This is a genomic window from Paenibacillus sp. FSL F4-0243 (assembly GCF_037963295.1).
In the GTDB taxonomy this organism is placed as follows: domain Bacteria; phylum Bacillota; class Bacilli; order Paenibacillales; family Paenibacillaceae; genus Paenibacillus_AQ.
This window is the reverse complement of record NZ_CP150151.1, coordinates 692060-922745: the sequence shown is the minus strand read 5'-3', so window position 1 is coordinate 922745 and position 230686 is coordinate 692060. Positions and strand designations below refer to the sequence as shown.

The 230686-nt window shown below is 44.1% G+C and carries 177 protein-coding genes, 3 rRNA genes, 1 pseudogene and 5 riboswitches (2 of these 186 cut by a window edge); of the genes and pseudogenes, 32 read left to right on the top strand and 149 right to left on the bottom strand.

From position 1 onward, the window contains the following. Positions 1 to 278, bottom strand: partial view of an MATE family efflux transporter gene (locus tag NSS87_RS04005; protein ID WP_339244964.1) — the 5' portion only. Its footprint begins 1075 nt before the window's first position; 278 of the gene's 1353 nt are visible here — the first part of the coding sequence; the start codon lies at positions 276 to 278; its stop codon lies off the left edge, out of view. A 219-nt stretch (positions 279 to 497) separates the two neighbouring features. Between NSS87_RS04005 and NSS87_RS04000 the strand changes: the two genes are divergently transcribed. The 5 genes from NSS87_RS04000 to NSS87_RS03980 all read left to right on the top strand — a co-directional run bounded on the left by NSS87_RS04000 (position 498) and on the right by NSS87_RS03980 (position 7212). Next, positions 498 to 1403, top strand: coding sequence for a winged helix-turn-helix domain-containing protein (locus NSS87_RS04000; protein WP_339244963.1), 906 nt, complete (start codon positions 498 to 500; stop codon positions 1401 to 1403). Between the two features lie 113 nt (positions 1404 to 1516). After that, on the top strand, positions 1517 to 2791 hold the full coding sequence (locus NSS87_RS03995) for an MFS transporter (protein ID WP_339244960.1): 1275 nt from the start codon (positions 1517 to 1519) through the stop codon (positions 2789 to 2791). A 286-nt stretch (positions 2792 to 3077) separates the two neighbouring features. After that, positions 3078 to 5051: a serine hydrolase domain-containing protein gene (locus NSS87_RS03990; protein WP_339244958.1), complete on the top strand. Its 1974-nt coding sequence runs from the start codon at positions 3078 to 3080 to the stop codon at positions 5049 to 5051. A gap of 59 nt (positions 5052 to 5110) precedes the next feature. Further along, positions 5111 to 5788 carry a response regulator transcription factor gene (locus NSS87_RS03985; protein WP_042184959.1) on the top strand — a complete coding sequence of 226 codons (678 nt, stop codon included), beginning with the start codon at positions 5111 to 5113 and terminating at the stop codon, positions 5786 to 5788. Then, positions 5785 to 7212, top strand: a complete 1428-nt coding sequence (locus NSS87_RS03980; protein ID WP_339244956.1) for a HAMP domain-containing sensor histidine kinase — start codon at positions 5785 to 5787, stop codon at positions 7210 to 7212. Before NSS87_RS03985 ends, NSS87_RS03980 begins: the two co-directional genes overlap by 4 nt. 392 nt (positions 7213 to 7604) lie before the next feature. Here NSS87_RS03980 and NSS87_RS03975 read toward each other — a convergent pair whose 3' ends face one another. The 6 genes from NSS87_RS03975 to NSS87_RS03950 form a co-directional block, all read right to left on the bottom strand. Next, positions 7605 to 8333, bottom strand: coding sequence for an ECF transporter S component (locus NSS87_RS03975; RefSeq protein WP_339244954.1), 729 nt, complete (start codon positions 8331 to 8333; stop codon positions 7605 to 7607). Beyond that, positions 8315 to 9985 carry an energy-coupling factor transporter ATPase gene (locus tag NSS87_RS03970; RefSeq protein ID WP_339244952.1) on the bottom strand — a complete coding sequence of 557 codons (1671 nt, stop codon included), beginning with the start codon at positions 9983 to 9985 and terminating at the stop codon, positions 8315 to 8317. The genes NSS87_RS03975 and NSS87_RS03970 overlap by 19 nt, the downstream gene beginning before the upstream one ends. Continuing rightward, complete coding sequence (locus tag NSS87_RS03965) at positions 9958 to 10848, bottom strand: energy-coupling factor transporter transmembrane component T (protein WP_339244950.1); 891 nt, start codon at positions 10846 to 10848, stop codon at positions 9958 to 9960. Before NSS87_RS03965 ends, NSS87_RS03970 begins: the two co-directional genes overlap by 28 nt. Continuing rightward, positions 10848 to 11822: a DUF4430 domain-containing protein gene (locus tag NSS87_RS03960; protein ID WP_339244949.1), complete on the bottom strand. Its 975-nt coding sequence runs from the start codon at positions 11820 to 11822 to the stop codon at positions 10848 to 10850. Before NSS87_RS03960 ends, NSS87_RS03965 begins: the two co-directional genes overlap by 1 nt. Before the next feature lie 73 nt (positions 11823 to 11895). Next, positions 11896 to 15897: an S-layer homology domain-containing protein gene (locus NSS87_RS03955; protein WP_339244946.1), complete on the bottom strand. Its 4002-nt coding sequence runs from the start codon at positions 15895 to 15897 to the stop codon at positions 11896 to 11898. A gap of 164 nt (positions 15898 to 16061) precedes the next feature. Continuing rightward, positions 16062 to 16263, bottom strand: a riboswitch (cobalamin riboswitch). A gap of 91 nt (positions 16264 to 16354) precedes the next feature. Next, positions 16355 to 16933, bottom strand: coding sequence for a hypothetical protein (locus NSS87_RS03950; protein ID WP_339244944.1), 579 nt, complete (start codon positions 16931 to 16933; stop codon positions 16355 to 16357). A gap of 219 nt (positions 16934 to 17152) precedes the next feature. Between NSS87_RS03950 and NSS87_RS03945 the strand changes: the two genes are divergently transcribed. Beyond that, positions 17153 to 18874: a cellulase family glycosylhydrolase gene (locus NSS87_RS03945; RefSeq protein ID WP_339244941.1), complete on the top strand. Its 1722-nt coding sequence runs from the start codon at positions 17153 to 17155 to the stop codon at positions 18872 to 18874. 62 nt (positions 18875 to 18936) lie between these two features. On the opposite strand, the gene NSS87_RS03940 is transcribed toward NSS87_RS03945, so the two are convergent. The 6 genes from NSS87_RS03940 to NSS87_RS03915 form a co-directional block, all read right to left on the bottom strand. Beyond that, a complete protein-coding gene (locus NSS87_RS03940; RefSeq protein ID WP_042184951.1) occupies positions 18937 to 19230 on the bottom strand; it encodes a hypothetical protein in 294 nt (97 codons plus the stop codon). A 25-nt stretch (positions 19231 to 19255) separates the two neighbouring features. After that, positions 19256 to 19813, bottom strand: coding sequence for a hypothetical protein (locus tag NSS87_RS03935; RefSeq protein WP_339244938.1), 558 nt, complete (start codon positions 19811 to 19813; stop codon positions 19256 to 19258). A gap of 171 nt (positions 19814 to 19984) precedes the next feature. Next, complete coding sequence (locus NSS87_RS03930; protein WP_094870023.1) at positions 19985 to 20815, bottom strand: carbohydrate ABC transporter permease; 831 nt, start codon at positions 20813 to 20815, stop codon at positions 19985 to 19987. A 12-nt stretch (positions 20816 to 20827) separates the two neighbouring features. Further along, positions 20828 to 21727 (bottom strand): sugar ABC transporter permease, encoded by a 900-nt coding sequence (locus tag NSS87_RS03925; protein ID WP_042184949.1) that lies wholly within the window; start codon positions 21725 to 21727, stop codon positions 20828 to 20830. Between the two features lie 72 nt (positions 21728 to 21799). Then, a complete protein-coding gene (locus tag NSS87_RS03920; RefSeq protein ID WP_042184948.1) occupies positions 21800 to 23116 on the bottom strand; it encodes an ABC transporter substrate-binding protein in 1317 nt (438 codons plus the stop codon). Between the two features lie 58 nt (positions 23117 to 23174). After that, positions 23175 to 25268: an amylo-alpha-1,6-glucosidase gene (locus tag NSS87_RS03915; RefSeq protein ID WP_339244933.1), complete on the bottom strand. Its 2094-nt coding sequence runs from the start codon at positions 25266 to 25268 to the stop codon at positions 23175 to 23177. 234 nt (positions 25269 to 25502) lie between these two features. Here NSS87_RS03915 and NSS87_RS03910 point away from each other — a divergent pair, with 234 nt between their 5' ends. Continuing rightward, on the top strand, positions 25503 to 26513 hold the full coding sequence (locus tag NSS87_RS03910; protein WP_042184946.1) for a LacI family DNA-binding transcriptional regulator: 1011 nt from the start codon (positions 25503 to 25505) through the stop codon (positions 26511 to 26513). 91 nt (positions 26514 to 26604) lie between these two features. Here the strand turns inward: NSS87_RS03910 and NSS87_RS03905 are convergent, their stop codons facing one another. The 11 genes from NSS87_RS03905 to NSS87_RS03855 form a co-directional block, all read right to left on the bottom strand. Then, positions 26605 to 27258 carry a SprT family zinc-dependent metalloprotease gene (locus NSS87_RS03905; protein WP_042184945.1) on the bottom strand — a complete coding sequence of 218 codons (654 nt, stop codon included), beginning with the start codon at positions 27256 to 27258 and terminating at the stop codon, positions 26605 to 26607. A gap of 99 nt (positions 27259 to 27357) precedes the next feature. Beyond that, positions 27358 to 28803: a sucrose phosphorylase gene (gene gtfA / locus NSS87_RS03900; protein ID WP_339244930.1), complete on the bottom strand. Its 1446-nt coding sequence runs from the start codon at positions 28801 to 28803 to the stop codon at positions 27358 to 27360. Positions 28804 to 28818: 15 nt separating this feature from the next. Further along, the gene (locus NSS87_RS03895) at positions 28819 to 30501 is read right to left on the bottom strand and encodes an alpha-glucosidase (protein WP_339244928.1); all 1683 of its coding nucleotides are present in this window, start codon (positions 30499 to 30501) and stop codon (positions 28819 to 28821) included. A gap of 45 nt (positions 30502 to 30546) precedes the next feature. Then, a complete protein-coding gene (locus NSS87_RS03890) occupies positions 30547 to 31383 on the bottom strand; it encodes a carbohydrate ABC transporter permease (protein WP_339248422.1) in 837 nt (278 codons plus the stop codon). Continuing rightward, positions 31383 to 32267 (bottom strand): sugar ABC transporter permease, encoded by an 885-nt coding sequence (locus NSS87_RS03885; protein ID WP_339244926.1) that lies wholly within the window; start codon positions 32265 to 32267, stop codon positions 31383 to 31385. Before NSS87_RS03885 ends, NSS87_RS03890 begins: the two co-directional genes overlap by 1 nt. Before the next feature lie 85 nt (positions 32268 to 32352). Beyond that, positions 32353 to 33648: an ABC transporter substrate-binding protein gene (locus NSS87_RS03880; RefSeq protein WP_339244923.1), complete on the bottom strand. Its 1296-nt coding sequence runs from the start codon at positions 33646 to 33648 to the stop codon at positions 32353 to 32355. Between the two features lie 318 nt (positions 33649 to 33966). Next, complete coding sequence (locus NSS87_RS03875) at positions 33967 to 34959, bottom strand: LacI family DNA-binding transcriptional regulator (protein WP_339244921.1); 993 nt, start codon at positions 34957 to 34959, stop codon at positions 33967 to 33969. Positions 34960 to 35042: 83 nt separating this feature from the next. After that, a complete protein-coding gene (locus NSS87_RS03870; protein ID WP_339244920.1) occupies positions 35043 to 36416 on the bottom strand; it encodes a hypothetical protein in 1374 nt (457 codons plus the stop codon). A gap of 118 nt (positions 36417 to 36534) precedes the next feature. Continuing rightward, the gene (locus NSS87_RS03865; RefSeq protein ID WP_339244917.1) at positions 36535 to 37131 is read right to left on the bottom strand and encodes a hypothetical protein; all 597 of its coding nucleotides are present in this window, start codon (positions 37129 to 37131) and stop codon (positions 36535 to 36537) included. A gap of 168 nt (positions 37132 to 37299) precedes the next feature. Further along, positions 37300 to 37953 carry a bacillithiol biosynthesis deacetylase BshB2 gene (gene bshB2 / locus NSS87_RS03860; RefSeq protein ID WP_339244914.1) on the bottom strand — a complete coding sequence of 218 codons (654 nt, stop codon included), beginning with the start codon at positions 37951 to 37953 and terminating at the stop codon, positions 37300 to 37302. A 23-nt stretch (positions 37954 to 37976) separates the two neighbouring features. After that, positions 37977 to 38321, bottom strand: a complete 345-nt coding sequence (locus NSS87_RS03855; protein ID WP_042184926.1) for a YojF family protein — start codon at positions 38319 to 38321, stop codon at positions 37977 to 37979. 267 nt (positions 38322 to 38588) lie between these two features. Here NSS87_RS03855 and NSS87_RS03850 point away from each other — a divergent pair, with 267 nt between their 5' ends. Next, positions 38589 to 39047, top strand: coding sequence for a hypothetical protein (locus NSS87_RS03850; protein ID WP_339244911.1), 459 nt, complete (start codon positions 38589 to 38591; stop codon positions 39045 to 39047). A gap of 150 nt (positions 39048 to 39197) precedes the next feature. On the opposite strand, the gene NSS87_RS03845 is transcribed toward NSS87_RS03850, so the two are convergent. The 18 genes from NSS87_RS03845 to NSS87_RS03760 all read right to left on the bottom strand — a co-directional run bounded on the left by NSS87_RS03845 (position 39198) and on the right by NSS87_RS03760 (position 63897). Further along, a complete protein-coding gene (locus NSS87_RS03845) occupies positions 39198 to 40433 on the bottom strand; it encodes an MFS transporter (RefSeq protein ID WP_339244908.1) in 1236 nt (411 codons plus the stop codon). A gap of 99 nt (positions 40434 to 40532) precedes the next feature. Next, entirely contained in the window at positions 40533 to 42092 is a 1560-nt protein-coding gene (gene gcvPB, locus NSS87_RS03840) for an aminomethyl-transferring glycine dehydrogenase subunit GcvPB (RefSeq protein WP_339244906.1), read from the bottom strand. A 26-nt stretch (positions 42093 to 42118) separates the two neighbouring features. Next, entirely contained in the window at positions 42119 to 43519 is a 1401-nt protein-coding gene (gene gcvPA / locus NSS87_RS03835) for an aminomethyl-transferring glycine dehydrogenase subunit GcvPA (protein WP_339244904.1), read from the bottom strand. A 54-nt stretch (positions 43520 to 43573) separates the two neighbouring features. Further along, positions 43574 to 44356: an SDR family NAD(P)-dependent oxidoreductase gene (locus tag NSS87_RS03830; RefSeq protein WP_076286146.1), complete on the bottom strand. Its 783-nt coding sequence runs from the start codon at positions 44354 to 44356 to the stop codon at positions 43574 to 43576. Between the two features lie 14 nt (positions 44357 to 44370). Further along, a complete protein-coding gene (locus NSS87_RS03825; RefSeq protein WP_339244900.1) occupies positions 44371 to 47526 on the bottom strand; it encodes a glycoside hydrolase family 2 TIM barrel-domain containing protein in 3156 nt (1051 codons plus the stop codon). 78 nt (positions 47527 to 47604) lie between these two features. Beyond that, entirely contained in the window at positions 47605 to 48417 is an 813-nt protein-coding gene (locus NSS87_RS03820; RefSeq protein ID WP_076286144.1) for a carbohydrate ABC transporter permease, read from the bottom strand. Then, entirely contained in the window at positions 48414 to 49367 is a 954-nt protein-coding gene (locus tag NSS87_RS03815; RefSeq protein WP_076286178.1) for a sugar ABC transporter permease, read from the bottom strand. Before NSS87_RS03815 ends, NSS87_RS03820 begins: the two co-directional genes overlap by 4 nt. A gap of 62 nt (positions 49368 to 49429) precedes the next feature. Beyond that, complete coding sequence (locus NSS87_RS03810) at positions 49430 to 50695, bottom strand: sugar ABC transporter substrate-binding protein (protein WP_076286143.1); 1266 nt, start codon at positions 50693 to 50695, stop codon at positions 49430 to 49432. Between the two features lie 115 nt (positions 50696 to 50810). Beyond that, positions 50811 to 52031, bottom strand: coding sequence for a response regulator (locus NSS87_RS03805; protein WP_339244897.1), 1221 nt, complete (start codon positions 52029 to 52031; stop codon positions 50811 to 50813). Next, positions 52009 to 53757 (bottom strand): sensor histidine kinase, encoded by a 1749-nt coding sequence (locus NSS87_RS03800; RefSeq protein WP_339244894.1) that lies wholly within the window; start codon positions 53755 to 53757, stop codon positions 52009 to 52011. Before NSS87_RS03800 ends, NSS87_RS03805 begins: the two co-directional genes overlap by 23 nt. Positions 53758 to 53896: 139 nt before the next feature. Continuing rightward, complete coding sequence (locus NSS87_RS03795) at positions 53897 to 55603, bottom strand: trehalase family glycosidase (protein WP_339244891.1); 1707 nt, start codon at positions 55601 to 55603, stop codon at positions 53897 to 53899. A gap of 279 nt (positions 55604 to 55882) precedes the next feature. After that, the gene (locus NSS87_RS03790; protein WP_339244889.1) at positions 55883 to 57580 is read right to left on the bottom strand and encodes a hypothetical protein; all 1698 of its coding nucleotides are present in this window, start codon (positions 57578 to 57580) and stop codon (positions 55883 to 55885) included. A 61-nt stretch (positions 57581 to 57641) separates the two neighbouring features. Further along, on the bottom strand, positions 57642 to 58487 hold the full coding sequence (locus tag NSS87_RS03785) for a transporter (protein ID WP_339244887.1): 846 nt from the start codon (positions 58485 to 58487) through the stop codon (positions 57642 to 57644). Positions 58488 to 58630: 143 nt separating this feature from the next. Beyond that, entirely contained in the window at positions 58631 to 60211 is a 1581-nt protein-coding gene (locus NSS87_RS03780) for a hydantoinase/oxoprolinase family protein (RefSeq protein ID WP_339244885.1), read from the bottom strand. Next, a complete protein-coding gene (locus NSS87_RS03775) occupies positions 60211 to 61326 on the bottom strand; it encodes a DUF917 domain-containing protein (RefSeq protein WP_339248420.1) in 1116 nt (371 codons plus the stop codon). Before NSS87_RS03775 ends, NSS87_RS03780 begins: the two co-directional genes overlap by 1 nt. 1 nt (position 61327) lies before the next feature. Further along, on the bottom strand, positions 61328 to 62638 hold the full coding sequence (locus tag NSS87_RS03770) for a cytosine permease (protein WP_339244883.1): 1311 nt from the start codon (positions 62636 to 62638) through the stop codon (positions 61328 to 61330). Positions 62639 to 62675: 37 nt separating this feature from the next. Further along, on the bottom strand, positions 62676 to 63257 hold the full coding sequence (locus NSS87_RS03765) for a TetR/AcrR family transcriptional regulator (protein ID WP_042184917.1): 582 nt from the start codon (positions 63255 to 63257) through the stop codon (positions 62676 to 62678). Between the two features lie 190 nt (positions 63258 to 63447). Beyond that, on the bottom strand, positions 63448 to 63897 hold the full coding sequence (locus tag NSS87_RS03760; RefSeq protein WP_339244879.1) for a VOC family protein: 450 nt from the start codon (positions 63895 to 63897) through the stop codon (positions 63448 to 63450). Between the two features lie 96 nt (positions 63898 to 63993). On the opposite strand from NSS87_RS03760, the gene NSS87_RS03755 reads away from it, so the two are divergent. Further along, a complete protein-coding gene (locus tag NSS87_RS03755) occupies positions 63994 to 64932 on the top strand; it encodes a YafY family protein (protein ID WP_339244878.1) in 939 nt (312 codons plus the stop codon). 2 nt (positions 64933 to 64934) lie between these two features. Here NSS87_RS03755 and NSS87_RS03750 read toward each other — a convergent pair whose 3' ends face one another. Next, positions 64935 to 65609: a MarR family transcriptional regulator gene (locus NSS87_RS03750; RefSeq protein ID WP_339244876.1), complete on the bottom strand. Its 675-nt coding sequence runs from the start codon at positions 65607 to 65609 to the stop codon at positions 64935 to 64937. Between the two features lie 168 nt (positions 65610 to 65777). Here NSS87_RS03750 and NSS87_RS03745 point away from each other — a divergent pair, with 168 nt between their 5' ends. Next, on the top strand, positions 65778 to 66401 hold the full coding sequence (locus NSS87_RS03745) for an NAD(P)H-dependent oxidoreductase (protein WP_339244873.1): 624 nt from the start codon (positions 65778 to 65780) through the stop codon (positions 66399 to 66401). Position 66402: 1 nt separating this feature from the next. On the opposite strand, the gene NSS87_RS03740 is transcribed toward NSS87_RS03745, so the two are convergent. The 3 genes from NSS87_RS03740 to lpdA are packed head-to-tail and all read right to left on the bottom strand — an operon-like array spanning position 66403 to position 69570. Further along, positions 66403 to 67563, bottom strand: coding sequence for an ABC transporter permease (locus NSS87_RS03740; RefSeq protein ID WP_339244870.1), 1161 nt, complete (start codon positions 67561 to 67563; stop codon positions 66403 to 66405). Then, on the bottom strand, positions 67547 to 68179 hold the full coding sequence (locus tag NSS87_RS03735) for an HlyD family efflux transporter periplasmic adaptor subunit (protein WP_339244867.1): 633 nt from the start codon (positions 68177 to 68179) through the stop codon (positions 67547 to 67549). Before NSS87_RS03735 ends, NSS87_RS03740 begins: the two co-directional genes overlap by 17 nt. Further along, positions 68176 to 69570 (bottom strand): dihydrolipoyl dehydrogenase, encoded by a 1395-nt coding sequence (gene lpdA / locus NSS87_RS03730; RefSeq protein WP_339244865.1) that lies wholly within the window; start codon positions 69568 to 69570, stop codon positions 68176 to 68178. The genes NSS87_RS03735 and lpdA overlap by 4 nt, the downstream gene beginning before the upstream one ends. A gap of 196 nt (positions 69571 to 69766) precedes the next feature. Here lpdA and NSS87_RS03725 point away from each other — a divergent pair, with 196 nt between their 5' ends. The 3 genes from NSS87_RS03725 (at position 69767) to NSS87_RS03715 (ending at position 71890) form a co-directional block, all read left to right on the top strand. Continuing rightward, on the top strand, positions 69767 to 70333 hold the full coding sequence (locus NSS87_RS03725; RefSeq protein ID WP_339248418.1) for a TetR/AcrR family transcriptional regulator: 567 nt from the start codon (positions 69767 to 69769) through the stop codon (positions 70331 to 70333). Positions 70334 to 70418: 85 nt separating this feature from the next. Then, a complete protein-coding gene (locus NSS87_RS03720; protein ID WP_339244862.1) occupies positions 70419 to 71411 on the top strand; it encodes a DUF4003 family protein in 993 nt (330 codons plus the stop codon). 20 nt (positions 71412 to 71431) lie between these two features. After that, a complete protein-coding gene (locus tag NSS87_RS03715; RefSeq protein ID WP_339244861.1) occupies positions 71432 to 71890 on the top strand; it encodes a GNAT family N-acetyltransferase in 459 nt (152 codons plus the stop codon). Between the two features lie 120 nt (positions 71891 to 72010). Here NSS87_RS03715 and NSS87_RS03710 read toward each other — a convergent pair whose 3' ends face one another. Together NSS87_RS03710 and NSS87_RS03705 are read right to left on the bottom strand one after the other, a co-directional pair. Then, entirely contained in the window at positions 72011 to 74656 is a 2646-nt protein-coding gene (locus NSS87_RS03710) for an FtsX-like permease family protein (protein WP_339244859.1), read from the bottom strand. 13 nt (positions 74657 to 74669) lie between these two features. Beyond that, on the bottom strand, positions 74670 to 75371 hold the full coding sequence (locus NSS87_RS03705) for an ABC transporter ATP-binding protein (RefSeq protein ID WP_042184895.1): 702 nt from the start codon (positions 75369 to 75371) through the stop codon (positions 74670 to 74672). Between the two features lie 274 nt (positions 75372 to 75645). Here NSS87_RS03705 and NSS87_RS03700 point away from each other — a divergent pair, with 274 nt between their 5' ends. Together NSS87_RS03700 and NSS87_RS03695 are read left to right on the top strand one after the other, a co-directional pair. Continuing rightward, positions 75646 to 77421, top strand: a complete 1776-nt coding sequence (locus tag NSS87_RS03700; RefSeq protein WP_339244856.1) for an ABC transporter ATP-binding protein — start codon at positions 75646 to 75648, stop codon at positions 77419 to 77421. Next, complete coding sequence (locus NSS87_RS03695) at positions 77408 to 79183, top strand: ABC transporter ATP-binding protein (RefSeq protein WP_042184891.1); 1776 nt, start codon at positions 77408 to 77410, stop codon at positions 79181 to 79183. The genes NSS87_RS03700 and NSS87_RS03695 overlap by 14 nt, the downstream gene beginning before the upstream one ends. Positions 79184 to 79263: 80 nt before the next feature. Here the strand turns inward: NSS87_RS03695 and NSS87_RS03690 are convergent, their stop codons facing one another. The 9 genes and pseudogenes from NSS87_RS03690 to NSS87_RS03650 all read right to left on the bottom strand — a co-directional run. Further along, positions 79264 to 82629 (bottom strand): HEAT repeat domain-containing protein, encoded by a 3366-nt coding sequence (locus NSS87_RS03690; RefSeq protein WP_339244853.1) that lies wholly within the window; start codon positions 82627 to 82629, stop codon positions 79264 to 79266. Positions 82630 to 82800: 171 nt separating this feature from the next. Then, positions 82801 to 83553, bottom strand: coding sequence for a peroxide stress protein YaaA (gene yaaA, locus NSS87_RS03685; RefSeq protein ID WP_339244851.1), 753 nt, complete (start codon positions 83551 to 83553; stop codon positions 82801 to 82803). Positions 83554 to 83656: 103 nt separating this feature from the next. After that, positions 83657 to 83908 (bottom strand): hypothetical protein, encoded by a 252-nt coding sequence (locus NSS87_RS03680; protein WP_339244850.1) that lies wholly within the window; start codon positions 83906 to 83908, stop codon positions 83657 to 83659. Positions 83909 to 83939: 31 nt separating this feature from the next. Next, positions 83940 to 85496, bottom strand: coding sequence for a glycosyltransferase family 39 protein (locus NSS87_RS03675; RefSeq protein ID WP_339244849.1), 1557 nt, complete (start codon positions 85494 to 85496; stop codon positions 83940 to 83942). Between the two features lie 170 nt (positions 85497 to 85666). Next, positions 85667 to 86539, bottom strand: coding sequence for an aminoglycoside phosphotransferase family protein (locus NSS87_RS03670; RefSeq protein WP_339244847.1), 873 nt, complete (start codon positions 86537 to 86539; stop codon positions 85667 to 85669). Between the two features lie 37 nt (positions 86540 to 86576). Further along, complete coding sequence (locus NSS87_RS03665) at positions 86577 to 86963, bottom strand: VOC family protein (protein ID WP_339248416.1); 387 nt, start codon at positions 86961 to 86963, stop codon at positions 86577 to 86579. Positions 86964 to 87717: 754 nt separating this feature from the next. Next, positions 87718 to 88995: a GHKL domain-containing protein gene (locus NSS87_RS03660; protein WP_339244844.1), complete on the bottom strand. Its 1278-nt coding sequence runs from the start codon at positions 88993 to 88995 to the stop codon at positions 87718 to 87720. After that, entirely contained in the window at positions 88992 to 89720 is a 729-nt protein-coding gene (locus NSS87_RS03655; protein WP_339244842.1) for a LytTR family DNA-binding domain-containing protein, read from the bottom strand. The genes NSS87_RS03660 and NSS87_RS03655 overlap by 4 nt, the downstream gene beginning before the upstream one ends. Positions 89721 to 90028: 308 nt before the next feature. Then, positions 90029 to 90292, bottom strand: a pseudogene (locus NSS87_RS03650) (Na/Pi symporter); the annotation flags it as partial. 269 nt (positions 90293 to 90561) lie between these two features. Here NSS87_RS03650 and NSS87_RS03645 point away from each other — a divergent pair. Further along, complete coding sequence (locus NSS87_RS03645; RefSeq protein WP_339244840.1) at positions 90562 to 92367, top strand: flagellin; 1806 nt, start codon at positions 90562 to 90564, stop codon at positions 92365 to 92367. 137 nt (positions 92368 to 92504) lie between these two features. On the opposite strand, the gene gnpA is transcribed toward NSS87_RS03645, so the two are convergent. Both gnpA and NSS87_RS03635 read right to left on the bottom strand, forming a co-directional pair. Continuing rightward, complete coding sequence (gene gnpA / locus NSS87_RS03640) at positions 92505 to 94667, bottom strand: 1,3-beta-galactosyl-N-acetylhexosamine phosphorylase (RefSeq protein WP_339244839.1); 2163 nt, start codon at positions 94665 to 94667, stop codon at positions 92505 to 92507. Between the two features lie 12 nt (positions 94668 to 94679). Continuing rightward, on the bottom strand, positions 94680 to 95699 hold the full coding sequence (locus NSS87_RS03635; protein WP_339244836.1) for a glycoside hydrolase family 88 protein: 1020 nt from the start codon (positions 95697 to 95699) through the stop codon (positions 94680 to 94682). A gap of 421 nt (positions 95700 to 96120) precedes the next feature. On the opposite strand from NSS87_RS03635, the gene NSS87_RS03630 reads away from it, so the two are divergent. Further along, positions 96121 to 97062 carry an AraC family transcriptional regulator gene (locus NSS87_RS03630; protein ID WP_339244834.1) on the top strand — a complete coding sequence of 314 codons (942 nt, stop codon included), beginning with the start codon at positions 96121 to 96123 and terminating at the stop codon, positions 97060 to 97062. Positions 97063 to 97079: 17 nt separating this feature from the next. Here NSS87_RS03630 and NSS87_RS03625 read toward each other — a convergent pair whose 3' ends face one another. From NSS87_RS03625 to NSS87_RS03615, 3 genes are all read right to left on the bottom strand, one after another. Continuing rightward, on the bottom strand, positions 97080 to 97802 hold the full coding sequence (locus tag NSS87_RS03625) for an MBL fold metallo-hydrolase (RefSeq protein ID WP_339244832.1): 723 nt from the start codon (positions 97800 to 97802) through the stop codon (positions 97080 to 97082). Positions 97803 to 98009: 207 nt separating this feature from the next. Further along, on the bottom strand, positions 98010 to 99926 hold the full coding sequence (locus NSS87_RS03620) for a hypothetical protein (protein ID WP_339244830.1): 1917 nt from the start codon (positions 99924 to 99926) through the stop codon (positions 98010 to 98012). Positions 99927 to 100241: 315 nt separating this feature from the next. After that, positions 100242 to 100601, bottom strand: a complete 360-nt coding sequence (locus NSS87_RS03615) for a helix-turn-helix domain-containing protein (protein ID WP_339244827.1) — start codon at positions 100599 to 100601, stop codon at positions 100242 to 100244. A gap of 220 nt (positions 100602 to 100821) precedes the next feature. Here NSS87_RS03615 and NSS87_RS03610 point away from each other — a divergent pair, with 220 nt between their 5' ends. Beyond that, complete coding sequence (locus NSS87_RS03610; protein ID WP_339244824.1) at positions 100822 to 101355, top strand: NAD(P)H-dependent oxidoreductase; 534 nt, start codon at positions 100822 to 100824, stop codon at positions 101353 to 101355. A gap of 62 nt (positions 101356 to 101417) precedes the next feature. Here NSS87_RS03610 and NSS87_RS03605 read toward each other — a convergent pair whose 3' ends face one another. Then, positions 101418 to 102584 carry a DUF4317 domain-containing protein gene (locus NSS87_RS03605; RefSeq protein ID WP_339244821.1) on the bottom strand — a complete coding sequence of 389 codons (1167 nt, stop codon included), beginning with the start codon at positions 102582 to 102584 and terminating at the stop codon, positions 101418 to 101420. A 158-nt stretch (positions 102585 to 102742) separates the two neighbouring features. Beyond that, positions 102743 to 103864, bottom strand: coding sequence for an FAD-binding oxidoreductase (locus tag NSS87_RS03600; RefSeq protein WP_339244819.1), 1122 nt, complete (start codon positions 103862 to 103864; stop codon positions 102743 to 102745). A 169-nt stretch (positions 103865 to 104033) separates the two neighbouring features. Between NSS87_RS03600 and NSS87_RS03595 the strand changes: the two genes are divergently transcribed. After that, positions 104034 to 105221, top strand: a complete 1188-nt coding sequence (locus tag NSS87_RS03595; protein ID WP_339244817.1) for an ABC transporter permease — start codon at positions 104034 to 104036, stop codon at positions 105219 to 105221. A gap of 46 nt (positions 105222 to 105267) precedes the next feature. Beyond that, entirely contained in the window at positions 105268 to 105807 is a 540-nt protein-coding gene (locus tag NSS87_RS03590) for a helix-turn-helix transcriptional regulator (RefSeq protein ID WP_283910204.1), read from the top strand. Between the two features lie 77 nt (positions 105808 to 105884). Here the strand turns inward: NSS87_RS03590 and NSS87_RS03585 are convergent, their stop codons facing one another. From NSS87_RS03585 to NSS87_RS03515, 15 genes are all read right to left on the bottom strand, one after another. After that, positions 105885 to 106871 (bottom strand): iron ABC transporter permease, encoded by a 987-nt coding sequence (locus tag NSS87_RS03585; RefSeq protein ID WP_339244813.1) that lies wholly within the window; start codon positions 106869 to 106871, stop codon positions 105885 to 105887. Beyond that, complete coding sequence (locus NSS87_RS03580; protein ID WP_339244810.1) at positions 106871 to 107911, bottom strand: iron ABC transporter permease; 1041 nt, start codon at positions 107909 to 107911, stop codon at positions 106871 to 106873. The genes NSS87_RS03585 and NSS87_RS03580 overlap by 1 nt, the downstream gene beginning before the upstream one ends. 65 nt (positions 107912 to 107976) lie before the next feature. Next, the gene (locus NSS87_RS03575; RefSeq protein ID WP_339244807.1) at positions 107977 to 108798 is read right to left on the bottom strand and encodes an alpha/beta hydrolase-fold protein; all 822 of its coding nucleotides are present in this window, start codon (positions 108796 to 108798) and stop codon (positions 107977 to 107979) included. Beyond that, the gene (locus NSS87_RS03570) at positions 108795 to 109805 is read right to left on the bottom strand and encodes an ABC transporter substrate-binding protein (protein ID WP_339244804.1); all 1011 of its coding nucleotides are present in this window, start codon (positions 109803 to 109805) and stop codon (positions 108795 to 108797) included. The genes NSS87_RS03575 and NSS87_RS03570 overlap by 4 nt, the downstream gene beginning before the upstream one ends. A gap of 112 nt (positions 109806 to 109917) precedes the next feature. Beyond that, entirely contained in the window at positions 109918 to 111030 is a 1113-nt protein-coding gene (locus NSS87_RS03565) for a helix-turn-helix domain-containing protein (protein ID WP_339244802.1), read from the bottom strand. A gap of 199 nt (positions 111031 to 111229) precedes the next feature. Beyond that, the gene (locus NSS87_RS03560) at positions 111230 to 112090 is read right to left on the bottom strand and encodes a hypothetical protein (RefSeq protein WP_339244799.1); all 861 of its coding nucleotides are present in this window, start codon (positions 112088 to 112090) and stop codon (positions 111230 to 111232) included. Beyond that, on the bottom strand, positions 112083 to 112661 hold the full coding sequence (locus NSS87_RS03555) for a sigma-70 family RNA polymerase sigma factor (RefSeq protein WP_052404147.1): 579 nt from the start codon (positions 112659 to 112661) through the stop codon (positions 112083 to 112085). The genes NSS87_RS03560 and NSS87_RS03555 overlap by 8 nt, the downstream gene beginning before the upstream one ends. A 279-nt stretch (positions 112662 to 112940) precedes the next feature. After that, positions 112941 to 113474 (bottom strand): NADPH-dependent FMN reductase, encoded by a 534-nt coding sequence (ssuE, locus tag NSS87_RS03550; RefSeq protein ID WP_339244795.1) that lies wholly within the window; start codon positions 113472 to 113474, stop codon positions 112941 to 112943. Then, on the bottom strand, positions 113474 to 114832 hold the full coding sequence (locus NSS87_RS03545; protein WP_339244793.1) for an LLM class flavin-dependent oxidoreductase: 1359 nt from the start codon (positions 114830 to 114832) through the stop codon (positions 113474 to 113476). The genes ssuE and NSS87_RS03545 overlap by 1 nt, the downstream gene beginning before the upstream one ends. A 42-nt stretch (positions 114833 to 114874) precedes the next feature. Next, positions 114875 to 115882, bottom strand: coding sequence for an ABC transporter substrate-binding protein (locus NSS87_RS03540; RefSeq protein WP_339244791.1), 1008 nt, complete (start codon positions 115880 to 115882; stop codon positions 114875 to 114877). 165 nt (positions 115883 to 116047) lie between these two features. Continuing rightward, positions 116048 to 116803 carry an ABC transporter permease gene (locus NSS87_RS03535; protein WP_339248414.1) on the bottom strand — a complete coding sequence of 252 codons (756 nt, stop codon included), beginning with the start codon at positions 116801 to 116803 and terminating at the stop codon, positions 116048 to 116050. 90 nt (positions 116804 to 116893) lie between these two features. Continuing rightward, positions 116894 to 117703 (bottom strand): ABC transporter ATP-binding protein, encoded by an 810-nt coding sequence (locus NSS87_RS03530; protein ID WP_042184834.1) that lies wholly within the window; start codon positions 117701 to 117703, stop codon positions 116894 to 116896. 253 nt (positions 117704 to 117956) lie between these two features. After that, the gene (locus tag NSS87_RS03525) at positions 117957 to 118727 is read right to left on the bottom strand and encodes a type II CAAX endopeptidase family protein (RefSeq protein WP_339244789.1); all 771 of its coding nucleotides are present in this window, start codon (positions 118725 to 118727) and stop codon (positions 117957 to 117959) included. 170 nt (positions 118728 to 118897) lie between these two features. After that, positions 118898 to 120013 (bottom strand): slipin family protein, encoded by a 1116-nt coding sequence (locus tag NSS87_RS03520; protein WP_339244787.1) that lies wholly within the window; start codon positions 120011 to 120013, stop codon positions 118898 to 118900. Between the two features lie 386 nt (positions 120014 to 120399). After that, the gene (locus NSS87_RS03515) at positions 120400 to 120549 is read right to left on the bottom strand and encodes a hypothetical protein (protein ID WP_339244785.1); all 150 of its coding nucleotides are present in this window, start codon (positions 120547 to 120549) and stop codon (positions 120400 to 120402) included. A 62-nt stretch (positions 120550 to 120611) separates the two neighbouring features. Between NSS87_RS03515 and NSS87_RS03510 the strand changes: the two genes are divergently transcribed. Together NSS87_RS03510 and NSS87_RS03505 are read left to right on the top strand one after the other, a co-directional pair. Further along, entirely contained in the window at positions 120612 to 121922 is a 1311-nt protein-coding gene (locus NSS87_RS03510; RefSeq protein WP_149647753.1) for a WYL domain-containing protein, read from the top strand. Further along, positions 121909 to 122733 (top strand): WYL domain-containing protein, encoded by an 825-nt coding sequence (locus tag NSS87_RS03505; protein WP_339244781.1) that lies wholly within the window; start codon positions 121909 to 121911, stop codon positions 122731 to 122733. Before NSS87_RS03510 ends, NSS87_RS03505 begins: the two co-directional genes overlap by 14 nt. 17 nt (positions 122734 to 122750) lie before the next feature. Here NSS87_RS03505 and NSS87_RS03500 read toward each other — a convergent pair whose 3' ends face one another. Beyond that, complete coding sequence (locus tag NSS87_RS03500) at positions 122751 to 123116, bottom strand: pyridoxal-phosphate dependent enzyme (RefSeq protein ID WP_339248412.1); 366 nt, start codon at positions 123114 to 123116, stop codon at positions 122751 to 122753. A gap of 524 nt (positions 123117 to 123640) precedes the next feature. Further along, the gene (locus NSS87_RS03495) at positions 123641 to 124138 is read right to left on the bottom strand and encodes a hypothetical protein (protein ID WP_339244778.1); all 498 of its coding nucleotides are present in this window, start codon (positions 124136 to 124138) and stop codon (positions 123641 to 123643) included. Positions 124139 to 124289: 151 nt separating this feature from the next. Here NSS87_RS03495 and NSS87_RS03490 point away from each other — a divergent pair, with 151 nt between their 5' ends. Both NSS87_RS03490 and NSS87_RS03485 read left to right on the top strand, forming a co-directional pair. Then, positions 124290 to 124538, top strand: coding sequence for a helix-turn-helix transcriptional regulator (locus tag NSS87_RS03490; RefSeq protein ID WP_339244777.1), 249 nt, complete (start codon positions 124290 to 124292; stop codon positions 124536 to 124538). Between the two features lie 110 nt (positions 124539 to 124648). Beyond that, positions 124649 to 125047: a (deoxy)nucleoside triphosphate pyrophosphohydrolase gene (locus NSS87_RS03485; RefSeq protein WP_339244774.1), complete on the top strand. Its 399-nt coding sequence runs from the start codon at positions 124649 to 124651 to the stop codon at positions 125045 to 125047. A gap of 19 nt (positions 125048 to 125066) precedes the next feature. On the opposite strand, the gene NSS87_RS03480 is transcribed toward NSS87_RS03485, so the two are convergent. From NSS87_RS03480 to NSS87_RS03420, 13 genes are all read right to left on the bottom strand, one after another. Continuing rightward, positions 125067 to 127877: a DEAD/DEAH box helicase gene (locus NSS87_RS03480; RefSeq protein WP_339244772.1), complete on the bottom strand. Its 2811-nt coding sequence runs from the start codon at positions 127875 to 127877 to the stop codon at positions 125067 to 125069. A 411-nt stretch (positions 127878 to 128288) separates the two neighbouring features. After that, complete coding sequence (locus NSS87_RS03475; protein ID WP_339244770.1) at positions 128289 to 128819, bottom strand: GNAT family N-acetyltransferase; 531 nt, start codon at positions 128817 to 128819, stop codon at positions 128289 to 128291. A gap of 284 nt (positions 128820 to 129103) precedes the next feature. Then, a complete protein-coding gene (locus NSS87_RS03470) occupies positions 129104 to 132190 on the bottom strand; it encodes an HsdR family type I site-specific deoxyribonuclease (RefSeq protein WP_339244768.1) in 3087 nt (1028 codons plus the stop codon). Positions 132191 to 132206: 16 nt separating this feature from the next. Next, positions 132207 to 133436 (bottom strand): restriction endonuclease subunit S, encoded by a 1230-nt coding sequence (locus NSS87_RS03465; RefSeq protein WP_339244765.1) that lies wholly within the window; start codon positions 133434 to 133436, stop codon positions 132207 to 132209. Then, positions 133436 to 135997, bottom strand: a complete 2562-nt coding sequence (locus NSS87_RS03460) for a type I restriction-modification system subunit M (RefSeq protein WP_339244762.1) — start codon at positions 135995 to 135997, stop codon at positions 133436 to 133438. Before NSS87_RS03460 ends, NSS87_RS03465 begins: the two co-directional genes overlap by 1 nt. Before the next feature lie 936 nt (positions 135998 to 136933). Then, entirely contained in the window at positions 136934 to 137251 is a 318-nt protein-coding gene (locus NSS87_RS03455; protein ID WP_339244761.1) for a hypothetical protein, read from the bottom strand. Positions 137252 to 137509: 258 nt separating this feature from the next. Further along, complete coding sequence (locus tag NSS87_RS03450) at positions 137510 to 143512, bottom strand: S-layer homology domain-containing protein (RefSeq protein WP_339244758.1); 6003 nt, start codon at positions 143510 to 143512, stop codon at positions 137510 to 137512. Between the two features lie 391 nt (positions 143513 to 143903). Beyond that, positions 143904 to 145298, bottom strand: coding sequence for a thioether cross-link-forming SCIFF peptide maturase (gene scfB / locus NSS87_RS03445; protein WP_339244755.1), 1395 nt, complete (start codon positions 145296 to 145298; stop codon positions 143904 to 143906). A gap of 122 nt (positions 145299 to 145420) precedes the next feature. Further along, positions 145421 to 145570: a six-cysteine ranthipeptide SCIFF gene (gene scfA, locus NSS87_RS03440; protein WP_076098734.1), complete on the bottom strand. Its 150-nt coding sequence runs from the start codon at positions 145568 to 145570 to the stop codon at positions 145421 to 145423. A 484-nt stretch (positions 145571 to 146054) separates the two neighbouring features. Beyond that, positions 146055 to 146624 carry a hypothetical protein gene (locus NSS87_RS03435; protein WP_339244752.1) on the bottom strand — a complete coding sequence of 190 codons (570 nt, stop codon included), beginning with the start codon at positions 146622 to 146624 and terminating at the stop codon, positions 146055 to 146057. 304 nt (positions 146625 to 146928) lie between these two features. Beyond that, on the bottom strand, positions 146929 to 149949 hold the full coding sequence (locus tag NSS87_RS03430) for a DUF4855 domain-containing protein (RefSeq protein ID WP_339244751.1): 3021 nt from the start codon (positions 149947 to 149949) through the stop codon (positions 146929 to 146931). Between the two features lie 401 nt (positions 149950 to 150350). Continuing rightward, complete coding sequence (locus NSS87_RS03425; RefSeq protein ID WP_339244750.1) at positions 150351 to 151133, bottom strand: response regulator; 783 nt, start codon at positions 151131 to 151133, stop codon at positions 150351 to 150353. Further along, entirely contained in the window at positions 151108 to 152697 is a 1590-nt protein-coding gene (locus NSS87_RS03420) for a sensor histidine kinase (RefSeq protein WP_339244747.1), read from the bottom strand. The genes NSS87_RS03425 and NSS87_RS03420 overlap by 26 nt, the downstream gene beginning before the upstream one ends. A gap of 272 nt (positions 152698 to 152969) precedes the next feature. Between NSS87_RS03420 and NSS87_RS03415 the strand changes: the two genes are divergently transcribed. Then, positions 152970 to 154760, top strand: coding sequence for a flavocytochrome c (locus tag NSS87_RS03415; RefSeq protein ID WP_339244744.1), 1791 nt, complete (start codon positions 152970 to 152972; stop codon positions 154758 to 154760). Positions 154761 to 154990: 230 nt separating this feature from the next. On the opposite strand, the gene rlmD is transcribed toward NSS87_RS03415, so the two are convergent. From rlmD to NSS87_RS03395, 4 genes are all read right to left on the bottom strand, one after another. Further along, a complete protein-coding gene (gene rlmD / locus NSS87_RS03410) occupies positions 154991 to 156475 on the bottom strand; it encodes a 23S rRNA (uracil(1939)-C(5))-methyltransferase RlmD (RefSeq protein ID WP_339244742.1) in 1485 nt (494 codons plus the stop codon). A gap of 107 nt (positions 156476 to 156582) precedes the next feature. Next, positions 156583 to 157473: a diacylglycerol kinase gene (locus tag NSS87_RS03405; RefSeq protein ID WP_042184783.1), complete on the bottom strand. Its 891-nt coding sequence runs from the start codon at positions 157471 to 157473 to the stop codon at positions 156583 to 156585. A 229-nt stretch (positions 157474 to 157702) separates the two neighbouring features. Continuing rightward, the gene (locus tag NSS87_RS03400; protein ID WP_339244740.1) at positions 157703 to 158473 is read right to left on the bottom strand and encodes a CbiX/SirB N-terminal domain-containing protein; all 771 of its coding nucleotides are present in this window, start codon (positions 158471 to 158473) and stop codon (positions 157703 to 157705) included. Positions 158474 to 158476: 3 nt separating this feature from the next. Beyond that, complete coding sequence (locus NSS87_RS03395) at positions 158477 to 158767, bottom strand: YerC/YecD family TrpR-related protein (RefSeq protein WP_019913624.1); 291 nt, start codon at positions 158765 to 158767, stop codon at positions 158477 to 158479. A 430-nt stretch (positions 158768 to 159197) separates the two neighbouring features. On the opposite strand from NSS87_RS03395, the gene NSS87_RS03390 reads away from it, so the two are divergent. Then, positions 159198 to 159767 carry a tyrosine protein kinase gene (locus tag NSS87_RS03390; RefSeq protein WP_339244736.1) on the top strand — a complete coding sequence of 190 codons (570 nt, stop codon included), beginning with the start codon at positions 159198 to 159200 and terminating at the stop codon, positions 159765 to 159767. A gap of 16 nt (positions 159768 to 159783) precedes the next feature. On the opposite strand, the gene corA is transcribed toward NSS87_RS03390, so the two are convergent. The 8 genes from corA to NSS87_RS03350 all read right to left on the bottom strand — a co-directional run bounded on the left by corA (position 159784) and on the right by NSS87_RS03350 (position 167541). Next, positions 159784 to 160743: a magnesium/cobalt transporter CorA gene (gene corA, locus NSS87_RS03385; protein WP_042184779.1), complete on the bottom strand. Its 960-nt coding sequence runs from the start codon at positions 160741 to 160743 to the stop codon at positions 159784 to 159786. Between the two features lie 1138 nt (positions 160744 to 161881). Continuing rightward, positions 161882 to 162211: a hypothetical protein gene (locus NSS87_RS03380; protein WP_339244733.1), complete on the bottom strand. Its 330-nt coding sequence runs from the start codon at positions 162209 to 162211 to the stop codon at positions 161882 to 161884. 31 nt (positions 162212 to 162242) lie between these two features. Beyond that, positions 162243 to 163235, bottom strand: a complete 993-nt coding sequence (locus NSS87_RS03375; protein ID WP_042184776.1) for an inorganic phosphate transporter — start codon at positions 163233 to 163235, stop codon at positions 162243 to 162245. A gap of 13 nt (positions 163236 to 163248) precedes the next feature. Next, a complete protein-coding gene (locus tag NSS87_RS03370; RefSeq protein ID WP_042184774.1) occupies positions 163249 to 163866 on the bottom strand; it encodes a DUF47 family protein in 618 nt (205 codons plus the stop codon). A 202-nt stretch (positions 163867 to 164068) separates the two neighbouring features. Next, on the bottom strand, positions 164069 to 165166 hold the full coding sequence (locus tag NSS87_RS03365; RefSeq protein ID WP_339244729.1) for a DUF3048 domain-containing protein: 1098 nt from the start codon (positions 165164 to 165166) through the stop codon (positions 164069 to 164071). A gap of 243 nt (positions 165167 to 165409) precedes the next feature. Next, positions 165410 to 166186 carry a class III extradiol ring-cleavage dioxygenase gene (locus NSS87_RS03360; RefSeq protein WP_042184770.1) on the bottom strand — a complete coding sequence of 259 codons (777 nt, stop codon included), beginning with the start codon at positions 166184 to 166186 and terminating at the stop codon, positions 165410 to 165412. An 85-nt stretch (positions 166187 to 166271) separates the two neighbouring features. Beyond that, positions 166272 to 167102: an alpha/beta fold hydrolase gene (locus tag NSS87_RS03355; protein ID WP_042124053.1), complete on the bottom strand. Its 831-nt coding sequence runs from the start codon at positions 167100 to 167102 to the stop codon at positions 166272 to 166274. A gap of 235 nt (positions 167103 to 167337) precedes the next feature. Further along, positions 167338 to 167541 (bottom strand): hypothetical protein, encoded by a 204-nt coding sequence (locus NSS87_RS03350; RefSeq protein ID WP_042184766.1) that lies wholly within the window; start codon positions 167539 to 167541, stop codon positions 167338 to 167340. Between the two features lie 183 nt (positions 167542 to 167724). Here NSS87_RS03350 and NSS87_RS03345 point away from each other — a divergent pair, with 183 nt between their 5' ends. After that, entirely contained in the window at positions 167725 to 168387 is a 663-nt protein-coding gene (locus tag NSS87_RS03345) for a DUF1129 family protein (protein ID WP_076286938.1), read from the top strand. Positions 168388 to 168434: 47 nt separating this feature from the next. After that, positions 168435 to 169376 (top strand): hypothetical protein, encoded by a 942-nt coding sequence (locus tag NSS87_RS03340; protein WP_339244726.1) that lies wholly within the window; start codon positions 168435 to 168437, stop codon positions 169374 to 169376. Between the two features lie 86 nt (positions 169377 to 169462). Here the strand turns inward: NSS87_RS03340 and ilvA are convergent, their stop codons facing one another. The 18 genes from ilvA to NSS87_RS03250 form a co-directional block, all read right to left on the bottom strand. Next, complete coding sequence (ilvA, locus tag NSS87_RS03335; RefSeq protein ID WP_042184762.1) at positions 169463 to 170725, bottom strand: threonine ammonia-lyase IlvA; 1263 nt, start codon at positions 170723 to 170725, stop codon at positions 169463 to 169465. 294 nt (positions 170726 to 171019) lie between these two features. Further along, on the bottom strand, positions 171020 to 172315 hold the full coding sequence (locus NSS87_RS03330) for an SEC-C metal-binding domain-containing protein (protein ID WP_076286939.1): 1296 nt from the start codon (positions 172313 to 172315) through the stop codon (positions 171020 to 171022). Positions 172316 to 172601: 286 nt separating this feature from the next. Then, positions 172602 to 173867, bottom strand: a complete 1266-nt coding sequence (purD, locus tag NSS87_RS03325; protein WP_339244723.1) for a phosphoribosylamine--glycine ligase — start codon at positions 173865 to 173867, stop codon at positions 172602 to 172604. Positions 173868 to 173890: 23 nt separating this feature from the next. Next, complete coding sequence (purH, locus tag NSS87_RS03320; RefSeq protein ID WP_339244722.1) at positions 173891 to 175438, bottom strand: bifunctional phosphoribosylaminoimidazolecarboxamide formyltransferase/IMP cyclohydrolase; 1548 nt, start codon at positions 175436 to 175438, stop codon at positions 173891 to 173893. A gap of 161 nt (positions 175439 to 175599) precedes the next feature. Continuing rightward, the gene (gene purN, locus NSS87_RS03315; protein ID WP_076286942.1) at positions 175600 to 176217 is read right to left on the bottom strand and encodes a phosphoribosylglycinamide formyltransferase; all 618 of its coding nucleotides are present in this window, start codon (positions 176215 to 176217) and stop codon (positions 175600 to 175602) included. After that, positions 176217 to 177257, bottom strand: coding sequence for a phosphoribosylformylglycinamidine cyclo-ligase (gene purM, locus NSS87_RS03310; RefSeq protein WP_339244720.1), 1041 nt, complete (start codon positions 177255 to 177257; stop codon positions 176217 to 176219). The genes purN and purM overlap by 1 nt, the downstream gene beginning before the upstream one ends. Positions 177258 to 177619: 362 nt before the next feature. Further along, positions 177620 to 179116: an amidophosphoribosyltransferase gene (gene purF / locus NSS87_RS03305; protein WP_076286945.1), complete on the bottom strand. Its 1497-nt coding sequence runs from the start codon at positions 179114 to 179116 to the stop codon at positions 177620 to 177622. Beyond that, a complete protein-coding gene (gene purL, locus NSS87_RS03300) occupies positions 179101 to 181347 on the bottom strand; it encodes a phosphoribosylformylglycinamidine synthase subunit PurL (protein ID WP_339244717.1) in 2247 nt (748 codons plus the stop codon). The genes purF and purL overlap by 16 nt, the downstream gene beginning before the upstream one ends. Further along, positions 181325 to 182014, bottom strand: coding sequence for a phosphoribosylformylglycinamidine synthase subunit PurQ (gene purQ / locus NSS87_RS03295; RefSeq protein WP_042124034.1), 690 nt, complete (start codon positions 182012 to 182014; stop codon positions 181325 to 181327). Before purQ ends, purL begins: the two co-directional genes overlap by 23 nt. Positions 182015 to 182019: 5 nt before the next feature. Further along, positions 182020 to 182265 (bottom strand): phosphoribosylformylglycinamidine synthase subunit PurS, encoded by a 246-nt coding sequence (gene purS / locus NSS87_RS03290; protein WP_339244715.1) that lies wholly within the window; start codon positions 182263 to 182265, stop codon positions 182020 to 182022. A 127-nt stretch (positions 182266 to 182392) separates the two neighbouring features. Beyond that, positions 182393 to 183283 (bottom strand): phosphoribosylaminoimidazolesuccinocarboxamide synthase, encoded by an 891-nt coding sequence (locus NSS87_RS03285; protein WP_339244713.1) that lies wholly within the window; start codon positions 183281 to 183283, stop codon positions 182393 to 182395. 318 nt (positions 183284 to 183601) lie between these two features. Continuing rightward, a complete protein-coding gene (gene purB, locus NSS87_RS03280) occupies positions 183602 to 184897 on the bottom strand; it encodes an adenylosuccinate lyase (RefSeq protein ID WP_339244712.1) in 1296 nt (431 codons plus the stop codon). A gap of 5 nt (positions 184898 to 184902) precedes the next feature. Continuing rightward, positions 184903 to 186081, bottom strand: a complete 1179-nt coding sequence (gene purK / locus NSS87_RS03275) for a 5-(carboxyamino)imidazole ribonucleotide synthase (RefSeq protein ID WP_339248410.1) — start codon at positions 186079 to 186081, stop codon at positions 184903 to 184905. A 53-nt stretch (positions 186082 to 186134) separates the two neighbouring features. After that, on the bottom strand, positions 186135 to 186620 hold the full coding sequence (purE, locus tag NSS87_RS03270; protein ID WP_042184739.1) for a 5-(carboxyamino)imidazole ribonucleotide mutase: 486 nt from the start codon (positions 186618 to 186620) through the stop codon (positions 186135 to 186137). Positions 186621 to 186830: 210 nt separating this feature from the next. Further along, positions 186831 to 186932: riboswitch (purine riboswitch) on the bottom strand. Positions 186933 to 187209: 277 nt separating this feature from the next. Next, positions 187210 to 187644, bottom strand: coding sequence for a universal stress protein (locus tag NSS87_RS03265; protein ID WP_042184737.1), 435 nt, complete (start codon positions 187642 to 187644; stop codon positions 187210 to 187212). Between the two features lie 40 nt (positions 187645 to 187684). After that, complete coding sequence (locus NSS87_RS03260) at positions 187685 to 187948, bottom strand: DUF1294 domain-containing protein (protein WP_042193264.1); 264 nt, start codon at positions 187946 to 187948, stop codon at positions 187685 to 187687. Positions 187949 to 188059: 111 nt separating this feature from the next. Beyond that, complete coding sequence (locus NSS87_RS03255; RefSeq protein ID WP_339244708.1) at positions 188060 to 189265, bottom strand: MFS transporter; 1206 nt, start codon at positions 189263 to 189265, stop codon at positions 188060 to 188062. Positions 189266 to 189402: 137 nt separating this feature from the next. Continuing rightward, positions 189403 to 191538 carry a DNA topoisomerase 3 gene (locus NSS87_RS03250; protein ID WP_339244706.1) on the bottom strand — a complete coding sequence of 712 codons (2136 nt, stop codon included), beginning with the start codon at positions 191536 to 191538 and terminating at the stop codon, positions 189403 to 189405. Between the two features lie 127 nt (positions 191539 to 191665). On the opposite strand from NSS87_RS03250, the gene tsaA reads away from it, so the two are divergent. After that, on the top strand, positions 191666 to 192112 hold the full coding sequence (gene tsaA, locus NSS87_RS03245; protein WP_042184734.1) for a tRNA (N6-threonylcarbamoyladenosine(37)-N6)-methyltransferase TrmO: 447 nt from the start codon (positions 191666 to 191668) through the stop codon (positions 192110 to 192112). 47 nt (positions 192113 to 192159) lie between these two features. After that, positions 192160 to 193077: an AraC family transcriptional regulator gene (locus tag NSS87_RS03240; RefSeq protein ID WP_339244703.1), complete on the top strand. Its 918-nt coding sequence runs from the start codon at positions 192160 to 192162 to the stop codon at positions 193075 to 193077. Between the two features lie 106 nt (positions 193078 to 193183). Here the strand turns inward: NSS87_RS03240 and NSS87_RS03235 are convergent, their stop codons facing one another. From NSS87_RS03235 to NSS87_RS03160, 16 genes are all read right to left on the bottom strand, one after another. Next, entirely contained in the window at positions 193184 to 194374 is a 1191-nt protein-coding gene (locus NSS87_RS03235) for a DUF4179 domain-containing protein (protein ID WP_339244700.1), read from the bottom strand. After that, the gene (locus NSS87_RS03230; protein ID WP_042184728.1) at positions 194349 to 194936 is read right to left on the bottom strand and encodes an RNA polymerase sigma factor; all 588 of its coding nucleotides are present in this window, start codon (positions 194934 to 194936) and stop codon (positions 194349 to 194351) included. Before NSS87_RS03230 ends, NSS87_RS03235 begins: the two co-directional genes overlap by 26 nt. A 183-nt stretch (positions 194937 to 195119) precedes the next feature. Further along, positions 195120 to 195875 (bottom strand): acyl-ACP thioesterase domain-containing protein, encoded by a 756-nt coding sequence (locus NSS87_RS03225; RefSeq protein WP_339244697.1) that lies wholly within the window; start codon positions 195873 to 195875, stop codon positions 195120 to 195122. Positions 195876 to 196113: 238 nt separating this feature from the next. Further along, positions 196114 to 196230, bottom strand: a 5S ribosomal RNA gene (rrf, locus tag NSS87_RS03220). Between the two features lie 128 nt (positions 196231 to 196358). Then, a 23S ribosomal RNA gene (locus NSS87_RS03215) occupies positions 196359 to 199287 on the bottom strand. A gap of 242 nt (positions 199288 to 199529) precedes the next feature. Continuing rightward, positions 199530 to 201087: ribosomal RNA gene (locus NSS87_RS03210) — 16S ribosomal RNA — on the bottom strand. Together the 16S, 23S and 5S rRNA genes form the textbook arrangement of a ribosomal RNA operon. 371 nt (positions 201088 to 201458) lie before the next feature. Further along, complete coding sequence (locus tag NSS87_RS03205; RefSeq protein ID WP_339244695.1) at positions 201459 to 202268, bottom strand: transglutaminase-like domain-containing protein; 810 nt, start codon at positions 202266 to 202268, stop codon at positions 201459 to 201461. A 13-nt stretch (positions 202269 to 202281) separates the two neighbouring features. Beyond that, a riboswitch (cyclic di-GMP riboswitch) is annotated at positions 202282 to 202362 on the bottom strand. Positions 202363 to 202470: 108 nt separating this feature from the next. Then, positions 202471 to 202551, bottom strand: a riboswitch (cyclic di-GMP riboswitch). 124 nt (positions 202552 to 202675) lie between these two features. Then, on the bottom strand, positions 202676 to 203326 hold the full coding sequence (locus NSS87_RS03200; RefSeq protein ID WP_339244691.1) for a class D sortase: 651 nt from the start codon (positions 203324 to 203326) through the stop codon (positions 202676 to 202678). A 34-nt stretch (positions 203327 to 203360) separates the two neighbouring features. Then, positions 203361 to 203765: a GtrA family protein gene (locus NSS87_RS03195; protein ID WP_042184722.1), complete on the bottom strand. Its 405-nt coding sequence runs from the start codon at positions 203763 to 203765 to the stop codon at positions 203361 to 203363. Further along, the gene (locus NSS87_RS03190; RefSeq protein ID WP_076285851.1) at positions 203755 to 204735 is read right to left on the bottom strand and encodes a glycosyltransferase family 2 protein; all 981 of its coding nucleotides are present in this window, start codon (positions 204733 to 204735) and stop codon (positions 203755 to 203757) included. The genes NSS87_RS03195 and NSS87_RS03190 overlap by 11 nt, the downstream gene beginning before the upstream one ends. Positions 204736 to 204834: 99 nt before the next feature. Beyond that, on the bottom strand, positions 204835 to 206613 hold the full coding sequence (locus NSS87_RS03185; RefSeq protein ID WP_339244685.1) for a phospholipid carrier-dependent glycosyltransferase: 1779 nt from the start codon (positions 206611 to 206613) through the stop codon (positions 204835 to 204837). Next, on the bottom strand, positions 206610 to 208658 hold the full coding sequence (locus NSS87_RS03180) for a glycosyltransferase 87 family protein (protein WP_339244684.1): 2049 nt from the start codon (positions 208656 to 208658) through the stop codon (positions 206610 to 206612). Before NSS87_RS03180 ends, NSS87_RS03185 begins: the two co-directional genes overlap by 4 nt. Further along, positions 208655 to 210634, bottom strand: coding sequence for a glycosyltransferase family 39 protein (locus NSS87_RS03175; RefSeq protein WP_339244681.1), 1980 nt, complete (start codon positions 210632 to 210634; stop codon positions 208655 to 208657). Before NSS87_RS03175 ends, NSS87_RS03180 begins: the two co-directional genes overlap by 4 nt. Positions 210635 to 210789: 155 nt before the next feature. Continuing rightward, positions 210790 to 212190 (bottom strand): NCS2 family permease, encoded by a 1401-nt coding sequence (locus NSS87_RS03170; RefSeq protein WP_042184716.1) that lies wholly within the window; start codon positions 212188 to 212190, stop codon positions 210790 to 210792. Positions 212191 to 212312: 122 nt separating this feature from the next. Beyond that, positions 212313 to 212412, bottom strand: a riboswitch (purine riboswitch). Positions 212413 to 212599: 187 nt separating this feature from the next. Then, positions 212600 to 213064 (bottom strand): hypothetical protein, encoded by a 465-nt coding sequence (locus NSS87_RS03165; RefSeq protein ID WP_042184714.1) that lies wholly within the window; start codon positions 213062 to 213064, stop codon positions 212600 to 212602. Positions 213065 to 213224: 160 nt separating this feature from the next. After that, positions 213225 to 213959: a CPBP family intramembrane glutamic endopeptidase gene (locus tag NSS87_RS03160; RefSeq protein WP_042184712.1), complete on the bottom strand. Its 735-nt coding sequence runs from the start codon at positions 213957 to 213959 to the stop codon at positions 213225 to 213227. Positions 213960 to 214231: 272 nt separating this feature from the next. On the opposite strand from NSS87_RS03160, the gene NSS87_RS03155 reads away from it, so the two are divergent. Then, positions 214232 to 215116, top strand: a complete 885-nt coding sequence (locus NSS87_RS03155; protein WP_339244676.1) for an Rgg family transcriptional regulator — start codon at positions 214232 to 214234, stop codon at positions 215114 to 215116. Between the two features lie 156 nt (positions 215117 to 215272). On the opposite strand, the gene pgmB is transcribed toward NSS87_RS03155, so the two are convergent. The 4 genes from pgmB to NSS87_RS03135 form a co-directional block, all read right to left on the bottom strand. Further along, on the bottom strand, positions 215273 to 215908 hold the full coding sequence (pgmB, locus tag NSS87_RS03150) for a beta-phosphoglucomutase (RefSeq protein ID WP_339244673.1): 636 nt from the start codon (positions 215906 to 215908) through the stop codon (positions 215273 to 215275). After that, the gene (locus tag NSS87_RS03145) at positions 215905 to 217605 is read right to left on the bottom strand and encodes a glycoside hydrolase family 3 N-terminal domain-containing protein (protein ID WP_339244670.1); all 1701 of its coding nucleotides are present in this window, start codon (positions 217603 to 217605) and stop codon (positions 215905 to 215907) included. Before NSS87_RS03145 ends, pgmB begins: the two co-directional genes overlap by 4 nt. 29 nt (positions 217606 to 217634) lie before the next feature. Continuing rightward, a complete protein-coding gene (locus NSS87_RS03140; RefSeq protein WP_042184704.1) occupies positions 217635 to 218984 on the bottom strand; it encodes a glycoside-pentoside-hexuronide (GPH):cation symporter in 1350 nt (449 codons plus the stop codon). 206 nt (positions 218985 to 219190) lie between these two features. Further along, positions 219191 to 221725 (bottom strand): helix-turn-helix domain-containing protein, encoded by a 2535-nt coding sequence (locus NSS87_RS03135; protein WP_339244668.1) that lies wholly within the window; start codon positions 221723 to 221725, stop codon positions 219191 to 219193. A 234-nt stretch (positions 221726 to 221959) separates the two neighbouring features. Between NSS87_RS03135 and NSS87_RS03130 the strand changes: the two genes are divergently transcribed. Continuing rightward, positions 221960 to 223537 carry a carboxylesterase family protein gene (locus tag NSS87_RS03130; RefSeq protein ID WP_339244665.1) on the top strand — a complete coding sequence of 526 codons (1578 nt, stop codon included), beginning with the start codon at positions 221960 to 221962 and terminating at the stop codon, positions 223535 to 223537. 102 nt (positions 223538 to 223639) lie between these two features. Here NSS87_RS03130 and NSS87_RS03125 read toward each other — a convergent pair whose 3' ends face one another. The 5 genes from NSS87_RS03125 to NSS87_RS03105 form a co-directional block, all read right to left on the bottom strand. Continuing rightward, complete coding sequence (locus NSS87_RS03125; RefSeq protein WP_339244662.1) at positions 223640 to 224383, bottom strand: GntR family transcriptional regulator; 744 nt, start codon at positions 224381 to 224383, stop codon at positions 223640 to 223642. A 128-nt stretch (positions 224384 to 224511) separates the two neighbouring features. Continuing rightward, positions 224512 to 225690, bottom strand: coding sequence for a phosphopentomutase (gene deoB, locus NSS87_RS03120; RefSeq protein WP_339244659.1), 1179 nt, complete (start codon positions 225688 to 225690; stop codon positions 224512 to 224514). Positions 225691 to 225819: 129 nt separating this feature from the next. Further along, the gene (gene deoD / locus NSS87_RS03115; protein ID WP_042184697.1) at positions 225820 to 226536 is read right to left on the bottom strand and encodes a purine-nucleoside phosphorylase; all 717 of its coding nucleotides are present in this window, start codon (positions 226534 to 226536) and stop codon (positions 225820 to 225822) included. Positions 226537 to 226775: 239 nt separating this feature from the next. Beyond that, a complete protein-coding gene (gene guaA, locus NSS87_RS03110) occupies positions 226776 to 228314 on the bottom strand; it encodes a glutamine-hydrolyzing GMP synthase (RefSeq protein ID WP_042184695.1) in 1539 nt (512 codons plus the stop codon). A gap of 160 nt (positions 228315 to 228474) precedes the next feature. Beyond that, positions 228475 to 230686: the 3' portion of a transglutaminase-like domain-containing protein gene (locus NSS87_RS03105; protein WP_339244656.1), read on the bottom strand. It continues 173 nt past the right edge of the window; only the last 2212 of its 2385 coding nucleotides appear in the window; the start codon falls outside the window, past its right edge — the gene reads right to left on this strand; the stop codon is at positions 228475 to 228477.

Sequence of the window (230686 nt, the reverse complement as noted above, 5' to 3'; positions counted from 1 at the left end):
TTAGCCTTCTCTAACTGACCAGATCCCATACAATGCGCCACCTTAATCCCTGTGCCGATCGTAACCATAGTCGATAAAGCAATCGCTAGATTAATGAAAAAACTCGCTGTACCAATCGCGGCAACCGGACCACTTCCTAATCTTCCAACCCAAATCATATCGACTAGACCATAAGTAGTAGAGATGAAATTCGTCGCAATAATCGGAAGCGTTAATTTCATTAAGGTAGGCATAATAGGACCCTGAGTCAAATCGTTTGTGTCCTTCAAGTCCTTCAAGTCTAATTACACCTTCTTCATCTAATTTCAAATCCATTATATAACCACACACTTATATAAACAATTGATTATGTGTGAACAATATGTTGAGTTCGGATTTTTCGGTGAAATGGCTATTGAAAAGAACGATTAGTTCGTTTAGAATAAAACCAACGATAAGTTCTATATTTATAGAACTAATAACAAGTTCAGTATTTCACTGAAAGAATGGAGCAGCTCTTGGATTATAAAGTAGAGGTCGATTTTGCACCCATGTATGAATGTGTTAGTAGTATGACTGCTTTTTTAAGTAAGCAGAACCATACTGCCATGGATTCCGGTAAGCTCTGGGTACGCGATGTTCAAGCCAGATTCGCGCCAATGCTGCTACGTAAAATGCAGGAAGTCGTTAAGAAACTTGATGATTTCAGTTTGGCTCCCTATATTTGGTGCTGTCCGGGAGAGCGTTCGGTAGAGGGGTTTTTGGAGTGGTTCGATGGTTTATCTTCGGGCGAACTGTATGAAATATCCGGACGTTTCGGCCAATCGGTCCCTTCCAATCTTGCGGAGCTTAGGGACACTGCCGCTGACATCCTCCGCGAATGGAACTCAGGTTACTTCAGTGGAATCGATCCTAATATCATCAAAGGGCTTGAGCAAGAAGCCGAATCAAGACGCGCGATGCTAAGCGGGAACAATGATATGGAAGTCTTTGAAGCAGCTACTGCTGGAATGCGCCTTTATCCAACCGAACATCTGAAGCAGGTCATTATCATTCCGCAATATCATGCTCGTCCACTGGTTACGACCGCTATGTATGATGAATTCGTATTCACCAGCTACTCTTGTGATGTTCTCCCTCCGGAAGCTGGACGGCCTGCGCCTGCATTACTCCGCCTTACCCGTGCGTTGTCAGATGAGACCCGGCTGTATATCCTTCGTTTGCTCACAGGCAAGCAGCTCAATTTCACAGAAATCGTGCGTGAGGTAGGACTTTCTAAAAGCACAATCCACTACCATCTTATCGCACTGCGTGCAGCTGGGCTGGTCATTGTCCATACCAATGTTAGAAACGCATCGTACAGCCTGCGATTAGAAGCGTTAAACGGGCTGCCTCAGCAGATTGGGGCGTATCTGGAGAGTTAAGCATAAACGGCTTAGGCGTCCTTATAAGGACGGTAAGCGTATTTGCGAGAAATATAAGATAGTATAGGTGCAAAACTTATACTTTCTTATTTTAAGAAAGGAGCTACCAAGCAATGATAAAACGCAGCTATTATGGTCTACTCTCGACCATTACATTAAGCGCTTTTGGGGATGCTTTTGGCTTACTGGCTATGGAATGGCTCGTCTATGAGCTAACCGGTTCTAAGCTAGCGATGGGAGCACTCGCGCTCAGTTCCGGCATACCTGAGCTGCTGTTGCGCTTGCTCGGTTCACCGTTGTCCGATCGGCTGCACCGGATCCGTTTTATGGCCTGCTTGGCAGCCATTCGCTTGCTGGCTATAGCACTGCCACTCGGCATGGGCCTGGCTGGCCAATTGCAGCTGTGGCATCTGTTTGTCGCCGCGGGTCTCAGCGGATCTTGCGCCGCATTGTTCATGCCAACAGCGATGGCTGTTATTCCTGGCGTTGCCGACAGCCGGAAGCTGGTGCGAGCTTTTGCTATCATTGATGGCAGCAAAAGCGCAGCAGTCCTGCTGGGGCCTGCCTTAGCAGGTGCGTTGACCGCTGCTAGTGGAGCGCTGCCCGCCCTTGGCATCAACATGATATGTTATGCAGCCGCCATCACTACCTTGCTGTGCTTACAAAAGCTACCGAAACCTTCTCCAGCCCCAGGTAGTTTCTCCATCACCGTTTACGTTCGCGAGATAGCCGAGGGTTTTACCTTCTATAAACAATTTCCTGCAATGCTTACGATTATGATCATGGCCTCCATCAGTAATTTAAGCTCAATTGCCGTCTGGACGATGATGGTCCCTTTTGTACGCGAAGTGCTCCACCGCGATGCGGCCACGATGGGCACGCTAAGTACAGTTTTCGCACTGGGAACCTTAGTCGGGCTAAGTGTGATTTCCATGATAGGGGAAATTAAAAAAAGACGGCTTGTCATGCTTAGCAGTCTGGGGACCATAGGTTTAGTGACTACCTTATGGGGGTTATTCCCTAGTTTTTCTTTTGCTCTCGCCGCTGTATTTGCTACTGGGACGTTAGGTCCCTTCTTCGGTTCCTTAAGCTCTTCACTCCATGGACGTCTAGTTCCGAGCCATCTGCAAGGAAGAGTCAATTCTATTCGCTTTCTGATCGGTGGCGGCTTGCAGCCTTTTGGTGCTTTTGCCGGTGGCGCGATTGCCCAGCATTATGGGGTGCCCTCACTTTTTGTAATCGCCGGACTGCTTCCAATGCTCTGTGCTAGCGCAGCCTTGCTGCTCCCCGGACTAAAAGCGCTGGATGGTGACCTTTCCACCCTTGAGGCTACCCATAGGCGACTCGTTGTGGAAGTTCCGTCACAAGGTGTTGTAACTGAACGATAAGTGGGGATATGTAGAAGAGTTCACTGATTCTAATAGAAACAGCGGTAGTTTAGGACAAGGAAATCCCGTCCTAAACTACCGCTGTTTATTTTAATTTATCAGGCAAAAAAGGAAACTGGAATTTCAATTTTTTCATAATAGACTACCCTCTGTCGTTGAAGGCGGCGGATAGCAGTCTGTTTTTTTATTGTCTTGTTAACGTTCCATTCACACTACTCTGATAATGTCTATAAGCGTTAGGTGGATGATCATCCAAACCCAATAAATGATGATGCGGAGGATAATAATGTTAACTTCTTTTAAAAAAAGACTAATCGTTGGTCTAACCCTATTGGCTGTGATTAGTGCCGGATTAGGCGCAAGCCTGGTGTTGCCCGGGAACCAGGCATCGGCCGAGACCAAAACGGATCAAACCGTGCTACCCATAACTCAGACTGAAGTACCCGCCAATCTCGATGATACCGCGAGTCTGACTGCCTTCGTTAATGGCATTATGGAACAAGATATGAATCGGCTGCAAATTCCGGGAGCGGTCATCTCGATCGTAAAGGACAACAAGATTATTTTGGCCAAAGGTTATGGCAGTTCCAATCTGGAAAAGGAAGCACCCGTTGACCCGACAACCAGCATGTTTCGAATCGCTTCAACGACAAAGCTCTTCACCTGGACAGCGGTGATGCAACTGGTCGAGCAAGGCAAAATTGATCTAGACACGGATATTAACACCTACCTGAAATCAGTGAAGATCCCTGCTACTTATCCTGAACCTATCACTATGCGCCATTTGATGACACATACAGCAGGGTTCGAAGAAGGTGGAGTTGGTTATCAAATCACTACAGACCCTGCCAAATTGCCGGGGTCAATCTCGGAAACACTCAATAAGCATATGTTGGCACGAGTAAGACCACCCGGACAGATAAGTTCTTATTCGAACTACGGTGCTACACTCGCAGGTCTAATTGTAGAGGAAGTTAGCGGTGTTCCTTACAATGATTATATAAAGAAATATATTTTTGATCCGCTCGACATGAAATATTCGACTGTAGTAGAACCTTTACCGGAGTCATTCATGCCCAACAAAGTTGTGGGGTACAACAGCGAGAACGGCAGTTTTATTCCAGGCACACCTACCTTCGAGGGCGGTTTTCGTCCTGCCGGCTCGGGTACCGTATCTGCAGTAGATATGGCGCATTTCATGATCGCCCATCTGCAGAACGGCAAATATGGTGACCAGCAGATTCTGAGACCCGAGACGGCAGAACTAATGCATTCAACGGCGTTTCAATTTGATAAACGTCTGCCGGGAGTGGATCTTGGGTTCGCAGAGAAACAAATCAATGGGCTCACGCTGATCACTCATGGTGGTTCTGACCCCATGTTTAATACGGGATTGTATCTTGTGCCTGCCAAGCATGTAGGCATCTTTGTATCCTACAGCGGAGGTGAGGGCGGTGATTCCGCAGAAGACCTCATCCAAGCCTTTTTCAACCGTTACTACCCTGCTCCTGATGCGAGTCAGCCTGAATTCATCGCTTCTGATGAATCTATTCAGAAATATGCAGGAGCCTATCAATTTACACGCCGAAACATCAGTGATATTGATAAGTTTTTCAACTTTTTCGCTCAGCTGAATGTCTCGGTTGAGGATAATAAGCTATCCTTGGGAAGTGGTAGTGAACAACAATTGTATAGAGAAGTCGGTCCGAATATGTTCCAACTCGAGGGAGGTACCGAACAAATTGCCTTCCGTACGAATGAGTCCGGTAAGGTTACACATATGATCTTAGGGATGGTACCGGATATGCCGCTGGAGCGTACGCCTCTCTTGGATCAAAATAAATTTTGGCTTATCGTCCTAGGGTTCTTGGGGTTGATTTTCATCACTTCATTGCTCGGACTAATCTTCTCCAGACGCAAGATCAAGGCGATGACGCCACCTGAAAAGTGGGCCATCCGCCTATCTGCGGGAACTGCTGGCTGGGCGCTGCTATCTTTCGTCACGATATTTATGGTGGTTATGTCCATGGACATGATGCAGAAGTTCAGCGGGATCAGTCTTTCGCTTTCTCTCAGTTTAGTTATGCCAATCATTTTGGTTGGTCTGACTTTAGCTTTACTAATCTCGGCTATACTGGTTTGGAAGAATAAATACTGGACAGCTTTCAAGCGTGTGCATTATACGTTAGTGACGCTTTCGGCTGTGGCGATGACTCTGTTCTTCTACTATTGGAACCTGTTGGGTTGGCAGTTCGGATAACACCATTACTTGCCAAGTACAAATCAGATATAATGAAAGCTTAATAGAGGAGGAAAATCGTGGCTACTATACTTATCGCTGATGATGATGATAACATCCGAAAGCTAATGTCTTTATTTTTGCGAAAAGAAGGTTTTGACCTCAAAGAAGCCAGGGATGGTACCAAAGCTCTGTCCATTATACAGAACTCGCGTGTCGATCTCGTCATTCTAGATATTATGATGCCAGGATTGGATGGTTGGGATCTATGCAGAGAAATCAGGCGCTGGGATGCCAACATCCCCCTCCTCATGGTGACGGCTAAAGCGGAATCCGCACACAAAGTGAAAGGCTTTCAACTTGGTACGGATGACTATCTAACGAAACCATTTGATCCGCTTGAATTGGTAATGCGAGTAAAAGCTTTGCTTAAACGCTCGTTGGTCGTCTCTTCCCAGTCTGTGCAGTTGGGCAATGTGACGCTCAACCGGCGCACTTTTCAGGTCACGCGTGGTGAAGAACCGGTCACAATTCCTTTGAAGGAATTTGAGCTGCTGTTTCTGCTGGCCAGTCATCCTGGGCAAATCTTCACAAGAGAACAATTGATCCTTCAAATCTGGGGATTAAATTATGAAGGAGACGGCCGGACTGTAGATGTGCATATAAGTCGGTTGAGGGAGAAATTCAGCGGCAAAGGCGAGCAATTCCAAATCGAAACGGCCCGCGGTCTGGGATATCGGCTGATCCCTACGCCATGATCAAGACGTTATATGTACGCGTCATTCTCACGTTTCTAGGCATCATTATCTTTAGTCTAATCTGTTCCTTTTTCATTGGCTTGTATGTCTTTCAGAAACAGATAAGTTATGAGGGACAGAATGAAATGATCGTAGTGGGAAAAGAGATCATTCACCGCTATGATGACGCCAAACCTAAAGATACGGACGAGTTCCTGAATAGTATGGTTAAGGTATCTGCACACCCTATCCACCTGTACAATCATGCCGGAGAACATACCTTTTATGGGCTCAAGAAGGGTAGTCCGGCTGTCACTGTCCCCCCCGAAGCTGTCAAACAAGTACTACAAGGAAAGCTCTACCGTTCCTCCGCGGAAGATAAGGATATTTTTATCGGGATGCCCTTTATGTTGAACGGGGAGTGGCGTGCGATGTTCTTGCAGTATTCTGCTGAGAACGAAAATATCGTCAATCGGATGGTGCTCTTTGTGCTTTTGCTCGTGCTTTTGCTGGGTAGCGTATGCATTCTTATTGCCGCCAGATATTTGGTGGAGCCGATCAAAGCACTGACGAATGCGACAAAAAGACTGGCCAAGGGTGATTTCGAGGTGGAGCTTAAAGTGAACCGAATAGATGAAATCGGGGAATTGACACAAAGCTATGTGGAGATGGCAGGGGAGCTGAAGCAGTTGGAACAAATGAGGCAGGATTTCGTATCCAACGTTTCTCATGAAATCCAGACACCGCTTACGTCCATTTCCGGCTTTGCCAAGGCGTTGCAGAACCATGATTTGATCGTGGAAGAGGAACGCAGCGAATATCTTGATATCATCATTGCGGAGAGTGAACGTCTGTCGAGGCTAAGTGATAATTTACTGAAGCTCGCTTCCCTGGATTCTGAACATCATCCCTTCAACGCAAGTCCCTTCAATCTTGACGAGCAGATTAGAACCATCGTTGTGACCTGTGAGCCCCAATGGTCAGCCAAAGGCATCGTTATCGATCTAGAGCTGCCGGAAGCGGTCAAAATTAAGGGTGATGAAGATCAGCTGAAGCAAGTATGGATGAATTTGCTCAGCAACAGCATCAAATTCACACCGGTAGGCGGGAATATCCGCATCAGTATAGATAGTAGTGCAGCAGAAGTATCCGTCACCGTCAGCGATAATGGAATCGGGATGTCCCCGGAAGAGTTCAACGCCGTATTCCAAAGATTTTATAAAATAGACAAATCGCGGAACGGAAACAACAATGGCAACGGTCTCGGACTTGCGATCGTTAAAAAAATTGTCTCTCTGCATCAAGGAAGGATAGAGGTAGACAGTGCTATCGGAGAGGGAACGACTATTATCGTTAGGTTGCCCGTCTCCCCGCCTGCTCCCAGCCGAAAGAGCCTTAAGCCCTTTGAAGATGCCTCAGCGCCTATGGATATCGTAAGGGAATAATCAAAAAACAGGCGATACCGGTAGACCGGAGCATCGCCTGTTTTTTAAGGTTAGATCTAGGAGCATCGCTACTAGAATTCCATACCGATTGTAATATCTTTAGTGGCCAAACCTCCAGCCACTAGGTACTACCGCCCCCCTTCGGCTAAAAACCGAAGGGGGGTTCTTTGAGCCTTTCTTCGATGTAGAGTTTAGGTTTCGCGCTGATAGCAGCGGAGAGAACGGACTGATTGTGGAAAAGCGGAGCGTTCGCCTTTGTGTCCGGATTTTACCCTAGGGGGAAAAATTCAAAAAAATCTGGACACAACAGCGATTGTAACAACAGTCCGTTCTCGGAGCGTCCGCCAGCGCAATGCGCAGCACTTAAAACGCCAAACACCCAATTCCAAAACCTAAGGCTCAATCAACCCATACTTCGTTTTTATCCGATCCAACTTTTCAATCATAGGGTTAGCAATGAAAAAGAGGAACACCACCGTCGAGACCGCATGCACCATATCAAACCAAAAGGCGGAAACATAAGTCGTCATCAAAGCCGATAATGAGAACTCAGAAGTGAACATCATCAGCGAGCCTATATTGATAATGCCTCCATATACCAAGAACGTTGCTAGCCCTCCAAATATACAGAGAGACAGCTTAGTCTTTTTAAGCAGACCTTTCTTGAAGAAAATGCCCGCCAGGAAGCCAATGATGCCAAAACAAAACATTTGCCAAGGCGTCCAAGGTCCCTGCCCAAAGAAGAAATTGGAGACGAAGCCCGCAACAGCACCGACCAGAAATCCTGCTTCAGCTCCCAAACTCACCCCTGCGATGATGACAATGGCAACAACCGGCTTAAACTGCGGCAACATGAAAAAGGCTGCGCGTCCAGCAACGGCAATAGCTGCTAGCACCGCTATGACGATTAGTTCCCTTGCCTGCGGCTTCCGATTCTCGAACACCAACGCAAACGGAATCATGGTGTAGAGGACGATCAATAGGCTGATAAAGTAATATTTGCGATCATCTAGGACAAAGATACCTAACAAAATTGTAGCTGGAATAACTATAAAGATTAGCAGTCCCGCTAATAAAGTTCGACGACTCAAACGACGACCCGTCACCTGCTTCGTTGACATAAATCAATCACACCCTCTATCGTTACTCCCTCGCTCCATACATGACGCGCCATACGGTTGGCGGCAGTCGTATAGAAGCTGTTTCCAGCAAAAAACCTCTGGGCTTCATTCGTAGTGATGATACTTCCATCAAAGAACATGGCGCAGACCTCCGCGTATTTGGCACAGAATTCAACATCATGCGAAACCATTACGATGGTAACACCTTCAGCATTAAGCTTCTGTAAGAATAAAGCTAATTTCTCTTTAAAAGGTCCATCCAGTCCCTTCGTCGGTTCATCCAGCAGCAGAATCTTTGGTTCTAACAAAAGCACTTTTGCCAGCGCAGTACGCTGCTGTTCTCCCCCGCTAAGATCATACGGATGCATCGAGAGAAGATGTTCCAGTTCTGCGAACTTAACCACAGCCTCAACTTTAGCCACCTTTTCTTCCTTCGTCAAAGGAAGCTGAGATAACATTTCGTATAAATCTAGCTCGACTGTTTTTTTCACAAATAAGGTTTGCGGATTTTGCGGGAGGATGCCCAGATTGTTAGTAAACAGTTCTTTGGCATTCATTTTTGCTGGGTTCTTTCCACCGATTAGAACCTTCCCTCGATAGGGCTGAAGGATGCCGCTCATCAAGGAGAGTGTTGATGTCTTCCCTGTTCCATTCCCACCAACTATGCAATAGAACTGCCCTTGCTTTACTTCAAAAGACAAATCTTTAATGATGTCCGATCCGTGTTTATCATACTTAAACCATACATCCTTAAACTTTATGACTACAGACCCGTCCACTTTCGAGCTTGGCTGAGATTCTGCGATCGCTGCAGGTGTCTTCTCCTCTAGAAAAGCATCCAACCATTGGCGTCCTTCCTTCACTGTAACAGGCCATGCTAAGTCATTCTCTACGCCTGCGTAAATTTGCATGGGTGAGGGCATGGACAGAAACATCGGATGATTCAGCTTGTTTAGAGCTTCTCCCACCCTTTGCGGGGTATCATCAGCAATCACGATGCCCTCATTCAGCACAATCAGCCGATCTGTAAGCGGAAGAACATCCTCTAGACGATGCTCTGACATGATAACGGTTGTTCCAAGCTCGCGATTAATCTTTTTGACCGTCTCCAAAAAATCAGAAGCGGCGATGGGATCTAGCTGAGAGGTAGGCTCATCAAGGATTAGAACCGAGGGATGCATAGCCATAATCGCAGCTAAATTGAGTAGCTGCTTCTGGCCACCCGATAGCTCAGTCACACTTTTATGGAACCAGGTCTGAATTCCGAAAAAGCTCGCCATCTCAGCCACGCGCAAACGAATCGTAGAATTGTCATAACCTAAGCTTTCAAGGCCAAAGGCCAGTTCATGCCACACCTTGTCTGTCACAATTTGATTATCCGGACTTTGGAGTACATAACCGATTTCCGCTGCCTGTGTCCGTTGATCGATCTCCTCTACAGGTTGACCCTTATAATAAATCGCCCCTTGGCGTTTGCCATGTGGGGTTAGGATTGTTTTCAGTTGTCTTAGTAAGGTACTTTTGCCGCAGCCTGACTTTCCACACACAGTAATAAAATCTCCGCTTGCAATCGTAAGATTAATGTTCGAAAGAGCCATCTGCTCTTGTTCAGGAAAAGCAAAGCTCAGTTCTTCGATTCGATAGATTTCCATTTCATTGCCTCCACCATATTGATGAGCACAGGGATCATACATAGCGCAAGATAAGCGATATATACAAGGATACTAAAAGGTGTAATTGCGCTCGCTTTAATCGACGGATAATATCTCATCGTGTTCTCACCCATTGCTGCGCCGATAGTTACCATCGCAATTAAGCCTGTCATGATCAAGAGGGCTACTTTGTCCCGGGCATCTAGACGGAAGATCGAAAAGCTTGTACGTCCAGGCAATCCATATCCTCTTGACTTCATGGAATCCGCCGTCTCAATCGCATTTTCCAGGGCCCAGGTGGTCATTATCGATAGGATCGTAATCCCATTCCGCGCTCGCGCGAGGAGATTTCCCTGCGTAACATCCCGGCCAATACATTTTTGGGCATTCGAAATCACCTTGATTTGCGCTAAATATCTAGGAACAAAACGAAGCACCATCGAAAAAATCAACGACAGTGCCGGCATTATCTTTCCGAATATATAAATAAACTTATCCGAGGTCATCACGACGTTATAACAGGAGAACCATATGATTACCGTCACAAACATGCACGCCGCTGCTACGCCATAAAGAATGGATTCCTTCGTAATGGGATTTCCATTGTTCAAATAGAACAAGATCGTTACCCCTTGATGATTAAAAACAGGGTTCATAATCGCCATAAATAGTAGAAAAGGAACCATGTACAGCAGATTAAACCGAACGGCTTTCTTTCCTTTTAACATAAAGGAGTAGACCACTGCACTGATAAGGGCAATCACCTGAAATATGGGATGCATGAACACCATGCTAAACAGCAATACAACGACAAAATATAGAAAATTCACAAACGGATGAAAGGTAGAAAAGCTATCCTTCATTATTTCTGAGCTCCTCCTGTGGCTACATAACCACCTACATCTCGACCTAAATCACAAGTGTATACCCATTCAACGACATCGCCATCCGTGAGAACATAACGACTACTGCCGTAGTTAGGGAACCAGCCATTTACTTTGTACATCCATCCACTAAGCTCTCCAGCATCAAATTCATAAAGATTATTTATGCCTTCAATATAATTACTGTTATAGATCGGAGTCATACTGAATTCCATATGGATTTTATTCTTCTTCATCTCTCTTAGCAAAACATCAAACACAGACTCACCTTCATAAAAGGTTACCTTCTGCGCTTTATAAATGATACCATCTGCCGGCAATACTTCAACCTTATCCTTATTGAAAATATTCATATTATCTAAAATCGTTGCTGCCGACACGGACAAAGTAGCCGTTAATTGCTTCTTCTTATCTACCGTTGCATCTTGCCATTCCACGGGCTTAGGTTTCCCGCTCGGCACTGGATCGGTAAGGAATTTATCCTTTTTCGGTTCCTGCTTTGTTTCTGTTGTCGCTACTTTTGAATCCGGTTTGATTACTGGTTTTACCGTCGCTTTCGTTTCCGGCACGGACGTTTTAGCCGCTTTCGGTGTTGCGGTCGGTTGTGCCTGTGTATCCGATTTAGGTGTTGCAGTCGGCTTTTCAACCTCTGTTACCGCAGTTTCGGTTGGCGTTACCTCTTCAGTTGGTTTTACCGTTTCAACGGGCTTAGGCTTAGCTGTTTCACCAGGTGTAGCTGTAGGAGCTATCTCCGTTGTCTCGGCATCACTTGAGGTTGTAGGCTCTACATCAACATTCTGATTGGAGGCCGTATTGGCTGATTCTACAACTTGAGACTCAACACTGTTACTCGCAACCTTGTTCGGGCTCTTCTGATAATTCCCGCCCCAAAAGAAGGCAATCGCCAACACACCAATAATTAGTATCGCTGTTAGCCATTTTTTCTTATTCATTTCTTAAGTTCCCCACCTTAAATAATAAGCAAGGGTATACATGCTACCCTTGCTTATCTCTTTAAATAAAGTTCTATTTAACGTCTGTCATGTCATAAAGACTCGTCTGACCCTTAACGAACCGATCATAAGCAACCAGTGCATACATCGCTTGATCCGTAGCCATAAGATCTACTTCTCCGGGTTTCGCGCCTCCGTTGCCTACGCCACCCTGCTTCACGTGATAAAAACCACCTTCAGGTGCAGCAAAGCCAAGCAACGCATCTACCGCTGAACGACCATTTTTAATAAATCGGGAATCCTTATGTGGGTCTATTCCAAGTCCAGTTAAAGCTACGATAACCTGAGCAATGCTCTCGGAGTTCGTAGATTCCCAGCTTGCAAAACCACCATCTGCTGTTTGCGTTTTGGATAACCAAGCAATTCCACGATCCACAGCAGCCGTTACTTTGGCATTCGTTTTGTAATACGGGGTCAAGCCTTGAATAACCATTCCCGTAATATCCGGATCGGCCTCAGTAGCATTACTGCCTAGTGCCCATCCCCCGCCGTTGATCTCTCTGCCTAAAATGTAATCAATGAGCATCTCTCTAGTTGTCTGCGTCTTTACATCCTTAACCACTGGAATGTCGTAATGATTACTATCCAGAGCGATCAGGGCAAACACAGGTCCATTAATGCCTTGCTTGATTACAGTATCAAAATCAGCGAGTGGTTCCAGTAGGTTATAACCCGCCACTTTATCAATATTTTTGCCGATTGAAGTTAATGCCAAAATAACTCTATCATATTCGGTATATTTTACGCTATGCAGCTTCCCAGCTTTTTCTTTAAGGGTGGCTTCTACATTCGCATAGTACTTAGCGTAATAACTATCTGGAACCTTTACACCAGAACGTGCCAGCCCGAACACTGTCCAATCCCCGCCAACCGAGGAGATGACCGGGTTTGTTACTGTTTTTTGCAAAAAGGCTGCCGTGTTCTGAATATATGGACTAACTGCTTTGTCGCCACTCTTATAATCATGGGTTCTAGTAGCTACAACAGCTGCCATTTCTCTAGTTACAAGCTCTTTAGGCTTAAACTGATTATTGTCACCTAACATAAGTCCGGTGGCAACAATGGTTTCCACATCTGCTTTTGCCCACGCAGACACAGTATTGATATCTTTAATAGCTGTACCTGGCTTCGTAGCCGGGATTGATAATGCTCTGACAATAATGGCTGCCATTTGTTCGCGAGTAATCTTGTCATTTGGCTTAAATTCATTATTAAAGCCTGTAATTAGACCTGCTTTATGAGCAGCGTTCACATATGGATAGAACCAATCACCCAAAGCGACATCCTTGTAGGTAATTCCTTTGTCACTCTTGGTATCCAGTTCCAATGCTGATACTAGGATCTTTGTAAATTCTGCTCTTGTAATGTGATCTTTCGGATTTACCTGACCATTGTTACCTTGGATGTACCCTTTTACTGTAGCTGTTTCAATCGCTGAGAACGCCCAGGATGAGATCTTATCGGCGTCTTTATACACTTGCTTGATATCGTTAGGAGTCGCTGTTGGCGATGGACTCGGATTTGGATCAACGTTGGCTTCTGGATTAGTTCCTCCACCCGCTCCTGGAACTCCACTTGGTTTAGGAGTGGCAGATGGGGTTGGAGTAGGGCTTGTAGTTGGTATCGGTGCATTTAGATCCGCACCCCACTGTGTTGTATAACGCCACTGAATACTATCTCCAGCACTCAGGGTATATTGAGATGCCCCAAAATCCGGATACTGTCCATTCACATTGTACATCCATCCACTACCGCTACCATGGTCAAATTCTCCATCACCCGCTATGGATTCGACATACACACTATTGTATATTTCTGTCCATTTATATTTATAGACGATACCTCGGCTGTCGAGCACTCTCTTTAATACAGACCATACTGTGTCACCCGGTTGGAGCTCTATCTGTGCCGATGGAACAACGTATCCCTTATTGATCGTAAGCTTATCCACGGATAGGGTTACATATTGCTTCGATGGAGTGGTTCCACCACCGCCAACGTTGCCATTGCCACTACCGTTACCTTCGCCAGTACCACTTCCACCATCACCAGGTGTTTGTACTGCGCTGGAGGTGTACGCAATGTAATCAGTGAAGTGATTGGTTTTTACGATTAAATCATTTCCATTATCGTATGCATACTCTGACTTGCCGCTTGCCAAACCTAAGGCGTCACTTGCAAATTTTTGAATCGCATGAGGTGTGCCGTCTTGAATATAGGCTACATCTTTTCCTTTAAGGTCCTTAAAGGTTAACGTAATAAAGTGACTGAATTCTACCTTTGCATTGCCACCCATGGAAAAAGCTTGGATAATGTTCTCCAGCTTCTTGTCCTGAGAAATAACCTGGTTCAGACTATCTTTTATTTCAGATTCTGTGCCTGTTAAAGGAGAGATCAATTCAATCGCAGAGGCATCCCCACTTGTAACTTTTGCACCCTTTGGAATGACTACAGATACGTCACCTTTGGTAGCCTCTATCTGAGGAAGATCGCTGTTACTAAGTAAACTGACACTAACCTTCGATTGTTGATCTTTAGGAATAACTACCGTTATTTCCTTGTTGCTGTCTCCAGAGCTGATCGGAATGATATAATCATGAGCATCATCTTTGATTACAACTTCCGGCTTATCACCCGAAGGTAACTCTATTTCTTTTTCTTTCGGATCTTCTGGTTGAACAGGTCCCGGCTTTTCGTCAGACATATCATATAGACGATTCTTATGATTGATCAGACGATCATAAGCAACCAGTGCATATGTACCTTGATCTGTTGCCATACCATTTACTGCTCCTGTTGGTCTACTCTTAAAGCCACCATCAGGTCCAGAGTTGGCTAATAACGCATCAATTAGGGATTTACCCTCTTTAACAAACCTTGGGTCACTGTGTGGATCTATGCCAATTGCTGTTAAAGCAACAATAGCTTGTGCGATGCTTTCGCTACTTGAATATCCACCTTGACTGTTTTGGTTATCTTTCAACCATGCGACTGCCCGATCCACAGCAGCTTTTACATTCGGATTATCATAATAAGGCGCAAGAGCTTGTACGGCCATTCCAGTCATATCGACTTCGGCCCGAGAACCAAAAAAAGCCCATCCACCATTGGTTATTTCTTTACTTAAAATGAGCTGAATCAGTTTTTCTCTTGTGGTTTGCTCTTTATCCCCTTCAACTACAGGAATATCGTAATTTCGAGTATCTAAGGCAATCAGAGCAAATATAGGAGCATTAATCCCTTGATTCTTAACCAATTGATAATCAGCGAGCGCAGTTCTCAGATCATATCCTGCAACATTCGTGATATCTTTTCCGATAGATGCAAGACCTAAAATCCCTCTGGAATTCTCTGTACTGAAATATGGGTGGAGTTTACCATTATTTGTTGCCAATAAACTTTCAACCATCTTAGTTACATTATTGTAGTAGAGATCATAATAACCACTTGGTACTTTGTAGTTCGCACGTGCTAGAGAAAGAATCGACCATTCTCCGCTACCTGTTCCAAATGAAGGATTCTTTACGGTGTTAACGATGTAGGCCAAGCTTTTATCTAACTGTTCTTTAGCAGTGATTTTATAAGTAACCTGATAGGTTACATTATCTGCTTTGTTTCCTGCGCCATCTATAGCTGTTACTGCGATTACGTTACTACCTGGGTTTAGAGATGCTTTGTACTCATCATTAGTAGCTGACAGAACGACTTGGTTCAGCTTTACTACTGGAATAATGTCTTTATAGACATTGTCTGTAACCACTACTTTGAAGCTTACATCTTTACTGGATACTTCCTGTTTATCTTGTATACCTTCTATTGAAATCGTAGGCTTCTCTGTATCTGGCTCTTGTACTAGCGCATTAATCTGCTCTACTAGAGCTTGATCAACCTCTGTTGTTACAACTGCACTATCGGCAATTGCTTCATTCGCATGAGCCGGGATTACACTTGTAGAGAACGTCGTGATAAATACTGCTACAATAAGTAACCAAGCTAAAAACTTATTTTTCTTCATGTTTCCATAACCCTTCCCTTCTCTTCCTATGTTAAAAAACAGAATAAACTTTCATAGCACTACAAAAAAACCACTCAACATAACGTCAAGAGGTTTAAGATAGTGAACCGCAACAATAGCAGGCATATACTATATCAAACACCTCTCTATCGCTCGTAGAGTTTAACGGTGTATCAGAAACAGGCAGATATTCTGGCTCAAGTATCATCACCCTTGCTACCTTCCCAGTTTCCCAGTGGTACCTTGCAAGGACTCCTCTTTCACAGCGGCGGGACCGCGCGGGATTCACACCCGCTTTCCATTTAACCAATCTATGATTGTATTTCCGAAACATTCATAATTGGCACCTATTGCTAATATTAATTTTTCCATGCTTCATCATATCTAATATAGTTGCTTTTGTCATGCAATATTTGTTTTTTGTATAACGAGTAGTTAGCGATAATCCTATTGAATATCAAATCATTCTAACCACAATATACTCTTTTTCTCTCAGCTCAAAACCCTCCTCCAGTGACAAAGAGGCCAAATCAAAGATTCGATCATACTTTTTATTACGTGGGAGCCCTTCTTCCTCAGCCCAGCATGTATAGAGCTCGAACTCGGCACCAGATACCCCATAATCTGTCATAAGCCTAAATAACTCCCGACAACACTTGAGTGAGGCGTTATACGATCCCGGTAGAGTATCTTTTAGCTTAGGGGATACAGAGAAGCCGCCCCAATTCGGTGAAATCCGGTACACATACGGACTCCGAAAATGCTTGCGAATCTCATCGTTCCAATACCCAAGTTCCTCTATAAAAATACCCGCTGCATCTTCTTCCGAGTCGTATACAAGACAGTCCTCATCTCTTAAATGAGACAGATCTGCGATGTCATCCAAAGGAATTATACCTTGCAGGCGCAGAGCCTCTCTTTGTTTCTTATACTCCGGGGAATTTTTCATTTCATTATATGTCATTACTGACGGTACACTGCCTCTTTCTCCTAACGGAAGCTCTGTAGCCGAGCCTATGTAATGAAATCTGCTCACTGGATTGCCCTCCATAACTTTGGAATCACTGCAAATCACTAATTCATATATGAATTTACCACAAATTAGTAAGGTACTCGTTGAAATTATTCTATGTTAGGGTATTTGGTAAGCGTTTACAACGAATTCATGGAGGTGTACGTGTTCATCTAAGCACCAAAGTACTAAGGAAGGTCAGGTTTAAGCATCCTCAAAAATGATCTTACAAAGGAGAATTCAATGACTACTCGAATCCAGAAATCATTCTTATCATTGACCCTTGTCACCACTCTTCTGCTCTCTTTGTTCTCATCCATTGCCGCCGCTGCCACTAAGGACGAGCAACAAGCTAAGGCAGCACCAAAGAGTAAGATCCAATCCTATGTAGACGATATGCAGCCCGGATGGAACCTTGGCAATACTCTAGATGCTACAGGTGAGGATGAAACCTCCTGGGGCAATCCGCGTGTGACCCAAGAACTGATTAAGAAAATCGCCGCACAAGGCTACAAAAGTATCCGTATTCCTATCACTTGGGATTCACACATAGGCGAAGCACCGAACTACACTATTGAAAAAGCTTACCTCGACCGTGTCGAAGAAGTTGTAGGCTGGGCGCTGGACGCCAAGTTATATGTAATGATTAACGTCCATCACGACTCCTGGTTATGGGTAAGTCATATGGAAGAGAAGCATGAGGAAACGCTGGCGCGTTATAATGCAGCATGGACTCAAATTGCTGACCGCTTCAAGGATAAATCCGATAAGCTGATGTTCGAAAGCATTAATGAACCTCGTTTCACAGATGGCGGAAGTACGGATGAAGCGAAGATGGAACAGATGCTTGCAGAGCTCAACAATTCCTTCCATCAGATCGTTCGAAACTCAGGTGGAAAAAATGATGTCCGTCCACTAGTGCTACCTTCATTAGAGACTTCTCCTACCCAACCTAGAATGGATCAGCTCTACAAGACGATTACAGCTCTTAACGATCCGAACATAATTGCGACCGTTCACTACTATGGCTTCTGGCCGTTCAGTGTGAATATCGCTGGTTACACCACGTTTGAAAAAGATACAAAAAACGATATCATCCAAACTTTTGATAACGTTTACAACACATTCGTAGCCAAAGGAATCCCTGTTATCGTTGGTGAGTTTGGACTGCTAGGATTCGATAAAGATACAGGTGTGATTGAACAAGGCGAGAAGCTGAAATTCTTCGAGTACCTTACCTATTATTTAAAAGAAAAGAAAATGACCTCCATGCTCTGGGATAATGGGCAGCATTTCAACCGCAAAACGTATAAGTGGTCCGATTCTGAGCTGCAGGGTGTATTAATGTCTGGTCTGAAGGAACGTTCCTCCAGCACTGAAAGCGATCTGGTCTATCTAAAAAAAGGTGCAGCGATCAAAGACACCAAGGTGAAGCTGAACCTAAACGGCAATAAGCTAACCACGATTAGTGCAAATGGGAAGTATCTAACAAAGGGAAAAGATTACACCTTGAATGGCGAGGAGCTCACACTCAAAGCCAGCCAACTCAAAAAACTCACAGCTTCCCAAAAATACGGTGAAAATGCCGTGTTAACGCTGAAATTCAACAAAGGTGTTGCGTGGAGACTAAAGATCATCGTGAATGACACTGCCAAATTAAGTGATGCCAAAGGTACGACTGAATCGTTTGCGATTCCAACTACCTTTAATGGTAACCAGCTTGCCACGATGGAGGCTGTCTATACCGCTGGTGGCAATGCAGGCCCGCAAGACTGGACACCATTCAAGGAGTTCGGCAATACGTTCTCACCCTCTTATAACACGAAAGAAATCAAGCTGCTTCCAGCCTTCTTTAAAGATGTTAAAGATGGAGAGGTCATCTTGAAATTCCACTTCTGGAATGGTGATATCCTTACGTACAAGATCACGAAGAGTGGAACAAACGTTGTAGGAAAATCTTCTTAACTTTCGCTGTATAACATAAAAAGAAGTGTCCCTTCACGGGGACACTCCTTTTTTTAACTACATCATACATATACTTCTTCATACGTCATCAACATCAAGCGATAGACCAGATATACTCCAAGATAAGCTCCCGTTAAAAGGAACATTGGATTCAAAAAAATCGCATGGATCGAGGTCATAAATACCGTGTTATCTCTTAATATTTCATATATAGCTAGGGCAGAAATATTACCTAAAATAAGCGTAGACAACACAGAAGCTACATTAAAAACAATACGCCACTTTATCCATTTCCGTTGTATCATTAGCATGGCGACGGGAACCACTATACTGCCAAATACGATTAGAAATTTCATTTAGCCAGCCACCTCAGTATCTCTTTTAATCCTCCAGTTCAACACTTTCGATTTGCCCCTCGGCATTCACTGTCCACTCGATATCAACACCTGGCATCAATCCAAGCATGTCCTCATCTTCGATCACTACATGATCGGGAATGGTTATGCTTTGCTCTCCCCCACCTTCGACTTTAACGGTAACCTGTTTACCGTTAGACGTAGTAATCTTCCCATCATATTCAATCTGCTGCAAAACAATCTTTTGAGTCGCATCCGTTATGGTAACCCGCTTGCCGCCGTCTGTCAGCAGCTCAATCTTTTTATGATAGCCATCCTTTAAAGCAACTTCCTTAATCACCCTCTTAACACTAACACCCGCCGGAAGTCCCTCTGTATTTGTACCGGACGAGGTATTGGGTTGTTCAGTGGCACTGTTCGTAGCTGCAGGTGCAGTGGCTTCTGTTGTAGGCGTTGGAGTTACTTGTGTGGTTTCATTGGCAGCTTTAGAGCAGCCACTTAATAGGACGGTGCAGGCACAGATCAAACAAAGAATTGAAGTTCGAATCTGACGTTGTGAATTTCCTTTATTCTGTGTCATCATTTACCTCCGCATTTAAATTTCTTCCAGTTCTATTTAGTGAACATAGTTTTACCTCTTCCCTTCCTTTTATACCCCAACTTCCCCATATAAGATCGATAGAATGGTAACAATTCATGAACATATCAAAAAACCGCCCTGATTTAAGATCAGTGGCGGTCCTTGTAAATTAAATTATTTGCTGCCGGTAAACGTAATTCCCTTTATAAAGAAGCGGTTGAAGAATGCATAAATAAGTAGTGCGGGTAGGGTAAACACCATTGATGCAGCCATAATATAATTCCAGTGGCTAATATACTGGCCCTTAAAAGTATTGAGACCAAGTGTAAGTGTGAACATCGACTTGTCTGACATGAACATCAGTGGCTTCAGAAATTCATTCCATGCACCCATGAATACAAAGATCGTCTGAGCCGCCAATGCGGGGATAGCTAGTGGCAGAGCAATGCGGAAAAATGTGCCGAATTTATTTAGACCATCCATCTCGGCAGCCTCCTCCAGCTCTTTCGGAAAGCTCAGGAAGAATTGCCGCATCATAAAGATGAACGTCGCATTTACCATCATCGGCAGCGTCAGTGCGGCATAAGTATTCAACAAATCAAGCTGTTTCATGATCAGATATGCAGGCACGATAGTCAATTGGCCGGGAATCATCTGTACGGCCAAGATAAGAAAAAACACAACCTTGCTGCCTGTAAAATCAATACGTGCAAGCGCATAACCCGCCATAGAGTTGAACAAGGTATTGCATAGCGTTGAAACTACAGCGATGAGTGCACTGTTGAACATCCATCTGAGGAACAGCGGCTCCTTCACGAAGATGTCGTAATAGTTCTGGAAAGTGAACTGTTTTGGAATAAAGTTGATACTCCCTGACACAATCTCGCTTAACGGTTTAAACGATGAGGATAGTGCCCATAGGAAAGGTATGACCGTCACGCACCCATATGCGAATAACAGGAAATACAGAACCACCTTAACCCCTTTGGAATAGTTAATTACCACCTGATCGTCCTCCTAGTTCAGCTTCTCTTCGGAGAATAGCTTCCGCTGGATCAGCGTTACGATCATAATGACCGCAGCCAGCATGACAGCGAGCGCAGAAGCGTAACCGAAGTCGAGATTTTTAAACGCATACTGATAGATAAGCAGAGCCACCGTTAAGGTAGAGTTATTCGGGCCGCCGGAGCCTGCCGAAAAAATATACGATTGATCGAATAGCTGAAAGGTACCAATGACTCCCATGACTACCGTGAAGAAGGTCGCTGGCTTAATCATCGGAAGCGTAATAGAAATAAAACGTCTAAATCCTCCTGCCCCATCCAGCATGGCCGACTCGTACAATGCATCAGGGATATCTTGCAGTGCAGCTAAGAAGACTACCATAAAAAACGGAGCAGTAGACCATATATTCATAAGCATGATCGCCTTAAGAGCGACCGCCGGATCTCCAAGCCAGTTGTAACCATGCAAACCTACGAACTCAAGCACACGGTTCAGCAGACCGTTTGAATTGTAAATCCACATAAAAATAAGTGACAATACCGCCGAGGAAGTAACCGTCGGCATAAAAAAGACGATTCGGAAGAAATTTTTAAATCTAAGCTTAGCATTCAAAATAACGGCTAATAAAATAGCAAATGCAGTCTGCAAAGGTACAACGAACAGCGCAAAGGATGCCGTGTTTTTCAGTGCAATCCAAGCTCTCTCGTCACCGGCCATACGTGTAAAGTTATTGAATCCAACCCACTTGTAACTGACATCACCAAGTAAATTTACCTTATGTCCTGATAAATAGAGCGAATAAAAAACTGGCAGGAACAAAAAAGTGCCCAGTACAAGAATAGTAGGAAGCAGGAACAGATAGGCCGTCACATTATTTCTTAGCTTCTTTCTAAATGTTGAGACTTGAGTCATGCTTCACTTTTCCTTTCGTATCAGAATGAAAGAAGGAAGGGGTGGTCCGAAGACCCTCCCCCTTCAATCCGTTTATTTTGCTGCTTCAATTTCCTTATTCGCTACATCTTCAGCTTTCTTCATTGCATCCTCAAGCTTAGAGTTGCCCATAAATGTATCTACAAATTGGTTATTGAAGTTATTAGTGATGGTAGGCAACGTAGATGCGGCTTGCCAAGGCGTTGCATAGGAGGCACCCGCTACAATTGCTCCACGCAGTTCATCCTTGTCGTAGCCCAGCTCCTGTGCGACCGATTTCCGTGTAGGAAGTGCGAACCCTTTGCTGGTCCAGGTCTTCATTCCGTCCTTGCCTGTCAAGAAAGAGATTAACTGCCAAGCCGCTTCTTTCTTCTTCGATTGCTTGTTCATTACATAAGCTACCGTAAAGGCCATTGTGCCTTTAGTGCCGTTCACCGTTGGAAGCTCAGCGGTAGCATAATCCAGATCCTTGTAGTTGGATTCCAGGAATGGAATCGCCCAGTTGCCTTCGAATACGATAGAAGCCTTGCCTTGCCCGAACATTTCTCCACCCCAGCCAGCACCTACTTCCTTAGGCTCACCGGAGGATTTGTCAACGTTATGCATATCTACAACAAGCTGAAGACCTGGTAGTGCTTCCGCAGATGCGAAGGTTGCTTTGCCTTCTTCGTCAGAAACTTTTCCACCGAACGCTTGGATCATGAACATCTGACGTGCAAGCTCAGGAGCAACGCCGAAACCATAACGAGTGATTTTATCTCCTTCTTTTTTAGTCAGCTTGATCGCGTCTGCTTTCAGTTCATCCCAAGTTGTTGGAGGAGTCGTAATTCCCGCTTCAGCAAAATCCTTTTTATTGTAGAACATAGCGAGCGTAGAGAAATCCTTAGGGAATCCGTAAGATACATCATCCTTCTTAAAAGCATCAACCATTGGCTGTTCAAAGTCTGCAACATCAAACTCAGGTGTCACATAGCTGTCCAACGGCTCCAGCACATTAGCTTCAATGAGACCAGGCGCCTCAAATGCATCCAGATAGAAGACGTCCGGACCTTCTCCACCTATGAGTCTAGTCTTGATAACATCCATGTATTGATCGGCAATAACTTCGTAATTTACTTTCACATTCGGATATTTAGCTTCGAACTCCTTCAGCGTCTGATTTAACAGATCCTGCTCTTCAGGACTCGCTCCCCAGCCTGCAAGAGTAATCGTAACCGGCTCATCCGTTGTCGGTGCTGCTGTTTCTTTATCTGTGCTATTGTTTGTTGCTGCCGTTCCTGCGTTACTGTTTGTTTTGTTGCCACCACATGCGGTCAACATTAGTCCAGCAACCAGCATCAAAGATAGAATTATTAACCCCGATTTTCTCATTTTCAATACAACCTCCTTAGTATTGTCAGGCTTTTTATATAAAAAAATTACGTATTGCCTATAGAATCACCAGTTCATAACCTGTCTGGTTAGATAAAATCTCCAGCTTTGGCTCGTTATCCACACGACTAACTCGCAGGCTGAGCGTGCCATTGCCAATCTGTAATTGCTCCACCTTTAAGTCATTCATACCGTTTAGAAGTGCAGGCTTGATCGTAATCTGCCGGGTTAGAGCATTCGGTTGAAGACCAAGGAGCGCTTGCACGAAGGTCAATGGTGTTCCAGCCGCCCATGCTTGTGGAGAACAGGCTACCGGATAAGGAACAGGAGCACCGAGCTGGTCACTGTAACCACAATACAATTCAGGCAATCTGTAATATTCAAATTGGTCAGCTGCGTTCAGTAATCCTTGCATAACAGTGATTGCTTCCTCTGTGAACCCGGACTGACTTAGGCCAAGCAAACAGAGTGAGTTATCATGCGGCCATACACTTCCGTCATGGTAGCTCATAGGATTGTAACCTGTAGCCGCAGTACTCATAGTCCGAATACCGTATCCTCCGAAGAGATCAGGGGCTACTAGTCTTTCCGCAACTGCTTTTGCCCGCTCTGGCGAGGCGATTCCTGACATTAGAATATGTCCTGCATTCGAAGTAACGGAGTCTACCCGTTTCTTATCCTTATCCAAGGCGATTGCATAAAATTGCTCATCATCCATCCAGAAGTCTTCCTCGAAACGGGTTCGCAGCTGAGCTGCATCTTTTTCCATAACTTCTGCCTGTTCTTCGTGACCTAGAATCTTGAAGATAGGAGCAAGTCGAGTCAGCGCCTGATACACATAACCTTGAACCTCTACTAGCGCGATCGGGGCCTCCGCATAATCACCATTACTATGAATGACGGAATCCGCAGAATCCTTCCAACCTTGATTGGCAATTCCCTTGGATGACTTCTGATAATACTCCACAAAGGAATCCTTATCATAATCGCCATATTCTTTAATCCAATTCAATGCAGCGTTGAGATGCGGCATTAAAGAGCTAACAAAATCAAGATCTCCTGTCCAGTGGTAATACTCTGCCGTAAGCAGCAGGAACAGAGGTGTTGCATCGATTGTGCCGTAATATGGTGTGAACGGAACCTGGTTAGTAGCCGCTAACTCTCCATACCGGATTTCGTGCATCACTTTGCCTGGCTGCTCGTCGCGCCACTCATCTTCCTTCTGTCCTTGGTAGGCAGCCATTGTAAGTAAGGTTCCCTTAGCAATTTGAGGATTCAAAGATAACATCTGCAGCGCTGCAATCAGGCTGTCTCGTCCAAAGGGAACGGAGTACCACGGCAAGCCTGCAACCGGAAACTGCCCATAACCAAGGTCTGTTAGCAGCACCCGTAAATCTTGAACACCTCGATGGTACAGCTTGTTAAATAACGGCATATCACTGCTGATGGAAGTCGATGAAGCATTCCAACTAGCGTAAGATGCTCTGAGTTTATTCATTGCTTCCTTAGGTTCATGCTGCAGCGGCTCGTTGCCATCTATCATCGGAGCAATAAAGAAAGCGATTTCAACACTCTCCTGATGCTTCAGCTCGACATCGAAATGTACCTCACCAGCCTCGCTTATTCGGCTTTCCTGAGTATCCCATTTCACCTTGGTTTCTCTCAGTAACTCATCTGCCCCGAGATAACTGATCACTCTTTCACCTGAAGCACTTCGTTCACCCGTCTTACTTCCTAGCTTTCCATGCTGAAACCCACGAATCACGAACATATCTGTAAAATCTGCATCTAACAGCACAGAGAAATCGAATTGGATTGCTTTTGGATAATAACTTGTTAACTTGAAGGTCTCATATAGTGCACCCTCATAAATAAAGCGTGTACGTTCAATCTCTACAGACTCACGCCACAAAATCAATTTACCGTCTTCCTCCATATGAGGATTGGTAAGACGAATGGTAGAGATATAATTCTCATCGGCAGCGGAGGATAACAATATCGGTCGCTGATTATTAATTCGGATTTCCATTCGGCTTAAGAAACGGGTATCTCTGGTATAGAGACCTAGACCCGATTGATCATTGTCCGGTATGTCCCCACTTTTGTCCGTCATTAGAAACAGATCATTTTCTTTGATAACTCGATAATTCAAAACTTCCCCTCATTTCTTCGCTGTGTATCCGAAACGTTTCGGAAAAAGCACAAAAAAATATATATCTTCAGATAATCGAATGCTCGACAGACTTACCAAAACGTTTCGGATAAGGTATAATCGAATTATAAATCATGATGAAAGCATTTACAAGATGCATTTTATATTTTATTTTTTTAATATTTAAATACTACATATGGCCTTATTGTCCCTAAATATGAAGGAGGTATCCTTATGGTTACTATAAAAGATATTGCCAAAGCCGCCAGCGTATCCGTAACAACCGTCTCCCGAGCCTTAAATGGTTATGACGATGTTAACGAAGGTACCCGGCTCAAGATTAGAACTATTGCAGACCAATTAGGCTATAGCCCTAACATGGCTGCCAGATCGCTTATATCTAAAAAAACAAAAACGCTGGGTCTCCTACTCTCCAACGTAACAAGAGATAGCTCCAAAGACAATATAGCCTTTGAAGTATTATGCGGGATCAATGATCGTTCAGGAGAGCTGGATTATGACCTTGTACTCTTCAGCACAACCCCGCAAAAGCAAAGAGTGAAATCCTATAAGACATTATGCCAAGAAAGAGGTGTAGATGGTGTCATTATTATGGGGATTCGACTGGATGATCCCTATCTCAAGGAAATCGTATCATCTGATATTCCTTGCGTGCTCATTGATATTACACTTGAAGGGCCAAATGTCGGTTATGTCACCTCTGATAATACAAAAGGGGCGCTTCACGCAGTAACTCATCTGCTAGAGTCAGGACATCGCCATATTGCTATGATTAACGGACATACCCAAGCAGATGTAGCACTTCTTCGATTAGAAGGTTACCGTCTCGCCCTTGAGAATTACGGTATTCCCTTTGACGAATCCCTCGTTTTTAACGGATTATTTTCCGAACAAGGAGGAAAAGAAGCTGCTCAGCAGATGATGTCCAGCCATCCTGAGGTCACTGCTATTTTTTGTGCAAGTGATTTGATGGCGCTTGGAGCTATGCAGGGTGTGAAGGAAGCCGGAAAAGCGGTGCCCGGGGATATTTCAATTATAGGTTACGATAATATTGATTTGACAGCGTATTGCACACCAGCTTTGACTACAGTGAATCAACATAAATACGAGTTAGGAACCAACGCTGCTCAGATCCTCATAGATCTACTAGAGAAACAACAAGCTATTCATCATGTCATGCTTCCTAGCGAGCTAATAAAAAGAGATAGCGTTCGTACCCTTTAACATCATGAGGAACTCATTAACAATAAACAAGGATATCCCTTCATTAGGGACATCCTTGTGTTGTTTCAAATCGTGAATCAATACTAATTTATCACAGCGTCATAGCACGCCCATATCTAGCTAAATACTCTTCCTTCTCCTTATAATCCGGCATGAGGCTTCCAACCTTTCGCCAAAAAGAGCGGTCATGATTCATATGAAGTAAATGACACAGTTCATGGATGATTACATAATCGATAACTTCCACTGGAGCCATCGCTAGGCGATAGTTAAAGGTTAGCTTTTTATCCGAGCTACAGCTTCCCCACTTGGTTCTAGACTCAACAATGTCAATCGTCTTAGGCTTTACTCTAAGCTGTGTCTGATATTTATTGATCCGTTCACCTACAACCTTCTTACAGCTAGCGAAATAGAATTTCTTCAGCTTAAGTTTAAGCTCTTCCTCATTTAAATCCCCTGTCTCTATTAACTCCTGAAGCGAATAATATTTGCCTAGATACAGGAACTTACCCTCATCTTCATACTCTTTGAGCTTTGGTGTTTCTCGGTTCGCTTCAATACTTTTCAGCTTCTCCACTATTAATTTCCCATTACGCTCTACCACGCTTTTGATCGTCTCTTCACTTGTTTTCTTGGGAACTTTGAGCGTTATACGCCCTGAAGAATCTATATGAATGGAGATTTTCTTGCCATTTCCATATTGAACATTAAACTCGATCACCTGATTGTCGTACTCAATCTTCATACCCACCATCGTTTCTATAAGGTTATTCGCAAAAAAAAGAAGAACGCATTTTAGCGTCCCTCTATTTTAACATGATTCATCAACTCACTGGATACTCCCTTACAATGCAACCATTTCCCAATCCGCTAACTTTTCTTTTTGCGAAATCGTAAATGCCTTGGTTAACAGATTCGCTTCCAGTTTCGCTTCGTTCAGCAGATTTTTCCAGGTTATCACCACATTATTCTCATCCAACTGTTCAATCTGAATGTCTCCATCAAAGGCTGGATTACTATTTCTGAATTTCAAAATGTTAAAGAGCTTTTGCACAACCGGGCGCTTCACCTCAGCATCAACCTCATCTTGGGTATAATAATGCCGATTAATATTCCGTCCTTCTTTGGTCTTTTCCAGAAGCTCTATATCATTCACTCCAGCTAATAGCCCCACATAATAAATCTGCGGTATGCCTGGTGCAAAACATTGGATGGCTCTCGCCAGCAAATAAGCCTGATCATCATTCCCAAGTGCTGAATAATAGGTACAGTTGATTTGGTAAATATCAAGGTTGTTATATGCTTCAGTGCTATATATTTTTTTAACATTAGCTCCTTGGCTATAGAGACTTTCTCTTGTCATTTCTGCTTCTTCATCGCTCAAAAGATCCTTTACATCCACCACACCAATACCATCATGCGTGTCTAGTGTTGTAAACTGCTTTCTCGGGCAAATCTCCAGCCAATGAACCAACCGGTTTACTTTCCCACTAAATAAAGCATGCAGCACCAACATTGGTAACGCAAAATCATATACATAGTAATCCTGTTCTGCGATTTTTAACTGGATGCTATAATGCTCATGAATTTCCGGCAACACGGTCACACCATAAGGGGCAACGGCCTGCTCAGATTGATTCAGCATCTCCCAAATATCCGGCTCAACAAAGAAACAATTCGTACCGATTTTTTTGTTGGCATATGCGAAAGCATCTAGTCGAATAATTGAAGCACCTTGTTCCGCCAAAAAGGTAAGGTTGTCTGTTATAAATTTCTGCGTCGCTGCTGTGGTCACATCCAGATCAATCTGTTGTTCATCAAAGGTACACCATACTTTCTCCAAGCTACCATCCTTAAAGGCAACCTCTACGTATGGAGCGCGTGGTTTACGCTTATATATTAAATCCACATCTTCCTGAGTGGGCTCCCCGTTCGGCCAAAAATCCTTGTAACGGATAAACAAGTCGGCATATTCTGATGCATCTTTTTTCTCAAGAAAGTCCTGAAAATAAGGAGATTGTCTGGAGATATGATTAATCATAAAATCAAACATCATATAATAATCTTTACTCATCGCTTCGACGTCCGACCAATCTCCGAATGCAGGATCCACTTTGGTATAATCCATTGGTGCAAATCCTCTGTCACCCGAAGAAGGATAAAACGGTAGTAAATGAACACCTCCAACGATGCCTCGCAGATGCTTATCTAATACTTCGTTTAATTCTTTTAAATTACGCCCGAGGCTATCTGCATAGGTAATCAACATAGCTTCATTCTTAATTTGCATTATAAATCCCCCTCGTTAGATTTCGGCTACATCTGCACTCTTTTCCCCTTTGCATATCAAAGCCTCATAAGGCCTCAACAGACCATTATCATGATTATCAATGTTAGACAGTACAACATGGCCTGCAAGAGGATTAGTTAACGGAATGGCTTGATCCGTAAAATTACAAATTACCGTCCAACACTCATTCCCGTAAGTTCGAACATGTCCACCTAGCTCATTCGAGTCCACATAAATCTCATGATAATCACCATAAATTAACGCCTTATTGTCCCGTCTCAGCTTGATTAATTCCCTATAAAAATGAAGGATAGAATTATCATCTTGTAGCTCTTCCTCCACATTAATCGATGAGTAATTCGGATTCACATTAATCCATGGCTCCGCATTCGTAAATCCGGCCATTGGTTCTGAACTCCATTGCATCGGTGTGCGGCCCTGATCCCTGCTTCTGATCGCTAAATAGTTCAGGATATCTGCTTCCGATCTACCCATTGCAGTTTCGTTACGGTGATAATTTAAGCTCTCAATATCTCTGTACTCTTCAATTGAAGCCATGAAATAATTGGTCATTCCAATCTCTTGTCCTTGATAAATAAACGGTGTTCCTCGCATTAAGAAATAATAGGCAGCCAGCATTTTAGCTGAGTCTTTATGGTATATCCCGTCGTTACCGAATTTTGAAACCGAACGCACATGATCATGATTCTCCATAAAAAGTGCCATCCAGCCCTTATTGGCTGTCTCAATCTGCCATTTAGATAATGCGTGCTTAAATTCAGCCAGCTTCCAAGGATGATAGATTCCTTTAGCCATTGGCTTGGCATCCAGATCTACATGATCAAATTGAAATATCATATTAAAGACGCCGTTCTGCTCATCTACATATTCATGAATTTGCTCTATCGGAACTCCAGGGGCTTCCGCAACCGTCATCACATTGCGAGGTTCCAGAACCTCCTGTTTCATCTCGTGAAGAAAATCCAAAATTCCGGGTTGATTCAAACAAGCTTCTGCCAGAGGCACATAGCGGCGGTCGTCTTCAGACTTAAGGTGCGGAAATTGCTGATTTTTTTTAATAAATGTGATCGCATCAATGCGAAATCCGGCTATTCCCCTGTCAATCCACCAATCCATCATGGAAAAGATGCTTTGGCGAACTTCGGGATTCTCCCAATTAAGATCCGGTTGTTTCTTAGAGAAACAATGTAAATAATATTCCTGTGAGGTCTCGTCATATTCCCAAGCTGAACCTCCAAAATTCGATTCCCAGTTGGTAGGTTCCTGGCCATCGTTCCCAGGCTTCCATATATACCAGTCACGCTTTGGATTGTCCTTAGAACTTCTGGACTCCATAAACCAAGCATGTTCATCAGAGGTGTGATTCGCTACCAGATCCATGATCATACGAATTCCGTACGCTTCCGCTTGTGTGATCAATTCGAGCATATCTTCCATACTTCCAAACTCATCCTGAATTTTATAGAAATTCCGAATGTCATACCCATTGTCATCATTAGGTGAATCGTAGACCGGACACAACCAAATAACATTGATGCCCAAATCCCTTAAATACCCGAGTCGGTTGATGATTCCACGCAAATCCCCTACTCCATCTCCATTTGAATCCTGAAAACTCCGGGGATAAATCTGATAAACCACACTTTCTTTCCACCAGTTGCTGTTTCTAGTCTCCATAACTCCACACTTCCTCCAGCACCCGAGTTTAGGGCTTTCTTTATCTTATTTAATAGCGCCTTGGCTGACGCCTCTGATGATGTAACGTTGACCAAACAAATAAGCAATAAGAATCGGCAGGATCGTTAACAGAAGTGCTGGTATCAACAGCTCCCAGTTATTCATATACGTTCCGTTAAACACCTTCATCTTAATAGGCATAGTAAAATGGTTATCCTGAGTCAGCACCAATGAAGGTAGGAGATAATCATTCCAAATCCATAACACATTCAGAATCGCAATGGTCACTGATGTTGGAGCCAACATAGGCAGTACAATCTTAAAGAAAGTCTGTCTACGATTACATCCATCGAGCAGTGACGCCTCTTCCAATTCATAAGGAATCGACTTCACAAAACCATGGTACATAAATACCGATAACGCACTTCCGAAACCGATGTAGAGAATAATCAATAATGGAATAGGTGCCGCATCGATCCAATGAAGCTTTGCCCCGTAGATATAAATCAGGGGAATCATAATGGACTGAAACGGAATAATCATGGAAGCCACCATTAGAGCAAAGAAACCATTATTAAATTTAGTCGAATGTCTCACCATGTAATAGGCGGTCATTGCTGCAAAAACACCAATGAATAGGACACTGAAAAAGGTGACTACGACTGTGTTTCTAAACGAGACAAAGAAATTCATTTTATCAATGACTTCAGCAAAATGCCCGAAGTTTAAGCTGGTCGGCAGTGAAAAAGGGCTTTCGAGAATTTGACCATTGCTCTTGAAGGAATTGACGATCATAAGAAAGAATGGAAAAACAAAAATAATGAAAAATACAATTAAAAATAAATACGTCAGAATCACGGAAGTTTTTCGTCTAGCACTCATCATGCAGCAACCTCCAATTTCTTACTGAAATAAACCTGCAGGCCGGTAACAACTGCAACGATAGCAAACAATACAAAGGCTTCCGCTTGGCCAACGCCATAATTATTTTCGACAAAGGCCTTTTTTACCACATGCATCGATACCATGGTTGTACTATCATATGGTCCGCCTGCCGTTAGAGAATAGTTAACGTCGTAAACCATAAAGGCATTCTTCAGAGTTAAAAAGATGGTCACTACAAAGGAAGGAACCATCAGCGGCAAAGTAACCTTTCTCAACCGTTGCCATCCATTGGCACCATCAATCGTGGCTGCTTCCATTACATCTTTTGGCACATTGACTAAGCCAGCGACAAAAATGATCATCATATAGCCCGCTGATTGCCAGATCGACACAATAACAATGGCCCAGAAAGCCAAATGTTCATCCCCTAGCCACCCTAAACGCAGCCATTCTATCCCAAACTTCTCACCGATAGAAGGCATGGTTTGTACGAATATAAACTGCCAGATGTAACCTAGAATCAAGCCACCAATCAAATTCGGTGTGAACAGGGAGGTTCGAAAGAAATTTTGCATCTTCACTCCGGAAGTCACTAAATAAGCCAATATAAAACCGAGAATATTGATGATAATAACAGTTGTCACGACAAACTTAACGGTCAATAAAAGAGAATCCCAAAACTTGGAGTCCGTAAATGCTGTCTTATAGTTAGCTAAACCTGAGAACTCTATTGGATTTAATGGAGAGGTCATATTGGTAAAGGTCAGATATAATCCATATGCAAAAGGAATCAGCACGGCAATCGTAAAGAAAATGATCGTGGGACCGGTGAAAAATAACTGGTTGCCCATTCGTTTGATCAGACGTTTTTCTGATATCATACGTTTAGCACACCCCTAATTGCTTTAAGGAGGAAACAGGTGAGAGTCACCCCAACCCGCTTCCCGCAATTCAGCAAATGATTAATTACTTTTGGCTTTTGTAATAGGTTTCAATAGCTTTGGCAAGATCAGCACGGGATTCTTTTTGGGCGATATATTTCTGAATATCCGGTGCAAGAATGTTGCCCCAATCTTCGACCTTCACATAGTTTGAGCTGAACGGCATCGTATTGCCGGCTACCACAGCATCCGCAATCGCTGATCCGAGTGGATTGTTCACTTTCAAAGAGTTGTTCTTAAAGGCTGAGACGACTTGCGACTGGTTCACCAGAAAATCTTGACCTTTTTCATCATAAACGAGCCAGTTCAGGAACTTCTTAGCTGCTTCTTGCTCAGCCGGGGTTGCCGCTTTATTAATCACCAGAATATTAGTTGGACCTGCAGCAATCTTATTGTTCAGCGGATTGTCTGGATTGTTATCCTCTGGGACAGGTATAAATCCGAAGGATTCTCCACTAACCGCCTGCAATGAATCATAAGCCCAGTTCCCGTTAAACAGGATAGCTGATTCCCCTTTACCCACACTTACATGCGCATCGTCATAGTACTTGCCCAGTGGACGTTCACCGTATTTGTTGTATTCTTTGGATACCAGCAGATCCATCGTATCGTAGTAACCATTCCAAACATCATTACTTGCTAAATCAAATGTTCCGGCTTTTAGTTGCTCTACAATCGTGTTCGGATCTTCTGCCTGATTCACAAACTGTGTACTGTAATGGTTCGCTACGGACCAGTTTTCAGTTTGATAGGCAACCGGATATTTCACCCCGGATGCTTTAATTTGATCTAATAATTCTTTTAGTTTGTCACGAGTATTGATAGTGTGCGGATCGAAGGTACCGCCAACAGCCTTATCAAGTACACTCTTGTTGTATACGAGACCGAAGCCTTCTATTGAAAATGGAAAACCGGCAATTTTCCCCTCTGCGTCTTTAACACCGTAAACCGTTTCTTCATTCCACTTCTCACCTGAAAGATCTATACCGAAATCTTTATATTTGTTCACAATGGAGTCGGGGGACATCATCGCCATAGTTACCGTTTTACCGGATGCCGTAAGTTTATCCAGCAAATTAACGGTATCACCAACAGCTCCTGAGACAGCCTCAACCTTGATATTTGGATTCGCTGCCATGAAATCTTTAGCCGCCTGTTCCCATTGGGAAGCGATTTCACCTTTACCGTTCGTAATAATTATGCTGACTTGCTCATCCTTCGAGTTCGCTGCCGGACTGGACCCCGCTCCGTTGGATCCACCACAAGCTGTCAATGAAACAGCAAGCAAAAGAACAAATAATAAAACAGATATCTTTTTCAAACAAAACCCCTCCATTTTGTGCTTTTTTATATGCTAGACCCCTATAAAAGTCTGAACATCAGATTGATACCGTTTTCATTAGTTAAAAAAATTCTTCATAAATTCAACTGGCTTATATACTAGAAAGCTTTCTTGCCTGTATTGTAACATCACTTGGTATCGGTTTCAATACAATTTAAAGCTAAGTTTATAAATTATTCGGAAAAACTACTGATAAACAAGGTATTTCCAGTTAATTATTTACCCCTTAGACGTGGTATCGATACCAATAAAGATAAATAAAAAAGCGAGTCTGCATTGCAAATTCGCTTATCAGTGTTAAGTAGATTCTCGAACTACCAGTTCTACCGGAAGCTCATAAGTAACTGGCTCTACATTGGAATCATCCAGCATCTCCATAAGAACTTCCCCTGCTTTACGCCCCATCTGCTCTATAGGCTGCCGTATAGTCGTTAATGCGGGATCCAACATTTCAGCGAGGGGCTGGTCATCGAAACCAATGATCGCCAGATCTCTTGGGATACTTAATCCTTCCTTTTTCGCAGCCATCATCAAACCACCAGCAATTTCATCACTGCCTGTAAACACAGCGGTTGGACGATCCTTCATTTCAAGCAAGAGTTTCATTACTCTTTTCCCATCTTCAATGGTATGCTGGTTGACCAAAATCCAGTTAGGATTCACTTGAATCCCGGCCTCTTCCAATGCTTTTTGATAACCTAGGTTACGGTCTTTATCTTTCCCGGCCTCGGTAAACAGACCTCCCGTACAGTAAGCAATTTTACGGTGACCTCTTTCAATGAGGTGCTTGATTCCTAAGTATGTACCTTTAAATTGATCCAGCCGAATCATCGGAATTTTTGCATTACTCACATATTCATTACATAACACAATAGGCCCAAATTCAGTATACGGTTCAATGACTTTCCAATCATTCTCAATGGATGCCATGATGATGCCGTCCGCTTGTTTGGTCTTCAACAAATTTAAATAGGTTAATTCTCTCTCCTTATCCTCATTAGTCTGACAGATCAAGGTTTGGTAGCCGTTTTTGTAACCAACCTTCTCTATGGAATCAACTAAATAGGAGAAAAAAGGATTCACAATTCTAGGAACTACGACAGCTATCGTTGTTGTCACTTGTCCTCTTAATCTTCTTGCCGAGAGATTCGGGGTATATTCAAGCTCTTCCATTGCTTTTAATACCAATTCTCTTTTATCTGCTGAAATATGAGGATAGTTATTTATTACTCGGGATACGGTCGTCTTAGACACTCCTGCTAAACGCGCCACATCTAAAATATTTGCCATTTCTACACTCACTCCAGATAGGGACAGTTTTTGAAACCAGTTTCAATCATTTTAGCTTAAAATATAAAAAAATGAAAGGGTCCTCAATACACTGGATATCCTGCCACAAACATCGCTAAATACAAAAGACTCCCCGCAACAGAAACTACAGTAAGGATAGCATCCTTTGATTTCTCTTCAGTGAGCGCGACAGCAGCAAAAGCTAGTGGAAATGCAACAAGCAAATACCGCGGGGCTGACAGCAGCCAGGTAGCTCCCACTACGAACGCAAAATACACGATGAAATAGGCGGTGTATGAAGGTCGTATCTTTTTTGCACCCATGAACATGATAATTAGTGCTGAGAATATAGCGATTAAATTAGGCAGCCATAAGCCGAGAAAAGAACGGCTATCTCCACTCTTAAAGGTGCCCACAGCGTATTCCATCTGATATCTTACCGTATCAAAAAAGAGATAAAACCGCTGAGACCAATGCTCTCTCTGGTAAATACTGAACTGAAACGCATTTCCCGTCACGTGATAATTAATAAACAGATAGGCCAGCAAGCCCGTTGATATGATAGCGAGAAAACATACAGCGCTGATGATTCTATGTATAAAGACTTTTTTACTTAATAGCTTATAGTTGCCCATCAGATCCCGTCCAAATTCAATCGCAACCGGTACAATCAGAAGCACTCCGGGAGAACGTGTATAAGCTGCAAGTGCACCGCACAAACATCCGATCAGCCATTCCTTTTTTCTCACAAAATATAAACACATCAAAGATAATGCCAGAAATAGAGCCTCGGTCATCGGAATGAAGAAAAAGAACGCGGCAGGGAATATGAAAATGTATTTCACGACCCGCATGGCATTCTTTCGATGCATGTCTAGTGCAGCAAGCTCATAAGCGACCAGGGCTGCGACAATTGAAGTGATATTTGAAACGATGAATCCAGAAACGAGATAATTCCCTACGAATGCCTGAACTACTCTTATTAAATTTGGAAAAAAGGGAAAGAACACGATATGGAATCTCGCATCACCCTCGGTCACGTATCCATTCTCAGCAATGCCCAAATAACTAGAAGCATCGATTCCAGAGATATGCCAAGTCTCTGCCATTTTGCTAAGCAGACCACCTGAATAGCCATTCTGTATGATCAAAAATGAATACCCGATGAGCATAAGCAGGATACGACTCGCCAATATCCATCCAATAATATAAAGCCAAGCCTGTCTTCTATCCTGCTCCTTACTCTTCCAAGTCACTTCAGGTGCTGGATTCGTCAAAACAAAATCCGTCAATACAGGTATAGTGCGGAGCCCCAATAGCGCAAAAAGCCCGAAACAGACCACAGAAGCGAGGGTGCCCAACATGGTCCAGCTCTGAGTCGAAATGGCCCAGTAAATAGCCGTCACCATCATAACAAGTATGAAGATGAAGGAAATGATTTTGTCGTGCTTTTTCATTTGATCCTCCAGTTATTTAGTCCGAACAATTGTTTAGGAAAAAAAGGATATAATTACCTATAGAAATATAATAGTCTTTGTGTATTTTTTTGTAAATCACATCTTATCTCTTCGTTCCTTACTCCCCCTCATAGCTGAAATAAAAGTTCAAAGGCAATTCATCATCACTTTGAAAACTGTTCGACATTCTGTAGGTTATATACAATTTATCCTCGCCCTTGCCGTATGACCATGATTCTTCGATAGAGCCTGTTAATGGCTTTAGCGGAAGAGCCATCCTGTCAATCGTTTGGATGGATTTTTCGACTTTGTCAGCCGCCTCCTCATCCGCAGGTTTGTATTGGTTCATAAAAGCAAGTACCAGTTCTCTCGCATCTTGATAACCACTTTCCGATCTGGGAAAGACCGTTCCTACCCGGTAACCAACGATTTTATTGGTCTTAACATCTACCACAATCTGCTGTATAAACTCCTTTTGATTCACGGATAAGATATCATCCTGCATAATGGTACCCAAGGTTGTATCGTATTCACCCACTGCATCGGCAATTTGCAAAGCAGCAAGCCCTTCTTCACGCGGCTGCATGAACACAGCCCGATGCTCTTCCACATGTGTGAAAAGCTCAGCATACTTGGGTCCTTCCTTACTGCATGCAGTGAATACCAGCAAAAGAATGACTATTCCACAAATGAGATTGAAATATGATTTTTTCAAACGAATACACCTCCTGGCCTGACGAAACCGGTTTGGTTGCCCCCCCCTAAACCTTACCATATATTTGAAAAAAGGCACAGATATTCAAATCTTATATTAGGAAATGAAGCCTGCCCACGGTAGTGGGCCCCAAAGAAAAAGCCCGAGCGTTTATGCTCGGACTTATTATCATTCAAATGGATAGATCCAGAAATGCTCTGTTCCAAAACGATCTTGGATTTCTTTATCCTCTAGCGTTTTGCTACCTAACAGTTCAGCGGCTTGGAATTGGGATTTATGCGCCTGAATGGATGCCATCTTTTGCTTCAGGAAATCTTTCACTTCAATGATAACCTGAGGCTTTCCAATCTCTTCAATATTATTGGCGAAAGCTATACAGTGAACAGGAGGTCTCTCTGCCTTGGGCATTCTTCCAACCGTTCGAACCACTGCAGCTCCGGTAGCATCATGATCGGGATGAACGCTGTACCCCGGATAGAACGTAATGATCAGTGAGGGGGTAAGCTCCTTCAGAAGCGCATCAATATGGCCCTCAAGCAGAGCTTGATCTTCAAATTCAATCGTTTTATCGTGGAAACCAAGCATTCTCAAATCCTGTATTCCAATCGCTCGGCAGGATTCTTCCAGCTCCTTTTTACGGATCTCTGGGAGGGTTACACGATTCGCAAATGGCGGCACGCCCATATTCCGGCCCATCTCTCCAAGTGTCAGACAAGCGTAGGTGACTTGGGTGCCGTTTTGCACATGTTTAGCTAGTGTTCCAGATATACCGAAGGCCTCGTCATCCGGATGCGGTAATATAACTAGAATATGTCTTTCCACTGAACTCCTCATCTCCTCTACCATTAGAACGGCTCCCGGCTTAATTGCAAGGATACGACCAGTTTGCCTTGGCTGTCATGACCGGCCAGAATTAATCTTTCGGTCTCACTCTCTTCATAGTGAGTTAGTCCTTCCGAGTACACCCAGCCTTGTGACATTTTTAGGCCTACGCGATAAGGTCCATGACCGGAAATCGAACCATGAGAATATCGGATCACAGCATTTGTAATGAAAGTAGCCGCTGGGTGCTTAGAACTATCGAAATGGGCAGCGTATGCTCCCGTCGTCATCTCAAGATGGATATATAGATCCTGATCTTTAAGCAGGTCGATCCTCTCTTGTATTTCGGATTGATTAATTAGCTGCAAGGTTACGCCTCCATATCTGAATGAAATTATACCTACGAAAAATAAGATCCCTACCCTATTAAGGACGGATCTGTTAAAGGATAAGCGGGTCCGTATTTCTCATCAAAGTATAACTTCCAAAGGTTTGTAATTCAATGGTCACTCCTGAGAAGAGGCCTTACACATAAAAAAAGAGCATTAGCCCGCGTAGCTTGATCAAGCACTGAGATCACAATATATGGTAAAATCATTGTGGAGCCTTTGAATTAGGAGAAAGGATGGAGTGACTTGGGATTTCATGAAACGTCTCTTTCAATCAAATATCCAAACGTAATGATGACACTAATTGCAATGTGTTTTTTAGAAGTTTCCTTAATAATTACTATGTATAATAGTACTAATCGCATACCTGACTTCCTGTTCTTCTTTCCAAGAATATGGTTCATCTTTATATTCATTATTATCATATTTTTACTCTATCGATTGCTCAGTTCCAAGAGTATTACACTTGGCGACAATTTTATTATTTCTTTAAATAAGAAAAGATACGATGCGGATGAAATAAGTTCAGTGTTTATCGATGGTAAACGAATTGGAATTAAGACTGTTGACAAAAAGTTGGTTCCACTACATCTGTACTTTACTTTTAAAAAGGAGAATACGGCTAATGGCATAGAGGAAATTAGGGAGTGGGCAAAAAGAAACAACAAACCCATAAGATATAAGTTCTTCTTTGGATGGATTTAATGCAGGTTATGTTAGAAGGAAAAACGAAAGCCTACTTCAATGCAAAGGGGCGTCCTATATCCATTTCACATGGATTTTTGGACAGCCCCTTATATATTTATTCACACTGCTGTCCAGATTGAATTAATTATGAAAATTGTATTCAGCCATTCATTCTTTCAGCCTTTTATCCAGAATTGGGCGGATGAACCAGATATAATAAACCAGACAGAGAAGCAGTACTACAGATGTCAGAAAAAAGGGGATTTCATAATCCTGTCCAATCAAAATCCATCCCGTAAGCAGAGCGGCGCCAGATGATCCGAGGCTCCGAAATACAGATCTCATCCCTGCGTAGAGATTCCTCTCCCGCTCCTTAAAGGCAGACATCAACTGACTATCCAGCAGATTAGACAGCATCGTAAGCCCTCCCCCGCGAACCAGAAACACGATTGTGAACATCCAGACCGGCATAGCCCAGGATAATAAGGCGAACACGAGTATGTTAACCAAAAAGACAGATACGATCGCCACATTGTGGCCGAAACGCTCTAATACATAAGGCGTCATTAAAGAAGCTGCAAACAAAACAACTCCGCTTACCGCCAGCAGAATGGACACTTTATCATCCATCCAGTTCAGTCTATACTTCACAATTACATTAAGAAATGACCCAGTGATGGCTATCGCTCCTCCGAGCAGGGCCATGAATACCGAGAACAGCCAGAGTGTGCCGGAAGGCAGCTTTTTCCTCAAACTAGAGACTTCACGGTTCACTTCCAGAACTTCAGAGGTTCTAACCCTTTCGCTTTCCTTCCCCTCAGAGGGAAGCCAGAGTCCTCTAATCATACTGTGAACAACGAAAACCAGTGCGGCAAGCAGCAGCGTAAGCCCATATCCCTCCCCGCTATCAGCCGAATTCGGCAAGTATCCGGCAGCCAGGGTTCCTGCCCCTGTAAATGCAGTAAACACGGCAAACATCAGGGAGAAAGCACTTGCTTCTTCCTTGCGCGAGGCACAATAGTGAAATAACAACTGAACCTCCGTCGTCTCCACAAGAGTAAGGCCAATCGAGACCAAAGTTTGAGCCAAATAGAATATGCCGGAATGATTACCAATCGCATAAAGTGCACTTCCTGCCGCTATAAACATGATGCCGGATACTAGCAGCTTTTTACGACCTATACGGTTTGCCGATATGGATACAGGAATAGCCAATGCACCCATGATCAGTATACCTATGGACATGAGCAGCCCGATTTCATCCTCCTTCATTCCTTTGGACAGCAAATGCAAATTAAGAACTAGCGAATACATACCGATGCCGATGCCATACATGGCTTCGGTCATAAGAAACCGGCGGACGCCGACAGACAGGCGCAGCAAGTTCCTCATATACCCAGACATACCCATAACCCCTTTCTTTGGTGATACAGTCAAATAGGAAGGGCTCCAAACGGAGCCCCTCTACTTTCAAATGTATATTTTAATTGTAGGGACCAAGCCCTATTCCGGCTGTGTCTTCTTTAGATAAGCCCGCCACGTAATACACCACTTTGCAGGATCATCAAGAGAAGATTCCACATTCCGGTGAACGGTACTGTTGTGCGGAGCTAGTTTGACGATATGCGGCTGCGTGTAAGCTTCATTCGAAATATGGGTCAGCGCCTCGATATATTCATCAAGATCTTCCTTCGAATAAGATTCAGTCGGCTCCAAGGTGAACGGCTGCGGAACGATGTACGGATGATGGGATGTCCAATAATGCAGGCCGAAATCACACATCCGGCGGGTGATGTCTTCTGTCGTTACGCCAGTCTCATCCGTAAGCTGCTTCCAGCTGTACCTTACCTGTTCAAGACGTCGACCTTTGATGTAAGGAGCGCTGGCTCCGCGGATTTGCAGAATTTTGTGATACAGGTAGTTATTATTCAGTACAGCGATTTGGGCCACATTCTTAAGACCGTCTGGCCCCAGGCTCATAATCCAAGCGTAGGAACGAAGTACAGTCTGGGCCACGCCGTGGAAGCTGCGGACTTTGCCGATGCTATCACCGCTTTGCTCTACAAGGACATAACGACTACCGTCCCAGTCAACAAGCGGACCGGGCAGGAAACGCTTAAGGGAATCGGTTACCCCAAGAGCGCCTGTAGCCGGCCCTCCGCACATGTGAGGTGCGGCAAAGGTCTTATGCAGGTTGAAGAAACACATGTCAAACCCGGCTTCCTTGGCCCGGGTGATACCCAGCAGCCCATTCGCGTTCGCCTGATCGTAGAAGCAGATTCCTCCTGCTTCATGAACCACGTCCGTGAACTCACGGATACGATGATTGTATATACCTGTGTCTTCCGGATTGGCCACGACGAAACCCGCCGTGCGTTCAGAAATGGCATTCTTCAGCTTCTCAAGATCCGGGAATCCGTCTTCGTCAGGATGCAGTGTGATAATCTTATATCCTTTAACAGCTGCGGTCGCCGCTTGGGACGGATGTGAAAAGATCGTCGTAATGATCTCATCCCGCTGGTCTCCCTCGCCACGTGAATCATGATATGCGCGTACAATGGAAGCCATGGCCAGCAAGGCCTGGGTGCCACTGCTTGGCTGGAACGAGAAAGCATTCATCCCTGATATTTCACGCATCGCCTGGTCCAGCCTATAGTAGATTTCCAGAATTCCTTGAACGGATCCAGCATCCTGCAGAGGATGCAGTTCCATCAGATTTGGGGTACGTATAAGCATTTCATTGATACGGGGAATATATTTCATAGTACATGTCCCCTGTCCGATCTCTACATTAAGGTCGGAACCCAAAGTCTCTTGAGAGAGTCTTAAATAATGCCTAAGAACTTTGGCCTGACCGATCTCGGGCAGTGCCGGTGCTTCTTTTCGCCGCATCGCTGATGGAATTCGGGCGGAGCCTTGACCGACAACCTCGGCAATCCCAGCCTCGATGCCCGGCGGGATCACTCCGCGCTCACCCGATCGGTGAAGCTCGAAGATCACCGGTTCATCCCATTTGGCCTGGTGAAAGCGGCGTACCTTATGATCTCTACGAATCCGTTTCATGGCTTTCCTCCTACTCTTCTGTACTATTAATTCTTGCAGACAATGTTCTCGATAGCTGAGGCAAGCCGGTCCAGATCTGCCTGCATATGAATTTCAGTTACGCAGTACAGAGCACATTGTCCCCACTGGGGATATGCGGAGGATATATCTTTTCCTCCGAAAATCCCTACTTCCAAAAGACGCTTGTTAATCTCAGCAACAGATATTCCAGTCTCGTTGAAATCTAAGACAAATTCTTTGAAAAAGGCTGTATCTTTAAAGCGCAAAGAGACCCCGGGAATGGCACACAGCTTATTCGCCGCATATTGAGATTTCTGTATAATGGTCTCCCCTACTTCCTGCATCCCCACTGGTCCAAGCAGGGATAGATAAACTCCGGCGGTAATTCCCCACAGGGCTGTCTGTGTTCCCACCGACTCTTTCCCCTTCTCCCGTTGAGCAAAGGATGTACGCTCATAGGCTACATCACCGAAGCCATATTCACCTTCCACTTCAGTAGGAACAATACCGAACAGGCGGGACGGATATTCCATCACATAAGTCTCTTCATCCCGGGTAGCGATGAATCCGGCTTGACCCCCACCATAGTTCATATGCATGCCCAGCGGCTGCAAATCCCCACAGACAATATCAGCGCCATAACGGCTTGGAGGTTCCAGTACGCCAAGGGAGATCGGATCAACGCCCACAATAGAGATAGCATTTACCACGTGCACAAGCTCAGATATTTCAGCACCCTGATCCTCAATAATTCCGAGATAACCTGGATTCTCGAAGTAGAACGCCGCCGCTCCTTCCTCAAGCTTGCCCTGCAGATCATCCAAATCTATTTTTCCTGTCACCGAATCAATCTCCACGTACCTTATCTCCATTACAGGTGTACAGTAATTGGTAATGATCTTGGCTTTATCCGGATCGACGGATCTGGAGAGCAGCGCAATCCTGCGGCCTGTAATCCTACCTGCCATTCGGATGGCCGTGGAGGCTGCCTGTGCCCAGTCGAAGGTAGGGACATTAACTACGTCCATATCGACGAGTTCGGCCATCAGGCTCTGATACTCGAACAAGGACTGAAATCGGCCGTGGTCTTCGTAAGGCTCTCCTGCATAAGCCGTCACGAACTCCGAGCGCTGATTAATTTCGTCGCATACAGCCGGAACGAAATGCTGCCAGCAGCCAGCCCCGAGAAAGTTGATATAATCGGCGCCATGCTTGTTCTTCGCAAGCAGAGCCTCGATATGTCGACGAAGCTCATATTCATTCATAGCTGGAGGAAGATTCATCTCCCGCTTAAGCTTCAGACTGTCTGGAATTGCATCATGCAGCTGGTCGACGGAGCTCAGGCCGATTTCCTTCAGCATTGCCTCACGGACTTCCGGTGCTGTATTCGGGATATAGGGATGGGCATAAGTTCTGTGTTCAGACAAGGTTAACGCCTCCGTCCTTAAAAGGTTGATTTAAAGTATTTATTTCTTTAACCGTTAGGCAATGCCGCCGCCATCCACAACAAGTACGCTTCCGGTGACCCAGGAAGACAGATCGCTAGCTAGGAACAATACCGCATTTGCGATATCACGTGGTGTACCCAATCGCTCCAATGGACGTCCCCCAGCAGAGGCTACGAGGAAAGTAGCTTCGTCCTGTTGAAGCTGCTTGGCTTCATCGCGTAAAAGCGGCGTATCCGTGTCACCTGGGGACACGCAGTTCACGCGAATGTTCGCGGGACCGTGGTCAATAGCCATGGCTCGGGTGAGATTGACCACTCCAGCCTTGGCTGCACAGTAGGAAGCGGCACGGTCCCCGCCTTTAAGGCCCCAGCCGGAGCCGGTATTAATGATACTGCCACCGCCTCCGCGCTCCATCACCGGGATTATATATTTGGAGAGTAGATAAACTCCCTTAAGTGATACATCCATTACCAGATCCCAGTCGGCTTCCTCAAGCTCGACAACGGTCTTACGGCGGATAATCCCCGCATTATTGAACAGAATATCGACCTTGCCGTACGCGTTCTCAATCTCTGAGGCAGCACGCTTACAGTCCTCCGAAGAGGAGACATCGCAGCGGTGGAAGCTTGCTTTCCTTCCCCGCTCTTTCATCTCATGAACAGCCTGCTCCCCTTGCCTTACATTGATGTCCAGCACAACCACATGTGCTCCGAAATCCGCAAGCAGTCCGGCCGTAGCAAGGCCAATACCTGAAGCACCTCCGGTAACAACAGCTATCTTTCCGCTTAAATTGAGTACATCCTGTGTGTGGAGCATACTGTCCCCTCCTCTCATTGATGCGATTGTGGTAACCCGTACAGCATTTGTCTACCAAGCCACTCTGGCGTGGTATCTTCTGATAAAAACGGAGTGAGCAGAATACGGAATGTAAAAGCTTCCGATGTTACCTTATGATCCGGCATCTGGGCAGGTCCACAACTGTTGCTGCCCAGCCCATTCTGCCGGTAATCCAGATTCAGCGTGACGAAGTCACGCGGAACAAGCTCGCTTGCATGTTGTGCCTCTTCAAGATCCTTGTCCGTATAACGGCGCGCGCTGAATTCAAGCGTCGGACTACCTGCAGCAAGTAGACCAAGTCCGGATGCGTCTGTGACGGATAACCATCTGACATCCATCCGGTTCCCATTCTCCTGCGGATATATATATGGAGTGAATAGTCCATCAATTGAAGCTGTGTACACTCCAACACGGCATGCCTCTTTGCTGTCCGAATAATTCTCACCAGGTCCCCGGCCATACCATTTCACTCGATCCATGTCGCCTGGAATCTCCATCTGAAGTCCAATCTTAGGCAGCATTTCTGGTGGCTTGCCCTCCGGTGTGCCCTGCACATCCATAGTGATTTGCCCTATACTGGTTACGGTATAGGTGATTACACACCGGAAACCCCAATCAAAAACTGGCGGAGCAATCCTTGAACTCACAGTGATGCGGATGTTCCCTTCATCAAGCCAGGCCCAGCTAACCTCATCAACACGTTCTGTTAGCCGGTCCAGGTGTGCTTTGCGCCAGTCCGGTAGCACATACATGTCATTGTCGATCGGTGCACGCCAGAAATTCAGCCGCGGTCCGGCTTTCATTAGTTCCTTGCCATTCAGACGAAGCGAATCGATTCGCCCGCTCCGCGTGTCAAAGATCATCCGGAAGTCCTCATTTGCGAGAATGATCTGTCCAGCAGCTTCTGTGCAGTAAAGATTCCGCCTGATCTGCTGACTTCTCATCCCAATAGCAGCATTGGAATGGTCATCTGAATGCCCTGTATGACTATCGCCAACACGATTTCCCAACTCATCCTGCATTAGAAACTGAGCCCAAGCCACTTCATGCCCCTGCTCCGCCCAAAGACAGTCAGCGGCGATCGAGAAGCAGATGTTCAGCCACTGTTCCGCACCCTCACTGCGAAGGAGAGCATCAAGACTGTGGTCATAAGGAATCTCCACTTCTGCCTGTCCGCCCGCTTCAATCTCTGGCAGTGCAAGAACCCCGCTTTGAACGGTACGTCCATCCATGGTGATGCTCCAATCAGCATATAGGTGATCCAGTGTCAGGAAATCATAGCGGTTAATCACATTAACCTTGTTCCTGCTTATATACTCGACGCGAACCGGCTCGATAATTTTCTTATATTCAAGCAGGCCCGGTGATGGCGTTCGGTCCGGCCGGACTAGACCATCTATGACGAAGTTGCTGTTATTGGGCACATCCCCGAAGTCCCCGCCATAAGCATAATCAGCCTTCCCATCCGCCGTCTTCCAGCTCAGCCCGTGGTCAATCCATTCCCACACAAAGCCGCCCTGCAGTCTATCGTACTTGTCAAAAGTATCAAAATAAGGTCTTAATCCACCGGGGCCGTTGCCCATGGCATGCGCGAATTCACACAGAATATGCGGCTTCGGATGGTCAGTCAACTGACCGAAGCCTTCCATCTTCTCAACGGAGGAGTACATCGTGCTTACCACATCACAGACCTCAGCTTCGCGATCTTCTTCGTAATGAATAAGCCGTGTTGGGTCAGCTTCTCTGCACCACTGCGCCATCGCCCGGAAATTGCAGCCGAAGCCGGACTCATTCCCAAGCGACCAGAAGATCACGGAAGGATGATTCTTGTCGCGCTCGACCATTCGCTGAACGCGCTCCACGTAGGCTTCCTGCCAGGCAGGATCATCGCTGAGTCTGGAAATGTTGCCTAGCAGTTCGAATCCGTGTGTCTCCAGATCGGTCTCTTCCATAACATATAAGCCGTACTCATCACACAGATCATAGAACCGGGGATCATTCGGGTAGTGCGCGGTTCTTACAGCGTTAATATTGTGCTGCTTCATCATCTTGATGTCCTGTAGCATGGTGGAGACGGTGACTGTGCGACCTGTATCCGGGTGATGATCGTGACGGTTGACTCCTTTGAGTTGAATCGCCTTTCCATTCACCAGGAATTGTCCGCCGCGCACCTCAACTGTGCGGAATCCAACCCGCTGAGCCGTCATCTCTACCGTATCTCCACTTTCATCCAACAAAGTGATCTTCAGATGGTACAAATTGGGGGATTCCGCACTCCACAGTTCCGGCTGTCCTACCGGCATTATAAGCTGCACATTCTTTCCTGCAGTAACCCGATCCTCAGCCCATGCAACAGATTCACCACTTCGTTTAAGCAGTTCAAGCCGCAGACTGCCCTGTTCAGCAGCTTCCCCTTGTATGTTCACATGAACAGACAAGATCCCATCACGGCTTGATTCATCCAGTTCCGTTATAATCCGATAATCGGCAATGCGGAGCGAAGACGGCTCGGAGAGCAGATACACATCTCTAAAAATTCCGCTCATCCACCACATATCCTGATCTTCCAGATAACTGCCGTCCGACCATTGGTACACTCTAACGGCTAAGGTATTGTGGCCCGGTTTCACATAAGGAGTGAGATCGAATTCTGAGGTTAGGCGGCTGCCCTGACTGTATCCGACCGGTTTGCCGTTTACCCAGATATGAAACGCGCTATCCACCCCGTCGAACTTAATGGCGACATTCCGTCCGTTCCAGGATTCAGGCAGCATGAACTCTCTAACATAACTGCCTGTCGGATTCTCGTCAGGCACATGCGGGGGGTCTGCTGGAAACGGATAATATAGGTCCGTATAATGTGGAGTTCCATATCCCTGTAGCTGCCAGTGCCCCGGAACCTGAATCTCATCCCAGCCGGAAGTATCATACGCCTCCTCGTAGAAATAATCCGGAGCCCACTTTGGCCCTTTTGCATAATTGAACTTCCATATGCCATTCAAGGATTTGAACCAGGGGGAGCTTCCCCTATTGTAAGTTAGTGCCCCTGACCAGTCAGAATAGGGGATGAAGTAGGCCCGGCTTTTGGCCCGCCCTCGCTGAAGGATGCCAAGATCATCCCAATCCCTCCTGATAGTTTGCTGTGACATGGTTCATTTCTCCTCTCTTTTCTCTACTCTACTCTGCGCTGTGTGCTGTTATTAGATTTCCGAACCCGCTGCGGCGAATCAACCTTTGATGCCCGTAGTCGCAATGCCGCCAACGATGTAGCGTTGAGCGAAAAAGAAGATTGCCAGCGGCGGAATCGAGATCAGAACTGTAATCGCCATAATGGACTGCATATCCACACCGTACATCCCTTTGAACTGTGAGAGCCCTAGGGTCAATGTGTATTTCGTCTGGTCGTTAAGGAAAATGAGCGGACCCAGATAATCATTCCAACATCCCATAACCTGGAACACAGCGACCAGGATCAGCGAAGGCCCCATCAGCGGGACAATAATCCGTGTTAATACGGTCAGCTTATTGGCTCCGTCGATTGTAGCTGCTTCGTCTAGCTCCCGCGGGATGGTGAGAATGAACTGCCGCAGCAGGAAAATGAAATAGGCGGACCCGAAGAAAGACGGTACAATAAGAGCTTTGAGCGTATTAATCCATCCCAGAACGTTGAACAGCATATACTGTGGGATCATAGTGACTTCCCAGGGAATCATCATTGTTGCCAACACAACCAGGAACAGAAAGTCCCTGCCCTTGAACTGAAATCTGGCGAATCCATAGGCTACGAGCGTGCAAGAAATCAGTTGACCAAACGTCGACAGGATGGTAATAATCAGTGTATTTTTCAGAAACATATTGAAAGGTTGGATGTTCCACGCCTCTGCAAAATTGCTGAACTTCCATACAGAAGGAATCCATTTAGGTGGAAAAAGATACAGCTCGGACTGTGACTTGAGCGCAGTCGTAACCGCCCAGAACAGCGGAGCTATGAACAACAGTGAAAAAAAGAGCAGCAGAACGTATACGAGTATTTTCTTCACAAAGAACGTCTCCTTCCTTGAGCCTTCAGCTTCTCCTGAGGATTCTTCTTCATTTCACCTTCGTAGAACACCCAGGCTTCCGAGGATTTGAACACAAGAAAGGTCAAGCCGAGCACGATCAGGAACATGAACCAGGCGTTAGCTGCCGAATATCCCATTTTGAAATACTTAAACGCATTCTCATACATGTACATGGCATAAAAATAGGTTGCTTTCATTGGACCGCCTCCGGTCAGCAATAAAGCCAGAGTCAGCTGCTGGAAGGCTGCAATGATGGATGTAATTAAGTTGAATAAAATCGTCGGAGTAATCATCGGAATCGTCACACTGAAGAATTGTCTGAGCTTACCTGCCCCATCAATGGAAGCGGATTCATAAAGATCTCTCGGAATCCCTTTGAGGCCAGCCAGAAAGATCAGCATCATCGAGCCTTGTCCCCAGAGACTTGCGACCACCATCGCTACTAATGACCATTGCTTATCGTTGAGCCAATCAGGGCCCTGAATACCGATCAGGGACAGGAAGTAATTCAGAATCCCGTAATCACCGCTGTACACCCAAGACCAGATCATAGCCAGAGCGACACCGGATATAACGGAGGGAATATAAAAGGCGGTTCGGAATATAGCACTGCCCCGTGTCTTCTGATTCAAGAGAATCGCAAGCCCAAGCGCCACAATGATGTTCAATGGAACGAACAGAGCTGCAAATTTGAGGGTGACCCCGAGTGAGGTCCAGAATAACGGGTCATCCGTAAACATTTCCGCATAATTGCCAAACCCGATAAAGTGTACTTCGCCGACAATCGGCCAATCAAAAAAAGAGATGATAAGGGAAAATAACAATGGCCCCAAGGTGAACACGAGGAATCCGAAGATCCAAGGAAAAATGAAGAGGTAGGGAACAGCCCTACCCCAACTACGTTTTCGTGTAGGCTTGAGCTGGGCCATAGGCTCCCCTGCTTGATGCAGAAAGGTCTGAGCCATCTCTTAACCTTCTTTCTGTAAATGTGTTATTTCAAATAACGTTGACTATCTTTAACAGCCTGATTCAGCACTTCCTGGGCATTGCTGCCGTGCATAACCGCTTCCACCGCAGCAGAGAGCTGGCGGTTCACTTCATTCCATTTCGGATTGAGCAGGAACGCAGGTGTATTGCTGGAACGCTCCAGCATCGTGTAGTACGGTTTATAAAGCGGGTCCTGATCTTTCTTCAGCTCATTTACGACACTGACCCTTACAGGCAGATCCGCCACACGCATCTTGATCGAATCATTAGACACATAGAATTTCACGAATTCCCAGGCCAGATCTTTCTGCTTCGAATCCTTGGCGATGGACAAAGCGGACTCCGCAAGCACCCCTTTGACCGGTTTGCCTGGGAACGCCGGGATTTCGACCGTACCTACATTTATACCAGCCGTCTTGAACGATTCCAGCGGCCAAATACCGCTCTCCCACATAGCGATTTTACCTGCTTTAAAAATGTCATCTCCGCTCTGCTGGCCTTTGCCTCCGGTCAGCACAGCCGAGCCGTTCTTAACCATGTCGCCGAGCATCTGGATAGACTCAGCTGTCTCTTTGCTGTTCATAAATCCTTCAATCGTTTTCCCGTCATCAGAGATGAACGAGCTTCCGTTGCTCCATACGAAGCTCTGAAGGTCATACGTATCGTTCTCTGCCCGAACCCCGAACCCGTACTGCTTCTTCGACTTATCGCTGAGCTTGGCCGCGATGTCCTGGAACTCCGTCCATGTCCATCCATCCTTCGGATAAGGGATCTTGGCATCATCGAACAACTTCTTGTTGTAATAGACCACACGTGTGGTGAACCCTGCCGGAATGCCATATAGCTTGCCGTCAATTTTGCCATAGTTGAACAATCCCGGATAGAAATCTTCGATGTTCAATTCTTTATCTTTGCTCGAATAGCTGTCCAGTGGTTCCAGGGATTGATGATAGGTCGGGAAATCCCACATATACATCACATCTGGCGGATTGGTTGCCCCGAATCCGGCGGCAAGCTTCTGGTCAAAACCGTCTGCATAAGCCTCTACCTGAACCTTCGTACCCGGATGGGCTGCTTCGAATTTCTTGGCGATGTCTTGCTCAATCTTTAGCGCGTCTCCGGTATCCCATGTCGCAAAACGAAGCGTCTTCGTCTCCCCTGAGCCTGCAGCACCTGTGGATGATGAAGGCTCACTGTTCCCCCCGCAAGCTGTGACCATAGTTGCCATTAACGTAGTGGCAAGTACAATAAGAGAAATTTTCTTTTTCACTGTGTCAGCCTCCCCTTTGAATGAGGTAATAATAATTGAACCGCTTTCATCTTAACTTTTATGAAAGCGGTTCAAAACCGATATCTATTCGAATGTTTGCGTACTTTTGTTCGATTTACAGATCGAGGTGTCCATCTGTTCGAATCACGGCGTCTTTTTGTTGTATGCGGTAATAACTAGGCGTCTGACCCGTGCAGCGCTTGAACCATTTGCTGAAATATTTACTGTCGCCCAGCCCTGTCCGCTCCGCAATATCCTGCATCGTCAACTGCGTATCCCGCAGCAATGCCTTGGCAAGCTTAAGCTTCCTTTTATATTGAAAAGCCACAAAGCTGTCGCCAACCGTCTTCTTAAATAGGATCGAGAAATGGCTTCGGCTAAGTCCCACCTGGCTCGCCAAATCGCTAACCGACCAATCCGCTCCAGGGTTCTCATGCAGAAGCTTCACGGCCTTCCAGATCGGTTCAGGCCAGTCCTGAGACGAAATACCATGCAGCTTCTCCACTTCCGCTTCCTTGTGAAGCGCCATGAAGGCCTTGCTTAAATCTTCAGCGTTGCCCAGCGGTCCTCTCTTAGCCCATTTCAGCTTCTCGATTTGGCTTTTCATCTGAACGAGCAGACTGTCCGCAATCTCCAGCTCGTCACCAGGTACAATCCAGTAGCAAAGGTCCTCACCGTAAGGGATGATAACAGGTGCGCTATGGGGCATCCGGCTATTCTCATCCTCATTAAGCTTGACGAGATCCAGGTAAGTACAATCGCATCCACAGGTCTTGATCAGATAAATGTACAAGGGTTCCCTATTCAGCGGCAGCTTCTCCCTAATGAGCTTATCTATTTCGTCAACAAATTTGCTGCTGTGTCCACTCTGCCAGGCAAACAAGAGAGAGCCCAGCCGTTCTCCATAGATTTCGCTTGTTTCAGCATCCGCTACGGGAGCAGACGATGTCAGCTCCCTCTGGAACTTCTCCAGCATTCCTTCCAGCTCTTCATCTTCAAAGGCCGTCTTAAGCAGATATCCTGAAGCCCCAAGCTTAATTCCCTGCTGAGCAAACTCAAAGTCACGGTGACAGCTCAGCAGAATAATCCGGGTGTCCTTATCGACCTCTTTAACTTTGCGTAACAGTTCAATCCCATTCATCTCCGGCATGACGATATCGGTGATCACTATTTGAGGCAGGTGAATCTGATAGGCCTCCCAGGCTTTAAGGCCGTTTGGCGCATCCGCCACCACTTCCATCCCATACTTATGCCAAGGAATTGTAGAGCGAAGTCCTTTGCGCACGATACTCTCATCATCTGCAATTAACACTTTAATGGTCTTGGTTGTCTCCATGCGGACTCTCCTCCTTCTTGGGCCACCGAATTACGATAGTAGTGCCTTCACCTTTCGTAGAATGCACCGTCAAGCCATACTGCTGTCCGAAATGAAGCTTGAACTTCTGATTCGCGTTCTGAACGCCGAGTCCTCCGCGTCCCTGCGGTTTACTTTCCGGCTTTGCAAGCATAAGCGCCCTCAGCTTCTCTTCAGTGATCCCTGCACCGTCATCAGACAATGTTAACAACAGATGCTCACCTTCCTCCCGTACACTTAACGAAATGTTTCCCTTCCCATCTTCAAATCCATGAAAAAAGATATTCTCGAAGAGCGGCTGAAGGGTCATACGGGGAATCAGATACGGCTTAAGCTCTTCTTCACAGGTCTGTTCATAACTGAATGCGGACCCGTAACGGATCTCTTGTATTTTCAGAAAATGCTCAATCATACGAAGTTCACGTCCTAGTGTGATCAACTCCTGAGAGATATCCAGATTACCTTCGAGCACCATCGTCAGATGATAGAGCATCTGGCGGATATCCTCTGCCCCTTGGAGCCTTGCTTTCCACTGGATAGAATTCAGCGTATTGAAGAGCAAATGTGGATTAATTTGGTAGTGGAATGCCTTAAGCTCGGCCTCCTTCTTCAGCCGCTCACTCTGCTCCACTTCCTGGACAAGGGATTGAATTCCCCCTACCATACGATTGAAACTGGTGTCCAGACTTCCGAGTTCATCCTTGCCTTCCACCAAGGTCCTCGTGTGTAGCTTGCCAAAGCTGACCTTCTGCATCGAGTCTTTCAGCCTGCGAATTCGAGCTGTGAATTTCGATGAGAATATATAAGCTAGCCCAAAGGCAAGCAGACAAGAAACAATGGCTACAAGTACTGTGTTGGAGCGGATCAGGTTCGAGGAAAAATAAAATGCTTTGGCCGGCAATCTTGCTTCAATCTTCCATCCGTTGGCTGCCAGTGTCCTATTCCACACCACGTCGCTACCGTCTGGAGTGAATGGAGAATCTGAATGGTAAACGGGTTGCCCTTCAGAATCAGTTATCGTCAAATGCGCTTTGGTATCTTCTTCAAACATATGGAACATATTTAGAAGAACCTGCGCATTCTCTTCAATTAAGATCGTGCTTCCATGCTGGTTTCCAGCCGGATTATTAATCCGTACAGCGAGCCCCAGTATAGGTTCTCCGGTATCCGAAGCTTCCATGCCATGATTCATAGGATAGAAGCCCAGCCAATAGGGCCCTTTGGATGAATAAGTAATGGCCCGCCAGGCGGGGATATCATTAAGCTTACTGACATTCAGATTATTCTCTCCATAGTAATAACCAGAACGGGTAATCAGATAAATACCTCTTGTCAGATCCGTCTTAAGTGATTTAAGCAGCGCCTCGAAGTCATCTTTATTCATAATCTCCTGATACGTAGTTGGAACATGATCACCTAGTCCCACCCGTGCAGGATCAAGGAGATACGAATAGATTGTTCCTGTCGTCTGATTCATCCGGTTCAAAGCGGAGCTGATCTGCTGATCAAGTTGAGCCACGGTGTTCTCCCCGTATTTCCCGAATTGAGAGTTGATGACTATAGCGGATTGATAATAGTTCAAGGCTCCCAGTGACAGTAGCGGAATAATCGCGACAATAAGAAAGCAAAAGAGCAGCTTAGTCCGGATGCTGAAATAAGAGCGAATAGAGAAGCGATGATATAACTTCTTAAAGAAATGACTCCACATGACTTCTCATCCCCGCCTTATATATTTCATTTTTATAGTTGAAGTGTAGCACGGACTGGCACACTCGGGAATATCTCGGAAAATGGGAAAGCACTTCCCCTCACGCCGGTCTTGACCAGGAGGAAGTGCCCGTATGTTTTTAAGTTGTATACTCGTGCCCTAGGATTAAGAAGACACTTGAGGTCCAAGTAAACGCCCTGTCGCGAAGCCCTTGACCCGTCAGGGCATCAAAGTTCTCGGCCATGCCACTCTTGTTTAGCATATTGCAGAATCGGCGGGCTACCTCGCTTGCCAGTTCAACATCCCCCGCCGCGGCCACACCTTCCACGAGCAACATGGTTGATGGCGCCCAAATCGGGCCCCGCCAATAGCCATCCGGCGTGTAGTAAGGGCTCTTCACACTCTCTGTAGCCCAGCCGTTCGGCGTCAAGAAGCGGCTCTCATCCCGCAGGCCATCCAGCAGTGCGCGCAGGATTGGCTCCGGCAGCCGCTTGCCAAGCAGAATGGGCACGAAGAGCAGTAGGCTGTCGCCGTCGGATGCTTCGTGAGTTCCAGAACGACAAGCGGTGAACCTTCCATCCTTCCAGAAATGACGCAGCATTTTCTCCAGGGTCTCCTCGCCTAATCGTCTCCATGCGGTGCTTTCGTCGGTAAGCCCCAGAAGCCCGGCAATTTCGGCAAGCAGTTCAATCTGCAAGATTAAAAATGCTGCCAGATCTGGGCTCTCCACCGGAATCCCGTTATTAAAGGCGGTACTGTTGTCCCAACCCGAATCGTTTCCATGATTGTACTGTGGTATACCGTCCTTGTCGTTATCCCGGTAATAGAACCACCAGTTCGTCCACTTGCTCAAGGGCCCATACACTTCACGAAGATGGGATTCCTTAATATAATCCGTCCGCTGCATCATCCAGGCCAGCGTCCAGCCATGAATAGGCGGTTTGTTGCAGTTCCAAAGCTCGTACTTGTCGTTGATAAAGTCCGGAATCAGGCCACTCTCATCCTGGCGGTCGAAGAAAATCATAAACTGGTCCCAGGCCAGCTCCGGGTGATGTCTGACCAGAGCCATCGCATTGAAGCAGTGATCCCAGCTCCAAATATTCGTCATCCAGTTCTTCGACATATACATTGCTGGCCGGGTCAAACATCCTTCCGCGGGAACCAGACAGGACCAGGTAATATAAGCCGCCAGTTCACGGCCGTCTTGCCAGCGTTCGGGAACGGTCAAGCTGGCACCCAGCCACTGGTCATATTCCTGTTGCACCGCTAGTACCGCTTCCTCCCATGGTGTCCAGGCATCACGCCGTTCCCATACCGTGCGGAATTCTTCCACCGCGAACTCGGCAATTTCCGTACCCGCTTCAGGGATGAACTCCGCCACAATGCGGGAACTTTTGATTTTGTCCCAAGGTACCTCCATCCGGAGAGCCCCGGTTAACCGGGTGAGCATGAACCGGCATTCATGGGTGAAGCTGTTTACTTCCCAACTGCCTGCGCTATGTTCATAAGCATAATCGTAGGCTGAGGTACGGAAGGTTAGGCGGATGCCACATCCTCTGCTCTTGAAACGGACCGTACGGCCATCTGTGATACAGATCTCCGCATAGATATTGTCGGTATCCGTATTCAAACGAAGCAGTGCAGGCTCTGCCTTAGCCACGTACGGAATATACTGATTACTCTCGTCCAGCAGTTCAATTTGAAAAGCTTCACCAAATTTATCATCCCCACCACGCACGGTCCGTAAGTAAAGTCCCTCCGCCCTGACATCCGATTCAGGTAGTTCAGAAATAGCCAGAAAGGTGCCTCTTCGGCTGAAGGGTACCGTGTTAAGATTAAAGTTCATATCGTTGGACTCCTTTCCAAAGGAAGTATGCGCTTTCAGTTTATCCAAGGCGTCAGAATTACGAAACAGACAGGTGTTAGCGATGGGGCGTCATATTGTTGGAGTGAGAAGTCTGAGGCGTACACGGGTGTCTTTTTGTTAGATGATCAGGGGTACAAATGTTAGCACCTCTTTGTAAACGAGCATATCGATAGGGAAACGGCATATGAGTTTGGTAGAAAAAAAGGTTATCCGTAATACCTCATGTAGGCATTAACGGGATAACCTTTTGCTGGTAATTTAATTTAATGGAATAGAATAAAACAGTCGGGATCCTTTGTTGTTGGTATACCATACAATTTTGTCGCCGCTAACAATAGGGCTGCTTTCTGATAGTACAAAGTTCTTAATCGTTTGGATACCGCCAGTGGTTGCACCCGCTCCATCTATAAGAACATATTTCAGGTCACCCGGATGATTCTCTTTATCAAACTCCTGCCACAGCACCATCATTTTGTCGTCTGTGATTTTTACTAGTTTAGGAATGGAAGCGATCTGGTTCGTACCAACATATTTAGCCAAGGTGATGTGGTTCACTGCTGTGCTAGACAGGTTGGCTTTTGGTAGAACACTAAGAACGATATCTCTCTGATCCTTCTCCAGTCCCACCATCTCATAAGACGTATATTCTTTGACAAGCGAATGGTCAATCGTATTCATAGCGACAATATAGTTCGCCGAAGACATCTCAAATCCGCCTATAGAAACGCCTGTGGTGTTCGCACCGATTTTGCCGGGAATATTAAACAGGTCTACCTCGTTATAGCTGGTTCCATTTCCTTTATTCAGCACAATCGAACGAGGATAGGCATCACCATGATCCACTAGAACATGCGTAGCACCATCAAACAATACATATTGATCAAAAGAGTGGCTGACATGATTCTTCTGGAATCTTCCCAGATCATTCGTCACGGTCATTGTTTGGGTATTCACGATAATGGTCAGCTGCGATTGATGATTTAGTTTATCTTCTGTCGTGTATCTTGTACGTGAAGTGTGGAATACAAGCGTATCACCAGCCTCGGCCATACTACCAGAGCCAGAATCAAAAGGGCTAACCGTATAACTCTCGCCACCCTTAATGGAGACACTATCTACTCTATTAAAGCTTTTATCATAACGGACAATACGAATCACTTCTTTGCTATCATTCTCTTCGCGATTCTCTTGTCCAAAAGCAATATAGTTATACTTCTCCCCACTATAGAAACCACCAAATATCGGAAGCTCAAAAGGGATACTCTTATTTCCAGTTAGTTCAAACTTCTCATTATATGATTCAATCGTAACTTCCTTATTCGCCTCAAGGACACTTACAGTCCCGTCATTATTATTCACGAGATAGGAAGTGGCCGTACTTTTCCATCTGGGAAAATAAGAAGATACAGCGTTACTTTCGGTTTTCACCGCCGTCTTTACCCGGTAAGCATGATCTGGAACTTTTGAGAACAAGGATATGCGATCAGACTGAACGTCATATTCGATATCGAATGGAATTTTCACCGCCAAATCTCGCAACTGAACATAGTTATTCTCGTCAATATTGTACGCCGTAATCGACTGTAGCTGTCCGTTCACTAGCACTTTAGAGGTCGACAGCGTAGCTGAATAATTTCTATTGCGACTATAATAGTTGCTGCTAGCTTTCTTTTCGGGAGTATAGGCTTGCCCGGTTATGATCTCTATCGCATTGTTTGCTTTATTCCAAGTGATATCAAATTGACTGGCTGTTCCCGAGAAATACTCCGCTACATCGCGCAGCCGGAAATAATTGTTGTTCGAGATATTGAATCCGTTCAGATCCCTTTGTTCTCCGTCAAAATATGTACTGCTCTCGGTTACCTTAGCCTTCACCGTACTGCTCGCAAAGGTTGTAGTGCCGAGCGCTGGTATAACCAGTAATACAATTAGCAAAACACTAAAAATCCTCTTCATCCAACTTTTCCCCCATTTATATATAAATAAAAATACTATAATTTCTATCGGTATTTTATTCCTATTCCTCCACCACATAACTTACAAACGCCAAGCGCTTACTATCCGGAGACCACGAATTCACGTTAATCGTACCTTGTCCTCCAAACAATTGTACTAGTGTGCGATGATCTCCTCCCGTGCTTGCCATCAATCGAATCTCAACATCCTTATTCGCAGGGTGATCGCCAGGATCTACATCTCCTTTACGGTAACTCAGGTAGGCAATCGTCTGACCATCTGGCGATACATGCGGGAACCAGTTATTGCTCTCATCAAAAGTCATCTGTGTTTGCTCAGCGCCATCGGCATTCATTCGCCATATCTGCATCAGCCCTGTACGCACCGAGTTGAACCATATATGTCCCCCATCTGGTGAATATTCAGGCCCATCATCCAGCCCAGGCGAATCCGTCAGTTGTATCTCTACTCCCCCGTCTACTGGAATGGTATAAATATCATACTGACCATTGCGCTCTGCACAGTAAGCTAACTCAGCACCGTTTGGAGACCAACCATGTAAATAACTTGGAGCATTCGGTGTAACTAGAACCGGTTCGCCACCCTCCATGGGAAGAATATATATACGAGATTTACCATCTTCTTTCGTATGGTGACTAATTGCAATCTTAGTGTTGTCAAAAGACAGAACATGATCGTTATTACATTCCGCAGCAAACCCCGAGTCAATTTGAACAAGCTCACAGGTTGCGATGTCGAACGAATAGAGACAACCTCGACTATTATAAATAAGACGCTTACCATCGCTAGTCCAATTGGGTGCCTCGATTAAATAATCAAATGAGCGGAGCACAGTACGTTCCCCAGTCTGTACATCTACGATTTCTAATGTGCTAATCACTTTCATTGTCCTCTCTCCCATCGTTAAAATATGTACATAACCCACTTCGACAGCTATTCTAAATCCCCTTTCTTTCTTGGTAATACAATTATAAAGACAAAAAGATCCGCCTCGAAGAGTTCACTCCTCAAGGCAGATCCATAATCATCTTATAAACGTCCAGCCGCTTTTACTTTTACCAGCAAGGCATTGCCCGGCAAGTATGCAATCGGAATATCCTCAGACAATACGATCTGAACGGTATTGCGATCTGCACCGGCTAGAACAGCTTGCTCTATTGCATGGCTGCGGGCATCTTCCTTAGCTTCATCATAAGACATTTCGTCCAGGGAATAAATGCGCTCTGTCTCCCCGCTCACCTCACCTAACGCAGCGCCAATCGCATTCGCAGCATCATAGTGATCCGGTCTCACAATCCGTGATACACCTTCAAGCTTGTCTGCCACAAGAATACTTCCGCCACCGACCAAAATGACGTCAACAGGATCTGAGCTTGTCTTCATCCGATCAATCGCTTCCTCGATATCCCGCGTAATGATCTCATCTGCTCTCTTGCAGATCGATTCATCAAGTACCTCTGTCTGCGCATCTTTCCACTCGTATCGATTAAGCTTCACCGCCACATCGGTTGCTGTGAGCGTATCACCACCAAAGATGAGGCCGCGCTTCAATAGCTCGTACCCCACGCTATCCGGACCCACTGTTACCTGATCCTGCGTTTCATCTAAGCGAACGATTGTACCGCCGCCGATCCCGATCGATAAGATATCCGGCATGCGGAAGTTCGTGCGAATGCCGCCAATCTCAACCGCAGCGGATGATTGACGCGGGAAGCCTTGCATCAAGACGCCGATATCTGTCGTGGTGCCACCAATATCAACAACAAGTGCATCATTCAGACCTGACAAGTGTGCCGCACCCCGAATGGAATTCGTCGGACCGCAAGCAATCGTCAGAATCGGGTAACGAAGCGCATATTCACTGTACATCAGTGTTCCATCGTTCTGACAGATGTATAGGCTCGCGTCAATTCCATAAGTGTGAAGCGCCTCTTCGAAGCCCTTTACGACTCCAGCAATAACGTTAAGTAATGCGCCGTTCAGCAACGACGCGTTCTCACGCTCGAGCAATCCAATACTTCCAATCTCATGAGACAACGTCACAGGCATATCTGCGCCAAGTACTTGCTTCGCAAGTTCTTCGACACGTTTCTCCTGCGAGGTATTCACTGGGGAGAACACACCACAGATCGCAACCGCTTCGACTTCACCCTTCATTTTCAAAAAGCAGTCTAGCATCTCTTCTTCATCCATTTCAACAATCGTGCGGCCATCATACTCATATCCACCATGAACAACATAAGCATGTGGGCAAACCGTTGCCTTAAGTGTATCGTCCCAATCCGCAAGTGGAGGAACCGCAGTTGTTGCCGGTGCCCCGATTCGAATCAAGCCGACTTTCCCCAAGTGCTTGCGCTCCACAATAGCATTCGTACAGTGCGTAGTTCCGAGCATTGCATAACGAATCTGCGCCGGATTCACACTACTCTCTGCTAACAAACGACGGATGGATTCAGTAATGCCTTCATTCACATCACGTGTGGTATGCACTTTTATCGTATGAATGGTGTTTAGCTTGGAGTCGAGCAAGGCTGCATCTGTATTTGTCCCGCCGACATCAATCCCAATGCGGTATATTTCTTCCATGTTGTCTACATTCGTATGAGACATTACTCTGCTCCCCCTTTCTCTGCTGCCAATTGTTCAATTGGAACATAAGGTGCATCATAGCCAAAATATTGTGGACCTACCGTCTCGAGGCCCTTTGGTGAACGCCATTTCGGATCACAAGGGAAACCAACCACACTCACCCGGGCACCGTATTTCAAATTCTCAGTCGTGATTGGCATACCGGTATCCTGGTCAAGCACAGAGATCAGGTCAGGAGTAATAGCAATTGAATGTCCATCTTCTGTGGCAAGAAGGAACTCATTCTGGAAGAACAAAGTCATCGTACGTCCCTTTTTAGCATCTGTACCTTCGAAGATCGCTTCACCGCGTGTAAATCCGCCTTCTGTACGACGGCGAATGTCTACTGCCTTACCCTGGAACAACGCATATCCATTCAGCTGCTTCAGCAGCATTTCAATTGGATTCTGCTTCAATTCCTTGGACTCGAACAATGTTTTTCCGATTTCATACGCAAGCGTCAAGGTATGTGGGATTGCACTTTGCTTTACCTGCGCTCCAGTTACCGGATAATCACAAATCGAAGCTGATCCACCCATTTGAATCGTAACCGCACGCGCCATCCGCTCTTCCCAAACACCGTCGATCGCATGCATAAGCACACCGTTGCCGCGTTCATCTGCCATCGTAATCGGACTGCAGTCAACACCGTCCAAGTAGAACGTCACCATTTGCGATTCTGGAAAAGCCCGTCCCATGGCATCCGCATCTACGATAGGAATATTGCGTTCCGCAGCCGTAATTACGGGAACCAGAGAGTTACCGCCACCGACCTCAATCGGCATAATGGCGCTCACCTTGCGTCCAAGCTCTTTCTCAATCATATCCAAAGGCTTGATCATTTGCTGAATCGAAGGAATCTTCTCATTCATAACCGTAGGTGCGCCAATCATGGATATAGGAACAACCAATGCATCGTCCTCCAGATCCTCAGGACTTAATAAACGAACAGGACCATATTTGCGAATGGCTTCCATCGCCATCAATTTACCAATATGCGGGTCACCGCCCCCGCCTGTTCCAAGAACGGCTGCACCAACAGCAATGTATTGCACCGCTTGTTCATTTAATTCTGTTAGTTTGTGATTTCTCATGATGTTATCCCTTCTTAGTCATGATTTTGCCGACAATCCACTGCACGATAAAGGCGAACATAAACGCATCTAATGCCGGTACGCTCGTGATTTGGAACCATCCAAATCCATCTGGCGCTGCGGTTGTCATAAAAGCGAACAACGTAGCTGCAACCCACACCGCTAAGGAGCGAATCACCCAGTTCTTATTGCGATCCAGACCTTCAAAAGTGAATTTCTTTCGATCTACAAGCAAAAATTCGGACGTGTAGATCCCCCCGATTGGAGAGACAAACACCGTAATAATATTTAGGAAAGATAAAAACTTAGCATAGATGCCAAGTACGGCAAGCAACGTAGCAAAGATACCTGCCACAATAGTAATTAGCTTTTTCGGAACCTTTTGGAACACGACAGAGAACCCTAGCGAAGCAGAATATAAATTGTTCGTGTTTGTCGTCCATTGGGCAAGGGTTAAGACGATAATGGCTGGAAGCCCAAGTCCTAGCGCAATGAAAATATTCGTCAGATCATCTGTGTCCATAATTCGAGATAGGAAAATAGCTACAATTGTCATGAAGCTGTTACCCACAAAAAAGCCAATAAAGGCCGCGGTTATAGCATGCTTCGGTGTGCGCGCCCAACGAGCGATATCCGGTGAAAGCACCGTGCCGACAATAAAGATACCAATAACAAGCGAGATCGCTGTCCCCATCGGGATCGCTGCTCCGCTAATCGGTTCCCACACGGCTGAAGCTCCTTTGGTGTGGAACGCGGAATAAATAGCCACTCCGATAAACAAAATAAGCAATGGTACGGACCAGGTGCTTAGTCGTTCAATAGATTGATATCCCCAAATAGCTGTCGACATCATCAAAAGCCCACCTATGAATGAAAGCACCCCTAAGGACAGATGAATATCCCATAATTGACTAAAAGCAGTCTGCATATTCGAAGCGAAGAACCCGACCTGCACCCCAAACCAACCGAGTGAGAAAATACCGAGGATAACCGCTACGACACGTGCACCCACATTTCCGAATAGAAACCGAGAGATCATCGATGTCGATAACCCTGTTTTCGCCCCTACATACGCACATAACGCTCCGATCACCCCTAGGATTAACGAACCGATTATGGTTGCTGTGAGTGAATCCGTCAGATTCATTCCATTGCCAAGCTGAGCACCCAAGAACATCGCTGATAGGTCAATCCCGATGGCGATCCAGACGAGCGACATAGATAGCCATTTTTTACGCAAATGCGCTGGAACCGGCTCTCTCTCAAAATCCCCCGAGCTAAGCTCGTTCCCCTTTACTTCACTTACTTCTGCCATTCTCCCCATCCCCTTGTTGTTATCTTCTTCTGTAGCGCTATGAGGACGCACCCTTCCAATACATTTCAAACGCATGGTTCAGCTTACGCTCATAAATTCCCTTAGAAGTGTAATAGAAATACTGCATGCTTAATCCATCCATCAAGTTGAGAAAAGCATCTGTGAGAAGCTGCACGGATTGATCGCGAATTACGCCCTCTTCCATCCCTTTTGAGATGAATTGTTCAATGATCTTCGTCAGCATCGCGTCGGACTCTAGGAATGCTTCCTCAATCGTTTCCTTTAAGAATGCCGGTGGGAAGACCACATACCTCAGCACAATTTTGCTTGCTTCAGGACTCTTCTGATAGAACTCATACTGTCTAGACAATATGCCTCGTAGACTTTCCTGGGCACTCAGTACTTTCTGTTCTTCCGATAGCTCTTGAATATAAGTGTTATAGGACTGCATAGCCTCACGAAAGACCGTCATAAACAAATCCTCTTTATTCTCAAAAAAGGCATAGATCGCCGGAGTCTTCACGCCAACTTCCTTCGTAATTTCAGAGAGAGCCGTACCCTCGTAACCCTTCTCTCCGAATAGTCGCATCGCTACTTCTTTCAACTTGTTTTTGGTCAAGACATTCCACATCCCTTACTTACTTAATTAACGTTAATTAAAAAACACTATACATCTTTATGCATAATAATTCAATGTTTTTCATAAAAAATAGCCATCAATACATACAAAAAAGCCGACCAACATCAGGATAATCCCTGAATTATGATCAGCTAAACAGTGAACTGGGTTTACTTTAGAAGCAAAGTTGTTAATGTAATCTTTCATCAAACATGATTTGAATTTGAATACCAAAGGGATCTTCAATGATACCGTAGGCTTTACTAAACACATTACTAGATAAAGGAGCAATAATTTTCACGCGCTCATCCGTGATTAAGCTACTATAGAAGCGTTCAATTTCCTCTAGGTCAGCACTTTGAATACATAATGAAGTGTTATTACCCACTGTATATTTCTCATTCGTATTCATTGTATCTTCTGCTATCATTATTTTTGTTTTTCCGATTAACAGGACAGAGTGAGTAATATAATCCTTATTTTCATCCGTAAGCTGTATGGAGCTGTCACGTTCTGCTAGTTGTTGATAGGTAACACGTAACAATTCCTCTGCATCAAAATGCTTTTTGTAAAATTCTATAGCTTCCTTGGCTCTTCCCTTCATCGATAAGAAAATAGCTACTTCTAGTGTTGTACTCATAGTGTAAATCTCCTTCGTATATTTGATATGTGATCTTAAACTTATTATCATATATAAAGGTATCAAAACATGACACCTTAATAAGGAGCTTTTTATATGAAGAAATCAGAACGATTAAATGACATGATGAGATACTTAAACGGGCGAGAGTTTTTCAATCTAAGTGACCTTATGGAGAAATACAATATTTCAAAAAGCACAGCGCTACGTGATGTTACTTCATTAGAACAATTGGGTATGCCTATTTTCGCGGAACATGGAAGACACGGACGTTATGGTATTTTGAAAAATAGATTGTTATCCCCTATTATTTTCACGATAGATGAAGTCTATGCACTGTACTTTGCTATGCTGACGCTAGAATCTTATCAATCTACACCTTTTCATTTAAGTGTTAATAAGCTAAACGAAAAGTTCGAGCACTGTCTATCGAGTACACAAATCAACCAGATTCATAAAATGAAAAAAGTTCTACAATTCGAAATGTATCAGCATAAGCATGTCAGTCGTTTTTTAGATAAAATCCTGGCAAGTATTCTAAATGAATGTGCCTGTAACATTGAATACACAAAAAATAACCAGACAAAAAGCTACCCTGTACAATTCTTCAGAATTTCCGCGAAGTTTGGTCAATGGTATGCTACTGGAATAGAGTTAAATACGAATACATATAGGGTGTTTAGATGTGATCGAATAACCTTCATTGAAGAAGAGGAAAGCAAAGCTCGTTATTCTATTGAAGAACTTCTTAGTCGTTCCTTAGAATTTTATCAATCCGAGAACAGTATTCACTTTGAAATTGAGATTGCGGAGCAAGCCAAAGATATTTTTTATAAAGAGCATTACCCCTCTATGAAAATAGAAGCTGGCCCGAAAACAGTCATAAAAGGATTCTATAATCCAGGCGAAGAAGAATTTCTAGCTAATTATTTCATGCGTTATGGTCAATATGTTAGAGCGGTGAAGCCTGAAGGCTTGAAACAAATGATTCAGGATAAGCTAGAGCAACTCTTAAGCCACTATCAGAAATTATAAAGCTACTCAAAAGTGGTAAAAAACACATCTTGAAGAATGGCCTTAGCTTTCTTAAGATTGCGTGTATCAAGTTGGTTAAGCATATCTACGATTTGACTCATTTCATCGATTTCCATTGCCTCATGAGATTCTCCAGCATTTAATGGTACTTCTTCAGCAACCGATTCCGGATGAACCCATGATGCTTCTAAAGTATCCTCGAACGCTTGGTTCAGAAATAACAATTCATCTGTGTTATATCTCTGTAGAAACCGATTTATCCCTTTATTCATCTCCTTATGTAGTGCTTGATGCAAATCGAATATTTCTTTTCCAAGAGGTGTTGTAAGAAACAGCACTTCTTTTTTATTATCGGGGAGAAACTCCGTGCGAATAATTTGCTGCAGAACTAATTTTCTAGTGATTTTGGACACGCTACCTTTCGGAATTCCGAAATGCTTCGAAATGGTAGTGCCATTCACCGGCTCAAGCTGTCCAATTGCATCGATTACATGCAGCATCATGACTGTGGAGTCTTGGAGGAAATCAATGATAAGAGGATTACTACAGTTCTGAATCAACCACGCCTTCTCTTCATCATCCTCCGATTGAAATCGCTTTTGTAATTGGGGAATCATATCTATCAATTTTTTTATCATAATATCCTTATTAGGTAAGTTCTCGAAAGAATGCGTCACTGTTAAGTCTCCTCGTAAATTCATCTTATGCTCATTTTAACAAGACACAGCTCATAAATAAAGTTTCCTAGAAATAATATTGACAACAAGGAAACTTAAAACGTATTATTGTTTCCATAGTTAATATTTTATTTCTAGGAAACAATAAAAAGAAGAGAAGGTATTTATATGAATGTCTTAATTATTTTTGATCATCCATATGGAGCATCAGCGTCCGAGAATATCCCACATCAGCGAAGCTATTCCGCAGCCTTATTAGCCTCCGTAATGCGAGGTCTTAACACTAAAGGCCATACGATTGATCTTATCGATCTGCATGCCGATGGATTTGATCCAGTCATGTCGCGCGAAGAACTTGCTGCTTGGCGACAAAAGAAAACCACCGACCCCCTAGTCGCCAATTATCAGCAGCGGCTTATGGCAGCAGATCATATCGTCTTCCTATTCCCCATTTGGTGGGAGGCCATGCCCGCTCTCACCAAAGGCTTTCTTGATAAGGTATTCGCAAAAGGTATTGTCTACGAGGAAATTAAACCTGGAAGGCCCTTCAAATGCTTGCTCACGAATCTTAAAGGAGTGTCACTGCTGACCGTAATGAACACGCCCGACTTCTTTTATCGCTGGATTTTTGGCAACCCCATCACCAAAATTCTGTTCAGAGGAACCTTCCGCAAAATGGGAATACGGAAGAACCTCCGTTGGTATAATTATGCCGGGATGTCAGATCGCAGCTTAGAAGAACGGGTGAAGCATCTTAATAAAACAGAACAACGTTTTGCACGACTAGAGTAGATTAGATTACTGAAGCTGGGACTGATTTCGAGAGCTGAACCTCGGATTTGTTCGCCTCCCTGAGCACCAGCAATCCGATGAATAAGGATACAACACCAATAATGATCAGCAGTGCTCCCAGCTCCTGACTGTAGGCTGTTAACGCCACATCCCGAAAAGCCATCCCGCGTATAAGACGATTAAGCCAGTTCATCGGCAATGCCCAAGCGGAAATTTGAAAAAACTCCGGAAACGCTAATGGGCTCAATTGGATTCCAGTGGCAAGAAACGACGGATACAATACGAAATTAGTTCGTAAATTAACTTTGGATACGTCTTTGGCAGTATAACCAATCAACAGGCCCATAAGTGACAGAGCAAAGGCATACACAAACAGCGGAATAATAAAAAGATAAGGCTCTGCTTCAAAGCGCATTCCCCCCACCTGCTTTAACAAGCCATAACACAGGAGCAGCGAGATCGTTGATAAAACAGCGTAAGGTACACTACGAACCCAAATCTGCCAAGGAGACTTCCCGTTTGCAAAAAGTTTCCCCTCCTGCCGTAAGCGAGGGGCAATTGAACCTGCTGCGCTTGTTGTAATCATCAGCACCACAATATTCACAAATCCAATGACCATAAAGCTCACATAACTTGTGGTCGGATTAAACAACATCCGCTGCTGCAGGGACAACGGAGAAGCAAGTCCTTTAGAGGTTTCGGCATCCATCCCCTTTTGGAGGAGACGGGTCATAGAAAGAGTCATATTTTCCGTCTGGATGACTTCCTGAATCGCAGTTCGGATGCCGGTTAGACCTGATGGCATGGTGTTATCCATTAAGATGCCGAGATTCGTTGATATCCCCTGCTGCTGATGCAGCCCTAACGCTTTGGGAAGGGTGATGACCGCGACAGCCTGCTCATTTGCCAATAATGTTTCTGGATCTAAGGGGCTGGCATACACATTAGTTACTTTCATATATGGAGAAGCATTTATTTTAGAGATCAGCTGTCGTGAATACGAGCTGTGATCCTCATCAATGACTACAACATGCGATTCGCTGATTTGATTCTTCGAGAACATCAAGCCAAAAAATATAGCCGCGATAAGCGGACCAATAAAAATCAGGCGTAAATACTTACTGCCCGCCACGTACTTCCACTCATCAATCAGTGACTTCATCGAGCTTCACCTCCGCTGTCATCCCCGGAAGCAAATCAGCATTCGCATCCATAGCTATACGGACAAGAAACATGTTTAAATCGGCTTGCCCTTTTTCACGTGACATGCGTAAGCTCGCAAATTGAGGGGCGGCTGCGATGGAAGTAACGACACCCGTCACCTCGCTTGGATGGTTCAAATACGGAAAATGAACGTCGATACTTTGATTCACCTTTAGCTTTTGGATTTCGCTCTCCTGTATGTAAAGGTCTGTATAAAAGTTGTTTTTTTGCAAAACCGCCATTGGCATTCCTAGCTGTATTTGATCTCCCGGCTTTACAACAATCCTGTTGACCGATCCGTCCTCCGGCGCGAGTACATCTGTTTCTCCTTCTTCAGCGGATTTAACCTTGAACAATACCTCTCCCTGTTTTATAGAATCACCTACAGCCACACTGACCTCTACAATTGACCCTGGACTGTTCTGATAAAATATAGTCTTTTGCTCTGCATCAAGAATCCCTTGTTTCCTGCTCTCAGCTTGACTGACAGCATCCTTTCCTTTTATAGCAAGTAGTGAACCTCCAACGATTAACGCAATCGCAATTCCAATATATAAACCTGCTTTTATCTTCATTTCCCGCTCTCTCCCCTTACCATTTTTTTAGCCGCATTTTCGGCAGCCTCCATAATCACTTCTCCCAATGTGGGATGAGGGTGAATGGTCATCGCCAAGTCCTCTACAGTTGCTCCCATCTCAATGGCAAGGGCAAGCTCCGACACCAGTGTAGATGCTTCTACTCCAACAATTTGGGCACCAATAACGATTCCCGAGGTTGGGTCCGCTACAATTTTGACGAACCCTTCCGTTTCCCTCAAGGCCAATGCTCTCCCGTTAATCCCAAAAGAAGATTTGCCAATAACCAGCGGGATGCCTTTTGCCTTTGCTTCTGTTTCACTTAAGCCAACACTGGCCAGCTCTGGATCAGAAAAAACAACAAGCGGAATGGCTCTATAATCAACCTCGGAGGAAAGACCTGCAATGGCTTCTGCCGCAATTTTGGCTTCATAGGACGCCTTGTGAGCAAGGGTAGGACCCGACGTAATATCTCCAATTGCAAAAATATTCGGGATAGCCGTTCTGCACTGTTCATCTGTCTCAAGGAACCCCCTGCTCGTCACTGGCAAACCTATACGGTCCAGCCCTAAATTGCCGTCTGTATTTGGTTTTCTGCCGACAGTGACTAACACATATTCCGCTGTCACATGCAGCTGCTCCTGATTTTTCAAATAATGCAGTGTGATGGCGTCTGCACTCTGCACTACGTTCACAGCTGTCGCTCCGGTAATCATCTTAATCCCATCAGCATTCAGCTGCCTTCCAACAGGGCTCACAAGCTCCGCCTCAAATCCAGGCAGCACTTGATCTCCTCCCTCCAGAATCGTTACCTTTGTTCCAAATTTGGCATACATTTGCCCCAGCTCAACGCCTATATATCCACCGCCAATAACTACTAGGCTAGTTGGAACTTCACGGAGCGACAGAGCTTCTGTCGAAGACAAAACACGTCCGCCAACTGGAAAGGCTTGCAGCTCAATCGGACGTGATCCTGTGGCTAAGATGGCATTTTTAAAAGAAATGCTTTGCTCTTGTCCAGACTGACTGATAATAGCGGTATGCTCATCGACCAATCTGGCCTCCCCTTCCAAAATGCTCACACCTGCAGTCTTTAATAAATAGCCAACTCCACTTGCCTGCTTATTCACAATTCCTTGCTTGAAATCCTGAGCATTCTTAAATGACACTGCCGCATCCGCAGAGCTGAACGGTCTAAGCAACTCGTAACGATGGGATTCAGCAATTAATGCTTTGGAGGGAATACACCCAACATTAGTGCAGACTCCACCTAGCTGATTGCGTTCAACAATCGCTGTTCTCATTCCAAGTTGTGAAGATCGCAGCGCCGCCACATACCCACCCGGACCTGATCCAATGACCAACGTTTCTACGAACTCAAGTTTCCCCATCTCCTGATACCTCCTGTACCTGCTATTTTAAAATATGATGATCGTAATATATTATTACCATCATATTTTAAAACCGTCAACAACCGTGTTTATCCTTTCATAAGCAGACAGTGCTCAGAATCGTTAAATTGACAGGCTTTATTATGATGCATATAATATTTTAAAAGTAGAATTATGAAGCTATGGAGTGATTATGATGCCCTATCCCAAAGGCCATAAAATAAAAGTACGGAATACGATTGTTGAAAGTGCTGCCCAGGCTTTTCGCACCCATGGCATTCATGATGTAAGTGTTCCCTTCATTATGAAGGGAGCCGGATTGACTCACGGCGGGTTTTATTCACATTTCGACAACAAAGAACAACTCGTCGCCGAAGCCTGCCGGTATGCCATCAGCGATACCATCGCACTTTTGCAAAAGGTCGCGGACCAGGAAGAGCAGCACATCAAAATCAATGCGGTCATTGACTATTATTTAAGTCCGTATCACCGCGACAAAACGGAGATGGGCTGTATTATCCCTGCCCTTTCTGCCGAGATATCTCATTCTTCCGAAGAAGTTCGGCAAGTATTCACCCAGGAACTGGAGCGGATGATTGCTTTTATCTCCGATCTGGCGGGAATTGAGCCCTCCAAAGGTAGCGCACTGTTCAGCACCATGGTTGGCTCTCTAGTTCTTGCAAGGACTGTAAATGACCCTGAACTGAGCGACAGCCTTCTTTCGTCAGGCAAACGGTATGCTAAAGAGCTGGTTACGATCTAAAAACAATAAACACCCCAAACAAATGAATCCAACTCAGAAAATTTTCGTAATATTATGAATTATAGATAACTGAGGGGTGTATCCAATGAACGAGCAGTATGCTGCAAGGGTTGAATTGTTCGCAGAGAACGCGCAGAGGATCAAAAAGGCTTTTCCTTGGCATAATGCAATGGTTAGCCGTTTGGCGGGGTTACTGTACACAGCAGAGAATAAAAGGGCAGATGAGGATGCGATTCGTGCGGGCCACGAGCTTATTAAAGAAAATACCGGAATGTTTTCTTCGTTTAGGGGGAACTCGGCAATCAGTATTGCTACTATGCTCTCTCTTTCTGCTGACAAGGAACAACAGCTTGCTAACACGCTGACCGTGTATGACTTATTGAAGGATGTCAAATTTAGAGCCTCTGATTATCTCGTCGTTGCCGCTTATCAAATCGCCGCTAATACGACAACAGATCAGTATCAGCGTACGGTAGAACGCGCAAAGATGTTTTACGATAGCATGAAAGCGAAGCACCGTTTCCTTACCGGACATGATGATTATATCTTCTCTGCCATGCTCGGCCTTTCCGATATCGACGTGGACAGCGGCATCGACCGGATGGAGCAGCTTTACACTACACTAAAGCCTGAATTTATGTCGGGGAACAGTGTGCAAGCTCTGACACAGGTACTGGTTCTTGGAAAAGAAGCTTCAGAAGCAGCGGATCGTGTACTGGCATTACGAGATGCGTTCCGTGCACATGGCATCCGGTTAGATAAGGAATATACCCTTTCTTCGCTGGGCGTGCTAACTTTGCTCTCCTCCAACAATAAGGACATGGTTACGGAAGTCTCAGAGACCTTCGAATTACTGCGTAACAAAAAAGGCTTTGGCAGCTGGTCCATTGTAAAGCAGGAATTGCTACTGCTGTCAGCTGCGCTGGTAGCCTTCAAATATGTAGAGGATGTGCAAAGCGGCATTGTAACCTCGATGCTTTCCACCAGCATCACTAATATTGTGATCGCACAGCAGGCTGCTCTTGCTGGGGCTGCGGCTGCGTCGGCTGCAGCTGCAGCTTCATCTTCTTCGAATTAAGTGGAAATGCGAGGGAAGACATGGACTCGATACAACCAATCACCACTAGAAATGAAGAATGTTTATACCGTCTACTGAATATTTGGGAATTATCTGTGCGGCATACACATCTATTCCTGTCTGAACAGGACATTGATGTGTTGCGGCCACTGGTTATACAAGGGATGGAGCATATAAATCATCTGCTTGCTTTTATAGATGACCATGACCAATCGCTTGGATTCATAGGGATTCAGGATAACAAGATTGAAATGCTATTCGTAGAACCTGCTGCAATGGGAAAAGGAATTGGTAAATCGCTCGTTGCTTATGCTATACAGATACTGAACGTAGTCTACGTTGATGTAAATGAACAAAATCCGCAGGCCTTAGGTTTCTATGAACGTATGGGTTTTCAAGTTTTTGAGCGTTCTGCACTGGATGAACAGGGGAATCCTTTTCCTATCCTGCATATGAAGTTATCGATCGGCTCACGTTAAAAGATTCCATCGCCTCTCAAAGCAAAAGAGACCGCTTCGAGTAGCCATAACAATGGCTGTTCGAAGCGGTCCTTTGTGTTTAAGTAGGATCAACTTTTGTTTTTGGTGTGGAAGCTCCGCTTATTCTACCGACTTCAACGCCTCAATCATATGAATCCGTTTGAGCTTAATGTGCATGAAAGCCATGACTATGCCTGAGAACAGCAGTGTTAAGAGTGCGGCATACACATAGCTTGGCCACTTAATAATCGGCGCGAACATCGTCGCATCCAGCTCAGCTGTATTTAAAACGAAGCTGTGCAATATAATGCCAAGACCCGATCCGGCTACAATGCCAAGTAGGCTTAGCAGCATATTCTCGCGGTAAATATACAACGTTACTTCCTTATCATAAAATCCCAATACCTTGATGGTTGATAGTTCCCTGATCCGCTCAGAGACATTAATATTGGTCAAATTGTAGAGGACGACAAAAGCTAAAGCAGCAGCCGATACAATGAGTACCAAGGTTACAACATCCATACTCTTCATGGTGTCATCAAAGGCAGTACCTACGTTGCTGGAAAAGCTGACCGCGGCCACTCCCTCATTATCCGTTAGCTTCTCGCCGAACTTGTCCTCCCATGCTTTATCGTGCGTGGTATACTTCAGCAGCTCTGTGTTGAACACCGGTTCTTGTCCAAATACGGAAGAATAATACGCAGGTGTCATATAAACATAGTGCATTACATAGTTCTCTGTAATCCCTATGACCTTAATCTTGAATGTCTCGTTATCCTTGTCCACCACATTCAACTGGTCGCCGGGTTCAAGCCCGTATAATTTAGCCAGCTTCTCCGAGATTATAGCGCCCTCGTCCGAAAGCGTGCGTTTTTCTCCACTCACTCGATCCCGCAGCTCCACATAATCGGATATCGCATCAACAGATGCAGGGATGAACATATGCACATCCTGATCATTTACACCACTGCTGTGCGCTTTCATCGTTTCCTGTGCCACACTTAGTGATCCAGTTATAGTGGACTCGCCAGTAATCAATTGCTCGTAGGCATCCCGCGCATCAGCAGACGCATCTTCATGCAGCGCTACAAGTGCATCATATTTCATAATCGTGCCGAACTGCTGAGGGGCAATGCTGCCGATCGAGTCTTTAAGACCAAACCCGGTCAGAATCAGCGCCGTACAGCCGGCCACGCCGAACACAGTCATGAACATCCGCTGCTTGTAGCGAAATAAATTCCGTGCGGTAACTTTCTGAACAAAGCTCAACCGTTTCCATACAAACGTAACTCTCTCCAGTAGAATCCGCTGCCCGCTCTTTGGCGCCTTCGGACGCATTAACACAGAAGCATTGCTACGCAGCTCTACACGTGCGGCAATCCAAGCCGTCAATGTAGTGCAGATAAGCGCCACTATAATGGAAATGATGGAATACGACGGATAGAAGCTTTTGATAAGATCCGGCAGATTATAAAGCGAACTGTACGCATTATAGATAATGGTTGGAAACATGGTAAAACCGAGCGCAAGTCCCGCAACCGAAGCCGTCAAGCTGGCAAGTGTACCATAAACCAAGAATTTGGCCATAATGTCACGGTTGCCATACCCAAGCGCTTTAAGTGTCCCGATCTGCAAACGATGCTCCTCGACCATTCGAGTCATAGTCGTCAAGCTGACCAGCGCAGCAATCAGGAAAAAGAATACCGGGAAAGCACTCGCAATTGCCGATAATCGATCAGCGTTGTCTTTATATTCGGCATATCCCGGATTGGCACTGCGGTCAGTGACATAGACCTTCGGGAGCCCTAGTTCTGCAAGCTTTTGCTCCCCTGCAGCCAATTCCGCCTTGGCAGAGACCAGCCCATCAGCAATGGCTTTCATGTTTGCAGCTTGTCCCTGCTGCACCACTTCTGGCTGGCGCTTTAAATCGGCGAGCTGCTTCTCGGCGGCGGCCACCTTGCCTCGTCCACTGGACAGCTCTTTCTCACCTTCCGCGCGCATCTCCGCAAGCCGAGCTTCCGGCACACTGGACATCGCCTGCTCTACTGACTTGGTATGCTGCTCGATCAATCCCTCATACTCTGGTGAATAAGCCTTCACTCCGGTTGTATCCTTGAAGGATAGATAGGCTTCCGTATAGACCGGGAGCTTAAAATCTGACTCTGGGATCGCTGCGAATGCATCCGCCGTCCCTTTACCAATTCCGCTGGTGCCCCGGGTACTCTTCTCTATAAATTGAGGACTTCGCACAAAGCCCACAACAGTATAATTCAAAGTTTCAAAGTTGTTCGACAACTCCGCATCCGTTCCAGCTCCGCTGAACGTTATTTTGTCGCCCAGCGCATACTTTCCAGCCAGCTTGTCATCCAATACGATTTCTCCGGAATCCTCTGGAAGACGTCCTTCAATCATACTGTACTGGTTAAGAGGTTTATCTGAATTGTAAGAATGGACTTTGAGTATCAAAGCATTATCGCCGCTAAACACATCTGCGCTGTAACCCGGCTGAACTTCATCGATCCCCGGTACATCGCTCAGCAGTTCGATATTATCTTCGGTCAGACCATAGTTGGTCTGCACCTTCAGATCCATTAGTCTCGTCTCTTGATAAAAGGTTCCGGCTGTATCCAGCATATCTGGACCGGCTGACTTGATGCCAGAAAAGAAACTAACGCCCAGCATGATAATTGCAAAAATCGAAATAAATCGGGCTTTGGTATGCCTAATTTCACGAAAAATATCTTTCCATAACGCACGCTTTTTCATAGATGCCTTCTCCTTACCATTCGATATCTTCAACGGATACTGGCGAAGGATTGGTTACCATCTTCCGTACCTTAGCATTATTAATCTCAATAACCCGGTCTGCCATTGGCGCAATCGCCAAATTATGCGTGATTACGATGACCGTAGTGCCTGTGTTACGGCAGGTATCCTGAAGCAGCTTAAGCACTTGCTTACCAGTATTGTAATCTAGCGCACCTGTTGGCTCATCGCAAAGGAGCAGCTTCGGCTGTTTAGCTAGCGCTCTGGCGATAGCGACACGTTGCTGCTCACCACCAGACAGCTGAGCCGGAAAATTATCCAGCCGTGCACCTAATCCCACATCCTCCAACACCTTACGCGCATCTAGTGCACGCGGGGAAATCTGAGAAGCAAGCTCAACATTCTCCAGTGTGGTAAGATTCGGCACTAAGTTATAGAACTGGAACACAAAACCCACGTCATTGCGGCGGTAGCCCGTCAACTCCTTGGCACTGAACTTGGCAATGTCCGTACCGTCCACAATGACCTGGCCTTCGTCAGCAGAATCCATCCCGCCAAGAATATTAAGCACCGTCGATTTGCCCGCACCGCTGGGGCCGACAATCACTGCAAACTCACCTTTATTTATCTCAAAATCAATTCCGTCGTTGGCAACGATCACACTTTCACCCATTTTGTAACGCTTGTACTCATTTTTGACAGCAACAAAGCTCATTCTCCATCCTCCTGTCTCTATCCAAACCAAGCCTAATCACTTTACATTGTTTCAGTTTATCATAATTAGAACGCCCAAGCCCGAATGGCAAACCCTCATTACTCAAGGATAAATTCACATCATTAATAAGTTCATTTTTTTGTAACAATAATGTAACAAGGAAATTTTACCGTAAACGATACTTAGTCAATTGATAATGTTATAATCACTTTGTTTTATTCACTCTTTTCAGGCAAGAGTGAAAGAACAAGAACAATCAGAAACAGGTGATCAGATGTTCGAACTGAAATGGCTATGGCAGAACTTAGAGGGCAACCGGACACGATACATTCTAGCGCTCTGCCTCTCAGTAGTGGGTTCAAGTCTTACGATTGTAAACCCTTACATCAGTCAGCGCATTGTCGATACGTTTATAGCAGGTGACAATGCGCTGCAGAATCTTACACAAGAACGGCAATTATTGATTATGCTCTGTCTGGGCATGATTGGATTTTCTCTACTGCGCACAGGACTTGCTTATATTACAACTATGCAGTACGAAAGATCCTCGCAAAACATGATGTACAATATCCGTATTTTTTTGTACAACAAGATCCAAGGACAGGACAGAGAATATTACGACCGTAACCGTACCGGTGATCTCATGACCAAGATGACCGGGGATCTGGACATGGTTCGGCACTCGATGGCATGGATTTTCAAAACGATCATTGAATCGCTAACGATCTTCATTGCTGCTGTTATCTATTTTTTCACTATAGATGCTCAGCTAACGCTGTGGATGCTAATCCTGTCACCGCCCATTTTTATCGTGGCTTACATATTCGCTAAACGCGTCCGTCCTATGTATATTGACCTGCGTGAGCGGCTGTCCCAGCTTAACACGACTACTCAGGAGAATATTTCAGGCAACCGTGTGGTTAAGGCTTTTGCCCGCGAAGAGTTCGAAGTTCAAAAATTTACGGAGAAGAATGTCAATTACTCTACAGCGAACAAAAAGGCCGCCCTTGTATGGCTTGATTACTTTCCTTTTCTGGAATCCTTCGCTCAGGGCTTCAACGTCATTCTAATGCTGGCAGGTGGTTTGTTCCTGATGAACGGCCGGATCACCTTCGGTGAATTTACAGCTTTCTCTTCACTGATCTGGGCTATATCCAACCCTATGCGCAACATTGGTATTATTATCAACGACATTCAGCGCTTTTTTGCGAGCTTGTCCAAAATCATTGATATCTATTACGCAAAGCCTAATATCGTAAACGAGCATACGTCTACTGACAAACGCCGTTACGAAGGCCGTATTGAGTTCGATCATGTCCGCTTCAAATATGACAGCGCTATCGTACTTGACGATGTTAGCTTTACCGTAGAACCTGGTGAAACCATAGCAATCATGGGCTCGACCGGATCAGGCAAAACAACAATCATCAACCTGATTCCTCGCTTCTATGACGTAGCCGAAGGACGTGTACTCGTCGACGGCGTTGATGTCCGAAAGCTGGAGCTCGATGAACTGCGTGATAATATCGGCATGGCGACCCAAGATGTGCTCTTGTTCTCTGATACTATCGATGGAAACATCGCCTATGGTGATCCTGATCTTCCGGAAGAAGATGCGAAAAGCTTTGCCGAGCTCGCAGCCGCACACGACTTCATTACCAAAATGCCTGAAGGTTATGATACCGTTGTCGGAGAACGAGGAGTCGGCTTATCTGGAGGTCAAAAACAGCGTATCGCTTTAGCACGTGCTTTGGCAGTTCGCCGTCCGATCCTCATTCTGGATGATACGACCTCTGCTGTCGATCTTGAGACGGAGGAGCATATTCAGAAAAGTCTACGCGAGCTGGATTATCCTTGCACGAAGATTATTATCGCGCAGCGTGTATCTACGACCGCGCAGGCTGACCGTATTCTCATTCTGGATAACGGGAAGCTGGTTGAGGAAGGCACCCACGCCGAACTGCTAGCGAAACGAGGCTACTACTACGATGTGTTTAAACTGCAGAACGAGGGTATTGGAAGGCAGGTGACCGCAAGTGGCAAGGAATAAATTCGACGTCGATGAGAATCTGGAATCGCCGTTTAATATAAAACACTTCCGGCGTGCGATGGTATACATCAAACGAAAGAAAACGCCAATGATTGTTGCATTTATCCTCAGTGCACTTTCAGCGGCCATTTCACTATCAGCTCCACTGATCATGCAGCATGTGATCGACGTGACCATTCCGGCAAAAGCGAAGCTTGCGCTACTGGGCTGGGCTGGACTGATGCTTCTGACCATTGTGGTCAGCGTTTATCTGGCTACTATTCGTTCACGTATCATGACGAGTGTTGGGCAGGATATTATTTTTGACATCCGTACAGATTTGTTTAAGCATCTGCAAGAGTTGCCCTTTAAGTATTATGACGACCGTCCGCAAGGCAAGATTCTCATCCGGGTCGTAAACTACGTTAACGCCGTTTCAGATGTGTTATCCAACGGTATTATCAACTTTATTCTAGAAATCGTGAATTTGCTCTTTATCGCAGCCTTCATGTTCGCTGTTGACGTACGTCTATCATTTGTCATCCTTGCAGGGCTGCCAGTATTCTTTGTCATCATGATGCTGATCAAAACTCGGCAACGCCGGGCTTGGCAAGCAGTATCCAATAAAAGCTCCAACCTAAACGCCTATTTGCAAGAAAGTATCAGCGGTATTGGTGTGACGCAAATGTTCTCCCGGGAACAACGCAACGAAGGAATCTTCACACGTCTCGCGGGTAATTTCCGTACAGAATGGATGAAGGCTCAACGTTACAACTTACTTATTCCGTTCTCCGTAGACAACTTGTCTACGATCGTTACATCATTGATTTTCCTTGTAGGCCTACTAACACTGAGTCCTCAAGACATGACCCTCGGTGTCATTCTGGCGATGAGCAGCTACGCTGCCCGCTTCTGGCAGCCGATTCTGAATCTTTCGAACCTGTACAATAACTTCATCAACGCCGTTGCCTATCTCGAGCGTATCTTCGAGACGCTCGATGAGCCCGTTACCGTCAGTGATATTCCGGATGCGAAGACACTGCGGCCTGTAGAGGGCCATGTCACTTTCGACGATGTGACCTTTGCCTATGACCCAGGACTCAATATTCTGGAGAATATCTCCTTTAAGATCAAAGCGGGAGAAAGCATCGCTCTAGTGGGACCAACAGGTGCAGGCAAAACTACAGTCGTCAATCTGATCTCGCGCTTCTATAATATTTCTAGCGGTAAGATTCTTATCGACGATCAGGATATCTCGCAGGTTACGCTGAAGTCCCTGCGCAGCCAGATGGGGATTATGCTTCAAGACAGCTTCATCTTCTCCGGTACGATCTTGGACAATATTCGTTACGGTAAACTCGATGCCACCGAGGAAGAAGTGATTGCTGCGGCGAAAGCCGTGTGCGCCGACGAATTCATCCGTGAATTCGATCAAGGCTACATGACGGAGGTCAACGAGCGTGGCTCCAAGCTGTCTCAGGGACAGCGGCAGCTCATCTCGTTCGCGAGAACGCTTTTGGCTGATCCGAGAATTCTCATATTAGATGAAGCCACTTCATCGATCGATGCGAAGACTGAGCGTTTGCTGCAAAAAGGTCTAAATGAGCTCCTTAAAGGACGTACCTCATTCATTATCGCGCACCGCCTGTCCACCGTAAAAAACTGCGACCGCATTATGTATGTGTCTAACAAAGGTATCGCAGAAAGCGGCTCACATGATGAGCTTATCGCACAAAAAGGTCTTTACCACCGCCTTTATACGGCGCAGAAGATGGAAGCTTAATTGAATAAACACCAAAAAAGCTCAGGCCGAATTGTAGCCTGAGCTTTTTTGGTGTTTATATTTTATTAAAACTATGAAAACTAATCTATCACCGTCCAAATATTTAGCGCAAGTGAGCGAACCGCAATATTCGTGTGATTTCTGTACACCCTCAAACGCTCTGCAGGCTCTGGACTCCAGAGTAGAGCACTTCCGGCAACCTCAAGCAACGAAAGTCCAATATACTGAGATTCGTAACTCCCCTCAGACCCTAGCACATCTACAATTTCCAATAAGGTCTCCGGACTCCAGTAGCCTGTGCTGTCTTTTAAATTATAAGCAACCTGCTTGTAGGCGTCGCTCAACAGCTGCGGCTGATTTGAAATACAGTTAACCATCTGATTCAGATAAGCGGCGGATTCCTGCACATTATTCCAGTCTATTACTGCTATATACAGCTTCATCACAACTTGCTGTAAAGTCTCATCCGATGCTAGACACTCAATCAATCCCGTATACAAAGGTTTAAGGTGCACCCGGGTGATTGTTGGCAAAGCGTTTAGCTGGTTGATAAGTTTCAGGAGACGTTGCCGATGAGGCAAATCTCTACTGGTAGTTGCATTCCATTCATCCCTTATCGCCGCACTAGCTAATTTCTGACAAACGACGATTACAACCTCATTGATCTTACCATCGCGGCAGGTTTGTATTAGCGTGTTCATGGCAAATTCCCATCTGGTGCTATCTTCCAAATCCATAATAGCTTGAGCGGTGGCAGCTGCAACAATGCCTTCATTTCCATTGGTCCACCACATCATAGAACTGAAAGCATACTTGCCAACAAACCCATCCGGATGATTTCCAATTTCAATGATTAATTTTAAATAGCGAAGTCTATAGTCTAGCGGAAGATCATTAGGCTGTTGGGATAACAAGCTTCTTGCGATATCACTTTCTGATGAAGCAGCCATTGCACTTAAAATCTCCCAAGCGCGCTCATCATCTAAAAGCTGTTTTGCAGCATGCCCTATGGCAATGATTACATCCTTGTGTGCATTTGGTTTCTCGAACTCGTTTATCAATAGCGGAATGCTGTCATCGCTTCTATAAGCACCCAGTAAGCGGATGGCCTCTTTTCTGACAGTGATCTTCAGCTTATCCCGATTCAGAAGCTCTTTCAGCATGGTAACCAGTAACACCGGATTCACCCTGCGGATGCATCTGGGTATCGAGTACATGGCTACACGTGCCCGGTCCCCATCCAGATTCTCCAGCAGAATGGGAAGTGCCTTCTCCGGTTCTTCCATAAGTGAAAAGGCATGAAGTGCAGCTTCTACTACAGTTACTTCCTTATCCTGCATAAGCCCAAGTAACCTATCCGAACCGAGATCAGGCATACTTGCCATGATCTTAATAACTCTTGCACGCTCCCAAAGATTACGTTTGGCATCGTATGCAATTTTTTCTAATAAGGCACTTAATGCTTGTTGCTGACGTGGCAGCCATCTGTGGAATCCATCCGCGGCCGGCACAAGATAGATAGTTTTGCCTGATAGGAACTTGCCCTTAATGACAGCCCCTGAAATAAAAGGATCGAGCCATTCTTGACGCTTCAGATGCAGATGCTGGAATACTTCATGGATCGTAATATACGATTTATCTAAAGCTAATAATTCCTTAACTCTGGCATCACGTGTTGTACGAGGCGCAAGCCAGTATCTGGCCGCTTGTATGGCTGTAGAATCTGCCTTTGCCCTCGTTGCTTCCTTTAACAGATTCTGAAGTTTTATGATGCCATAACCTCTTTTACCAAATGAGCTAGCCAGGCTAAGCACCAGATTGTAGTCTTCTCTTTTGTTGCCCTGTACAGCTAATGTATAGATTTCATCAAAGATGACCTCTTCTACTCCCTGTGGTAAATTCTTCTCCAACGATGGAAGTGAAAGCTGTCCGTTCTGCTGGGCCAGTTTCCGGATCGTATTTAAAGAGAACTTGAACAACTCACTGTGAGGATTTAATGCGTTATGCCGGAGAATAGCAAATGCCAGTTGTTGAACGGAAAACTTCGTACCATATGAAGTATCTCTGGCATCTATAACACTATCAACAAGCATAGTAAGTTCTTGTACATGGGCATCGGTGAACACAGATGCAGGACTTTCTGAAAGCTCCTTAAACACAAAACCTCGAACAGGATCTTGCTCATTTCTAATCCGGCCCAAAAATACCAAAGTCTCATGCATACCCTGTCTCGAAAGAACCGTACTTCTAATCAACTGCATAAGCGCCGTGGAACGTTCTTCTGAACTGGATACCTTTGTTGCTTGTTCAAGCCCAGCTCTTGAATGAAGAATCGAACGGCAAGCGGTGAGTCTGATTGTTCTCTCCCGGTCATCATTGATTTCACGAAGGCCAAGCATCCGGGTGGCTTCCTTGTCACGCAAGGCATGCGGTAATACATAAAGTAATCTTTCCGGAAAAACACGTTCTTGGCGTTTATCTTCTTCATACACGGCATCAAAAATCACTTGGCGGTTGGAAGGTGCAATATTATGCAGCAACTTCGCTAAATGCATCGGGTGATCTGCGAGTAATTTCGCTATCTCAATCCATTGCTCCATGGATAAATATTTTTTTCTTTTTAGAACCCCTTCAGGCACACCATAAGAAATCAGATCGCTCCGCGACTCCGTTCGAGTCAGCAGCTGATACACCTTATTCGGATTTTGGCGTACAAGTGTACCAAGTTGTTCCTTTAACGCAGGATGTATGACACCCTCGGGTCCATGATTCATCGCACACGCAAGTACCAGATCCGCCTTCAGATTGCATAGGATCTCCATAGCTGATGAGAACCTCCACCAGACATATCCTTTTTCCCTGGGTGGTGTGCTTTCTAGCGTTGTTTCAAAGTATTCCGCTACTACGTCAAGATGCCTGCTGGCTAGTTTCTTCCAGTCTTTTATGGCATATCCGATATCAGCAAGCCACTTACTAACTGTTTCCGAATAACAGGCCTGCAATATAATCGCGGCTTCCTCCGCTCCCCACCGGGCGTACACCATAGGCAATAAACGTTCCGCCAATTCCTGACGGTTAATCTGTGAAATACTGTGCAACAGCTTACGGCGGCAATCATATGATAAATGGGGGAGCTCACGTTCAATATCAGCATCTGAAGCCACCTTTGCCAAAAGACCCGCAGCCGTATTTCTGATACTTGCCATGGGATGCCGCAGGGCTGACAGAATAATAGGGGCATCATGTGTTGCAATGGCACCGATTAAGGCAAGACGTGCTTCATAAACGCCATCCTCCAGCAAGGAGGCTAGTAATTGGGAGTACTGGACAGATCCAAGATGATCACGGCCTAATATCGCTACTTTTTTGACTCTGTCGGAATAGCCTAGTGAATCCAATTCTTTAAGTAAGCTCTGTTTGTCCAATGGATCTCTTTTAAAAATCATAAGCCCTCCTCTTTCACCTGTTCTTATTCCATCCGAACTTTATTCTCTATACTGCAATCTATCCCCTTTAAAAAACTAGAATTTCCCATCTGTTTTCGTTGACCAAAAATAAAGGTAACCCTGAAGCTGGTTGTTCAACCACCTCCAAGATTACCCATAGTACTACTTACTCTATTCATTCTTTTTTTGTATAAACACATACGTACTCTCATCCGACAGCTCATCAGCAAAGCTGAAATCAAACCCGTCGAAGCCTTTGATATCCTCCACACAGGTGATTTGCCGCTCAGCCATGAAACGCACCATTTCACCTCTGGCCATCTTAACCAAAGTCGCTCTCTCAACGATCTTACCGCCGATTTTCTGCCCGAATACACAGCTAATCATTCGAACGTTTCCGCCAACATACGGGGAGATGCACTTGCTGTATTCCTTAGAGGCCAGATTCAGAATGATATCAGTCTCCGAAAATAGCTGATCTGCCAGCTTCCTGTTCCAGAACTCATAGATAGACTTGAAACCTGGTCCGCTAAGCTTAGCCTGCATCTCCAGCCTGTAAGGAACAACGCCGTCAAACGGCCGGACGATTCCATAGAATCCGGACAATATCCGTAAATGCTGCTGAAGATATTCCAGCTCCTCCATTTGAAGTACCCCAGGTGCCATGTACTGGTACTGGATACCCTCATAAGAAAAGATAGCCGGTGTAAGACTCCGAGTTACATCCATATCCTGAATCCGTTCCACATTCAGCGTGGCGATGGCATCATTGCATTTCCACAGCGATTTGGCTTCTTCATAATTCAACTTTTGTAATAAGGCCAGAAGAGTCTGCGACTCGCTTATGAATTGCGGCATCTGGCGGCAATCCATAAAATCCGTATCCATCTTCATCTTCTTGGCAGGCGATATAATGATTCTCATGTTGCTCCCTTTTCTCTTTTCTTACCCCCGCGGGGAATTTAAATGTAATCTTATCCTATCACACTTAATCTTCGTAGGCTTGGGGCAAGTTCATGAAATTTGTTCACTGTCGCCCACTTTGCCCGCTAACTTCTCCATCTGTACCTTGACTGCCGTTTCTTCTTGTCCCACCATTCATGCCGGGAGAGTTACCTCCATCTTTACCCCGACCACCGTTAAAGCCCTGTCCCCCGTTCGCCCTTGAACCAGAATCTGTACTTAATATCTTCTGAGCGGTGATGGCGTCACAGGAGGCGAGCACCATGGAACAACTAAGCACTACTATGAGCAAAGCGATATATCGCTTGATCCGCATCTTTGAACCCCCTCTTTCCGAGCAAACATGGTCAACGTGGAAAATATCTTTTTAACATATAATCATATACATCTTTAAAACCCATGTAGGATAACACGATCAGCAGCGGATATACCGGGTATATATATCGAGACTTAATCTCCCATAGTAGATAGAATCCGATAAAGCCCAGCACCACAAGAATCAAAGAGGTCTCTTCAAATCTTTTGGCTCTTATTCCACCGATTAAGCGAACGAGTATACAAACATACATCAGAAAATTTAGGACATACAGCAACCACAGTAGCCCGTTGCGGTAGCTCGAATCCCCCTTAAATAGATCCGTAGCAGCATTAGTGTAGCTATAACGGTCCATGACAAAGCCTATTCTTCCACCGTTACTGGATGATCCATCATTCCCAAGTCCATATCGTTCCATCTGGTATGTTCCTTCTGTCCAGGTCCAAACGATTTTTTTATAATACATTTTCACTACGTCCCTTAGGCTCGCCTCGGAGAGTTTATGACTGATTTCCTCTTTAAATAGCTGCGTACTTTCTGCCTTATTATAATTGGCATCCTGCTGATAGATCGTATAGCTCTGCCAGTTATCCCAGAATCCAAACGTCTCCAGATTGATCCCCATATTCAGCCACATATAGACCGGTGCGGAATTTTCGTTAATCGGTTCATCTACGACATTCGTCGCCTGCAGCACAGCATTTTGCGTCCAGCTTGGAACATTAAACAATAAAGCCGTAATAAACAACGCGCTTAGAGCTTTTTTTACCCCGATCGCACGCATGTTGAACAATAGACTGACTACCACAGCAATCAGAAAAATAACACCGATACTTCGGAAATAGTTGCCGACTGCCAAGAAGATGGCTACGAAGACAATATCCTTTAAGGACTTTCTTTTTATAAATTTCACAGCAAAATATAAAGCACTTGTCAAAAAGGCAGTCGCGATCACATCGTTATAAATTAAATTACTCATAAACAAAGAAGGGATATAGGTAGCGGCAAACACGAGAATGCCATAATCATGATCCTCAGACTTACCCTTGAGCTCTTTATACAGCAGGTAAATCATTAACGAGGTTAAGAGTGTAAATAGAATATTGAATACTTTGATCACCAAGTAATTATCCGGAAATAACTGTAGCAACGTCTTTAAGTACACAACAATCGAGAAGTTAAACGGGAACATATGCAGATAACCCATCGTGTCAAAAGATGAATAGTCATTCCTGTACAGCATATCGAGTGCCAGTGAAAGCACCGTCTGCGAATCATCCGTCGGCAAGCGAGGAAATAGAAAAATGATCACGATCTGAATGGCAAAAGAACATAGCAATATGGCTGGAATGACGATTTTCCAACTGTACTGATTAAGCTTCAGGCATATTTTATACAAAATAACGCTTAACGCCAGCACCACCACAATCCCTAGAATAAAAAGGCCGAGCTGTTGCTTCTCCAAAACTGGCGTGTCCCCATATACGAAATAATTATATTTCGCCCGGATAAAAAAGGAGGAAGCGATAAACAGTCCTATGAAGCATGCCAGTATGAGATACAATGTTTTTTGAATTGCCCTTACCATGGAAAACCTCCTTTTCACAGTCGAAGTCTATACAAGCACATCCCCCGATTCATAAAAAGCATTATAAACACCCAAACTGAATATTGAATGAAAGCAGCGAACAAATGTAAATAGACCGCCTCCCTCGCAAAGGGTTGCGGTCTGTATTGTAATTCTTTTTAAGATGAAGTTCATTTAAACCCTTGGAAATCCAAATCTTTCAGGAAGCGATTACTTCCTAGTATGCTCTTTACCCTCTTCGATACATTAGGTCCTTTAGGTGTACTACCTCGTCTATTCAGTAAGATCCATCTTAGACAAGCCCATGCTTCGAACACCTCAAGCTCTTCCTGCTCCATAAAATTCTCCAATAGATAAGCAGAACGGAACATATCAGCGTAACGCTCGGAGATGTGGATTTTCAGCAGAATAAGTGACCATGCAAAATCATATCTAGGGTCTCCCAACTGGCCGTTCGTCCAATCGATGACGGAAAATCGCTGTTGTTCCTCTACTATATTTCCTAAATGAAAATCTCCATGAATGATACGATCTTGTCTCATTGGAGTTTGCTCCACTAGAGAAATCAGAGCTTGATTAAGGTCTGTATGCTCTCTCACTTCAGGAAAAAAGTAGTCGATGAAATCGTACTTAGGTAGTTGTATATGTTCCAGCTCAGCGATATCTATTTGATGAATTCTGGCTAAAATGCTCGCGAGCTCCTTCATTGTCTTATTATTCACTTTATGAATTGGCGTTCCATCAAAGCTTGTTAACAACACCTTATTCCCGTCCGGATTGATTCCCCAACCCACTGGTTTAGAGACGGCTCCCCCTCGTTCGGACAGGACATCCAATAAACGGTATTGAAACTGAACATCTGGTTTGGAGCTCTTACTCCATGTTTTCAAGACATAGCTTTCCTGATCTAGATTGATCTTTAGAACCTCAGCTTCAAAGCCATCATCCATCGGATGCGTGGTTAAGCTGGCTTCATGATAGAGTAGCTCATCCATGATTTCATGGTGTTCAAGCCAGTTTACATTAGTTATAGGGGTTCTCAAGAGCAATTCTTCCTTTCGGGTGATTGTATATATCCAATTATTCTTGTGAAATGCCAGCTACGATCTCAAGCAAATTGCCTTCTGGGTCAGCCACAACAGCTTCACGCAACCCATAGGGCTGTGAAATAGGTTCTTTTATAGGAGTTGCACCTGCCTTCACCAGACGCTCAAATTCCTTGTCGACCTCTTCAGGTGAGAGAACGCCAAATGAGACTTCCATTGTCCCATTCAACCCATTGGGATAACCTTGTCCTGAAATACTCAGCGCATCCCGCTGACACAAATTAAAAAATACACCACTCTTTAGCTGGACCCCGGTAAATACGCCACCATCCCATTCTATAGCCATGTTCATGACGTCCCGATAGAATGTGGCCATCTTTTCCATGTCTTTTACAATCAAAGTTACAGCACCGATTTCCATGAAATCCACCCAATCTTCTAAATTATTCCTTTTATGATCGTAGATATAGTAGCATAGGCGGTAAAATATTGAAATGAATTATAACAATAATAAAAAGCTCTGTAGAAACTCTACAGAGCACTGTCAGCTTGAATCTAACTTTTCTACCTATGTCACTGAATAAAATGCTAATCCGATACTTGAAAAGATAAGCAACAGTATGGTAATAAAAACCGCAGATCCTATATACTTATTCTTTCTAGACTTACCCGTAATTGATATTCCTCTTTTTCCAATAAGAGAATATAAAATGAATCCCAATATGGGAGTGGTCGCAATCATTAAGAATACCCAAATCCAAGGATTTATTCCTCGATACAAACAATCGTTGTAGAGCCATAGACATGATAGCGTTATAGTCAATAAAGCAAATACAACCACTAATACAACTAATGGAATCATAACGTTCTTCCTCCTTTCCTATTTGATTTAGACTTCTCATGTCCAAAAAAAGAAATGGATACAGTTTGCATAATGAAAGCCCGCGCAATGGCGACTCTTTGCCCCCCCCTATTTCACTTTTCTTTTGTACTTTGGAATATTCATGCCCTTGATAACCTACATTGAAATCATAAACCAAATTTTTTTTGTTTTTTGATGCTCGTTGTAATCTGCACAATACTCGTTGTAATCTGCACAATACTCGTTGTAATCTGCACAATAAAAAGGCGATTTCTCATTCAATTTTTGAATGGAAAGTCGCCTTTTTGTTGTTTTATGGAATTGGTAGAACTACGATTGAATTAAAATAGCCCTCATCGTACGAAAAGTCTGAGTATCCTTTTAACTTTTTGACTCGTTCATTGATGCTGCTGATTCCAATGCCATACCTATTTTTCCCTTTTTCAGAAATTAATCGCCCATAGGAGAAATCCACATTCACATGATTCGACGAATTTACAATGATTATGAATAATTTACCCTCACTAAACTTTATTTTGATTTCAATTTCCTTTTTTATTTCTTCTGTTAATCTAAGTACTGCTTCAACGGCATTATCTAAAAGATTCCCTAATATGGCCGCTAGGTCAATGGTATATTCTATAAATAAGTCATGAGGAACTTGGAGATCTAAAGTGCATTCTATATTATACTTTTTGGTTTGTTCTAGCTTACTATTAAGAATGGCATCGATGGGTATACACCCGGTTAATAATCTATATGAGAATACATTGGTTTTCAATAACTCCTGTAGCTCCTCTTTTACCTCGTCTGTTTTTTTCCTCTCCAATCCATAGGCTATATTTAATAAAATATTTTTCAGATCATGTTTTAGCTTAGACATTTCTCTTTGATTCTCTAAGCTCTCTTCGTAATATTTATTTTGTGTCTCCATTATGGAGTACTTATGTATAAGAAAATTTTTCCCTTCTAAACTATTGTAAATCAGCATAATGCACACATTCACAATTAACAAAAAAACACATGGAACGAATTGATTGATATCTTTATACTGAAAAATCCAATATATACTCATTAATGATAGACAAGGCACAATACTTAATAACAAACATTCCTTATTACTTAATCCGATCTCATTATCAGATCTAAAATAGAGTAACAGCTTTGCCGACAACATCACAATTAACAACGATAAAAAGTTTGCACTAAAATATACGACTAGCATAATGAATAACTGACCTTCAAATTTTTGATCATAATTATATGTAATAATAGACAACGCCAAGTCTGCAAGTGTAGTGATCAGCGTAAAAAAGATAATGTGGTAGATCCTTTGAGCCATTGATCCGTAGAACGAATACAGTATACAGATACTCAAAAGAACAACAAATAAAAACAACTTAACCATAGAGTTTGTATCACTAGACAATAATTTTATTACTCCCATAGCGAGAATTGTTAAGGAATAAAATTTATACTTTGAAATTCTGAGGTTAAGAAATCCATTGAAATAAATAGAGATCGATGTTACCTGAACAAAAGTATAGAGAATAGCTAGAACTGCAATGCTAATAACCTCAATATTTCTCAATAGCCAATCCTCCTTTTTATGAAGTTGTTATAAGCATCTTTAACTACCTTTCTCTGACCTCTACTAATTGCTAAATTTTCTTTATTGGTGAGAATAATATCGGTTCCCGAAACAATATGGACATAATTTAGATTTAAAATGGTGCCTTGATTTACTTTTATAAAGGACAAGGGATCAAGCATTTCTTCAATCTCTTTTATCGTGCCATAGAATGAGAATTCGTCATCAACGGTTACAACATGTATAATCCTACCTTTCTCAGATGAAATGAATAGAATCGTCTCACTTTTGATTTGATAGTTAAGATTTTGAGTTTTGAAGAATAAGTACTGGTTATTCCTTCTAACCTCATCAATGGCGTGAAGTAAAACTTTACTTATTTGCTCTTCTTGTATTGGTTTTAGTATGTATCGAAAAGGAGAAACTTCAAAGCTTTCCATGGTGTAATTGTCATAGCTGGTGACGTAAATGATAATCATATTTTTATCTATTTTTCTAATTTCCCTAGCGACTTCGATTCCATTTAAAAATTCCATTTCAATATCTAAGAATAATATTTGATACTCTTCGTTTCTAGCTTTTAAAGCATTCAACAATGATTTTCCGGATTCATAAATATCTATATCTAGCTCTATGTTTTGATACAAACCTGCACTATCCATAATAATCTTCTCTAACTTGGAACTATGTAATTGCTCGTCATCACAAATGCAGATTCTAATCATTCCTCTAAACTCCCTTTTTAAATAAACATATTATTTTGAAAATAATACCTTATTAGTAATAATTCAATAAAGAAGATCAGTAGTCCTTGTAAATAAAAAAGACGACCGAAGTCGTCTAGTAAATGCTTATTAATCGATTTCATAGCCAACGGTAAATCTTGAACTGAACAATTCATAACCGATCTGAGTATATAACCTAATAGCTTTCTTATTATCACCATGCGTGCCTAATGTCGATTGTGTTGCCCTGCTGCTGTAGATAGTCCAGTGCGGTGCAGATGATGTTACGAGCGACACCTTTTTTCTGCCATGCCAATGGCTTGTCGCAAAGTCATAAGGCCCACATTTACAAGCCCAATCGCCAAAACCGTTGTCCCCGTTGAAGATTGTATCAATACAGTTACGCTAATCCCGACAAGAACACCCAAAATCGGGTTAGATGAATACCTCTCGAGCAGGCCACGCATTTTATCCCCAGCGGATTTCTGAAGCCCATCTGACATGTATTTAATACCAAACAGAAAAATCCCAAGTCCACCAACAAACTTAAATATTAAACCTGCCAATCCAATATATAAGCCTCCTCTAGTTGTTTATTCTATTTTGACCCATTTGGTTTAACATAGTTGGCTACAAGATATAGCATGATCTAATTTCAGAATGGCTAACCCGGGTCTTCATATAAATAAAACTTTTCAAATATAGTAAGGTTTTAAAAAAATCCAAAAAAAATAAGCCGATTCATTCTGCAAAGCTGCTTTAATGCATTCATGGACGCAATATCTATTATTGTGATAATATGTATGGGAATTCACATTATTTCTCTTAGAGGTACTTAATTATGATAATAATGCACAATTTGTCTGCTCTAAATGCAAATAACTTGTTACGGAAAAATGCTAAAGCTGGTTCTAGTAGTATGGAAAATCTATCATCAGGCTTACGCATCAATAAAGCTTCTGATGATGCTGCAGGATTGTCAATATCTGAAAAAATGAGGGGACAAATTAGAGGACTGGATCAGGCATCCAGAAATATACAGGACGGCGCTTCACTCCTTCAAACAGCAGAGGGCGGCCTACAAGAGATAAATGATATATTACAAAGACAAAGGGAATTGATTATTCAGGGTCTAAATGATACGAATACGGATAACGACAGGCAACAGATTGAGGCTGAAATACAACAACTTACCCAAGAAATAGACAGCCTTTCAAGGAGAACAGAATTTAATTCAATTAACTTGTTGGCTAGAGATGATTATACGATACTTGCTGATCGATCGAGCAGTAATACAGCCTATACTATCAGTGACCCGCCACCAACTACTAGAGTAACTAACAGTATAGTCTACAAACCTCAAGGAACATCAGCAGAAACAAGACATGTAATTAGTAGTTCAGATACATCAGTAACGACCAATACATATTCAAATACCAATAATATTTCTCCAATCGCCTCTCTAGATGGAAGAGCAGGCTATAATGAATATAATATTGATATTCAAACAACAACTAAGACGGACACAAATAATACTGTTTATGAAACGTTAACAGCATCAAACGATCCACAATATGCTACACCTGCCTACTGGTTCTCTGTTGGAATGAATAAAACCAGTTTTGGACCCAAAGATCTTGGCGATGTATACGGTTCAATGCTCGAAAATATTAAAGTTAATGGAAGTTTAAGACCCATCGAGTATACATCTCGCAGTGGTTCAGGATCAGATCCTGCCTGGGATCATATGTGGTTCCCCGGCACAAACCTATCAATTATGAGACATAGGACTGTACTGGCTGATAACTCCATGGAAATCAAATATGTAATTAATAATATGGATCCAACCGATGCCAATATCAAACTAGATAATATAATCGCCCCTCCAATAAATTCAGTTATCACTGATGCAGGAGGAAATCCGTTAGCTACCGGAAATACCATAATAAATCCACCTTCAGGAAGTTCATTTAACCTAACGGGATCAGATGCCAACGCTGGCTTAAAATTTGATGATTTGCTTGGATTTCTGGCACCTTCAGAGCTTACGATTAATAATCCGGCAGCAGGTCAACCACAAATAAATTTTGATTGGCAACTCACTATCCCCTCTGGTACGAGTGTAACATTGGGCTTCAATTATGGTCCGTTTTCATTAAATCTTGATGTATTTGAACTAACACATGAACTAGTAGAAACTAAGCATATTGAAACAACAGTGAAAACGGATATAAAGGATATTGACTATGTTCCACCAAGTCTCGATATTCAAGCAGGGGCTAACCATAATCAAACAATCATCATCCCCCTGTTCAATGTAACCTCTCAAGGATTGGGCATTGCAAATATGGGAATATTGCCGCCCGGTATACCTGATAAGACATTAGCTCAAATAGATAAAGCCATAGGAAAAGTAATAAACTATAGAGGGATGTATGGTGCATTACAAAACCGTATGGAGCACACATTGAACAATGTGAAAAACTCTGCAGAGAACTTAGCTTCGGCAGAATCACGTATCCGTGATGCGGACATAGCTAAAGAAATGATGAATTTCACAAAAACCAACATATTAACTCAAGCTGCCCAAGCAATGCTGGCACAAGCAAATCAGAATCCTCAAGCTGTATTGCAACTCCTAAATTAGTATTAAAATAGACTGCAAACTCAACGTATAGCATATTCGCTTTACAACAAAAAGCTCAAGCATCGGCAGGTTAGCCGCAGCTTGAGCTTTTAAATGTTATAACCATGGATGGTTTTTCCGTTCCTATGCCGATATTATTAGTCCCCAATAGTTCTAATAATCGTGTCATACGGATCTAATTCCAGGGTGTGTTGTCCATATTCCGTATGAATCGTAGTTTTTTGAAGCTGATCGCTATTGTTAATGACCACGAGGATTTTGCTTTCTGGATAATAAGCGCACTCTGTATATAAGTTGTCCGTAATGTATTTTGTTTCCCTGAACTCATTACCCGCAAAACGAATCAAATTCAGCAGCAATCTTGTATTCTCAAAGCTGAATTGGAAAGATGGAAGATAGATCCCCTTTCCTTTACCAAAGGCATGCGTGGATATAGTTATCAGCCCATCCGTTTCATTCACAACCGCTGCTGCTCCATCGGTAAGATAAATGTTATTTTTGGGTGTTATGCTAGCCCCAATAGGCACTAAACCAAGCTCATCCTTCACTTCATATGTCCATTTTCCATGCGCTACTCTGGAGCCTGTATCCTCATCTACACCGAGCACATGTGCCATTTTGAAAAAGCTGTCACACCCTTCAAGCGCTGAAGGCTGATTCACGCCTATAAAAGTACCACCTTCATACACCCACTTTGTCAGTAAGTCCACACACTTGTTGTCCCTCCAGCGTTCTCCACCACTCCATGCTGAACCAGCCGATCCGGCATTGATCACTACATCACAATCTTTTAAAATTCCCTGACGGATATCCTCAAAATCAATGAACTGTACTTCAATCGGCAATCCGGATAAAGCCTCGTTAATATGAATCAAATCATGCATATACGTTTCATGGAAATGCCCGGACAAGGTCCACGATCTCCATTTGCCCCAAGCGTGCAGAATGGCCACCTTCGTCTTGATATGATACGGTTTGCCTTTATGATGCAACTCTTTAATTTCTCTGAATTCACCCGCAATCTTTGCGATATAATCACAAAAATCCGGATAAGGCTCTACAAGATGCAAATATCCACCCAATCCAATTCGATCTATAGGCTCTCTGAGCAGAGCACGCCGAATATTGATCCAATATTTTTTGGCATCTAGTGTAGGGTTTCCTCCCTCCATAAAGGTAGGCAGTCCACCTAAACCAACCGGAAATAGGTAGGGATGCAGCCGAATCTCATGGGTAGCTACTTTTACACCTGAACACATTCTTGCCTCGAACCCTGAGAACACACATTTAATCATCCCGTCGAAGCCAAACTCCTCGAAACGATCATTGTAAGGCTCCATGCCAACCCAACTATCATCATAGAAGACATATGCCAGCTTGTCGTACCCATGCACAATATCAATTAATTTCTTACTAAATTCGATGACAAAATCATTGATAAATGCCATCCAGTCCAGCTTGCGCTGCTGCGCCGGGATATGACTGACACGATATTTTCCACCATTCACAAAATCCTCGGCCGTGAGCGAATACCCATATTTTTGAGCAAACAGATCAAGCGCTCTAGCGCTTACCGTAAAATCATATGAACCCCAGTCCGAGAACAAATGGCGATTGCGCTCATTGCTGCCCCAGATCCAGGCGAAATTATAAAATAGGGACGTAAACCGAACCACCGTTGTTTCCTTATGCTTACGGCACCAATCTTCAAGGAAGTGGAGCAAATACTTTTGCGTTTCAACATAGATGGGATCAATCTGCATTAGATGTTCTTTTTCCCAGTGATTCGTGGTGTGATTGTACATGGAGATCTCTTCCCAAATCCGGTAAACCATGAAGCTGACTGTGTATTTATGCCAAGGCGCAATTCCAGTAATGACTACATTTCCTGATTCCCGCTCATAATTCCACTGTTCTTTTGGAACCTCTTCACCAGTAGTTCGGTCAAAAACCTGCCAGTACTTAAACGCCTCTTTGGAATCATTTACTCGGAATTGCTCAGCGAAAAAGTCTTCCATCAAATAGATGGATAAATAATCTTCGACCGCTACCTTCGGATTAGTAATTAAAAAGCTCTGCTGTAGCTTATCAGGGTTCTGGGATGCCCATTCGTTATGATCTCTGATGATACAGATTGTAGAATAAATGCCGTATCCTGCGTTGATAATCTCATCGGACAACTGTGTGCCGTCACTGTCACGTATGACATCGGCACCCCACCGTTCAGCTAACTCTAAGGTCAGTGCCTCATAACCGGATTCACCCGGTAGTGTAAAGGCCCCCGTTGTTTGCTTGGACAACTTGGATCCCTCCTATTTAAGCATATCGGACAGAAAAGAGAGTGCTAAGCCTTGACCCCATCCTTGAATCCAGTCTTTTGGAATATTGCGATAGCCTTCCCGGTCCTTCATAACCGCTGTTCCGCCCGATACTCCCAGTACACGTCCATCCTCGCTGATATTGCTTAGGACACCCTTCAGGGCCTTTTGTACATATTTGGTATGCAGCGGATTGCCGTTATTGATCATTGCAGCCGCTATCCCGCAAGAGGCAGATACTTCTTCATAAGATTCTTCGTCATCAAGCACTGTCCGCCACAGGCCGTTCTCCGTTTGCACAAGCTTGAGTGCCGCCAATTGATCGCGCAGCGAACACTCCACGTCCATACACGCCGGATACAAATACCATTCTTTCAAAAGCTTTTTGACTTGCGACATGGTATATGCGCCCCAAGCATTTGCTCTGCCCCAATATAGTCCGGACATATGATCCTGCTTCACATTATTGTAGCCATGGTACCAGAGGCCGCTGCTAGGGTCTTGCAGGTATTTGATATGCCAGTAATATTGATTCAGGGCATCCTGGATCATTTCCTGATCGTTTAATTTACTTCCAACACGGAGCAGAAAAAATGCCGCCATAAACAACGTATCTGCCCATGCCTGCTCTGGAAAATCATTCGAAATAGAAACGGTATGCTGCAACACATGATCTCCGAATCTGAGCGCATGGTTCTGCAGATAATCCACCTTGCTCATTACAATATCCCAATATTGCTGATTGCCTGTTTCTTCATACAAGGTAATCAGCATATGCCCCATGGCACAGGTGTTTACCGTCCAGTCCGGCAGGCCCAGCTCAATATATTCATCCGCCCACTGGACAAGCATATCCAAATACTCTTTATTTCCTGTCGTTTTATAAGCTCTGGATACCCCATAATAAGCCACACCACAAGGCCAGTCCCATGTTAAATCCATCGTCATTGTTTTTCTAACTACTTTGTCGATGACGCTTAGAATCTCTTCTCTGTCATAAGTTAATTGAAGCATCTTGATTCTCCTCTCTTTCGCACACACCCCCATTGGCGCTGAGAGCTGTCCGTCCTATGTAAACGCTTTACTAACTCTATTGTAAGGAGTAAAATGGTCTGATTCTAAGCATATTCATAACTAAACTGTGCAATTTCAACCATTAACTAGTGGTTCTTATATTTCGGGATTGACCGTGACTACAGAGAATGTTTGGACTTCCGGCCGCTGTTGTCTGCAGATTTCTTGATTTTATACCGCTCTTCGCGGTGGAAATCTGCAGACAAAGGCGGACGCTAACGCTCCTACAGTTCCAAACTTCTCCTCCGCCACTTTTTTCCTAAATTGTATAATATCAAGTTCTCTTTATATAGTTGAATTTGATATAACGTTAACCTATAATCTACTCAACCTACGTAATAAGAATGGGAGTATTGAGAATATGCCCAGAAAAAAGAAGCCCGTCATCGAATACCGCCACTACAGCTTGCCGATAAACTTCCCTATTCTACTGTTAAGCGGTGAACGTTGGAAGATTTCCGATATCAAAAGTGAACATCTCCATTTTCATAACCATTTAGAGATTGGCATTTGTCATTCGGATAGCGGCATCATGGAGATCAAAGGTGAATCCGTACCCTTTAAAGCCGGAGATGTGACCTTCATCCCTAGGTATCTGCCTCATACAACGTATAGTTCGCCAAATGAAGCCAGTCTGTGGTCTTATATCTTTTTTTCACCTGAGGAGCTCTTTCAGCATTCATTTAAAAGCGCTTATAGTGACTTCGAGCCAAATTTATGGGCGATCAAGGGAAAGAATTGTATTTTGAACAAGGAGGTACATCCCAAGGTTTATACCCTTGCGACATCGATTGTAGAGGAATTGAAGCACAAAAATCCTTACTATCAGGAAAGCGCCTACGGCTTATTATTATCCCTTTATATAGAACTGCTTAGAATACATTCCCGGAATGAACCCTTAGCAGAGCAAGAAACAGAGCATAACCTGAAAGGAGATTTTGTCATCTCTCCGGTTCTGGAATACATCACTAAAAACTACATGATGCCGATTACCATCAATGACCTAGCTGATCTGTGCCATCTAAGCACCACTCATTTTCGCAGAAAATTCCATGAGATCATGGGGACTGCACCTCTCGATTTCCTAAACAGCACCCGCATTGAAGAGGCCTGCAAGCAGTTAAAAAGCACGGATGCTTCCATCCTCTCCATCTCTGAACAAGTCGGTTTTCAGTCTATTTCTAGCTTCAACCGATGTTTCTCCAAGCTTATGGGCGAATCTCCCAAACAATGGCGTAAAGCCGCACATTCCGAAGCCCAATCTGCAAAAGCATCTATATTGGAGTTTACGGGGTGGGTATAAGGAAAGGGAGTCCCTGTTTACTTCACTTCACAAAATCTACTTAACACATGAATGATTTGATCCTTGCTCATAGGGGCGTCGTGCCCTGGGATATACGTAGTGAATGAAAGATTTTTTAAAAACTCAACATATTCCTTCATTTTTATGGGATCAATTTTACCTTCTCCATGATAATAATCTCCACTATGTGCATCACCTGCAAATAAAACCTCCGCTTCTTTAACATATACAACACAAGAGTCGGCTTCATGCGACCCTCCTACCTTGAGGATTTGGCAAGTGATGCCCCCTAAATCCAATGTTAAAGAATCCTCGAAAATAATCGATCCTGTGCTGACCGAAATCTTATCGAACGTATCATATTCTTTGTTCATACAGTTATAGGCGAATTCTATTTCTTCTTTTGTCTCTAAACGTTTTATAACGGACTCTTCATCCCATTTCCACGCTTTCAATCGTTTTAGTACCTCATTCGTTGCTGAAGATACTATGGTTTCCCCTTCAAAGGCATGCATGCCAAAGGTATGATCCCAATGCCAGTGCGTAATCAAAGCATATTTGGGACGAGGTAGATTGTGATCATCCAAACCCTTTATAAAGGCATCAAAATGCGATTTTGAATTACCACAATCAATCATAATTGAAAAGTTCTCACCTACAACATATCCCAAAACAGGTCTGTCTGTTTCCCTAACATTTTCTAAGTAATAAATAAAATCATTTATTTTTTTCAGTTCCATTAGATTGTTTTCTCCCCTTTAGAATAGCGGGTCATTTTGTAATTTAATAATGGATCCGCAAGACTTATTGAGCAAGGGAGAGTTTAGTTTTAGGCGTTCTCACCAAGAGCACAAGTCAATCCAACTCCAAAAAAAAGAGAGTCCCCCGGTAGCCACTTTTTTATGGCTACTGGGAGACTCCCTCACAATTAGGTTTTTGCTATAAGGTTATTTCGAATTCTTCATAGTTGTCGAACGAACTTGGAATGCTCCGTTTTTGTAAGCAAGAACAGAGGTTTCTACGCCTTTAATTACGGAAGTAGCTTCACCACGAATCGTTTTTGATGCAACAATCTCATAGACTCCGTTTTTATCTACATCAGAAGCCTTCATTGTATTGTAGAGCGAACGTTTGCCATTCACTTTCACGTATTCGTTTAGAAGAACTTTAACACCACTGTCTTTGAAGGATACTACGTAAGCATTGGTGCTACCGCTGTTACCGCCAGAGTATACAGTAATCATGACATCTTTAGATTTATCACCATTGAAATCGCCAACGAAGTTGATCTTTGGTTGGTAACCCGAGAAGTCTTTGATATTACTGTTGATCACTTTTTTAGTCTTACCTTCTAGAACGACGATATTGATATCTGTAACCAGATCACCATTAGCGGCATCCTTGTTACCAATCAGTAAGACATTATCCGCAACACCATTACCAGTTACATCCACTTGTTGTTTCGCAAGCAGAATTGTTTTTGCTGTTGTTGGAATTCCCTTAAGCTCAAAACGTTTGCCAACGGTGAAATCACTTGTTGTAGTTGTTGGAGTAGTCGCTGGCTTGCTATCAGATTTAATGGTTTCTGTACCCACAACCTTGAAAGCACCGTCTTTAAAAGTAAACGTTGTTTTTTCCTCACCTAGAACTATAGCTTCAGCGTCACCACGAATTTTTCTAGCCCCTACCAGATCATATACACCATCTTTATTAAGATCTACTTGCTCTAAAGTGTTGAAAAATGCTGGTTTACCATCCACAACAGGTTTTACACTCAAAAGCGGTTGTACCTTATCACCTGTGAAAGACAATATGTAAGCATCTGTCGTACCATTGTTACCACCGGAGAATGCTGTAAACATTACATCATTTGCTTTGTCCCCGTTGAAATCACCAATCCATTGAATTTCTGGTTTAAAGCCATCGAAACCGCTGATTTTTGCATCTTTCAATGTATTTGTTTTGCCATCGACAACAACCAGGTTGATGTTGCTTACATAACCAAGCTCATCTGCTTTGTCACCGATCAGATAGATTTTATCTTGGACACCGTCTTTATTAACATCGTTAACTTGTTTTCTGATAAGAACAGTCTTATCTGTTGTGTTAACACCTTGCAATGCGAAAGGTTGGCCAACAGTCAGTTCTCCAAGTGCAGGTTGTTTAAATGGATCTTCTTTAGTAGTTTCTGTTTTGCTAACTTGGAATTCGCCGTTTTTGTACGCAAACCATACTTTTTCATAGCCTGTTACCACTGAAGTAGCTTCACCATGGAGGATTCTGATTCCAAGCAGTTCGTTCACGCCATCATTTTCCACATCGACTGCTTCTAATGTTCTGAATAATGCCCGTTCGCCTTTCACCTTCAAATCCCCGCCCAGAATAATAGAAGGGGTATCATTCTTGAAAGTTACGATTCTAGCATTGGTAGAACCTTGGTTGCCACCGGAGTACGCAGTAATCATCACATCAAGTGCATGGTCATTATTGAAATCACTTACATAGCTGATTTTCGCGTTCAAACCACCAAAGTCTTTAATCCCTGCGTTTAACACTTTGTTTGTTTTGCCGTTTACAACGATGAGATTAATGTTGTCGAAATCAGGAGATTCATTTTTGTCGCCAATGAGATATAAAGTGTCTTTCACGCCATCCAAATCAAGATCAACCGTTCTTGTTGCTATCAATACTGTATTGGCGTTCGTTTTAACACCAGCTAGTGTAAACTTTTGTCCTACTTGATTAGTGGATGGTGCTACGGTTGAACTGGTTGTTGTTGCGACAGGATTGGCCATTGCTTGAGATGAGAAAGATGCGACTGCTGCTACACATAATGCAACGGATAATGTTTTCTTAATTTTCATTGTGTTTCCTCCGATGGTTTATAAAGGTTGGTGTCGAATACAATCTCATTATATTCCTAGAAACATAGGACAGAGTGACGGTAAGGTAACATTATCCTATTGAAATAAAACAATAACTAAATAAAATATCCAAATCAGAGGAACTTCAAGCACTAAATAATGCCAATTTCTTTGGGGGATAACGGTCGAAAAATCAATAGAAACGCTTTCATTGGCTATACCATGGGATTTGAACAACCCTACTTTTTTTTAATAGTTTGATAACAATTCTGTAAAATCAGTTTGATTCAAACGACGCGCAAACCTATTCAAAGGCTACAACGCTTGGAACTCCTCCAACAAGACGACCTCTTCTCCTTGTTCTTGTCTGATTCTAATATTTTCTTTTCCCCAAGAACACATAACGTCAACGATCTTATTGGCTGTAACGCCATATTCCGTGAGGCTATATTCGACTTTTGGCGGCATCTGCTGGTAAACGAATCTTTTGACAAGTCCATCCCTCTCAAGTTCACGTAGCTGCTGGATCAGAACCTTTTGTGAGATGCCCTGAATATTGCGCTGCAATTCACTTGTTCTTTTGGCATCGGACATCAATAAGCAGATGATCAAAGCTTTCCACTTTCCGCCGATGATTTCTAGTGTTGCCTCTATCCCTAGATTATATTGTTTCATAGAAAACACCTCGTTCATACGGATCTATTTAAACTTACCCAAAACTTCATTTTTGCATATATTTTTTTGTGAGTCTAGTACGCACTTCAAAGTAACCATCTTACTTTATTGTGTGTATTTTCTTTTATTAAAACCTGCAAGATAATGATGATATTCATAAAAATAAGGCACAGCATTTTGAGAAATACGCTTAATATAGGCCTGAGAATGGAGATTCATTATGAAAACACTGGTGATTGTGGCACATCCCAACCTTGAGAATTCGAGGGTCAATCAACGCTGGAAAGAAGAGCTACTGCAATATCCAAACGATATTACCATTCATGAGATTTATAAAGAGTATCCTGACTGGAATATTGATGTTCCTAGAGAGCAAAATCTAATGGAAGCCTATGACCATGTGATCTTTCAATTCCCTTTGTATTGGTATAGTTATCCGCCTCTATTAAAAAAATGGTTTGACGATGTGCTCGCTTACGGATGGGCTTATGGATCAAACGGCGACAAGCTTAACGGGAAAAAGTTAGGGCTTGCTATATCCATCGGCGATAAAAAAGAAAATTATCAACCTGAGGGCTCTGTTTCTTTTACCGTAGACGAAGTAATTGCACCCTTTAAAGCCAGTGCCAAACATGTAGGTGCAGAAGCACTACCGTACTTTGCTGTTTTTGGAGCTTCTTTTCAAGCGAGCGATGAAGAAATTAATACTAGTGCAAAAGAATATATCCACTATATCTTTAAGTACCATATTTGATACAAAAAGGGCTATCCCAAGTCTTGATCAAAGACTTTAAGGATAGCCCGCTATTAAAAAATCTAAAGCGTTTCTGTAGTGAGTGTAAATCCTTCGATCACAGCATCTTCGTCAACCTCAATCAAAATGCAACGTCTACCTTGATAATTCACTTGCTTCACATATTTCAAATCCTGCGGACTGACCGAAATCGTAGCTACCTTTGTTTCGATCTTTATCGATTTTGTAGTGAATTTCGGCATCACACTACTTGCCTTCATCTCATAGTGCTTGTCGTCTACGATGGTTTCAAACGCACGTTCCACTTTTTCTATCGTCACGTCTTCAACGCCGCTTACCTTCAGCACACGTTCTACATCTCTATAGTCGAGCTTAGGAGGTTCTTCTTCATCTTGGTTGGTTTCGATGACCTGGTGGATTTCCTCGTATAGCTGAGCAATGGTAGTCGCATCAAGTTGTTCGCCCGCCACTTCCTTCACAATGTCTTCGAAAATAGCTCTCTCTTCCAGTGCCGTCACGGATCTTTCGGCGTTCAAGACCTGCTCGATGAAATGCGGATCTGGAAAGTTCGATTTTCCCGTACAATATAGAATGCGGTTCACATCGGAATAATTGTCCGTCACGCTTGGGTAAAAGAAGCCCTGCTCCGGCGTACTTAACTTGACGATCGGATCTACAATGACATTGTACTTAAATTCCCTTTCCACATAATCAAATAAGAGAGCTTTCCGTTGCTTCTCCGTGGAATTCACGCTGCATAGAATAAACGGATGCGCGAACATTTCGTTTTTCTCACTTTCCTCGGCTTCATCGTTTCTATCTTTGGTGGGGCGGTAATACTGTCCGCGAACGAAAGTGATCACCGTATCACGTTCATAATGAGTATCCGCCATCATTCTGTCCACCAACAGCAGCATCAGGTCCTGCCATTCATCTGGATCCCCTGTCACCAAAGCTTGGTGAAGCATCACCTGCGCTGGCTCCTCCGCTTCCGCCTGAAACTTCAACTCGAACAATTTCTGATCCAGTTCGCCGGTCAAGAGTTTTTTGAAATTGCCCATATACAGCTCCTGCTTCTCTCTGTCCACCATTCCAAACGGCAGGCGCTCCCAATGATAGATCTCATTGCTTTCCTTCATAATATACACGTTGAGAATATCGTAAATACTCATTAAATCGTGATCCAGCTTAAATTGCTTGCGTATATGCGCGACTTCTTTCTTTATCATGATTCGTTAGACAACTCCTAGGAAGATAAATTGGTCTTTTCAGTATAAAGGATAAAAAAAACCTTCGCTATACTAGTTGAACTTAAGATTTTTCTATTAAGGTAAGTTCGTGACTCCGGTGAATGTTTGGACTTTCCCTCCATACGTGCTCGTACTAATCAATTTATCGCATGCTCTAATGCATAGTCTTCAAGCGGAATATCTACCTGTTGATTCATGGCTAGCTTGGCTAGCTGTTCACCAAGAAAGGGTCCCATCGTTAATCCCGATGAACCTAGTCCATTAGCAACAATTAGTTTATTCCATCCTTGAACCCTGCCCAACACGGGAAGAAAATCTGCAGTAAAAGGACGGAAGCCTACTCTTATCTCATTTAGGCTACAATCTGCAAGACCGGAAGCCGTTTGAAGACCTTTATTTAGAATTTCTTGCATTCCTCCTGCGGTTACAGCAGTATCATAACCTACGACATCATTTTCGTGAGTAGCACCTACCACGATATTTTGATCCGCAAATGCAAGTATATATTGATCTGTAGGCGGCATTACCACAGGCCATTGCCCTGTACTCGCTTGTTGAGCAAGCTTCAAGTGCATAATTTGAGCCTTCTGATAACGCACCTGGAGCATGATCCCAAGCGGATGAAGCAAAGCGTTAGACCAAGCCCCTGCGCACACAATCACTTCATCCGCTGTGAATGTCTGTTCTCCGACGCTAACCCCTTTAATTTCATGATCAGCATGCTCAAGAATAGCATCTCCCTCAATCATCTGCGCACCATTTCGCTGTGCCGCTCTTAGCAAAGCATCACGTAATTCACGTCCGTCCACTCTTGCTGCACCCGATACATGCAGTGCATGATAACCTTCCGACAATAACGGAAACTTCTCTTGTGCTTCAAGATCCGTCAGCATCGTAAGCTCACCTATTTCAGGGGCGTCCTCTCTGCGCAGTTCCGCTCTTTCTTTCATCGCGAGTAACTTTTTCAAATCCTCATGAATACATATCGCTCCAACTTTTGCGTATCCAGTCTCGGTTTCTCCAGCCTCTTGAAGCTCTTGAATAAGTGCCGGATAAAAGCTTGCTCCCACCTTAGCAAGACGATACCATGCTTTGTTTCTGCGTTGAGACAACCATGGACAAATAATCCCTGCTGCTGCATCCGTTGCTTGTCCAACATCCTTACGATCTATAATGATGACCTCAGCACCTAACTTACTTAGCTGATAAGCTGCTGAAGCCCCTAATATCCCTGCACCAATTACAATCACCTTGTTCATGTCCGAAGTCCCTTCAGTTATTCATTTTTTTAATCATTCACTACTTATCCATTGTATCTTAAATTTGACATTTATAATGAATTATCGTACTATAAACCTCACTCGGTTAAAAGTACTTTAATTAGAGTACTAAAATAAAAGTGTCATTCAGAAGAAAGAAGGTATACAGTTGAAGTTTTCACAGTTTTTGAAGTCCAAAGGAGCCATTGGTTCTATTTTTATGGGTGTGTTCTATGCCATTGCGATGCTTGGTATTTTCTTACCAGGGTATACAGCACTTCCAGGGAACATGGATGATTTAAAAATTGCTATCGTCAACGATGATGCAGGTAAATATGGGGCTCAGATTTCGAGTCAGTTTTCGGAGAGCTTACCATTCAAAACGATAAAAACCGATGTATCGAATAAAAAGGCGATGGATGAATTAGAGCATAATAAGTTAGCTCTAGTTGTCCATATTCCAGAAGAATTTTCCGCCAACGTTCAAAGCGGTAAGGTATCCGCAAGTATTGATTTCACAGTCAACGAAGCCTCTGCCACCATGGTATCTTCAGCCATGTCTTCTGTTGTAGGAGAAATTAACAAACAATTAAGCGCGAACTTCTCAGAGCAAACCGCAAAAGGTGTGTTAATGAACTTTAACGTACCAGAAGAACAAGCAACCGCAATGGCTACACAAATTGAAAATAGTTATGTCGGGAATTATGTTGTCATCAATGATGTTCCGGACGGCATGCACAACAACATGCTACCTATGTTCTTAACTATGGCTGGTTATGTTGGGGCAATGATTGCATCCATGCAATTAGTTGCTTCTTTTAAAGCGAACCGCGGGAAAGCGAGCAAGACAAAACTGTTTATGTTCGTTCAATTAACAGCTTTATTAATCGCTGTATTATCAACAGTCGTTGCTTTAGCCATAGCATTCTCTATTGCAGATGTAGACCTATCCTTACTGTTACCAGTTGGTGCTCAGCAAATTCTAATGTATATGGCTGCATTTAACGTATGTGCGATTATGGTCTTCCTAGTTGGCGAAGGCGGTATGGTCTTAAATATTCCAATCCTGCTCATGCAAACCATCGCCAATGGTGCTACCATGCCTCGTGATATGATGTATACACCATACGATTGGTTCGGCCGCATCACACCGATGTATTATTCTGTACAAGCTTATTTGGCACAAATGTTTGGTTCCATCAGTCCAGCACCCTTCTTATGGGGATTAGCAGGCGTATTTGCCGGGGCTATGATGATTAACATTGTAATCGTCCGGTTTGTTCATAAACCTGTACCTCTGACTAAAGAAACTATACTGCCCGTTGAAATTAAAAATACAGCTGAAATAACCGCCTAGGTTTGGTAAGATAGAGTTTAGCCAACAATTAGGAGTGGGTTCTGTGATGTCAATTCAAATTTATATCTTAAGTAAGTTAATGGATGAAAATAATTATCCTTATAAATTAAAAAAAGAACTATCCACCCCTATTCCTTTTGATAAATTGCTCAATCTATCTGAAAGCAAGCTATATTATCACTTTGAATCTCTTTCGAAACAGGGCTTAGTTGAACAGGTAGAGATTATCAAAGAAGAACATCGCCCAGACAAACAGGTGTTTTCCATTACTGATAAAGGGCGTAAAGAACTCCCGCTCAAAATTTATAAGGTAATAGAAAATGCAGAATCTATTTCAGAGATGATTGTCGCTCTTGTGAATCTTCGTTTTGTAGAGACTGATAAAGTGATCCCTATTATCGAGAAGAAAATTGAACAGTCACTGATAAGAAAAGATCAATTAAATCAAATTTACCATCAAATAGATGTAGTTAGCTCCACTCGTGAAGTCGTAGATTTCATGGAAAGCTACTACGTTTCTCAACTAGAGCAATCTATTCACTGGTGGAAAGATCTTTTAGAAAAACTGAAAACGAAAACGATATAAAAAAGAATGCCTTGGATTATAGCATAATCAAGGCATTCTTTTTTTATATCCAGCACCAATCGCAAAGCTTTTTTCAATTATTCACTTTTAATCAATAAATATAAGAAGTATGGAGCACCGATTAAAGCCACGATTACTCCTGCTGGTATTTCAGTATTGGCTACTACCATTTTACCAAGCGCATCTGCAATAACAACTAATCCTCCACCTATTAATAGGCATGCGGGAATCATTATTTTATGACCACGAAAGAGTCGTCTAACTAAATGTGGAACTACTAAACCTACGAATCCAATACTTCCACTAACGGCAACCGCTGGTGCCGCTAATAATACACTACACACTAAAAACCAAACGCGATATTTATTTAAAGATACCCCTAAACTAATGACTACAGGATCGTTAAGCCTTAGCACATCCAATATAAGATGGCTCCGAATTAATAAAGGTACAATAATAAGTAACCAAGGTAGCATAGCATATACGTGTTTCCAATTACTATTCCCAATGTTTCCAGCCAGCCACACCTTGATCATTTGATATTGCGAAGGATCTAGTACGAAGGTTAGCACAATTAAACATGCACTAATCGCAGCCGCAATAGCAATACCTGTGTAAATTAATCGAATGGGAATAATGCCCTGATTACGATCATAGGAAAGCAAAAATAAGAGAGCCACAACGATAAATCCACCCAATAGGGCATAGAATGGCTGAACATAAGTATGTAAGCCGGTAGAGCTATTTTGTAACAGCAAAAATAACATCATGGATAATCCAGCTCCAGCATTTATCCCCAGTATGCCCGGGTCCGCTAAAGCATTTCGGCTTATCGCTTGTAGCAGCATTCCTGCTATCGCCAACGCGCCACCCACTAGAAACCCCAATATCATTCGAGGAATACGAAACTGAAAAAGTACAAGCTCCTGCCTCGATGTTCCATTTCCTAATAGGGTTTGCCATAACTCTTGTAAGCTTAAGCTGCTTTGACCAGTAGATACACTATATATAAAGCCTAGCAGTAAAATGATAGCTATGATTATAAATTTCCATCGCAGCTTCATTATAGTTCCCGCCTTTCTTTACGTGCCAAATATAGAAAGAACGGAACTCCAATAACTGCAATTACAGCACCTACAGGTATTTCATAAGGGGCATTTACGATACGTGCCACTAAATCAGCAAGCACAACAAGGATGGCCCCCAGAACTGCGGATAATGGAATAATATAACGATAATCTACACCCACTATGTAACGTACCAAGTGCGGAGCAATTAAGCCAACAAAGCTTACAGATCCAGCTAAAGCACATGAAATCCCAGCTGACATAAAAGCGGATAAAAGCGCGAGGTTCTTGATAAGCTTAATATTAACGCCTAGACCTTCCGCTGTCTCATCCCCTACAGATAATATGGTAATCGACTTTGAAATTACTATGGCAAGTAATAGAGCAAGGAGCATCCAAGGCAACATTTGCTGTAAATGAGCCATACTAATCCCACTTAAACCTCCTCCATACCAAAAGGCCACCTGCTGTGCCACTGAAAAAAAGATACTTATGCCTTCACTTAAGGCAGTTAGCATAGCAGATATGGCAGCACCCGCCAGTACAAGTCGAATAGGTGTCATTCCTCGTTTACTTAATAAGCCAACACTAAAGACTAAACCCGCTCCCAATCCCGCACCTAGAATACAGAGCCAAAGTGTGCCTGTAAATGTAAGCGTAGGCAGGAAAACCATAGCAATAACTAGCGTGACACCTGCTCCAGCATTTAATCCAAGAATCCCCGAATCCGCTAAAGGATTGCGACTAATCCCTTGAATAATCGCTCCACTTACTGCAAATCCAGCGCCTGTTGCCATAGCGGCAAGTACTCGGGGTAAACGAATCGACTGGATCACCTGATGGGTAGAAGCCTTATCATCAAAAGCAATGATCGACATGAATACATCTGCAAAGGGTATTTTTTTCGCGCCAAGGGCCATAGCAAGCACTAATACGCCTATTAATAGGAGGAGCATGAAGATTAGCAATAATAAAAAGGAAAGCTTTTTTTCTCCTGTTAGAGATGATTTCTGAACATTTGTGACCAATATTTCCAACCCTTTCCCTTCACTTACAAAAAGAGCCAGCCAAGGGCCAGCTCAGATGCAAACGAATATAATTTCTAACGCAAGTCAGAGGATGTTGTAAGCAAAAATTTGACGGCTCGACTAATCGCACCCGAGATTACGCTCACATGCTCCTCTTGCGCAAGCAATGCCCAGCTTACTTCGAAGCTTGGAATGTGTAAGGACATCATGCTGTTACATAGATCCAAGCTATCCTTGACCATATAATCCAGCTCTTCTCCACCGGCAATCATAAGCGTTTTAGGTAAATGACTTAACGTATTGCTGTGTAAATCAGCTTTAAAATTCTCATACTCATTTAATAGTGAATAATCATTCCACCAGATGGAAGCACTACTTGCAATATAATGCGAAAACAAGGTAGGTTGTGTAAACAAGGCATGCAGAACAAATAATCCGCCAAAGGAATGACCAAACAATGCTTGCTTCTGCTCATTTATAACGAACCGCTGGGCAATGGCTGGCATTAACTCTTTTTCAAAAAAAGCAAGCAGCTCATCTGCCCCGCCAAATTCAGGCCAAGGCTCCCCGTTAGGACGTTTCGGTAAATTCGCAAGCTCGGCTGGCACGGTTAAATCATAGGTTCGACGCACTGTATCAAACGCTTCACCCCCAGGATAGCCGATGCCGACAACAATCGCGGGTGGATATCCTTTGGGCTTACGCGTCAGCAATCGGGTGATTTCAGCAGCGGTTTCAAAAAGTCCATTACCATCTAGCACATAAATGACGCCGTAGCCATCTTTTGCAGGCTCATCTAAAGGTTTGGCAATAAAGATTTCATAGTCCTTATGATTAGCTTTACTCGTAATCAGCATCGTTTCATAGTTGGGCTTTACATACGGTTTGATGATCATGGCTTTAGGAACTTCACGATATCGTCCATCGTCTTTTGATAAGCAATTAATCCGCTGGATCTCCAGTGATCGCCATCCACCTCGAACACTTTACCCGCTTGGACTGCAGGCAGCGCTTTCCATAAAGGACTAGCTTTAATGTCTGCCAGGAAGGCATCCCCGAGACCATCATTATCGTTAATAAAAATGTAATCAGCGTCTAAATCAGACAGCATCTCCAGCGAAATATCCGCAGACATCTCACCTTCTACAAGAGTACTTTGAGCAAAACCTAGCTCACTCAGCACATATCCCCCGTAATGGAAGTTACCCACTAAAAAGATCTTACGCGCATTCGCATTAATATAAATCGCTTTTTTACCGGCAGAAACACTAGCTAACTGTGCTTTAGTCTCTTCTAGCTTTGTATTATAAGCAGCAATAGCTTCTGTTGCCTTATCCTCTAAACCTAGCAATTTCGCAATCGTTTCTGTTGCTTCCACTACGTTACCAAGTGCATTCTTAAACACGTAAGTTGGAGCAATTTGCGAGTAGTTTTCATAAACACCATTTTGTGCATAAAAAGCTGTTGGGAATATAATTAATTCCGGCTCCAAATCCACTACAGATTCTGGAGAGGGAATACCATTAGCGAAGCTGATTTCTTCTACACCACTTAACGTATCCTGTAGATATTGCTGCGGTCTTTCACCCGTGGACCATTGCGCTACCGGGGTTACACCAAGCGTTACTAAGTAGTCCTCTAGACCAGGCGCATACACCTTTTGTACAGTTCCGGGAATGTTTACTGTATTGCCTACTTGGTCAGTTACTACAAACGCCTCTCTAGCCACTACTTCCGTTTCTTTTACAGCTGGTTCCTCCGTTGCGCTCGCTTCGCTAGTTGTTGCTGGAGTATCTGTTGCTTGCTGATTCGCTGTATTATTACTGCCGCAAGCTGTTAGTAGAATGGATAATAAACCAACCATTACAACATAACTTATTATCTTTGTATTAAACCCCTTCATGATTGACCTTCCCTCTTTCCTATTTTCTCAATAATAATCATTCTCAGTATTGAGTGTATAAGAGATAGGGCTCATTGACCATGTAACATCTTATGATTCCTCATGTACATTTTCAAGGTATCATCATCACAGCAACTTCTTCTAGCATCCGCTTTAAAGCTACAGGCGAATATTCGAACCAAGGATCTGAATGAATGACATAGATTTGTTGCTGTTTAATAGCCTCTAACTGTTTAAATCCAGCGTCTCTCTGCAAATGATGCCATGTTGCGCGTGACTCATCATCAGGGCATATAATCGTAAACAGCTTATCTACCTCTAACTCACCTAGCTCATCAAAAGTAATCTCGGCATTATACAGACGAGGCTGCTCATAACTAGATACCGCTCCCAAATCCTGAAATAGAAGATGCTCGATGCCTGTATTGCAATAAGCAAAAATTTGCTGCTGATAGATACGTATAACTAGAACTTTAGGTGGATTTGTGATCCACCCTAACTCGCGACAAACGTCTTCCAATCTTGTCCTATACTGAGTGATCCATTGTTTCGCTTCTTCTTGTTTATTTAATCGGGCAGCAAGTTCAGTTAACGCTATTAAGCAATCTTGTTTATCATCCAACCAATAGATTGGAAAATGATCCTCTATCTGTTTTACCAGTTCTGACGACAAATCTTTAGGAGAAATAAGAAGATCGATTGGCAAATGCAATAGCTCATTTGGGCTGCAATAATTTTTATTTTGGGTCAAGGTTACCTTATGCTCGATTTCTTGCGACCACAAATTATAGTAGTACGGTGTCCATTTTGCACTTAATGGTGCAGCAAACGGGACTACTCCTGCCGCATGTAAATACCCCATCATATTCCCAGTTACAACACCGATATTAGATTTTTGCTGGCTAGAATACATGGTTGGAGATATCCCTTCGACCTTTTTGAACACTCGGCTAAAATAAAACTCATCACTATATCCAACAGCTTCTGCTATAAACTTCAAGCGAACGTCTTCCTTTTGCAATAACTGTTTAGCCTTTTGAATCCGCAGCTGGGTAACGAACTCCATTGGACTTTGTATATATTCCTGTTTAAACGCTGAGGAAAAATAACTGGAACTAAGACCAGTAAGATCTGCTAAATGAGCCAAAGATAAGGGCTTCGTGAAATTCTTTTCTATGTATTTTCTAACCTCACTTAAATCTGTCTTTTGAGATTGTTTTTGCATTCTGTCACCTCTTTACTGCTTATATATTAATACAGCTTGATTAATTCGATGATTGATAATTATTCTCAATTATACTTTTGTTTTGGGAAGCTAGCAATGGTTGGAAGTGTATAGCCTCGTAAAAAAAAGACGCTCAGGGAAATCCCCTCGCGTCTTCTTTATGTGTATCTATGGGCATCTCTACCCTAAGTAGCCCTTCTTATTTTGAATCAACAACCGGAACGGAAGCTGGAGCTGCAACTACCCCTTCATTCTTCTGCAAGTTCTCTTTCACTTCTTCAGTCCCTAAGGACTGTACAGGAGCACCGATGCTGAAACTATCGATGATCTTCCCAAGTGTGGCTTGGTCAAAGTCTTCTTGAGCGTAAAGTTCAATGGTAAAGCCATCTTTTTCCCAAATCACAATTCCATTTGCAAAATAAACCTTAGTCCCGTTAATTACTTCTGTCTTCACTTCTTCCGTAGTACTGATCCCATTGTCGCCGCCCTTGGAGATTAGGAAATTAACAGCTTTATCCCCGGAGTTATACTGCACTTCAACCATGCTGGTCCCCTGAAGAACAACATTCACAAACTCATAGTCTGCCATCCAGGTTGGTGCCGGGAAGTTCATTCCAAGCTCTGCACGTGCTTCATCCAGGGTTAACTTAGCTGCAACCGGCAATTCAATGGCAACATTCTCCCCGCCTTTCCCCTCTTCAGATGGAGTCATTGACTGTGCAGCCGAAGGGATTTCCTTATCGTATTGCGTGATTTCGAGATTTCCTACTTCAAACTTTGCCATGATCGATTGGAACATATCCTGTGCATAGGAGGTTGCAGAGAATGCGCCACCTAGACAAATTACTGCACTACCAATCACTATTGCATTTCTCCAGCTACTTTTTTTCATTGTTATCCCGTCCTTTTTCTCTGATTTGGGTTCAAGAGCTCCATGGTCCAGCTTGTATACTAAACGGTTATAAATTCTTTCTTTGGCGGCTGTGTTATCCTGTTCAACATTCTCAAGCAGCTCTATGGTTTTGCTGAATTTTGTGAGATCATCATTTTTCTTATTCATGGTTGAATCCTCCTGCTTTTAAGGAAATATGCAGTTTCTTCAGACTTCTATGCAATACGACACCAATATTGGACTCACTGACGCCCATGATCTGTGCGACTTCGGAATTTTTCAGCCCAGCCCCATATTTCATTGCAATGATATTACGTTCCTTCTCACGCAGCTTGGAGAGCGCCTTAAACAGTGCTTGATTATTATCCTCACGAATCGCCAATTCCTCCGGAGACGGCTTGGGAAATATGAGCTCCAGCAAAGAATCTAGTGAGGTGTAGCTTCTTTTCTTCTGCCCTCGGAAGTAATCCGTCACAGCGTTCCTTACAATGGCAAACAGCCAAACCTCAAAATTCGATTTTTCTTCTGAAAAGCTGTAATACTTACACATCACCGTCTCAAACACCTGACTGCAAATGTCCTCTGATACGTGGTGGTTATTAATACGATAACTAATATATTTGTAAACACGTTTGTAGTACGTATCGTACATCCGGGTAAATTCCTCTTTTGACATCATGGCACCACGTGATCTTTCGATATTCTTGTAACGGTCCGCAGTACCCTGGATAACTTCCATCTTCACCCTCCTTCCACCTCACCTTCATCGAAAAGCTAAACAAATTGCGCAATTTGTTGTGAAGAAACTTACATAAGTTAATACGTAGAAAAGCCCAAACCATTAACAAATCTTTTGATAATTGTGGGATTAAGAAACCATCATACAACTTATAGTTCACCAAATGGAGACGGAGGACCTTTTTCAGCGATCGTTCATGGGGTTAATAATCACAACACAAAAAAACGCCACCCCGAAAGGCTGCGTTAATGTTAATCCCTTACTTACTGCTCCCCTAGCTTAATTAATTATTTTTGCAGGTGCAAGCTTTAGTAATTCTACATTTAGGCGTTGCTCTGCTTCCTCATCAATACGATAACCATCTGCTTCTAACCGTTCTATTTGCCGATCTAAGAAATAAACCGTATTAAAAATCTCAGTAGCACCCAGCACGGATAATACAGGTTTCAATGCATATTCAATAGCTAGAAGATGACCTAACGAACCCCCAATAGCAATAGGTACAATTCGCTTATCAACCAGCGCTTTTTGCGGAAGGAGATCTAAATAGGTTTTTAAAATCCCCGTATAGGAAGCTTTATAGATAGGCGTTAATATGACAACAATATCTGCTTCTTCCACTAGTGCATTAGCCTCTAGAATCTCCTCGCTGGCAAAATTGGCCGTAAGCAAATCAATTGCAGGTAGCTCATGGACATAGATCGAATGATGCCCAATCCCCTTTTGTTCTAAAAATCTTCCAACCTGCTGATGGATAGCAGTTAACCGGGACTTTCTAGTATTTCCTCCATTAATAATGACTGCTTTGCTCATTACACATTCCCTCCTGTGCTCGCAACGGTTAGTGCTTTTTCAAGTGTGGGTACAACAGGTACAGATAGTCCTAAATTTCCTCGAAGCGTGTTACTCTCATATTCAGTGCGGAATAAGCCCCTACGCTGTAGTTCAGGAATTACCAATTCAACAATATCGTTAAAACCTTCTGGGAAATGGGGAGGCATCACATTAAATCCATCTGCCCCTTCATTTAAGAACCATTCTTCTAATTGATCTACGATTTGTTCAGGTGTTCCAACGATTTCCCGGTGCCCGCGTGCTCCAGCGATCCGTTCATAAATTGCACGTATGGATTGCAGATTTTCACGTTTGGCAATATCACGAATAATGTTGTAGCGGATCCTCGGATTGGTCTCATCTTCAATGGAACTGAATTCCGGAAGTGGTTCTTCGACATCATACCCTGACAGATCAATGTTAGTGAAAGCTGACAAATACGATAATCCTACGTCAGGCAAAATGTAGCTGTTTAATTGCTGCTGTTTCAACAAAGCTTCTTCCTCAGTTTTCGCTACAGTAATAAACACACCCGGCATGATCTTCAAGTCCTCCGGCTTACGTCCATATTTATCCAACCGACCCTTTACATCCCGATAAAAGGTTTGCGCTTCTTCAAGGGTTTGCCATGCTGTAAAAATAACTTCCGCGGTCTTCGCCGCCAGTTCTTTTCCAGATTCAGACGACCCGGCTTGTACTATCACTGGATGTCCTTGTGGTGTTGTTGATGAATCAAGTGAACCTTGTACTTTAAACCAGGCTCCTTCATGGTCAACGTGATGTACCTTGTCTACATTTAAATACCGGCCTTTTTCCTTATCGATGACTAGCGCCTCAGACTCAATGGATAACCAGAGCTGTTTGACAACCTCCACAAATTCCTCTGCACGTTCATAGCGTGATGCATGCTGCAAATGTTTATCCTTACCAAACAGGAGAGCTTCCCCCTCATTGGCTGATGTTACTACATTCCAGGCGGCACGCCCCTTGGATAAATGATCAATAGCTGCAAATTTACGCGCTACATGGTATGGATCGTTATAGGTAGTCGTCAAAGTGGCCGTTAACCCAATATTCTTAGTTACCGCTGCGAGTGCCGAAATAATAATAACGGGGTCTAGCTTCAATGATGATTGTGCATTTCCCGAAAGCTTTTGACCCAATACATCTGCAAAAAACACCATGTCGAACTTACCACGCTCAGCCGTTTGTGCAATCTCCGTTAAATACTCCAAATCAAATGCCCGACTTGCCCCTGAAGAAGGATGACGCCAGCTTGCTACATGATGACCAGGTAGATTAATGAATGCCCCGAGTTTCATTTGTTTTTTTGTCATGCTAATCACTCCTATTGTTTATTTTTCAACTTATATAGAAAATTATTTAGCAAAAGGATTAAATTCGTTCGTATATAACTCTTCCGGTTTCACTTGGCCTTCCTTTAGCTCCCCATTTGCCACAAGCCAATCAATCCAAACATCGTATTCCGATGGTGTGATCACACCGCCTTTTTCAGAGATGCCCGTACTCTTCCAAAACTTAAGATTATCTGTGGTTTCCTTGCGTTCACGCTTATTAATAATTTCCTCGAATTGTTTAATTACTTCCTCCCTAGGTGTCGTTCGGGCCCATTCAATCGCCTTAGCCACTCCATCTACAAATTGCCTGACGGTATTAGGATTATCCTTGATATATTGATCTGTGAAAAAGTAATCACCCGCAGTAAACTCTGTGCCAAACACATCAATATCTTTGAAAATTTCTGCTACCCCTCCTGTTGTTAAAGCCCTATCCCGGGCAATCCCACTTAACATAACCACATCGATCTGATGATTCCGCAGAATCTGTTCTGCACTAGAACTTGGAACAGTCACTAAGGTTACTTGTTCAATTTCCTTTTCAGTCAAGTTGCCTTGGCGTAAATAATCTTTAATGACGAATTCCGAATGGGCACCGAGAATATTCACCCCTACCTTTTTACCAATAAAATCTTTAGCCGACTTTATAGCTCCCCCCTCGAGGGCATATGCACCTACATACGTATTTTTATCACTGCCATAGGAGCCAATGACCGACTTTATTTTTACGTTCTTGGCGTAAGACTTAATAATGGCTCCATTAAATGCTGCACCAAAGTCAATTTGTTTCGTCGCGGTTAATTGAATACTTTCTGGACCACCCACGCTGTCACCAATAGACTCTAACTTCAGATCTCCTAAGTAGCCTAAATCGGCAGCTAGCTCTGGGAAAGAGACACTTCCAGGGGCAGACTGATATTGCAGGATCTGATCTTCTCCACTTTTCGCGGAGGACTTACCCTCTGAGCAGCCAGATAAAATACCACTAACCAAGCCTACAAATATAAGCAGTGCTACTGTTTTGTTCATCTCGCTTCTCCTTTTCCAAATGAATTCTATTTTTCTGAGCTACAGTTCCAAACTTCCCCTCCGCCACTCTTCCTTTTTAGATTTTTTAAGTTCAATCAATATATAATTAATTCAATTTGTTTAGTGGGTATTATTCCTAAAAAAATATCATTTAAGATCATCCTTCTATTCATTCACCGGTTGCTTCCATTTAGAAAATTTACGCTCGAGTAAGGTCAAGCCTTGGTTGATTAGCAAGCCCAATAAGGCAATGGTTAATATGCCGGCGTACATTTGAGGGATTTGAAAGTTATATTGAGAATAAGTAATTAAATACCCTAAGCCTTCTTTTGCCCCTACCATCTCTGCAGCAATCAATACTAATATCGCCCCTGTTCCTGCCATCCGAATACCTGTAAAAATAGTTGGCACGGATGCCGGCAAAATCACCTTTAGAAATAACTTAAACGACTTAATATTCATGGATTTGGCCGCTTTTATAAGCAAGGGATCAACGTTACCTACAGCAGCAATCGTATTTAGAAGAATAGGCCATGTGCAAGCAAATAGGACGATCGTAATCTTGGAGGTTTCACCAATCCCTAGCAGCAGCATAAATACCGGAAGTAAAGCGAGCGCAGCCGTATTTCGGAACAACTCCAACACTGGATTTAACAACTCCCTAGCTAATGGATACCAGCCAATCAGTAATCCTAACGGGATCGCAATTATTACCGCTAACGCAAATCCACTGAACGAGCGAATGATACTCGCTAAGAAATGAGTGAATAGCTCACCTGAAGCTATCAAATTCCATAAGGCGGTGATTACCTCAGAAATAGGTGGGAAAAATGCTGCGTCAACTAAGCCCGCCCGTGGTGCGATTTCCCATAGTAAGAACAATAAGACTAAAACAATAGACTGTTTAAACACCTTAAGCACGCCGGAAAAAGAAACAGGATTACGTTTCTTAAGCTGTAACGTTGAATGAGCAGTCTTTACCGATTCGATGGGAATACCCTCCTTTATCAACTAAATATACGCACCTTTGTATTCAGGTTCATGCAAATAACCCCACACTTCATGCCGAGCCTTCACAAAATCAGGATGTGAGCGAATATCCGCATCTTCCAATCGTGATTTTAGCGGAATATTTACAATCTTCCTCACCGTCCCGGGTCCTGGTGTCAGGACGACTACTCGCTCCCCAAGATAAACGGCCTCATCAATACCATGCGTAATAAAAATGATGGTTTTTTGGGTCTTCTGCCAAATTCGTAAAAGCTCACTTTGCAGTGATTCTCTTGTTTGGGCATCCAGTGCGGCAAAAGGCTCATCCATTAACAAGACGTCTGGGTTAAAGGCAAGACTTCTGGCAATGGCTACACGCTGCTTCATCCCCCCGGAAAGCTCATGAGGATAACGATCTCCGAAATCACTAAGCCCAACTAATGAAAGAAAATGCCTAACCTGCTCTCTACGTTCGTGCTTTGGGATTCCCTTTGCTTCTAAGCCAAATTCAATATTGCCACGCGCGGTCTTCCATGGAAATAAAGCATACTGCTGAAACACAATACCCCGATCAAGCCCTGGACCTGTTATGGGGTGACCATCTATTAAAATACGACCGTGTGTGGGAGACGATAAACCACTAATCAAATCAAGCAAAGTTGATTTCCCGCAGCCACTTGGACCCACTATCGTTATAAATTCACCTTCTCTTACGGAAAAATCCAGCTCTTGTACCGCTGTGAATTGCCCTGTTCCCTCCTTTTGCTTGGAATCTCGAACACTGAACGTTTTCGTGACACTGTCAAACCTGATTTTTTCAGCAGCAGCCATTGACTTCACCTCAACTAGTTATGATTACGGGAAAGTGATCGTTCGCCAAAAAGGCTCAGATGACAACGACTAGCGTTTGTCCCCTGAGCCTCTGGTTGAACCAGTCAGCATATTCCGTTTTAAACATTTGAACGCTTAAATTTAAATATTCGCATTTTGTATTAATCTGATGGGATTACTATATTTTAATCCGGTGGGATTGTCAACAATAAATTCAATTCTACTTAATTAAACCCATTATTGGCAGATTAATTCAACGAATGAAATACTGCATGATGAATGGTGCTACGGACGAAGCTGTAAGCAAGCTGAACAATGTAATTGCATAGTCGTTCAAAATATGCGCGATACTAGATGCCCAAATATTCTTAGTCTTCATATAAGCCCCTGTAAGAACAAGACGTACAAGGCCAATACCTACAAGTGCTTGTACGAGATTCCAATGATAGGTTGGTAGGTGAATGGCTCCGAAGATCACTGCTGTAACAAGAAATGCAATCCAGATTCCCGCTCTGCGAGAAAGCTTGAAATTCACCACACACAATTGCAATATAAACAGGAATGGTAAAATGGTTAACAATTCTTCACCAACAAGTTGAATCCCCATTTTGACAAACATCAATACTTTACCAAGAGAATCAAGTTCTGCAAAGACATTAACTACCGCATCAGCTACAGTATTAACTTTTACTACATAGACTAGAATGAGACCGACAATCGGAGTAGCAATTATATTAAAGATAAAGAACAGCACACCCCACTTAACATCATTCTTTGTAATTTTACGAAACAGGTGATTCGCATGACCCTTAGATGCCCAAATGAATGCAACAAGCGGAATTCCCGTGAACAATATAGGTGCTAAATATTCGTTAACTTTCAATGGGATAAACGGTATTCGAGTGGTCAACGCGATAAATCCCAATACAATCGCTACCATTACAACGAGCCATTTCATAACAGGAATTTGTACAGGTAATTCATTGTAAAACGGGTAATCTAAATTTTCTTTTGCTTTTTTCATGGGTTTTCTTCCTCCAAATATCGTACTAAACTCTTGATACCCATAAGTTAAACCACTTATATGAACCTAATGTGAACTGGATGAATATACAGAAACTTTTCAGAAAAAAAAACCAAAAAAAATGCCAGTCTCCATTAGGAGTGGCACTTATCTGTTCCATTTAATATTCCTTATTTGCCTGTCGCTTTTCGTTCGCCAAGCAAAGAGTTTAGTTGCTCCAACAAATCCCCGCCACCCGTAAAAGATATGGATCCGATTTTCTCGCATATTCTCTCGAGGAATTCCAGCTCTTTCAGTCGGAACAGCGTCTGATTCTCATCCATTAGCTTTGCGGTGTTAAGCAAGCTTCGGGTTGAGGCCGTTTCTTCACGACGAGTAATTAGATTTGCCTGTGCTCTTTTCTCCGCAAGCAGAACAGTGTTAATTATATCTCTCATTTCCCCTGGCAAAACGACATCCTTAACCCCAGCACTCAGGAAATCTACTCCGAACTCTTCACCCTTCTCACGTAAACGGGATAGGACGAACGACGCAACGTCCTCTTTTCGTTTCAGAAGATCATCCAATTTGAGCGTTCCGACATATTCCCGCAGCATAAGCTGAAGCTGGATATGGATTTGCTCGTCAAATGACTTCATTTCCAGAGCACGTAATGGCGTTACGATCTTGTACTGACAAACGAAGTTAAGCCGCAGCGAAACTTTGTCTTCCGTCATGATCTCTTGGCCGATGAGATCCATTTGTTGTTGTCTTAAATCAATCGTCTTTACCACAGTCGAAACTGGACCTCTCCAGAAGTGGTACTTGCCAGGAGGAAGTTCTCGTTGTAATACATGATCATAAAACAGAAATCCAGATTCGTAGCTCGCAATTTCGTAGGACTGCACACTAGATGTTAGCTTCGCTATAATTGCACGGTTTACCTCGACAGGCAATTCAGGTTGTCTGATATCTGCATGGAAAAAGGTGTGTTCTTTAAGTATATTCCAGAATGCGTAGACACCAGGCTTAAGTAATTGAACAAATTTCCCGTCCTCATAGTACAGAACATACTCGTGATCTTGTACACGTACGATATCGAGCTCACGCACGAGATCTTCATCATGAAGGAATAACTTCATATCTTTTCCTTCCACATTAAATGGTTTAGCGATATTCAACACCACAACGGTGGATTTTGACCACATTGAAAAGTGATAGCTCCCCGGCATCAGCTTTTTCACATAACTTCCTTTATGAAATAGCAAACCACGTTCGTCAGCTTGAATCGTTACTTTGTTCAACATAATGTTTCCCCCTAATTAGTTCGACCATTGGTCTTAGAATCCCACTGAAGTTCTGGCGGAATCTCGTTTTAGCTAAGCGATTTATCTGTTGTTCTCATGGATATTCTCACACTTTAATCTAAGAGAACTTCCTGAAATTTCGCACAAGCGGTATCCACGGATTGCAAAGCCTTACTTCAGTGCACTAAAGCTAGCTGCAAGGGATTCTAGCCTTTGGTCTTTTCTTCAATTTTTCGCTCGATTTGAAGTCGAGTGCTCTACCAGAATCGCGTCCAAGGCGATTGGGGAATTGAACCCCTAATAAGGGATTCCTACCGATCCGATCGTACAGGATACCGTAACATAGCATGCACGGCACTGCGGGATACATCGATATCCGCGCCTCGTTACGACCGTCCAAATAAGAACCAATGTATGATGAAACGCCATTTGGCGTTTACCATCTTGCTAAATGCTGTCTCACAGGTTCTATAATCGCTCATTTCAGCCTTAACGAACATGGTGAAAGTATTACGACTGCATATAAACTTTTCCATTACACCCAAATCCCTCCCCTGTTACAATGGAAGAAGATGCTTCATTTGAACGGAGGATACCTTTGGCTAAGGAAAGCTTTGATAAAGAAATACAGTTTCTGCGAATGCTGGTGCTTACGAGCGGGGCATTCAGCAGACAACAGTTCGCAGACAGATTGGGGATTTCCGTTCACACCTTTGATAAAACGATCCGACGACTCAAACAAGTAGCTAGCTCCACGCACCAGCACTTGGCAGATGAACAGAGCAGGGAATTTTCCGAGACCTTTCGCCTCAGATATTATGACTCCACCGATCCATTACTCTTATTTCTATTCCGCGCCAAATCCGTAAAGGAATCTGAAAGCCAGCGAGTCTCGCTGCTTCTAGGTGCAATGAATGGACAAGCCTTGACTGCGAAGGATTTATTGGAGATGTGCTGCAGCAGTCTGCCTTCTGATCTACCTTTACCTGACGAAAAGACCATTCGCTCAGATCTCAAATACTTGGAGGAGGTCGGAGTCATTACAAGAGAGCCGGGATCTCGCCCGTACCGGTATCGAATCCAAGACGACTTGATTCGAAGCTTATTGGATGAAGAACTTATCGATTTATATGATTTTGTAGATGTGATGGCGAACACTCAAGTCCCTTCCGTTCAAGGATATTTACTACGTGATGGATTAAAAAAACATCTTCTCCGCAATCAAGTTGAGCGGCATGCCGTTGAACCATTTTTATATAAATATCACTATTACTCGAGGATTTTAGATGAGGCGCATCTGTTTACACTTCTTCATGCCATGCGCCATCGCCGCAAAGTCAGGTTTCTATATTTCTCACCGAAGTCTGAGAAAAGCTACGCATCCAAAAACACCAATCCCCTGTTTGAACGTGAACCAGAGGGCAAAGCTGAAAAGGTGGTTCCACTTAAAATTGTGTACGATCATCAATATGGAAGATGGTATTTGCTCTCGTATGATAGACAGGGTATTCGGAAATACCGGATGGAAGGAATTACGCAAATCGAAGAAGCTGAACCTGTGGATGAGATCTGGTACGACGAAAAGAATAAAGAACTTGCCGAGAAGATTAGGTACAGTTGGTTGATAGATACTGGCCGGCCGGTGACCGTACGTGTCCGGTTTTTTAATCCGGGAGGTTCGGAACCGAACTTCATCAAGGAACGGGTACTCTTGCAGGGACAATGGGGGGAAATTGTATTTGAGGATGAACATTCGTTTATTTATGAAATCATCGTAAACGGAGTTACTGAAATTAAGCCATGGCTACGTAGCTTCGGTTCTAGCTGTGAGGTTCTGGAGCCCGCTTCGTTTCGCCAGGAAATCATTGCTGAATGGAAGGAGATCCAAGCTTACTATGAATCTGTTTGAGAAAATATTCAATCACCAGATCATTTCCCGATTGGAGGACTCCGGTACTTTCATGATCACTACGCACGAACGGGCCTGGCTGAAGACGATGCTGGAGCATCCCTCGGCAGCTGATGCTTTCACTGCGGATACTATGGACAAGCTACGTACTGCCCTTGAGTCGGAACAGGGGATGGATATTTCCAATCATTTGATTGAAAAAGCCCGTACGCTTGAAAAGCAAGTCTACCACCCTCTTCTGCGATCTTTGCGCCGGCATATCATGAATAAAACGGGCATTCTTATCACCTACGCGATTAAGGGCGACCGTATTAATAAGGATCATTTGGGGTTTCCGTATAAGTTGGAATACTCCATGGTCAAAAGAGAATGGTATTTGCTCTGGTATCACACTCGGCATCACTCCTTGATGAGTACCCGGCTAAAGAAGATCCAGTCCGTCACATCAGAACCAATCGAACCCTCAGCTGCAGAGAACATTCTAAGGAAGATCGGAGAAACTCTTGAATCACGTAAAACCGAAGTCATCATTGAAATTGTCCGCGTTTATAACGCAGAGCTATCCCGTATTCTATACGCCTTCTCCAGCTTTGAAAAAAATGTTGAGTATGATACGGAGAAGGATACCTATCGAGTCAGAGTTTCTCTGCTTGGGGAGGAGCTCGAGTATTTACTTTCCAAGATACGTTTTCTGGGAAAGCGGGTTTGGGTGGTCGAAGGCGATTATTTGAAAAAGCGGATGCTTGAATCATCGTCAAAAGCTTTAGAGCGTTATGGAATCATACCCACCGATGAAGAACTATCTTCGTAATCTGAGATAAATAAGAGTCATGTAGTTAGCAATCTATGCCTACATGACTCTTTTGAATTACCTATTAATATTGCTGCTATGAAATCATCAACATAATCTTTTGCCATCTCATAACTCAGTTTCCCGACTCCACCAAGAAGAGCATCACACAATGACTCCTCGTAAGGATATTCTTCATAGAAGATGTTATCTTCGTAAGATTTCAACATTGCAGGACAAGCCTCTGTTTGTACTCCAATAATACGGATAGCTGGGTTAATCGCTTTAGCCGCAACCGCGATCCCTGTAATAAGACCTCCACCACCTATCGGAACTACTATGGTATCAATATCTTTATTCTGTTCCACAATTTCAATTGCAACGGTCCCTTGCCCTCCATAGATTTCTGGATCACTATAGTATGCGTCAATATAGGTTAAGCCGCGTTCACAATATACTTCATACCTAATGAATGAGCCTCATCATAATTTTTACCTAATTGCATTACATCGGCTCCGAAATACTTGATTTTATCTATCTTACTTATGAGAGTACCCAGTGGCACAATTACATTTTTTATTCCTAGGATTGATGCTGCATAGCTTACGGAGCTTCCAACGCGCAGCTTGTGGCGGTTTGGATTCGGATCTTATAAAGAGAGAAAATAGAGTTTTCAGCATAAGAGAACCTCATATGATCTAGATTTTACAATATGTATGATTATTCGACAATTTGGGAACATATCCCTTTATTCTGATTATGAGTGGAGGCCTGCTCTCTTTTTTGGATGAACAGCATCGAAAAAAGCAAAAATTCCAAACATATACAAGAAAAAAGACTGTCGCATGTACAGTCCGAAAATAAAGTATGCGTTTATCCCCTTCGGTTCCGATCCCTATATGCTTCTCCGGCAGCCACAGGGCATGTCTTAGTCCGAAAGAACCGAAGGGGCAGTAAGGGCATTTGCAAGCTGCATGCCATCCTTTAGTCCTTGAAGATATAGACGTTCATAAAGAACGGCTTGCTTCAATTGAAGCTTATCCTCCCAGTACTCAAACTCTGGCATACGTGCAATGTCCGTGGAGTCAAACAACGCTTGAAAAGCTTTTCGCTCTTCTTCAAAAACATGTCTAGGCTCGGATTGATGTTCAATCTGTGCGGTCACCTCATCCAATCGACCTTGAATTGTCTGTAAAAACCATACCGGAAAGCCCACCACATCTCCTCCAAGACAAAAATTCAAACGAAAAGACGCTGTATGTCCAACTTTTTCTTGATACATCCGATTAATGAGTTCGTCAACCTTACGACTCTGAGCCTGAACCGCTTCATTGCTGCTTAACGGAATTCCCTGCTCCAGTGATTTCTGTCCGAGTACATTCAGCTTTCGCTTTTCCTCCTCATATTTGTGCTTCAGATGTTGCATTGCACCCCCACCTTCCTGGAAAAGCTATGTTTGTAGACGATGTGCAAAGATTTTAATGCGTTTATCGGTTTATTTTATTTTAATTCGATATTCGCATTAAAACAACTGTAACCTCGCATACAATTTGGTTAAATTGTGAGGTGACAAGGCAATGAGACATCGCAAAGAGCCACCAGGTGACAAAAACATCATCGGAACCCGAGTTGTAGCTATTCGAAAAGCTAAGCGAATGAAGCAAAAGGATTTCCTCGCCAGGTTGCAAACCTTCGGTTTAGACATCAGTCCAACCAGTTTATCGCGATTGGAAGGTCAATATAGGCTCGTGCAAGATTATGAGGTGGTTGCTATAGCTAAAGCGTTGGATGTTTCCGTTGGGGAGTTGTTGGGGGAGGAGAAGTAAGAACAAAAAATGAGATTAAAAACTTGAATCCTCTGCTCCTTATTACTGCTTGGAGTCTTTTACTTAAGTAAAGTAATATTATAATACTAAAGAAATGCTAGGAGGCACTGATGAAAAAGCTAGTTAATGTTGTTGCGGCAATTATAGAAAATGATCAACAAGAAATACTATGTGCGTTAAGATCACCGGTAATGTCGCTCCCGAATATGTGGGAATTTCCTGGGGGAAAAGTAGAAGTAAATGAGGATATCTACTCCGCTCTAGAGAGAGAAATTGCTGAAGAGTTAGATTGCAAGATCGAAACGATTAAAGAAGTATTCAACGATAATACGCATGAATACGATACGTTCATTATCAATTTAATTTCAATTAAATGTAATGTTATCGAAGGTGTTCCAGCTCCGAGTGAACATTCAAAACTGGTATGGCTGAAGAGAGACAATTTGTCATCCCTGAAATGGGCTCCAGCAGACATACCAGCCGTTGAACAATTAATTAGTGAAGTGTAGTCTTCTCATATATAGAAGACTACACCTTCTGGGTGAGTTCTGTATATAAGAGCGTAGGTATTTCATGATGCAATTGTATCTTTACGGTAATAGGTCTTTCGCCTTTATACTGAACGGTATCGCCTGTTCCAATGTAGATATAAGGCTCATTCTTACCGTCAATCACTTTATATTTTCTTACGAATAAATGCAGATGAATTCCTCGCGCCTTATTATCAATTATGTTCTGCCCACGATTAGAGTCTTGAGCAGTATTATTCGGACTTTGCCACTGAAAGTAACTCTCATCAATAAATTTATCCTCATAATTGATACTCTCCTTAATCCCCTCCTCCTTATGAAGATCTATGAACAAGAAGTAATCATTTTCATTTACCAATAGACCAGAACCCCGAAATGAACTATGGATCTTACGATAATTAGATAGCGGTGCTGTATCTACCATTTGATATTGCTCATAAAGCTTAAAGTGTGGCACCCCGTAATATTCATGTTCGAATTCATTCTCATAGCGGTGGATTCCATAATGAAGAATATCTACAATATATTTATTATACTCTTCATGATCAAGTAGCTTCTTCAGTAAAGGGCTTTTACTCAAAGTTCCATTGTTATAGTGAACTAATTTAGGCTTACTCTTCAATTGCCCACTGTCATAATAATCCTGATTCAAGCACTCAAAAGCATGTAAAATACTATCTTCATCAACATCATCCATTAGCTTTAATATTTGTAACTTAGCAGTCTCTAAATTGATCTCTTCATAATCGAGGAGATACTCTAAAATTGTAAATTCATATACTCTCTTAAGTGGAAGCTTGCTTGATAATTCTTTGAGTGTACTCTCGAAGGATTCGTCTAGTAAAAGTGACTTGAGCTGCTCATTCTTTTCGACATTAGCAACGAATTGCAAATAGTTTTTATCTCGATAAATGAATTTGACAGGATCAGGTGCACCATCGAATTTCAAATAATCCATTAGTAGAAATGGAATTCGTCCTTGGTTCAGCTTTTTGAACTCAAAATATTCTTCCTTTAAATACTTCAACGCATTGAAGTTCTCGTTATCGATCTGTGCTAGAATTCTCTCCTGCGTAATTTTGTCCATCTGAATATGCGTACATCCTGGGATATTCGCGAATCCTGTCGCAATGGCAACCTTCAAGCTTTCTTTGTCATAATACCGGCTTCCATTCAATGCGAGCGCAATTAGAAATGTCTTACTATGATTGCCAATGAAATCAAGAACCGTTAGGAAACTTTTGTATGTATATTTTCGCAATCCTCTGCCTAGCTGCTGTATAAACACTATGGGAGAATTCGTTGGTCTTAACATAAGGACTGTATTCACAGAGGGAATATCAACACCTTCATTGAAGATATCCACCGTAAAAATAAACTCTAACTCATCCTCATCACTTTCTAAGCGGCTAATATATTGTTCGCGCACATCTGGTGAATCAGCACCGAATAGACAGATACTTTTATAACCTCTCCGGTTAAATTCACTAGCCATATATTGAGCATGTTCGATGCTTACACAGAAACCCAATCCCTTACGTACATCGCCATCATAACCATAAAAATTCATTTGATCGATAATAAAATCAACGCGCTCGTTTACTTTTAACCTTTTGGTCAATTCAGCAATATCATCTATGTTTACATCACTTAAATCAATTCCTTCAATATCAGTAATGCCGAAATAGTGAAAAGGAACAACTAGTTCGTTCTCCAACGCTTCGTGTAACCGTACCTCTATGGCGACATTATTATCAAAAACATCAAATACATTTAAGCTATCACTACGTTCTGGCGTCGCTGTCATCCCTAGCAGAAAATTTGGTTCAAAATAATTGATAACTTCCTGATAAGTAGGACTTGTCGCATGATGCGCTTCATCTATAATCACGTAGTCAAACTCATCATTTCTGAATTCACGGAAACATCTAGAGATCGTCTGAATCGTGGCAAAGACGTAGTCTGCTTGTTGTTGCTTATAATTTCCAGTCAACAGACCGAACGTACGGCTATTACTTTCGAGTAGCAATTCGAAGGACGCTTTCGCCTTTGACAATATATCTTCTCTATGCACAATGAACAGAAGTTTTTTCGGATTCACGTTCTTCACATCGAATGCCGACATATAGGTCTTCCCCGTACCTGTCGCAGCGATAACAAGGGCTTTATTCTCACCTGCTCGTCTCAATCGATTCAAATTGTTTATCGCTCGCTTCTGCATGCTATTTGGAGTAATGCTTTGTGGTATCTCGAAGATAAAATTATGATCTTTTTGTAAATTTCTTAGAATTTTCTGTAGCTCTTCATATCGTTGAATAAATAGTGAATCTGCTTCGCGGCTCCTATTCCATAACTGTTTAAATTCGTTTAACACACCTTGAATAAACAAGTCGTTTTCTTTCCTTATTAGCTTAACATTCCATTCAATATTACTTTTCAGCGCACTCTGTGTAATATTCGACGAACCAATAATCACCTTGTAATAATCTTTGTATTCGAAAATATAAGCTTTCGTATGAAACCCGACCTCGCGATCAGTGACGAATACCTTCAATTCAATATTATTAAACTCATTTAACTTCTCTAATGCCTTAGCATCTGTGAAATTCAGATAAGTGGAGGTGATGATCTTTCCCTTAATCTGTTTCTTCTCCGCTTCTCTTAATGGCTCAAGCAGTAATTGTAGCCCACTAAAATTAATAAATGCCACACTGAAAAAGAATTGCTGGCATTCATTCATGGACTCTACTAGCTCAATTAATAAATTACCTTTATCAGAATTGACTACTAATTTCTGTGTATCTTTCATCTTGATCCTACTTTCGTTAATTCCAATATATGTTCGTTAAAAACACTAATAACATCCACTGTATCCCATTTGTGATGCATAGTAAACTGAAGAGATCTGTTAACCTCTTTAAAATGACGATATCAAACATATATCAAACAATGTATTAATATACCTTTTTTTTTCAAAACCCACCCCGTGATGGTTTATTATTTATAAAGAGTCCCTATAGTCCGTTATTACATAGAAATCAGTTCTTTTAGTCCATAGATAATTGACATGTTTTATTGGTTACGTGGGGAAATATGTGGGATAGACCAATTCCGATCCTCGAGATAAGATTGATGAAAAAATATCCAAAACAATTAAGCTCACTAAGCAATTGCTTCTCTCTAGCATTATAAAGAAAGGTGCGCAGCAGCCAAATATTGTTCACCAAAAAATATCAAATTCATCCACTAGTATCTTATCACCGCTCGAACCACTTCGATATGCAACATTAACAGAGATCTTGTTAACTTTTGGTTTTAAACTTAATTTCCGAGTCATGCTTGGCATATTTGTAGATGTATGTTCAATAACCTGGAAGCCTACTTTCCTCCAAAATTTCGCAGCTTGCTCATCTTGAGCTGTCAGCAGCAGCATCTCAAAACCATCCTCGAGGTCTTCCAGATGATTAATTAATGTTTCTATAACCTTAGAACCAATCCCTTGTCCTTTAGGATTAACATAAAATTGAACAATCTCTACGGTAGGTCTGAAAATATGCGATGCTCCTATCGATTTTCGCTCATATAACCACATTGCTAAATGAAAATTTATACCAGGTCTGCCTTGTCCATTGATATAAACAGTTATTTCTTCTTTTTCAATTTCACTACGACGTATATTAATGTCGCAACCTAAATTAGATCCAATTTTTTCTTCAAGAGAAATAAAAAATGTATTAGGGATATTATTCAATGTTTTTGTAATCTTCGGTTGCCACCTTATATCCCCCCAATATAAACGTTCTCCCAGATTTATTGAGAATCCCCCCTATTTTTATAAAGATTAATAGTATTAAGATATTCTTCTATTGTCCAAATATGACAGTGAATATTTCGTATGAATCAAATGTTAATTACAAAGCGTTTCAGGCAGCATAAATAAAGAAGAGCCGAGGAATATTTTTCCTCGACTCAACTAATACATATTCTATCTTACAGATTATTCTATGCTTATAATCTATTCTAAGCCATCATCCGTTAATTGTATTTTTGCTTAATTTCAGCAATCCGCTCTGCAAGTCTGGCTGTTAGTATCATATTATGCTTCAACTTATTTCCTGCTGATTTATTAATTGCTTTATCGAAGTCCACACTTCTAATGAGATCATGAATATAAGGAACAACAGTAGGTTGTGCAGTAGAATAAGCAAGTACTGATTTTTTAAGCGTTGTGCTATCTAATCCCCACTCCACCGCAAAATCATTTACCGCATCCTGTAGCTTACTTACTTTCCAATGTTCATATGCTTCATCAAAATTGAACCGGCTTGATATTTTACCAGGCACAAGCTCATTATCCACAAATTCCTTCAATAACTGGGCTTGCTCATGTTCCCCCATATTACTCAACTCTTGAATCTGTTCATAAATAATACGGAGTGTTTCTTTATCTACCGTTTGAACACCATATGGCGAGGTAACTTTTGAACCGATTAAACTAAGAATATGATTTGCATCGATTACTTGTGTTCCCGCTAACTTCGTTTTTCCAACAAGCGTATTAACTGGTGTGGGCGGGGATGGAGGAGTTCCTGGCTGCCAAGTTAAGTTTTTATACGCACCGACATATTGCAACCAAGTATGCTCATCAATCCCAAATGAACCGTCATTCCACTTATACTCATAATATTGTTGAACCAAATTCAACTGTTCGGCGACATTCTCAAAAGAAAGTATAAATGCTTCTTTTGCCACTTCATCATCTTTAATTGTCTGCCAGTCTGTAGGGTTAGGTAAAGTAGGAAGCAGTTTCACAACTTTGATCTCTAGCTTTTGTACCGCGGTTACATAGGTATCAACAATTGCCTTACTGCTCTTTCCACCACTACTATATAACCTCAATGCCTCATTAACAGTTTCCTCGGTGATCCGTGGATATTGGAAGTTTATAATCGTTCCGAACTCTTTAGTAAAACCAAATATACGGTTTGTTCGTGAATAGGCTTGGATTAAACTTTGAAGTTCAAAAGAGCGGTCAACATAAAGGGTATTAAGCCGCTTAGAATCATAGCCTGTTAGTAGTTGAGCTGCCACAATCACAAGGTCTATGTTCTTAGTGTTACGCCCGCTACCACCCCTCGTGGCACGTTCCACAACATCTTCAAAGTAAGCATCCTCACCATGTTTTTTATCACCAGCGACAAATTCAATGCCCGTAAATACAGCATAGTCCTTAAACATAGCTTTTACAATCTTAGGGTCAAGTGGCGTAGTGTCATTTTCATTCCCAAAACTAAAGGTCATAGCGATATTTAATATTTCCCCACGCTCCGTCAGCTGCTTCTTAAATTCATCATAATAAGCCATCACTCGATTTTTAAAAGCGACGGTCAAAATCGCATTAAATTCCCTATTTTGTGATTGTGATTCCCAGTTATTCAGAATCTCTTCAACTACACGTGGAATATGTGTTTCATCTTGATAAATTAGTAATTTGTTTTTCTTCGCTTGTTTTTCAACGTCAACTTCTGAAAATGCTTGAACTTGACGTTCAATATCTCTTTCTAGTTTATCTGGGTGTTCTTCTTTAATTTTCTCGATAAGCTGTTCTCTCAAATCTTCGTAACTTTTAAACTCTCCCGTATTGATATAATCAACGTGAAAGCCTAGTACGTTTTTATCTGCAATCGCTTGTTCTATCGTATACTCATGCAAATTAGGCCCGAATAGCTTTTCGGTCGTATTAATGACTTCGCTTTTTTCGTTGATCATTCCTTTGATCAAGTTTTCATCAAATAAAGGCGTACCTGTAAAACCGTAGAAGAGTCCATTTTTCTTAAAATATTTCTTTATGCTCCCCATCATCTGTCCCATTGTTGTACGATGTGCTTCATCAATAATAAATACAAATTTCTTATCCGCCAAACTAGCATCGTGAGCTTCTTCTAGTTCCTTCACTACATTATTTAGTTTGAATGTTGTTGTCACCACAATGCCATTTTTAGCTGATTTAAGTATCTTTTTTAACTGATAGGTGTGTTGTGTATCATCAACAGAAACCGACTCATAAGCTGCATATGCTTTGAAGTTCTCGCTCGTCCGATTGTCTAGTTCACGCCGATCAACAAGAAAGATGACTTTATCAAATCCTGCTCTAGTCGATAAAAACAAAGCTGTTTTGAAGCTGGTAATCGTCTTTCCTGAACCAGTCGTGTGCCATACAAAACCGCCATGAGGTAACTTATCATCGTTGTCCCAACCAAATGCAGCACCTTCAACGGCTTGCAGGGCATGGACTTGATAAGGACGCATAAGCATATGTCGTCTGTTTTCTTCCTCACGTGCTTCATCAATAACTAAATAATCGCCTACTATCTGATGCGCCATAGGAATCATCAGAAATTGTCCAATTACTTTTTCCCAATCGTTTACAACATTATTTTTCTTATCCGCCCAATGGAAAACGAAACTAGGGTTAAAGTCTTCATATGTTTTTGGTGTAGCGAAATAACGAGTAGCGATTTCAGAAGTAATGACCATCATCTGTGAAAACGCCATGAAGTTATTATTGTATTCACCGTCACGATAGTAGCGCATAAACTGTCCAAATGCTTCATCTAGCGTTTTATCAGTCCGTTTTTGCTCGATATTGATAAGCGGCAAGCCGTTAATCAATAAGACGATATCAAAACGGTTATTGTTAGGTGTCTGTACTTCTCTAGCAATTCGATAACTAGAGTCTCCACCACGGACTTCTGCTTTTTTGAAAATCGTCAAGGTGATTTGTTTTCTCGTAATTATTGGATTGTCGTCGCGGTAAATGCCGTCAATCTTGCCTTTTGATTCTTCAATCGCTAGTATCTTTGCAGCTTCGTAGCTGTTACTGATTTGATGGACTTTAGCCATCACTTGGCTGAACTCATTATCTGTCAATTCCACACCTTCAAGTTGGTCTGCATTAATACGGTTGAGTTCACTGCGCCAATGATTAACCAAGTCAGAAACAGTAACTTTTTGCTTGTTACCATTTAGAAAGTCAGGTGCATCCCATTTATACCTAATGAGTTCTTTGACAAAATTCTCTTGAAACGTTTTCTCTGACGCATTTTTTGGTGTATCACTCACAGGTTATTCCCCCCTTCTATACAAACATCTCATTTAGATATGCCTTTTTTAGATTTTGTAGTTTTTCAAACTTACGCTGATGAAGGGTGATGAGGTGGTCTAGTTTTTTGAGCAATTCACTGATTTGGTCTTGTTCTTCAATAGATGGAAATGCAAAGCTCATTTTTCCAATTTGTTGGAAGTTTAATCCTTCACGGCCACCACCTGCTTGATTATTATCAATCTGTTGTTGACCTTTAGGAGATGTCAAGTTTAATTGAATAAAGTCTGAACTATAACCTTCAGCTGGTCTAACGATACAAACGTGCTGATTAACATTTGCGGGGCTAGAATGGCGATAAACTGCAGTTCTACCAATCGAAGCGCCCGTAATATTAAGCAATACATCATTCTTAACCACTCGACTATTTTTCATTTCTTCGTCAGTTTGAGGAGTAATATATGCCACATCATTTAAGTCAATTAAATCATCATAGACATTTTGAGATCTAAGTAGTGGAATACCTTCTAAAACGTATGAAGATTCTCCACCTTTGGGGGTTTTTCCACTTCCAATTTTTAAGGTTATCTTCTCTAACTCACGCTGTTCCCAAGCTCCAGTAAACCCCACAAATCTCCGTTTTGGCTCACTCTCACCTTCAGCGGGAAACATTTCAGAAAGATAAGCAGCTTTTAAGGCTTTCGTCTTTTCTAACTTACGCTGATGAAGGGTGATGAGGTGGTCTAGTAGACTGAAAAATTGTCCAATATTCTTTTGTTCTGAAAGCGATGGAACGCTAATTCTTGTATCTAGAATGTTCTTATTGTATAGCCTTTTAATTGTACTACCTTCAAGTCCTTGCCACTTCACGATTGAGTAAAACTGTTTCAGAAATGAACTATCAAGTCTTTCATCATGTTTCAACCAAACAATATTAGAATCTTGAAAATACTCGTCTTTCCCTGTGTATTCAACAGTTCGTCCAATACTTCCAGAAGCAGAAATCAAAATGTCACCAACTTTTGGATAGGAGTACTTGGCTTTATACGCCTCAAATAACTCACGGGAAATAAATGCGTCAGGATTTCCACCAAATGTTCCAATTTTATAAAAAGGAACTTCTCCAGATTCAGCAGTTTGCTCCTTAAATATGCGTTTATTCATGGCAACTGAACCTAACTCACCCAACTCACGCTGTTCCCAAGCGTGGCTATTTAGAAATCCCTTAAATCGTCTTTTTGGTACTAAATCTGTTTGTTCAGTCATTATCTCACCACCAATTCACTCAACAATACTTCAAACGCCGATTCCAAGTCACGACTTTCCTCGTCAAGTGCTGACAAAGTATCGGCATAACGATCGTGCAACATCTGTAGCATGTTTAGCTCTGTTTTTAGTGGTAACTCTGCCAAACCGACAATGGTTTCCACTGTGTTGCCGAACCATTTTTCATATATCAATCTATCAATTTCTTCATTTGTTAATGTCAGAATACGTTCTTGTACAGCTTCTTTGAGTGCTTTCTCATCCTCTTTTACTGCTTTGCTAAGTGCTGATTTATCTGTAAATAACTCCTCAATATTTTTCAATAGTTTATATTCATCGGTTCCTTTGCTTGCTTTCTTTAATTCCGACTTAACCGACTTATTTTCAAAAGCCTCGCCAGCTTCATTTAAGATTCCACCTAAAGCATCGGCTTCATCGCTATCTTCAACTTTCGCAGCCTCTACTAAGTCCGAAAGTTCATTTTCAATTTCTTGGATACGCATTTTCTTAGTTTCAATTCCTTTTAACTCATCACTGTACAGACGTTTTTCTATCAACTGATTCGGCACGATCATACCAACCCAACCATCTTGCTCTTCACGTTTTTTATCGCCTGATCCTTTCGTCACCATATTAGGCTCACGAGTTCGTCCTGCCGTATAGAAATCACTCAATGCGATAATTTCTGTATCATGGACCAATGAATTTTTCCAAATCTCCGCCACAATCTGATACCCGTTATAAACATCAATATAGTTAAACTCCGCCAAAAACGTCTTAATTTCAACAAGCATGTCATCCATTAACTGATTCGAATTGCTGTTGTTGTCTACGACTCGTAAAATGTCCCAATACTTATCAACATATGATATTGCTTTGCTTTCGATTTCTTTCGATTTTGCAACAATGCGAGTGTCACTTAATATTTCCTTAGATATTTCCTCAACTGGTTTCAAAAGTTCAACATAACCATTACGAACTTCCTTCAAAGACTGTACTAAAATATCTGGCACTGCAGACTGCAAAACCTTCAAGTCTTCAATATTCTGTTGAGGAATCCCACCAAGTAAATGTGCATCCACATCTTGGGGAATTTCTTCGTCTATTACTTCAACATAGCGAGGAATGTTCATGTTATATTGGTTTTCGAGAATATCTTTACGTTTCGCCAAACAGCTATAACCCTTTTCTTCTCTACGCTCAACATATGTATCCACAATTTTTGCAATGTCTTTTTCTTGTAGAACATTCTGTTTGCCGACTTTAATAAAACTGCGAGAGGCATCAATAATCAAAACAGGCTCATCTATTTTACGACCCTTCTTCAATATCATCACGGATACTGGAATAGATGTATTGGTGAATAGGCTACTCGGCAAGCCAATGATACTATCAATGTAGTTTTTCTCTAATAGCCTTTCACGAATCGCTCCCTCAGCCCCACCACGAAATAAAACGCCGTGAGGCAAGACAATCGCCATTGTACCATTTTTACCTAAGTGAAATAATCCGTGTAAAAGGAAAGCAAAATCCCCCTTAGAATCTGGCGGCAATACCCCGGCAATTTCAAAACGTGGGTCACTGACTTTTAATCCTGCTTTGTTCCAACCTTTTACGGAATACGGTGGGTTCATAACGACTGCATCAAACTGTACACCTTCATTCGGACGTTCTGGGTCTTCGGGCCAATCATGCGAAAGCGTGTCCCCATTTTTAATCGTCATTTTTTCTGGACGGACACCATGAAGTAATAAATTCATACGAGTCAAGTTATAGGTAGCTGTATTCTTTTCTTGCCCGTAATAGCTCAAATCCTTTTGGACTTCTTTACCTAAATGCTTCTTAACCGTCAAAAGTAGCGAACCAGAACCAACAGTGGGGTCATAGATTGTCTTAACATCAGACATTTTCGCTACAATTTGTGCCATGACTTCACTGACTTGATGGGGCGTGTAGAACTCCCCTGCCTTTTTCCCTGACTCCATTGCAAACTGACCGATAAGATACTCATACGCATCACCTAATACATCGCCTTTTTGCAATGCTACCATGTTCAAGTCTGCAAACAGCAAAATTAGAGACTTAATGTTTTTACTACGTTCGTTTAGATTGCTACCTAAAGCAGTATCCGTTAAATCAAGTGTCGAACTTGAAAACAATCCTTTGAAGTCACTAGAATCACTAGATACAGCAATTGTGCGCTCGAAATTATTCAAGCTATCCGTTACTTTTTGAACTTCGAAATTTCCCGAATTAATGTCTTTTAACCACGATTGGTAGAGATATTCAGGAGCAACATAATAGCCAAGTGCCATTTGAAGCATTTTATCTAGTTCTTCACCGTATTCTATTTTTGCCTTTACATACTCCTCTACTAATTCAGATTCAGTTATTTGCCCTAAATCGCTGCTTATTTTGAATTCTTCCAACGTTTTATCACTCAAAAACTTATAGAACATCAAACCAAGCATGTAATCTTTATAACGGCTAGCATCCATTGAGCCGCGTAATTCATTTGCTCCGTCCCATAATCTACGTTTAATTTCTTCTGATGTAATCACTTTGTATCCTCCATTGATTTTTCGTTTGTTCAACCCAATAATGTCGCCTAAATTAATCTCAAGCACCAAACATATATCGTCAAATTTACGGTAATCCCCAATGTCTCTCCTTTGTCTCGATTAGAGCGGATCGCTACTGTAAATTCAGTTAAAATTTTATATATTTTATCCATCTCAAGACCCATTCTACAATTAGAAATTGTAAACTTATACTTTATTCTATCATGTTGCCAAAAAAACTGCCTTAATGTATATGGGTGTTAATCAACCTGTGTTAAACGATTTCCCCATTATTTAACCGTTATAGATCATGTTTCAAAATTGACTTGAAAAAACATTCAATCTCGGTGGTGACATCCACATATTAGCAGATTAAACAACTCCGCACGTGAAAGAAGCTACTGCTCCATAAGAATTAGTTACTTACAAGCCCGGGGTAACATATCTAACAAACTAGCATATAATTTTTCTATCTGTTCCAAACAACCTCTTACTCTATTCTCCTATGCTTTTAATCAAACGTATCGAATGTTTTTTCTTACATATATTATTAATTTGATTATATTAGATGTGGAGGTTTATAAATTAATAACTATCAAAATTACTTTATGAACTATTAGAATCAACCCCGAGCAAGTAGTGATAGATAGAATTCAGAACGTTCTAATCAGGCCCCAATTACTGAAAGCAATTGGGAAAGGTGTCAACGAGCAAAAGATAGGGTGAATTAGCCTTTACATGAGGATCTCTTGCGTGAAAGTCAGAATTGCAAAACTGGAGGAAAACAAGCGAAATTACATTTCCTTGTATGAGATGGACCAAATCGACCGTGACCTCTTCTACGTGCGTCTCAATGGCAATATAATTATTAGATTTTCTTGCTTCGCCGCTTGCTCCCCCACGGGATCAGAGTCAAACAAAGCTGCTACCTTAAGATTATGAGATTTTAGAATGGTTGCATAAAAAAACTTTGCTTGCAGTTCCCGCGGGAATAAGGGCGATTTTATCATTTAAGCTAACAATATTATCACTACGTAGGATTTCAGAAACTGTTTCTATATACCAGTAGTCGGTAAGACCTTCGAAAACAAGATTTCTTTGTTGAGTGAATAAACTTTGAGCTAAATCATAGCCATGTGCTTCTTGCAATGGCAAGATAGCATTTGAGTCTGATGCGGTCACAGTTGTATGGATTTTCGCGCCCACTTCTAATGGAACTACGAAAAATTGCAGTCTGGCTCTTTTTTTACCCATCCTTAATTTTGGAGTGATATGTAATTTTAACTCTATCCGATAATCTTATAGTACCTACATTACCTTTACTTCCACTCCTCTTATTCAGATCTATAAAATAAATTTGAACCGTAACTCCGTTATTACTTTCGTATTTTATTGGCACTTCAATTCCAGACATGGCGGCTATCCAAGATAGACCAAAGAATACACTAACCAAACCACAAAAAAGCGGATTCAGCCCTATGCTGAACCCGCTCTTCCATTACTCACTTCGCTCTAATCAATAAGCCCCGACTTATGCAACAACCGCTGAATCAGTACTGCCACTTCCGCACGGGTGACATTAGCCTTTGCCTCCAGCTTATTGTCGCCACGGCCGCTGATCAAGCCAGCTTTGGCGGCAAGCGCCAGGCTGTCCTTAGCCCAGACACCTATGTTTCCTGCATCTGTAAAAGCAGCAAGTATGCTTGTCGCATCTACTGTGCCAGTCTGGTCCGCAAGGCCAGTTAACTTCATCGCTTTAGCGATAATGTTCATGGCTTGCTCGCGAGTGATTGGAACATTGGGTTGGAATGTCCCGTCCTCAAAACCGGTGATCAGACCGTACTCGGATGCCGTTTCAACCGCTCCTGCATACCAGCTATTATCTGGTACATCCACAAATGCTGTCTTCCCTTCCCCAAGCTTCAGTCCCAGACCGCGTACGATGATCGCCGCGAACTCCGCTCGGGTAATATCTGCGTTCGGGTTAAACGTCGTTTTGTTCACTCCGTTAATCACCAGACGTGATCCCATATCGTTCACTGCGTCCTTCGCCCAATGATTCTCCACATCCGCAAAAGTCAGTGGATGCCAGATCACCGAATACGAGCTATTCGTCACACTCTTAATAACTGCGTAGTATTTGCCGTCCTTCAGAACGAATCTGGTCGGTACATGGCGCACTGTGCCATTTGGCTCCACAACGACGCCAGTCGTAATCTGGTTTGGATCAGTACCACCTGGAAGTGCCACTATCCGCTCTACGTAAGCATTGAACTGACTCACTTCCACTGTCGATGTACCGTAAGTAGCGGTAACAGTGAAATCTAGTGACGGTGCAACGAGTGTAAAGCCACCTCTACTTGCAGTACCTGCCACTACCTGGTTCATAGATGCCGAGGTCTCACTGATCGTAATCTTCAGTGTGATATCTTCCAGCTTCAAGCCACTTCCAAGTTTTTTTGCTAACGCATCAATATTGATTTCGTCGGCTGGCAAAGTATAAGTACCTTTGCTTGTCTGAAACACTAGGGTAGCCGATGCGTTCTCCATGTTCTTAATTATTTGGCCATTTAACTCAGCGACGATGATGTTGGAATCCTGCGTCACCGGAACGGTCACCACCGCCCCATTACCTTCCGCGTCCAGCCTCGCTTGGAGTTTAGCTGGGTCGACGACGATAATAGTTGTTGCCACGTTTCCTAAGGTCGTTGTTGTTGCTTTGCCCGCGTTCTCTTCCTTACCGTTAACAAGGACGATCACATCGGTAACGACTGTGTTCGCATTACCGGGGGTTGTTCCGCTATTCGAGTTGCTTCCGGATCCTGGGCTGTCCGGATCAGTACCAGGTGTTACGGTGTCAGCCGCCACAGCGGCTGTTGCACTACCGTATTTTACCACCTTGCCGTCAGCATCTAGTTCTGCAATCCCAATTGTATCCCCATTGGCCGCAGGAACCAATCCCTCAATGCCTACAAGCATGTATCCAGTCAGGACATCTCCCACATTTGGTACGACGATGCTACCAGCGCCAAAGTTCTTATAAAAGAGCTTATGTCCTTCAGCCAGTGCAGGCGTAACGGTGATTTGCGTATAGCCGTTATTGGCCGAGCCACTTGGATCGATGGCAATCACGTTCAAGCCACCCGCAGGGTTAAACATATTAATTGTAAAGGTCAGCGTAGTTGACGGTCCCGCTGGAACGGACCCGCTAGCTACCACCCGTACCTTAACGATGTGTTCACCGCTCAAGTCCGGCAAGTTGGTTCCGTCGAACCGTATATATGGTCCGTCGTCCACTGAAAATTCCATACTTGTGTCCAGACCAACAATCGTATTGTTCAGATCATCAGCCGTGACTTCAGGCGCGGACGGAATGACCGCATTCGAGTCATGAACGATAACCTGAGCAGCAATAGAAGCGAATGCTGTTGCCGTTGCCTTTTCCCGAACATAATACGTGTCCGGCGCAAGGTCAGTAATCATTGTGTCTGTAACTTCTGTCCAAAGACCAGTGCTGCCTATTTTGTATTCCATTTGGACTGTCAGATTCTGAATGGTGCCATTATTAGCCCCATTGTACGTCACATCCGTGACAGTCACACCTACCGGAGCCGCTGCACGAGCTGGAATGCTTAACGTCTGTACCGCACTATCCGTAGTTGTTGAACCGTCACCTTTCTTAAGGATGCTCAGTGACGTTCCCAACCAGCTGCTATCAATTTCCAGCTTGCCATCTACTGGCACCGTAATCGCTGTATCGTTTACCATGTATGAGCCACTTGGCGTCAGGCCTGCCAACTGTTCAGTAGCATAGTCGATGACGGCCGCTGGCGTCGCTTCTGGCATTTTCGTGAATGCCGATACCGTCACTTGCACCGAAGCCGACGTAAATGCCGTCGCTGTTGCTTTCGTCCGCACATAATACGTTTCTGGAGTAAGCCCCGTCACGCTTGTACCAGGTACATCTGTCCATGCACCTGCTGTACCTTTTTTGTATTCCATCTCAGTAGTAACATTCGTTAATGTACCATCGTTTGTGTTCAATCCCGTTTCACCCGTTGCTGTTACACCAGTCGGCGCCACTGAACGGGACGGAATGCTTAGCGTCTGCGCCGCACTATCCGTTGTCGTCGAGCTGTTGCCTTTCTTCACGATGCTTAGCGATGTTCCTATCCAACTACTATTAATGTCCAGCTTACCATCTGCTGTCGCCGTAACCGCTGAACCATTTACCATGTACAAGCCACTTGGCGTCAAGCCTGTCAACTGCTCTGCCGCATAGTCAATGATGGCTGTCGGTGTTGCTTCCAGCGTTGGCACGAACGTAGCCACCGTCACGATCTTCGCTTCTGAGGCAAATGCTGTCAAAGTCGCTTTCGTCCGCACATAATATGTGTCCGGAATAAGTCCTGTCACGGTTGTGCCTGACACATCCGTCCATGCCCCTGCTGTGCCCTTCTTGTATTCCATCACGGTTGTTACGTTCGTCAATTTGCCATCGTTGGCATTTATCGCTGTTTCATCCGTCGCCGTTACACCAGTCGGCACCCCTGAACGGGACGGAATGCTTAACGTCTCCGCCGCACTATCCGTTGTCGTCGAGCCATTGCCTTTCTTCACAATACTCAGCGACGTTCCCAACCAACTGTTACCAATAGCTAATTTGCCATCTGCTGTCGCTGTTACCAAAGCTCCGTTTACTGTGTACGAGCTGTTTGGCGTGAGACCTGTCAATTGTTCGGCCGAATAATCAATAACAGCTGTCGGCGCCACTTCCGGTGTTGCTACAAAAGCAACCACCGCCACTTGCACTGAAGCTGACGCAAATTCCGTCGCCGTCGCTTTCGTCCGCACATGGTACGTGTCCGGAGTCAGTCCCGTTACGGTTACACCCGTCGCATCTTTCCATGCACCTGCCGCACCCTTCTTGTATTCCATCTCCGTTGTCACGTTCGTCAATGTACCATTGTTAGCATTCATCGCCGTTTCGTCTGTCGCCGTTATACCTATCGGCGCCCCTGGACGGATCGGAATGCTCAGCGTCTGTGCTGCGCTATCCGTAGTCGTCGAACTGTTGCCCTTCTTCACAAGGCTCAGTGACGTTCCCAACCAACTGCTATCAATAGCTAATTTGCCATCAGCTGTCGCTGTTACCAAAGCCCCGTTTACTGTGTACGAGCCACTTGGCGTCAAGCCTGATAACTGCTCTGCCGCATAATCAATGGTGGCTATAGGTGTTACTTCCGGCGTTGGCACGAAAGTAGCCACCGTAACATTCTGCGCTTCTGAAGCAAATGCCGTCGCCGTTGCTTTTGTCCGCACATAATACGTGTCCGGAACAAGTCCTGTTACGGTTACACCTGCTACATTCGTCCATGCACCTGCTGTACCCTTCTTGTATTCCATCGCGGTTGTCACGTTCGTCAATGTACCATCGTTAACACTGATCGCCGTTTCATCCGTCGCCATTACACCAGTCGGCGCCCCTGCACGAGGCGGAATGCTTAGCGTCTGCGCCGCGCTATCCAATGTCGTCGAGGCATTGCCTTTTTTCACGATGCTCAGCGACGTATCCAACCAACCACTGTTAATGGCCAGCTTACCATCTGTTGTCGCTGTTACTGCCGTACCGTTCACCGTATACGAGCCGTTTGGCACCAGACCGGTTAACTGCTCTGCCGTATAATCAATGATGGCTGCCGGTGTCACTTCCGGTGTTGCCACGAACGTAGCCACCGTCACGCTCTTCGCTTCTGACGCAAACGCCGTCACCGTCGCTTTTGTCCGGACATAGTAGATGTCCGGATCAAGTCCAGTTACGGTCGCACCTGAAATATTCGTCCAAGTACCCGCCACACCCTTCTTGTACTCCATCGCAGTTGTTACGTTAGTCAATGTACCATCGTTAGCACTTATCGCCGTTTCATTCGTCGCCGTTACACCAGTCGGCGCCCCTGGACGGGATGGAATAATCAGCGTTTGTGCTGGGCTATCCGTTGTCGTCGAACCATCGCCTTTCTTCACGATGCTCACTGACGTTCCAAACCAGCTGATGTCTATAGCCAGCTTACCATCCGCTGTCGCCGTTACCGCCGTACCGTTGTTAACCGAATACGCGCTGTTTGGCGTCAGTCCGGTCAGTTGCTCCGCTGCATAGTCAATGATGGCTGCTGGTGCCGGAGCTCCCGCCTCAAATATTTTGGCGGTTATTCTATAATGATCAGCGTCCGTATTATCGGTTGTCACCAAGACAAGCTTGTCGCCAAAGGTAGGATACAACCGGAAGCTTGGATAATATTCCACATCGAACATCCAAGTGTCTTCATTGTAACCCTGAAAAACCACCGGAGCGGAATCCAACGGCTGATCCGATGTAAAAACCAAATTACCGTCATTGTCATAATAATTCAGGTAAGCATACTGCGTTCCAGACCATTCTTTACCATAGTTGTACGCATCATTGATGGCATTGGTAGAAGTGGGGTCCGTACTTACGGTTACAAAGCCCGGATTTGCACCATCCCTATAAATAGCAGCCGAAGATTCGCCTAGAGAGCCGCTTACTGTAAAATCACCCTTACTCGTACCGTTCTTATCATATAAAGAAACCGTTGATGAGTCGTTTCTATAGTTATATTGGCTGAACATGAAATTCCCGTTGTTCAACGTGGATAGAAACAGCTGTTTTTCATCCGTTCTTATTCCTTTATTAATCGTATTTAACAGAGTTCCACTATTACTGAATATTTTCAGATAAACAGTATCCGTCTGGGGTCCTACTCCTGAATTGTAAGCAACCATATATACACCGTCTCCAGCGGATACATTAGACATGCTCGCATTATGGGAAACCAGAAGTGTTTCTCCCGAAACTGGGTTACCCTCAACAGTGAACACACGCGTAGCCGTGCTAATATTGTCGTTCCGTTGCCAGGAAAAAGCTATATTGCCGTCAGACAATTCCGTTATAGAGACAAAGCGCGTGAGTGCCGGGGTACTTGCGGCAGAGTATGTATTAATCTGTGTCTGACCGACCACCTTTTGTCCGGACTGGTTTAGCACCATGAAATAGGCATTGGGAGTACTCTCCCTAACGGTTCCCAATTGCAAATTGTTATCGCCGCTGTCGCTTTTATGGTAAGTAATCAGAATCCTTCCATCACTTAGCGCAAGCATATTCACATCAATCATTTTGTAATAGGTATCCATTAGACTACTCAGATCAACATCTGATCTAAGTGCTCCCGTGCGGTCAAAAATCTTTAAAAAATAAGAATAAACATAGGAATTGCCTTGATAAGCGAATGTGTTCAACACTACTGCGGTACTTCCGTCAGGAAGAACATCAACATCAGAAACATTCTTACCCGAGGCGTTTGTAACTGGAGGCTGAATGGGAAAATCCACCGTTTTGGTGAATGAGGGTGTGGCAGCGTATGCCCGGAGTGAAATCATCGGCAGCAGCCCAATGACTAAAATAAATGCCAATCCAATCTTGCCTAACTTTTTTAACATCGCTTTCCTCCTTGTCGAATGACTATTCATATAATTGTTAACGCTTCCGTAATTGCAGTTACTACAGAAAAGAAGATTTCTATCCTATTATATCGACATTTCTTAGAAAATAGTTTATTTTTCGACAAAAATATACGCTAAATCACGAATTTAATATGACTTTAGTCATATATAATTGTGTTCAAATAAAAAATCATAGATTCGCACATTAAAAAAGCCCTCTCTGTCTATTAAACAGATTAGGCCGTCACGTTTTGAATTCCTCATCCTGATTGCCGATGGAAAAAACGATCTATGATCATAGTTCTAGTTAATACAAAAAAAACCGAGAAAGGCACTTTATTTAAAAGTGTCTATTTCTCGGTTAGAGTTTTTTCATCCGTTACGTTAACTAGCTAGATTGCCCTTCCATCGCTCTAATAGATTCATCAACCTTTACCATCATGGAACATTCGACTCTTTTGCGGAAGACGTCACAGCTGAAGTCATAGGTTCCGACGAGGGAACCCGTCGCGTGCAGTGCATTGGCAGGACAACCACCGCTGCAGTAGAGTTTAGCCCAGCAGTCCTTGCATTCCGGCTTCGAGTAGCAGTTGCTTTCTTGGAATTGACATTGCAGCTCAGGTTGTGTGATCCCATCCCAGAGGTTTCCCATGCTGTATTCTTCATCCCCGACGAACTGGTGACAAGGAAAAAGCTCTCCCCAAGGGGTGACAGCAAGATATTCGGTTCCTGAACCACAGCCAGTAATTCTCTTCTGGATGCAAGGCCCTTCTGAGAGGTCAAGCATGTAGTGATAAAAGGTAAACCCCTTGCCTTGTTCACCGCGACCGATCATTTCCTTGGCGAGAATTTCGTACTGGTTGTATATCTCCGGCAGGTCCTCCTCGGTAAGTGCATAGGGCTCCTTTGGATCACAGATGACTGGTTCCATAGAGATCTTGTCAAAACCAAGGTCTGCGATATGAAATATATCGTTGGTGAAATCGACATTGTTACGAGTGTAAGTTCCTCGAACATAGTACTCTTGGTCCCCGCGCTTACGAACGAATTCCTTGAACTTCGGAACAATATGATCGTAGCTGCCTTTTCCGTTAACCGTTTGGCGAAGTCGGTCATGAACCTCTTTTCTTCCATCCAGGCTTAATACGACATTGTACATTTCCTGATTTAAAAACTCAGTGACCTCATCGTTCAGCAGCATCCCGTTCGTCGTGAAGGTGAAGCGGAACTTCTTTTTGTATTCTTGTTCCTTGCTTCTTGCATAAGCTACGATCTGTTTAACCACTTTCCAAGCCAAGAGCGGTTCCCCGCCAAAAAAGTCGATGTCAAGATTACGATGATGACCCGAATTTTCAAGCAGGTAATCGATAGCTTTTTGTCCAACCTCATAGCTCATGATTGCTCGATCTCCATTGTATTTCCCTTGGCTAGCGAAGCAATAATCGCATGACAAATTACAGGTATGCGCAACATTGAGGCAGAGTGCCTTAACATAAGTTTTCCGTTTTTTTAAATCGAGCGAGAGGTTCTCATACTCATCTTTTGTAAAGAGCTGTCCATCATTTTTAAGTTCCTCGATATCCGCGATGGTTTCTCGAATGTCGCTCTCGGAAATGCTGGAATCATCTTTATATTTATCCAACAGCATTGTCACGATTTTTTCGACAGAAGTTTTCTCATAATCCGCTATAATTTCATATGCTAGGTCATCAACAACATGCACCGAGCCACTATAGGTATCGAGCACGATATTGTATCCGTTTAGTTTATATTGATGAATCATACTTACTAATCAAGCTCCTTTTGCACACAAGTAGAAACGGCTTTGCCATCCTTTAGGGATAGTATCCATTTCTTAAAAATAGCCGCCCATCAGCAGAGTAATGGGCGGTAAAATTCCGAATCCTATCTGTTCATTGCATTTTCACACTTCTGGTTTGCAACGCCGCAGGAAGTTTTACAAGCGGACTGGCAAGATGTCTGGCATGCGCCGCATCCGCCGTGTTTTGCGGTATCCATCAGCTTGCGGGTGCTCAGTGTTACGATTCTTTTCACGATAAATAACTCCTTCTGTAATTTCTTGTGATCACTTTCACTTAATTTCCATGGAACATCGTAGCAACATCACGTAAGTACGTCTATGATTCCCGTCACCTAGCAGAGCAGAGAGAGCTTGAACATAAGCATCAACGCTAATTTTCGTGCAGTCTTTCATACTTGTGATCGTAGGATGCCGTAGCGGGAACCAGAGTCAGAGCAATGCTAAAAAAGTGACCAAAGAAACAAAAAAGAGACAGCAATGATGCCATCTCTTCAATAACGATTTTTCCTCAAACTTGTCCGTAAAGTCCAATAAATATAAGGATCTCATAACACTGTACCCTTCCTTACCAGTAGAGCGACATTCTCCGATTCCATATGCACTATATGCGAACATCCCTCTCATTATCATGGCTATTGTTATGGTGGGAAGAAGTCGCGTAGAATTAGGGATTTTTGTAGGGAGTGTTTCTTGAATATTCAATGAAGTTATTTATTTTTATAATATACTACGCCTTAGTTCATAAAAATATTGCACACTTGGATGCTTTAACTTCATCTTCTCGCTCATGTTTAAAATTCGCTTTTTTCCAACTCGTCTGTCCACTAAAGCTAGAATATTCAATAAGATATCGTCGCTTTCTAAGCTCTCCTCTATGGAAATAGATAAATACTTAGTAGCTATAACAATAAAATTCGATTTACTTAATGACGTCTGTGCTGACAAAAGCGCCTTTGCAACTTCTGATATTTTTCTGCTTCTTGCAATGACTATTAAACGATCCTCCGGGATGATCCCCTTACTATCTTTTCTAACCGCTTCAATGTCTTCATGGTTGATAGGAATTTGAAGATCTGTATCATTCTTAATCTCCTGCTCCGTCTGATACCATCTAATTGAGCTAGTTCTATCATTCATATTAAGTACGTTCTTTTTATCTACCGAAATATAACAATCCCCTGATTTATCAGGTAAATAACGGTAACTGCTTGCGCGATATTCAACCCTGCCGTATAACGCAGGACAGAGAAAACTCTCCAGTTGTTGCTTCAATTTGCTCCAGGACATGGATCCTCCTATGTTCTATATTATAAATACCTGCTGAGGCAGTCGTTCTATTATACAATACATAATACAATCCCACTAAAACCTGAATAATATCTTGATATAATCTAATCCTCTATTTGTCACGTCTACATAGAAACAAGCCGATTAGGTATAGACCCCGTGGTCTGGTACCTAATCGGCTTGTTATGTTACGCCTCAAACGTTTTTACTTCGGTTATTAGTCTTACTCGGACAGATAATTCGATAACCGGTACAGGAAGTTTCAGCGCGGGTCGTATTGCTGCTTGGATTAATTATTTCTCCATTACTTATCGTGACCTTTACCCGGGTTTTCTTTTGAGTATTCAAAGGTCACTTTTACAGGCTCGCTCATATAGCCAGTCGATAGATACGCCTCATTGGTTCCCTTTAAATTACCCGTAAGTTTGAATGTGAATTGGAAGCTTCCCGCGACTGTACTCTTCGTCTCATTTTCGAGTTGAACCTTGCCTTTTGGATCAAGCACCTTCAACTTCACATTTGTAAGGACGCCATTCATCAGCAATCCATCAATCGTTACTTTTTTCGTTTCCTCGTCAACCTTTACTTGTATGCCCTCAATGCCCTTCACGTCTACAGCGCCCGAGAGGTTATAGACACCAAACTCGTGGATGGAATATCCGTAATCGGTTGCTCTTTTTATGCCTTGTAACTTCATGTATCTTGCCTTAACCGGGTTGAACTGAATCGTTTCTTTGCAATCATGCGCGGTAATAATTCCGTCATTTGGCATGACATTGATCCAGTTCTGTTTATCGTTCGACACAAGAAGTTTGTATTTATCGGCACGAGCATATTCCCAATCGATTCGAACCGTATCCATTTCCTTCACTTCATCGAGATCAACCAGGAACCAAGTATTGTCCACGTATTCGCTCGCCCATCTTGAAGCAGGGAATCCATCGACGGCTTTAGCCGGTGCATAATTCGCATTATTGCCTTCGGTCGATGAAGCTTCTACCGTTTTATTCTGCGCCAAATTGCCTATCAGGTAATAGACGCTTTCCTTCAGCGTATTGTACGCCTCATCTTTTATCGTACCTGCCTTCTTGAATTCATCCAGCTTTGCGTTAAAGCCTTGGAGATACTTGGTGACTTGCGCTGCATCTTTCCCTTCATAGCGCTTCATCATTTCCAAATAGTTGTTCAAAGAACGCACAGTTGCAGAATTGGTAAATTGCTTCGCTTGTTCGAAGCGGTCGACTAACGCTTTCATACCAGATGCATTTGTCGTTGCTTCGATAACATATGACTTAGTCACCATATGCCCCGCCGTAACGGTAATGTTAAGCTCATGCTTGCCAAGCTTGCCTGCAAGCGAAATAACGGTACCCGCTGTATAAGGCTTGCCGTCATACGTCGCCGTCACTTTCGTCAGACCATCATCCGTTCTAAGCTTCCATGTAAAGGATACGGATTCTGAATCGGGTAGCTTCATCCCGCTCTGGAACGGATTGCCGTTCATCTGCACGTCTACCTCGGAAGGCGGAGCCTCGTTGACCTGATACGTTCCTTTAACAAATTGATACAGCCAGTCGTAAAGAACGCGTGTCGCTGGATCTTTACTTACCGCGGTGTTATAGACTGCATTGTTGCCTTGGTAATACGATTTGAAGCCATCCTTCATGAGTCCTGTCTTCGCACCGCTGTTCAAGTAATCGATATACCGCTCGCGGAACACGCCGTCCGTCAGCATCCGATCATCGAACTCGAGTTCATTGGACATGCCATACTGCTTCGCCAGATTCGCAGAATCCTCCAAGCGCTCGATATCCGTCGGCTCGAAGAAGTAGTTCGGTTGGATCGTCACCGCATCGAAGCCGACATCCTTCCACATGAACGCTTTATAAGCGAAGAAGTGCGGAATCCAGAAGAACTTCAGGTCCTTGCCGCTAATTTGCATGTCATGCAGGGTGCTGCTCACCGAACGGATCAGATCCGGTCCGGATTGGCTTGTGCTGATTTGCTCTTCGAACCAGTACATACCTACAAGCTCGAGGTTAGCATAACCTTTTGCTTCCCATCTCGATTTGACTTGCTGCAGCCACCATTGAACTGCTTTTTCACGGTTCGCAAGGGCTTTCTCTTTGCCAACGGAATCATTAAAGTTCAGCGATTCTCCACCTTGTTCAATAGCTCCGAAATTAGTGATCGATTCACCTGGATCCGGAATCATGAGGACAACCTTTTCCTTCACGCCAGACTCGTTCAGCGCATCGGATACTTCCTTAGCCGCTGCGTTTAACGCATCCATATCGCCGCCTACCGCAAAGGTTTTATCCAGATACCATTTCCAATCTTCCAGATAAGCCCGCCCGCCGAAATCACGACCTGGATTTGGAGAGTTAATGCCAAGATACAGGACGCCGTCGAAGAGTCGATCCTTAATCTTGCCGTCCTTGTCGACATAACTAATGTTCGGAATGATCCGTTCTTTCGTCCAGATGCCTAAGTCATTCGCATATTGCCCGTTATACAAAAGTCCAAGATGCTCGATACCCGCTGTCGCTTCGCCTGCCGCCAAGAATTTCGGCGTATGCGTTGGAACAGTTACGGCTCCGGCAACTTTGCCCTCTTCACCGAGGATTTCAATCTCATCCACGAAGGTCATTGCACGCGTATGCATTGTGAATGTTACTTTCACGTACCGAGCATACGCGATTTTCGCATCTGGGCCGATCGCTTTAATACCGTCCTTGCTGCCATCCCACACATAGGTCTCCGTGTATTTACCATCATTCCACAGCTTCTGCGTGGCATTGTCTTTGAGCAGTCCCCAGTTCACCTTGTCATCAGAGACGTACATCGATACCGTGAGTGGCACGAGTACATTGTTCGTTGGCCAATCTTCGAGGAAATTGGCTTTAATACCCGTGAGTGATTTCTTCGCCCCCAAATCAAACACAACTTCGCGTGTCTTACCCAAATGATGTCCAACCCATGCTACGTCGGATCTATTGCTTGCCCCATATATACCATCCGTAAGTGTGTTGCCTTCATCCGGATAGGAAGCTTCCGGCTCTTGCGACCACTCATAAGATAAGCCCGCTGCAAGATTGTGATATACCGCCCCATACACTGACGCAATAACACCCTCCGTACCCGCTCCCGGTAGGTGTGATGGATTCGTCACCTCGACCGGATCGGCTTCGCCCGGCGGGTTCGCTGGTGTCTGTTCCTCTGTCTGTGTAGGCGGCAGCGCCTCTTCCGCTTGCGCGATCGGCATCATGGTTACGATCATGATCGCAACCATGATGAGAGCTACCCATTTTCTACTCCTCTTCATATCGTACGAACTCCCTTCTGATTCTTGAGTCAAGAAACATCAATCTCCTAAATGGTATGCGCTTCCATTTCAGCTTACCTCGATGCTCTTTCCTCCCTTCCGAGATTCCGACACGTCATAGAAGCTTATAACATATGTCAATGTCCTTATAGTAACATTATGAAAAGTGGCCTTTCTTTCAAATAGATAATTAATGACATTGGGTATACACTTGTTGACATGAAGGCCTTCACGTCGCGTTTTTATAGGTATAAAGATAGCGCTTACCTCCTAAGGTCCTACCTATTTTCTATCAATGTCCTCTAAACAATCCGCCACATAAAAAACGCAACCCCTCGAGGCTGCGTCGTGTTTATATATGGTGGCGCCTAATTACTGCGGCGTTCTACTAAATTGATGCCCTATCCATAACCGAACGGATGCTTTTTGTACTCTAAGGGGCTTGAGCCGACTCTATTTTTGAACACACGACTAAAATAGTACTGGCTCTTATACCCTACCTTCACGGCCAGATCCCCGATTTTGATATTCGGCATTACGTCATCCAGAATCTCCTTCGCCTTCGATATCCGGAGCTCGGTGACATAGTCAAGGAATGAAGCACCGATTTCTTGCTTCATACGCTTGCTAAGATAGGTTTGGTTGATATGAAATAGCGCTGCTACTCTAGTAATAGACAGCTCCGGATCCTGATAATGACTGTCAATATACTCGATCACTTTTTGGATAAGCACTGTTCCATCCCCTGTATACCCGGGAAGCCCCAGCTCCTTATCCACCCTGCTTTCATGTGAATGCAAAGGATATTTTGCCTGAAGATGCTCATCGATCCGATGAAGCAGCTTGTTCAGATCACTCTTCGGCACAGGTTTCAATACATAATCGAATGCTTGCAGTTGCACGGCTTGACGCGCATATTCAAAGTTATCGTAGCCGCTGATGATGACAACCAGAACCGACGGACAGCGTTCGCGCAATATATTCATCAGATCGAGCCCATTCATATTCGGCATGTTGATGTCCACAAGACATACATGTGGTGGGGCTTCCTCCACCATATTCAATGCTTCGTTTGCACTTTTCGCTTCTCCTGCAACCTCAAAAAGATACGGACTCTCCTCAATGTATTGTCGCAAGCCTTTGCGAATGATCGTTTCATCATCGACGATGACAATCTTCCACATCTTCATTCCACTCCCCGTCCAAAGGTATTCGAATGACCATAACGGTAATGCCATCTTCGCTCTTCACTGCAAGGCCATATGGCACCCCGTAAGCTAGTCGAATGCGATGGTTTACACTGTATAGCCCAAAGCCTGTGGCAGAACGATCATATTTATCATCAAGAAGGGCTTGATTCATCTGTTCAAGCTTCTCTTCAGGAATCATAACCCCATTATTTTCAACCTTAATGACCAAATAATCGACCTGTTTATATGCTGTGATCGAAATTTTGCACTTTTGATCCCCAAGTGGCTTAATCCCGTGATAAATCGCATTTTCTACCAACGGCTGCAGCATGAAGCGAACGACTTGGCACTGAGCAAGCTTTTCATCATATCGAAGCTCGTAGTCCAGAATCTCCTCATATCGTACGCCTTGAATATGAAGATAACTCTCGACATGGTACAACTCCTGATCAAGCAGAATGTAGGGACTGCCTGTGCCAAGCCCTAATCGAAAATACGCGCTAAGCGCTTCCACCATCTCCACCACATTGTCTGCTCCATGTTCCGTTGCCATCCACTGGATCGTATCCAATGTGTTGTATAAAAAATGCGGCTTGATCTGCTCATGAATCAGTCTGAGTTCCATCTCCTTTCGGTCCTGCTCCACAGCGTATAATTGAACAAGCATGTCATTGAAGCTTCGCCCAAGATCGCCGATCTCATCCGAGCGCGTAACATCTGCTCGTATGGTTTGGTTGCCGTTCTGCACATTTTCCATTACCTGGCGAAGCGACTGAATTGGACGAATAATGGAAGAAGCAAGCAGCATCAGAAAGACGATAAACGCACTACCGATAAGAACGCCTACCAGCAATGCAGTCCGCTGGGTTTTGATCACCGCTAGCGATAGACTTGAATTCGGTACTTCGAGTACTAGCTTCCAGCCTTCCACATTTTGAATTGGAGCCTCAAATACACTCATGTTCTTCTTATCTGCTGCATCCTCCGCTCCATCTCCTTCACCCAGCTCTCTGCAATCGATGATAAGCTGGCCTGACTGGTCATATAGCATTACATCTTGAGCAATCTCCTTCATCTTCTTGACGGAGACGGCTGCGGCAATATAAGCTACTTCATCATTCACCGATGGATTCACGCGATAGAGAATGACGACGATTTCAACTGCATTCGCTTTGGATACGATCGGATTACTCACCACATAATTGGAATCTGAATTTAGCAGTTGTTTTCGATAGTAGGGTCGGTTTAGTATCGAAAAAGGCTTGTCCCTTGCTGACCAGGAATTTCCGTGAATATCCACCACGCGTATGGATTCGTACTCTACTTGCTTCTTCACCTCGAACTTATCGATCTCTTGCAGCAATTCATCTCGTGTCCACTGATGGTCCGAAGCTAGAGAAGCAAGCATGTCTATCTCTCCAATGCGCTGATTAAACCAATAATCAATCTGGTCGCTGCGTGCATTAACCACTTGCTGCGTTAAGTTCTTATTCAAAGGGACAACCGTATGGTTCATCTCCAAATATATTGTTACAAGCAATGCAACGAACAGCAGCAAGAAGCAGCCTCCTGCGATTAACGTAATTTTTAAGTGAATTGATTTCATTGTAATCATAGCCCTTCACAATATCCGTTTCTTACATGCCCGAAAAAGACAAAAAAACGCTAATCTGTGCAAATACATAATGCTGTACTAAATCTATAATAGGTATTGTGCATATTTTCACATGAAATAACATTCATGTCTAGGCTAGAGATAAGGGATTTGCCTAGCAAATCTTCCTCTCCCTAGTGTATGTAACCAATTCACAACAGAATGAAGGAGATATTATGCGAACTCACACGAAAAAGCTGTTATCTATTCTACTAGTCCTCAGTCTTATGTTCACGCTTGCTGCCTGCGGCGGTAAAGATGCAGCACCCGCTGCAGATGCAAACGGAGTTCAAGTCTTTGAAGGAGTTGGGCAAGGTAAACATGGCGATATTAAAGTACAAGTTTCCTTATTAGATAACAAGATCACTGACATTAAAGTAACAGAGCATAAGGAAAATGAAGTACTTGCAGAACCTGTTTATACGCAGCTCAAGCAAGATGTCATGGCAACTAACAGCGCAAAAGTTGATGCCATTAGCGGATCTACGGTTACAAGCAAAGGATATCTCGAAGCCATTCAAGATGCAATTACGAAGTCTGGACTTACCCTTGTCGCTGGCGCTGCAGTCAGTGGAAACAAAGACAAAGAAGAAGCCGAGCAAACCTATGATGTTGTCGTCATCGGTGCCGGGGGTGCTGGCTTTAGTGCGGCTATCGAAGCGAACAGCGCTGGAGCTAATGTAGTTCTGCTCGAGAAAATGCCAGCTGTTGGCGGCAACACATTGATCTCCGGTGGTGAGATGAATGCGCCGGACAACTGGGTTGAACGTGCTCTAGGCATCACAGATGACACGGCTGAATTGTTCTATAATGATACGATGAAAGGAGGAGACAACCTCGGGGATCCAAAGATGGTTCGTATTCTTGCCGACAATGCTCTAACATCTGCCGAATGGCTGCGCGATGAGATCAAGGTAGAGTTCTTACCTGATCATCTGTTCCAATTTGGAGGCCATTCCAGAAAACGTGCGTTGATTCCTGTAGGTCATACAGGTGTTGAATTGATTACTAAGTTAAAAGCCAAAACAGACGCTGATCAAATCACGATCAAAACGAATATGAAAGCCGAAACCTTGCTGAAGGACGAAAGCGGCAAAATAACAGGTGTAACTGCGACTTCAGGTACTGGCGACAAGATCACATTCCATGCGAACAAAGGCGTCATCATCGCTACCGGTGGTTTTGGATCCAATGTAGAGATGCGTAAAAAATATAATCCTAAAATGGATGAAAAATATATGTCTACCGATACACCAGGATCTACAGGTGATGGTATCGTTATGGCAGAAACGATTGGCGCCAAACTGACAAACATGGAGAGTATTCAAACGTATCCAATCTGTAATCCTGAGACAGGTGTTATTTCCCTGGTTGCAGACTCCCGCTTCGATGGTGCGATCCTGATTAACCAAGAAGGCAAGCGCTTCGTTGAGGAATTAGAACGTCGTGACGTTATTTCTAAAGCAATTCTTGCCCAAACGGGCGGATATACGTATCAATTATGGAATCAAGGCATTGAGGATATTGGTAAAACGATCGAAGTTCATAAAGACGAATACGATCAACTCGTTAAACAAGGCTTGCTCTTTAAAGCCGATACGATTGAAGAGGCGGCTGATTTCTTTAAAATTGACGTGAACACTTTGAAAGAAACGATTAATAAAGTAAATGATTATGCGAAAACAGGTAAAGACCTTGATTTCAAACATCGCGGTGGATTGAAATCTCTTGAAAAAGGCCCTTACTACATTGAAAAAGCTGTACCATCCGTTCACCATACAATGGGCGGATTGGTGATCGACGAGAAGACTCGCGTATTGAATGAAAAAGGCGAAGTCATCCCTGGGCTGTTCGCTGCAGGTGAAGTAACAGGGGTCATTCATGGTGCAAACCGTCTTGGCGGTAATGCCATCGCTGATATCTTCACATTCGGCCGGATTGCAGGTAAACAAGTTGTAGCAGAGTAATCTTATGTTTGTGTAACTGCTCTATTAATAAGTTAGCCTTAAAAAAATGCAAGATAGTTTGTTGAGTGCAGGTTGACTGCTAACTTTCAAGCTGCCCTCTATGACATAGCAAACCGCCCTGTAAGCAACATTGCGAACAGGGCGGTTTTTTATGGTGGAGCCTAGGGGCTACGCTCGTCTAACTCTCTGCTATTTTATCGTTCTCCGTTAGTGGAATTAATATTGTCCAATTATTTAGTGTCTACTTGACAAGGGTTCCTCACCAACAAAGCTACCGACTCCACATGCACCGTATGCGGGAACATGTCCACCGGAGTTACCTCCACTGTCTTATACCCGCCATCTTCGAGCACCCGCAAGTCTCTTGCCAGTGTCGACGGATTACAAGACACATACACCACACGTTCCGGCTTCATCGCCAGAATCGTCTCCAAAAGTCGTGAATCGCAGCCCTTACGCGGAGGATCGACCACGATAACATCTGCCGTAATCCCCTGCTCTTTCCAGTTAGGGATTACATCCTCAGATGCGCCTACCTCAAACACTACATTATCCATACCGTTCAAAGTGGCGTTCGCCCGTGCATCCTCAATCGCTTCACGTACGATCTCTACACCGTAGACCTGTTTAGCATGCTGTGCAAGGAACAATGAAATCGTCCCGATACCGCAATAAGCATCTATAACAGTCTCGTTTCCCGTAAGTCCTGCATACTCTACCGTCTTACCGTAAAGAACTTCAGTTTGAGCCGGGTTAACCTGATAAAAAGAACGGGCAGAAATCGCGAATTTCACATCGCCGATATAATCGTAAATAACATCGTTCCCCCAAAGGGTACGCGTTGTATCACCGAAGATTACGTTCGTCTGTTTAGTATTCACGTTCTGGCAGATGCTTGTAACAGCTGGGATTTCACGGCGGATCTCAGTGATCCATTCGTCCAGATGTGGGATGCGTTCGCCATTAGTGACGAGTACGACCATCATCTCACCAGTACGGAAGGCTTTCTTTACTACGACATGACGCAGTAAGCCTTTGCCGGATTCTTCGTCGTAAGCAGTAATGCCGCGCTTCCGTCCGATTTCTTTCACCTTGCGCACAACGTCATCGTTATCTTCATGCTGAATCAAGCATGTTTCCATATCGATGATCCGGTGACTTCCCCGCGCGTAAAAGCCACCCACAAGGCCACCTTCCGTTACGCCGATTGGCACCTGAGCCTTGTTGCGATAACGCCAAGGCTCGTCCATGCCCAGTGTTGGGCGGACGAGAATGCCCGCTGCCTGATCCGTTCCAGCGTCTCCGCCACCACCACTCACCTGGAGCTTCCCAATCCGCTCCAGGTTGTCCACCACCAGCTGCCGTTTCCACGCCAGCTGAGCCGCATAGTCCATATGCTGCAGCTGACAGCCGCCGCATTGGTCATAGATCTCACAGGGCGCCGCGATGCGGGCGCTGCTCGCCTCTACTAAATTCAGCAGCTTGGCGTAGCCATACTGCTTCTTGGTCTTGAGCACCTTTGCCCGGACCTTCTCTCCGGGAAGAGCTCCCTGCACAAAAAGGGTAAAGCCTTCTACGCGGCCTACCCCTTCACCTTCATGGGTCATGCCGATAATATCGAGCATAACCTCATCATTTTTATTCACAGGCAGTCCGGCGACAGGCGCCTTGCCGACTGGGCGGCTGGTGCTGCGTCCACTGCGGTGTTTACTCATTATTTATAGTTCACTTCTTTCATTATCATCGCTGTAAAAACCCAATTAAATGCCTTCAATCATTATCATAACTATATATCCCGTTATAATCTTAAATCGCTTTTAGCTTAGTTATTTTCAGCAAAAATCCGCAAATGCTGTGGCAAAATCCGGAATCGCCCTGGCAATTCTCCACCCAGTTCGCCGTCCAAGTTCAATTGGACATGTCCTGGAGAGATTACATCCATCGCATCCGTACGGAAATAAATAACCTTCTTATCATTCAAATGCTCGCCGCGAAGAGCCAATCTGACCAAACGGACAAACTCTGCCAGGTTACATTTTTTAACCGCTATAACGTCTAACAGACCGTCATCGATCCGAGCGCCGGGAGCAAGCTTTTCGAAGCCGCCAACAGAATTCGTATTTGCAATCAGGAACAGCATAAACTCATCATGAATAACTTCCTGCCCATTGGCACGAATGATTAGTTCCTGAGGAGATAGGCTGACCATTTTTTCAATACCTTTTAAATAGTACGCAAGCTGCCCAATCATGGTCTTCAGCTTACTAGGAACTTCATATGTCAGTTCGGTTAGACTACCGCCGCCTGCTATATTAATAAAATAACGGTCATTTGCCTTACCGATATCAATCGGACGTGTCTCTTGGCGAATGATCAGATCACAGGAATCTTCCCAGTTCTTCGGGATCCCCATTGCACGTGCAAAATCATTAGTAGTACCAAGCGGCAAAACGCCGAGCGGGGGAAGATTAGGCTTCTCCGCCATACCATTTATAACCTCATTTAAAGTGCCATCGCCACCGGCTGCTATGATCAAATCATAACCGCGTTCTACTGCATCTGCAGCAGCTAGCATAGCATCGCCTTCTCCGGTTGTTGCATGGCAGGTAGCTTCAATGCCACCAATATCCAGCCGGTCCAAAATATCGGCGAGCCGCTTCTTCATTTCTTCCCGTCCAGAAGTGGGATTATAAATCAATCTCGCAGTTTTCATTACCGGAACGCCACCTGTTTTTATAATAGAATAACCTAATTGATTATACCTAATTCGGACCACTACAATCAATGTTAAAGGCCCTTTCATGCAAATATTCCATTATACAGCAATTAATGACACTGAGTTTAGAGAAAAACAACTATTTATATGTGTATGCAACAAAACCCGTATTATCCACGGATGTGGGCACTTTTTTTATGATTAAGTGTGCTCAAGGGTAGGTACTTTATCGTTTCATTCGAATCTGTTCGAGGAGTGTCTCTACCTGTCTCTCAATCCAATGCGGAAGAAGGGGGTGGGGCAGAAGCGTTTGACCAGAATACTTATAGGTTAACCCTTTAAGTCTGTTAGGAACCACATGCTTAGTAAAATAGCCTTCACTCAAAAAAAGCGGCGCCACCAGAACCTCGTGACCCTGCTCCTGCCAATACTCTACCTTGCTTCTTACACTATCTGGACTCAGCAGACCATAGTCGGCCGCCGCTACGCCACTTACCTCACGTACACGTCCCGCCAGCGAAGATATGCCTTGCTGCCAGCGCTGACGGAAGCCATCATATACACTGCCATGACCCACAAGCAAAATCGTCTCTCGCTTCGGTTCCGTAGACAGCTCACGTAGCTTGTCCCAGATCATTACAGCGATGTCCGGATCATCGTCGATAGGATAACCGTAGTGAACTTTAGCCTTCACTGAGAACAGCGCTAAATCCGTCTCACGTTCAGGCTCAGGTTTGGCGCCAAGTGCATATTCTATCTCATCGACATGTGTGCTTCCTGAGGAAACGAACAATGGGATCACAATAATATCTGTGATCCCTGCGTGTTCCAGCTCATTTATTCCATCTTGAATCAGACGGCCCTCTACCAGCTCTAAAAAAGAGACCACAACAGGAATCTCTTCACCTAGCGATAATCCGCTTACGGCTTCCTCTACGATTGAAACCCAAGCCTTATCGCGAGAGCCATGACTGATAATAAGTACGCCCGGTACCATAAATTAGCGTCCCAAACGTTCCAGCGTTAATTTATATCCGTCATTGCCGTAGTTCAGGCAACGTTTTACACGGGAAATCGTAGCTGTGCTTGCGCCCGTCTCAGCTTCGATCTGGTTGTAGGTGGAGCCTTTGCCGAGCATACGCGCTACTTCCAGTCGCTGCGACAGCGATTGAATCTCGTTCACAGTGCACAAATCATCAAAGAACACGTAACATTCTTCCATATTTTTTAACGTTAAAATAGCTTCAAATAATTGGTCGATACTTTTATCATTCAACTTCTTAAGTTGCATCAGCTTTTCATCCCCTAAAAGTTCTATCAGCATTAGTTTCTCTAATTAAGCTCCGTACAAAACTAGCTCCGGAAACATAAACCTCATGCGACTATCCTGCCTTTACTATATTGCACTGGAGCGCATTTTTCAAGCATTAACGATTTCACGCTGTAAAGAGTGAAATCGATGGACAAACGTCCACCCGTGGCGCACACTCAATATGTATCAAACTACGTTTGTTTCTTCCTACATAAGAAATAGCACCTACACTATAGTACTACATAAGCGCCGAAAATCAAGCATGTACACGCTTTTTTCACTTCTTAAAGACGATTATAGGCATTCGCCCTTTTCCGCTCCTATCACGGGTAACCCGGGCATTCGTCTATACCGTATGTTCGCCCATGACATACAGTATAGCAAACCACTAACAAAGGAATGTGATATTATGCCTGATCATTACTATAATCATTCCCGCCGGAACCAGCGTTCACTGACCGATACTTATAATGCATCTGCTTACCCCGGGCTCAGTCCATATGCGCCTTCATCCCCCCCAGGAGAGAGCGGAATCCTTCCCGCTTTAGGAGCAGAAGCTGCCACTGAAACAGCTCTAGCGCTTCCTGCTGCTGAAGCTACAACAAAGGCAAGCGGCGGGCTTGCCGGATTGCTTAGCGGCTTAGGCGGTTTAGGCGGCGGGGGCGGAATCGGCGGGAATATGGAGCAAATCAAAGGTATCATCGACCGAATGGGCGGTATCGACGGGATCGTAAACTCCATGGGTAAAGTGCAGAAGGTGATGTCCGGCTTCCAGCAGATGGCTCCGATGGTTAAGCTCTTCATGGGTAGCTTCGGCAAAGGAAAAGGAGCAGCAGGCGCACTGGCAGCCGAAGAGGATGCCGCAATGTTCAGTCCGAGTCGGCGCAAAAAAAGACGCTCCACCTCTGGGCGTCGTAAATCTACTACAAACACACGCCGGCGCTCTACTCCCCCTACCGGAAAACGTCGCCGCAAATAGCGGTGACGTTTTATTTTTACTTAAACCATCCACTACGCCGGAACCATCTGAACATGCTAACGCCCACCACCAGCATAAACAGCAGAACGCCAAAATACCCATACTTCCATTCGAGTTCAGGCATCACCACGAAGTTCATCCCATAAATTCCGGCGATCAGCGTCAGCGGCATGAATACGGTGGTGATTACTGTTAGTGTTTTCATGATCGAATTCATCCGGTTGGAGTTAAGAGAAATGTAGCTGTCACGTAGATCCGCAGTCATTTCTCGATCCGCCTCAATCATATCCGACAGTTTTAACAAATGGTCATAGATATCGCCAAAATAAATCCGTTCCTCACCGTTGCTCTGGACATGCTGCGAATTCACGATCCGGTACATCAAATCGCGCATCGGCACAATCGTCCGCCGCATCTTGAGCAGCCTTCCGCGCACATTAAACACTTGGCTCATCAAATCCTCCACCGACTCACTGCCGCCATTGCTCTCCAGATCCGCAAGCTCGTCCTCTAAACTGTAGAGGCATGGAAAATACTTATCTACCAGCTTGTCCATTACAGTATATGCAGCCGCCATCGGACCACCCGACCAGCCTTTACGACTATGTATTTCACGCTTCACCTGCTCCCAAGCTTCATTCATCTCTGTTTTTTCCTGATGATGATAGGACACAAGGTAATTCGCACTCAAAAAAAGGTCAATCTCTTCAGCATCCAGCGTCTCTTCATTCAGCGCATGCAGCACAAAAAACTGCACTTCCTCATAATGATCCAGCTTCGGCCGCTGTAGCACATGCATACAGTCCTCAATCGCCAAAGGGTGAAAATGAAAATAGTGATCCAGCAGCAATGTCTCCTCTGCCGTAGGTGTAGCAAAATCTGCCCATATCCATGCATAATCCTCCCGCCGGATATCCTGCAGAGGTATGTCTGTCAGCACCTCACCTGTATGCGTCACCGCAAGTGTACGTATCATAAATGTTCCTCCGCTTCATCTTCTTCCACGCATCTATTGTACCGCAAGAAGAGGAGTCTTCCAAAAATAACAAAAAAGAATCTCAACCGAGAAGTCGTAGCTCTGAGGCTCCATTATTCAATAGCGTCCCATTCCGGAAAGGATGGAATACTCTTTAGTAAGTTTCGTTCATCCTCTTCTCCCTCTGATTATTCAGCTCATTGTGTATATAACGATGCTCCTCAGATGGCGGGGATAGAATGGATAGAGTAGATAGGTTGGGTTGGGTTGGGTTGGGTTGGGTTGGGTTGGGTTGGGTTGGGTTGGGTTGGGTTGGGTTGGGTTGGGTTGGGTTGGGTTGGGTTGGGTTGGGTTGGGTTGGGTTGGGTTGGGTTGGGTTGGGTTGGGTTGGGTTGGGTTGGGTTGGGTTGGGTTGGGTTGGGTTGGGTTGGGTTGGGTTGGGTTGGGTTGGGTTGGGTTGTCACCGTATTTAATTTAATCAAATCGTATCAAGTGATTTGTTTAAGGATTAGTTAGTTTAAATTCTAACCGCCGCCTAGATTCGACAGATGCACAAATAGCTACGTCCAGACATAAGCTCATACGCACCTTATCCAAGCTTTAACCACTCTCGGTTGTACGAGCTAGACTCTGCAAATCCGGGGCATTTATACCACTCTTTATGCTTATACGAAGATATTTCGCCAATTCAGGGGCATTTATACCCCTCTTTATGCTTCTTCGACGCTATTTCACCAATTCTGGGGTATTTATACCCCTCTTCATGCTTATACGACGCTATTTCACCAATTCAGGGGCATTTATACCCCTTTTTATGCTTATACGACGCTATTTCACCATTTCTGGGGTATTTATGCCCCTCTTTCTACTTCTTCGACGCTATTTCACCAATTCTGGGGTATTTATACCCCTCTTTCTACTTCTTCGACGCTATTTCACCATTTCTGGGGTATTTATACCCCTCTTTCTACTTCTTCGACGCTATTTCACCAATTCTGGGGTATTTATACCCCTCTTTCTACTTCTTCGACGCTATTTCGCCAATTCAGGGGCATTTATACCCCTCTTTATGCTTTTTCGACGCTATTTCACCAATTCTGGGGTATTTATGCCCCTCTTTATGCTTCTTCGACGTAACTTAGCTAATTCTACGGGATTTATACCGCTCTTTCCCCTCCAATCGCCGAATCCCGTCATTTCTACGGGATTTATACCACTCTTTGCCCTCCAATCGTCCAATTCCACCATTTCCACGGGATTTATACCGTTCTTTCTCCTCCAATCGCCCAATTCCACCATTTCTACGGGATTTATACCGTTCTTTCCTCCTCCAATCGCCCAATTCCGTCATTTTTACGGGATTTATACCGCTCTTTCCCCTCCAATCGCCAAATCCCGTCAATTCTACGGGATTTATACCGTTCTCCCCCTCACCACCCAAACAACAAAAAAAGATGTCCGCAGCCAAAGGCTAACTGACATCTTTTTATTAAAGGGATTTAAAAAATGATTTTGAAAATCAGACCGGCTAATACCGCACTGATTGGAATCGTAATAAACCAGGTAACTACAATACGTCCAGCTACTCCCCATTTCACGGCAGAGAAGCGTTTTGCGGAGCCAACACCCAGGATCGCTGAAGTGATCGCATGTGTGGAGCTGACTGGCAAATGAAGCAGTGTTGCCGAGAAAATAACGGAAGCCGCGGAAATATCGGCCGCGAAGCCGTTGATCGGCTCGATTTTGAAAATCTTCGTACCCATGGTCTTGATAATCTTCCAACCACCAATGGAGGTACCGAGTGCCATAGCCGTAGCCGCAGCAACCTTAACCCATAGAGGGATTACATCCATAGTCTCTTGGCGTCCTGATGTAACGAGGGCAAAGGTAATGATCCCCATCGCCTTCTGCGCATCATTCGTACCATGAGTAAACGACTGTAATGCCGCCGTCACAACCTGCATGGAACGGAAGCCCTTATTAACCGTATGTGGACTACGCTTTGCAAAAATCCATTTCAGGACTGTCATGATGATATAACCGATAACAAATGCAATAATTGGCGAGAAGATCAAGCCCTCGACAATTTCCACAAATCCGCCCCAGTTAATATGCGACGAACCTGCACCCACATATACTGCACCAGCCAAAGCGCCGATCAGTGCATGAGAGGAGGAGGACGGAATTCCGAGCCACCAGGTGATCAAATTCCAAATAATCGCAGCAATCAGCGTGGCTATTATGATATCCAGACCATTTTCCAACAACGTGGGGTCTGTGATACTTCCGCCAATTTTCTTAGCTACACCTGTAAACATCAAAGCTCCGACAAAGTTCATCAGTGCCGCCATAATAATAGCTGTTCGAGGTTTTAACGCACGTGTAGAGACAGAGGTAGCAATCGCGTTGGCCGTATCATGGAAACCATTAATAAAGTCAAACGCAAGCGCGAGAAATATAACAATTCCAAGAATCCATATCGATGTTTCCATATTCTAGTACCCCTTATGAGTTGCGCATGATGATCGATTCCAACATGTTGGCTACATCTTCACATTTATCTGTAGTGGTCTCGAGTCGCTCATATAATTCCTTGCGCTTAATCAGCTCAATCGGGTCCTTAACGGTTTCAAATAGAGCTTTGGTACAAATACGAAGGACTTCGTCCCCTTGATTCTCAAGGTCATTCAAACGGATCGTATATTCACGAATGGCCAGCAGCTTCTTCTGGGAAAGCAAATGAACCGCTTTTTGGATTTCATAAGCACACTGACGAAGGATTTCGGCAAATTGTACAATGTATTCATCCGGGTCAAGAAGGTTGTACATATAGAAACGTGAGGCAGATGCCTCCAAGCCATCAATGACATCATCCATGCTTGTAATCAAGTCCATAATGTCGTCACGCTCAAGTGGCGTAATGAACGTCTTGTTCAATTCCTTAATTACGGTGTGCGTGTAAGTATCACATTGGGATTCGTACTTCTTCATCTCTGCAGCGAAACTATCGACATTATTCTGGAGATCAGTGATATTCTGAGCAAAATAATCTGCAGCTTGGACAATGGTATCCGCCATATTTTCCAGCGTCTCAAAGAATATGTCCTTTTTTCTCAACTTCATTGTTTTAAACCCCTTTACATAATATTACCGTGAGTACAGAGTCACCCATATGTAAAAAGCATGAAAATGAATGACAACCCTTGTTATCTTAACATATCCGTAGAAGGTATAGAAGCTATAGAAATGAACTTTTTTACACTCTATTAACACTTACCCATAATTCCGAACACAAATCTGTATAACACTGGATATTCCGACTTTCTTAGGTTGCACTATCTGCTCCGCCATATACCACATGACTGCTAAATGAAGGTGCATTAGGGACGACCAAAATATGGGTGATTCCTGGATACATTAGCTCTTCTTTACCATCCTTCACAAACCGAATCACATCACCTGGCTCACGCGACCATCTGCCCTTTGTGACCTGTCCACGCTGAAAGAGCAGCGCTTCACCACCAAGCTCCACATCAACCTGAAGTCTTCCAACATCATCAAGCACTTTATGATCGGAACCCATCACCATCACATTTGCAGCTTCTACTGGCTTATTGTTATTCAGATCCAAATGTGGTTTACCATTCACGTAACGCTGATAGGTCTGGAGCTGAGTATCGTATTTATAGTCAATTTTATAGCTTTTAAGTAAGAAGTTTACGCTAAACTCAGCGGCCTGTTCTCCGCCTGCCGGTATGTAATCTGGATTGTTAAAAAGATACCCTGGCACCTTCACACTTTTCTCATAACCCAGCTTCTCGGCGCCTTCCCGCAGCTTCGCTGCATTACTATAGAGATTATGGGGGGCTTTACGTGCTTTGTCCCGCCAGAAATAGGCTCCGGCACGACCGATTTCGTCCATATCTGCTTTTTTCTCTTTTTGCAAAATGGCATAAGCCGCGGGGCTCCCCCCGGCATGCACCGTCACACCACCGTAGCTCTCGCCAATATCGAGCAGATAAGGGCGAATACTGCGAATCGGTCCGATTTTGACCACTCCGGTATGACTTTGAAAAATACCAATCAACCGCGTAATGCCACCTTCAGCAAGAACCTCATATAAAATATCCGCTTCACTTACCCCCGATTGTGGCCGGGCCGCTGGAGCATTATTAATCATAACAGCTAAGGGACGTGGGAGACTGTTTTCAGAAACGGGAAGACCTGTTAACCCGGAAACGAGTTCAGCAGATGGATCTGCAGTAGGCGATGGCTGGATCGTTTCAATAGGCGCGGGATCTGCTGTAGGTTGCTGTGTCGGGGCAATTACATTATTTGCACTCTCTGTTCCGCAAGCGGAGAGCAATAGGGTACTTAGTACAAGGGCAGATAATAGACGGGAAGAAGAGCAGTTTACTTTCATAAGCTTGTAGTTCCTCCTAAACGTTTTATGTATCTTAACTGGTTTCTTCCATTTAATCACAGCCAGTCCCATTTGTCTTGATCCGCTTGCATCAAGTGTAATCGACTTCAGCGTCCTTATTAGGACGATATACGTTTAAGCGAGAAATATAAGGATAATGCATAGCGTGAAACTTTTACTTTCTTTTTTTAAAAAAAAGGGCACAGCCGATCTCCGGCTGTACCCTGCGTGTATCTTATCCATTTAGTCTAGCTTCCAGCAATTGAGGCTTAATGTCCCATATTGATACGCTTGAAATATTCGCTCTGCCTTCCTGCTGCCATCCGCTGTTCCCATCGCATAAAAGAGAGGTGCGAAATGCTCTCTTCCGTAAGATGGAACCGCATCACGAACATGCGGAGCTTTTTTCTCATAAGCAAACAGTGAAGGTAAATCCCAAGATTCTAACCCCTTGGCAATCCACGCATCGAATTCAAGCGCCCACTCTTCAGGCTGATCACTTTCATTAAGCATCCGCAAATTGTGAACAAGTCCACCGCTTCCTATCAGCAGTATGCCTTCGTCACGCAGAGGGGCTAACATCCGCCCGATATTGTACTGTTCTTTGGGAGAACGTAGTGAATCGACGGATAAAGCGACTACCGGAATATCGGCTTTCGGAAACATTTTTTTCAGTATTACCCAGACTCCGTGATCGAGTCCTCGCCCCAGAACGGGCTGATGTGAAAGATTGTTACCCTTAAAGAGCTCGGAAATCCGCTTGGTTAGAGCTGGATCGCCTGGGGCTGGATAGGTCAGCGTATACATTTCTTCAGGGAATCCGTAGAAGTCGTGTTGTGTTTCGTGCTTCTCATCCATGGTGAGTAGCTGTTCTGGGCTATCCCAGTGCGCTGAGAATACTACTATACCCCGTGGTGCTTCTAGTTCTTGACCAAGCCGCTCCAGAAAACGGGTATACTCGTTATCCTCCAGTGCGAGGAGCGGAGAACCGTGCGCGATAAAAAATGACGGTAATTTCATAGGATGCCAACCTCCATAACCCAGTATATGGTGTGCATCTTTATTTTACCGCTAATTTCAAGTTATTGCGAGTAAAGTCCATCACCTATATCATCCAATTTTGCCATTCTGTCTGCACATGCTCCTGTTCGTTCATCCACTCTCTTGTCCGCTTAAGCAGCTGCTGCTGTGCTGGCCCAGAAGAAAAGGTATGATCACCTTGAAAAATGATCTCTTTATCGCATCGTCCCTCAGGACGTGTCCAGAATAATTTCTGGTAAAGGAATGCATAATCCACGGGGATGACATCGTCAGACGTACCATGAATAACCAGCACATCACCGCTGAATTTACTAGCTTCTTGGAAAGGCTGGAAGGCCGCCAAAGAATTGAAATATACCGGTGTGAACGAGTAACCCACGTAATCCGCCGATCCATTCTTCACCGAACGGTCATACGCCTCCCGCCCTACGATCTTCACAATATCATTGAAGGGGTAACCCACGGAGGCCCACAGCACGAGATTCTTCACGCGGCGATCACGAATACTTGTCAGAAGCGCAACCGCCCCACCCAGACTGTGGCCAATAAGCGTCACACGCTGTGGATCCACATCGGCAGAGCTAATTCCGTAATCGAGCACCGCTCTAGTCTGAGCGATCATCGACTCCATATCCTCCCCGCCGTAATTACCGCTGCTCTCGCCGCAGCCCGCATAGTCAAATCGAATGACCATATACCCGTCTTGCGCCAGCTCACGAGCTGCTTTGACAAATATCCGATCGACTCCAATCCGGTTACCCACAAATCCATGGCAGATTACAGCTAATGGCAATCTGTCCTTGCAACGTGTGGAAGTTCCCTTCTCTTTACTCGGATAATGGATGCTCGCTGTCAATTCTTCGCCGTTATGCCGAATTACAATATTCCGTTCCATTGCCGTAACCTCCTATATTTAATCATTATTTTAATTTATTAGAATTCCGATTAACTTAGTGTGAATTATATTCTTATTATAAAGATTTCGTTCATATTGTCAACAGAAACGGGACAGATCTTAGTAATTTACAAGAACAAATTCGGAGTATAAACCGGAACGTCAAACAGCCAGTCTCTAATATAATGGAGACTGGCTGTTTTTCAATCGCATGATGAGCTTCCAGGGCCGTCAATCAATCATAGCTGTCGTTAAACATCTCATGGGTTTCTTGACTGCCTTCCCAATCCTTAAGCGCGCCCTCTGTTGCTGGTTCTTCTGTGGAATTCCACATGCTGAATCCATCAGAGCCGCCCCAATCCCCCATTGAATGATTGGGCGTAGGCTCGAAACCGTTGCCCATGACACTGTCCTGTTCTTTCTTGTTCTCATGTTCCATAAAGCTCCCAACCTTTCCCAAAGCTATATTGATCAAGCAACAACATTATCAGTGTTCACTCTTATAAAAGGATTATGCATAGGAAAATAGAAATGCTTGTCCTTGCGCTGACCTGTCAGGCAAACGTATACTCTAGGTTAAAGACTATACCGATTAACACTACTGGAGGTTTACATCCCTATTATGAAAGTGAAAGATATGATTAAGGAAAATAACGCCCTGCGCGAGCAGATGACGCCTTTCAATCGATCTTATTTTGAAGATATGATCCTGACGATGCGCGCCAGTAGGGTAGAGGCTCTCCGTGCTGAAGAACTTTTACTGGATGCAGCCAAGCTGCTTCTGAAAGAACAGAAAAAAGGTAAAAACGCTAAACAGGTGTTTGGCGAGAATCCGGATGATTATTTTAAAGAAATCATAGACAGCGTTCCCACACGCTCAGCACGCAGCAAATGGAACTATTACTTGATGATTCCCTGCGCGGCTCTAACCTGTTTGTTCGGGATCTTTGCTATAGGTGGACTCTTCTTGCAATGGACTAACGGATCACCTGGGATGTTCGGAGAGATTAGCCTCTTCACCCTCTTCGCTGTTGGGGCAGGTTCCATTATCTTGATCGAACTTATTATGAAATGGTTAACCTCCTTGTCTGAGGGGGATGCACCTAAAGCCAAGCCCTTTGATATCAAGGGCCTTGGCGTCTATATCGGAATCGCCGTAGTTGCCGTATTCATTGGCTTGTACCTCGACCGATTGTTTCCGGTCATTACTTTATCCCCGTGGGTAAGCTTAATTGTTTCCCTGATTGGGGCAATTGGACTAAAGTTTATATTTTTTAGAAAATAAAAGTCATGCTCCACCCATATTTCATCCGATAGACAGGGGGAACTTTCATGAATAAGAAGCAATATATTCTCTATTCTGTTCTAGCAGTAACATTGGGACTAGGCGCGGTACCTATAGGAACGATTCAAGCTGAAGGCGCTGCCAGCCCTCCTGTGGGAGGCACTAAGGCAAATGCTTTGACAGCAAACAATAATCATGCGGAGGCTATCTATAAAGCAGCATTGCCGCTGTTGTCTTCCTCTAACAAGTTACCCGAAGCTATTAAATATTTGAACGCCAATATGTATGCGGTAGGTTCGTATCGTGCCACGATAATGACACTGAAGCTTGAGAATTTGCACAAGGCGGCGCTTCCGGCGTGGGAGAGCAAATTCAGTACCAGCAATGTCCAGCGGAAGCTCACCGCCATCTATAAGGCTGGCGCTAGTATGAAGACCCTTGCTGATGCCACAGAAGATCTCACTCTGCGCACACTGCTGAAGAGTGCCAGCGAAAATGGATATAAACTGGAGACCGCGGAAGGCACTTTTTTCCCGGTGATCGATTATGAGGCTTACCGCAAATATAAGCTTTATGTCACTGACGATATCAGCGCATATCTATCCATTATGGCTACGGAGTCTGATCTTCCCTCCTCCAAGGATAACGGGCTGGTCATTGGTTGGACCGATGTAGCTGCGCGAGCACTGTCTCAAGAGCAATTTATTCAAAATCATCCGAAATCGAACCGAATTTCAGCCGTGAAATCCTTATATTCTATCTATGTTAACAATACGTTTTACGGCCAGAATAACACGCCCCTTTTCCATTATGACAATCTTGAAATGGACTTGGAGGCGCAGAAAGCCTACTCTAGCATTCTCACCAAGAATAAAGACAACAGCCCATTCCTGCAGAAACTAGATGGCTTCATGAAATTGATGAAAGACAAAGATTATAAATTAACAGATGAAGTCGAACAATACCGTAAGACTGAATTACCTCTCTAGTATGATATACAAAAGGCCCGTCCCCATTCATTCCGGGACGGGCCTTTCTATGTTCATTAACGAAATGATTAAAGTGATGAAAGAAATTAAATAAGGATGTTAAAGAGATTGGAATCCTTATTGATTTCTACATAATCCACACCCTTCTGCTGCATCCGTTCGATAAGTGGTTCATAAGCTTCAATGGACAATAGCTCTATGCCTACAAGCGCGGGACCATTCTCTTTATCATGCTTCTTAATGTACTCGAAACGGGTAATATCATCCTCTGGACCGAGGATTTCGTCCAAGAACTCACGCAGGGCACCTGCCCGTTGTGGGAAGTTCACCATGAAGTAGTGCTTTAAGCCTTCGTAAATCAGTGACCGCTCCTTGATCTCTTGCATACGGTCTATATCGTTGTTACCCCCACTAATGATACAGACGACCGTCTTCCCGCGGATTTGATCACGGTATTGATCAAGTGCTGCGATAGGTAAGGAACCGGCTGGCTCAACTACTATAGCGTTCTCGTTATACAGCTCCAGAATGGTGGTACAAGCCTTGCCTTCAGGTACCATCACGATGTCATCCAGATGCCGGGAACAAATATCATAAGTCAGTCCGCCAACGCGCTTTACAGCCGCTCCGTCCACGAACTTGTTAATTTCTTTTAGCGTTACCACTTCTCCAAGCTTAATTGCTTCAGTCATTGAAGCAGCACCAAGCGGTTCCACACCAATCAACTTAGTGGATGGACTCACCGTCTTCACATAAGTGGCTATTCCTGCTGCCAGGCCGCCCCCACCAATCGTTACGAACATAAAATCCGCAGGATGGTCCAGATTCTCCATTACTTCCATCGCTATCGTTCCATTGCCTGCAATAATTCTCGGCTCATCAAACGGGTGGATCAACGTCATACCATGGTCTATACAAGCTTGCAGCGCTTCATCATAAGCATCATCGAAGGTATCGCCCTTCAGAATGACCTCAACAAACTCACCGCCGAACCGTCGAACTTGCTTAACCTTCTGGTTAGGTGTAGTGCTGGGCATATAGACCTTGCCCTTAATTCCAAGTGCCTTACAGGAATAGGCTACACCTTGTGCGTGATTTCCTGCACTCGCGCAGACAATACCTTTAGCTCTATCTTCTGCAGATAGACTACGAATCATATTATAAGCTCCGCGGATTTTAAAAGAACGGACAATCTGCAAATCTTCGCGCTTCAAATATACATCGCAATCATACTTGGCCGATAGTACGGCGTCACGCTGTAGGGGAGTCCGGATGATGACCTCCCGCAGTACGTGATGAGCCCGTACGATATCTTCCATTCCTACGATTCGGTCTTCCTCTTCTCTCATAACCCTCTCGCCTCACTATCATCTATTCATTCTACTTCTTGTAAACATACTCTCCCAAAGACATTTTTTCAAGCATTGTCCGCTGTATGCAATACAATTATTGATGCAAATCTTATACTTTCTTATACATGCAAAAACGCCTTCATCGTCCCTAAAAGGACGGTAAGCGTTTATGCGAGAAATATAAGGTAATTTATAACGTGAAACAAATAAATTCTTATATTTTAAAAAAAGAGACTACAGGAATCTCCCATAGCCTCTTTAAGTTCATGTACGTCCAAGATCTGAATTCTACTAATCCTGTTGCTTCAGCATCCACTTCAGCAGATCAGGTAGGCTTGTCCACAAACGCGAGTGTACAATAACATATTCGATAGCTTCATTAGCGTCACCCATTCCCACAAAATCCGGAAGGTTATGCGGCAATCTTTTGATCCCTAACAAATAATCCGGCACATGCTTGTTCACATTCCGCGCTACGCGGTACAACATTTTCAGTTGGGAAGTAATCCCATTCTTCTTATATTCTAAGACCATCCGGTCGTAAGCTACTGTCGCCGCTGCATCATTTCCGAACTTTTCCAGCACCTTTTCTGTCTTCTTGAGCTTGTTGGTGTAGAGATACGCAGCCGTTAAAAGGTAACGCGCACCTGTGTTATCTTCAGGATTCAGCTCTAAAATGTGCTCAAGTACTTTTTGTGCTTCTTCTGCATTTCCGCTAAACCAACAAGAGTCGGCGTAGCTTTTGCAAATTCGAATGTATGGACGAGTCTCGTGGAGGTCCCAGAAATGTCCTTTGTTCTCAGCGAAAAAGGCTTCTCCAAGCTCACGTTCACCTGCATCCATCCCTGCTTTTAGAAAAGCACGAGCATCTGCTTCATTCTCTGCTTCCTCAGCCAAAATGAGATACGCATCCGGACTGTCCGGATAAACCTCTAATGCGGCTTCAGCTAACTGTATCCGGCGGTTGGATGAATTGGTTTGCATAGCCTTTTGTAATAGTGCTTGCTCCTGATCCTTCGGACTGCCTGAGATATTCAGCAAAAGTAATTCTTCTTCCGCACCACCCATGCCGTATTCCTCAATGTAATTGAGCATCTCTTTGACTTTTCTAGAGATGGTAGGCGTAGTAACCTCATGTTTGGTAGCAAGATCCGCTTGTGTTAGGGAGAAGCCATATTCTTCAGACAAAATAAATTCGATCGCCGCGCAGAAAGAGCCCATTTTCTTCACAGCAGGCTTAGTCTTACGGGAATAACCATTCCACAGAACTAGAGCTTCCCAAATAAGCTCTCTATCATAGCTTTCTCTCATGCTCTCAATAAGGTGCAGCGCCAGTTGTTCATGTGCTGGATGCTCCCAATTCAGATCACGTGACACTTTTTTTCTGAGCGTAGCAAGAGTTAGCTTCACTTCAGGTTGTGCTACGGGCTCCTGTTTCTCAGCCACAGTCTCGCTAGCTGCCGCTTCTTCCTTGTTTACAAGTTGCATGATGGACTCTACTGCAGAAGTTTCTTTACCAAGGCAGCATTTCTTATATTTTTTCCCGCTTCCGCAAGGACACATATCATTTCTTCCAATCTTACTCAAAACGAATTCCTCCTTAAATCTGTGAGTAGCCATTCGCCATAAGCGTATCGCTAGTATGCACTATAAGTATCATCATTTCCAGGCACGAGGCATCCTTTATAAGGTTACTTCACAAAGTCTGAAGGACTCCGATTTAAAAGGGCCTTCCCATGATCGGAAAGACCCTTATCTGTATATATCCGCACATTTTCCCCCGTACGTGTAGTATTATAGCACTTCTTCTATCACTTGTCAGTCCTTTTTTAGGACTTTAAGCGCAAAAAATGCTAGATACAGTTCTTTATCCTTATACCAAAGCTTTCATAGCGATGTCGCTGCGGCTTTGTTTTCCGGAAAAAGAAATTCCTTCGGCTCTAGCGTAAGCTGCAACACGAGCTTCAGCAATCGTAGCACCTAGGCCTACCACGCCTAGCACCCGACCACCATTCGTCACCCAGCTTCCGTCTTCACCACGCGCCGTACCAGCATGGAAGATCAGCCCTCCTTGGCTGTCTTCAAGACCTTCAATCGGTACACCCTTTGGATAAGGGCCTGGATATCCTCCCGAAGCGAGAACTACGCATACAGCCGCTTCGTCGCTCCATTCAATGTCGATATCTGCAAGTCTACTCTCTGTGACCGCCAGAAAGATTTCTAGCAAGTCGCTCTTGAGTCTAGGCAACACGACCTGAGTCTCAGGATCACCGAAACGAGCATTAAACTCAATCGTCTTTGGTTTACCCTCAGGAGAAATCATCAGTCCCGCAAATAGTACACCGCTAAAGGGACGACCTTCGTCCACCATAGCTTTTGCCGTCGGCTTAATGATGGTCTCGATCGCTTCTTGGATAATAGCCTCATCAATATGTGGTAAAGGCGAATAGGTACCCATTCCGCCGGTATTAGGACCTTTATCCCCATCAAATACGGGCTTATGATCCTGGGCAGCAGCCATAGGACGTACCGTCTCTCCATCGACAAAAGCCAGAATCGACATTTCCTGTCCAGCAAGAAATTCCTCAATAACAACCTGAGCGCCTGCCTCACCGAATACCTTAGTGACCATAATATCAGCGAGCGCTTGCTCTGCTTCTTCCAACGAATAAGCAACCGTCACGCCTTTTCCTGCAGCCAGACCATCTGCCTTGATTACGATCGGAAGCGGCTGTTCCCGCAAATAAGTTAGCGCAGCTTCATAGTCGTCGAACTTCTCATAGGCTGCTGTCGGAATATTATATTTATGCAAAAGATCCTTCATAAAGGTTTTGCTGCCTTCGATCTCCGCCGCATTCTTGCGTGGGCCAAACACAGGAATATCCTGTGCTTCAAAAGCATCCACAATCCCAGCAGCGAGCGGATCATCTGGGCCGATTACAACAAGACCTACTTCCTTCTCTTTCGCAAAAGCCGTCAGACGATCGAACTCAAATACTCCGATCGGCACACATTCGGCTAACTGCGCAATCCCGGCGTTGCCGGGTGCGCAATAGATTTTACCTGCCTTGGGGCTTTGGGATAGACTCCAAATCATCGCATGTTCCCGGCCGCCGCCGCCAACCACTAAAATATCCATCCGAATATGATCCTCCCAGTGCTCTAGTGTTTGAAATGACGGACGCCTGTGAAGACCATAGCAATACCATACTCATTAGCGACCTTAATTGACTCTTCGTCTTTAATGGAGCCGCCTGGCTGAATCACTGCAGTGATTCCTGCTTTTGCTGCCATTTCAAGCGTATCGCCCATTGGGAAGAACGCGTCGGAAGCGAGTACGGCTCCCTTAGATTTTTCACCAGCTTGTTCGATTGCAATTTTAGCTGCACCAACGCGGTTCATCTGTCCTGCACCTACGCCAACGGTCATATCATCAGCAGCCAGCACAATCGCATTAGATTTCACATGCTTAACTACTTTCCATCCGAACAACAATTGTTTCAATTCTTCCTCGGTTGGTTTACGGTCCGTAACGACTTGTAGATCATCTGGGTTCACAGAGTGCACATCGCTCTCCTGTACAACCATTCCTCCATCAATAGAGGTAACTACAAAGCTGCTCTTACGCGCACTAGCCGTACTAAGGTTACCGATTTTGAGCAAACGGAGATTCTTTTTCTTCGTAAGGATTTCCAGTGCTTCTTCCGTAAAGCCTGGTGCCAACACGATTTCGAGGAAAATATCTTTCAGCAGGTTCGCTGTGTCTGCATCAATAATGCGGTTTGCTGCTACAATCCCACCAAAAATAGAAGTTGGATCCGCGTTGTAAGCTTTTTGATAAGCTTCGTATACACTTTCACCCACACCTACACCACAAGGGTTCATATGTTTAACCGCTACGACAGCAGGCTCTTCAAATTCTTTCACGATTTGCAGTGCTGCGTTAGCATCGTTGATATTGTTATAAGACAACTCTTTGCCGTGCAATTGTTCAGCCGCAGTGAGTGTATCCAGTGCCGCCAATGACTTGCGATAGAACGCTGCTTTTTGATGCGGATTCTCGCCATAACGCAGATCCTGAATTTTCTCATAAGTCACGGTGTAGCGCTCTGGCAGAGGCTCGCCAGTAACGTTAGCCAAATAATCGGAAATCAAGGCATCGTAAGCCGCCGTATGACGGAACACTTTTGCCGCAAGACGTTTGCGTGTTTCTAGCGTTGTATCTCCACCTGCGCGAACCTCTTCAAGTACAGTAGCGTAGTCATTAGCATCCACAACTACACTCACAAAAGCATGGTTCTTCGCCGCAGAACGCAGCATCGTAGGTCCGCCGATATCGATATTCTCGATGGCTTCCTCGTAGGATACGTCAGGTTTTGCGATCGTTTCCGCGAACGGATACAAATTCACAACAACCAGATCGATGTAGTCCAGACCAAGCTCCTTCATTTGACGCGTGTGCTCCTCGTTATCACGAACCGCAAGCAATCCACTGTGTACAGCAGGGTGCAAGGTTTTGACACGTCCGTCCATGATTTCTGGGAATCCTGTCACATCGGAAATCCCGATAACTGGAACACCTTCTTTAGCCAAAAGCGTGCTTGTTCCACCTGTAGAGATAATTTCTACGCCTAATGCAGACAACTCGCGGCAAAAATCCACGATACCTTGTTTATCCGATACGCTGACTAGCGCTCTTTTGATACTCACTTTGAATAGTCCTCCTTCAGGTTGTACGTGCGATTTAATATGAAGAAAACCCACAACGCGACACATAACGCCGCTTATGCAATATTTCCCGAGAAATACCCTGAAACATCTCGGTCTGTCACCAAATGTCGATCCAAAACTTCGAATGGCTGCGGTGCAGCTTACTTTTCGCGGATAATCGTCTTTCTTCCACTCAGTTCCACTTTCCCGCTGGCAAAAGCGCCAACCACTTCGGGATACAGCTCATACTCAACCTTATGAATACGTTCTGCCAATGAATCCGCCGTGTCGTTATCCTGCAGGGCTACGCTGCGCTGAGCAATAACAGGCCCGGTATCCATACCTCCATCGACAAAATGCACAGTAACACCCGTCAGCTTCACGCCATAATCCAGCGCTTGTCCGATTGCATCTTTTCCTGCAAAAGCAGGCAGCAGCGATGGATGAATGTTAATAATTCGTCCAGCATACGGCGTTAAAAGCACTGGCGTAATAAGACGCATGTATCCTGCCAGCACAACCAGCCCGATTTCCCGCCGCTGAAGCTCTGCTACAATCTCTGCTTCGTAGAGTTCACGGCTGGCGAAGTCTTTTGGCCGCAGCAAGAGGGCGGGAATGCCCGCATCTTCCGCTCGCTTAGCTACAGGTGCCTCTGGCTTGTCGGATACAAGCAACTCAATATTGCCCTCACCAAGCAAGCCTGCTCTCTGTGCATCGATCAGTGCAGCAAAATTACTGCCTTGCCCAGAAGCAAAAACAGCGATTCGACTCCATTGCATCACACTTCAGCTCCAGTAAAGGTTACTTTGCGTTCCCCTTCTGTCACTTTACCAATGATAAAAGCCTCTTCTCCGCTCGCTTTGAGCAGTTCAAGAGCACGTTCTCCATCAGCGCTACTTACTACCAGAACAAGTCCAATTCCCATATTAAAAGTAGTAAACATATCACGGTTGCTTACGTTTCCTTTGTTCTGCATCAATCCGAAGATCGGCAGAATCGGCCACGATCCGTAATTAATCTCCACATCTACACCGTCAGGCAATACGCGCGGGATATTCTCGATGAATCCGCCACCCGTAATATGTGCCATCCCTTTCACCGGAAGCTGCTCCAGCAGCGCCAGCAAAGGCTTCACATAAATCTTAGTTGGTGCAAGAAGTACATCCACAAGCGGAGCTCCAAGCTCCGGAAGCACATCATTCAGGCCATAGCCATCATCCTCAAGCAAAAGCTTACGCACCAGTGAGAAGCCGTTACTGTGCACGCCGCTAGAAGCTAAACCAATCACTGTGTCTCCAGCAGCGATGTTAGCGCCTGTTACCAGCTTCGCTTTGTCAGCAACGCCAACTGTGAATCCAGCGATATCATACTCACCCGCTGAATACATGCCCGGCATTTCAGCCGTTTCGCCGCCAATCAGCGCACAACCTGCTTGGTGACAGCCCTCTGCGATTCCTGCTACGATCGCTTCGATTTTCTCCGGTACGACTTTGTCGCAAGCCAGATAATCGAGGAAAAATAGCGGCTCCGCGCCTTGCACTACAATGTCGTTCACGCACATAGCTACAGCATCAATCCCAATCGTGTCATGGCGATCCGCAGCAAATGCGATCTTAAGCTTCGTGCCTACACCATCAGTTCCCGATACGAGCACTGGCTCTTCATATTTATCTTTATTGAGGCCAAACAGCGCTCCGAACCCACCAAGATCCGTCATTACTTCTGGACGGTAAGTACGTTTTACGTGCTTTTTCATGCGTTCTACCGCTTCGTTACCAGCCGCAATATCCACTCCGGCGTTTTTATAAGCTTCCGACACTTGGGACACCTCATCTTTTAATAGTTTAGAGCGCGTTTGGGCGCATTCGGAACCAGTGGTGGTTATTGGAGTTATTCCGAGGAATGTTTGGACTTCCGATCGCTGTTATGTTTGGATTTCCTGATTTAACCGCTCATCGCGGTAGAAATCCAAACATAAAGGCGAACGCTACGCTTCTACAGTTCCAAACTTCCTCTCCATAACTCCCTCTAACCACCAGGTTTCCCCTACTGCAAGCCGCAGTGCGCGCCTTGCACACGGACCTCAAGACCTCGGTGCATGAGCTGCGCCATGCAACCTCTTCTAGCGAAACAAGCGAGTACCCACACTTTGCAAGGGGGACTTAGAGGGATGATCCCTAACTAGCAGCTGCAGCCATCTTTTTCCGCCCCGCCAAAATCAACCTGCGTCGGGTAATCATTATCGAAGCAGGAAAGGCATAGCCCGCCTTTGTAATCATCTTTGTTGTGACCACCAATGGAAGTGATTAAGCCCTCCGGTGACAAGAATGCCAAGGAATCGGCATTAATCTCTTCGCACATTTCCGCAATGGACTTGTACGACGCGATGAGATCGCGGCGGTCTGGGGTATCAATGCCGTAGAAGCAAGGATTCTTGAAGGGCGGCGATGTAATCCGCACGTGAACCTCTACGGCTCCCGCTTCACGGAGCAGATTGACGATCCGCCGTGAAGTTGTTCCACGCACGATGGAATCATCGATCATGACAACACGTTTGCCATCGACCACACTGCGCACGGCGCTTAGCTTCATTTTCACACCTTGCTCACGCAGCTCTTGGCTCGGCTGGATGAAGGTCCGGCCTGTATACTTATTCTTGATGAGCCCAAGCTCATAAGGAATGCCCGTCTGCTCCGCAAATCCAATCGCTGCCGAGATACTTGAATCCGGTACACCAGTTACGAGGTCAGCATCTACGAAAGCTTCTAATGCCATTCGGCTACCCATCCGCTTACGGGCGGTGTGCAGGTTAGCGCCATTCATATCACTGTCTGGGCGAGAGAAGTAAATATACTCCATCGCGCATAGCGCTTTACGTTTTGGCTCGGTAAAACGGTCCTCTAACAGGCCATTTTTATCAAGCACGAGCAGTTCGCCAGGTTCGATATCGCGGACTAACTGTGCTCCGATAACTTCTAAGGCGCAAGATTCGGAAGCAAAAATATAGGCGTCGCCGATCCGTCCCATTACAAGCGGACGCAAACCATGGGAATCCGAAGCGACAATTAATTTGTCATTCGTCATAAGCAGAAAAGCAAATCCGCCAACCAGTTGTTTTAGCGCATCCTTAGCCGCTTCAACAAAATCCTTAGACGAACGCGCAATCAGATGCGCCAGCACTTCTGTATCACTTGTGGTTTGGAAGATCGATCCGCTTTGCTCAAGCTGTTTACGAATCAACGGTTCATTTACTATGTTACCGTTTGTAGCAATCGCCAAATCACCGTCACGATATTTGAATACGAGCGGCTGTGCATTAGTTAAGCGGCTGTCTCCGCTGGTGGAATAACGTACATGCCCGATGGACATGTCTCCAACCAGTGAGGCAATTTTGTCCTTGTCGAATACTTCTTTTACTAACCCCATCCCGCGGTGATAGTTGAAATCACGACCATCTGCTACGCAGATGCCCGCACTTTCTTCCCCACGGTGCTGTAAGGCGTGCAAGCCGTAATAAGACATGGACGCCGCTTCCGGGTGTCCGAAGACCCCGAAAACGCCGCATTCTTCTTTTAATGTGTCAAAAATATCTCCCGAACCCGTTCCTTCATTGTAAAAGTCACCAGTCCACAGGATAGGAGTCTCCTGCTCTTTCCCGGTCTTTATTTCATAAGACATGGAATAGCATCCTCCCAAACGAATTTCAATTCTGCTACAGCTTCATCTAATACGGATGCACCGTCCAGATTTACGCGCAGTCTGTCTCCACCTACAGTTCCGATGATTTCCACTGGAACGCCGCTGGCAGCAATCGCTGCTTTCAGCTCTTCCGCACGTTCAGGCGCTGCCGTCAGCACGATACGTGATTGGCTCTCACTGAACAATGCTATATCGGATCTAAGTCCATTAGCAGAAAGTTCAACGTTCGCACCAACACCGCCACTGATACAGCTTTCTGCAAGTGCTACAGCAAGGCCGCCTTCGGACAAGTCATGTGCCGAACGCACCAGACCACCGCGAATCGAGCTAAGCACTGCGCTCAGCAGTTTTTTCTCAGTAGCCAAATCCAATACTGGAGGACGGCCTTCCGTTACACCATGAACGGCATATTGAAATTCACTACCACCAAGCTCAGCTTTTGTTACGCCTAGCAAAAGGATGGAATCTCCTTCTTGTTTGAAGCCTTGAGTCGTAATATGATCCGTATCCGTTACTAAACCAACCATGCCGACAACCGGCGTTGGGTAAATGGATCCCGTAGTATTTTCGTTATAAAGACTGACATTCCCGCCGATAACCGGAGTATCCAGCACACGACAAGCTTCAGCCATACCATCAACCGCACGCTCCATTTGCCAGAACACATCAGGTTTCTCAGGGTTTCCGAAGTTTAAGTTATCTGTAATAGCTAGCGGTTCAGCACCGGAACAAACGATGTTACGTGCCGCTTCGCTGACTGCAATCCGTCCGCCCACTTCAGGATCAAGATAAACGTAACGACCGTTACAGTCCGTAGTCATCGCGAGTCCTTTACGTGTACCATGAATGGTAACTACAGCCGCATCAGATCCAGGTCGAACAGCCGTACTAGTCCGCACCATGTAATCATATTGGTTGTATACCCAAGCTTTGCTTGCTACGGTTGGTGATCCAAGAACAGTACGAAGTGCGCCGCCTAGATCTGTAACTTCCGCGTAACGAAGCGTATCTACCGATTCATTTTCTACATAATAAGCAGGAACCTCAGATGGTTTGTTGTAGACTGGACACTCATCAACAAGCGCTGTTACTGGCATGTCACCAACAACCTCACCGTGATGATATAGCTTCAAGCGACCATCATCCGTTACTTTACCGACCTTACAGCAGATTACACCCCAGCGATCAAAGATCTCTTGCGCCTGAGCTTCATCCTTCGGTTCTACTACAAACAACATCCGTTCTTGCGATTCCGAAAGCATCATTTCATAAGGGGTCATGCCGTCTTCACGTTGTGGCACCTGATCAAGATACAGCTCCAAACCATTACCAGCTTTACTTGCCATCTCTGCACTAGAGCAGGTAAGTCCAGCCGCACCCATATCCTGAATCCCAATAACGATGCCGCTGTCGATTAACTCTAGACAAGATTCCATAACAAGCTTCTCCATAAATGGATCGCCTACTTGTACAGCTGTACGTTTTGCTTCGGACTCTTCACTTAGTTCAACGGATGCAAAAGTAGCCCCATGAATCCCATCACGTCCAGTAGGAGGACCTACGTAGAAGACTGGGTTTCCTACACCTTTAGCGACACCACGCTGGATTTTATCATGATCAATTAGACCGACACACATTGCGTTAACAAGCGGGTTACCGTCATAGCTATCATCGAACATGATTTCGCCGCCCACGGTTGGAATCCCGATACAGTTACCATAACCAGCAATACCAGACACGACATGCTCGAACAAATATTTCACGCGATCGCTTTCCAGCTTGCCGAAACGCAAGGAATTCAGCAATGCGATAGGTCTTGAGCCCATGGAAAAAATATCACGAATGATACCACCTACGCCTGTTGCCGCACCTTGAAAAGGTTCTACCGCAGAGGGGTGGTTATGACTTTCGATTTTGAATACAACCGCTTGGTTGTCTCCGATATCTACAATCCCTGCGCCCTCGCCGGGTCCCATCAGGACACGTGGTCCAGTAACTGGGAAACGTTTCAACAATGGCTTAGAGTTCTTGTATGCACAGTGTTCGGACCACATTACGCTGAATACGCCAATTTCAGTATAGTTCGGCAAACGTCCCATAAAAGACTTGATGAGCTCATATTCGCTGTCCGACACACCGAATTGGCTGTAAATTTTCTGCTCTGCGATCTGTTCTGCGGTCGGTTCCTTAACGGATACTTGCTGCGTCATGACGATCCCTCCAAGTCTTCAGTATAGATGTGAACATTCGTTTGCCATCTTCAGATCCGAGCAAGCTGTTAGCTGCACGCTCAGGGTGAGGCATCATGCCGACTACATTCCCCTGCACATTACTAACACCCGCAATATCAGCTACAGAGCCGTTAGGATTATCGCTATATGTGAACACAATCTGATTGTTAGCTTTCAGTTCTGCTAAAGTCTCTTCATCACAGTAGTAGTTTCCTTCGCCGTGAGCGATTGGGATGATGATTTCTTCATCCTTAGCATAATCAATAGTAAATGGGGTTTCGTTATTAACAACCTTAAGCACTGTATCATGACAACGGAACTTCATGGACATGTTACGACGCAGCGCGCCTGGCAACAAACCAGCCTCAGTAAGAATTTGGAACCCATTGCAAATGCCTAGCACGAATTTCCCTTGCTCTGCTGCTTTAGCAACTTCAGCCATTACAGGAGCAAATCTTGAAATCGCGCCGCAGCGCAGGTAATCACCATATGAGAATCCGCCTGGAACCAAAATGCAATCATACGCCGACAAATCTGTCGCTGTATGCCACACATAATCGACTGGTTCACCGAGACTGTCCTCTACCGCCTTGTAGCAATCAATATCACAGTTAGAGCCTGGGAAGACAAGTACAGCAAATTTCATGTCGTTTAGTCCTCCAATTCGTAGCGGTAATCCTCGATCACCGTGTTGGCAAGTAGCTTTTCGCACATTTCCTTGAGTCGCAGTTCTGCTTCAGCACGGTTATCCGTGTCCAAAGTCAGCTCCATATATTTCCCAATACGCAAACTTTCAACTTCTTGAAAACCTACCGAATGAAGTGCTCCTTGCACTGCTACACCTTGTGGATCGAGAACGCTCTTCTTAATGGTGACATATACCGTCGCTTTTAACATATGCTTGTAGTTCCTCCTAAATTTTTATGTGTATATACTTTCTGAAAGCTGAAACTCTACTAAAAGTAACTCTAGCTTTAAAAACATACACTTCATTTATTCCCATGAGTAAACACACAATGTTGAGCTATAAAGATTTACCAGTAAGACGATGATAAATGTCCAGATAACGGCGCGTTGTTTCTTCAACTACTTCTAGTGGAAGTGGTTCAGGTTTGCTATTTTTATCCCAGGAGGATGCAGATAGATACGTACGAACAGGTTCTTTATCCATACTATCAATTTCGATATCAAGAGCGTATTTGTCCTTGGCCCAGAAACGTGAAGCATCCGGCGTAAAAATCTCATCAATCAGAATCACCTTGCCATCCAGCAAGCCGAATTCAAATTTACAATCTGCTAGAATGATTCCCCGCTCAGCACAATACTCTCTGGCAAAAGAGAACAATTGCAAGCTCTTCTCCTGCAGCTCGAGTGCCAGATCAGCACCGATTAGCTCCTGCATTGTTTCAAAAGGAATATCCTCATCATGACCTACATCGTTTTTAGCCGCAGGGGTAAAGATTGGCTGTGCCAGCAGCGCATTTTTGCGCAAGTTCTTAGGAAGCTCAATACCATTCACTTTGCCAGTTTCTTGATACTGTCTCCAGCCCCCACCGGTGATGCACCCACGCACAACACATTCGATATCGATGCGCTCCGCTTTGCGTACCACCATAACACGGTTTCTGAGAGCTTCCTTGTCCTTAACGATGTCTCCGAGCAGATCCACATCGATATGAACGACATGATTCTCCATTAGCTCTTTAGTCTTTCCGAACCAGAACGCACTCAGACGGTTAAGCACATTGCCCTTTTCAGGTACCGCTGGGTCCAGCACATAGTCAAAAGCAGATATCCGATCCGTGACGACGATCAGTACATTCTCCCCTAAATCGTATAGCTCACGAACCTTCCCTTTATAGAGCAGCGGCGCATTGATGAGTTCCACGGCTGTGGATACGGCCGACGATGTCATGACCTTTCCTCCCTTGAACTAATGATCTTCCTAAGTTGGGCTGGTCTAGGAGGAAGCACTTCCGAGGAATGTTCGGACTTCCGATCGCTGTTATCCTCAGATTTCTTGATTTGAACCGCTTCTCGCGGTAGAAATCCGAGGATAAAGGCGAACGCTACGCTTCTACAGTTCCAAACTTCCTCTACAGTGCTCCCCCATCCAGCTTTGCATTTATTGCAGCGTTCCTTAGTTCACCACTAACTTATCTTTTTAGGATCTCTAAGGTCTCATTCCGAGGAATTCGTTCCTTATCGACCCAACCATTAACGCACCTATTTTTTAGAGCAGCTCTAGCTTGCGGAAGATGGTGTCCACATGCTTAAGGTGCCAAGAAGGGTTAAATGCATCTTCAATTTCTTCTGGGGTAAGAACGTTAGTGATCTCAGGTGTAGCTTCCACGATATCACGGAATTGTTTTTGCTCTTCCCAAGCTTGCATAGCACGCGGTTGAACGGTATCGTATGCTTGCTCACGGCTAAGGCCTTTATCGATCAGTTTGGTCAAGATCCGACCGGAGAAAGGAACACCGAACGTACGGTTCATGTTACGCTTCATATTCTCTGGGAATACAGTCAGGTTCTTCACAATGTTTCCAAAACGGTTCAGCATGTAGTTGAGCAGCATTGTCGCATCCGGAAGGATGATACGTTCCACAGAGGAGTGCGAAATATCGCGTTCATGCCAGAGTGGCACGTTCTCGTAAGCTGTAACCATATGTCCGCGAATGACGCGGGACAGACCGGAAATGTTCTCGCAGCCGATCGGATTACGTTTATGCGGCATAGCGGATGAACCCTTTTGACCTTTGGCAAAGGCTTCTTCCACTTCACGAATCTCACTCTTTTGCAGAGCGCGGATTTCAGTAGCGAATTTGTCTAACGATGTCGCTACCAAAGCAAGAGCAGCCATGTATTCAGCATGACGGTCACGCTGTAACGTTTGTGTAGAAATTGGAGCTGGGCTTGTGCCGAGCTTGCGGCAAACGAATTCTTCTACGAAAGGATCGATGTTAGCGTACGTACCAACGGCACCGGAGATTTTTCCGAACTGTACACCGTTCGCAGCATGGCGGAAACGCTCCAGGTTACGTTTCATTTCTTCGTACCATAGAGCCATTTTCAGACCAAAGGTAGTTGGCTCGGCATGAACACCATGCGTACGGCCCATCATCGGTGTATCCTTGTAAGCAATAGCTTTATCTTTAAGGATCGCAATAAAGTTGATGATATCCTTCTCTAGAATTTCATTCGCTTGACGCAGCAAGTAACCTAGCGCTGTATCTACCACGTCAGTAGAAGTAAGACCGTAGTGAACCCATTTGCGCTCTGCGCCAAGACTCTCGGAAACCGCACGTGTAAATGCGATAACGTCGTGGCGAGTCTCTTGTTCTATTTCATCAATGCGTGCGATGTCGAATTTAGCGTCCTTACGCAGTTTAGCTGCATCTTCGTGCGGGATTACTCCCAGCTCAGCCCATGCTTCGCAAGCGCAAATTTCAACTTCCAGCCACGCCTTGAATTTATTTTCCTCCGTCCAAATAGCTCGCATCTCAGGTCTGCTGTAACGTTCGATCATATTCTTTAGTTCCTCCAAAGTTTAGATTGCTCCACCCAGGACAAGCCGTCTCCGGTATCCTTGCAGAGCAGATTGATATGGCCCATCTTGCGGCCGGTCTTACTCTCAGTCTTGCCATATATATGAAGCTTAGGTACAACACCCAGCTTATTATCTTTTTCGTCCTGTGTACAGGTCGCTTTAATCGCGCCATCCAAATGCTGGCCTAGTACATTTACCATAACTACAGGTGTCAAAAGCGTTGTATCGCCTAGCGGCAGATTACAAATCGCCCGGACATGCTGCTCGAACTGTGAGGTCGCGCAAGCGTCCATGGTGTAATGCCCGGAGTTATGCGGTCTTGGTGCTAACTCATTGACGTACAATTGTCCGTCCTCTGTGACGAACATTTCTACTGCCAGCAGTCCAACCGCATCAAGTCCAGCGATTAATGTCTCTGCCAATTCGCATGCTCTCCGCTGAATGTCCTCTGCCACTCTTGCAGGCACAATGGACAGATGTAAAATATTATTTACATGAATATTTTCCGAGGGTGGGAAGCTCTTAACCTCACCAGAAGCACTGCGTGCAGCAACAACGGATATTTCACACTTAAAAACTACAAACTTCTCAAGCACCAGCTCCGGCACAACGGCTCCGGGTGCTACTTGCCGGAAGGCTTCTTCCAGCTCTTCTACCTGACGGATCACGGCTTGTCCCTTGCCGTCATAACCGCCTGTGGCTGTCTTCAGCACACAGGGTAGTCCAAGTTCAGCCGCCGCCACTTTCAGCTCCGCAAGGCTATCCACCTTCCGGTACGGGGCGACGGGTACGCCTGCCGCCTCGATGGCGGCTTTTTCGCGCAGCCGATGCTGCGTCGTATACAGCAGCGCGCTGCCCTGCGGCACGTACGATTCCTCCGTCAGCAGCGCGGCAACGCCCGCGTCAACGTTCTCGAACTCGTACGTGATGACGTCCGAGCGGCGGGCTAGCTCCCGCGCCGCGTCCCGGTCGTTATACGCCGCTGTAATCTGCGGCGTGACTTGACCGCTAGGCGCATCCGGCGCAGGGTCCAGCGCCACGAAGCGGTAGCCCATGGCGCTGCCAGCCAGCGCCATCATGCGCCCGAGCTGCCCGCCGCCGAGCACGCCGACGGTCGCGCCGGGCAGTAGCGTCCGGACGGTGTCCGTGCCGGACGCATCCATGGCGGCTGGCGAAGTAACGCCGCCAGCCTCCTGCAGCTTCAGCTCCTCCGGTCTCATAAGCTGTCGCTGCTTTCAAGGACTTCGTCGCGGATCGCATCCCGCCGCAGCTGCGCGCGCTGCTGCACTTCTGGATCGAATGCTCCGATAATCTGTGCAGCCAGGAGGCCTGCATTAATGGCTCCTGCCTTACCAATGGCTACCGTTGCCACTGGAATGCCTCCTGGCATCTGCACGATGGAGAGAAGCGAATCCAGCCCATTAAGCGCCTTCGACTGCACTGGCACTCCAATCACAGGCAGGATCGTCTTTGCAGCCACCATACCCGGCAAATGCGCTGCACCACCCGCTCCTGCAATAATGACGCGAATACCCCGGCCCGCGGCTTCCTCCGCATAGCTGAACATCAAGTCCGGCGTCCGGTGCGCAGATACTACCTTCTTCTCATAAGATAATCCCAGCTCTTCAAGCACCGCACAAGCGTGCTCCATCGTATCCCAATCCGATTTACTGCCCATGATAACAGCTACCTGCACAGACATGATTCGACCTACCTTCCAGTCACTAGTATGGATATCTTTATCTTGTAAATTCGAATAAAAAAAGCCCGATGACCAGACGCATTTTGCTGCGGGAGGATCGGACTAGTAAAGAAATTAGGAAAAAATAATCCGCGTGCCTATCATTAGGCTGCATTAAGCGCGGAAAATGGCATAATGCATCATTCCGTTACCCGGACCGCATTGCCGCATTCTATCATCCTATTTCCTCGTAGTCCGGTAATTTACGGTTCCCGGGTAGAAACTTCCGGGCCATATCCCCGGTTTTATACGAGTTGCTCATGACATCAGTTTAACAATCCCCTACACAGGATGTCAACTCAAACACGAACATTGGTAAATTCCGATTAATAATCGTTCGCTTTTAGGCGTATTTAATTTCTCAATAACCACTTATTTTGATGATAAAGACTTCTTTCCGTACACTATTAGCTCTAACAACAGATGTTATATTAACTGTAGAATAGGCTTCATGGAAATACATATAATTCCTCTACTGGATATGAATTTAGTCATTTCGTTTCTTATTAATGAAAAAAGGAACGCCATAAGCGTCCCTTTTAACTTTATATTATTTTACAACCAGCACTGGAATGCGGGCGCTTTGTACTACATTGTGGCTCACACTTCCCAGAACAAACTCACGTATTCCGCCAAGGCCGCGGCTGCCGATAACAATTACATCTATAGCATGTTCTTTAGCATATTTCAAAATCACTTCAGCGGGAGATCCTTGTAATAGCTCAACCTCAGCATTCAAGCCTTCAGCCTCAAGGCGTCCCTTCACCTCTTCAGTAGTCTGCACTGCTAAATCATAATATTCTTTATTTACTGAAGCCGGTAGTGGTGCTAGAGCTTCTCCGATAAAAAATCTTGGGAATTCAAATGCGTGAACGACATGCATCGTAGAGCCCGGAGTTACTTTTGCGAGTTCAATTGCGCGCTCCAATGCTTGATTAGAAGCCTTAGATCCATCATAGGCGAGTAAAATTTTAGAGAATAACATGTACGCCACCTCTTTTTCTAGTTTGTAATCATTAAGACTATCACCTTAAAAAATAGCTGTACAAAAAGATATTCAGCAACAGAAGTAACGGAATTCCGATCCTAAAGGACATATGTCGCGTCTTGTGGCGCTTACGATACATGGCAATCAGCACGCCTAGTGCCCCGCCCATAGCTGCCAGCAGAAAAAGTGTCTTCTCAGGTACACGTTCTCGCCGTTTACGGGCTTTGTTCTTGTCTTCGGACATCACTACATATCCGATAATATTAATTACCACAAACCACAACATTATAACCTTGACCATTCTCCCGGGCTCTCCTCCTTGCTTCCTATCTATCTCTATTATATTCCTCTTTTTCACAAAAAACCAATCATCCTTACACGCTCTGATAACTTCGCTTCCCCCTCTTTCTTTTCACTGCTTCGCATCCTTCATCCATATCCATGACAACACCGCAGCCAGCGCCGCCGCAATTCCACCCAGCCAGAACCCTCCGGTCAAGCCATAAAGAGCGCTCATCCAGCCTGCCACGAATGGCCCAGCCGACATACCTATTGCATAAACCGCCTGATAGAAGCCCATAGCTGTTGCACGCTTATATGGATCTACTTCTGACACCGACTTGCCTAGCAACAATGGAAAAATAAGTCCCTGCATAAATCCGTTTCCTACCTGAGTCAGACAGAGCGTCGCTAGCGTCGGCATTGAAGGAATAAGAAGTGTAAACAATGCACTTCCCGCGAAGCCTAAGAGAAGCGTACCCCGGTCTCCTAGCAGCCTACCAAATGTCCGTGAGCCATAGAGGGTCGCGACAGCATGCGGAATCATAAAAGCGAGCGTCAGCCAGCCCAAGCTTTCTTTACTTGCTCCGATATTCAGAGCTTGGTTTGGCGTATATCCGAACATCGTGATGAATAGCACACAGTGTGCCAACACTGACAACAGAGAAACTCTTACCAGAAGTGGCTCCTTCATAACACCCGCCAAGTCCTTGATCTGGATCGCACTTTGCCGTTTCTCCTGTTTTTGTTCAGGCAGCCGCAGCGCAAGCAGCAGCGCCGCAATCGCTACAATTCCTCCAATCAGAAACGGGGTATTCCAGCCCCAATGCTCCACCATATAGCCACTGATCATCATACTGGTCAATTGGGCGATTACCGTAGTGAATTGCAGCATGCCCATTGCTTTTCCAGCTTCCTCTTTTGGGAAATACCCTGCGAACATCACAGTGTACACAACCCATGCGGAAGCCGCTATACCGGATACTGCACGTGCTGCCAATGCCCAACCAGGCTGTGCTCCCCACATAAAAAGAAAGCAGCTGGCTCCGCTCGCAATCAGTCCCAGATAGATAAACGGACGCCGCCGATTCAAATAATCCGAACCGATGCCAATCGGCAGTCGAAACAGAATCTGCATTAGCCCATATACGCCAAGCACTATGCCCACCATAAAATACGATGCTCCCAAATGCTCCACATAAGGGGAAAGCACCGGAACATAAATATAAGAAGAGAACCAAAACATAAATACAATAACGAGAAAGAAAAACTTACTGCCTCCCTGCCCCTCTGGGCTACCTGCTGCTTTTAGTTGATCCACTTGTTGTTCAGCTGCCACCCTAATCACCTGCTCTATGTATTTGCTTAACATTCTAATTCAAAGCCTATCTGTAGACCACAAAAACTTACGTGGACAGAAAAAAGGGCTACTGAGTACACTCAGCAGCCTTTTTATTACGATACATGCGATCCTTTTTACTTATCCTTCTTTTGCCCTTCAAGCGCTGCTTTCAGCAGTTCCCCAAGGTTAGAACCAATGCTTTCTTGCTTACTATATTGCTGTACCAGCTTTTGCTGTTCGCGTTTATTCACATGCTTATGATCCTTATCCAAGGTTTCTGTGATTCCACAGCCCAAACATTGTACGAACAAGCCTGCTTTACCCTCTTTAAGCTCCATTTTCTTATGGCACTGTGGACAGCGGCGATTCGATAGTCTTTTCTCTCCGGCACGGGTATAACCACAGTTATCTGCTGGGCATACAAGCAGCTTGCCACGTTTGCTCTTTTTCTCCAGCAGTCTTGTACCGCATTCCGGACAGTTACTGTTCGAGACATTATGCGGTTTATATTCTGCTCCACTAGTTTTGACGCCAGTTACCAGCTCCTGTGCCATACTGCGGATGCCTTGCAAGAAGAGCTCCGGCTTGCCTTGACCACGCGCTATTTTCTCCAGCTCGGCTTCCCAGCGCGCGGTTAGATCTGGTGTCCGGAGCTGTGTGGATACCAACTCAATAAGCTGCTTGCCTTTACCAGTCGGATGCAGCAGATTCCCTTGGCGTTCAATGGTGTCGGAGCTAACCAGCTTCTCGATAATATCCGCGCGGGTTGCCGGGGTTCCAAGGCCATGCTTCTCCATTTGCGTCAACAGCGAAGCTTCATTATAACGCTTCGGTGGCTGTGTTCGTCCAGGACGAACCATGCAGCGGCCAATCGTGACAGTTGCTCCTTCGCGCAGCTCAGGTAGCTTCACACTCCCAGCTGCTGGCTCGTCCGATGGTTCCTCGTCATCATCGTTACTCATATCTCCGCCGTACACTTCACGCCAACCGGCATCTTTTACCGTCGTCCCTTTGACATGGAAGCTTTCGCCTTCCACGTTGACGGTGACAGCTACCGTATCATAGCGAGCTGGTGGGTAGAACAAGCTGATAAAACGCCGCACGATCAAATCATACAGCTTACGTTCTTCAGTACTCAAACCATTTAACAATACGGTCTGCTCTGTCGGAATAATAGCATGGTGATCGCTTACTTTGCTATCATCCACGATCCGCTTCGTAATCGGCAGCGGTTTGCGAAGCAGTGGACGTGCCAAAGCTGCATATGGGCCGACAGCTACACTGTCTAATCTTTCCTTGAGTGTGCCCGTCATATCTGATGTTAAGTAACGACTGTCCGTACGCGGGTAAGTGACAAGCTTGTGCTGCTCATATAACCGCTGAAGCACACTAGAGGTCTGCTTCGCGGAGAAGCCGAACTTCCGGTTCGCATCACGCTGCAATTCAGTCAGATCATAAGCGAGTGGATGAGGTTCACTCTTCTCACTCTTCTGTACCTTAATAATACGGCCGCTGCGTCCAGTAAGCTTATCCTTTAGACTTGCCGTCTTATCCTTTTCAAATATCCGACCATCGCCGTTACTGGCCCGCCATGCCGCTTGGAAATCTCCAAAATCAGCAGTCAGCGTCTCAAAATCAACGGAACGGAAACCCGTAATCTCCTGTTCACGATCCATGATCATCCCTAATGTCGGCGTTTGTACCCGCCCTGCGGAGAGCGGCGAACCGAACTTACATGTCAAAGCTCTCGTGACATTCAGTCCAATCATCCAATCCGCCTCTGCGCGGCAACGTGCAGATTCATACAGACGATCAAAATCGCGACCTGGGCGGAGCTTTGCGAATCCCTCTTTAATCGCCTTATCAGTCTGCGAGGATATCCACAGCCGCCGGAATGGCTTTTTCCACCCCGCCATATTCATAATCCAACGTGCCAACAGCTCTCCTTCACGAGCAGCATCCGTTGCTACCACAAGCTCCTCAATATCCTGACGCTTCATTAGGTGCTGAACAGCTTTATATTGCTGGTTGGTCTCACGCAGCACCTTCAGCTTTGCCTTCTCCGGCAAAATAGGCAGATCCTCCAAAGCCCAAGTTGCAAACTTTTTATTATAATCTTCAGGCTCTGCCAGGCCGACTAAATGACCCAGTGCCCAGGTAACCACATATTTTGGACCTTCAATATAGCTTTTCTGTTTATTATTACATCCCATGACTCGTGCGATCTCGCGTGCAACAGACGGCTTCTCCGCCAATACTAATGTCTTCATAATGCTCCCCTTTCCACATCAAATTTCATTATAGCATTAAATGAATGATAGCAAATATCGTCAGGCCTTACCGGGTCACTCCGTTATAAACTAAATAATATCTGATACCCGAAAGGAGTCATAGTCAATGAATGAACAAGAAAGCTATAATATAGTACCTATAGGTTGGGTTACAGGTACGCCACGTAATTTACGACTGGAAATCAAACCGGAATTTAGCCCGGCGCTTAAAGGTTTATCTCAATTTAGTCATTGCCAAGTGCTTTGGTGGCTGCACGAGTTTGCAGATGATCAATTCCGCCAGACTACACAGATTCAACCACCTTATGACGAAACATTAACTGGAGTATTCGCTTCCCGTTCCCCTATTCGACCTAATCCAATTGGGCTTAGTGTAGCAGCAACCCTGTCTGTCGATGAAGCTTCTGGCATCGTAGAGGTGGCTGGACTTGATGCCTATCCTGGTACACCAATTCTCGACATCAAAGCTTATTTTCCTAGTGCCGATCGCGTAATGGAAGTGACCGTTCCCGATTGGGCTGCTAATTGGGGAGACTGGACAACAAATAATTGAAGTCATCGTGTTGGACACCATTTCTAACTGTTATGGGAGGGCATCTCTTGAACAATCGCCAACTAATCATTCAAGCATTAGATCTCATTGAGGATCGCTTAAACACGCTTCTTCCTGTAGCTGTCCTTTCCAAAGAAATGGGATACTCACTTTATCATTTCACCCGCCTATTTCAAGCAGTCACTGGGATAGCACCCGGCGACTATATAGCCAGACGCAAAATCACTGAAGCAGCCTTGGACATTCACCGAATGCCAGAACGCTCACTCCAGGACATCTCATTAGACTATGACTTTAGTAACTATGAGACCTTTACTCGTGCCTTCAAAAGAATGCTGCACACGACTCCCTCTCTTGTTCGAAAAAGAATTAATAAAACGAAACTCCCTTTGTTGCCTAGACTATATGAACAGGATCTACTTCAAGTCCCTTCTTATAGCGATCTTTCCCCCCACCTCGTTGATTTCGGGAAAATTATACTTCAAGGACCCGTAGTTAAAATAGACCATGATTTCTCCGTCATTTCTGATACTTGGCCTTTGCTTTTCAGTAAGGTAGATACTATATCTGATAGGATACAACCTGAAAAATATTATCAGCTTGGCTTCTGGCCAGACGACTATGAGAGTAACGGTTTTTCGATCATGTGTGCCTGCGAACTTAATCCTATAAATGCAGACCACAATCAGACCTTCCCCCTTCAGATCTTACCACCTATACGTTATCTTAAATTCATCCATAAAGGCCGCTCTTGTGATATCCCTTCTACATATAAATATATCTACGGAATCTGGCTGCCGAAAACTGAATACAGGATGTCCATTCCATTCGAGTTGGAATTTTATGGTGAATTGTACCTTGGACCAGATAACGAAAACTCGGTGAGTGAAATCTACATTCCGTTAGAATTTTTACAAGAAGAGACTACGTTGTCGTCTTTTATAAATGACAACCGTTTCTCTTAGAAATATAAAGATATTATAGTTGTTTAGCTTATAAATTCTTATCTTTTAACAAAAAGCCCGTATCTGCTATGCAGACACGGGCTTTTTTTGCTTATGGGATTAATAGTTACTCTTGCTCCACCTGAATCGTTTGTTCAAGCTCCGGATAATAATGTTTAACTTGTTTTCCTTCTTCATCTCTTAATGCTTTATGGCTCTCATCAATGGAGTAAGTAAACGGCTTAACTGTAATTGTTTTTGGTGTTTGTGGGAACGGACTGAAATCTTTGTCTACCATAGGATAGACTATAGCCGGCAAGTTGAATGACCCACTCGAAGAAAATGCATTGCCTAGTTCATCAACAATTTCATAGAACATTTCAGAGGTTGTGTATCCATCCTTTTCTTTCACAGTTGGCGCTTTACCTTCTTCGCTGAGCTGTAATCTGCTTGTGGCTGGAGTTAATTCCAGCTTGGTAATCGTATAACTGAATTCTTCTGCCTCTTTTGTTTGGTTCAGATCAAGCTTGATAATTCCTTCCGTTACTTTTTTCACCGGCACCTTGATTTCAAAAGGCTCTGCGATTTGTGTAACCGGCACAGTGATGCTTAATTCAAATTCATTCCCCAAAGCCTCTACATTATTTAGATTTCTATAATCGTATAAAATAGCATTCTTTTTACCCTCAACATCGCCAAAAGACGACATTTGGCTCTCCAAATTCTTTCCATTCGGCAATTTCACTTCTGCTGAACCCAACAACCCTTTTTCGGACTGGTTCATTGTCACTTTCGCATACTGCTGTTCTTTTACCGCTGGATCGAATTCAATCGGTTCAATAATCATTTCTGCCATCATCTTATCCTTATCAATGCCTTCCCGTTCAATCGCAAAAGCCAACCGCGAGCCGTCATAATAGGCATCGGTAACCTTCAAGGTCACTCCATCATGGGTAACGCTTTGGTTAGGCGCAGTAGATAATCCTTTTTCTTCAGCAGCATTTAGACCTTTATCGTCAATCCCCTTAAAAATACTTCCTACAACAGGAATCTGCTTTAACGTTTCAGCCATGACTGGGGATATAAATCCGCTACCGATTATTCCCGCACCCAACGCTGCTGCTGCCGCGGCAGCCACCAATGATTTTTTCAGAAACTTATTCCCACTTTTTCTTGACGCTCGCTTTTCCATTCCCTCGTCTCCTATTCGCTTCATAATTGAATCACTGAAACTGTCTACCGGCATTTCATGATTATGGAATGTTTGACGAATGTGCTCCATCTTCTGACTTTCAGTTGGATCTTGCCATTTCTCCATGAGGGCTTCCTCCTTCATTCATTCTTTGCCGGACTAACTTTTTGCGTAGACGTTCAAATTTCTTGCGTAAAGTAGCTGAATTACAATCCATAATCTGACCCATTTCTTCAAAACTGTACTGCTCTACTACCTTAAGAATCAGAAGATTGCTCTCTTCAGCTGTCAGATCATCCATAAATAACTTCTGCAATGGCTCCTCATCGTTAGGATTATAATAGGCTTTCGGCTGCTGCTCTTTATATAGCGACAACAGACGGTTTCTTCGTTTGCGTTTGCGAACCTGATCCAAACAATGATGATAGGCCACTTTATACAGCCATGAATTAAAAGAGACTCGTTTCTCATAACGTCTGAGTTCCTGATACACTTTTACAAATATATCTTGCACAGCATCCTCTGCTTCTTCATGACTTCTCAAAATATAATAGCAATACGTATAAATCTTTCTTTCATAGGCTTGTATTATAGTTCTATAGGCTTCGCGGTTACCCGCAAGAACTTGATCAATAGCCTCTTCAATTATTGTTTGATTCACTTGGACCCCGGGGCTGCGACGTTCCAAAGAATCACCTCCTTGTTATTGACTACAACTATATAACGATTGTGATCCCTTTAATTGTGACAGGCTCAAAAATTTTTCCAAATATGTTATAAACACCATCTGTTTTTCAACAAAAAAAGCGACTCCCCCGATTGATGCTCGGAGAAATCGCTTTTATAATAATATTCCATATTTATAAACTTTTTACTTATTTATATTTTTCAACTCAATACATGCTTCAAAAAATACAATATCACTATTCTGGCCACGGACATATATACCATCATCCGTTACAGCTGAGCGTAAAATAGTCAGTTCATCCCCAAACTTAGCTTCTTGTAGATAAGTAATCCGGAAGCGTGTGAACTCTGCATTATCCCATTCCGCTAAACTGAGTGCATCACAACATAAATCTCCGTATCGGGCATTATTCAGATGTCCGTTGCTATCCAGCCCACTATATCTTACCTGATACCGATAAGCTTCTTCCATAGTAATATCACTAGGGATCGTTACCTTAACAGGCATATCCCCTACTGAATCGCCATTATAGTGCTTAACCTGAACTGGAAGAGCGTTCGGTCTGAGTATCTTTCTCTTCTCAATATCTACTAAAGCCCATATAGAACGCGCTGTGGCAATCTCTATTTGATCTGCATCGAAAATACGATAATCCCGTTGCCATAAAGCCCCTTTAGTACCTTTACTCCAGGTATGTACACTAAGCACATCATTTGGGCGAGGAATACGCTTAAAATCAAGATCTAACGTAATCATCATCCAGCCCATTCCTGCACTCAGAATTTCTTCCACACTTATCCCCAAATTACCCACTGCGAAGTCTGCCGCACATTGCATGATATCCAGAATAAAGGATAACTTACCCTGTGAACGATAATCCGTGTCGCTCGCATGTACAGAAAAATCTTCTATCCACACAAGATTACTACTGTTGTCCATTGTTTATCCTCCTGCCATGCAAAATATCCTTGCATTTACTTGAAGTATCCACATATACCACTGCTCTATCCACATAAATTGGGGACTACTTTCATTTTTGAATATATTTTATTATTTCATCCACATGTTAGTAACTTTTATTTTTTCGTTATTTCCCCATGACTTATCCACATTATTTAAATTAAGCGATAAAGGGAACAAAAAAGCCATTGTTGATAAATCAACAATGGCTTCGTGTGCTTGGCAACGTCCTACTCTCCCAGGACCCTTCGGTCCAAGTACCATCGGCGCTGGAGGGCTTAACGGTCGTGTTCGGGATGGGTACGCGTGGAACCCCTCCGCTATCGCCACCAAACATGCGTCTGTGAAACAGACGCTGCCGCGTGAAATTCGGTTCATCACCAGAAGTGAGAATGAATTTCTAAGCGTGTTACAGGCTTGATGCCTGAAAACTGAATCCGAATTGAATTTGCGTTTTAAGTATAGGATAAGCCCTCGACCGATTAGTATTGGTCAGCTCCATGCATTACTGCACTTCCACCTCCAACCTATCTACCTCGTCGTCTTCAAGGGGTCTTACTAATTGGGAAATCTCATCTTGAGGGGGGCTTCACGCTTAGATGCTTTCAGCGCTTATCCCGTCCGTACGTAGCTACCCAGCCATGCTTCTGGCGAAACAACTGGTGCACCAGCGGTACGTCCATCCCGGTCCTCTCGTACTAAGGACAGCTCCTCTCAAATTTCCTGCGCCCACGACAGATAGGGACCGAACTGTCTCACGACGTTCTGAACCCAGCTCGCGTACCGCTTTAATGGGCGAACAGCCCAACCCTTGGGACCTACTTCAGCCCCAGGATGCGATGAGCCGACATCGAGGTGCCAAACCTCCCCGTCGATGTGGACTCTTGGGGGAGATAAGCCTGTTATCCCCAGGGTAGCTTTTATCCGTTGAGCGATGGCCCTTCCATGCGGTACCACCGGATCACTAAGTCCGACTTTCGTCCCTGCTCGACTTGTAGGTCTCGCAGTCAAGCTCCCTTATGCCTTTGCACTCTTCGAATGATTTCCAACCATTCTGAGGGAACCTTGGAACGCCTCCGTTACTCTTTAGGAGGCGACCGCCCCAGTCAAACTGCCCGCCTGACACGGTCCCCGTACCCGATTAGGGTACTAGGTTAGAACCTAGATACGATCAGGGTGGTATCCCAACGGCGCCTCCACCGAAGCTTGCGCTCCGATTTCTACGGCTCCCACCTATCCTGTACAGATCGTACCCAAATTCAATATCAAGCTGCAGTAAAGCTCCATGGGGTCTTTCCGTCTTGTCGCGGGTAACCTGCATCTTCACAGGTATTAAAATTTCACCGGATCTCTCGTTGAGACAGCGCCCAAGTCGTTACGCCATTCGTGCGGGTCAGAATTTACCTGACAAGGAATTTCGCTACCTTAGGACCGTTATAGTTACGGCCGCCGTTTACTGGGGCTTCGGTTCATAGCTTCGGGTTACCCCTAACCACTCCCCTTAACCTTCCAGCACCGGGCAGGCGTCAGCCCGTATACTTCGCCTTGCGGCTTCGCACAGACCTGTGTTTTTGCTAAACAGTCGCTTGGGCCTTTTCACTGCGGCCCCCTCGTGCTATTCACACTACCGGGGCACCCCTTCTCCCGAAGTTACGGGGTCATTTTGCCGAGTTCCTTAACGAGAGTTCTTCCGCGCGCCTTAGAATTCTCTTCTCGCCTACCTGTGTCGGTTTGCGGTACGGGCACCTTCTCCTGGCTAGAGGCTTTTCTTGGCAGTGTGAGATCATGACCTTCGCTACTATAATTTTCGCTCCCCATCACAGCCCAGCCTTAACGATGTGCGGATTTGCCTACACATCAGCCTCACTGCTTAGACGGACATATCCATCAGTCCGCGTCACTACCCTCCTGCGTCACCCCATCGCTCATAGCGGATTACGGTGGTACAGTAATTTCAAACTGTTGTCCTTCGACTACGCCTTTCGGCCTCGCCTTAGGTCCCGACTTACCCTGAGCGGACGAGCCTTCCTCAGGAAACCTTGGGCTTTCGGCGGATCAGATTCTCACTGATCTTTTCGTTACTCATACCGGCATTCTCACTTGTATGCTGTCCAGCGCTCCTTACGGTACACCTTCAACCCACATACAACGCTCCCCTACCCCAGATACATACGTATCTAGCCATAGCTTCGGTGGTGTGTTTAGCCCCGTTACATTTTCGGCGCAGAGTCACTCGACCAGTGAGCTATTACGCACTCTTTCAATGGTGGCTGCTTCTAAGCCAACATCCTGGTTGTCTGTGCAACTCCACATCCTTTCCCACTTAACACACACTTGGGGACCTTAGCTGATGGTCTGGGCTGTTTCCCTTTTGACAATGGATCTTAGCACTCACTGTCTGACTCCCGGCAATAAGTATATGGCATTCGGAGTTTGACTGAGCTTGGTAATCCTTGCGGACCCCGCACCCAATCAGTGCTCTACCTCCACTACTCTTATACCGAGGCTAGCCCTAAAGCTATTTCGGGGAGAACCAGCTATCTCCGAGTTCGATTGGAATTTCTCCGCTACCCCCACCTCATCCCCGCATTTTTCAACATGCGTGGGTTCGGGCCTCCAGTGCGTGTTACCGCACCTTCACCCTGGACAGGGGTAGATCACACGGTTTCGGGTCTACGTCCACATACTAAATCGCCCTATTCAGACTCGCTTTCGCTGCGGCTCCGTCTTCTCGACTTAACCTTGCATGTTAAACGTAACTCGCCGGTTCATTCTACAAAAGGCACGCCATCACCCATAGATAGGGCTCTGACTTTTTGTAAGCACACGGTTTCAGGTTCTATTTCACTCCCCTTCCGGGGTGCTTTTCACCTTTCCCTCACGGTACTGTTTCACTATCGGTCGCCAGGTAGTATTTAGCCTTAGCAGATGGTCCTGCTGGATTCATACGGGGTTTCACGTGCCCCGCACTACTCGGGATCCGTCTCGGAGAGAACACAGTTTAGGTTACAGGGCTTTTACCTCTATCGCGGGCCTTTCCAGACCTCTTCACCTACCATATTCCTTTGTAACTCCATGTGAGACGTCCCACAACCCCTAAGAGCAAGCTCTTAGGTTTAGGCTGTTCCGCGTTCGCTCGCCGCTACTGACGGAATCACTATTGTTTTCTCTTCCTCAGGGTACTTAGATGTTTCAGTTCCCCTGGTCTGCCTCTACATCTCCTATGTGTTCAGAGATGAGTAACTGCGAATTACCACAGCTGGGTTTCCCCATTCGGACACCCCCGGATCAAAGCTTGCTTACAGCTCCCCGAGGCAGTTTCGTTGTTCGCCACGTCCTTCGTCGGCTCCTGGCGCCTAGGCATCCTCCGTGTGCTCTTATTAGCTTAACCTTGATTTTTCCTCATGAAAATATCATACGATGACTTTTCTTTTGGAATCATCTCACTAATAACATTTACTTGTTTGCACAAGTTGCTAAAAGATGTTCTAAAACGCAAATTCGTTTCGGTATCCAGTTTTCAAGGATCAAGTCTTACTGAGAGCTTAAACTCTCAAAACTGAGCAACGAGTGAGTTGTGGAAGTTTAACTTCCGATTTGAATGTCTTCATTGCAGAAGACGATTCTCCATAGAAAGGAGGTGATCCAGCCGCACCTTCCGATACGGCTACCTTGTTACGACTTCACCCCAATCATCTACCCCACCTTCGGCGGCTGGCTCCCTTGCGGGTTACCCCACCGACTTCGGGTGTTGTAAACTCTCGTGGTGTGACGGGCGGTGTGTACAAGACCCGGGAACGTATTCACCGCGGCATGCTGATCCGCGATTACTAGCAATTCCGACTTCATGCAGGCGAGTTGCAGCCTGCAATCCGAACTGAGACCGGCTTTGATGGGATTGGCTTCACCTCGCGGTTTCGCTTCCCGTTGTACCGGCCATTGTAGTACGTGTGTAGCCCAGGTCATAAGGGGCATGATGATTTGACGTCATCCCCACCTTCCTCCGGTTTGTCACCGGCAGTCACTCTAGAGTGCCCAACATTACTTGCTGGCAACTAAAGTTAAGGGTTGCGCTCGTTGCGGGACTTAACCCAACATCTCACGACACGAGCTGACGACAACCATGCACCACCTGTCTCCTCTGTCCCGAAGGCCGCCACTATCTCTAGTGGATTCAGAGGGATGTCAAGACCTGGTAAGGTTCTTCGCGTTGCTTCGAATTAAACCACATACTCCACTGCTTGTGCGGGTCCCCGTCAATTCCTTTGAGTTTCAGTCTTGCGACCGTACTCCCCAGGCGGAGTGCTTACTGTGTTAACTTCGGCACCAAGGGTATCGAAACCCCTAACACCTAGCACTCATCGTTTACGGCGTGGACTACCAGGGTATCTAATCCTGTTTGCTCCCCACGCTTTCGCGCCTCAGCGTCAGTTACAGCCCAGAAAGTCGCCTTCGCCACTGGTGTTCCTCCACATATCTACGCATTTCACCGCTACACGTGGAATTCCACTTTCCTCTTCTGTACTCAAGTCACCCAGTTTCCAGTGCGACCTCAGGTTGAGCCCAAGGTTTAAACACCAGACTTAAATGACCGCCTGCGCGCGCTTTACGCCCAATAATTCCGGACAACGCTTGCCCCCTACGTATTACCGCGGCTGCTGGCACGTAGTTAGCCGGGGCTTTCTTCTCAGGTACCGTCACTCCGATAGCAGTTACTCTACCGGACGTTCTTCCCTGGCAACAGAGCTTTACGATCCGAAAACCTTCATCACTCACGCGGCGTTGCTCCGTCAGACTTTCGTCCATTGCGGAAGATTCCCTACTGCTGCCTCCCGTAGGAGTCTGGGCCGTGTCTCAGTCCCAGTGTGGCCGTTCACCCTCTCAGGTCGGCTACGCATCGTCGCCTTGGTGGGCCGTTACCCCACCAACTAGCTAATGCGCCGCAGGCCCATCCCTCAGTGACAGATTGCTCCGTCTTTCATTCTTTCTTCAGGAGAAAAAAGAAATTATCCGGTATTAGCTACCGTTTCCGGTAGTTATCCCAGTCTAAGGGGCAGGTTGCCTACGTGTTACTCACCCGTCCGCCGCTAAGTTATTTTGAAAGCAAGCTTTCAAAATAACTCCGCTCGACTTGCATGTATTAGGCACGCCGCCAGCGTTCGTCCTGAGCCAGGATCAAACTCTCCAATTAGTATTGAAAAGAGCGATATGCTCATTTTGAAACATCTGACGAGAAAATTAATTCTCTAATTTTGGATATCACTTTCGTGATTTCCTACTCACTCGTTGTTCAGTTTTCAAAGATCAAGTTCTCGTTGGCGCCGTTCAATGTCTCAGCAGCAACTCTTATAATATATCATGTTGTTCTCAGTAATGCAAGCTTTATTTTTCGAAAGCCATTTATATAACTCTCTCAAACATTGCCTGTACGCTGTCTAACAACGCTTAACTATAATAACCTATCTATTCATAGAAAAGCAACCCCTAATAGAAAAATAAACAACTAGCTTAATAATTAAGCTGGTTGTTTATTTAATAGAGTTATGAATCTAGCGATGCAAATTAATAGTATTTTGCTGCAGTATACTTACTTGAAGCCTTAATAAAATCCGTATTCTTCTTACTCTTCGCTGACGATGCATCTACCGTTGTATCAATAGTAACCCATTTCCCATCCATCAACACTTCATTCCATGCATGGTATTGCGTAACGTAGCTAGTATTCCCCATCACCAATTTAGCAGGCACATCTACACTACGCAGCATTGCGGCAAAAAGAGAAGCATAGTCATAGCAGATTCCTTTTTTAGTATTCAAAGTGTTGTTAATGTTCGGAATGTAATCTGTTGTTACATTATTAGCAAGAGAATAATCGTATTGTACATTAGCAACTATATAGTTATAGATTGCCTTAACTTTCTCTTCATCTGTTGTTTTGCCTTTTGTAAGCTCTTTTGCCTTAAGGATCGCTTTATCAGAAGAACTCCATTTCACATTCTGTACGGAGCCCAAATATACGGAATTCGAGTCACTCATGGTTACGTCTACTACTTCGGAATATAACGCTTTGTATTTATTGCCGGTTGTGTTCTCAAGAACAGAAACCTTATAAGTACCATTACCTTGTTGTAAAGGGAAGTCCTCAGCTTGTCCAGAAGCATATAAGTTATATGTATAGCTGCTGTTGTCTTTAGTGATCATGAGTTTGATTCTTTTATCTTTCGGAATATCATAGTTAATTCCAATAACACCTTGAGCCACTTTCGATGTAATCAACCAGCTTGCATCTACACTTGCGGCTTGAGCTGTGCTTACCGGAACCGCAGTAATCAGTACGAACAGCGCCACCATCATAAAATAAACCTTTTTCACGGATAAAACCCCTTTCGGTAGCTGGCTGCCATCCTTTCGGGAAGGCCCTTTAGCTTTGCGTCCCTACCTTTCGATAGGTTTGCCGTTATCGTATAAGCTCTATCTGTTCTAATTTCACTAGACAAATTAAGAGAATCAGTCCAAGTAGAAATATGAATCTAAGATTCTTATATATTTTATAAAAACAAAAAAAGCCTCTTCATTCGGTAACTGGCTGCCATCCTTACGGGAAGGCCCTTTAGCTTTGCGTCCCTACCTTTCGATAGGTTTGCCGTTTATCGTGTTTAGCTTTTATAGTCTTATACTACCATATTTATCCTCGTAAACAAGAACAAAATTGCTAGATTTACTATTATTTTATAGTTATTTCTCTGTATTTGAATTCTCTTGTTATTTCTCGTCAACGATTAGGAAAGCTTGGCATGAACAATCAAACGATGTGTAGGATCTACTAGTGGGTCACACGTAATTAGAGTAAGAATTTTATCTTTGTTATTCCCGTCTAGAACAGACACATCACTAGGAAGTACAACAGAAATATCATAAACCTCGTAATTATAGGTCTGATCGCTAGTCTTTACCGAAATCGTATCCCCAATCACAACCTCATTCAATCTGTTAAACAATCTGCCCGTAGTTCTAGCTCTATGTGCAGCTATTGCGGCGTTCCCTATTTCTCCTATTGGAGTTGTTTCTTTCATATGGGCCGCCGCATGCTTCATATTCGCTTTAGTAGCCCCTTCTAATACTGGCAGCTTCAGATCGATCTTATCGATCTCAATTAATGCGATAACTTTGCCACCCACTTCAATTTCCGGTTCCGGCTTTTCTGTTTCTTGCGGCTGTGCTTGTGCATCTAAAGCTGATTCCTCAGCTAGTAGCTGAGTGACCTCGGCATATCTGCTCTTTAGATCAGGTGGTGGAGTACTTTCACTGGTGCTCAGTTCAGCTGATTCTAATAGCTTATCCTGCTGCCAGTCGTTATACCATTCGTTAGCTTTTGGATAGAGCATGATAAGGATCCCCGCCAGTATGAGCACATACGAGAATTTACGCATGATTTTCACCTCCGTAGATTGGTTCTACTGAACTTTAGAATACCCATTTACGACTTCCGAAGAAGTTAATGATCACCGTCACAAACGTTACTAATACCTTAGAGATCAACACTTGAATGCCTAGTTTGTCAGTCAACAGATGCATTAGCAACAGCGATATTCCGAGTACTACCAGATTCAGTACGATAAACTTCAGCAACTGCGTCTTATCAAAACCCTCTTTATTACCACGATCACGATCCTTGAAGGTTACTTTTTTATTCAAAATAAAGCTGTTCGCTGTCCCTGCACTATAAGAAATCACCTGTGCCAACGCATATACCATCCCAAGTGAGTTCAGTAATGTGAAGATTACGAAATCAATGAGGGTATTTACCAGACCTACAGCATTAAATTTGAGAAACTGTATGAAAGCAGTCCGAAAGTTCTTATCTGACATCTTTGTAATCCTTCCGGCGATCCACTTCTTCTTCGTTACGATATCCTATGGTCTCACTGACAATATACAACGGTCTATCCTTAGACTCGTCATAAATCCGTCCAATATACTCACCGATTACACCTAGCAGCATCAGAACGATACCGTTAAAGAGCAAATTGACCCCTACAATGGAAGCCCAACCTGGAACCGTCCATGAGGTGAAAAAAATTCTTTGAAACAATACGAAGAATAAATAGAGAAAGCTCGAGAAGGAAAGAAAGAATCCGACATACGTAGCAATCTTAAGTGGCTTATGCGAAAAGGAAGTGATCCCATCCAGCGCAAAACGAATCATTTTCTTAAGAGGATACTTAGTTTCTCCTGCAAATCGTTCTTCCCGCTCATATTCCACCATCGTCTGCTTGAAGCCGACCCAGCTCACTAAACCTCTGACATACCGGTTTTTTTCCTTGAGACCTCGCAAGACATCACATACCTTACGATCAATAAGACGGAAATCACCTGTGTCCGTAGGAATGTCTACACTTGTCATGCTGCTGAGTAATCGATAAAAGATCTTAGCCGTTACCTTTTTGAACATCGTTTCTCCACGGCGCTTCAGCCGCTTCGCATACACAACGTCATAACCCTCTTTCCACTTCTCGATCATTTGCAAAATGACCTCCGGTGGATCTTGAAGGTCAGCATCAATAACAACAACCGCTTGACCTTCGGCATAGTCCATGCCAGCTGTAATTGCTACCTGATGTCCGAAATTACGCGAGAAGTCAATTAGCTTGACGCATTCATCCCGATCACTGATCTCCCGAATCATCTGGGCCGAACGATCACGACTTCCGTCATTTACGAAGACTAGCTCATAAGTATCGCCGCATTCGTCCATTACTTTTTTCAAACGTTCATAAGTAACGCTAATTACTTGCTCCTCATTGAACATGGGTACAATTACACTATATCTGGCTTTCACCTTTATTCCTCCTAAAAGCTTTATGGAGCGTTACATCTTTCTGTACTTCATAATAACGCTGTAAGCATAAACTTATTATTATAGATATTATAAAAAATCTTAGAAAACCCAAGATGGGAACCAACGCAGCATACCCTTCACATAATCTCCGCTTACCTGCATCCCTGACAGGACAGGGTAGAACGCGACAAAGAGCAGTAAAGCAACAGCCACATAGACATAACTAACATAACGAGCCTCAGGATAATTACTATCTAGCAACTTCATTATATATACAATACCAAGAATCATAAAAGGCACCATAGCAAAATAATGGTAGATAAAGGTTTCCCTTGGGACAAGCATCCACGGAACATATTGTGAGAAAAAGGCGATCCAGATCATATAAAGGGTCTTATCTTTGTGTTTCAGTGTAATCCACAGCGTTGCCAGCATTGCGAAAATACCCGTCCACCAGATAAGCGGATTCCCCATAGTCACTATACTGCTGACCTGACCTTGCGGCAAACCCTCACTGCCACTGAAGAACCAGACTGGTCTCTTCATAAACGGCCATTGCCACCAGGAGGACGCAAAAGGATGTGTAGCTACAAGCTGACTGTGATAGTTGTACATGTTCTTTTGGGAATCAATCAAGCCTTTTATAGTAAAGCCCTCTGCGGATGCAGATAAACCCGGAACAAAAGATAAACTATAAATAATGACCGGTATGATTACGAAGAATGCAACACAACTAGCTAGCGTAATAATGGTATTCTTCCAGAACGAATTTACGGCTTCGCGACAGGTACCCAGCAGTTCCTTGTCTTTGATCTTCCCTTCCGCGAGCAACCGTCCCGATGCTTTATATTCTCTGTAGCGCTCGAAGAGCGAGATAGCTAGCATAATGGCCAGCCCAGCTCCTCCGTACAGTACAATCCACTTGGAGGCGACACCAATTCCGAAGAATAAACCGGACCAGAATAACGGAATTAGTGTTTTTCTTAAGGGCTGCCTGAAGAAATTCATAGTGTAATATCGCTGCATGAAATAAAACATTAACATGATGAAGAATACTCCGTATACATCGATCGTAGAGATTCTTGTTTGTGTGAAATGCATGAAATCCAGTGCGAACAATCCAGCTGCAAGTGCTGCGTATTTACTCTTTTTAAAGAGACGTAGTGCCATTACATAAATGAGAGGCAGCATGGCAATCCCGAACAATGTTCCGATAATACGCCAGCCGAAAGGATTGACTCCAAACAGTTCCATCCCTACTGCGATCAATAGCTTGCCTAGTGGTGGATGCGTGTTCTCATAAGGCACAATCCCGTGTGTATATTCATAAGCTGTCCGTGCATGGTAGATCTCGTCAAAATAAGTGCTATTCATAAAGTTAGAATATTCAGGGATGAGCGACTGCTCGTCAAAAAGATTGGCAAGCTCTCCTCTTTTAGCGACTGCATTAGCATCCGGTGTAACACCGGCTATAGAAAGAGGTACTCTTTCGCCTCCCTGCTCATAGAAGGCCATTTCATTTAAAGTGAACCCTGGAGATGTAACTGTAAACTTCACGTATCTTGCTGCAACGTTCAGAGGTTGGCTTTTCCAGATGAAGACATTCCCAACATCCTCGCTTACATCCAGTGGACTACTCCAGACCTCAGGGGATTCACTGAATTCGAGCTTAAACTTCCCGGTACCTACGCCACCGAAGATATTCACTCGTTCCAATTGTTTGCTCTGTCCTAGATCTACATAGAAGCTTTCACCGCTGGCAGCTGGCTCCCACAAGGTCTCTGGAGATTTAGTAGAACCTAAATTATATAAAGCAATTGCCGCGTAAACGGCAGTAATGGCAAGAATACATATCCAATCTATACGCTTAAACTTCATCGCTTAAGTCTCCCTCCCTTCTGGTGCGGTCTTATTTGCTCGACGACTTTAAGGTCTTCTTCATATTTTTCTTCAGGTGTTGGTGGTGCTGGAAGAGGCTTTACTCCCCCACGAACATAAACGTCGTAACCAATGTAGAGCATGTATAGCAATAATGACAGGTTAGCAATAGAAGTAACCAAAACGATTCCATCTGCACCTGGATTTACACCTGCATTTAGATGGGTCAACGTATAAGCCACATTGATATACTGCGTTAAGCTGAATCCAAGGAATAGGAATAAAAACCTACGATCCCGACTCGCTATATAAGTGAACATACATAGAATAACAGCAGGGAACATATAACGTTCATGCATTTTGGTTCCAAGCACAAAAACTACTACAATGAGCGCCATACCGATAAAGTAGGATTTGGATAAATCCAAGCGATCTTTTTTGAAAGAATAAAAGGTTGCTATGGCTACTGCCACTAAAATAAATATGAAGCCCCATACACGGTAAGTAATACCTAACCAAGTTAGGTCAAGAGATGACCACATCGGGTCAGTCAGTGCATATAGATTAAATGCATTCACAGAAGAATAGGGATAGGAAGATAACGTACTCTTATACAGATTAATAAGGCCAACTAAACCACCGTTATTCCAGAAAAATGGTGCCGCGAGCAATCCGAATATCCCTAATCCGTACAAAGCTCCAAATCCAAGCTGCTTCCAAGCACGGTGATGATAGAAAGCAAACAATAATACCGGTGTGAATATTAACGCTTGTGGTTTAATTAAAGTTGCTATTGCAAACAAAATCGCGGATTGAACAAACTTTTTGTTCGCAGCGCCATGGATACTGAGCAACAGAAAAATCAGAAAGAACGAATCCGCTTGTCCCCACGCCGCTGAATTAACAAGCACCGCCGGATTAAACAGAAATAATAGCGTTAAGCCAAAAGCGATCCCTGAGCCGAGTTTTTTGCGGGACATTTTATATATGAAGAAACCCAATACCAAATCAGAAATAATCGCTGGCAGTTTGAATAGCAGATTCTCTCCACCCGAACCATGCACAAAGCCAAATACACCGCGAATAAAACTAAGAATGTACAAAATGAACAAATAACCAGGAGGATAATCGGCAAAATACCCTTCTTCATAAAACTTGCCTGGACCTAAATCAACCATACGCTGACCCCAAGCTATAAAGGTATTCATGTCGTTCTGATAGCCTTGAGCAGTCAGACCAATCCAGACCCTTAGGATAAAAGCAACCCCGATGGCAATGCTCAGCCATTTGGAATAGACATTCTCAGGTTGCTTCATAAGCTTCTCACTGCGGAATGCCTTGGTATAAAGTACTGCAAAAAATACACTGAAAAGCGCTGAGATCAGCAGCATCTTGGTTGGAGATACCTTATGTGGGGTATCCGCTTTTTTGCCACCAGCATCCTGACTAACTGCTGCACTATCCAGCGAAATGACGTTGGCCCCTTCGGGAGCAGCGTCTAATTTTTCTACAGACAAATCATCAAAATAAGCTTTACCTTGAATCAAGCTGGAGTAGCCCCCCAAACTTGCACCTATGCCGAATTCTTTCTGCTTAGGTCCTGTCTGGCCTATGTATTCAAGATACTGCCACTCTCCTGTCGTATCCGTTACACTGGGATAACCCCCGCCTACTCCAACGGCAAGTATATTAGCGCCCATTCCCTCGCCTGCGGTACTTACTACTTTGATCCATCCAGAGATTTTATAATAGCTGTCCGGCGTTGCCTTAATCGTCTGCACCCATTTCAAATGATTGGGCTCGATATTCTCAATGACTGCCGCTTTACTACCGGAGTGAACCTCGTCCGATTGGATTGAAAGTATGCCCGAGTTGTCTCCAGAAATCCACATATCCTTAGTCCAGTTAGAAGGAGCATCCTCTCCTCCCTCCTCAAATCCAGGGTTTTGCAATAGATTTCCATCTGCATAAATGCTTGTTACAGGAAGCAAAAAGAATAACAGCATCAATACAGTCATTGCGGCCGTACGTGTACTCTTGATCATCGTTCCAACCTCACCTCGTCTATATTAATCCAGCCTTTACCGCCTTTAATAAAAATTTCAGTTTGCTCATTCTGACCGATAGATACCATTGGAAGTGTAAGCTCTTGATAAACCTCACTAGCAGGTATTTCAGCCTCCGCCCGCACTACGCCATTAACTCGGACGCCAACCCTTCCTTCTTCTCCACCAGCACTAACCATTATACCAAGCTTATATTCTCCAGGTTCTGCTATTCTGATAGATTGTGTAATCGTTTTGTCAAACCCCGGATCAAGATAGGCCAGATAACTTCCATTATAGGGATTATTGGTTGCCACACCCGTACCGGATGAGAAGCTCCAGCCTGATATCCCCTCTTCAAATCCTCCATTTGTAAATTCCGAGATTCCCTCTACTACCCCAGTCTTAGCGGTCACAACAGTATAGTTGGCAAAACGTTTAACCGAATAATTTTCGCTTTCAGCAGGAATGGGATCACCATTCCACAAGATATATGTCGCTGTCTCTCCCGGAACTATGCTTGAATGTCCAAATCTATATCTCCCAAAGGAAGACACCTGCTGAAATGCACCTCCAGGATTAGAATAATTAACGGTTGCTAAGAAATTATGGGGATTGATCTGCTCATAAAAAAGCACATAAATATAAGGCATATTAACTTTATCAGTCACGTAGATGTTCCCAGCACTCTCTTCAGAAGCATATTGTATAGCCTCACCGAAAGATTCATAGAAAGCTGGTCCTATCTCTTTAGGATAATCACGGAAATAAACTGTAGTGAATAGAACAAAAAATAAGCCAAAGGTTACAGCCGACAGAATTCCTAATACTTTTACTTTCTTGCTTAACCACATAAACCCTGCAACAATCAGCGAAATGATTGGATAGAAAATCACATTCATCCGATTAATGTTTACGTTCGTAACAAAGGTCATCAAAACGGAAACAAACAACCAAAGTAAAATAACGAGCAGTCCCGTCCGCTCACGACCACGGTTCCGTATTGTCGTTAACATAAATATAAGTCCTATAAGTACAAAGGGTAACGCAATAGGATACGCGTATCCATAAGGTGAAATCGAATTCCAAGGCAAACCATCAGATCCGCTAATTAATATCTTCAAAAATTCCCGGAAATTGCTTAATGCTGTATGTAGTAGTTGCCCTCCGAATATAGAAGTTACCTGTTCCACACGCGGCGTTGTCAATCTCGGAATTGAGAACAATGGGGTCAAAATCCCCTCTAGCGACAATCGATTGATCATAATAAATAGGAAGATTGGGAGTGCCATTAATATAAACAGAGCACAGTTCCATAGAATGGTTCGAAGCTTTAGTGCTCTTGTATAGAATAGAAGAATTCCAGCACCTAAAGCAAATATCGGCACAAAAAAATAGGATGTTCCATAGGCATAAAGTGAAAGGGCAAGCATAATTGTAAAGCCATAAGACCACTTCGGAATTTGAAATGATTTAAGTAACATATAAACGGAGAACAGAATCAGGGTGGGGAATAAATTAGATTCCAGTGCCCATCTTGACATCATAATATGCCAAGGATTAATTGCGATAAAAAACATCGCCACAATACCAGCAGTTCTGGAAGTAAATAGCTCTTTTGAAAGAAGATAGAATACGAGCATACCCAGTAGACCCATGATTAAGCTAACCGCACGTACAGACATTGGAGTAAGTCCGAACAATAATATGAAAGGCATTGATAAGTAAGCATAAAGTGCATTCTGTCCGCTTCCCCAAGCAATGAGGTGAATAGGTAAATGAATACCATTGCGGTCTATTCCATAATGAAGAATAGCGTAAGCATCATAACCTATAGATGCCTCATCCTGATTCAAGCCACCTGGAATCGAACCAAAGTAAAAAATGCGAATCACAGCCCCCAGCAAAAACAATAAGAGAGGCCAAGGATTACTTTTAAAATAAGAAGACCAATTGCTAAATCTTGTGGACAACATTCATCACCTCTTCAACAATATAATCTAAATATTGGATGATGGAAAGGAAGAACATCCAACAAGTTAAGTAGGAGAATACATAATCCAAAATAAAAAAAACGGCCCCTTCAGTAATGAAGGAGCCCAAGATGAATTTCAGAAATACTGTATATATGTTAGCCCTCGCTACCAAGGAATACATAACGGAGAACGATCAGGATCGCAAGTACCCACATCATCCAGTGAATATCGTATTTCTTCTTACCTGCAAGGTTAGCAACAGAAGCAAGGATTACATAAGTTACGATACCAAAGGAGATACCGTTAGCAATATTATAAGTGAAAGGCATGATTACAAGTGTTAGGAACGCTGGAATTGCAACAACCATATCTTGAAAATCGATTTGACGGATCGATTGTGCCATCAGCACACCTACGACGATCAATGCTGCGGCTGTAGCAGATCCAGGAATAAGAGCAACCACTGGAGCAAGGAACAATGCAAGCAAGAAACATACGCCCGTTGTTACAGCTGTAAGACCTGTACGTCCACCTTCAGCAACACCTGCCGCGCTTTCTACAAAAGCAGTAGTAGTCGAAGTACCCAGTGCCGCACCACCTGCTACAGCAACTGCATCGACAAACATCGCATTACCTACACGTCTATTACCTTCTTCAGGGTTATCCATAATACCTGCGCGTTGAGCCGTACCTACAAGTGTACCAAATGTATCAAACAACTCTACAAATGTGAAAGTTGCAATCGCTGAAACAATACCTGTGTGCAGGATACCATCCCAGTCAAACTGAAAGAAGTTCAATTGTGTGAAGTCAGGAACCCAAGGCGTTGCCGGACTGGACAATGCACTGAAATCAACTACACCCATCAGCATACCAGCGACAGTTGTTCCCAAGATACCGAATAAAATCGCACCTTTAACGTTCAATACCATCAGGATAGAGATTAGAAGAAGTCCGATAATTACCAATTGGACATTGGAATTCTCAAGGCTACCCATGTGAATGATAGTTTCAAAGGAAAGGACATCTGTGAAAGTGTTAGCAGGAATGTCTTTACCGGCTTCAACACCAATCGTCATAAGTCCACTGTTCTTAAGACCAAGGATCGTAATGAACATCCCTATACCTACTGTAATCGCATGTTTCAAGCTGTCGGGAATTGCAGTTAGTAAGATCTGTCGCACTCGAGTTACAGTCAGCAAGATAAAGATCAAACCGGAAATAAATACGGCTGTCAGACCCATTTGCCAAGTGAATGGATGCTCTGATGTGGCGGAAGATAGAATTACGGAAGCAAAATATGCGTTAAGTCCCATACCAGGTGCCAATGCCACTGGAAAGTTTATGAACACGCCCATTGCGATGGTGAAAATACCTGCTGCCAGCGCCGTCGCTAGAAATACAGAGTACCAGCCCATATCAATACGGCCAAATGCTGTTAAAGTACTCGGATTAACCGACAAGATGTAAGCCATTGCCATGAACGTGGTCAAGCCCGCCATGATTTCTGTACGAACTGTGGTGCCGTTCTCTTTCAACTTGAAAAACCGATTCAAATTGTTCTCCCCCTAAGGTATGTTGTGTCTGACAGCAACAAAAAGCCGGTATCTGTTAGACACCGGCTCGAAAAAAAGAGTAGCACCCAGGACCATAGCCCTAAATCCAGGACAATGCGGGTTGCTCTGCTCTTCTTAATCGTAGCCAGGTCATTACGGTGACCTCGTAGAAACTTCCAGGCCAATTCCCGGAAATATACGAAAGAATTATGTTGTTGTGCTCTATCATTTTAGGTGGATAGCACGTGAGTTGTCAATGATAAAAAACGAACATTTTCGACTTTATTTTTTCCATTGTTCGTAAATCATGCATTTTCATGCTTTTATCTATCTTCAAACTCGTTCTATCAATGCAGCTTATTAACTATCCAACCACTTTTTATATGGGTATATTTTACTATGTTTCTAATTATTTATTTCTGGTGTACTGATAATTATGCCAAGAGTTGGCTAAATGCCCTATCGCTAAACAAACTACTGCAATACTCAGCCAAATGGATTTGCCCCAAATCGCTGCCAATCCGAATGCACATACTGGGAGGACTGCCATCGGGATCGGAATAATTCCTAAAGGGTCCCATAACAATTTATATTGCCTCCCCTTAACGAAATATCGAATCCAAAGACCATAATAAATAGCAATCAACAAGACAATAAAGACAGCAATTACGCCAAACTTTACCTGTTGAAAGTTATCCTGTGACATCGCAAGAATACCTATACAACCCAATTGTCCTGCTCTCTCCAAGAGGGTATAGATTGGTTCTGCATCTCGCAAACCCGAAGGTACATTTTCAGGTGGAAACTTAATCATTAGCAAACTTGGGGCAAGAAGGATTAATGCCATTAGTGTGCCGAGAAGAGAAAATCCCATGTTAATTTCTCCCTATGATAGATTTTTCCCATTTTATCACATTCATATTGAGCAGCTATATAGCGTCTATCACATTTTTTGAATACAAAAAAAACCTGCAGCCCCTTCTTCAATAAGGAGTTGCAGGTGTTTGTTATCGCAAAAAATCCTTTGAGAAAAATTAGCGAGTGGATGCCCAAAAGGCCAAAGCAAACATTGTCCAGTCATTCATCACGTGCACTATAAACGATGTCCATATATTTTTAGTCTTAAGATATGGATATAGCAGAACGATCCGTGCAATACCAATACCGAGAATAGCTTGGACAATATTCCAATTATACGTTGGTAAATGGTATGCCCCAAATAAAATAGCTGAAACTATGCAGGCTAAAATTATAGCAGACTTTCTACTCATCTTAAGTTTCTTAACTCCAAATGATAGCACGACCAAGAATGGAAGTATCGTGATTAATTCTTCACCAAACAGCATCGGGATCGTTCTCAAGAAGAACGGAATTGCATCAGCAAAATTACCATTGAAACTATCGGTTGCGGGATTAGCGCTCGTACTAAACAATTTCGTAATAAGGAAACCGACAATACCTGTCACAATCAAATTCGCAACGTAAGTTCCAAGAATCAAAAGAATATCTTTAGCTACTAATTTTCTGAATAATGATGTCCATTGACTTCGTGCCACAAAGATTACTGCTGCTAAAGGAAAAATCACATTCATAAAGGGCTGTACATTGGGACCTCCAAACATAATAAGAAACAGAGCAAAACCAACCGCGACAGAAACGAGAAAAATGAGGCTGCTCTTCAAATTTAGACTAGGCGATGACAGTTCACTGTAGAACGGGAAATCATCATTTTTACGCTCAAATCTGAAAAAATCACTTTTATTATTCATAATAAATCAAATCCTTCCAAGGAAATATAGAACTTATGCTTCCATTAATCCATCTAACGTACTTACATCATAATTGCTTTTATGTCCCATTTCGACAAAGGTCTTATAAATAGGACCTTAAATTGAAGAAATTTCCAACGGATTCGATTTATTTACTAATATTTCCAATCAGCTCAAAACACCACAATGAGCAGACTTTCAAATATCAAAATTTCGTAATCAAATTAGATTCTCTCTGAAATATAATAAAAGCTCACGATTTCAATAAGAGGGTGGCGAACGAATTGAATACCTACGGTGAGGTTGTTCGAAATATACGGACCAATAAGGGATTAAGTCAAAAAGAAGTGTATTTAGATATTATCTCGAAATCATATGCCATTGAATTTGAAAAAGGAAACCATGAGATCACATTAAGGCTGTTAGAACAAATTTTAAATCGACTTATGATGGGGATTGATGAGTTTTTCTACATTTATAGAGGTTATAAACTATCTAAACACGATACATTTACCAACAAATATTCCAAAGCCGGAAACAATAACGATCTCGAAGCATTAATTGAGATTTATCAAGAACTACATCAGAGAGAGGATCTGACCTCAAAAATTCATCTGGCAGAAGTCAGGTCTCGTATAAGATTATTGAAGCACTTTAACTTGACGGGTCAGTTTGAGAAGAATGTCATTTTGACAGAAGATATCGAGACGATCACTAACTATCTCAACAATCTCCAATCCTGGACCCTCCAAGAAATGCAGCTGTTCACAAATACTTTAAATTACATAGATTACGATCAAAGAGATATACTCTTTCAAACGCTTATTAAGTCTATGAAAAAATATGAAGCTCACGAACGCGGACGAGATGTCATATGTGTAATGCTAACCAATATGATTTACGAATTAATTATGATCAATCAAATAAGCTATGCAGAGATCTTACTAGAGAACTTAAATAATATTAGCAGTCCTCAATATCAAACGCTGTTCTTTAAGATTGTATATAAGTATTATAACGGTCTAATTAAAATTAAAAGAAACAGTAAAGAAGAAGGAACGAAGCTTGCTCAATCAGCAATCGATGTATTATATGAATTTGGCGAGCCCTATCAAGCTAAAACATTAGAGTCTATATTGTCACAGATCTTACAATAGATTTTTAGCAAAAGTCCAATATTTAAGACTTTCCAGCTAGTTGGAAATACATAATAATCTAGTAGAACTTAATTTATAATAAAAAAAGTCGAAAACCCTAAACTACAAGGTTTTTCGACTTTTTAAGTCTATTCCCACTTCATCATTACTTTGTATTTAGATCAGCTTGAGCAGTTGATCTATTCGTTGAAGCGTAAAGGTCGCTTCCTTGCTGTTCACCGCGTCACCTACCGCCGCAACTTCCATTCCTGCATGGACGCCTGCTTGCACTCCGGCTACCGCATCTTCGACAACCAGGCATGCGGATGCATCACATTCCAGCTGACTTGCCGCGAGCAAAAATACTTCCGGGTCCGGCTTGCTTCTTGAGATTTGATTACCGTCGACTACGACGGCGAACCAATCTAACAAGCCTACTTGTTCAAGAATGAACCGCGCATTCTTACTGGAGGACCCTACAGCGGCGGCGACCCCCTTCACCTTTAATCCTTCCAAGGTCTCCGTTACACCGGGTAAGATGTCAGCAGGTGAAAGCTGCTCCAGAAACTTACGATAAATCGTATTTTTCTCCTCTGCTAACGATTGCTTCTGCTCATCTGTAAATTGTTTGTCCGAAGCACCGGATAAAATAATATCCAGACTCTCCATGCGACTCACACCGCGCAATCGGTTATTGACATCCTCATCGAAAGGAATGTTCAGCCGATCTGCTATTTGCTTCCAAGCCTTATAATGAAAATGATCCGTCGATACCAGTACACCGTCAAGGTCAAATATAACGGCACGCATCATAGTCTGGCTTCCCAATAGCCGCAGAACGGATCGACCGGATTGGTTCCTTTAAATTCAGATTTGCCTTGGATTTTGTCAACGATCGCATTCAAGGAATATTCATTTCCTGAGTATGCATTGATGAACGTCGGAATACGCGGCACATCCTGCAAATGGAAAGGGTTCGCCACGGATACGAACATCGTTGGCAATTCTTTAATAAACCATGGAATATCCCCACCATATGGCGGTGTATAGTTAATACGCAGATCTGTCTTATTACTCGCTGTCGCGTAGTTCGCGAAGTAAAGCGCGAAGTCATATTGTTTCACATAATCCCGAACCGACATGAACATGACTTGCATGTCCATCGGATCATGGACGGTAACTTCAAATCCAGCATTCCGCAGCTTCTCTACGAATGGCTTATGGGTTCCTCCCGCGGAGAAGCTTCCTTCCTCATCACCTAACACGACGAGCAGCATTCTCTTATGCGTTTCCGGTGTAACCGGTAGTAATTGCTGCGTATCTTTCACTAATGTTACGGATTGGTCGGCGCAAGCCTGTGCCCATTGGTGATGTTGCTCAGAACCAATGACCGCTAAAGCTGACTCATCAGGAACCAAGGTATTCGTACGAGCTTGCTCATGCAATCTTAAAGATGCCTTCAAGCCAAGAATACGCGTTACAGCTTGGTTCAAGCGTTCTTCCGTCAGAATGCCGTTACGAATGCCGCTTAGCATATACTCTAGATCTTCCTCGAAGTTCCGATTGAAGAGGAAGATATCGCATCCCGCAGCAATCGCTTTTGGTACAGCCAGCTCACGACGTTCTGCTATTGTAAATCCGGCCATTAACGTGGCATCACTGACGATAACACCGTTAAAGTTCAGCTTCTCGCGCAGCAAATTTTGTAGAATTTCTGACGACAACGAACTTGGAAGCAAATCCTCATCCTTTAATTGTGGATTAAAATGACGTTGATAGGCTGGCTGCATAATGTGTCCGACCATGACCGTATTAGCACCTTCATCAATTAACGTCTGATATACATGTCCAAAAGTCGCATCCCACTCTTCTGTGGAGAGTGAATTTATAGATGTCAGTAAGTGCTGATCCCGATCATCGACCCCGTCACCCGGAAAATGCTTAATCGATACCGCCATACCGTTCTCGTGGGCTGCCTTCATGTAAGCAAGTCCCATATCAAGCACGGTCTCTGGACGATCGCCGAAGGTACGAACATTCGTAATCGGATTGCGGAAATTCATATTAATATCGACAATTGGTCCAAAGGACCAGTTCAATCCCACGGCTCTTCCTTCACTACAAGCCACAGTCCCTAGCTTATACGCCATATCCGGATCATTTGTAGCCGCCACTTGAAGCTGCTTCCCGAAGTAAGTGCCTTCCGTTGCAACCCCATCTCCCCCATTTTCCAGGTTCGCTGCGAGAAGCATCGGTATCTTACTGTTCTCCTGCATGGCTTTATGCGCTGAGCGGATCTCTTGCGCTGGACCCGGACGATACATTAATCCGCCTGGCTGGTATTTTTTCACCATATCGATCAAAGCCGCGTTGTCACCCATCCCTACCGGGCAAAAGAGCTGTCCGACTTTTTCTTCTAACGTTAAGCCTTCTAATGTTTCTTGTACCCATGTAATATCTTGTTCGTTCAGGTTAAATGGTTTCTTCGTCAAATCTACTTGATGTAGCATATTGTTTTCTCCTCTCGATATCATTGAATTTATAATGCAATGTTATTGCGTGCTTTCAAATCTGCTAGCATTTGACTCTCATCTTTATCTAAGGTATAGAACAATAGTGCGATAATGGCTAAGACGTAACAAACAATAGGAATCCAAATAAAATTTAGTTCGATGGCCCGCAATGCCGAAGCCGTCTGCACTGCTCCCGCTTTATAACCGCTAAGTCCAAGCATCCAGGCGGATAACGCGCCGCCAATACCCATACCGAACTTTACACCGAAGCTTGAGGAAGCTGTCAGCAAGCCTTGTGCACGAACCCCTGTTTTCCACTCGCCGTAATCCACGGTATCCACGATCATAATGAACAACAATCCGCCTGCAAAACCGCCACCAAGACTAACAACGACACTTCCTGTTATTAGTAATGTGATGCTGCTCGCTTGATCTCCCATGAACATGATCAGCTGACCGATAATTGAAACGATTAATCCGAATATCATGATATTCCGTTTACCTAATTTTTTGGTTAAGGACGGCACGATGACTAAGGTCAAGATCATGACTAGGTTCAAGCCCATTACCATTGGAATCAGGTCAGGTCTTTCAATTTTATACGTGAAATAGTAGGTTGTCGTCTGGGTCTTCATGATGTTCGCCACCCAGAAAATAAAGTTTATAAACAACATGATTGCCCACGGCCAATTGCCTTTGATCGCTTTCATGCCCTCTTTGACCGGTAAAGATTTCTGAGAAGAAGCGGATACTACACGCTCTTTCGTATTGAAGAATGCATTGATGAACAGCACAAATGCAATTGATGCAAAAATGATCATCGTCCAGGTAAAGCCTTTGGCATCATTGCCTTGCCCTAATTTATGAACAATCGGCAATGTAAAGGTCGTTACGGCAATGGTCCCTACCATGGCAAACAGGACACGAATCGTACCAATAACCGTTCTCTCTTGCGGATCACTCGATAGACTGGGCAGAATAGAAGTGACCGGCAAATTGATACCTGCATATAGAATCCCTAACAGGATATAGGTCACGTAAGCGTACACAATTTGTCCCGACGGACTAATATCCGGTACAGAGAACGTTAGCACAGCGATAACGGAAAATGGCAAGGCTAACCATAGGAACCATGGACGCGATTTTCCCCATCTGGTATTTGTCTTATCGATCATGATCCCGAAGAAAGGGCTGTCAAAAGCATCGATAACCCGGGCGATTAAAAATAATGTACCTACAGCAGCCGCACTCATTCCGATCGAATCTGTGTAGTAGAACAACAGATAGGTTGTTACTACTTGAAAGACGAGATTGGATGCAGTATCGGTAAGTGAATAGCTGATTCGTTCAAACCATGGTACTTGTTTGGTTGACATATGTGTTTACCTCCTGCTCATTATCATGCTTTCATTATAGTAAGCGCTAACAACAATAACTTCCCGCTATTTATCCCTGTTCCATCGCAAATTTAACCTCTTTGAAACCTACTTAAGCTTTGTGGAATTGTAGTAAGGTCAAATATGAACCTGTCAGAGGACAAAAAAGACCCCTACATGCCTGCTAGGGGTCGATTTATCATAGATTAGATTCTTTTCATTTCATACAATTGGACTTCATGCGGTGAAAGTTCTGCTTTGAGATTAAATTGCTGATCGATGAGTTGAACGAAAATTTCCCGTTTCGGAAGACTTACACTCCTTAGATAGGAAATATCCTCCGAATGAAGATGTACGGGGTGTCCCATGTCCACCCAATGATCGTAGGAGCTGCCCCATTGGCGGTTCAACACTGTTTTGCGAATCTGATAGCTGCCTGGCGCAAGGCCCAACAATTCCAAGGTAAGCTCGAGCGGATCGTTATGCTTGAAAATGCGATAGCGATCGTATTCATTCAAATGAGAGACGTCATTACGACGATACAAGGCATCTGTATGTACATAATGGAATAAGAGCACCTGAATCTCATTTCCTTGTCTCGTAATACAATAGTTCTCGCCGCGCTGGATCATCTCAGAACCTAATTTGGCAAGCATTTGATAAGCGTGATAAGCAGCTTTCTCAATCCCGTTGTTCGTCATCAGCCCGAGTCCGCCGTGAAACACTTGATTCGGCACAAGAAACTCTTCCAGAAAATCTGTACTCGTCCAATAACAAAGACTATCCACTTGGTCGATCGTATCGATGACGTTCTTCACGATATAAGCGGATTGATAGCATGTATCATGAATCAAGTCTCGTTGGTTGCCGCTCGAATTCCACTCCGTCAAGTGAATTTCCTTGATATTTGCTCCGGATTCAACAACTATATCACGCGCTTTGACGATGACTTGCGATAAATAATCTTCAGCCGCCGACAGTGTCCAATATTTCGACATTTCCTCTGCCGTCCAAACGAATTCCTCCGACATCCCCCCATCGAGCTGCATGGCATCGTAAAAAATCTGATCGAACGGGTAGCTATGGAACGATATAAAGTCGGGCAAACAATGGTTTTGCATGCAGAAGTACAGAAAATCCTGTAACCAAGTATCATTAAGAATCGTTGGAGACAACAAGCTTGGCCCCCCCATTCTAAGCTTGGGATACTTCCGGATCACTTCATGGGTTGCCTGATAGAAGGTGAAATACTGCTCTTGAGTCCCGCTCCAAAAGGAGATGACATCAGGTTCATTCCATACTTCAACATACCAAGTAGTCACCTCTTCAACACCGTATCGCTCGATACAGTGGTCCATCAGTGCTTCGACGAGCCCCATCCAGCGCGTTAATTGATTGGGATAGCTGACATTGCTCTTTTTCACGAAAATTGTCGCATCACCAGACGCCAGCTTCGAAGGCATAAACCCAAGCTCGATGAACGGCTTCAGGCCTATGCTCAGGAAAAAGTCAAATAGCTGATCCACATAAGTAAACAGATAATACGGCTCGCCTCGTCCGTTCTCATGATACACCATCATCTCGTCGTCGAAGATGCCATGAAACCGGATATAGGAGAACCCGATATCCTTCTGAAGCTGGATGAGCTGCCGCTGCACCTCTCCGAATAAACCCTCTTTCGCTTTGCCAATCGAAGTCAATTTTCGCCAAGTATGCATAAGCGGCGTTGAATTATTTACATCGAGGTGGATGCTCTCTGTCTTTACGACCATTTTATCTTGCATAATAAAGTTGGATTCCTGAGATTCGCTCGGCAAATATTTGAATAGCTCCTTGAAGGCATCCTGTTGATTCATTTCCAGATAATTAGGAGTCTTCGATGCTCTGGCATTCGCATAAGCGGACATATCTCCCGCGCGCTTCGCGCGATACTCTCTCGGTGTTGCTCCGTAAAACTCTTTGAATACCTTATTAAATGATTTGATACTGGGAAATCCGTTATTCAGCGCCACTTGGGTGATTGTTAAATCACTGTAATTCAATTCATCTAAAGCATGCTCCATACGCACACCGTTAAGGTATTGAGAGAAGGTCGTACCCAAAAACTTTTGGAAAAATCGAGACAAATAGTGCACCGACAAAAATTCTTGCTCAGCAATCTCTGTTAAAGAGATCGGCTTCGCATAATTATGTTGAATGAACTCGGTAATGGCCAAGAGGCGATCCATGAACTTCACATCGGATGATGCATCTTTGCCCTGCAAAGGCTTGGAATAATATTTAACAAGATACGCCATGAGCCGGAACAATAAACCTTTCAGCTCCAGTTCATAACCCAGTGCTTGTTTCGTATACGTCAGCATCATGTACGCCAACATCTGCCGGATCGGATCGAACTCGATCTGATGCTGATGGTCGTATAGATAAGAATCACAATGGAACTGCAGCTCTTTAATTACTGTAAACTGCTCTTCTATATAAGAATGAGACACCTGCAGCGCTAAGATCAAGCTGTTCTCATCGCCACTGATCGAATGAACCTCCTTCGAATTAATAACGGTAATGGCTGATTCGTGCAGAAGATGCCGCTCTTGTTGCCGAAACAACTCGATCGTGCCCTTCAGGACAAAAATAATCTCTAAATTTTCATGCCAATGCATCTGAACATGATTCGGGCGATGAAGCAATAACCGGAACGGAGTATAACGATTGGTTGTGATGACCTCATAGGTAGTTTTCATATGGACATTATTCCACATTTTTTTCGTACTTAGCAATCAGCTAGAGGGTGGTGATGAATTTTGCTGCATAAGGGATTCTTGACTTTTTTATCATGATTATTTTCTTATCCTGAGACCAGACCTGCTGACCTCCAGAAAAGAAGCAAAGAATAAGGATAAAGCAGATAAGTTCCCTATATTTTTCACTATCCTACTTTTATTATAATGGGGCTATCTGATGTAAGGAGGATTTCCATGATGACAGCAAAAAATTTCGTATGTTCCTCAGCAGAACCCATTGTACAGACCAAAGCTGGAAAAATGAGAGGCTTTCAGGTCAACGGCACTTATACCTTTCACGGGATAAAGTACGCAGATGCCAAGCGCTTCCAGATGCCCACAGAGGTAGCCCCATGGGATGGGGTTAAGGATGCACTGGCTTACGGTTATGTGTCTCCCATGCTAACCCAGGATCACCCCCAAATGGAAGTGCTGGTTCCTCATCGTTACTGGCCTATGGATGAGAATTGTCAGTATCTGAATATCTGGACTCAGAGCCTTGAACCGCAGGCCAAAAAACCTGTTATGGTATGGCTGCACGGGGGCGGTTTCGCAGCTGGCTCTTCTATTGAACAGGTAGCTTATGAAGGAGACAAGCTTAGCGAGTTCGGCGATGTGGTCGTAGTAACCTTAAATCACCGATTGAATATTCTGGGATACATGAACCTGTCTGCTTTTGGAGATAAATACGTCAATTCCGCTAATGCCGGAAATGCCGATATGGTAGCAGCTTTAAAATGGATTCAGGAGAACATTACAGCTTTCGGCGGCGATCCGGACAATGTGACCATCTTCGGACAGTCTGGTGGCGGTATGAAGGTATGGACACTAATGAATACTCCGGCAGCAGACGGCCTGTTCCATAAGGGCGTTATCCAGAGCGGATTAATTGATGGTTTTTTGGACACCAGCAAGACCGATAGCACCGCCATTGTAAAGGCACTGTTGGCAGAGCTTAATTTGGGCGAGGCCGAAGTAGAAAAATTGGAAGCGGTTCCTTATCCTCAGTTAGCTGAAGCATATAATAAAGTTGCACCAGCGCTCGCAATGCATGGGGAATACATTGGCGGCAATCCTATGCCTAATGAATTCTATGTAGGCGATCCAAGAGAGGCGGGCTTTACCGAGCATGCGAAGACCATTCCGGTATTGATTGGTAGCGTATTTGGTGAGTTCGCTTTTGGTCCCGGTGTTCCAAACAAGCAGGACGTGTCTGAGGAAGCCACCATGGAGATGCTGACTCAAAAGTATGGCAGTCATACGGAGAAGCTTGTCACACAATTTAGGGAAGCATACCCGGATAAACACTTGTCCGACCTGCTATTCTTAGATACCTTCTTCCGTATTCCAACCAAGGACTTTATTGAGAAGAAATCCGTACACGAGGAAGCTCCTACCTACTCCTACTTATTTGCTTATGAATTTCCTTTTGAGGGCGGCAAGATAGCATGGCATTGCGCTGAGATCCCTTTCGTATTCCATAATACGAAACGTGTTCCCGTGTGCCTCATTCCGGGAGTTTCCGATCGGATGGAGGAGCGCATCTGTGGGGCATGGGTAAGCTTTGCACGCTATGGCAATCCTAACATCCCTTCCCTTCCCCAGTGGCCGGCATGTAAACCGGGAGATGAGTCTACCATGATTTTTGACCGCAACTGTGTAGTAAAGCATAATTTTGATCATGCATTGATGGATACTTTATTGAAAACGAACCCGAAGCTGCCTTTCCTGCCAAACAATGAGGCCGAAGAAGAAGGATTTATTTTGCATTAAGCAATCCCCCTTGAAAAACTCTTTGATTCGGGTCAAAAAAACTCCCTTCTGTCTGCTAAATGTCGCAGATAAAAGGGAGTTTTTCTAATCCATTATTATTGGTTAACCTTTAGACATATTTAATTTTAAATTTGAGAACTGCTGTGGAATATAAAATTTATTATACATTAACGGATAATCTGGCTCTGTTTTGTCGTAAAGGGTTTCTAGTAGTAAAAAGCACTCGTTCTGCCCCATTAATTTATCTTTCCGATCTGCTAAGTTAACGGTATGCGTATATTTTATTTCAATATTCCCATGGTTAGCATCTACATAAGCCTGATTCTCTAGAAAATCCAGCATTCTCTCTTTACTATCAAGATCCAAAGATAACCTCTCTACTGTTTGCATAGACATAAAAGTAAAAGCGTAAGCATGTAGCTCTCCTCCTGCTCTATACAAACGTTCCAAAGCTACAACTGTAGCTGAATCTCTTCTTAATACTTGTTTGGTATGTTCCGTTTGCGGGTCCAGCCGATAATGTAGATCTACTTGGTCAAATGCGCTTATATGACATTTATGCATGGGGTTGCTCAGTTTCTCTAATTGAGTATCCTCTTGGTTAAAAGAAGATTCAAGTACAAAGTTCCCCTTACCACGAACATTTCTTACTAATCCATCATCTTGCAAAAGAACTAAAGCTTGCCGTAAAGTAGCGCGACTAACCCCTAGTTTTTTGGCTAAATCCGGTTCTGAAGGAAGCTGGCTACCTACGAGGTATTCTCCTTTGTTAATCTGAAGAAGAAGCTCATCATATACATTGATATAAAGCGGCCGTTTCAATTTATCTAGTTTATGCGTGTTCATTCATCTGATGTCCTTTTCTCCCCATTATGACACATCATTTTTCAAGCGACAAGGAATGTCATTCTCTGCTTCAATCGCAACGTAAAAACCTCCAAAAAGAAACTTTGGAGGTTTTTATGTGATATCAATTATTTAAGAAATGGCAGGAAAGACTCACCGTTGTCTGGCATATCAACATCAAAGTTATCTGCTATAGTCGCACCGATATCAGCAAAGGTATCATGCTCAGGTAATGCGCCACTGCCCTTTAATTGCTTGGAATAGACTAGGACAGGAATAAACTCACGAGTATGGTCTGTACCAGGGAAGGTTGGGTCATTTCCATGGTCAGCCGTAATGATTAACAAATCATCTTCTCGGATGGAATCGAATACCTCATCTAATCGTTTATCGAATTCCTCTAATGCTCTTCCATAGCCTTCCGGATCACGACGATGACCGTATAAAGCATCGAAATCAACTAAATTCAAAAAGCTCATTCCAGTGAAATCTTTCTTAATTACATCAAGCAGTTTATCCATACCATCCATATTGTCTTTTGTACGAATGGATTCTGTAACGCCTTCACCATCGAAAATATCATTGATTTTACCAATAGCGATGACATCATAACCTCCGTCTTGCAAGCTATTCATAACCGTTTTATGAAATGGTTTCAAGGCATAGTCATGACGATTGGAGGTTCTCGTAAATTTCCCGGGTTGGCCTACATAAGGTCTGGCAATAATACGACCAATTAAATAGGCAGGGTCTTTGGTGATTTCCCGAACCTTTTCACAAATATCATATAACTCTTCTAATGGGATGATTTCTTCATGAGCTGCAATTTGCAGAACCGGGTCAGCAGAGGTATAAACGATTAGATCCCCTGTTTTCATTTGATGCTCGCCATATTCATCAAGGATAGCTGTTCCACTTGCAGGTTTATTCGCTACTACTTTTCGGCCAGTTATGTCCTCGATCTGTTTAATTAATTCGTCGGGGAATCCATTTGGATACACATTAAAAGGTTGATCAATATTTAAACCCATGATCTCCCAATGACCTGTCATAGTATCTTTCCCGACTGATTTTTCCTGTAATTTAGTATAATAAGCAAGTGGTTTCTCAGCTTTTGGAACACCCAAAATTTTTTCAATATTAGATAGACCCAATTTGGCTAGGTTGGGCAGATTTAATCCATTCATATGTTCTGCAATGTGTAATAGGGTATGGGAGCCAACATCGTTAAATTGATCCGCGTCTTTTCCTTCTCCAATGCCTACTGAATCCATGACGATTAAATGTACACGTTTAAATTTCTTCATTCTACTCTCATCCCTTATCTAGTAATTAAAAATAATATAACCGGAACGACTTTACATAATAGGCTTCCAATATCTCATGCTGTATAAACTTTATATCGTTTACATTAGTTTCACATAGAAGGAAAGCATTTATGCTAACTCTAATGCGATCTCCATCATTTTAGTAAATGCAGTTTGGCGTTCCTCCGAAGTGGTCTGTGCTCCTGTAATAAGATGATCACTCACTGTTAGAATGCACAGCGCTTTTACACGTGCTTGGATAGCGTTCCAATAGAGGGCTACAGATTCCATTTCAACACCCAAAATCCCTACATCCTGCCACTTTTTATTAGCTGCCTGATCCGCATTATAAAATATTTCACTGGATAAAATATTACCAATATGAACCTTTTGTCCTTTATCATCTGCTATTTTCTTAGCTTTCTCCAAAAGCTCAAAAGAAGCCGTTAGTGGATATTGTCCAGGTAAATTATATTGATGACCATAATTGGAATCCGTTGCAGCTCCCATACCAAAAATTACATCGTATAGCTCAATGTTTTCTTGCATTGCACCACAGGTACCAATTCTGATTAAATTCTTAACTCCAAATACATTGATTAATTCCCAAGAATAAATTCCCATGCTCGCTGGACCCATTCCCGTACCCATAACAGAGATTTTCTTCCCTTTGTAAGTACCGGTATATCCTAACATTCCTCTTACCTCGTTAAAGCACTGGTAATCTTCTAAAAAAGTTTCCGCAATGAACTTAGCTCTTAAAGGATCACCAGGCAACAGAATCGATTCAGCGATCTCTACCCCGTTCGGTTTAATATGAGGTGTCTCTTTGGAAATAGTCATCATTTTGATTGGCCCCTTTAGTAGAAAATGTACTTGTTTATCTTGTCTATTTTTTAGACAAGTACAATTTATCATAACTTTTCGAGGGTTGCAAGCCCTTTCAACAAAACGTGTTCATGAAAGATTTGTGAAAACGGCGTCTCCAGCACAATCCTTTACTTGAGAAATAAAAAAACTCTCTTTTATTTGCTAAATAACGCAAATAAAAGAGAGTTTTTTTGAAATCTATAGTTGCACCGATCCTATTCCCACTCGATTGTTGCTGGTGGTTTCGAAGTAATGTCATACACTACGCGGTTTACGTTCTCAACTTCGTTGACGATACGTACGGAGATTTTCTCAAGGATATCCCATGGGATACGCGCCCAGTCAGCCGTCATGCCGTCGATGGAAGTTACTGCGCGCACACCTACTGTGTAGGAATAAGTACGGGCATCCCCCATAACACCAACACTCTTCATGTTAGGCAGGGCAGTGAAGTATTGCCAAATTTCACGGTCTAATCCCGCTTTAGCAATTTCCTCTTGCAGAATGTAGTCAGAGTCGCGAACGATAGTAAGCTTGTCCTCTGTTACTTCACCCAAGACACGGATAGCAAGACCTGGACCAGGGAAAGGTTGACGCCAAACGATAGCACGTGGCATTCCCAGCTCTTCACCCAGTTTACGAACCTCATCCTTAAACAAGGTATTTAGTGGCTCGATCAAGCTGAATTTCATGTCTTCCGGCAAACCGCCCACATTGTGGTGAGATTTAATCGTTTGTGCCGTAGCTGTTCCGCTCTCAACGATATCCGTATACAGTGTACCTTGTGCAAGGAATGCGAAATCTCCGAGCTTAGCCGACTCTTCGTCGAAGCAGTAGATAAACTCGTTACCGATGATTTTACGTTTTTGTTCAGGATCTTCAACACCTGCAAGCTTGCTCATGAAGCGCTCGCGTGCATCGATTTTCACGACATGAATATCGAATTTACCTACGAAGGTCTCCATAACACTTTCAGCTTCACCTTTACGCAAAAGACCGTGATCAATAAACATACAAGTTAATTGGTCACCGATTGCACGGTGAATAAGCATTGCAACTACGGAAGAATCTACGCCACCGCTAAGTGCGCAGAGTACTTTTTTGTCTCCAACTTGGTTACGAATATCTTGAATAGCTTCATCAATAAACGATTCCATCGTCCATTTGCCGTCGCAACCGCAAATTTGATACAAGAAGTTCGAGATCATCTCATTACCATGTACAGAGTGACGTACTTCTGGGTGGAATTGAACCGCGAACAATTTACGCTCATCATTGCTCATTGCCGCGATTGGAGCACTTTCAGTTCCTGCCTCCAGCTTGAATCCTGTTGGAAGTTCAACTACATGGTCACCGTGGCTCATCCATACCGTCTGACGGCTCTCTAGCCCAGCAACGAGTGCAGTACCTTCTTCAAAATCAATATCGGCTTTACCGTATTCACGTTTAGCGGAGCGTTCCACTTTACCGTCAAGTTGGTGAGCCATTAGCTGCATACCATAGCAAATACCGAAGATCGGTACTCCTAAATCATAGATCGCTGGATCTACATGTGGAGCATCTTCAGCATATACACTGCTAGGGCCACCAGAGAAGACAATCCCTTTAGGTGCAAGTGCTTTGATCTTGTCTACTGGCGTATTGTACGGCAAAAGTTCGCTGTATACTCCCAAGTCCCGAATTCTGCGCGCGATAAGTTGGTTGTATTGTCCCCCAAAATCGAGAACGACGATAATTTCATTTGGCTTATTCATTACGAGCCTCCCTTGATTATTGGATTCATTATACTCATGGTTAATTCTCATCGTCAAGGAAAGGAGAACACACTTCTCATAATAGGAGAGAGTTAAACTTCATGAAGAACATTCCTTTCCATGGAAGGAATTGTATAGCAGCATCAGCTGTTCTGACCGATTAAGTTAACCGGAAGGTGATGATCAGGCATTCGCGTATAAACGCGGACGCATCATGAGTAGTAAGCTCGCTGATCTCTGCAGGTGATGCTGACGCCGCAGACATTGCAGGGATTGCAGATATCATCGACCTTGCTGAAATTCTAGACGTTGCAGGCATTTCGTTCGCGGGATCGGCTGCGACGAAGTCTGAAGTCGCGGGCGCGTACGCCAGGGTCTCCCACTGGCGTACGAACTGCCGGACGGCTTCGCTTAGTCCGGCATCGTAGATCTGCAGGGAGTCCATATACTCCCTGCCAGTGACACCAGGCGGCGGCGGTCCATACCGCTCCGCCAGCCCGTGCCAAGCTAGAGAGGCAGCGCGCAGCTGCCTCTCGCGGCTCATGCTGCTGGCGCTGCGCGCGGCCAGCAGCAGAGCCAGGCTACGCCGCCAGCGCCAAGCGGCGGCGGGAAGCAGCGCCGCGGCAGCGAGCGGCGCAGCAGAGGTCCCGCCCGCCATCGGCAGGGCGGGCAGGCCCGCGCTTCGCGCAGCTTGCGGCGCGAGCGAGGCTGCCGCAGGCAGCGCCGGTGCGGCGAAGCCTGCGGCAAGGGCGGGGCCAGGCGTTGGGTCGAATGGGACCCAACCGGCGCCGGCGAAAAAGACCTCCACCCAAGCATGGGCATCGCCCTGGGTGACTAAATACTTCGCCGGCATAGTATCGTCCTGCAAGGTCCCAGGCCCAAAGCCTTGGACATAACGAGCAGGAATTCCTGCACTGCGCAGCAGTACGGTCATAGCTGTTGCAAAATGAACACAGTAGCCTTGTTTCGTCTCAAATAAAAAGTGATCCACAAAATCAGATCCGGATGGTGGAACCGTTGTGTTCAACGTATAGGAATATCCATGTTGTAAGTAATCCTTAATGGCAGTTACAGAGTCATAGCGGTTACCTGAAGAAGCTGTAAGCATCTCCGCCAGATCTCTCACTCGTACGGGTAACAAATCTGGCAATTGCAAATACTTGCCCATAATGTCCTGAGGATCGCTACTGCTTAAACCACGAAGCAGTACTGGATCGCTCTCAGGAAGTAAGGACTCCACTGAATATTCTGTGATCCGTGCAGAGCCTATTGAATCAGGCAGACGAAAACTCTCTCTGTCTATGTTAGACAGCACATATCCCAGTTTACTTCCGCCCAAGAGTTCAACCGACTCAACATCAGTTATTATTCCCGCATTGAATAAAGGAATTCCTCCGGAAGAAGGGGTGGCAAATTGTATCCGCTGTTGAAGTGTTCGTTTCCTAGTTTCACCGCTTAGCATCAATGAAGGATTCTTTGGAATACCGGACAGATTAAGCGGCATAAACTCTTCGCCCCCCCTGATCCATCGGCGGCCATCATAGTAAGCAATGCTCTCACCTCGCCAGTAAGTACGCTCGCTAGTTATAGCTGTAAAGACTGGTTCAGTATTGCGGGATAACGGGGCACCGAGTTCACCGTCATTCGAACTATACCCTGTTGTACCAGAAGTATTAGACGCCTTATCTTCTGGCAAATGGCCTGAAGCCCAAGTCTGCAGCTTCTGAAATGTCGATTGCAACGTAAGCTCGCTGGTTGGTCTTGCCCCGAGCAGCTGCCCACCGAACCATGCTGTTGCCATCACGACAATGGCTGTCGCCAAAGTCAACCCTCCCCAACGCGCATAAGGCAGTGTAGTAACTCCCTCACGTTCTTGAAGACGCAGGAGACCACTCATCGCGTGCATCCAAAAAATAAGACCCATGGATATCACAATATCCATTGTGGTATTGACGTCAAAGCCCATATCCAAGATCAGCAAGTAAATGATTGTAACTGCCGTGAATAGCACTGTACTCCCTCGGAAGAGTGCAAGCTGCTGTACTGAGGATACCAATAGCCCCCAACCTACAATCAATATCAAAAGCCTGCTAATCTCGCTTAACTGAGAAACATGTCCAGAAAGAAGCAGAATAAGATCATTCGGAATTTCGTCCGCATAAATCCCTAACCACCCTATGCCTTCGCCCCCACTGCATAAGTAAATCCATGCTGAAACAGTAATAAGAAATTGAATACTTAGCAGTAGCCACCCCGGAATCTGAAATATCCCCCATAACAGCAACACTGCCGCCAATACCATTAGAACTTGTAGCATCTTGGAGGTATCTTCTAATAAAGCAGACCTATATAAAGGGAGTAACCATTCAATA

Bases quoted from the DNA above. Each gene is read 5' to 3' on its own strand.
- NSS87_RS03995 (WP_339244960.1), top strand. From the start codon at position 1,517: ATGATAAAACGCAGCTATTATGGTCTACTCTCGACCATTACATTAAGC.
- NSS87_RS03990 (WP_339244958.1), top strand. From the start codon at position 3,078: ATGTTAACTTCTTTTAAAAAAAGACTAATCGTTGGTCTAACCCTATTG.
- NSS87_RS03980 (WP_339244956.1), top strand. From the start codon at position 5,785: ATGATCAAGACGTTATATGTACGCGTCATTCTCACGTTTCTAGGCATC.
- NSS87_RS03975 (WP_339244954.1), bottom strand. From the start codon at position 8,333: ATGTCAACGAAGCAGGTGACGGGTCGTCGTTTGAGTCGTCGAACTTTA.
- NSS87_RS03970 (WP_339244952.1), bottom strand. From the start codon at position 9,985: ATGGAAATCTATCGAATCGAAGAACTGAGCTTTGCTTTTCCTGAACAA.
- NSS87_RS03965 (WP_339244950.1), bottom strand. From the start codon at position 10,848: ATGAAGGATAGCTTTTCTACCTTTCATCCGTTTGTGAATTTTCTATAT.
- NSS87_RS03960 (WP_339244949.1), bottom strand. From the start codon at position 11,822: ATGAATAAGAAAAAATGGCTAACAGCGATACTAATTATTGGTGTGTTG.
- NSS87_RS03955 (WP_339244946.1), bottom strand. From the start codon at position 15,897: ATGAAGAAAAATAAGTTTTTAGCTTGGTTACTTATTGTAGCAGTATTT.
- NSS87_RS03945 (WP_339244941.1), top strand. From the start codon at position 17,153: ATGACTACTCGAATCCAGAAATCATTCTTATCATTGACCCTTGTCACC.
- NSS87_RS03940 (WP_042184951.1), bottom strand. From the start codon at position 19,230: ATGAAATTTCTAATCGTATTTGGCAGTATAGTGGTTCCCGTCGCCATG.
- NSS87_RS03935 (WP_339244938.1), bottom strand. From the start codon at position 19,813: ATGATGACACAGAATAAAGGAAATTCACAACGTCAGATTCGAACTTCA.
- NSS87_RS03925 (WP_042184949.1), bottom strand. From the start codon at position 21,727: ATGACTCAAGTCTCAACATTTAGAAAGAAGCTAAGAAATAATGTGACG.
- NSS87_RS03920 (WP_042184948.1), bottom strand. From the start codon at position 23,116: ATGAGAAAATCGGGGTTAATAATTCTATCTTTGATGCTGGTTGCTGGA.
- NSS87_RS03910 (WP_042184946.1), top strand. From the start codon at position 25,503: ATGGTTACTATAAAAGATATTGCCAAAGCCGCCAGCGTATCCGTAACA.
- NSS87_RS03905 (WP_042184945.1), bottom strand. From the start codon at position 27,258: ATGAAGATTGAGTACGACAATCAGGTGATCGAGTTTAATGTTCAATAT.
- gtfA (WP_339244930.1), bottom strand. From the start codon at position 28,803: ATGCAAATTAAGAATGAAGCTATGTTGATTACCTATGCAGATAGCCTC.
- NSS87_RS03895 (WP_339244928.1), bottom strand. From the start codon at position 30,501: ATGGAGACTAGAAACAGCAACTGGTGGAAAGAAAGTGTGGTTTATCAG.
- NSS87_RS03890 (WP_339248422.1), bottom strand. From the start codon at position 31,383: ATGAGTGCTAGACGAAAAACTTCCGTGATTCTGACGTATTTATTTTTA.
- NSS87_RS03885 (WP_339244926.1), bottom strand. From the start codon at position 32,267: ATGATATCAGAAAAACGTCTGATCAAACGAATGGGCAACCAGTTATTT.
- NSS87_RS03875 (WP_339244921.1), bottom strand. From the start codon at position 34,959: ATGGCAAATATTTTAGATGTGGCGCGTTTAGCAGGAGTGTCTAAGACG.
- NSS87_RS03870 (WP_339244920.1), bottom strand. From the start codon at position 36,416: ATGAAAAAGCACGACAAAATCATTTCCTTCATCTTCATACTTGTTATG.
- NSS87_RS03845 (WP_339244908.1), bottom strand. From the start codon at position 40,433: ATGTCTGGGTATATGAGGAACTTGCTGCGCCTGTCTGTCGGCGTCCGC.
- gcvPB (WP_339244906.1), bottom strand. From the start codon at position 42,092: ATGAAACGGATTCGTAGAGATCATAAGGTACGCCGCTTTCACCAGGCC.
- NSS87_RS03830 (WP_076286146.1), bottom strand. From the start codon at position 44,356: ATGCTCCACACACAGGATGTACTCAATTTAAGCGGAAAGATAGCTGTT.
- NSS87_RS03825 (WP_339244900.1), bottom strand. From the start codon at position 47,526: ATGTCACAGCAAACTATCAGGAGGGATTGGGATGATCTTGGCATCCTT.
- NSS87_RS03815 (WP_076286178.1), bottom strand. From the start codon at position 49,367: ATGGCCCAGCTCAAGCCTACACGAAAACGTAGTTGGGGTAGGGCTGTT.
- NSS87_RS03805 (WP_339244897.1), bottom strand. From the start codon at position 52,031: ATGGAGACAACCAAGACCATTAAAGTGTTAATTGCAGATGATGAGAGT.
- NSS87_RS03800 (WP_339244894.1), bottom strand. From the start codon at position 53,757: ATGTGGAGTCATTTCTTTAAGAAGTTATATCATCGCTTCTCTATTCGC.
- NSS87_RS03795 (WP_339244891.1), bottom strand. From the start codon at position 55,603: ATGAACTTTAATCTTAACACGGTACCCTTCAGCCGAAGAGGCACCTTT.
- NSS87_RS03790 (WP_339244889.1), bottom strand. From the start codon at position 57,580: ATGAAGAGGATTTTTAGTGTTTTGCTAATTGTATTACTGGTTATACCA.
- NSS87_RS03785 (WP_339244887.1), bottom strand. From the start codon at position 58,487: ATGAAAGTGATTAGCACATTAGAAATCGTAGATGTACAGACTGGGGAA.
- NSS87_RS03780 (WP_339244885.1), bottom strand. From the start codon at position 60,211: ATGTCTCATACGAATGTAGACAACATGGAAGAAATATACCGCATTGGG.
- NSS87_RS03770 (WP_339244883.1), bottom strand. From the start codon at position 62,638: ATGGCAGAAGTAAGTGAAGTAAAGGGGAACGAGCTTAGCTCGGGGGAT.
- NSS87_RS03760 (WP_339244879.1), bottom strand. From the start codon at position 63,897: ATGAGTACAACACTAGAAGTAGCTATTTTCTTATCGATGAAGGGAAGA.
- NSS87_RS03755 (WP_339244878.1), top strand. From the start codon at position 63,994: ATGAAGAAATCAGAACGATTAAATGACATGATGAGATACTTAAACGGG.
- NSS87_RS03745 (WP_339244873.1), top strand. From the start codon at position 65,778: ATGAATGTCTTAATTATTTTTGATCATCCATATGGAGCATCAGCGTCC.
- NSS87_RS03740 (WP_339244870.1), bottom strand. From the start codon at position 67,563: ATGAAGTCACTGATTGATGAGTGGAAGTACGTGGCGGGCAGTAAGTAT.
- NSS87_RS03735 (WP_339244867.1), bottom strand. From the start codon at position 68,179: ATGAAGATAAAAGCAGGTTTATATATTGGAATTGCGATTGCGTTAATC.
- lpdA (WP_339244865.1), bottom strand. From the start codon at position 69,570: ATGGGGAAACTTGAGTTCGTAGAAACGTTGGTCATTGGATCAGGTCCG.
- NSS87_RS03725 (WP_339248418.1), top strand. From the start codon at position 69,767: ATGCCCTATCCCAAAGGCCATAAAATAAAAGTACGGAATACGATTGTT.
- NSS87_RS03720 (WP_339244862.1), top strand. From the start codon at position 70,419: ATGAACGAGCAGTATGCTGCAAGGGTTGAATTGTTCGCAGAGAACGCG.
- NSS87_RS03715 (WP_339244861.1), top strand. From the start codon at position 71,432: ATGGACTCGATACAACCAATCACCACTAGAAATGAAGAATGTTTATAC.
- NSS87_RS03710 (WP_339244859.1), bottom strand. From the start codon at position 74,656: ATGAAAAAGCGTGCGTTATGGAAAGATATTTTTCGTGAAATTAGGCAT.
- NSS87_RS03705 (WP_042184895.1), bottom strand. From the start codon at position 75,371: ATGAGCTTTGTTGCTGTCAAAAATGAGTACAAGCGTTACAAAATGGGT.
- NSS87_RS03700 (WP_339244856.1), top strand. From the start codon at position 75,646: ATGTTCGAACTGAAATGGCTATGGCAGAACTTAGAGGGCAACCGGACA.
- NSS87_RS03690 (WP_339244853.1), bottom strand. From the start codon at position 82,629: ATGATTTTTAAAAGAGATCCATTGGACAAACAGAGCTTACTTAAAGAA.
- yaaA (WP_339244851.1), bottom strand. From the start codon at position 83,553: ATGAGAATCATTATATCGCCTGCCAAGAAGATGAAGATGGATACGGAT.
- NSS87_RS03680 (WP_339244850.1), bottom strand. From the start codon at position 83,908: ATGCGGATCAAGCGATATATCGCTTTGCTCATAGTAGTGCTTAGTTGT.
- NSS87_RS03675 (WP_339244849.1), bottom strand. From the start codon at position 85,496: ATGGTAAGGGCAATTCAAAAAACATTGTATCTCATACTGGCATGCTTC.
- NSS87_RS03665 (WP_339248416.1), bottom strand. From the start codon at position 86,963: ATGGAAATCGGTGCTGTAACTTTGATTGTAAAAGACATGGAAAAGATG.
- NSS87_RS03655 (WP_339244842.1), bottom strand. From the start codon at position 89,720: ATGATTAGAATCTGCATTTGTGATGACGAGCAATTACATAGTTCCAAG.
- NSS87_RS03645 (WP_339244840.1), top strand. From the start codon at position 90,562: ATGATAATAATGCACAATTTGTCTGCTCTAAATGCAAATAACTTGTTA.
- NSS87_RS03635 (WP_339244836.1), bottom strand. From the start codon at position 95,699: ATGCTTCAATTAACTTATGACAGAGAAGAGATTCTAAGCGTCATCGAC.
- NSS87_RS03630 (WP_339244834.1), top strand. From the start codon at position 96,121: ATGCCCAGAAAAAAGAAGCCCGTCATCGAATACCGCCACTACAGCTTG.
- NSS87_RS03625 (WP_339244832.1), bottom strand. From the start codon at position 97,802: ATGGAACTGAAAAAAATAAATGATTTTATTTATTACTTAGAAAATGTT.
- NSS87_RS03620 (WP_339244830.1), bottom strand. From the start codon at position 99,926: ATGAAAATTAAGAAAACATTATCCGTTGCATTATGTGTAGCAGCAGTC.
- NSS87_RS03615 (WP_339244827.1), bottom strand. From the start codon at position 100,601: ATGAAACAATATAATCTAGGGATAGAGGCAACACTAGAAATCATCGGC.
- NSS87_RS03610 (WP_339244824.1), top strand. From the start codon at position 100,822: ATGAAAACACTGGTGATTGTGGCACATCCCAACCTTGAGAATTCGAGG.
- NSS87_RS03605 (WP_339244821.1), bottom strand. From the start codon at position 102,584: ATGATAAAGAAAGAAGTCGCGCATATACGCAAGCAATTTAAGCTGGAT.
- NSS87_RS03600 (WP_339244819.1), bottom strand. From the start codon at position 103,864: ATGAACAAGGTGATTGTAATTGGTGCAGGGATATTAGGGGCTTCAGCA.
- NSS87_RS03590 (WP_283910204.1), top strand. From the start codon at position 105,268: ATGTCAATTCAAATTTATATCTTAAGTAAGTTAATGGATGAAAATAAT.
- NSS87_RS03585 (WP_339244813.1), bottom strand. From the start codon at position 106,871: ATGAAGCTGCGATGGAAATTTATAATCATAGCTATCATTTTACTGCTA.
- NSS87_RS03575 (WP_339244807.1), bottom strand. From the start codon at position 108,798: ATGATCATCAAACCGTATGTAAAGCCCAACTATGAAACGATGCTGATT.
- NSS87_RS03570 (WP_339244804.1), bottom strand. From the start codon at position 109,805: ATGAAGGGGTTTAATACAAAGATAATAAGTTATGTTGTAATGGTTGGT.
- NSS87_RS03565 (WP_339244802.1), bottom strand. From the start codon at position 111,030: ATGCAAAAACAATCTCAAAAGACAGATTTAAGTGAGGTTAGAAAATAC.
- NSS87_RS03560 (WP_339244799.1), bottom strand. From the start codon at position 112,090: ATGAATAAGAAAAATGATGATCTCACAAAATTCAGCAAAACCATAGAG.
- NSS87_RS03555 (WP_052404147.1), bottom strand. From the start codon at position 112,661: ATGGAAGTTATCCAGGGTACTGCGGACCGTTACAAGAATATCGAAAGA.
- ssuE (WP_339244795.1), bottom strand. From the start codon at position 113,474: ATGAGCAAAGCAGTCATTATTAATGGAGGAAATACTAGAAAGTCCCGG.
- NSS87_RS03545 (WP_339244793.1), bottom strand. From the start codon at position 114,832: ATGACAAAAAAACAAATGAAACTCGGGGCATTCATTAATCTACCTGGT.
- NSS87_RS03540 (WP_339244791.1), bottom strand. From the start codon at position 115,882: ATGAACAAAACAGTAGCACTGCTTATATTTGTAGGCTTGGTTAGTGGT.
- NSS87_RS03530 (WP_042184834.1), bottom strand. From the start codon at position 117,703: ATGGCTGCTGCTGAAAAAATCAGGTTTGACAGTGTCACGAAAACGTTC.
- NSS87_RS03525 (WP_339244789.1), bottom strand. From the start codon at position 118,727: ATGAAAAAAGCAAAAGAAAATTTAGATTACCCGTTTTACAATGAATTA.
- NSS87_RS03520 (WP_339244787.1), bottom strand. From the start codon at position 120,013: ATGTTGAACAAAGTAACGATTCAAGCTGACGAACGTGGTTTGCTATTT.
- NSS87_RS03515 (WP_339244785.1), bottom strand. From the start codon at position 120,549: ATGGAAAAGTTTATATGCAGTCGTAATACTTTCACCATGTTCGTTAAG.
- NSS87_RS03505 (WP_339244781.1), top strand. From the start codon at position 121,909: ATGAATCTGTTTGAGAAAATATTCAATCACCAGATCATTTCCCGATTG.
- NSS87_RS03495 (WP_339244778.1), bottom strand. From the start codon at position 124,138: ATGCAACATCTGAAGCACAAATATGAGGAGGAAAAGCGAAAGCTGAAT.
- NSS87_RS03490 (WP_339244777.1), top strand. From the start codon at position 124,290: ATGAGACATCGCAAAGAGCCACCAGGTGACAAAAACATCATCGGAACC.
- NSS87_RS03485 (WP_339244774.1), top strand. From the start codon at position 124,649: ATGAAAAAGCTAGTTAATGTTGTTGCGGCAATTATAGAAAATGATCAA.
- NSS87_RS03480 (WP_339244772.1), bottom strand. From the start codon at position 127,877: ATGAAAGATACACAGAAATTAGTAGTCAATTCTGATAAAGGTAATTTA.
- NSS87_RS03465 (WP_339244765.1), bottom strand. From the start codon at position 133,436: ATGACTGAACAAACAGATTTAGTACCAAAAAGACGATTTAAGGGATTT.
- NSS87_RS03455 (WP_339244761.1), bottom strand. From the start codon at position 137,251: ATGGGTAAAAAAAGAGCCAGACTGCAATTTTTCGTAGTTCCATTAGAA.
- NSS87_RS03450 (WP_339244758.1), bottom strand. From the start codon at position 143,512: ATGTTAAAAAAGTTAGGCAAGATTGGATTGGCATTTATTTTAGTCATT.
- scfB (WP_339244755.1), bottom strand. From the start codon at position 145,298: ATGATTCATCAATATAAACTAAACGGATACAATATCGTGCTCGATACC.
- NSS87_RS03435 (WP_339244752.1), bottom strand. From the start codon at position 146,624: ATGTCCTGGAGCAAATTGAAGCAACAACTGGAGAGTTTTCTCTGTCCT.
- NSS87_RS03430 (WP_339244751.1), bottom strand. From the start codon at position 149,949: ATGAAGAGGAGTAGAAAATGGGTAGCTCTCATCATGGTTGCGATCATG.
- NSS87_RS03425 (WP_339244750.1), bottom strand. From the start codon at position 151,133: ATGTGGAAGATTGTCATCGTCGATGATGAAACGATCATTCGCAAAGGC.
- NSS87_RS03415 (WP_339244744.1), top strand. From the start codon at position 152,970: ATGCGAACTCACACGAAAAAGCTGTTATCTATTCTACTAGTCCTCAGT.
- rlmD (WP_339244742.1), bottom strand. From the start codon at position 156,475: ATGAGTAAACACCGCAGTGGACGCAGCACCAGCCGCCCAGTCGGCAAG.
- NSS87_RS03405 (WP_042184783.1), bottom strand. From the start codon at position 157,473: ATGAAAACTGCGAGATTGATTTATAATCCCACTTCTGGACGGGAAGAA.
- NSS87_RS03400 (WP_339244740.1), bottom strand. From the start codon at position 158,473: ATGGTACCGGGCGTACTTATTATCAGTCATGGCTCTCGCGATAAGGCT.
- NSS87_RS03395 (WP_019913624.1), bottom strand. From the start codon at position 158,767: ATGCAACTTAAGAAGTTGAATGATAAAAGTATCGACCAATTATTTGAA.
- NSS87_RS03390 (WP_339244736.1), top strand. From the start codon at position 159,198: ATGCCTGATCATTACTATAATCATTCCCGCCGGAACCAGCGTTCACTG.
- corA (WP_042184779.1), bottom strand. From the start codon at position 160,743: ATGATACGTACACTTGCGGTGACGCATACAGGTGAGGTGCTGACAGAC.
- NSS87_RS03375 (WP_042184776.1), bottom strand. From the start codon at position 163,235: ATGGAAACATCGATATGGATTCTTGGAATTGTTATATTTCTCGCGCTT.
- NSS87_RS03370 (WP_042184774.1), bottom strand. From the start codon at position 163,866: ATGAAGTTGAGAAAAAAGGACATATTCTTTGAGACGCTGGAAAATATG.
- NSS87_RS03365 (WP_339244729.1), bottom strand. From the start codon at position 165,166: ATGAAAGTAAACTGCTCTTCTTCCCGTCTATTATCTGCCCTTGTACTA.
- NSS87_RS03360 (WP_042184770.1), bottom strand. From the start codon at position 166,186: ATGAAATTACCGTCATTTTTTATCGCGCACGGTTCTCCGCTCCTCGCA.
- NSS87_RS03355 (WP_042124053.1), bottom strand. From the start codon at position 167,102: ATGGAACGGAATATTGTAATTCGGCATAACGGCGAAGAATTGACAGCG.
- NSS87_RS03350 (WP_042184766.1), bottom strand. From the start codon at position 167,541: ATGGAACATGAGAACAAGAAAGAACAGGACAGTGTCATGGGCAACGGT.
- NSS87_RS03345 (WP_076286938.1), top strand. From the start codon at position 167,725: ATGAAAGTGAAAGATATGATTAAGGAAAATAACGCCCTGCGCGAGCAG.
- NSS87_RS03340 (WP_339244726.1), top strand. From the start codon at position 168,435: ATGAATAAGAAGCAATATATTCTCTATTCTGTTCTAGCAGTAACATTG.
- ilvA (WP_042184762.1), bottom strand. From the start codon at position 170,725: ATGAGAGAAGAGGAAGACCGAATCGTAGGAATGGAAGATATCGTACGG.
- purD (WP_339244723.1), bottom strand. From the start codon at position 173,867: ATGGATATTTTAGTGGTTGGCGGCGGCGGCCGGGAACATGCGATGATT.
- purN (WP_076286942.1), bottom strand. From the start codon at position 176,217: ATGCAATGGAGTCGAATCGCTGTTTTTGCTTCTGGGCAAGGCAGTAAT.
- purF (WP_076286945.1), bottom strand. From the start codon at position 179,116: ATGTCTTATGAAATAAAGACCGGGAAAGAGCAGGAGACTCCTATCCTG.
- purL (WP_339244717.1), bottom strand. From the start codon at position 181,347: ATGACGCAGCAAGTATCCGTTAAGGAACCGACCGCAGAACAGATCGCA.
- purQ (WP_042124034.1), bottom strand. From the start codon at position 182,014: ATGAAATTTGCTGTACTTGTCTTCCCAGGCTCTAACTGTGATATTGAT.
- purS (WP_339244715.1), bottom strand. From the start codon at position 182,265: ATGTTAAAAGCGACGGTATATGTCACCATTAAGAAGAGCGTTCTCGAT.
- NSS87_RS03285 (WP_339244713.1), bottom strand. From the start codon at position 183,283: ATGACATCGTCGGCCGTATCCACAGCCGTGGAACTCATCAATGCGCCG.
- purB (WP_339244712.1), bottom strand. From the start codon at position 184,897: ATGATCGAACGTTACAGCAGACCTGAGATGCGAGCTATTTGGACGGAG.
- purK (WP_339248410.1), bottom strand. From the start codon at position 186,081: ATGGATGCGTCCGGCACGGACACCGTCCGGACGCTACTGCCCGGCGCG.
- purE (WP_042184739.1), bottom strand. From the start codon at position 186,620: ATGTCTGTGCAGGTAGCTGTTATCATGGGCAGTAAATCGGATTGGGAT.
- NSS87_RS03265 (WP_042184737.1), bottom strand. From the start codon at position 187,644: ATGTTATTCTCTAAAATTTTACTCGCCTATGATGGATCTAAGGCTTCT.
- NSS87_RS03260 (WP_042193264.1), bottom strand. From the start codon at position 187,948: ATGGTCAAGGTTATAATGTTGTGGTTTGTGGTAATTAATATTATCGGA.
- NSS87_RS03250 (WP_339244706.1), bottom strand. From the start codon at position 191,538: ATGAAGACATTAGTATTGGCGGAGAAGCCGTCTGTTGCACGCGAGATC.
- tsaA (WP_042184734.1), top strand. From the start codon at position 191,666: ATGAATGAACAAGAAAGCTATAATATAGTACCTATAGGTTGGGTTACA.
- NSS87_RS03235 (WP_339244700.1), bottom strand. From the start codon at position 194,374: ATGGAGAAATGGCAAGATCCAACTGAAAGTCAGAAGATGGAGCACATT.
- NSS87_RS03225 (WP_339244697.1), bottom strand. From the start codon at position 195,875: ATGGACAACAGTAGTAATCTTGTGTGGATAGAAGATTTTTCTGTACAT.
- NSS87_RS03200 (WP_339244691.1), bottom strand. From the start codon at position 203,326: ATGCGTAAATTCTCGTATGTGCTCATACTGGCGGGGATCCTTATCATG.
- NSS87_RS03195 (WP_042184722.1), bottom strand. From the start codon at position 203,765: ATGTCAGATAAGAACTTTCGGACTGCTTTCATACAGTTTCTCAAATTT.
- NSS87_RS03185 (WP_339244685.1), bottom strand. From the start codon at position 206,613: ATGAAGTTTAAGCGTATAGATTGGATATGTATTCTTGCCATTACTGCC.
- NSS87_RS03180 (WP_339244684.1), bottom strand. From the start codon at position 208,658: ATGATCAAGAGTACACGTACGGCCGCAATGACTGTATTGATGCTGTTA.
- NSS87_RS03175 (WP_339244681.1), bottom strand. From the start codon at position 210,634: ATGTTGTCCACAAGATTTAGCAATTGGTCTTCTTATTTTAAAAGTAAT.
- NSS87_RS03165 (WP_042184714.1), bottom strand. From the start codon at position 213,064: ATGGGATTTTCTCTTCTCGGCACACTAATGGCATTAATCCTTCTTGCC.
- NSS87_RS03160 (WP_042184712.1), bottom strand. From the start codon at position 213,959: ATGAATAATAAAAGTGATTTTTTCAGATTTGAGCGTAAAAATGATGAT.
- pgmB (WP_339244673.1), bottom strand. From the start codon at position 215,908: ATGATGCGTGCCGTTATATTTGACCTTGACGGTGTACTGGTATCGACG.
- NSS87_RS03145 (WP_339244670.1), bottom strand. From the start codon at position 217,605: ATGCTACATCAAGTAGATTTGACGAAGAAACCATTTAACCTGAACGAA.
- NSS87_RS03140 (WP_042184704.1), bottom strand. From the start codon at position 218,984: ATGTCAACCAAACAAGTACCATGGTTTGAACGAATCAGCTATTCACTT.
- NSS87_RS03135 (WP_339244668.1), bottom strand. From the start codon at position 221,725: ATGAAAACTACCTATGAGGTCATCACAACCAATCGTTATACTCCGTTC.
- NSS87_RS03130 (WP_339244665.1), top strand. From the start codon at position 221,960: ATGATGACAGCAAAAAATTTCGTATGTTCCTCAGCAGAACCCATTGTA.
- NSS87_RS03125 (WP_339244662.1), bottom strand. From the start codon at position 224,383: ATGAACACGCATAAACTAGATAAATTGAAACGGCCGCTTTATATCAAT.
- deoB (WP_339244659.1), bottom strand. From the start codon at position 225,690: ATGAAGAAATTTAAACGTGTACATTTAATCGTCATGGATTCAGTAGGC.
- deoD (WP_042184697.1), bottom strand. From the start codon at position 226,536: ATGATGACTATTTCCAAAGAGACACCTCATATTAAACCGAACGGGGTA.
- guaA (WP_042184695.1), bottom strand. From the start codon at position 228,314: ATGAATAAGCCAAATGAAATTATCGTCGTTCTCGATTTTGGGGGACAA.